The 230,686-nt window shown below is 75.2% G+C and carries 120 protein-coding genes, 3 pseudogenes, 1 CRISPR repeat array and 1 riboswitch (1 of these 125 cut by a window edge); of the genes and pseudogenes, 66 read left to right on the top strand and 57 right to left on the bottom strand.

What is annotated here, in order from left to right; genetic code table 11:
• From ACFYWL_RS17890 to ACFYWL_RS17915, 6 genes are all read left to right on the top strand, one after another.
• The coding region (locus tag ACFYWL_RS17890; RefSeq protein WP_386973805.1) for a type I polyketide synthase at positions 1–15,678 on the top strand (15,678 nt) is incomplete at its 5' end.
• A gap of 653 nt (positions 15,679–16,331) precedes the next feature.
• Positions 16,332–17,666, top strand: coding sequence for a transcriptional regulator (locus tag ACFYWL_RS17895; RefSeq protein ID WP_386973809.1), 1,335 nt, complete (start codon positions 16,332–16,334; stop codon positions 17,664–17,666).
• Entirely contained in the window at positions 17,641–18,063 is a 423-nt protein-coding gene (locus ACFYWL_RS17900; protein ID WP_386973811.1) for a hypothetical protein, read from the top strand. Before ACFYWL_RS17895 ends, ACFYWL_RS17900 begins: the two co-directional genes overlap by 26 nt.
• Before the next feature lie 658 nt (positions 18,064–18,721).
• Positions 18,722–19,135, top strand: a complete 414-nt coding sequence (locus ACFYWL_RS17905) for a DivIVA domain-containing protein (RefSeq protein WP_386973813.1) — start codon at positions 18,722–18,724, stop codon at positions 19,133–19,135.
• The gene (locus ACFYWL_RS17910; RefSeq protein ID WP_386973818.1) at positions 19,128–19,433 is read left to right on the top strand and encodes a hypothetical protein; all 306 of its coding nucleotides are present in this window, start codon (positions 19,128–19,130) and stop codon (positions 19,431–19,433) included. Before ACFYWL_RS17905 ends, ACFYWL_RS17910 begins: the two co-directional genes overlap by 8 nt.
• Positions 19,420–20,640 (top strand): helix-turn-helix domain-containing protein, encoded by a 1,221-nt coding sequence (locus tag ACFYWL_RS17915; RefSeq protein ID WP_386973821.1) that lies wholly within the window; start codon positions 19,420–19,422, stop codon positions 20,638–20,640. The genes ACFYWL_RS17910 and ACFYWL_RS17915 overlap by 14 nt, the downstream gene beginning before the upstream one ends.
• Positions 20,641–20,676: 36 nt before the next feature.
• Here the strand turns inward: ACFYWL_RS17915 and ACFYWL_RS17920 are convergent, their stop codons facing one another.
• From ACFYWL_RS17920 to ACFYWL_RS17960, 9 genes are all read right to left on the bottom strand, one after another.
• Positions 20,677–21,657 carry an aldo/keto reductase gene (locus ACFYWL_RS17920; protein ID WP_386973824.1) on the bottom strand — a complete coding sequence of 327 codons (981 nt, stop codon included), beginning with the start codon at positions 21,655–21,657 and terminating at the stop codon, positions 20,677–20,679.
• A gap of 2 nt (positions 21,658–21,659) precedes the next feature.
• The gene (locus ACFYWL_RS17925) at positions 21,660–22,379 is read right to left on the bottom strand and encodes an HAD-IA family hydrolase (protein WP_386973827.1); all 720 of its coding nucleotides are present in this window, start codon (positions 22,377–22,379) and stop codon (positions 21,660–21,662) included.
• The gene (locus tag ACFYWL_RS17930; RefSeq protein WP_386973829.1) at positions 22,376–23,206 is read right to left on the bottom strand and encodes a phytanoyl-CoA dioxygenase family protein; all 831 of its coding nucleotides are present in this window, start codon (positions 23,204–23,206) and stop codon (positions 22,376–22,378) included. The genes ACFYWL_RS17925 and ACFYWL_RS17930 overlap by 4 nt, the downstream gene beginning before the upstream one ends.
• Positions 23,207–23,220: 14 nt before the next feature.
• Positions 23,221–24,591 carry a glycosyltransferase gene (locus ACFYWL_RS17935; protein WP_386973832.1) on the bottom strand — a complete coding sequence of 457 codons (1,371 nt, stop codon included), beginning with the start codon at positions 24,589–24,591 and terminating at the stop codon, positions 23,221–23,223.
• Between the two features lie 73 nt (positions 24,592–24,664).
• Entirely contained in the window at positions 24,665–25,750 is a 1,086-nt protein-coding gene (locus tag ACFYWL_RS17940; RefSeq protein ID WP_386973834.1) for an MFS transporter, read from the bottom strand.
• Positions 25,751–25,804: 54 nt separating this feature from the next.
• Entirely contained in the window at positions 25,805–26,470 is a 666-nt protein-coding gene (locus ACFYWL_RS17945) for a hypothetical protein (RefSeq protein WP_386973837.1), read from the bottom strand.
• Positions 26,467–27,240, bottom strand: a complete 774-nt coding sequence (locus ACFYWL_RS17950) for a hypothetical protein (protein ID WP_386973839.1) — start codon at positions 27,238–27,240, stop codon at positions 26,467–26,469. The genes ACFYWL_RS17945 and ACFYWL_RS17950 overlap by 4 nt, the downstream gene beginning before the upstream one ends.
• Positions 27,241–27,251: 11 nt before the next feature.
• Positions 27,252–28,193 (bottom strand): transketolase family protein, encoded by a 942-nt coding sequence (locus ACFYWL_RS17955; RefSeq protein ID WP_386973842.1) that lies wholly within the window; start codon positions 28,191–28,193, stop codon positions 27,252–27,254.
• The gene (locus ACFYWL_RS17960; RefSeq protein WP_386973845.1) at positions 28,177–29,088 is read right to left on the bottom strand and encodes a transketolase; all 912 of its coding nucleotides are present in this window, start codon (positions 29,086–29,088) and stop codon (positions 28,177–28,179) included. Before ACFYWL_RS17960 ends, ACFYWL_RS17955 begins: the two co-directional genes overlap by 17 nt.
• A gap of 1,258 nt (positions 29,089–30,346) precedes the next feature.
• On the opposite strand from ACFYWL_RS17960, the gene ACFYWL_RS17965 reads away from it, so the two are divergent.
• The 11 genes from ACFYWL_RS17965 (at position 30,347) to ACFYWL_RS18015 (ending at position 114,159) form a co-directional block, all read left to right on the top strand.
• Entirely contained in the window at positions 30,347–40,615 is a 10,269-nt protein-coding gene (locus tag ACFYWL_RS17965) for a type I polyketide synthase (RefSeq protein WP_386974178.1), read from the top strand.
• Between the two features lie 42 nt (positions 40,616–40,657).
• Positions 40,658–55,564, top strand: coding sequence for a type I polyketide synthase (locus ACFYWL_RS17970; protein ID WP_386973848.1), 14,907 nt, complete (start codon positions 40,658–40,660; stop codon positions 55,562–55,564).
• A gap of 45 nt (positions 55,565–55,609) precedes the next feature.
• Entirely contained in the window at positions 55,610–66,832 is an 11,223-nt protein-coding gene (locus ACFYWL_RS17975) for a type I polyketide synthase (protein WP_386973850.1), read from the top strand.
• A gap of 43 nt (positions 66,833–66,875) precedes the next feature.
• Entirely contained in the window at positions 66,876–81,179 is a 14,304-nt protein-coding gene (locus ACFYWL_RS17980) for a type I polyketide synthase (protein ID WP_386973853.1), read from the top strand.
• 65 nt (positions 81,180–81,244) lie between these two features.
• Positions 81,245–92,185: a type I polyketide synthase gene (locus ACFYWL_RS17985; protein ID WP_386973855.1), complete on the top strand. Its 10,941-nt coding sequence runs from the start codon at positions 81,245–81,247 to the stop codon at positions 92,183–92,185.
• A 72-nt stretch (positions 92,186–92,257) separates the two neighbouring features.
• Positions 92,258–97,201, top strand: a complete 4,944-nt coding sequence (locus ACFYWL_RS17990; RefSeq protein ID WP_386974181.1) for a type I polyketide synthase — start codon at positions 92,258–92,260, stop codon at positions 97,199–97,201.
• Between the two features lie 45 nt (positions 97,202–97,246).
• Entirely contained in the window at positions 97,247–106,747 is a 9,501-nt protein-coding gene (locus tag ACFYWL_RS17995) for a type I polyketide synthase (protein WP_386973858.1), read from the top strand.
• Between the two features lie 25 nt (positions 106,748–106,772).
• The gene (locus tag ACFYWL_RS18000) at positions 106,773–110,753 is read left to right on the top strand and encodes a type I polyketide synthase (RefSeq protein ID WP_386973862.1); all 3,981 of its coding nucleotides are present in this window, start codon (positions 106,773–106,775) and stop codon (positions 110,751–110,753) included.
• Between the two features lie 97 nt (positions 110,754–110,850).
• Positions 110,851–111,888, top strand: a complete 1,038-nt coding sequence (locus ACFYWL_RS18005; protein WP_386973865.1) for an ABC transporter ATP-binding protein — start codon at positions 110,851–110,853, stop codon at positions 111,886–111,888.
• Positions 111,885–112,718 (top strand): ABC transporter permease, encoded by an 834-nt coding sequence (locus ACFYWL_RS18010; RefSeq protein ID WP_386973868.1) that lies wholly within the window; start codon positions 111,885–111,887, stop codon positions 112,716–112,718. The genes ACFYWL_RS18005 and ACFYWL_RS18010 overlap by 4 nt, the downstream gene beginning before the upstream one ends.
• A 13-nt stretch (positions 112,719–112,731) precedes the next feature.
• The gene (locus ACFYWL_RS18015) at positions 112,732–114,159 is read left to right on the top strand and encodes a glycosyltransferase (protein WP_386973870.1); all 1,428 of its coding nucleotides are present in this window, start codon (positions 112,732–112,734) and stop codon (positions 114,157–114,159) included.
• 70 nt (positions 114,160–114,229) lie between these two features.
• Here the strand turns inward: ACFYWL_RS18015 and ACFYWL_RS18020 are convergent, their stop codons facing one another.
• Positions 114,230–117,061: an AAA family ATPase gene (locus ACFYWL_RS18020; RefSeq protein WP_386973873.1), complete on the bottom strand. Its 2,832-nt coding sequence runs from the start codon at positions 117,059–117,061 to the stop codon at positions 114,230–114,232.
• Positions 117,062–117,565: 504 nt separating this feature from the next.
• Positions 117,566–120,406, bottom strand: a complete 2,841-nt coding sequence (locus tag ACFYWL_RS18025; RefSeq protein WP_386973875.1) for an AAA family ATPase — start codon at positions 120,404–120,406, stop codon at positions 117,566–117,568.
• 1,385 nt (positions 120,407–121,791) lie between these two features.
• Between ACFYWL_RS18025 and ACFYWL_RS18030 the strand changes: the two genes are divergently transcribed.
• The gene (locus ACFYWL_RS18030; protein WP_386973877.1) at positions 121,792–123,195 is read left to right on the top strand and encodes an AMP-binding protein; all 1,404 of its coding nucleotides are present in this window, start codon (positions 121,792–121,794) and stop codon (positions 123,193–123,195) included.
• A gap of 100 nt (positions 123,196–123,295) precedes the next feature.
• Here ACFYWL_RS18030 and ACFYWL_RS18035 read toward each other — a convergent pair whose 3' ends face one another.
• On the bottom strand, positions 123,296–123,745 hold the full coding sequence (locus tag ACFYWL_RS18035) for a cold-shock protein (RefSeq protein WP_386974183.1): 450 nt from the start codon (positions 123,743–123,745) through the stop codon (positions 123,296–123,298).
• Between the two features lie 175 nt (positions 123,746–123,920).
• Between ACFYWL_RS18035 and ACFYWL_RS18040 the strand changes: the two genes are divergently transcribed.
• The gene (locus tag ACFYWL_RS18040; protein WP_386973879.1) at positions 123,921–124,583 is read left to right on the top strand and encodes a 4'-phosphopantetheinyl transferase; all 663 of its coding nucleotides are present in this window, start codon (positions 123,921–123,923) and stop codon (positions 124,581–124,583) included.
• A gap of 47 nt (positions 124,584–124,630) precedes the next feature.
• On the opposite strand, the gene ACFYWL_RS18045 is transcribed toward ACFYWL_RS18040, so the two are convergent.
• Positions 124,631–126,037, bottom strand: coding sequence for an acyl-CoA synthetase (locus ACFYWL_RS18045; RefSeq protein ID WP_386973881.1), 1,407 nt, complete (start codon positions 126,035–126,037; stop codon positions 124,631–124,633).
• Between the two features lie 176 nt (positions 126,038–126,213).
• On the opposite strand from ACFYWL_RS18045, the gene ACFYWL_RS18050 reads away from it, so the two are divergent.
• From ACFYWL_RS18050 to ACFYWL_RS18065, 4 genes are all read left to right on the top strand, one after another.
• A complete protein-coding gene (locus tag ACFYWL_RS18050; RefSeq protein WP_386973883.1) occupies positions 126,214–126,975 on the top strand; it encodes an HAD-IA family hydrolase in 762 nt (253 codons plus the stop codon).
• 282 nt (positions 126,976–127,257) lie between these two features.
• The gene (locus tag ACFYWL_RS18055) at positions 127,258–128,199 is read left to right on the top strand and encodes an ATP-binding cassette domain-containing protein (protein ID WP_386973885.1); all 942 of its coding nucleotides are present in this window, start codon (positions 127,258–127,260) and stop codon (positions 128,197–128,199) included.
• Positions 128,196–128,933, top strand: a complete 738-nt coding sequence (locus ACFYWL_RS18060) for an ABC transporter permease (protein WP_282324892.1) — start codon at positions 128,196–128,198, stop codon at positions 128,931–128,933. Before ACFYWL_RS18055 ends, ACFYWL_RS18060 begins: the two co-directional genes overlap by 4 nt.
• A 286-nt stretch (positions 128,934–129,219) precedes the next feature.
• Positions 129,220–129,525, top strand: coding sequence for a DUF5988 family protein (locus tag ACFYWL_RS18065; protein ID WP_386973888.1), 306 nt, complete (start codon positions 129,220–129,222; stop codon positions 129,523–129,525).
• Between the two features lie 70 nt (positions 129,526–129,595).
• On the opposite strand, the gene ACFYWL_RS18070 is transcribed toward ACFYWL_RS18065, so the two are convergent.
• The 3 genes from ACFYWL_RS18070 to ACFYWL_RS18080 form a co-directional block, all read right to left on the bottom strand.
• Positions 129,596–131,884, bottom strand: a complete 2,289-nt coding sequence (locus ACFYWL_RS18070; RefSeq protein WP_386973890.1) for an ATP-dependent RecD-like DNA helicase — start codon at positions 131,882–131,884, stop codon at positions 129,596–129,598.
• A 26-nt stretch (positions 131,885–131,910) separates the two neighbouring features.
• A complete protein-coding gene (locus ACFYWL_RS18075; RefSeq protein ID WP_386973893.1) occupies positions 131,911–132,744 on the bottom strand; it encodes a glycosyltransferase family 8 protein in 834 nt (277 codons plus the stop codon).
• Positions 132,745–132,969: 225 nt separating this feature from the next.
• Positions 132,970–133,485 carry a 2'-5' RNA ligase family protein gene (locus ACFYWL_RS18080; protein WP_386973896.1) on the bottom strand — a complete coding sequence of 172 codons (516 nt, stop codon included), beginning with the start codon at positions 133,483–133,485 and terminating at the stop codon, positions 132,970–132,972.
• Positions 133,486–133,578: 93 nt separating this feature from the next.
• Between ACFYWL_RS18080 and ACFYWL_RS18085 the strand changes: the two genes are divergently transcribed.
• Positions 133,579–134,091 (top strand): DinB family protein, encoded by a 513-nt coding sequence (locus ACFYWL_RS18085; RefSeq protein ID WP_386973899.1) that lies wholly within the window; start codon positions 133,579–133,581, stop codon positions 134,089–134,091.
• Here the strand turns inward: ACFYWL_RS18085 and ACFYWL_RS18090 are convergent.
• Complete coding sequence (locus tag ACFYWL_RS18090; RefSeq protein WP_386973901.1) at positions 134,078–135,127, bottom strand: NAD(P)-dependent alcohol dehydrogenase; 1,050 nt, start codon at positions 135,125–135,127, stop codon at positions 134,078–134,080. The genes ACFYWL_RS18085 and ACFYWL_RS18090 overlap by 14 nt on opposite strands.
• Positions 135,128–135,341: 214 nt before the next feature.
• Here ACFYWL_RS18090 and ACFYWL_RS18095 point away from each other — a divergent pair, with 214 nt between their 5' ends.
• Both ACFYWL_RS18095 and ACFYWL_RS18100 read left to right on the top strand, forming a co-directional pair.
• Positions 135,342–135,752, top strand: coding sequence for an SCP2 sterol-binding domain-containing protein (locus ACFYWL_RS18095; RefSeq protein WP_386973903.1), 411 nt, complete (start codon positions 135,342–135,344; stop codon positions 135,750–135,752).
• The gene (locus ACFYWL_RS18100) at positions 135,749–137,815 is read left to right on the top strand and encodes a glycogen debranching N-terminal domain-containing protein (RefSeq protein WP_386973906.1); all 2,067 of its coding nucleotides are present in this window, start codon (positions 135,749–135,751) and stop codon (positions 137,813–137,815) included. Before ACFYWL_RS18095 ends, ACFYWL_RS18100 begins: the two co-directional genes overlap by 4 nt.
• A gap of 191 nt (positions 137,816–138,006) precedes the next feature.
• Here ACFYWL_RS18100 and ACFYWL_RS18105 read toward each other — a convergent pair whose 3' ends face one another.
• The 5 genes from ACFYWL_RS18105 to ACFYWL_RS18125 form a co-directional block, all read right to left on the bottom strand.
• Positions 138,007–139,206 (bottom strand): helix-turn-helix domain-containing protein, encoded by a 1,200-nt coding sequence (locus ACFYWL_RS18105; RefSeq protein ID WP_386973909.1) that lies wholly within the window; start codon positions 139,204–139,206, stop codon positions 138,007–138,009.
• Positions 139,196–139,366, bottom strand: coding sequence for a hypothetical protein (locus tag ACFYWL_RS18110; RefSeq protein WP_386973911.1), 171 nt, complete (start codon positions 139,364–139,366; stop codon positions 139,196–139,198). The genes ACFYWL_RS18105 and ACFYWL_RS18110 overlap by 11 nt, the downstream gene beginning before the upstream one ends.
• Before the next feature lie 219 nt (positions 139,367–139,585).
• Complete coding sequence (locus tag ACFYWL_RS18115) at positions 139,586–140,815, bottom strand: helix-turn-helix domain-containing protein (RefSeq protein ID WP_386973914.1); 1,230 nt, start codon at positions 140,813–140,815, stop codon at positions 139,586–139,588.
• Between the two features lie 176 nt (positions 140,816–140,991).
• A CRISPR array of direct repeats spans positions 140,992–141,264; the repeat unit is 28 nt; unit sequence GGATCACCCCCGCGTGTGCGGGGAAGAG.
• Between the two features lie 116 nt (positions 141,265–141,380).
• Positions 141,381–142,322 (bottom strand): hypothetical protein, encoded by a 942-nt coding sequence (locus ACFYWL_RS18120; RefSeq protein ID WP_386973917.1) that lies wholly within the window; start codon positions 142,320–142,322, stop codon positions 141,381–141,383.
• Positions 142,323–142,380: 58 nt separating this feature from the next.
• The gene (locus ACFYWL_RS18125; RefSeq protein ID WP_386973920.1) at positions 142,381–142,884 is read right to left on the bottom strand and encodes a DinB family protein; all 504 of its coding nucleotides are present in this window, start codon (positions 142,882–142,884) and stop codon (positions 142,381–142,383) included.
• Positions 142,885–143,013: 129 nt separating this feature from the next.
• On the opposite strand from ACFYWL_RS18125, the gene ACFYWL_RS18130 reads away from it, so the two are divergent.
• Complete coding sequence (locus tag ACFYWL_RS18130; protein ID WP_386973922.1) at positions 143,014–143,922, top strand: DUF72 domain-containing protein; 909 nt, start codon at positions 143,014–143,016, stop codon at positions 143,920–143,922.
• Here ACFYWL_RS18130 and ACFYWL_RS18135 read toward each other — a convergent pair.
• The 5 genes from ACFYWL_RS18135 to ACFYWL_RS18155 form a co-directional block, all read right to left on the bottom strand.
• The gene (locus ACFYWL_RS18135) at positions 143,906–144,301 is read right to left on the bottom strand and encodes a hypothetical protein (protein ID WP_386973924.1); all 396 of its coding nucleotides are present in this window, start codon (positions 144,299–144,301) and stop codon (positions 143,906–143,908) included. The two genes, ACFYWL_RS18130 and ACFYWL_RS18135, sit on opposite strands and share 17 nt — an antisense overlap.
• 107 nt (positions 144,302–144,408) lie before the next feature.
• The gene (locus tag ACFYWL_RS18140; protein ID WP_386973926.1) at positions 144,409–145,038 is read right to left on the bottom strand and encodes a hypothetical protein; all 630 of its coding nucleotides are present in this window, start codon (positions 145,036–145,038) and stop codon (positions 144,409–144,411) included.
• Between the two features lie 76 nt (positions 145,039–145,114).
• Positions 145,115–145,978: an alpha/beta fold hydrolase gene (locus ACFYWL_RS18145; RefSeq protein WP_386973929.1), complete on the bottom strand. Its 864-nt coding sequence runs from the start codon at positions 145,976–145,978 to the stop codon at positions 145,115–145,117.
• Between the two features lie 61 nt (positions 145,979–146,039).
• Positions 146,040–147,320, bottom strand: a complete 1,281-nt coding sequence (locus ACFYWL_RS18150) for a glycosyltransferase (protein WP_386973932.1) — start codon at positions 147,318–147,320, stop codon at positions 146,040–146,042.
• Between the two features lie 177 nt (positions 147,321–147,497).
• Positions 147,498–148,754 (bottom strand): hypothetical protein, encoded by a 1,257-nt coding sequence (locus tag ACFYWL_RS18155; protein WP_386973934.1) that lies wholly within the window; start codon positions 148,752–148,754, stop codon positions 147,498–147,500.
• Positions 148,755–149,072: 318 nt separating this feature from the next.
• Here ACFYWL_RS18155 and ACFYWL_RS18160 point away from each other — a divergent pair.
• From ACFYWL_RS18160 to ACFYWL_RS18175, 4 genes and pseudogenes are all read left to right on the top strand, one after another.
• Positions 149,073–150,533 (top strand): annotated as a pseudogene (locus ACFYWL_RS18160) (ATP-binding protein); the annotation flags it as partial.
• Positions 150,507–151,979, top strand: a pseudogene (locus ACFYWL_RS18165) (DNA topoisomerase); the annotation flags it as partial. The pseudogenes ACFYWL_RS18160 and ACFYWL_RS18165, both read left to right, overlap by 27 nt.
• Positions 151,980–151,985: 6 nt before the next feature.
• A pseudogene (locus tag ACFYWL_RS18170) lies at positions 151,986–152,624 on the top strand (toprim domain-containing protein); the annotation flags it as partial.
• 80 nt (positions 152,625–152,704) lie between these two features.
• Positions 152,705–155,194 carry a DNA topoisomerase (ATP-hydrolyzing) subunit A gene (locus ACFYWL_RS18175; RefSeq protein ID WP_386973936.1) on the top strand — a complete coding sequence of 830 codons (2,490 nt, stop codon included), beginning with the start codon at positions 152,705–152,707 and terminating at the stop codon, positions 155,192–155,194.
• Between the two features lie 21 nt (positions 155,195–155,215).
• Here ACFYWL_RS18175 and ACFYWL_RS18180 read toward each other — a convergent pair whose 3' ends face one another.
• Together ACFYWL_RS18180 and ACFYWL_RS18185 are read right to left on the bottom strand one after the other, a co-directional pair.
• Positions 155,216–156,538, bottom strand: coding sequence for a uracil-xanthine permease family protein (locus ACFYWL_RS18180; protein ID WP_386973939.1), 1,323 nt, complete (start codon positions 156,536–156,538; stop codon positions 155,216–155,218).
• Between the two features lie 80 nt (positions 156,539–156,618).
• Positions 156,619–157,251, bottom strand: a complete 633-nt coding sequence (locus ACFYWL_RS18185) for an alpha-ketoglutarate-dependent dioxygenase AlkB (protein ID WP_386973942.1) — start codon at positions 157,249–157,251, stop codon at positions 156,619–156,621.
• A 124-nt stretch (positions 157,252–157,375) separates the two neighbouring features.
• Here ACFYWL_RS18185 and ACFYWL_RS18190 point away from each other — a divergent pair, with 124 nt between their 5' ends.
• Entirely contained in the window at positions 157,376–159,334 is a 1,959-nt protein-coding gene (locus tag ACFYWL_RS18190) for a hypothetical protein (RefSeq protein WP_386973944.1), read from the top strand.
• On the opposite strand, the gene ACFYWL_RS18195 is transcribed toward ACFYWL_RS18190, so the two are convergent.
• The 10 genes from ACFYWL_RS18195 to ACFYWL_RS18240 all read right to left on the bottom strand — a co-directional run bounded on the left by ACFYWL_RS18195 (position 159,312) and on the right by ACFYWL_RS18240 (position 170,307).
• Positions 159,312–160,379, bottom strand: coding sequence for a PseG/SpsG family protein (locus ACFYWL_RS18195; protein WP_386974186.1), 1,068 nt, complete (start codon positions 160,377–160,379; stop codon positions 159,312–159,314). The genes ACFYWL_RS18190 and ACFYWL_RS18195 overlap by 23 nt on opposite strands.
• Complete coding sequence (locus tag ACFYWL_RS18200) at positions 160,376–161,107, bottom strand: cytidylyltransferase domain-containing protein (protein ID WP_386973947.1); 732 nt, start codon at positions 161,105–161,107, stop codon at positions 160,376–160,378. The genes ACFYWL_RS18195 and ACFYWL_RS18200 overlap by 4 nt, the downstream gene beginning before the upstream one ends.
• A complete protein-coding gene (locus ACFYWL_RS18205) occupies positions 161,104–162,999 on the bottom strand; it encodes a class I SAM-dependent methyltransferase (protein WP_386973950.1) in 1,896 nt (631 codons plus the stop codon). The genes ACFYWL_RS18200 and ACFYWL_RS18205 overlap by 4 nt, the downstream gene beginning before the upstream one ends.
• Entirely contained in the window at positions 162,989–163,831 is an 843-nt protein-coding gene (locus ACFYWL_RS18210; protein ID WP_386973953.1) for a hypothetical protein, read from the bottom strand. The genes ACFYWL_RS18205 and ACFYWL_RS18210 overlap by 11 nt, the downstream gene beginning before the upstream one ends.
• Positions 163,832–163,841: 10 nt before the next feature.
• Positions 163,842–164,999 carry a DegT/DnrJ/EryC1/StrS family aminotransferase gene (locus ACFYWL_RS18215; protein ID WP_386973956.1) on the bottom strand — a complete coding sequence of 386 codons (1,158 nt, stop codon included), beginning with the start codon at positions 164,997–164,999 and terminating at the stop codon, positions 163,842–163,844.
• The gene (pseB, locus tag ACFYWL_RS18220; protein WP_386973959.1) at positions 164,996–165,979 is read right to left on the bottom strand and encodes a UDP-N-acetylglucosamine 4,6-dehydratase (inverting); all 984 of its coding nucleotides are present in this window, start codon (positions 165,977–165,979) and stop codon (positions 164,996–164,998) included. Before pseB ends, ACFYWL_RS18215 begins: the two co-directional genes overlap by 4 nt.
• Positions 165,980–166,169: 190 nt before the next feature.
• On the bottom strand, positions 166,170–167,219 hold the full coding sequence (gene pseI, locus ACFYWL_RS18225) for a pseudaminic acid synthase (protein WP_386973963.1): 1,050 nt from the start codon (positions 167,217–167,219) through the stop codon (positions 166,170–166,172).
• Complete coding sequence (locus ACFYWL_RS18230; RefSeq protein ID WP_386973966.1) at positions 167,216–167,779, bottom strand: GNAT family N-acetyltransferase; 564 nt, start codon at positions 167,777–167,779, stop codon at positions 167,216–167,218. Before ACFYWL_RS18230 ends, pseI begins: the two co-directional genes overlap by 4 nt.
• A complete protein-coding gene (locus ACFYWL_RS18235; protein WP_386973969.1) occupies positions 167,776–168,894 on the bottom strand; it encodes a glycosyltransferase family 2 protein in 1,119 nt (372 codons plus the stop codon). Before ACFYWL_RS18235 ends, ACFYWL_RS18230 begins: the two co-directional genes overlap by 4 nt.
• A 90-nt stretch (positions 168,895–168,984) precedes the next feature.
• Positions 168,985–170,307: a polysaccharide pyruvyl transferase family protein gene (locus tag ACFYWL_RS18240; protein WP_386973971.1), complete on the bottom strand. Its 1,323-nt coding sequence runs from the start codon at positions 170,305–170,307 to the stop codon at positions 168,985–168,987.
• Between the two features lie 198 nt (positions 170,308–170,505).
• On the opposite strand from ACFYWL_RS18240, the gene ACFYWL_RS18245 reads away from it, so the two are divergent.
• The 6 genes from ACFYWL_RS18245 (at position 170,506) to ACFYWL_RS18270 (ending at position 176,778) form a co-directional block, all read left to right on the top strand.
• On the top strand, positions 170,506–171,666 hold the full coding sequence (locus tag ACFYWL_RS18245; RefSeq protein ID WP_386973974.1) for an acyltransferase family protein: 1,161 nt from the start codon (positions 170,506–170,508) through the stop codon (positions 171,664–171,666).
• Between the two features lie 226 nt (positions 171,667–171,892).
• The gene (locus ACFYWL_RS18250; RefSeq protein WP_386973977.1) at positions 171,893–172,282 is read left to right on the top strand and encodes a hypothetical protein; all 390 of its coding nucleotides are present in this window, start codon (positions 171,893–171,895) and stop codon (positions 172,280–172,282) included.
• Between the two features lie 151 nt (positions 172,283–172,433).
• The gene (locus ACFYWL_RS18255; protein WP_386973980.1) at positions 172,434–173,207 is read left to right on the top strand and encodes a hypothetical protein; all 774 of its coding nucleotides are present in this window, start codon (positions 172,434–172,436) and stop codon (positions 173,205–173,207) included.
• A gap of 532 nt (positions 173,208–173,739) precedes the next feature.
• Positions 173,740–173,882: riboswitch (cyclic di-AMP (ydaO/yuaA leader) on the top strand.
• Positions 173,883–174,101: 219 nt separating this feature from the next.
• On the top strand, positions 174,102–174,977 hold the full coding sequence (locus ACFYWL_RS18260; protein ID WP_386973983.1) for a C39 family peptidase: 876 nt from the start codon (positions 174,102–174,104) through the stop codon (positions 174,975–174,977).
• A gap of 161 nt (positions 174,978–175,138) precedes the next feature.
• Entirely contained in the window at positions 175,139–176,236 is a 1,098-nt protein-coding gene (locus tag ACFYWL_RS18265; protein WP_386973984.1) for a helix-turn-helix domain-containing protein, read from the top strand.
• 38 nt (positions 176,237–176,274) lie between these two features.
• The gene (locus ACFYWL_RS18270) at positions 176,275–176,778 is read left to right on the top strand and encodes a hypothetical protein (protein WP_386974188.1); all 504 of its coding nucleotides are present in this window, start codon (positions 176,275–176,277) and stop codon (positions 176,776–176,778) included.
• A 16-nt stretch (positions 176,779–176,794) separates the two neighbouring features.
• Here the strand turns inward: ACFYWL_RS18270 and ACFYWL_RS18275 are convergent, their stop codons facing one another.
• The 4 genes from ACFYWL_RS18275 to ACFYWL_RS18290 form a co-directional block, all read right to left on the bottom strand.
• Entirely contained in the window at positions 176,795–178,495 is a 1,701-nt protein-coding gene (locus tag ACFYWL_RS18275; protein ID WP_386973986.1) for a CDP-glycerol glycerophosphotransferase family protein, read from the bottom strand.
• A 42-nt stretch (positions 178,496–178,537) separates the two neighbouring features.
• Positions 178,538–180,037 (bottom strand): D-ribitol-5-phosphate cytidylyltransferase, encoded by a 1,500-nt coding sequence (locus ACFYWL_RS18280; protein ID WP_386973988.1) that lies wholly within the window; start codon positions 180,035–180,037, stop codon positions 178,538–178,540.
• Positions 180,038–180,181: 144 nt separating this feature from the next.
• A complete protein-coding gene (locus ACFYWL_RS18285) occupies positions 180,182–181,003 on the bottom strand; it encodes an ABC transporter ATP-binding protein (RefSeq protein WP_386973990.1) in 822 nt (273 codons plus the stop codon).
• A complete protein-coding gene (locus tag ACFYWL_RS18290; RefSeq protein WP_386973993.1) occupies positions 180,996–181,892 on the bottom strand; it encodes an ABC transporter permease in 897 nt (298 codons plus the stop codon). The genes ACFYWL_RS18285 and ACFYWL_RS18290 overlap by 8 nt, the downstream gene beginning before the upstream one ends.
• 224 nt (positions 181,893–182,116) lie before the next feature.
• Here ACFYWL_RS18290 and ACFYWL_RS18295 point away from each other — a divergent pair, with 224 nt between their 5' ends.
• Positions 182,117–182,752, top strand: coding sequence for a TetR/AcrR family transcriptional regulator (locus ACFYWL_RS18295; protein WP_386973995.1), 636 nt, complete (start codon positions 182,117–182,119; stop codon positions 182,750–182,752).
• Positions 182,753–182,828: 76 nt separating this feature from the next.
• Here the strand turns inward: ACFYWL_RS18295 and lhgO are convergent, their stop codons facing one another.
• Entirely contained in the window at positions 182,829–184,025 is a 1,197-nt protein-coding gene (lhgO, locus tag ACFYWL_RS18300) for an L-2-hydroxyglutarate oxidase (RefSeq protein WP_386973998.1), read from the bottom strand.
• Positions 184,026–184,155: 130 nt separating this feature from the next.
• On the opposite strand from lhgO, the gene ACFYWL_RS18305 reads away from it, so the two are divergent.
• Positions 184,156–185,301 (top strand): DegT/DnrJ/EryC1/StrS family aminotransferase, encoded by a 1,146-nt coding sequence (locus tag ACFYWL_RS18305; protein WP_386974000.1) that lies wholly within the window; start codon positions 184,156–184,158, stop codon positions 185,299–185,301.
• 27 nt (positions 185,302–185,328) lie between these two features.
• Positions 185,329–186,264, top strand: a complete 936-nt coding sequence (locus ACFYWL_RS18310; RefSeq protein ID WP_386974003.1) for an NAD-dependent epimerase/dehydratase family protein — start codon at positions 185,329–185,331, stop codon at positions 186,262–186,264.
• Positions 186,265–186,407: 143 nt separating this feature from the next.
• Here ACFYWL_RS18310 and ACFYWL_RS18315 read toward each other — a convergent pair whose 3' ends face one another.
• Positions 186,408–187,115, bottom strand: coding sequence for a UDP-N-acetylglucosamine acyltransferase (locus ACFYWL_RS18315; RefSeq protein WP_386974005.1), 708 nt, complete (start codon positions 187,113–187,115; stop codon positions 186,408–186,410).
• A 305-nt stretch (positions 187,116–187,420) separates the two neighbouring features.
• Here ACFYWL_RS18315 and ACFYWL_RS18320 point away from each other — a divergent pair, with 305 nt between their 5' ends.
• From ACFYWL_RS18320 to ACFYWL_RS18350, 7 genes are all read left to right on the top strand, one after another.
• Entirely contained in the window at positions 187,421–188,611 is a 1,191-nt protein-coding gene (locus ACFYWL_RS18320; RefSeq protein ID WP_386974008.1) for a glycosyltransferase family 4 protein, read from the top strand.
• Positions 188,608–189,240, top strand: coding sequence for an acyltransferase (locus tag ACFYWL_RS18325; RefSeq protein WP_386974010.1), 633 nt, complete (start codon positions 188,608–188,610; stop codon positions 189,238–189,240). Before ACFYWL_RS18320 ends, ACFYWL_RS18325 begins: the two co-directional genes overlap by 4 nt.
• Before the next feature lie 35 nt (positions 189,241–189,275).
• A complete protein-coding gene (locus ACFYWL_RS18330) occupies positions 189,276–189,515 on the top strand; it encodes an acyl carrier protein (protein WP_386974013.1) in 240 nt (79 codons plus the stop codon).
• On the top strand, positions 189,508–190,263 hold the full coding sequence (locus tag ACFYWL_RS18335; RefSeq protein ID WP_386974016.1) for an SDR family NAD(P)-dependent oxidoreductase: 756 nt from the start codon (positions 189,508–189,510) through the stop codon (positions 190,261–190,263). The genes ACFYWL_RS18330 and ACFYWL_RS18335 overlap by 8 nt, the downstream gene beginning before the upstream one ends.
• The gene (locus ACFYWL_RS18340; RefSeq protein WP_386974019.1) at positions 190,260–191,681 is read left to right on the top strand and encodes an AMP-binding protein; all 1,422 of its coding nucleotides are present in this window, start codon (positions 190,260–190,262) and stop codon (positions 191,679–191,681) included. Before ACFYWL_RS18335 ends, ACFYWL_RS18340 begins: the two co-directional genes overlap by 4 nt.
• Positions 191,678–192,727, top strand: a complete 1,050-nt coding sequence (locus ACFYWL_RS18345; RefSeq protein ID WP_386974022.1) for an acyl-protein synthetase — start codon at positions 191,678–191,680, stop codon at positions 192,725–192,727. Before ACFYWL_RS18340 ends, ACFYWL_RS18345 begins: the two co-directional genes overlap by 4 nt.
• Before the next feature lie 64 nt (positions 192,728–192,791).
• A complete protein-coding gene (locus tag ACFYWL_RS18350; protein ID WP_386974025.1) occupies positions 192,792–194,030 on the top strand; it encodes an acyl-CoA reductase in 1,239 nt (412 codons plus the stop codon).
• 18 nt (positions 194,031–194,048) lie between these two features.
• Here ACFYWL_RS18350 and ACFYWL_RS18355 read toward each other — a convergent pair whose 3' ends face one another.
• A complete protein-coding gene (locus tag ACFYWL_RS18355; protein WP_386974027.1) occupies positions 194,049–195,122 on the bottom strand; it encodes a YbhN family protein in 1,074 nt (357 codons plus the stop codon).
• Positions 195,123–195,326: 204 nt separating this feature from the next.
• Here ACFYWL_RS18355 and ACFYWL_RS18360 point away from each other — a divergent pair, with 204 nt between their 5' ends.
• The 4 genes from ACFYWL_RS18360 to ACFYWL_RS18375 all read left to right on the top strand — a co-directional run bounded on the left by ACFYWL_RS18360 (position 195,327) and on the right by ACFYWL_RS18375 (position 201,844).
• Positions 195,327–196,427 carry a DegT/DnrJ/EryC1/StrS family aminotransferase gene (locus tag ACFYWL_RS18360; protein ID WP_386974030.1) on the top strand — a complete coding sequence of 367 codons (1,101 nt, stop codon included), beginning with the start codon at positions 195,327–195,329 and terminating at the stop codon, positions 196,425–196,427.
• Positions 196,424–197,386, top strand: a complete 963-nt coding sequence (locus ACFYWL_RS18365) for a Gfo/Idh/MocA family protein (RefSeq protein ID WP_386974033.1) — start codon at positions 196,424–196,426, stop codon at positions 197,384–197,386. The genes ACFYWL_RS18360 and ACFYWL_RS18365 overlap by 4 nt, the downstream gene beginning before the upstream one ends.
• 175 nt (positions 197,387–197,561) lie before the next feature.
• Entirely contained in the window at positions 197,562–199,856 is a 2,295-nt protein-coding gene (locus ACFYWL_RS18370; protein ID WP_386974036.1) for a DUF6077 domain-containing protein, read from the top strand.
• A 230-nt stretch (positions 199,857–200,086) separates the two neighbouring features.
• Positions 200,087–201,844, top strand: coding sequence for a CDP-glycerol glycerophosphotransferase family protein (locus tag ACFYWL_RS18375; protein ID WP_386974039.1), 1,758 nt, complete (start codon positions 200,087–200,089; stop codon positions 201,842–201,844).
• Between the two features lie 76 nt (positions 201,845–201,920).
• Here the strand turns inward: ACFYWL_RS18375 and ACFYWL_RS18380 are convergent, their stop codons facing one another.
• Complete coding sequence (locus ACFYWL_RS18380; RefSeq protein ID WP_386974041.1) at positions 201,921–202,259, bottom strand: DUF952 domain-containing protein; 339 nt, start codon at positions 202,257–202,259, stop codon at positions 201,921–201,923.
• Between the two features lie 143 nt (positions 202,260–202,402).
• On the opposite strand from ACFYWL_RS18380, the gene ACFYWL_RS18385 reads away from it, so the two are divergent.
• Positions 202,403–203,059 carry a response regulator transcription factor gene (locus ACFYWL_RS18385; protein WP_386974043.1) on the top strand — a complete coding sequence of 219 codons (657 nt, stop codon included), beginning with the start codon at positions 202,403–202,405 and terminating at the stop codon, positions 203,057–203,059.
• A gap of 10 nt (positions 203,060–203,069) precedes the next feature.
• Complete coding sequence (locus ACFYWL_RS18390) at positions 203,070–204,449, top strand: sensor histidine kinase (protein WP_386974045.1); 1,380 nt, start codon at positions 203,070–203,072, stop codon at positions 204,447–204,449.
• Positions 204,450–204,474: 25 nt separating this feature from the next.
• Here ACFYWL_RS18390 and ACFYWL_RS18395 read toward each other — a convergent pair whose 3' ends face one another.
• From ACFYWL_RS18395 to ACFYWL_RS18410, 4 genes are all read right to left on the bottom strand, one after another.
• Positions 204,475–205,431: a TAXI family TRAP transporter solute-binding subunit gene (locus ACFYWL_RS18395; protein WP_386974048.1), complete on the bottom strand. Its 957-nt coding sequence runs from the start codon at positions 205,429–205,431 to the stop codon at positions 204,475–204,477.
• A 111-nt stretch (positions 205,432–205,542) separates the two neighbouring features.
• Positions 205,543–206,244, bottom strand: a complete 702-nt coding sequence (locus tag ACFYWL_RS18400) for a hypothetical protein (protein ID WP_386974050.1) — start codon at positions 206,242–206,244, stop codon at positions 205,543–205,545.
• A 105-nt stretch (positions 206,245–206,349) separates the two neighbouring features.
• Positions 206,350–207,165 (bottom strand): peroxide stress protein YaaA, encoded by an 816-nt coding sequence (gene yaaA, locus ACFYWL_RS18405; RefSeq protein ID WP_386974052.1) that lies wholly within the window; start codon positions 207,163–207,165, stop codon positions 206,350–206,352.
• Between the two features lie 64 nt (positions 207,166–207,229).
• A complete protein-coding gene (locus ACFYWL_RS18410) occupies positions 207,230–208,846 on the bottom strand; it encodes a hypothetical protein (RefSeq protein WP_386974054.1) in 1,617 nt (538 codons plus the stop codon).
• Positions 208,847–208,997: 151 nt separating this feature from the next.
• Here ACFYWL_RS18410 and ACFYWL_RS18415 point away from each other — a divergent pair, with 151 nt between their 5' ends.
• The 3 genes from ACFYWL_RS18415 (at position 208,998) to ACFYWL_RS18425 (ending at position 210,807) form a co-directional block, all read left to right on the top strand.
• On the top strand, positions 208,998–210,038 hold the full coding sequence (locus tag ACFYWL_RS18415; protein ID WP_386974057.1) for an App1 family protein: 1,041 nt from the start codon (positions 208,998–209,000) through the stop codon (positions 210,036–210,038).
• A 120-nt stretch (positions 210,039–210,158) separates the two neighbouring features.
• Positions 210,159–210,359, top strand: a complete 201-nt coding sequence (locus ACFYWL_RS18420) for a type II toxin-antitoxin system RelE/ParE family toxin (RefSeq protein WP_386974059.1) — start codon at positions 210,159–210,161, stop codon at positions 210,357–210,359.
• A 148-nt stretch (positions 210,360–210,507) separates the two neighbouring features.
• Positions 210,508–210,807 (top strand): helix-turn-helix transcriptional regulator, encoded by a 300-nt coding sequence (locus ACFYWL_RS18425; protein WP_386974062.1) that lies wholly within the window; start codon positions 210,508–210,510, stop codon positions 210,805–210,807.
• A gap of 49 nt (positions 210,808–210,856) precedes the next feature.
• On the opposite strand, the gene glgB is transcribed toward ACFYWL_RS18425, so the two are convergent.
• The 3 genes from glgB to ACFYWL_RS18440 are packed head-to-tail and all read right to left on the bottom strand — an operon-like array spanning position 210,857 to position 216,175.
• Positions 210,857–212,959: a 1,4-alpha-glucan branching protein GlgB gene (gene glgB, locus ACFYWL_RS18430; protein ID WP_386974065.1), complete on the bottom strand. Its 2,103-nt coding sequence runs from the start codon at positions 212,957–212,959 to the stop codon at positions 210,857–210,859.
• Positions 212,947–214,986: a maltotransferase domain-containing protein gene (locus ACFYWL_RS18435; RefSeq protein WP_386974067.1), complete on the bottom strand. Its 2,040-nt coding sequence runs from the start codon at positions 214,984–214,986 to the stop codon at positions 212,947–212,949. The genes glgB and ACFYWL_RS18435 overlap by 13 nt, the downstream gene beginning before the upstream one ends.
• 58 nt (positions 214,987–215,044) lie before the next feature.
• Positions 215,045–216,175: a sulfotransferase family protein gene (locus ACFYWL_RS18440; protein ID WP_386974069.1), complete on the bottom strand. Its 1,131-nt coding sequence runs from the start codon at positions 216,173–216,175 to the stop codon at positions 215,045–215,047.
• A 350-nt stretch (positions 216,176–216,525) separates the two neighbouring features.
• Here ACFYWL_RS18440 and ACFYWL_RS18445 point away from each other — a divergent pair, with 350 nt between their 5' ends.
• The gene (locus tag ACFYWL_RS18445; RefSeq protein ID WP_386974072.1) at positions 216,526–217,062 is read left to right on the top strand and encodes a hypothetical protein; all 537 of its coding nucleotides are present in this window, start codon (positions 216,526–216,528) and stop codon (positions 217,060–217,062) included.
• 325 nt (positions 217,063–217,387) lie between these two features.
• On the opposite strand, the gene glgA is transcribed toward ACFYWL_RS18445, so the two are convergent.
• Positions 217,388–218,602, bottom strand: coding sequence for a glycogen synthase (gene glgA, locus ACFYWL_RS18450; protein WP_386974074.1), 1,215 nt, complete (start codon positions 218,600–218,602; stop codon positions 217,388–217,390).
• A gap of 71 nt (positions 218,603–218,673) precedes the next feature.
• Here glgA and glgC point away from each other — a divergent pair, with 71 nt between their 5' ends.
• The 8 genes from glgC (at position 218,674) to wecB (ending at position 228,843) form a co-directional block, all read left to right on the top strand.
• Entirely contained in the window at positions 218,674–219,906 is a 1,233-nt protein-coding gene (gene glgC, locus ACFYWL_RS18455; protein ID WP_386974076.1) for a glucose-1-phosphate adenylyltransferase, read from the top strand.
• An 84-nt stretch (positions 219,907–219,990) separates the two neighbouring features.
• On the top strand, positions 219,991–221,634 hold the full coding sequence (pgm, locus tag ACFYWL_RS18460) for a phosphoglucomutase (alpha-D-glucose-1,6-bisphosphate-dependent) (protein ID WP_386974079.1): 1,644 nt from the start codon (positions 219,991–219,993) through the stop codon (positions 221,632–221,634).
• Between the two features lie 136 nt (positions 221,635–221,770).
• Positions 221,771–222,715, top strand: coding sequence for an NAD-dependent epimerase/dehydratase family protein (locus ACFYWL_RS18465; RefSeq protein ID WP_386974082.1), 945 nt, complete (start codon positions 221,771–221,773; stop codon positions 222,713–222,715).
• A gap of 2 nt (positions 222,716–222,717) precedes the next feature.
• Entirely contained in the window at positions 222,718–224,202 is a 1,485-nt protein-coding gene (locus ACFYWL_RS18470; RefSeq protein ID WP_386974085.1) for a lipopolysaccharide biosynthesis protein, read from the top strand.
• Positions 224,199–225,398: a glycosyltransferase gene (locus ACFYWL_RS18475; RefSeq protein WP_386974088.1), complete on the top strand. Its 1,200-nt coding sequence runs from the start codon at positions 224,199–224,201 to the stop codon at positions 225,396–225,398. The genes ACFYWL_RS18470 and ACFYWL_RS18475 overlap by 4 nt, the downstream gene beginning before the upstream one ends.
• A 115-nt stretch (positions 225,399–225,513) precedes the next feature.
• Entirely contained in the window at positions 225,514–226,551 is a 1,038-nt protein-coding gene (locus ACFYWL_RS18480) for a polysaccharide biosynthesis protein (RefSeq protein WP_386974091.1), read from the top strand.
• Positions 226,548–227,648, top strand: a complete 1,101-nt coding sequence (locus ACFYWL_RS18485) for an NAD-dependent epimerase/dehydratase family protein (RefSeq protein ID WP_386974094.1) — start codon at positions 226,548–226,550, stop codon at positions 227,646–227,648. The genes ACFYWL_RS18480 and ACFYWL_RS18485 overlap by 4 nt, the downstream gene beginning before the upstream one ends.
• Before the next feature lie 52 nt (positions 227,649–227,700).
• Complete coding sequence (wecB, locus tag ACFYWL_RS18490; RefSeq protein WP_386974097.1) at positions 227,701–228,843, top strand: non-hydrolyzing UDP-N-acetylglucosamine 2-epimerase; 1,143 nt, start codon at positions 227,701–227,703, stop codon at positions 228,841–228,843.
• 27 nt (positions 228,844–228,870) lie between these two features.
• On the opposite strand, the gene ACFYWL_RS18495 is transcribed toward wecB, so the two are convergent.
• Both ACFYWL_RS18495 and ACFYWL_RS18500 read right to left on the bottom strand, forming a co-directional pair.
• Complete coding sequence (locus tag ACFYWL_RS18495) at positions 228,871–230,040, bottom strand: glycosyltransferase (protein ID WP_386974100.1); 1,170 nt, start codon at positions 230,038–230,040, stop codon at positions 228,871–228,873.
• A gap of 73 nt (positions 230,041–230,113) precedes the next feature.
• A protein-coding gene (locus ACFYWL_RS18500) for a hypothetical protein (RefSeq protein WP_386974102.1) crosses the window boundary here: on the bottom strand, positions 230,114–230,686 show its 3' portion. Its footprint extends 954 nt past the window's final position; 573 of the gene's 1,527 nt are visible here — the last part of the coding sequence; the start codon falls outside the window, past its right edge; it ends in the stop codon at positions 230,114–230,116.

The following is a 230,686-nucleotide window of genomic DNA, read 5'->3' on the forward strand; positions in this document are numbered from 1 at the left end:
TTGTCGGGTCTGGGCGCGTCGGTGGAGGTGGCGGCGTGTGACGTGACGGAGGCCGAGGCGGTGCGTGCCCTGGTCGGGCGGCTCACCGCCGACGGTGGTCGGCTCGCGGGGGTGGTGCACACGGCCGGGGTGCTCGACGACGCGGTGGTCACCGGAATCGACGCCGACCGGCTGGCCCGGGTCCTCGCGCCGAAGGTCGACGCCGCGTGGCACCTGCACGAGGCCACCGCCGGCCTCGACCTGGACCTGTTCGTGCTGTTCTCCTCCATCGCCGGGGTCCTCGGCTCCCCGGGTCAGGGTGCGTATGCGGCGGGGAATGCGTTCCTGGATGGTCTTGCGGTGTTCCGGCGGGCGGCTGGTCTGCCGGCGGTGTCCCTGGCGTGGGGGATGTGGGACACCGGCGGGATGGCGGCGTCGGTCGGGGAGGTGGATCGGGCGCGGTCGGCGCGGGCTGGTCTGACGCCGATGAGCGCGGCCACCGGTCTGGAGCTGTTCGACGCCGCCCTCGCGGCGGACCGGCCTGCCCTGGTGCCGGCCATGCTCGACGTACCGGCCATGCGGGCCGCCCTCGGCGCGGGCGGCCCGGTCCCGGCGGTGCTGCGCGCCCTCGTCGGCACCGTGACCGCCCGGCGGCAGGCCGGCCAGGGCGGCAGCGACTGGGCCGACCAGCTCGCCGGCCTGGACCCCGACGAGGCCCGCGCCCAGATCGACGTGCTGGTCCGGGGCCTCGTCGCGCAGGTGCTGGGGCACGGTGGCGCGGAGGCGGTGCCGGCGGACCGGGCGTTCCGGGAGTTGGGCTTCGACTCGTTGACGGCGGTGGACCTGCGTAACCGGGTCAACGCGGCGACGGGGCTGCGGTTGGCGTCGACGCTGGTGTTCGACTACCCGACCCCCGCCGTGCTCGCCGAGCACCTTTACGAGCAGGTCTCCGGCCAGCTCACCGACCGCCGGGCGGCGGCCCGCGCCGTCACCGGCGTCGACGAGCCGATCGCGATCGTCGGCATGGCCTGCCGCTACCCGGGTGGGGTGGCCAGCCCCGACGACCTGTGGGCGCTCCTCGCTGCCGGTGGGGACGGGATCTCCGAGTTCCCCGCCGACCGGGGCTGGGACCTCGACACCCTGTTCGACCCCGACCCGGACCGCAGCGGAACCTCCTACACCCGGCACGGCGGCTTCCTCGCCGGGGCCGCCGACTTCGACCCGGCGTTCTTCGGGATCTCGCCGCGTGAGGCGATCGCGATGGATCCGCAGCAGCGGTTGCTGTTGGAGGCGTCTTGGGAGACGTTCGAGTCCGCCGGGGTCGACCCGGCGCGGGTGCGGGGCAGCCGCACCGGCGTCTTTGCCGGCGTCATGTACCACGACTACGCCTCCCGACTGGCCGACCTGCCGCCGGACACCGAGGGCTACGTGGGTACGGGCACGTCGGGCAGTGTGCTGTCGGGGCGGGTGGCGTACACGTTCGGCCTGGAGGGGCCGGCGGTGACCGTGGACACGGCCTGCTCGTCGTCCCTCGTCGCCCTGCACCTGGCGGCGCAGGCGCTGCGGTCGGGGGAGTGTGACCTGGCCCTCGCGGGTGGCGTGACCGTGATGGCGACGCCGGGGACGTTTGTCGAGTTCTCCCGGCAGCGCGGCCTGTCGCAGGATGGGCGGTGCAAGTCGTTCGCGGCGTCGGCGGACGGGACGGGCTGGTCCGAGGGGGTCGGCATGCTGCTCGTGGAGCGGCTGTCGGACGCCCGGCGTAACGGTCACCGGGTTCTTGCCGTGGTGCGGGGGACGGCGGTGAACCAGGACGGCGCGTCGAACGGGTTGACCGCGCCGAATGGTCCGTCGCAGCAGCGGGTGATCCGGCAGGCCCTGGCCAACGCCCGCCTGTCCCCGGCGGATGTGGACGTGGTTGAGGCGCACGGCACCGGGACCACCCTCGGCGACCCGATCGAGGCGCAGGCGCTGCTGGCCACCTATGGGCGGGACCGGTCGGTCGACCGGCCGCTGTTGTTGGGGTCGGTCAAGTCGAACATCGGGCACACGCAGGCGGCGGCCGGTGTGGCGGGTGTGATCAAGATGGTTCTCGCGATGCGGCACGGGGTGGTGCCGTCGACCCTGCACGTGGACGAGCCGTCGCCGCACGTCGACTGGGCTGCGGGGGCGGTTGCCCTGGCCACTCAGGCGATGCCGTGGCCGGTGGTGGGTCGGCCGCGTCGGGCGGCGGTGTCGTCGTTCGGGATCTCCGGGACGAATGCGCACGTGATCGTGGAGCAGCCTCCGGTGGAGGTTGTCGAGGGTGTGGTGGTGGAGCGGGTGACGCCGCCGGTGGTGCCGGTGCTGCTGTCGGCCCGTACCGAGGGTGCTCTTGCGGGGCAGGCGGGTCGGTGGGCCCGCTGGTTGACGGGTGGCGACTCGCTTGCCGCCGTCGACGTGGCGTGGTCGTCGGTGACGACCCGTCCGGCGTTGGAACAGCGGGCGGTGGTGGTCGCCGAGGGCCGGGACGATCTGCTGGCTGCCCTGCGGGCTCTGGCCACCGGTGAGCCGTCGGGTTCCGTGGTGGTCGGGGCTGCGGCGCCGCGGGGGCAGTTGGCCCTGCTGTTCTCGGGTCAGGGCGCGCAGCGTGCCGGGATGGGCCGGGAGCTGTACGAGGCGTTCCCGGTGTTCGCCGCCGCGTTGGACGAGGTGTGCGTGCACCTGGATCCGTTGCTGCCGCAGCCGCTGAAGTCGGTGCTGTTCGCAGATGCCGGCACCGCCGACGCCGACCTGTTGGACCAGACGGTGTTCACTCAGGCCGGGCTGTTCGCCGTCGAAGTGGCGCTGTTCCGTCTCGTGGAGTCGTTCGGGATCGTGCCGGACTTCGTGGGTGGGCATTCGATCGGTGAGATCACGGCCGCGCATGCAGCTGGGGTGTTGTCCCTGACGGACGCGTGCACCCTCGTCGGGGCGCGGGGCCGGCTGATGCAGTCCCTGCCCGCTGGCGGCGGGATGCTGGCGGTGGCCGCGCCGGAGGCCGAAGTGCTCGCCTCGCTGGACGGGCTGGCCTCGCTCGGTGGACGGGGCGACCGGGTCGGGGTCGCGGCGGTGAACGGACCGGCGGCCGTGGTCGTGTCGGGTGCCGCCGACGTCCTCGACGACCTGGAGCGGGAGTGGCAGGGGAAGGGTGTGCGCACCCGCCGGTTGGCGGTGAGTCACGCGTTCCACAGTCCGTTGATGGAGCCGATGCTCGCCGGGTTCCGGGCGGTCCTCGACGGGCTCGGCTTCGCCGCGCCGCTGCTGCCAGTGGTGTCGAACCTGACCGGGGCGCTCGCCGACGCCGACGAGATCCGCACGCCGGATTACTGGGTGCGGCACGTCCGCGAGGCGGTGCGGTTCGCCGACGGGGTCGCCGCGTTGCGGGCCGCCGGGGTGGGCACGTTCCTGGAGGTGGGGCCGCAGAGCGTCCTCACCGCCCTGGCCGCCGACGTGCTGGCCGGTGACGAGGGCGTGCTCGCCGTCGCCGCACAGCGCCGCGACCGGCCCGCCGTGCATGCGCTGCTCGCCGCGTTGGCCGAGCTGCACGTTCACGGGGTACCCGTGACATGGCAGCAGTGGTTCGCCGGCAGCGGCCCGGCGCGGGTCGACCTGCCGACGTACGCGTTCCAGCACCAGCGGTACTGGCCGAACGCCGGCCGGCCCCGGACCGGCGACGTGTCGGGGGCCGGGCTGGGCGACGCCGGGCACCCGCTGCTCGGCGCAGCCGTCGACCTGGCCGGCAACGACGAAGTGGTGCTCACCGGCCGGCTGTCCCTCGCCGCGTACCCGTGGCTGGCGGATCACGCGGTCTCCGGCGCGACGCTCGTGCCGGGCACGGCGCTCGTGGAGCTGGCCGTCCGGGCCGGCGACGAGGCGGGGCTGCCCCGGCTCCGGGAGCTGACCATGGCCGCGCCGATGGTCGTGCCCGACGCCGGGAGCGTGCGCATCCAGGTGCGCGTCGACGGCCCCGCCGACGCGCCGGAGCGGACGGTGACCATCTACTCCCGAGGCGACGGTGATGCCGGGTGGGTCCGGCACGCCGAGGGTGCGCTGGAGGGGGCGTCTGCTGAGGAGCCGGTGGTGGGGGTGTGGCCGCCGGTGGGTGTGTCGGAGGTGGATGTTTCGGGGTGGTATGCGGGTTTGGCGGGGCTTGGTCTGGTGTATGGGCCGGTGTTCCGTGGGTTGCGTCGGGTGTGGGCCGGTGGTGGTGAGGTGTTCGCCGAGGTGGCTCTGCCTGACGAGGTGGAGGGCGCGGCGGCGTTCGGGGTGCATCCGGCGTTGTTGGATGCGGCGTTGCATCCGATCGGGTTGTTGTTGGCCGACGAGGGGTCGGCTGGGGCGCGGGTGCCGTTCGTGTTCTCGGGTGTGCAGGTGCATGCGTCGGGTGCGCGGGTGTTGCGGGTGCGGTTGACCCGGGCTGGTTCCGGGGTTCGTCTTGTCGCGGTGGACGAGTCGGGTGCGCCGGTGGTGTCGGTGGATTCGCTGACGCTGCGGGAGTCGACCGGCGTCGGTGCCAGTGGTGCGGCCTCGCGGTCGTTGTTCGAGGTGGTGTGGCAGGCCGTCGAGGTCGCCCCGACCGCCGACCCCGCCGGCTGGGCGCTGCTCACCCCCGAGGACACCACCACGACCGGGTTCCTCCACGCGCCGGCGGGCGAGGGCCGCTTGGTGGCGTACGCCGACGTGGCGGCCCTGCTGGCGGCGGTGGCCGCAGGGTCCGACGCCCCGCGCGCCCTCGTGCTGCCGGCCGGTGCCGTCGACGCGGCCCCCGATGTGGTGCGGGCGGTGACGTCGGAGGTGTTGCGCGCGGTGCAGGCGTGGCTGGCCGCCGACGCGCTCGCCGACACGCGGCTGGTCGTCGTCACCCGGGGCGCGGTCGCGGCGCGTGCCGGTGACCGGGTGACCGACCTGGCCGGCGCGGCCGTGTGGGGCCTGCTCCGCTCGGCCCAGTCGGAGCACCCCGGCCGCATCGTCCTCGCGGACCTGGACGCCGACGGCGACGGCGCAACCGAACTGCCGGCCGTGCTGGCCGGTGCCCTCGACGATGCCGTCGTGGGTGGTCAGGTGGCGGTGCGTTCGGGTGGGGTGTGGGTGCCGCGTCTGGTGCGCGCGTCGGCGTCGGACACTCCGGTCGCTCTGGGCGATGGTGTGGTGCTGGTGACCGGTGGTACGGGTGCGTTGGGTGCTCTCGTGGCGGAGCATCTGGTGTCGGTGCACGGGGTGCGGTCGTTGGTGTTGGTGTCGCGTCGGGGCGCGGCTGCTGCCGGCATGGACGAGCTGACGGGGCGGTTGTCGGGTCTGGGCGCGTCGGTGGAGGTGGCGGCGTGTGACGTGACGGAGGCCGAGGCGGTGCGTGCCCTGGTCGGGCGGCTCACCGCCGACGGCGGTCGCCTGGCCGGGGTGGTGCACACGGCGGGTGTTCTCGACGACGGGCTCGTCGAGGGGCTCACCGGGGAGCGGCTGGCGGCGGTGCTCGCGCCGAAGGTGGACGCGGCGTGGCATCTGCACGAGGCGACGGCTGGTCTTGATCTGGATCTGTTCGTGGTGTTCTCGTCGATCGCGGGGGTGCTCGGCTCCCCGGGTCAGGGTGCGTATGCGGCGGGGAATGCGTTCCTGGATGGTCTTGCGGTGTTCCGGCGGGCGGCTGGGTTGCCGGCGGTGTCCCTGGCGTGGGGGATGTGGGACACCGGCGGGATGGCGGCGTCGGTCGGGGAGGTGGATCGGGCGCGGTCGGCGCGGGCTGGTCTGATGCCGATGAGCGCGGCCACCGGTCTGGAGTTGTTCGACGCCGCCCTCGCGGCCGGACGCCCCGCCCTGGTGCCGGCGACCATCGACGTGCCCGCCCTGCGGGCCGCCGCCTCCGGCGGGGCGGTGCCGCCCATGCTGCGCACCCTCGTCGGCGCGAGCGCCACCAGCCGCCGCCAGGCGGGGCAGGGCGGTGGCGGGGGGTGGGCCGACAGGCTCGCCGCCCTCACCGAGGACGAAGGCCGGGCGCAACTCGTGCTCCTGGTCCGGGGCCTCGTCGCGCAGGTGCTGGGGCACGGTGGCGCGGAGGCGGTGCCGGCGGACCGGGCGTTCCGGGAGTTGGGCTTCGACTCGTTGACGGCGGTGGACCTGCGTAACCGGGTCAACGCGGCGACGGGGCTGCGGCTCGGCTCGACGCTGGTGTTCGACTACCCGACCCCCGCCGTGCTCGCCGAGCACCTGTGGTCCGAGTTGGCCGGCGTACGACAGTCGGCGACCGACCTGGTCGCCAGCGCGACGAAGGACACCGACGAGCCGATCGCGATCGTCGGCATGGCCTGCCGCTACCCGGGCGGGGTGTCCAGCCCCGACGACCTGTGGGCGCTCCTCGCTGCCGGCGGGGACGGGATCTCCGAGTTCCCCGCCGACCGGGGCTGGGACCTCGACACCCTGTTCGACCCCGACCCGAACAACAGCGGCACCTCCTACACCCGCAACGGCGGCTTCCTCTACGACGCCGCGGAGTTCGACCCCGGGTTCTTCGGCATCTCGCCCCGCGAGGCCCTGGCGATGGATCCGCAGCAGCGGCTGCTGCTGGAGGCGTCGTGGGAGACGTTCGAGTCCGCCGGGGTCGACCCGCACCGGCTGCGCGGCAGCCGCACCGGCGTCTTCGCCGGTGTCATGTACCACGACTGGGCGACGCGCCTCATGGACCTGCCCGCCGAGGTCGAGGGCTACGTGGGTACGGGCACGTCGGGCAGTGTGCTGTCGGGGCGGGTGGCGTACACGTTCGGCCTGGAGGGGCCGGCGGTGACCGTGGACACGGCCTGCTCGTCGTCCCTCGTCGCCCTGCACCTGGCGGCGCAGGCGCTGCGGTCGGGGGAGTGTGACCTGGCCCTCGCGGGTGGCGTGACGGTGATGGCGACGCCGGGGACGTTTGTCGAGTTCTCCCGGCAGCGCGGCCTGTCGGAGGATGGGCGGTGCAAGTCGTTCGCCGCCGCCGCCGACGGGACGGGCTGGTCCGAGGGCGTCGGCATGCTCCTCGTGGAGCGGCTGTCGGACGCCCGCCGTAACGGGCACCGGGTTCTTGCCGTGGTGCGGGGGACGGCGGTGAACCAGGACGGCGCGTCGAACGGGTTGACCGCGCCGAACGGGCCGTCGCAGCAGCGGGTGATCCGGCAGGCCCTGGCCAACGCCCGCCTGACCCCGGCGGACGTGGACGCGGTCGAGGCGCACGGCACCGGCACCACCCTCGGTGACCCGATCGAGGCGCAGGCGCTGCTGGCCACCTATGGGCGGGACCGGTCGGTCGACCGGCCGCTGTTGTTGGGGTCGGTCAAGTCGAACATCGGGCACACCCAGGCGGCGGCCGGTGTGGCGGGTGTGATCAAGATGGTTCTCGCGATGCGGCACGGGGTGGTGCCGTCGACCCTGCACGTGGACGAGCCGTCGCCGCACGTCGACTGGGCTGCGGGGGCGGTTGCCCTGGCCACTCAGGCGACGCCGTGGCCGGTGGTGGATCGGCCGCGTCGGGCGGCGGTGTCGTCGTTCGGGATCTCCGGGACGAACGCGCACGTGATCATCGAGCAGCCTCCGGCGGAGGTCGTCGAGGGTGTCGTGGTGGAGCGGGCGACGCCGCCCGTGGTGCCGGTGCTGCTGTCGGCCCGTACCGAGGGTGCCCTCGCCGGGCAGGCGGGTCGGTGGGCCCGGTGGTTGGCCGACGACGAGTCCCTTGCCGCCGTCGACGTGGCGTGGTCGTCGGTGACGACCCGTCCCGCCCTGGAGCACCGGGCCGTTGCCATGGTCGCCGATCGGGACGGCCTGCTCGCCGCGCTGCGGGCGCTCGACGGCGGCGATCCCTCCGGAGCCATCGTCACCGGCACGGCGGCCGAACGCGGTCAGCTCGCGGTCCTCTTCTCCGGTCAGGGCGCGCAGCGTGCCGGCATGGGTCGGGAGTTGTACGCCGTGTTCCCGGTGTTCGCGTCGGCGTTGGACGAGGTGTGCGCCGAGCTGGATCCGCTGCTCCCGCAGCCGCTTAGGCCGGTGCTGTTCGCGGATGCGGGCACGCCCGAGGCGGCGTTGCTGGATCAGACGGTGTTCACGCAGGCGGGCCTGTTCGCGGTCGAGGTGGCGTTGTTCCGTCTGGTGGAGTCGTTCGGTGTGGTGCCGGACTTCGTGGGCGGGCACTCGGTCGGTGAGATCACCGCCGCGTACGTGGCGGGGGTGCTGTCCCTGGCCGACGCGTGTGCGTTGGTGGCGGCGCGGGGTCGCCTGATGCAGGCGTTGCCGGCCGGGGGCGGGATGCTCGCGGTCAACGCGCCCGAGGCAGAGGTGGCGGAGTCCACTGCCGGTCGGGCCGATGTCGGGATCGCGGCCGCCAACGGGCCCACGTCCGTCGTCGTCTCCGGTGCGGTGGAGGCGCTTGCCGAGGTCGAGCAGTTCTGGCAGGGCCGGGGCGTGCGCACGCGCCGGCTGACCGTCAGCCACGCGTTCCACAGTCCGTTGATGGAGCCGATGCTGGCCGAGTTCCGGGCCGTGCTCGACGGGCTGTCGTTTGCCGCGCCGCTGCTGCCGGTGGTGTCGAACCTGACCGGGGCGCTCGCCGACGCCGACGAGATCCGCACCCCGGATTACTGGGTGCGGCACGTCCGGGAGGCCGTCCGTTTCGCCGACGGGATCGCCGTGCTGCGTAAGGCGGGGGTGGGCGTGTTCCTGGAGGTGGGGCCGCAGAGCGTGTTGACGGCCCTGGCCGCCGAGGTGCTGGCCGGCGACGAGGGGGTGTTGACCGTCGCCGCGCAGCGTCGGGACCGGCCCGAGGTGACCGGGCTGCTTGCCGCCCTGGCGGAGTTGCACGTTGCCGGGGTGCCGGTGTCGTGGCGGCAGTGGTTCGCCGGGGCGAACCCGCGGCGGGTGGACCTGCCGACGTATGCGTTCCAGCACCAGCGGTTCTGGCCCGAAGCTCTGCCGCGCCCCCGGAGGGACACCGACGGCGGGGACGCCGAGTTCTGGGCCGCCGTCGAACGCGGCGACCTGACCGCCCTGGCCGCCCAACTCGGCGACGCCGCCGACCTGGACGCGCTCACCTCGGCCCTGCCCGCGCTGTCGCAGTGGCGGCAGGCGCGCACCCGCGACACCGCGCTCGACGGCTGGTCGTACCGCATCGGGTGGGAGCCCGTGCGGCCGGCCCCGGCGGTCGGGCTGACCGGCCGGTGGCTCGTCGCCACCGTCGGCGGCGGCACCGACGCGGGCGTCGCGAAGATCCTCACCGAGGCCGGCGCGGCCGTCGACACGCTGACCGTCCCGCCGTCCCTCGACCGGGCGGGGCTGGGCGAGCGGCTGCGCCGCACCGGCGTCGAGGGCTGGGCGGGCGTGCTGTGCGTGCTGCCCCGGCAGGACCAGCCGCTGCCGGACGCGCCGGGCGTGCCGGCCGGCGCGGCGACGCTGCTCGCGCTCACCCAGGCGCTGACCGACACGGGCCTGCCCGGCCGGGTGTGGGCGCTCAGCCGCGCCGCCCTGCCGGTGACGGCCGGCGAGCGGGCCGCCGACACGTGGGCGGCGCTCGCCTGGGGCCTCGGCCGCGCGGTCGCCCTGGAACAGCCCGACCGCTGGGGCGGGCTGGTCGACCTGCCCGCCCGCGCCGACCGCAGCACCCGCGCCGCGCTCGTCGCCGTGCTCGCCGACGGCACCCTGGACCAGGTGGCGATCCGCCGCAACGGCGTCTTCGGCCGGCGGTTGGTGCCGGCCGCTGCGCCGGTCGGGTCGGGGTGGCGTCCGTCGGGGACGGTGCTGGTGACCGGTGGCACGGGTGCGTTGGGTCGGCACACGGCCCGGTGGTTGCTGGCGAACGGGGCTGCCGAGGTGGTCCTCGCGTCCCGGCGGGGCCCGGACGCTCCCGGTGCCGTCGAGCTGGTCGAGGAGTTGGGCGGGGCGGTGCGGGTCGTCGCCTGCGACGTCACCGACGCCGCTGCCGTCGATGCCCTCGTCGCCGGCCTGCCCGCCCTCACCGCCGTCGTGCACACCGCAGGCGCGTCCGGCGGCACCGCCCCGGCGTACGAGGTGACCGCCGCCGACCTGTCGGCGACCCTCGCCGGGAAGGTGCTCGGGGCCCTGCACCTGGACGCCGCCTGCCGGGGCCGGGACCTCGACGCGTTCGTCGTGTTCTCCTCCGTCGCCGGCGTCTGGGGCGGCGGCGGCCAGGCCGGCTACGCGGCCGGCAACGCCCTGCTCGACGCCCTCGTCGCCGCCCGCCGGGCCGAGGGGCTGCCCGCCACCGCGCTCGCCTACGGCCCGTGGGCGGCCGACGGCATGGCCGCCGGGGAGACCGCCGAGGGCCTGCGCCGCCGCGGCTTCACCCCGCTCGACCCCGACGCCGCCGTGGCGGCGCTGGGCCGCTGGGTCAACGCCCCCGAGGCCGCGCCGGTCGTCGCCGACGTGGACTGGTCCCGGTTCGTCGCCGCGTTCACCGCGGCGCGGCCGAGCACCCTGTTCGACCGGGTCGCCCCGGCCCCCGCCGCCGAGGCGCAGCGGCCGGAGGCCGACGCCGCCACCAGCGGCCTGCGTGCCCGGCTCGCCGCGCTGCCGGCCACCGGCCAGGAGAACCTGCTGGTCGACCTGGTACGCGCCGAGGCGGCGGCGGTGCTCGGGCACGACTCCACCGACCAGGTGCCCGCCGGGCGGGCGTTCCGGGAACTCGGCTTCGACAGCCTCGCCGCCGTGCAACTGCGGGACCGGCTGGGCCGGACCACCGGGCTGACCCTGCCGTCGACCGTCGTCTTCGACCATCCGTCGGCGGCGGAGCTGGCCCGGTTCCTGCGTACCGAACTGGTTGCCGGCGCGGCCGACGCCGACCCGGCGGTCGGTCTGGTCGCGGCCCGGCCGGCGGCCGACGAGCCGATCGCCATCGTCTCGATGGCCTGCCGCTTCCCCGGCGGGGTGTCGTCGCCGCAGGAGTTGTGGGAGCTGCTGCTCGACGGCGGGGACGCGATCGGGCCGATGCCCACCGACCGGGGCTGGGACCTCGCCGCCCTGTTCGACTCCGACCCGGACCGGGTGGGCACCAGCTACGCCCGCAGCGGCGGTTTCCTCGACGGCGTGGCCGACTTCGACGCCGCGTTCTTCGGCATCAACCCCCGCGAGGCCCTGGCCATGGACCCGCAGCAGCGGCTGCTGCTGCACACCACCTGGGAGACGTTCGAGCGGGCCGGCATCGACCCGCACCGGGTACGCGGCTCCGCCACCGGCGTCTTCATGGGCACCAACGGGCAGGACTACGCGACGCTGCTGCTGGGCGCCCGCTCCGAGGTGGAGGGCTACCAGGCCACCGGCAACGGCGCGTCCGTGGTGTCCGGCCGGCTGGCGTACTCCTTCGGGCTGCACGGGCCGGCGGTCACCGTCGACACGGCGTGCTCGTCGTCGCTGGTCGCGCTGCACCTGGCCGCGCAGGCGCTGCGCTCCGGCGAGTGCGACCTGGCCCTCGCGGGCGGCGTGACCGTCATGTCGACGCCGGGGGCGTTCCTGGAGTTCTCCCGGCAGCGCGGCCTCGCCGCCGACGGGCGGGTCAAGGCGTTCGGCGCGGACGCCGACGGCACCGGCTGGGGCGAGGGCGTCGGCGTCCTGCTCCTGCAACGCCTCTCCGACGCCCGCCGCGACGGCCGGCGGATCCTGGCCGTGGTGGCCGGCAGCGCCGTCAACCAGGACGGCGCGTCCAACGGGCTCACCGCCCCGAACGGGCCCGCCCAGCAGCGGGTCATCCGGCAGGCCCTCGCCAACGCCGGGCTCACCCCGGCCGACGTCGACGCCATCGAGGCGCACGGCACCGGCACGACCCTCGGCGACCCGATCGAGGCGCAGGCGCTCACGGCCGCGTACGGGCCGGACCGGCCCGCCGACCGTCCCCTGTGGCTGGGCTCGGTGAAGTCGAACATCGGGCACACCCAGGCGGCGGCCGGCGCGGCCAGCCTGATCAAGATGGTGCTCGCCCTGCGACACGGCACGCTGCCGGCGACCCTGCACGCCGACGAGCCGTCCCCGCACGTGGACTGGGCGGCGTCCCCGCTGGCGCTGCTCACCGAGGCCCGCCCGTGGGACGCCGACGGCCGTCCCCGCCGGGCCGGGGTGTCGTCGTTCGGGATCTCCGGCACCAACGCCCACGTGATCCTCGAACAGGCACCGGCGGAGGAACCGGTCGGCCCCGCTGCGTCCGTCGACCCCGTCGAGTCCGCCGGCCTGGCCGAGCGGTCGGCGTCGGGCGGCGCGGCGCTGCCCTGGCCGGTCTCCGCCGCCACGGCGGCCGGGCTGCGGGAGCAGGCCGACCGGCTGGCCCGCCGGCTCGCCGGCCCGGCGGCCCCGTCCGGCTCCGACCCGGCAGTCGCGGGCGGCGGTACGGCCGACGTCGGCGCGGTCGGTGTCGATGCGGCCGACGCCGGGGCGGTGGCCTGGGCGCTGGCCGAGGGCCGGGCGCACCTGGCCCACCGGGCGACGGTCGTCGCCGCCGACCCGGAGACCCGGCTCGCGGCGCTGCGGGCCCTCGCCGCCGGCAGCACCCACCCCGCCCTCGTCGCGCCCGCCCCGGCGGCGACGGGCGGCACCGCCGTCCTGTTCTCTGGCCAAGGCGCGCAGCGTGCGGGAATGGGCCGGGAGTTGTACGCCGTGTTCCCGGTGTTCGCCTCGGCGTTGGACGAGGTGTGTGGTCACCTGGATCCGCTGCTGCCGCAGCCGTTGCGGCCGGTGTTGTTCGCGGACGCGGGTTCCGCCGAGGCCGGTCTGCTGGATCAGACGGTGTTCACGCAGGCGGGGTTGTTCGCGGTCGAGGTGGCGTTGTTCCGGCTCGTCGAGTCGTTCGGTGTGGTGCCGGACTTCGTCGGTGGCCATTCGGTCGGTGAGATCACCGCCGCGCACGTGGCGGGGGTGTTGTCGCTGGCGGATGCGTGCGCACTGGTTGCCGCGCGGGGTCGCCTGATGCAGGCGTTGCCGGCCGGCGGCGGGATGCTCGCGGTCAACGCGCCCGAGGCCGAGGTGGCCGGGTCGATCGCCGGTCGGGCCGACGTCGGGATCGCCGCCGTCAACGGGCCGACGTCGGTGGTCGTCTCCGGTGCCGTCGGGGCCCTCGACGAGATCGAGCGGGCCTGGCGGGAGCGGGGCGTACGGACGCGCCGGCTCACGGTCAGCCACGCGTTCCACAGTCCGCTGATGGAGCCGATGCTGGCCGAGTTCCGGGCGACCCTGGAGACGCTCAGCTTCGCCGCGCCGCTGCTGCCGGTGGTGTCGAACCTGACCGGGGCGCTCGCCGACGGCGACGACCTGCGCACCGCCGACTACTGGGTGCGGCACGTCCGCGAGGCCGTCCGCTACGCCGGCGGGATCGCCGCGCTGCGCGGGGCGGGCGTCGACACGTACCTCGAAATCGGCCCCGCCGCCGTGCTCACCGCGATGAACGCGGAGCTGCTGCCCGACGACGCCACCGCCGTGGCCGCCCTGCGGGCCGGCGTGCCGGAGCCGGCGGCGCTGCTCGCCGCCCTCGCCACCCGCTACGCGACCGGCCGGGACCTCGACTGGGCGGCGCTGCTCGCCCCGCTCGCCGGACCCCGGCCCGCCCCGCGCGACCTGCCGGAGCTGCCCACGTACGCGTTCCAGCCGCAGCGCTACTGGCCCACCCTCACCGCGTCGCCGGCCGGCGGGGCGGACCGGGCCGACGCCGCGTTCTGGCGGGCGGTCACCGACGGCGACCTGGACCGGCTCGGCATCGACACCAGCCAGCCCTTGCGGGACCTCCTGCCGGAGCTGGAGTCGTGGCGACGCCGCCAGCACGAGGACGACACGATCGCCGGCTGGCGCTATCGGGTCACCTGGCGGCCCCAGCGGCTTACCGCCGCCGACCCGGGCACCTGGCTGGTCGTCGCGCCGCCCCGGGAGGCCGCCGACGCGGTCGCCGACGCGTTGCGCGCCGGCGGGGCGGCCGTGCACCTGCTCACCGTGGACCCGTCGACCGTCGACCGGGACGGCCTCGCCGCCGACCTGGCGTTGGCCTGCGCCACGCACCAGCCGACGGGGCTGCTGTCCCTGCTTGCCCTCGACGAGGCCCCGCACCCCGGGCAGGACGCCCTGCCCGCCGGCCTCGCGGCGAACCTGCTGCTGTTGCAGGCGCACACCGGCCTTCCGGCCGAGGCACCGCTGCCGCTGTGGCTGGCCACCGCCGGTGCCGTCGCCACCGACGACGCGCCGGCCGCCCGGCCGTGGCAGGCCACCACCTGGGGCCTCGGCCTGGCCGCCGCCCTGGAACACCCCCGGCACGTCGGCGGCCTCGTCGACCTGCCCGGCACGGTCACCGCCGACCTCGCCGCCGGGCTGGTCGCCGCGCTCACCAACGCCGAGGGGGAGGACCAGCTCGCCGTCCGCGCCTCGGGCGCGTACGCGCGGCGGTTGGTCCGGGCCACCGACCCGGCCGACGGTACGGGCGGCGGCTGGACGCCGCACGGCACCGTCCTCGTCACCGGCGGGGCGGGCACCGTCGCCGGCCACGCCACGGCCTGGCTGGGCCGGCAGGGCGCGGCCGTGGTGCCGCTGGACCAGCCGGCCGGCGGGAAGCTCACCGACCGGATGGAACAGCTCGCCGCCGACGGGCGGCCGGTGACGGCGCTGCTGCACGTGCCCGCCGACACCGGCACCGTGCCGCTGGCGGAGCTGACCCTCGCCGGCCTCGCCGCCGACCTCGTCGCCACCGTCGGCGACATCCCCCGCTACGCCGACGAGTTGGAGGGCGCGGCGCTCGGCGCGCTGGTGCTCTGCTCCTCCACCTCCGGCGTGTGGGGCTCCGGCGGGCGGTCCGGCCAGGCGGCCGGCGACGCCCTGCTCCAGGTCCTCGCCGAGAACCGGCGGCGGGCCGGCCTGCCGGTGGCGTCGGTAGCGTTCGGCCCCTGGGCCGACGGCCTCGCCGACGCCGACCTCGACCAGCTCAGCCGGCGGGGCCTGCCCGGCATGGCCCCCGACCTGGCCACCGCCGCGCTGCGGCAGGCCGTCGCCGACGGCGCGCAGGTCGTGGTGGCCGACGTACGGTGGGACCGGTTCGTGCCGGCCATTGCCGCCGTGCGGGCCCGCCCGCTGTTCGGGGAGGTCCCCGAGGCCCGGGAGGCGCTGCGCGGCCTGCACAGCGCCGAACCGGCCGACGACGGGGCCGCCGACGCGCTGCGGGACCGGCTGCGCCCGCTCACCGACGCCGAACGCGACGCCGTGCTGGTCGAACTCGTGGCCGCCCAGGCGGCGGCGGTGCTCGGCCTGCCCGACGCCGGCGACCTCGGCCCGGGGCGGGCGTTCCGGGAGGTCGGCTTCGACTCGATGACCGCCGTGGAGCTGCGCAACCGGCTCCGGGCGGCCACCGGGGCGACCCTGCCGGCCAGCGTGGTCTTCGACTACCCGACGCCGCTGGCCCTGGCCCGGCACCTGCGTACGCTCGTGGTGGCGGACGGGGCGACGGCCACCGAGGGGCTGCTGTCGGAGCTGGAGAAGCTGGACGGGCTGTTCGCCGCCAGCGCCCCCGACCAGCTCACCCGGCAGAAGCTGCTGGTGCAGATGCAGGCGTTCCTGGCCCGCTGGGGCGACGACCGGCCTACGTCGGCGGACGCGTCTGTTGCGCCGACGCTCGACGGGGCCAGCGACGCGGAGCTGTTCGACTTCATCCACCGGGAGCTGGGCGGCCCGGACGGCGCCATGGGTGGGGTCTTCTGACCGATTCAACGGCCTGCTGAGCCGCCGTTGGCGGCCGGCGTGGAGGAAGGACGGACAGAGCCACGGCTGCCCCTTGCCGGGTGGGCTGGGGTCCCTCGGCCCGATCTGCCTGACCCGGTGGGCGAGCTGCTCTTGGTGGATTTCGGACATCTTGCCTACGGGGGACGGCAAGTGTCCAAGCCATAGGCATCATTCAGGCCGGCACGCCACTTCTTACGGTCCTGCCCGGATACTCGGAGATCTTGGAAGCGGAGGGCCCCTCCGAGGGCCGGAATCTTCCAAGATCTCACCCCGGTTCCCACTCGTCGTTGCTCGTGACGCTGGAGGAGGCGTCGATCGCCCGTAGGGACCACACGGTGCGGACTGACAGCGCAGACGGCGTGCGCCATGCTGGCTACAGCTTGTGATCGCCCGCCTACGCTGGCATCCTGGCGTGGCACTCCGGCAGGTGGATCCGTCCAGCGAGACGAAGTCGAGTCCCAGCGCCGGGTCAAGGGTGGCGGGGATCTTTGTGGGTTGCCCGAGGAGACTGCCAGATGGTTTCGAAGGGCGGCGATGGGATGGCTCCGAAGCCCGGTCGGTCGGATGGCCCCAACACTCTGCTCAGTGACGCCCGTCGCCGACTTCTCTCCCCGAGCGGTTCAGGCCGACGGATGTCCCGGCAGGAGGTGGCCGAGGCGGTCAACGCCTACCTGTGGGCGACCTACGGCACGAGAACCAGCCTGGATGCCAACCACGTCGGGAAGCTTGAACGAGGGGAACACCGTTGGCCGAAGCCCGCGACCCGCGAGGCATTCCGTGCGGTGTTGAAGGCGTCGCGCGACGCTGACCTAGGCTTCTACATCACCCGTGGCCAACGCCATGACGACCATGTCGGGCACTGGCCGCCACCGGGGCAGTCGCTGACCGCTGCTGATGATCATGGAAGCGAGTGGCTGACCGACAGGCAGATCACGGAGACTGGCGACATGAACCGCCGTGAGTTGCTACGCCTGCTGAGCCTGACAGGGGCGCTCCTGGCTGCGCCGGTCCCGGGTGGCCAGCTCGACTTGGCGCGCATCGAATCCTCTGGTGACGGGAACAAGCGACTAGACCCAGCCACCCTCGACGAGTACGAAGGCTTGAACCTCCAGTTGTGGACGACGTTCGTCGCGGCCGAGTCCAAGAAGGCTGTATCGCCGCTGGTCAACCGTCAGCTCACTACGCTCACGGCCAACCTGCGCCGCTCTCACACGACACTCGTGCACCGTCGGCTCTGCGGGATCACCGCCGACCTGCTCCAGCTCGCTGGTGAGGTCGCCTTCGACGCGAACGCGTACAGCGAGGCAGCCCACTGCTACGCCCTTGCAGCGGCAGCCGCCCGAGAAGCCGCTGCCTACGACCTCTGGGCGTGTGCGATGATCCGCCACGCCTTCATCAGTGTCTACGAGCGTGACTTCCGGCATGCCGCACCGATGCTTGAAGCTGCCGCTGGCCTGGCCGGCAAGGGCAACAGCGCACTGTCGACCAGGCACTGGGCACATACCGTGCGGGCGCAGGCCCTCGCGGGTCTCGGCGACCTCGACGGATGCCGGCGTGCGCTCGATCAGGCCGAAGAGGTCAACTGCCTACCTGGTCGGGTTCACAACGGCGGATGGTTGCGCTTCGACGGTTCCCGGCTGGCCGAGGAACGCGGAACCTGCTACGTCGAGTTGAGGCGCCCAGATCTGGCCGAGCCGGTGCTGTCCGGTGTCTTGTCGCAAAGCATCTCTGTGCGACGGCGCGGTACCGTTCTCACGGATCTCGCCTTGGTCGGAGCTCAGCGTGGCGACGTACACCAGATCGTGCTCTACGGCAGCGCCGCTCTTGACACTGCCCGGCAGAGCGGCTCGGGTGTGGTCGGCACCAAGTTGAATCGACTACAGCACCATTTGCAGCCGTTCCTTGCCGACACTCACGTGCAGCATCTCAACAGCCAGCTCAATGCCCTGGCGAGGGCAAGGGATTGACGAGTTCACAGGGAGGGCCAGCGTGCAGGTCGAAGAACCGGGGCGTGCGTTCCGCGAGGCGTGGATCGCCGGAGTTCGCAAGCACTATCCCGGTGAACCGAAGCCGGGCTATGTCGCGCCCTGGGAAGCCACGCCCGAATGGGAACGGGTAAGCGCCGCCGCGGTGTACGAGCAGGTTCACCAGTTCATCGAGGTGGCCGAGGGTGCAACCGCAAAGCTGACCCGTGAACAGAAGGGCCGCTTCGTCGCCCTGTGCTGGACTGCGCAGATATTCAGGCACTTTCCAAACCCGAAAGCCTCCTACGTGGCCGACTGGCCGGAGATGCCAGAGTGGCAGCAGGAGACGGACTCGGACATCTTCGAGCACATCGAACAGACACTCCTTCCGAGGCGCTGAACAGGGCTACGAGCCGCACAGCGCATGCGGCGCTTCATCCCATGCCCGCATCACCGTCCAGTCTCCCTCCGAGCCGACGCGAGACTGGCAGGCAGGGTGTTGGCACTGCGCCGGCCAGCTTGAATGCCTGTGTTGGCGAGCGGTGATACTCACGTCAGCGCGCGGCGCGTCCGGGGAACCCGGGCGCGCCGACGAGGCAGCAGCTCAGCATGCGTCAAACAAGGACCCCGGTCGAGCGCACGTAGACCGGCAAGTTTCCCCCTAACTCTCCCCGCAGGTCGGTGTTCCCGGGGCTATGCGCGGGCCGCGATCGTGGAAGCACCACAGCGTGTCTACGGCTCGGTCTGGGGCCACGCGGCGACAGGTTTTGCGGCGGACTCCAGCTCTCCGAGGTGAGGGAGGGGCGACATGGATGCCGCGAGCGCGACATTGATCGCTACGGAGCCGTAGGGGACACCGTGCCGCAGCGGCCGGAGGCAGCTCGTCCCCACGGACGGCTCACCGGCCGGATCTGTTCGCGGCTGGCCTATGCCACCGCTCGTGCTCAGCGGTCATCTGCAACCCCCTCGGGTCGTATCCCCGAGTAATCACTCCCCAGAGCCGGGCCGCTCCAGCGGCCGGGCAGGACAGCGCTGCCGACAGCCCAGGACGGAGGCACATGGAACCCAGCACGGAAGCGATCGGGGAGGGTCCCTTCATCGAGGACGGCACCCGCGAGGGTGACGCGGTCTACCGGTCCCGCCGGGGCCTGCTCACCCCCGCCGACGTCCGGTGGCAGGAGTTCCCGCTGACCCGGTTCGGTCGGCGCGGCTTCGACCCGGAGGCGGTCCGCAGGTTCCTGCGCCGGTTGGAGGCCGACCTCGACGCCCTCTACCGGCAGCTCGTCGCCGCCCAGGACGAGGCCCGCCGCCACCGGGAGGCCGCAGCGGAACTCCGCGCCGAGCGCTGGCGGCCCGACCCCTCGGCGCGGCGGCCCCGAAACGAGTACCGACGCCCGCCCCTGTGGCCGCCCTACTCGCCCCGCCGGCAGGGCTGCCACCGTCGGCCGGGAGAGGGGCCGGGCGATGGCTGACTACCCGGCGCTGCACGGCCCGTCGCGGCCGGACTGGAACTGCCTGGTCTGCGGCGACCCGTGGCCGTGCCTGACCCGTAAGCGCCAGCTCAAGGAGCTGTGCCGGTGCAACATCCGGACCCTCGTCCGCTACCTGACCTCGTACCTGCCGGACGCCCACGCGGAGATCGCCGGCATGAGCAGCGCCGACATTACCGACCGCATCGTCGGCTGGTGCGCCAGGCCGTTGGAGATGTGGGCGGTCGAGGAGGCCACCCGGGCCGTACCCGATCTGGGGTGGCGTCGTGACCAGCCGTGAGCCGCCGATCGGACGCCGGGTCGCCCGGCTGCGGGTCCGGCGGCGGATGACGCAGCAGATGCTCGCCGACCGGCTCGGCAAGTCGAAGAGCTGGGTCGACAAGGTCGAGCGGGGGGTCCGCGCCCTCGACCGGTACACCGTCATCCAGGACCTCGCCGCCGTGCTGCGCGTCGACCCGGTGGCGCTGCTCGGCCGCGACGCCCTCCCGTCGCAGGCCGCCCGCGCCGCCGCGCAGGGCGTCGACGGGGTGCGCGCCGCCCTCGACCGCTACGACGTCGCCCTGACCGGGCCGCAGGCGCAGCGGGCGGCACCGCCGGTCGGCGAGCTGGACCAGCGGGTACGGCACGCCTGGCTGACCTACCAGCACGCCGACTATCCCCAACTGCTGCGGGTGCTGCCGGAGCTGCTCGGCGACACCCAGCACGCCCACTCCACTCAAGGGGACGGGGCTGCGGAGCTGCTGATGCAGGCGTACCGGATCACGTCGGCGGTGCTGGTGAAGCTCGGCGTGGGCGACCTCGGCTGGCTGGCCGCCGACCGGGCGGTGTCCGTGGCCGCCGGCGACCCGCTGCTGGTCGCGGCGGCAGCCGTGCCGCTGGGGCAGGCGCTGCGCGCCCTCGGCCGCCCCCGCCCGGCCCTGGCCGTCACGATCGCCGCCGCGCACCGCCTCGCCCCCGAGATGCGGCGCGCCGGCCCGCCCCCGGACCTGGCGCTGCACGGAACGCTGCTGGTCCAGGCCGCCCTGGCCGCCGCCGGAGCCGGCGACGAACGCGGCGCAGCGGAACTGGTCGACCAGGCGGCCCGGATCGCCGACGAGACAGGCGAGAGCGGCGAGGCCGGCGAGGAGCACGACCGGCACTGGACCGGGTTCGGCCCCACGGCGGTGCGGATGGCCCGGGTCGCCGCCGCCGTCGAGCTGGGCAACGGCGGCGAGGCGGTGCTCCTGCACGAACGGGTCGTCGGCGCGGAGCACTGGCGGCGGCTGCCCGCCGAGCACCGGGCGGCGTACCTGCTCGACGCCGGCCGCGCACACCTCGGGGCCGGCGACCCGCTCGCCGCCGGGCGCGCCCTGGTCGACGCGGACCGGGCCGCACCGGCCGAGGTCCGGTTACGGCCGGTGGCCCGTACGCTGCTCACCGACCTGACGCGCCGTGGACCGCTCCCGGCGGGCGTGGCCCGGCTCGCCGCGGCCCTCGGGGTCGGGTGACGGGCCGGGCAGCCCGTGCCCGGAGCGTCGGGCGGGTCACTCGTGCCCGACCACCGCGTGGGGGACGTACGGCTCCGCCAGCCTCCGCAGGTCGTCGTCGGAGAGCGTCACGTCGAGGGAGGCCACCGCCTCGTCGAGGTGCTTGACGGAGGTGACCCCGACCACGGGGGCGGTCACCGCCGGCTGCCGCCGCAGCCACGCCAGGGCCACCTGCGCCCGGGTCACACAGAGCTCGCGGGCGATCTCACCGACCCGCTCCACCACCCGGCGGTCGGCGTCCTCCGTGGCGGCGTAGAGGCTGCGGCCGAAGCCGTCCTGCCGGGCGCGGGTGGTCTCCACCGTCCACTCCCGGGCGAGCTTGCCCCGCGCCAGCGGGCTCCACGGCAGCACCCCGATGCCCTGGTCCGCGCAGAGCGGCAGCATCTCCCGCTCCTCCTCGCGGTACATGAGGTTGTAGTAGTTCTGCATGCTGACGAAGGGCGTCCAGCCGTGTAGCCGCGCGGTGTGCAGCGCCTTGCCGAACTGCCACGCGAACATGGACGACGCGCCGAGGTAGCGGACCTTCCCCGCCTTGACCACGTCGTGCAGGGCCTCCAGCGTCTCCTCGATCGGCGTGTGGGGGTCCCAGCGGTGGACCTGGTAGAGGTCGACGTGGTCGAGGCCCAGCCGGCGCAGACTGTTGTCGACCTCGGTGAGGATGGCCTTGCGGGACAGACCGGATCCGTTGGGCCCCGGCCTCATGGGCAGGAAGACCTTGGTCGCCACGACCACCTCGTCCCGGCGGGCGAACTGCCGCAGCAGCGAGCCCAGGATCTCCTCGCTGCTGCCGTCGGAGTAGGCGTTCGCCGTGTCGAAGAAGTTGATGCCGTGGTCCAGGGCGCGCCGGACGATCTCGCGGCTGCCGTCCTCGTCGAGGGTCCACGGGTCGGCGCCCCTGGACGGATCGCCGAAGCTCATGCCGCCGAGGCAGAGCGGCGACACGTCCAGGCCGGTCGCGCCCAGCTTGACGTACTCCATTCTCATCCCTTCCGGTCGCGGCCGGTGGCGGAGGGAGGAGGCGCGGGCGTCGGCCCCCCGCCCTCCGGCCGGCGGAGGCGGACCTGCGTGAGGTCGGGCACGACGAGCCCGGCGGGGAGCCGGTCGGCCGGGTAGGTCGTGGCCAGCGCGATGGTGCGCATGCCGGCCGCCTGCCCGGCTGCCAGGCCAACCGGCGTGTCCTCCACGACCACGCAGTCCGCGGGGGACACCCCCAGCCGGGCCGCGGCGGACAGGTAGCCGTGCGGCGACGGCTTGCCGGCCACCGGGTCGTCGGCGGTGACGGTCACGGCCGGCAGGGGCAGGCCGGCGTAACTCATCCTGATCCGCATGAGGCGACTCCACGCCGAGGTGACCACCGCCCACCTCCCCGCCGGCAGGGCGGAGAGCAGCGCGGACGCCCCCGGCACTTCGACGATGCCGTCCGTGCAGCCCTCCTCCAGGCGGGTCAGGTGGTCGAGTTCCCGCTCGGTGTCCAGCTCCGGCGCGACGATGCGCACCGTCTCCGCCTGTGGACGGCCGTGGGCGACCGCCAGCAGCGCGTCGGCGTCGATGTCGTGCCCGGCGCACCAGGTGCGCCACTTCCACTCGACGCAGGCGTGGGAGTCGACCAGCGTGCCGTCCATGTCGAACAGGACGGCGGCGCACCGCAGGCGCACCGGGTCGTCGCCGCCCACGTCGAGAATCAAGTCGGGTGCCTTCACCGGTCCGCCGTCACCACCCGCTGGCCCTTGCCGCGGGCGTCGACGAGCTCGGGGTACGCCCGCCAGGGCTGCGCGTACACGTTGCCGGCGCGGTCCCGGCCCCGGGCGAGGAAGATCTGGTGCTTGCGGCCGACCCCCTCGTGGTTGAAGCGCACGGCCGTGCTCATGTAGCGCATGGTGAAGCCGCAGCGGCGGATCGTGCTGCGGTTGACCGCGCTGCTGTGCAGCAGGCCGCCCGAGTGGATGCTGAACTGGTTGGGACGCAGCGGGATCGGCACGGCCCGTTCCGTGTCGACCGGCATCTTCGACACGTCCAGCTCCCAGGTGAACACGCTCTCCTCGGAGCGCACCTCGCGGTACGGCCCGTCCGCCCGCTGCCGGTGGCTGCCCGGGATCACCACCATGTTGCCGTTCTCGGCGGTGGACGGGTCGATCGCCAGCCAGATGGTGATGGCCTGCTCCGGCGGGTCGATCGTCTCCCGCCAGAACCACGCGTCCGTGTGCCAGGGCACGCCCTTGCCGTCGCCCGCCGGCTTGCAGAAGAAGTGGGCCGAGAAGAGCGCGATGTCCGGCCCCAGGATGCTCTCGGCGACGTCCAGCACGTCGGGGTCGAGGAGCCAGCGGAACAGCTCCGGGTCGGTGAAGTGGGGGACGTCCATGTCCTCCGGGCGTTCGTCCGCCGGCAGGGCCGCGAGCTTGCGCTCGAAGTGCTCGCGGAGGCCGGCGAAGGCGGCGGGCTTCAGCAGGTCGTCTCCGACGACGTATCCGTTCGACCTGAAGAACTCCACCTGATCGGGGTCGAGCCGCCCGTTTCCGGTGTCTCGCACGGGGTCACCGCCTTTCACAGTTCGTCGATCATGGTCGCGGTCGAGATGACCTCCCCGTCGGGAAGGAACTCGGCCCTTACCTTGTCGTGCGCCCGCTTGCCGAGGATCTGCGTGTCCACCTCCCGTCCGACCGCTCGGCTCAGGACCCGGCCGAAGGCCGCCAGGTCCGTCGGGTCGTCCACCAGCAGCCCGTCGAGCTGGTCGGTGATCTGCGTCCGGATGCCGCCGACCGCGCTCGCCACCACCACGCGTGACTTCCACATCGCCTCGGTGACCGTCAGGCCGAACCCCTCGGCGAGGCTCTTCTGCACCACCACGTCGGACGCGCGCTGGATCGCGTTGACCAGCAGGGCGTTCTCGGTCAGGTCCGCCATCGGCAGGCAGACCAGCGCCACCCGTCGGCGCTGGCGCGGCGGCAGCGCCCGCCACGCCTCGACGCAGCGGTCGTACCAGACCTGCTGTTCGATGTCGTCGGGGATGGCGGTGGTGTCGGGCCCGACGAGCGCGAGGTAACCGTCGTCCATGTGGGAGGTGACGCCGGCCAGGACCCCGTGCATGTCCTTGAGGCGGTCCCACCGGGAGACCTGGGTGACGAGGGGCTGCCCGGGCCGGGGGCGCTCCTGCGCGATCACCTGGGGCGGTCGCCGGACGCCGACCTCGCCGACCGGCGTACGCAGCGTCGCCGGGCCGGGCGCCTCGTGCTCCGGATGCAGACCGCAGCGGGCCAGGCAGTGCTCCACGGTGGCGGCGTCGAGCTCGCAGTTCTTCGCGGTGAACGGCGACGTGAACAGCGGCCGGATCCGGACCCGACGCCCCGCGAACCGGTCGGGCACGAGCGTGTCCGCGCAGAAGATCAGCTCGCGTACGCCGGTCAGCAGCGGCGCGAGGAAGTCCCAGGCCGCCTCGGACGCCTCGGTCGGCGTGTCGACGCCGACGTAGCACCGCCAGTAGACCGCGCCGACCCGGTCCAGCAGCGGTTCGGCCAGGCCGGCCGCCTGGTGGTCGTGCAGGATCACGATGTCGCCGGGCCGGACCCGGGACAGCAGGTCGTCCCGGGCCGAGGCCAGCGTCCGCAGGTAGAGCCCCCGCTCGGCCGGCCCGAGGGGGCCGCCGTCACCCGGGCTGCCGTAGAGGGCCACCCCGAGCCGCTTGGTGATCGTGAAGAAGTCGGCGTCGCCGTTGATCACCGCCCAGGTCGCCGACACGCCGAGGTCCCGGTAGAGGGGAAGCGTCATCTGGAGGGTCTCGGCGACGCCCCCGCCGGCCCCGGTGGAGTTCACGTGCCAGAGGGTGCCGCCGGCCAGCCGGTCCCGGATCCGGGCAGCCGCCTGCCGCAGGCCGCCGGCGCGGTCCGGGCCGAGCAGCGCCTCCAGTCGCGGGAGCACCGGTCGGGGGTCTGGCTGTTGAATGCTGAGCACCTGCCGCCTCCGTTCTGCCGACTTTCGGGGTTTGTGCGGGTCATGGGGTGGTCAGCGCCTGCCCGACCAACCAGGGGAAGAACATCGCGCCGAGGCTCGCGGCGCACAGGCAGACGCCGCTGACCATGCCGGTCATCTCCACCCGGCGGGCGAGCATCGCGAAGGCCGACGGGAAGATCGACGACATGCCGAGGCCGACGACGACCACGCCGGCGGTCACGACCGCCACCGACGAGGCGTTGTTGACGATGACCGCGACGGCCAGCGCGCACACCGCCGTGCTCGACGCCACGATCACCGCGGGATGGAGCCGCTGGGCGAACGGCACCCACAGCAGCCGCCCGACCGTGACGGCGATCCAGAACAGCGAGGTGAAGTACGCGGCGGTGGCGGCGTCGTCGGTCAGCCCCCGGAGCAGGACGAACGAGGGAAGCCAACCCGAGATGCTGATCTCCGCGCCGACGTAGAGGAACAGCAGGACCGCCACGCCGCCGATCATCAGGTGGTGCCGGCCGCCGCCCTTGCCGCGCTGCTCGGACTCCGGGCGGGGCGCGCGGGTCCGCAGGACCCACAGCGTCAACGCGACCGCGCACCCGCAGACCAGCCAGTAGGCGAGGCGGACGTCGCCGGTCCAGGTGATCGACAGGCCGATCATCAGCGGCATGACCAGCGACCCCGCGCCGAGGAAGAAGTCGGCCGCGTTGATGAACGGGCCCACCTTCGCCCGCCGCACCCACAGCAGGAGCGTGTTGACCGTGACGAAGACGAACGTCTTCGCCAGCCCCAGCGCCCAGAACAGGACCGCGAGCGCGACGGGCCACCGCAGCAGCGGGATCGCGGCGAGGACCACCGCGACGGCGACCAGCCCCACCGCCACCTGCACGTGCGTCCCGATCCGGTTGAGCAGCCGCCCGGCGATGAGGGAGCCGCACACCGAGCCGAAGGCGTCGGCGGTGAACAGGATGGCCAGCGTGCGCAGGGGAGACCCGGTCATGGCCAGGAAGGTCTGCATCGACGGGCCGAGGACCGCCGAGAGCAGGCCGACCAGCCCGTAACCCAGGAAGTAGGTGACGGTCAGCCGGGTGCTGTCCGGGGCCTGCGCGATCCGTGGCTGCGTAACGATCACCGGGGTCGCCTCCTCGTCGCTCGGCGTGCGCGCCTGTCGCTCACGGCAGCCGGCTCAGGATGAGGCGACTCCGGAGGGGAGACGGGCGAGGCGCTCCGCCACGCGTTGCTTCAACAGGCCGACCAGGATGTGATTGAGTGACAGCATAGCGTCCTCAAAGTGAAAGTTGTTGTCATTGCTGCCGGTCTGTCCGGGGAAGCGCGACGACCCGGGCACGACGATGCAGACGTCGGCGAGGGCGCGGCACCGGCCCCCGTCGCCCTTCGTCATGGCGAACGTCCGGGCGCCCGCCTGCCCGGCGACCTCCAGCGCGCGCACCACGTTCGGCGAGTTCCCGCTGCCGGAATAGGCCATCACCAGGTCGTCGCCGGTCACCACCGGCTCCAGCGACGCCACGTACATCTCGTCCGCGCCCAGGTCGTTGACCAGGCCGGTCAGCTCCGCCGGTGAGCCGCACAGGTTCACGAACGACAGTCGCCTGACCGACGGCGGCAGGGGACGGGACTTGTCCTCCGAGACGAAGGGGTGATGCTTGAAGTCGCAGTAGGCATGGTCGAGGGTCCCCGAGTTGCCGCCGTTGGCCATGGCGTAGACGGTGCCGCCGGCCTCGTAGGTGTCGAACAGCATCTCCGCCACCGCGGCCACCGAGTCGACGGGAAACTGCTCGCAGATCGCGATCTTCTCGGCGAGGTAGAGCCCCACCAGGTCGCTGACGCTCACCGGGCCCGCCCCAGGTGCTCCGCGTCGATCCGGCCGTTCCCGCGGTTCGTGTCGTCGGCCCACCTGATCACGTCGTCCAGTTCGGTCGTCGAGACCTCGACGGAGGTGTAGTCGGTGTCCGCGATGACCCGGTGCAGGATGTTGGCGTCCGACGTCCAACTCGAACCCGGGCCGTGCCCGGCCCGGGGGATGGCCGCGGCGTCGACCACCGCCCCCGGGTCCGCCGGCGCGGGCGTCCCGTTGAGCACGATCGCCTCGCCGGTGACGACGTAGTTCGTCTCCACCTTGCGCTGGTGCGACTGCAACGACGACTGGTGGCCCGCCGTCATGTGGATCTGCTTCAGCGCGTACGTCGCGCCGGGCAGGTTGTTGGTGTACCAGACCTCGTGCCCCCAGGGCTTCTCCACCAGGTAGTCGTCGACGTCCAGGCAGCCGGTGACCGGCGTGGCCCCGGCCCCGGTGACCGGGTCCCCGCGGTCCGAGCCGGCCTCGACGACGATCGCCTGCGCCGCGCCGACCTGCGTGAACCGGTACACCGCCCCGGGCGGCGCGTGCCATCCCCGCAGCGCGCCGTACTCGCGCGGCGACCCGTCGCCGGAGCGCTGCTCGACCCGCACCTGGCCGGCGACCACCACGAAGCTGCGGTGGTCGTGGGGATGCGACCGGAAGCCCACCGCCTCGCCGACGCCGAGGCGGTGCTCCACGAACACGTACGGTCGTTCGGCCAGCCCGTCCACCAGGTCCCGGCTGTGCCGTACCCGCTGTTCCAAGACGTTCCTCCTCATCGCGGGGCCGTCGCCAGCTCGGCGTCGGCGAAGCTCGTCAGGTGGTGCACCACTCCGTCGCAGTCCAGTCGGTAGCGGGCGTAGAGGTCGCGGGGGTCGCCCGCCTGGCCGTAGTCGGGGACGCCCCAGGCGCGGAACGCGACCCGGTGGCCGCGGTCGAGGACGATCCGGGCGATCTCGTCGGCGAGCCCGCCCCGGACGTAGTGGTCCTCGATGACGAACACCCGCCGGTGCGCGTCGACGATGTCGCCCAGCGCCGCAGTGTCGACCGGCAGCGAGGAGACGTTCACGACGGTCGGTGCGATGCCGCGCGCGGCGAGGGCGTCCAGCGCGTCCAGGACCACGCCCACCGTGCCGCCCATGGAGAAGACCACGACGTCGGCTCCCGCGCGCAGGACGTCCGGCGCGCCGGGGACGAACCGGTGCTGCGGGTCGTGCACCTCGCGCTGCGGCTGGCGGCAGAGCCGCAGGTAGGTGGGCCGGCGGTGCCCGACGACGTACCGCATCATCTCCCGTGTCTCCACGCCGTCGACCGGGTGCAGGATCTCGACGTTGGGCAGGGTCCGCATCAGCGCGACGTCCCGCAGACCCATCTGGGTGGGCCCGTCCTTGCCGATGGCCAGGCCGGCGTGGGTGCCGACCAGCACGACCCCGGCGTCGTTGAGCCCCACCGACTGGAATATCTCCAGGTACTTCCCGGTCAGGAAGTGCCCGAAGCTCGCGACGAACGGCCGGAAGCCCTCCTGCGCCAGGCCGGCCGCGACGCCCACCGCGTTGGCCTCGGCGATGCCGACCTCGAAGAACCGGTCCGGGAACCGCGCCCGGAAGGCGGCCGTCTTGGTCGCCGAGGCCAGGTCGCAGTTCACCACCACGATGTCCTCGTGCTCGGCCGCCAGGTCGGCCAGGGACTCGCCGAACCAGTCACGGGTGGCTTTCATCGCCCCTCCCCTCCAGGTACCGCATCGCCGACTCGTACTCCTGCTTGGTCAGGGTCGCGCTGTGTGATCCGTTGAGCGCGATCCTTCCGGGCCCGAGGTGTCCCTTGCGGGTGCGCGCGATGACCACGGAGGGCTGCGCCTGGTTGTCGCGGGCGTTGGCCAGGGCGTCCATCAGCGACAGGTGGGAGTGGCCGTTGACCTCCTGGACGTGCCACTGGAAGGCGCGGAACCGTTCGGCCAGCGCGGCCAGCGGCATGACCTCGGACAGCAGCCCGTCGTTCTGGCCGCCGTTGTGGTCGATGACCAGCACGACGTTGGCGATGCGATGCGCGCCGGCCGCGGTCACCGCCTCCCAGATCTGGCCCTCCTGCAACTCCCCGTCGCCGGCCAGGCAGTAGACGAAGTCGCCCCGGCCCCGCAGCCGCTTGGCCTGGGCCCGCCCGACGGCCACGGAGAGGCCCTGCCCGAGCGCGCCGGTGCTGAGGTCCACGAGGTCCAGCCGGGTGCGGTCGGGGTGCCCCTGCAACCGGCTGTCGATCTGGCGCAGGGTGCCGACCTCCTCGGGCCCCAGGTCGCCGCCGACCACGAGCGAGGCGTACCAGGCCGGGGCGGCGTGGCCCTTGGAGAGGATGAAGACGTCGCTTTCGTGGCGGGGCCGCGTCGCGGACCAGTTCATCTGGTCGAATCGCAGGACGCTGATGATGTCGACGCAGGACAGCGAGGAACCGACGTGTCCCGATCCGGCGCGGTAGATCATTTCCAGCACCGTCGCGCGGCTGCGGTCGGCCATTCTTCCCGTCCAGGCCAGCCGCATCGGCAGGGGCGACTCCCGCCGGTGGGAAAGCCGGTCGTCCGGCGGCGGCACAGGTGTGGCATAGCTGATGCTGGGCTGCATGCGTGCGCCTTCCTGTCAGGATCCAGCCCGATGGATGCGGGCGGGTTGATACGCGTGGCGGAGGTGGCCGCCGAGGTGGATCAACAAGGCGAGGTTCGGGCATCGCGCAGGACCGCGCCGAGCGGCGCAGGCCGAACACACGTGGGGGTCGCGGGCGTCGCCGCGGGCGCCGGCGCTCAGGGACTTCGGGCGGGCAGGTCGCTCAGGTAACCAGGTAACCAGGTGGCTCAGGTGGACAGGTGCGGCTCGTCGCCGGTCGGATGTTCCGGCCGCGCCCGGCGAACGCGCTCGGTGGGACGCGGGGGCCTTCCGCCCGGCAGTCGGGAGCACCGTGCATCGGTACGCCCGCCGGCAGCGTGCCGCCCGGTCGACATCGCCAACGATTTCCTCCCATTCGAGGTAATGCTGTCGCCTCCAGCCACATTGCTGGGCTGCCGCGAATCCGTCAAGGGCGGATTCATTCGACGCACCTGTCCCGAGATGTGCCGAGCCGACGGCGAAATGCGCCGCCACCTCGGCGGTCGGGGTGGACCGGGGTGGGCGGGGCAGTACCCGAGAACGCCATTTCTCGGTTTAAACGTGACGTGGGTCACAGTATTCTTTCATATTGTGAAAGTCTCTTCGGGTGGTCTTTCGGCCTGTATTCGCAATGCCTGAAGGTGGGAATTGCGCGCCGGCCGTCCGTGAGCCTCGCGTCCCGGCCCCGACGCCGGTCCCGGCGATCCCCGCCCCCGGGAAATGCCGCGCCGGACGGCCGGCGGTGGGCTCCGGAGCGCCCGGCGCGGCGGTGCGAGGGGCGTCGGAGCCCGGCGCAATCGGAAAAGGACAAGGGCGGCCTCACCAATTCTCCCAAGGCCGGCCGCCCATTGTTCGAGATCGGGGGGATCGGCGCGATCGGAGGGCCCGCGCGCCCGGCCGCCGCCCGGGCCGTGTTCCGGCTGGCCGAAAGTCGCCGGCGCTCCGTGGCCGCCCCCGTCGTGGCCGCCCCCGCCCGTGCGCCCGGCGGCCCCCTCGGGCCGGCCCCGGCCCAGCCTGCGGCCGGTCCGCACCTGGTTCTGGTAGGGGCGACCGTAGGGGCACCGTAGGGGTTGTGACCGCCGCCGGTCGACATTTACCTTCCTCCGGTAAGTAAGACCTGGTGAGTGCTGTCAACACTGTTGGTTAATGCAATTCGTGGTCGGGCTTGATGGGCCTTGGTGTCGCGGCTTGAGGCGTCTGTGGACGGTATTGGGTCGCCTGTTTGTTCCGGCCCGAAAAGGTGGCGCTAATGGCGACTGAGGACACTCTCCGGGAATACCTGAAATGGGTGACCGCGGATCTCCACCAGACGAAGAGAAAACTCGGCGAGCTGGAGGCGGCCCACCGGGAGCCCATCGCCATCGTCGGCATCGGCTGCCGGTTCCCCGGCGGCGTGCGGTCCCCCGAGGACCTGTGGCGGCTCGTCGCCGACGGCCGCGACGCCATCTCCGACTTCCCCGCCGACCGGGGCTGGGACCTCGACCGGCTCGTCCACCCCGACCCCGACCACCCCGGGACCTCCTACGTGGGGCAGGGCGGCTTCCTCGACTCGGCCACCGAGTTCGACGCCGGCTTCTTCGGCATCTCCCCCCGCGAGGCGCTGGGCATGGACCCGCAGCAGCGGCTGCTGCTGGAGACCTCCTGGGAGGCGTTCGAGCACGCCGGCATCGACCCGGCGACGCTGCGCGGCCACCAGGTCGGCGTCTTCGCCAGCACCACCGGCCAGGACTACGCGGCGCTGCTCCAGTCACCCCCGCCGGGCGTCGAGGGATACGTCCTCACCGGCACCGCCGCCAGCGTCGTCTCCGGCCGCATCTCGTACGTGCTCGGCGTGGAGGGGCCCGCCGTCTCCGTCGACACCGCCTGCTCGTCGTCGCTGGTGGCGCTGCACCTGGCCTGCCACGCCCTGCGGCAGGGGGAGTGCAGCCTCGCGCTGGCCGGCGGCGCGACCGTCATGTCCACCCCGGCCGCGTTCATCGGTTTCTCCCGGCAGCGCGGCCTCGCCCTCGACGGCCGGGTCAAGGCGTTCGCGGGGGCCGCCGACGGCACCGCCTGGGGCGAGGGCGTCGGCGTGCTGCTCGTCGAGCGGCTGTCTGACGCCCGCCGCAACGGCCACCCCGTCCTCGCCGTGGTGCGGGGCAGCGCCGTCAACCAGGACGGCGCGTCCAACGGGCTGACCGCCCCCAACGGCCCCGCCCAGCAGCGGGTGGTGCTCCAGGCGCTGGCCGGAGCGCGGCTCACCCCCGCCGACGTGGACGCCGTCGAGGCCCACGGCACCGGCACCAGCCTCGGCGACCCGATCGAGGCCACCGCCCTGCTCGCCACGTATGGGCAGGGCCGCCCGGCGGACCGGCCGCTGCGGCTCGGCTCGGTCAAGTCGAACATCGGCCACACCCAGGCCGCCGCCGGCGTCGCCGGGGTCATCAAGATGGTGATGGCCCTGCGCCACGGCACCCTGCCGGCCACCCTGCACGTCGACGAGCCCACCCCGCACGTCGACTGGACGGCCGGCGCGGTCGCACTGCTCACCGAGGCGCAGCCCTGGCCGGCGGGGGAGCAGGCCCGCCGCGCGGGCGTCTCCTCGTTCGGGATGAGCGGCACCAACGCCCACGTCATCATCGAAGAGGCCCCAACCCCGGCCGAGGTGGCCACCGACGCCCCGCCCGCCGTACCCGCCCCGGCGGCGACCGCCGGCCGCGTACCGGTGCTGCTGTCCGCCCGGGACGCCGCCGGGCTGACCGCCCAGGCCCGCCGCTGGGCCGACTGGCTCGACGGCGACCCCGACGCCGCCGGGGCCCGGCTGACCGACCTCGGCTGGTCGTCGGCCACCACCCGGGGCGCGCTGGAGCACCGGGCCGTCGTCCTCGCCGCCGACCGCGCCGACCTGCTGCGCGACCTGCGTACGCTCGCCGCCGGCGACACCGCCCCCGGCCTCGTCACCGGCCCCCCGCGCGGCGGGCAGCTCGCGTTCCTGTTCTCCGGGCAGGGCGCCCAGCGTGCCGGCATGGGTCGGGAGCTGGCCGTCGCGTTCCCGGTGTTCGCGCAGGCCCTGGACGAGGTGTGCGGGGCGCTCGACGCGCATCTGCCTCGGCCGTTGCGGGAGGTGCTGTTCGCCGACGCCGGTACGCCCGAGGCGGCGTTGCTGGACCAGACGGTGTTCACCCAGGCCGGGTTGTTCGCGGTCGAGGTGGCGCTGCACCGGCTGCTGGAATCCTGGGGCGTCACCCCCGACGTGCTGATCGGCCACTCGGTCGGCGAGATCACCGCCGCGCACGTCGCCGGGGTGTTCAGCCTCGCCGACGCGGCGGCGTTGGTCGCGGCGCGGGGTCGGTTGATGCAGGCGTTGCCGGCCGGCGGGGCGATGCTCGCCGTCGCCGCTGACGAGGCATCGGTGGTCGAGTCCCTCGTCGGGGTGACCGGTCCGGTGGGGATCGCCGCGGTGAATGGTCCGGCCGCCGTGGTCGTCTCCGGTGCGGAGGCGGCCGTGGACGAGGTGGCCGGGTTGTGGGCCGGGCGTGGGGTGAAGACGCGGCGGCTGACCGTCAGCCACGCGTTCCACAGCCCGTTGATGGAGCCGATGCTGGCCGGGTTCGCGGCCGTGGTCGCGGGGCTGGATTTGCGTGCGCCGGCTCTGCCGGTCGTGTCGAACGTGACCGGTGAGCTGGCCGATCCGGTGGCGATCCGTACTGCGGACTACTGGGTGCGGCACGTGCGCGAGGCGGTCCGCTTCGCCGACGGCGTACGCGCCCTGCGCGCCCACGGCGTCGGCACGTACCTGGAGGTCGGCCCCAGCGGGGCGCTCACCGCCCTGACCCGGGAGATCGTCGGCCCCGACGCCGACCCCGCCGCCGCCGTGGCGCTGCTGCGCCGCGACCGCCCCGAGCCGGCGTCCCTGCTCACCGCGCTCGCCGAGCTGCACGTGGCCGGCGTGCCCGTCGGCTGGCGGGAACTGTTCGCCGGCACCGACCCCCGCCGGGTCCGGCTGCCCGGGTACGCGTTCCACCGCGAGCGGTACTGGCCCGACCTGACGGCCCTGTCCGCCCCCGCCGGCACGGAGTCCACCGCCGACGCCGCGTTCTGGGCGGCCGTCGAACGGGCCGACGTCGACGCGCTACGCGACCAGCTCGGCACCGCCCCGGCCGGCGACGCCGACCCCGTGGACGCCCTGCTGCCCGCGCTGCCCGTCCTCGCCGCCTGGCGACGCGACCGGCACGACTCGAACGTGGCGGACGGCTGGTCGTACCAGGTGGTGTGGAAGCCCGTGCCGGTCGCCGAGGGTGACCGGCCGGCGGGCCGCTGGCTGCTCGTGCTGCCCGCCGACGCCGACCCCGCCTGGGCCGACGGCCTCGCCGGCCTGCTGCGGGCCGGCGGCGACGAACCGGCGACCCTGCGCGTCGGGGCCGACGACCTCGACCGGGCCGCGCTCGCCGACCGGCTGCGCGCCGCCGTCGGCGACGCGCCCGTCGCCGGGGTGCTGCACCTCGTCGCCGGCCAGGATGCGCTGCTGCCCGCCCACCCCGGGACGAGCCTCGCCGCCGCCACCACCCTCGTGCTGCTCCAGGCTCTCACCGACCTCGACGTCGCCGCGCCCGTCTGGTGCGTCACCAGCGGGGCCGTCAAGGCCGGCCCCGCCGACCGGGTCGACCATCCCCTCCAGACCCTCGTGTGGGGCCTCGGCCGGGCCGCCGCCGTCGAGCAGCCGCACCGCTGGGGCGGCCTCGTCGACGTGCCGGCCACCCCCGACGAGAGCGTGCTGCGCCGGCTCGCCGCCGTCCTCGCCGGCGGCAGCGGCGAGGACCAGGTTGCCGTCCGCCCCGGCGGCGTCTGGGGCCGCCGGCTCGCCCCGGCCGCCGCCCCCGACCGGCCCGCCGCCGACTGGTGGGCCGACGGCACCGTCCTGGTCACGGGCGGCACGGGCGCGCTCGGCGGCCACGTCACCCGCTGGCTGCTCGACAAGGGGGCCCGCCGGGTCGTCCTCGTCGGCCGGCGCGGCGCCGCCACCCCCGGCCTTCTCGACTCCTACGCCGACGACGGGCGGGTCACCGCCGCCGCCTGCGACGTGACCGACCGGGACGCCGTAGCCGCACTGCTGGACACGCTGCCCGACCTGACCGCCGTCGTGCACGCCGCCGGCACCGACCAGCTCACCCCGCTCACCGGCACCACCCTCGACGAGTTCTCCCACGTCGTCGCCGGCAAGGTGCTCGGCGCGCTGCACCTGCACGACTGCCTCGCCGACCGGCCGCTGACCGCGTTCCTGCTGTTCTCCTCCATCTCCGGCGTGTGGGGCAGCGCCGGCCAGTGCGCGTACGGGGCCGGCAACTCGCTGCTCGACGCGCTCGCCGTGCACCGCCGCGACCGGGGCCTCGCCGCCACCGCCGTGTCCTGGACCGCGTGGGGCGGGGCCGACGGCATGGCCGCCAAGAACACCGCCACCGAGGCGCTGCACCGGATGGGCCTGCCCACCATCGACCCGCAGCACGCCCTCGTCGCCCTCGACCGGGCGGTGCGCCGGCCCACCCCCTGCGTCACCGTCGCCGACGTCGACTGGGCCCGCTTCCACCCGGCGTTCACCCTCACCCGGCCCAGCCCGCTGCTGTCCGAGCTGCCCCAGGTGCGGGCCCTCGCCGAAGCCGACGCCGAGGCCGCCGCCGCCCCGGCCGGCGTCGCCGACGCCCTGCGCCACCTCGCCGACCTGCCCGAGGCCGAGCAGGAACGCGAACTGCTCGGCATCGTCAACGCGCAGACCGCCCGCGTCCTCGGCCACGCCACCGCCGACGACCTGCGCGGCCGGCCGTTCGCCGACCTCGGCTTCGACTCGCTCACCGCCGTGGACCTGCGTACCCGGCTCAACGAGGTCACCGGGCTGCGCCTGCCGTCCACCCTCGTCTTCGACCACCCCACCCCCGCCGACCTGGCCCGGCACCTGCGCGAGACCGCCTTCGGCGGCACCGCCGCCGCGCCCGCCGAGGCACGCGTCGCCGCGAGCACCGACGAGCCGATCGCCATCGTCGGCATGGCCTGCCGCTACCCCGGCGACGCCCGAAGCCCCGAGGAGCTGTGGCGGCTCGTCACCGACGGCGTCGACGCCATCGGCGACTTCCCCACCGACCGGGGCTGGGACACCCCCACCCCGGACAGCGGCTACGCCCCGGCCGGCGGCTTCCTCTACGACGTCCCGGCCTTCGACCCCGCGTTCTTCGGCATCTCCCCGCGCGAGGCCCTGGCCATGGACCCGCAGCAGCGGCTGACCCTGGAGGCGTCCTGGGAGGTCCTGGAGCGGGCCGGGCTCGACCCCGGCACCCTGAAGGGCAGCCGCACCGGCGTCTTCGTCGGCGCGTCCACCTCCGGCTATGGGACCGGGCTCACCGAGGTGCCCGAGGGCACCGAGGGATACCTGATGACCGGTGCCGCGCACAGCATCATCTCCGGCCGGGTCGCGTACACCCTCGGCCTGGAGGGGCCGGCCGTCACCGTCGACACGGCCTGCTCGTCGTCGCTGGTCGCGCTGCATCTGGCCGGCGAGGCGCTGCGCCGGGGCGAGTGCGACCTGGCCCTGGCCGGCGGCGTCACCGTGATGGCCACCCCCGGCACGTTCGCCGAGTTCTCCCGCCAGCAGGGCCTCGCCGCCGACGGTCGGTGCAAGTCGTTCGCGGCGTCGGCCGACGGGACGGGCTGGTCCGAGGGCGTCGGCATGCTCCTCGTCGAGCGGCTCTCCGACGCCCGCCGCAACGGCCACCGCGTCCTGGCGGTGGTGCGGGGCAGCGCGGTGAACCAGGACGGGGCGTCGAACGGCCTGACGGCGCCGAATGGTCCGTCGCAGCAGCGGGTGATCCGGCAGGCCCTGGCGAACGCGGGGTTGTCGACGGCGGACGTGGACGTGGTGGAGGCGCACGGCACGGGGACGACGCTTGGTGATCCGATCGAGGCGCAGGCGTTGCTGGCGACGTACGGGCAGGACCGTCCCGGCGACCGGCCGCTGTTGTTGGGGTCGATCAAGTCGAACATTGGTCATGCGCAGGCGGCGGCGGGTGTGGCGGGTGTGATCAAGGTGGTGCAGGCGATGCGGCATGGTGTGGTGCCGGCGTCGTTGCATGTGGATGAGCCGTCGCCGCACATCGACTGGTCGGCGGGTGCGGTGGATCTGGTGACGCAGGCGCGTCCGTGGCCGGTGGTGGACCGGGCGCGTCGGGCGGCGGTGTCGTCGTTCGGCATGTCCGGCACCAACGCCCACGTCATCGTTGAGCAGCCGGAGGAACCCGCCGACGCACCGGTCGAGGCCCCCGCGCCCGGGCTGGTCGACGCGGACGTCCTCGTGTGGCCGGTGTCGGCCCGGTCGGCGGCGGCGCTCCGCGACCAGGCCGCCCGCCTGGCCCGCCACGTCCGCGACCGCGACGGGCTCGACCCTGCCGCGCTGGCCTGGTCCCTCGCTACTACCCGCGCCACGTTCGACCAGCGGGCGTCGGTGGTCGGGTCGGGTGTCGCCGAGCTGCTGTCAGGGCTGGACGCCCTGGCTGCGGGCCAGCCGGCGGGCAACGTGGTGTCGGGTGTGGCCGCGTCGTCGGGTGCGGGTCCGGTGTTCGTGTTCCCGGGTCAGGGTGCGCAGTCGGCACGCATGGCCGCCGGTCTGGTCGGTCGTGCGCCGGTGTTCGACGCGCGCCTTGCGGAGTGTCAGCGGGCCCTCGCTCCCTACCTTGACGTGGATCTCGTGTCGGTGTTGACGGGCGGGGATGAGTCGTGGCTGGAGCGGGTGGAGGTGGTGCAGCCGGTCCTGTGGGCCGTGGGCGTCGCCCTGGCCGCCGTGTGGGAGCACGCGGGCGTGGTGCCGCAGGCGGTGATCGGCCACTCGCAGGGTGAGATCGGCGCGGCGTGTGTGGCGGGGATTCTGTCCCTGGAGGACGCGGCGAAGACCGTGGCGTTGCGGTCGCGGGCCCTGGCCGTGTTGCGGGGCAGCGGTGCGATGGCGTCGGTGGACCTGTCCGCCGCCGCGGTGACCGCACGCCTCGCGGGGTTCCCGGGTGTGGGCGTGGCGGCCGTGAACGGGCCCGGCACGGTGGTCGTCTCGGGTCCGCCGCAGCCTGTCGCGGACCTCGTGCAGGCGTGTCAGGCCGACGGGATCCGGGCGCGGTTGATCCCGGTGGACTACGCGTCGCACTCGCCGTCCGTGCAGGAGGTGGCGGAGCGGTTGCGCGCCGACCTGGCCGACGTCACTCCGCAGCCCGGTCACACCCGGCTCGTGTCGACGTTGACGGGTGACTGGGTCGAGCCGGGGAGCATGACGGCGGACTACTGGTACGACAACCTGCGGCAGACCGTCCAGTTCGATGCGGCCGTCCGGGTCGCGCTCGCGGCTGGGCACACCGTGTTCGTGGAGATCTCTCCGCACCCGGTGCTGACGATGCCGGTCACGGCGATCCTCGACGACGCCGGGGCAACCGGCCACACGATCGGCAGTCTGCGCCGGGGCGACGACGACCCGGCCCGGCTGCTGACCAACCTGGCCACCGCGCACGCGATCGGCCTGCCCGTCGACCTGACGAGGGTCCTCGCCGCGGCGGCGACCCTCGACCTGCCCACCTACCCGTTCGCGCGGGACCGGTACTGGTTGCAGGGCAGCGGCGCGAGCCGGGCCGGCCTGCCGGCGGTCGGCCTCGACGCCGCCGACCACCCCCTGCTCAGCGCCGTGGCCGACCTGCCCGGCGACGAGGGCCTGCTGCTCACCGGCCGGATCTCCCTGGCCACCCACCCGTGGCTCGCCGACCACGCCGTGCTCGGCACCGTCCTGCTGCCCGGCACCGCGCTGGTCGAGCTGGCCTCCTTCAGCGGCCGGCACGTCGACGCCGCCCACGTGACCGAGCTGGTCCTCGAGGCCCCGCTCGCCGTGCCGGAGGAGGGGAGCGTGGACCTGCGGGTCCGCGTCGGCGCGGCCGGCGAGGACGGCCTGCGGCCCGTCTCCGTCCACTCGTGCGTCGGCGAGGCCCACCCGGCCGTCGGCGACGGCGGCGACCAGCCGGGAACCACGGCCGTCCGGCAGTGGCAGCGGCACGCCCACGGCCTGCTCGCCCCCACCCGCCCGGTCACCGTCGCCCCGGCCGCCGCGTGGCCCCCGGCCGGGGCGGAACCGATCGCCCTCGACGCCCTGTATCCACACCTCGCCGAGCGGGGCTACCACTACGGCCCCGTGTTCCGGGCGCTGCGCGCCGCCTGGCGGCACGGCGACGACCTCCTCGCCGAGGTCGCCCTCGACGCCGACGCGCCCGGCGACGCCGCCCCGTTCACCGTGCACCCGGCCCTGCTCGACGCCGCCCTGCACGCCATCGGCGCGAGCGCCCTCGACGGCAGCGCCACCAACGGCAGCACCGGCGCCGACGGCGGCGCGCAGCCGGGGCTGCCGTTCTCCTGGACCGGGGTGGCGATCGCGCCCACCCGGGCCCGGGAACTGCGCGTGCGGCTCACCGCCGCCGACGGCTCGGTGGCGGCCACCGTCACCGACACCGGCGGCGTGCCCGTCGCCTCCCTCGACGCCCTCGTGCTGCGGCCGATCACCGCCGACCAACTCAGCGCCGCCCGCCGCACCACCAACCGGTCCCTGCACCGCCTCGACTGGGTCGCCCCGGAACCGGCCGCCGGCCGGCCCGCCGCGCTCGCCGCGCTCGGCGTCGGGTGGCCGGGCGTCAACGCCGCCGGAGGGAGCGTCGGGTGGCCGGGCGTCGATGCGTACCCGAGCCTTGACGACCTGGTTGAGGCCGTGGCCGGCGGCGCGGCCCGGCCCGACGCGGTGCTCGCCGCCGTCACCGGGCTGCGCGCCGACGAGCCGAGCCCGGCGCGGGCCGCGCGCCTGGCCGCCCACGAGACCCTTGCCCTGGCCCAGGACTGGCTGGCCCGGCCGGAGCTGGAGGCGGCCCGGCTCGTCGTGGTCACCCGGGGCGCGGTCGCCGTCGCCGCCGACGACCGGCTCACCGACCTGCCCGCCGCCACCGTGTGGGGCCTGGTGCGCTCCGCCCAGTCGGAGCACCCGGGCCGGATCGTCCTGCTTGACCTTGACGACGACCCCCGGTCGGCGGCGGCGCTGCCGGCGGCCCTGGCCACCGGGGAGCCGCAGCTCGCCGTCCGCGCCGGGCAGCTCCGCGCGCCCCGGCTGGCCCGGCTGGCCCCGCCGTCGCCGGACGCGGCGGCCCCCGACCTGTCCGCCGGCACGGTCCTGGTCACCGGCGCGACCGGCGCGCTCGGCCGGCTCGTCGCCCGGCACCTGGCCACCCGGCACGGGGTACGCCGGCTGCTGCTGGCCAGCCGCAGCGGCCCCGACGCCCCCGGCGCGGCGGACCTCGTCGCCGAGCTGACCGGCCTCGGCGTCGCCGCGCAGGTGGTCGCCGTCGACGTCACCGACCGCGACGCGCTCGCCGTGCTGCTCGACGAGGTGCCCGCCGACCGGCCCCTCGTCGGCGTCGTGCATGCCGCCGGGGTCCTCGACGACGGGGTGCTGCCGGCGCTCACCCCGGCCCGCTTCGACGCCGTCCTCGGGCCGAAGGTGGACGCCGCCTGGCACCTGCACGAGCTGACCGAGAAGCTGGACCTCGCCGCGTTCGTGCTGTTCTCGTCGGCGTCCGGGCTGTTCGGCGGCCCCGGGCAGGCCAACCACGCCGCCGCGAACGCCTTCCTCGACGCGCTGGCCCACCACCGGCGCTCGCGCGGGCTCGCCGTCACGTCGATGGCGTGGGGGCCGTGGGCCAACCCGGACCTGCCCGGCGGGCGGCCCGGCCACGTCGACGAGCGGCGGATGAGCCGGGGCGGCTTCCGCCCGCTCGACGCCGACGAGGGCATGGAGCTGTTCACCGAGGGGCTGCGCCACGCCGACCCGGTGGTCGTGCCCGTCGCCCTGGACCTGGGGGTGCTCGGCCGGCTCGGGCCGGCGCTGCCCCGGCTGCTGCACGGCCTGGTCCGCCCGGCCGGCGCGGCGGCGCCGGCGGCGGCCCCGGCGGCCGACGCGGCGGCGGCGCTGCGCGACACCCTCGCCGCCACCGCGGAGGCCGAGCGCGACCGGATGCTGTCCGACCTGGTCCGCACCCACGCGGCGGCGGTCCTCGGGTACGCGTCGCTGCGCGACATCGACGCCGACAAGGGCTTCGTGGAGCTGGGCTTCGACTCGCTGACGGCGGTGGAGTTCCGCAACCGGCTCACCGCCGCCACCGGGCTGCGCCTGCCGTCCACCCTCGTCTACGACCGGCCCACCACCACCGCCCTCGTCGGCTATTTGCGCGGCGCGCTGCTCGCCGAGCGCAGCACCTCCGCGCTGTCGGTGCTCGGCGAGCTGAGCAAGCTGGAGACCGTCATGCGGGCCGTCGCCGACGACGACACCGACCGTGCCGCCGTCGCCGACCGGCTGCGGGAGCTGCTGTCGGCGTGGACGCACACCGAGGCCGACGCCGCCGACGACGGCACCGGCGGGCTCGCCTCCGCCACGGCGGAGGAGATCTTCCACCTGCTCGACGACGAGCTCGGAACGGCCTGACCCGGATGTCCCGGACGTCTGATCCCGATACGGAGTGGCCCGATGCCCACTGAGGCGGAGTTCCTCGACTACCTCCGGCGTGCCACGGCCGACCTGCGTGAGGCGCGGCGGCGGGTGCGCGAGGTGGAGGCGAAGGACCGCGAGCCGATGGCCGTCGTCGGCATGGCCTGCCGGTTCCCCGGCGGCGTACGCGGACCGGACGACCTGTGGGACCTCGTCGACGCCGGCCGCGAAGGGCTCGGCGACTTCCCCACCGACCGGGGCTGGGACCTGGAGCGGCTGTTCCACGTCGACCCGGACAACCCGGGCACCTCGTACACCGACCAGGGCGGGTTCCTCTACGACGCCACCGAGTTCGACCCCGCGTTCTTCGGCATCAGCCCCCGCGAGGCGCTTGCCATGGACCCGCAGCAGCGGCTGCTGCTGGAGAGCGCGTGGGAGGCGTTCGAGTCCGCCGACCTGGACCCGCAGCGGCTGCGCGGCAGCCGCACCGGCGTGTTCGCCGGCGTGATGTACCACGACTACGCCTCCCGGGTGCTGGACCTGCCCGAGGGCGTCGAGGGCTACCTCGGCACCGGCAACTCCGGCAGCCTCGTCTCCGGCCGGGTCGCCTACACGTACGGCCTCGAGGGGCCGGCCGTCACCGTCGACACCGCCTGCTCGTCGTCGCTGGTCGCCGTGCACCTCGCCGTGCAGGCGCTGCGCCAGCGCGACTGCGACCTGGCCCTGGCCGGCGGCGTCACCGTGCTGTCCACCCCCGGCGTGTTCGCCGAGTTCTCCCGGCAGCGCGGCCTCGCCCCGGACGGGCGGTGCAAGTCGTTCGCCGCCGCCGCCGACGGCACCGGCTGGGCCGAGGGCGTCGGCGTGCTGCTGCTCCAGCGGCTCTCCGACGCCCAGCGCGACGGCCGCCGCGTCTACGCGGTGATCCGGGGCAGCGCCGTCAACCAGGACGGGGCCAGCAGCGGCCTCACCACCCCCAACGGCCCCTCCCAGGAGCGGGTCATCCGGCAGGCCCTCGCCAACGCCCGGCTCGCCCCCGCCGACGTGGACGCCGTCGAGGCGCACGGCACCGGCACCACCCTCGGCGATCCGATCGAGGCGCAGGCGCTGCTCGCCACGTACGGGCAGGACCGGGCGGGGGCGGAGCCGCTGTGGCTCGGCTCGGTCAAGTCCAACCTCGGCCACACCCAGGCCGCCGCCGGCGTCGCCGGGTTGATCAAGATGGTGCAGGCGCTGCGGCACGGCCGGCTCCCCGCCACCCTGCACGTCGACGCGCCGTCGACGCACATCGACTGGTCGGCCGGGGCCGTGTCGCTGCTCACCGAGCCCCGCCCCTGGCCGCAGGTGGACCGCCCCCGCCGCGCCGCCGTGTCCTCGTTCGGCATCTCCGGCACCAACGCCCACGTCATCCTCGAACAGGCCCCCGCCGCCGAGGAGCCCGACCAGGGCGCGCCGGCCGCCGTCCCGCCGCTGTCGCCCGTGCCGCTGTCGCCCGTGCTGCTGTCGGCCCGCAGCGCCGAGTCCCTCGCCGCGCTGGCCCGCCGCTGGGCCGACCACGTCGACGCCGACCCCGACGCCCGCCCCGTCGACGTCGCCGCGTCCTCGCTGCGCCGCGGCGGGCTGGACCGGCGGGCCGTCGTCCTCGCCGCCGACCGCGCCGAGCTGCTCGCCGGGCTGCGCGCCCTCGCCGCCGACGAACCGGCCGCGCCGGTCGTCACCGGCGTCGCCGCGCCCCGGGGCCGGGTCGCGTTCCTGTTCTCCGGGCAGGGCGCGCAGCGCCCCGGCATGGGCCGCGAGCTGGCCGAGGCGTTCCCGGTGTTCGCCGCCGCGCTCGACGAGGTGTGCGCCGCGCTCGACCCGCACCTGCCCCGGCCGCTGCGCGAGGTCATGTTCGCCGCCGCCGGCACGCCCGAGGCCGACCTGCTGCACCAGACCGTGTTCACCCAGGCCGGCCTGTTCGCCGTCGAGGTGGCGCTGTTCCGGCTCGCCGGGTCGTTCGGGCTCGTCCCCGACCTCCTCGTCGGCCACTCCATCGGCGAGCTGGCCGCCGCGCACGTCGCCGGGGTGCTCACCCTCGCCGACGCCGCGACGCTGGTCGCGGCCCGGGGCCGGCTCATGCAGGCGCTGCCGGCCGGCGGGGCGATGCTCGCCGTCGCCGCCGACGAGGCGTCCGTGGTCGGGTCCCTGGCCGGGGTGACCGGCCGGATCGGCATCGCCGCCGTCAACGGCCCCGCCGCCGTGGTCGTCTCCGGCGACGCCGCCGCCGTCGAGGAGGTGGCCGCCCACTGGGCCGAGCGGGGCACCCCCATCCACCGGCTGCGGGTCAGCCACGCGTTCCACAGCGAGCTGATGGACCCGATGCTCGCCGAGTTCGCCGCCGTCGCCGCCGGGCTGACGTTCCGGCCGCCCACCGTGCCGATCGTGTCGAACCTGACCGGCCGGGTCGCCGAGCCGGAGCTGCTGTGCAGCCCCGACTACTGGGTGCGGCACGTCCGCGAGGCCGTCCGCTTCGCCGACGCCGTCGACCGGCTCGCCGAGGCGGGCGTCGGCGCGTACGTCGAGCTGGGCCCCAACGGGGTGCTCACCGCGATGGCGCAGAGCTGCCTCACCGACCCGACCGCCGTGCTCGTGCCGCTGGCCCGCAAGGACCGCCCCGAGCCGCGCGCCCTGCTGGAGGCGCTGGCCCGGCTGCACGCCGACGGCCTGCCCGTCGACTGGGACGCCCTGCTCGCCGACGCCGGGGCCCGCCGGGTCGACCTGCCCACGTACGCCTTCGCGCACGAGCGGTACTGGCTGGAGCCGGTCGGCCGGATCGCCGACGTCACCGGCGTCGGCCTCGGCGCGGCCGGGCACCCGCTGCTCGGCGCGGCGGTGTCCGTGGCCGGCGAGGACATGGTGCTGCTCACCGGCCGGCTGTCCCTGGCCACCCACGGCTGGCTCGCCGACCACGCCGTCTCCGGCGTCGTCGTGGTGCCCGGCGCGGCCCTGGTCGAGCTGGTCGTGCGGGCCGGCGACGAGGTCGGCGCGGCCCGGGTGCGGGAGCTGACCGTCGCCACCCCGCTGATCCTGCCCGAGGCCGGCGGCGTCCGCGTGCAGGTGCGCGTCGGCGCGGCCGACGACGGCGGGGCCCGCGCGGTGACCGTGCACGCCCAGTCCGAGGAGGACCCGGAGGCCGGCTGGGTCCGGCACGCCGAGGGCGTCCTGGAACCGGCCGCCGACCACGAGCCCGCCCTCGGCGTGTGGCCGCCCGTCGCGGCCACCGAGGTCGACCTCGCGCAGTGGTACGACGCCCTCGCCGGGCGCGGCCTCGCGTACGGGCCCGCGTTCCGAGGGCTGCGCCGGCTGTGGACCGGCGACGGCGAGGTGTACGCCGAGGTCGCCCTGCCCGAGGAGGCGGCCGGGCAGGCCGCCGCGTTCGGCGTGCACCCGGCGCTGCTGGACGCCGCCCTGCACCCGGTGGGGGCGCTGCTCGCCGCCGCCGACGGCGGCCCCCGGGTGCCGTTCGCGTTCTCCGGCGTGCAGGTGCACGCGTCCGGCGCGACGGCGCTGCGGGTGCGGCTGACCCGCGACGGCTCTGCGGTGCGGCTCGTCGCCACCGACGGGGCGGGCGTCCCGGTGGTGTCGGTGGACTCCCTGGCGCTGCGGGAGATGACCGGCCTGACCGCCCCCGGCGTCGCCGCCCGCTCGCTGTTCGAGGTCGCCTGGCAGGTCGCCGAGGTGCCGGCCGCCGAGGAGCCCACTGGCTGGGCGCTGCTCGCCGCCGCCGGGGCCGCCCCGGCGTGCGCCGTCGACCTGCCCGTCTTCGGTGACGTGGCGGCGGTGCTGGCCGCCGCCGGCGAGGCGGGGGAGGGGCTGCCGCGCGCCCTCGTGCTCCCCGTGCCCGCCGCTGCTCCTCCCGCCGCCGGCCTTCCCGCCGGCACCGCGCCCGCGGGCCTTCCCGACGCCGTCCGGGCGGTCACGGCCGACGTGCTCGGCGTGGTCCAGGCGTGGCTGGCCGCCGACGCGCTGGCCGACACCCGGCTGGTCGTGCTGACCCGGGGCGCGGTGGCCACCCGCGACGACGACCCCGTCACCGATCTCGCCGGGGCCGCCGTGTGGGGCCTGCTGCGCTCGGCGCAGTCCGAGCACCCCGACCGGATCGTCCTCGCCGACCTGGCCGCCGGCCCCGACGCCGCCGATGTCGACGCCGGCGTGCTGGCGGTGCTCGCCGGGGTGGCCGACGACCCCGCCGGCACCGGCGGGCAGGTGGCGCTGCGCGGCGACGCCGTGCTCACCCCGCGCCTCGTGCGCGCCGCCGCCCCGACCGGGGACGCCCCCGCCCTCGGCGACGGCACCGTCCTGGTCACCGGCGGCACCGGCGCGCTCGGCGCGCTCGTCGCCGAGCACCTCGTCACCGCGTACGGGGCCCGGTCGCTGCTGCTGGCGTCCCGGCAGGGCCCGGCCGCCCCCGGCGCGGACGCGCTGGCGCGGCGGCTCGCCGACCTGGGCGCCCGCGTCGAGGTGGTCGCCGCCGACGTCACCGACCCCGACCGGGTGGCCGCCCTGGTCGCCGGGGTCACCGGCCGGCTGGCCGGCGTCGTGCACACCGCCGGCGTCCTCGACGACGGCGTGGTCACCGCGATCAGCCCCGAGCGGCTGGCCGGGGTGCTCGCCCCGAAGGCCGCCGCCGCGTGGCACCTGCACGAGGCGACCGCCGGGCGGGACCTCGACCTCTTCGTCGTGTACTCCTCCGTCGCCGGGGTGCTCGGCTCGCCCGGCCAGGCCGCGTACGCGGCGGCGAACACGTTCCTGGACGCCCTCGCCGCGTACCGCCGGCAGGCCGGCCTGCCCGCCGCGAGCCTCGCCTGGGGCATGTGGGACACCGCCGGGATGGCCGCGACGGTCGGCGACGCCGACCGGGCCCGCTCGGCCCGCGCCGGCATCTCGCCGATGGGCGCCGACACCGGCCTCGAACTGTTCGACGCGGCCCTCGCCGCCGGGCGGCCCGCCCTCGTGCCGGCCGTGCTCGACGTGCCGGCCATGCGGGCCCGGGTCGCCGCCGGCCGGGTGCCGTCGCTGCTGCGGGTGCTGCTCGGCGCGGTGACCGCCCGCCGGCAGGCCGGCCACGGCAACTGGGCCGACCGGATCGCCGGCCTCGACCCGCAGGACGCCCGTGACCAGGTCGACGCCCTCGTCCGGGGCCTCGTCGCGCAGGTCCTCGGGCACGGCGGCGCGGACGCCGTGCCGGCGGACCGGGCGTTCCGGGAGCTGGGTTTCGACTCGTTGACGGCGGTGGACCTGCGCAACCGGGTCAACGCGGCCACCGGGCTGCGGCTGGCGTCCACGCTGGTGTTCGACTACCCGACCCCGCGCATCCTCGCCGGCCAGGTGTACGCGGAACTCGCCGGCAACCGGGCCGCCACCGTCGCCCCCGCCGAGGCGACCACCGCCACCGGCCTCGACGACCCGATCGCGATCGTGGGCCTGGCCTGCCGCTTCCCCGGCGGCGCGGACAACCCGGACCAACTGTGGGAGCTGCTGGCCACCGGCGGCGACGGGATCAGCGAGTTCCCCGCCGACCGGGGCTGGGACCTCGACACCCTGTTCGACCCCGACCCGGCCAACAGCGGCACCTCGTACACCCGGCACGGCGGCTTCCTCTACGGGGCGGCGGAGTTCGACCCCGGGTTCTTCGGCATCAGCCCCCGCGAGGCCCTGGCGATGGACCCGCAGCAGCGGCTGCTGCTGGAGGCGTCGTGGGAGGCGTTCGAGTCCGCCGGCCTCGACCCGCACCGGCTGCGCGGCAGCCGCACGGGCGTCTTCGCCGGCGTCATGTACCACGACTACGCCTCCCGGCTGATGGACCTGCCCGCCGAGGTGGAGGGCTACATCGGCACCGGCACCTCCGGCAGCGTGCTGTCGGGGCGGGTCGCCTACACGTTCGGCCTGGAGGGGCCGGCGGTCACGGTGGACACGGCGTGCTCGTCGTCGCTGGTGGCGCTGCACCTGGCCGCGCAGGCGCTGCGGTCCGGCGAGTGCGACCTGGCCCTCGCGGGCGGCGTGACCGTGATGGCCACCCCGGGGACGTTCGTCGAGTTCTCCCGGCAGCGGGGGTTGTCGGCCGACGGGCGGTGCAAGTCGTTCGCCGCCGCCGCCGACGGCACCGGCTGGGGCGAGGGCGTCGGCATGCTGCTCGTGCAGCGGCTCTCCGACGCGCAGCGCGACGGCCGGCGGGTCTACGCGATCGTGCGCGGCACCGCCGTGAACCAGGACGGCGCGTCCAACGGGCTCACCGCCCCGAACGGGCCGTCGCAGCAGCGGGTGATCCGGCAGGCCCTGGCCAACGCCCGCCTGACCCCGGCCGACGTGGACGCCGTCGAGGCGCACGGCACCGGCACCACCCTCGGCGACCCGATCGAGGCGCAGGCGCTGCTGGCCACGTACGGGCAGGACCGGCCCGCCGACCGGCCGCTGCTGCTCGGCTCGATCAAGTCGAACATCGGGCACACCCAGGCCGCCGCCGGCGTCGCCGGGGTGATCAAGATGGTGCTCGCGCTGCGGCACGGGCTCGTCCCGCCCACCCTGCACGTCGACGAGCCGTCCCCGCACATCGACTGGACCGCCGGGGCCGTGACCCTGGCCACGCGGGCGACCCCGTGGCCGGCGGTCGACCGGCCCCGCCGCGCCGCCGTGTCCTCCTTCGGCATCAGCGGCACCAACGCCCACGTCGTCCTCGAACAGGCCCCCGAGCCGGCCGTCGCCGCCGAGTCCCGGCCCGGCGTCGCCGCCGACGCCGGCCTCGTGCCGTTCGTGCTCTCCGCCGCCGACCGGGCCGCGCTGCGGGAACAGGCCGCCCGGCTGCGCGCGCACCTCGCCGCCCACCCCGAGGTCGAGCCGGCGGAGGTCGGCCACGCCCTCGCCACCACCCGGGCGGCGTTCGCCCACCGGGCCGTCGTGCTCGGCCAGGACCGGGCCGAGCTGACCCAGGGCCTCACCGCCCTGGTCGACGGCGAGACCGTCGCGGGCGTCGTCACCGGCACGGCGCTGCGCAACACCGCCCCCGTCTTCGTCTTCTCCGGCCACGGCTCCCAGTGGCCCGGGATGGCCGTCGACCTGCTCGACAGCTCCCCGGTGTTCGCCGCGTCCATCGCCGAGTGCGAGGCCGTCCTCGCCCCCTGGGTGGACTGGTCCCTCACCGGCGTGCTGCGCGGGGCCGAGGACGCCCCGCCGCTGGTCGCCTCCGGCGTCGTGCAGCCCGCCCTGTGGGCCGTGATGGTCTCCCTGGCCCGGCTGTGGCGCTCGCTCGGCGTCCGCCCCGGCGGGGTCGTCGGCCACTCCCAGGGCGAGATCGCCGCGGCCTGCGTCGCCGGGGCCCTCACCCTGGAGGACGCCGCCAAGATCGTCGCCCTGCGCAGCCAGGTGCTCGTCGACATCGCCGGCCGGGGCGGCATGGTCTCCGTGGCCCTGCCCGCCGACCGGGCCCGCGACCTGCTCAAGCGGTGGGCCGGCCGGCTCTCCGTCGCCGTGGTCAACGGCCCCGGGTCGGTCGTGGTGGCCGGCGACGTCGACGACCTCGCCGACCTCGTCGCCGCCTGCGCCGCCGAGGGCGTGCGCACCCGAGGCATCGACGTCGAGTACGCCTCCCACTCCCCGCAGGTCGAGGCGGTCGCCGACCGGCTCCTGGCCAGCCTCGACGGGATCACCCCCCGCCCCGCCGAGCTGCCGTTCTATTCCGCGCTCACCGGCGAGCAGGCCGACACCACCACCCTCGACGCCGGCTACTGGTACCGCAACCTGCGCGAGACCGTGAACTTCGAGCAGACCGTACGCAACCTGCTCGCCGACGGCCACCAGGTCTTCCTGGAGGTCGGCCCGCACCCGGTGCTCAGCTTCGGCATGCAGGAGACCATCGACGCCGCCGAGCACGAGGCGGCCGTGGTCAACACCCTGCGCCGGGGCGCCGGCGGCTGGCAGCGGATCCTCACTGCCCTGGCCGAGCTGCACGTGCGCGGCGTCGAGGCCGACTGGAACGCCGTCTGCGGCGTGCGCACCGGCCCGGCGTTGCCGCTGCCCACGTACGCCTTCCACCGGCAGCGCTACTGGCCGGAGGCCCCCGTACGCACCGGGTCGGCCGCCGCCGCCGAGGACCCCGCCGACCGGCAGTTCTGGGACGCCGTCGAACGCGCCGACGCCGACGCCCTCGCCGCCGCCATGCGCATCGACACCGCCGGCGCCCGCGCGCTCGGCGAGGCCCTGCCGCTGCTGTCCTCGTGGCGGCAGCGCCGCCGCGACGAGTCCACCGTGGACGCCTGGCGCTACCGGGTGCAGTGGACGCCGCTCACCGCCGCCGCCAGCGCCGCCCTCGGCGGGACCTGGCTGCTCGTCGCCCCCGCCGCGTACGCCGGCCAGCCCATCGTCGGGCAGGTCGTGCAGGCCCTCGGCGAGGCCGGGGCGGACGTGACCCCGCTGGCCGTCGCCGACGCCGACCGGGCGGCCCTGGCCGCGCGCCTCGCCGACGTCGACGCCGCCGCCGTCACCGGCGTGCTGTCGCTGCTCGCCCTCGACGAGACTCCCCACCCGCAGCGGCCCGTCGTCCCCGCCGGCCTCGCCGGCACCCTCGCCCTCGTGCAGGCCCTCGGCGACGCCGGCATCACCGCTCCGCTGTGGTGCGCCACCGGCGGCGCGGTCTCCACCGGCCGCGCCGACCCCCTCGACCACCCCCGGCAGGCCCTCGTCTGGGGCCTCGGCCGGGTCGCCGCCCTGGAACACGCCGACCGGTGGGGCGGCCTCGTCGACCTGCCCGCGAAGCTGGACCGGCGCGCCCGGGGCCGGCTCGCCGCCGTCCTGGCCGGCGTCGGCCACGAGGACCAGGTCGCCGTGCGCACCTCCGGCCTGTTCGCCCGCCGGCTCGCCCGCGCCGCCGCCGAACCCGCCCCGCAGCGGCCCGGCTGGCGGCCCGCCGGCACCGTCCTGGTCACCGGCGGCCTCGGCTCCCTCGGCGCGCACGTGGCCCGCTGGCTGGCCCGCGAGGGCGCCTCGCACGTGGTGCTCACCAGCCGGCAGGGCCCGGCGGCGGCCGGCGCGGCCGAGCTGGAGACCGAGCTGACCGGCCTCGGCGCGACCGTCACCGTCGCGGCCTGCGACGTGGCCGACGCCGACTCGCTGCGCGCCCTCGTCGGCCGGCTCGCCGCCGACGGCGTCACCGTCGACGCCGTGTTCCACGCCGCCGGGGTGGCCCACGCCGGCCCGCTCGCCGGCACCGACGTCGCCGAGCTGGCCGACGGCCTGCACGCCAAGGTCGCCGGCGCGGCCAACCTCGACGAGGTCTTCGGCGGCGACGTGTCCGCGTTCGTGCTCTTCTCCTCCGGCGCGGGCGTGTGGGGCGGCGGCCTCCAGGGCGGCTACGCCGCCGGCAACGCGTTCCTCGACGCCCTCGCCGAGGACCGCCGCCGCCGGGGCCTCGCCGCCACCGCCGTCGCCTGGGGCGCGTGGGACGGCGGCGGGATGTTGGAGACCGACGGCGCCGCCGACCAGATGTTCCGTTCCGGGGTCCGGCCGATGCGCCCCGACCTGGCCGTGGCCGTGCTCGCCCGCGCCCTCGCCGACGACGACACCACCCTCACCGTCGCCGACATCGCCTGGGACCGGTTCCACCAGACGTTCGCGATGACCCGCCCTCGGCCGCTGATCGAGGACATCCCCGAGGTGGCCCGCATCCTCGCCGCCCGCACCCGCGACGACGACGAGCCGGCCGAGGCGTCCCCGCTGCGCGGCCGGCTCGCCGGCCTCGCCGAGCCGGAACGCCGCCGCACCCTGCTGGAGCTGGTGCGGGTGCACGCCGCCGCCGTGCTCGGGCACGCCTCCGCCGAGGCGATCGGCGCGGACCGGCCGTTCCGGGAGATCGGCTTCGACTCGCTCAGCGCCGTGGAGATGCGCAACCGGCTCGGCGAGGCCGTCGGCCTGCGGCTGCCCGCCACCCTCGTCTTCGACCGGCCCACCCCGACGCTGCTCGCCGGCTGGCTGGCCGACCGCATCCTCGGCGTCACCGAGCAGGCCGCCGCGCCCACCCGGGCCGCCGCCGCCCTCGACGAGCCCATCGCCATCGTCGCGATGAGCTGCCGCTACCCCGGCGGCGTCGCCAGCCCCGAGGACCTGTGGCGGCTCGTCGCCGACGGCCGCGACGCCATCGCCGGGTTTCCCGCCGACCGGGGCTGGGACCTCGACGCCATCTACGACCCCGACCCCGACACCCCCGGCACCTCGTACGTGCGCGAGGGCGGCTTCGTCGCCGACGTCGCCGGATTCGACGCCGCGCTGTTCGGCATCTCCCCGCGCGAGGCGCTGGTGATGGACCCGCAGCAGCGGCTGCTGCTGGAGACCGGCTGGGAGCTGTTCGAACGCGCCGGCATCGCCCCCGCCGACCTGCGGGACAGCAACACCGGCGTCTTCGTCGGCACCAACGGCCAGGACTACGCCACGCTGCTGATGGCCGCCCGCGCCGAGACCGAGGGCTACCAGGCCACCGGCAACGTGGCGGCCGTCGTCTCCGGGCGGCTCTCCTACACCTTCGGCCTCCAGGGCCCGTCCGTCTCCGTCGACACCGCCTGCTCGTCGTCGCTGGTGGCGCTGCACCTGGCCGTGCAGTCGCTGCGCTCCGGCGAGTGCGACGCGGCCGTCGCCGGCGGCGTCACCGTGATGGCCACCCCCGGCCCGTTCCTGGAGTTCGCCCGGCAACGCGGCCTCGCCGCCGACGGCCGGTGCAAGTCGTTCGCCGGGGCCGCCGACGGCACCGGCTGGGGCGAGGGTGCCGGGCTGCTGCTGCTCCAGCGGCTCTCCGACGCCCGCCGCGACGGCCGCCGGGTCCTCGCCGTGGTGCGCGGCTCCGCCACCAACTCCGACGGCGCGTCCAACGGGCTCACCGCCCCCAACGGCCCCGCCCAGCAGCGGGTCATCCAGCAGGCCCTGGCCAACGCGCGGCTCACCGCCGCCGACGTGGACGCCGTCGACGGCCACGGCACCGGCACCCGCCTCGGCGACCCGATCGAGGCGCAGGCGCTGCTGGCCACGTACGGGCAGGGCCGGCCCGCCGACCGGCCGCTGCTGCTCGGCTCGATCAAGTCGAACATCGGCCACACCCAGGCCGCCGCCGGGGTGTCCGGCGTCATCAAGATGGTGATGGCGCTCCAGCACGACCTGCTGCCGCCCACCCTGCACGTCGACGAGCCCACCCCGCACGTCGACTGGGCGGCCGGCGCGGTCGCGCTGCTCGCCGAGCCCACCCCGTGGCCCGCCGTGGACCGGCCCCGCCGGGCGGCCGTGTCGGCGTTCGGCGTCAGCGGCACCAACGCCCACGTCATCCTCGAACAGGCCCCACCCGCCGACGACCGGCCGCAGCCGCAGGCCGGCGACGCGCAGCCGCCCGCGCCGCCGCTGCTGCCCTGGGCGGTCTCCGGCGACGACGCCGACGGGCTGGCCGCCCAGGCCGCCCGCCTCGCCGACTGGGCCGAGGCCACCGCCGCCGGCACCCGGGCCGCCACCGCCGACGCCGCAACCACCACCGACGCCGCCGTCGCCCGGGTGCTCGCCACCGGCCGCTCCCACCTGCGGCACCGGGCCGTGCTGCTCGCCGCCGACCGCGACGCGTACGTGGCCGGGCTGCGGGCCCTCGCCGCCGGCCAGCACCACCCGACCCTCACCCGGGACGTCGCCGAGCCCGGCGGCACCCTCGCCGTCCTCTTCTCCGGCCAGGGCGCCCAGCACGCCGGCATGGGCCGCGAGCTGTACCGGACGTTCCCCGCCTTCGCCGAGGCCCTCGACGAGGTCTGCCAGCACCTCGACGCGCACCTGCCCCGCCCGCTCAAGGCGGTGCTGTTCGCCGCCGACGGCAGCGCCGAGGCCGACCTGATCCACCAGACCGTCTTCACCCAGGCCGGCCTGTTCGCCGTCGAGGTGGCCCTGCACCGGCTCCTCGCCGGCTGGGGCATCGTCCCCGACCTCGTCGCCGGGCACTCCGTCGGCGAGATCACCGCCGCCCACGTCGCCGGGGTGCTCAGCCTCCCCGACGCCTGCGCGCTCGTCGGCAACCGGGGCCGGCTCATGCAGGCCCTCCCGGCCGGCGGCGGCATGCTCGCCGTCGCCGCGCCCGAGGCCGACGTCGCCGCCACCCTGGCCCCGTACGCCGGCCGGGTCGCCGTCGCCGCCGTCAACGGCCCGGCCGCCGTGGTCGTCTCCGGCGACGGCGACGCCCTCGCCGAGCTGGCCGACCACTTCGCCGCCCTCGGCGTACGCACCAAGCGGCTCACCGTCAGCCACGCCTTCCACAGCCCGCTGATGGAGCCGATGCTCGCCGAGTTCGCCGCCGTCGCCGCCGGCATCGACTACGCCCCGCCGACCGTGCCGCTCGTGTCCAACCTGACCGGCCGGGTCGCCGACCCCGAGCTGATCTGCACCCCCGACTACTGGGTGCGGCACGTGCGCGACGCCGTCCGGTTCGCCGACACCGTCGCCCACCTGCACTCCCTCGGCGTCTCCACGCTGCTGGAGGTCGGCCCCGACACCGTGCTCACCGCCCTGGCCGCCGACGCGCTGCCCGACGCCGGCCGCACCCTCGTCACCGGCGTCCAGCGGCCCGGCCGGGGCGAGGCCGAGGCGCTGCTCGGCGCGCTGGCCCGGCTGCACTGCCACGGCGTACGGGTCGACTGGGCGGCGCTGCTGCCCGCCGCCGACCCGGTCACCCCGCCCACGTACGCCTTCCGGCACCAGCGGTACTGGCCAATCGGCGACGGCGACGTGCTGCGCACCGCCGAGCCGGCCGCCCCCGTCGCCGGTCCCGCCGACGAGGCGTTCTGGCAGGCCGTGGCCGACGCCGACGGCGATGCCCTCGCCACCCGCTTCGGCGTCGACCCGGACCGGCCGCTGCGCGACCAACTGCCCACCCTCGCCCACTGGCACCGGCAACGGCAGACCGACGCGCTCGTCGACGGCTGGCGCTACCGCATCACCTGGCCGCAGCGCCGCCTCACCGCCGGCCCCGCCACGGGGGAGTGGCTGCTGGTCGTCTCCACCCCCCCGGGCACCGACGCCGCCGACCGGATCGGCGCGCTGCTCGCCGCGCACGGCGGCACCGTGCGGACCGTCGCCGTCGACCCCGCCACGGTCACCCGCGCCGAGCTGGCCGGGCTGCTCGCCCCGGCGGCCGGCGCGGCCACCCGCACCGTGTCGCTGCTGGCCCTCGACGAGCGGCCCCACCCCCGCCACCCGGCCGTGCCCGCCGGGCTCACCGGCAACCTCGCCCTCGTCCAGGCCGTCACCGACGCCGCCCCCACCGGGCCGCTGTGGCTGCTCACCCGGCAGGCCGTCAGCACCGGCCCCGGCGACCCGATCGCCCACCCCGCCCAGGCCACCACCTGGGGACTCGGCCTGGTCACCGCCCTGGAACACCCCGCCCACTGGGGCGGCCTGCTCGACCTGCCGGCCGAGCTGGACCCGGCCGCCGGGGAACACCTGCTGCGGGCGCTGACCAACACCGACGCCGAGGACCAGATCGCGGTGCGTCCCCTCGGCAGCCACCTGCGCCGCCTCGCCCGCGCCGCCCGCGCCGAGCGGCCCGACGCCCCCGCCTGGCAGCCGCCGGACACCGTGCTGATCACCGGCGGCACCGGCGCGATCGGCTCGTACGCCGCCGCCTGGCTGGCCCGGCACGGCGCGCGCCGGCTCATCCTGGTCAGCCGGCGCGGCCCCGACGCCCCCGGCGTCGCCGCCACCCTCGCCGAGCTGGCCGACCTCGGCGCGCACGCCCGCGCCGTGGCCTGCGACCTGGCCGACCGCGACGCCGTCGCCGCCCTCGTCGCCGGCCTGCGCCGCGACGGCGAGACCGTACGCGCCGTCGTGCACGCCGCCGGCGTCGGCCGGCTCAACCCGGTCAGCGTCGTCGACGCCGACGAACTCGCCGACGTCGTCGCCGGCAAGACCGCCGGGGCCCGTCACCTCGACGAGTTCCTCGACCCCGACGACCTGGAACTGGTCGTCTACTTCTCGTCCATCGCCGCCGCGTGGGGCGTCGGCGACCACGGCGCGTACGCCGCCGGCAACGCCTTCCTCGACGCGTGGGCGCAGTCCCGGCCCGCCGGCCGGGCCCGGGTCGTCTCCGTCAACTGGGGACCGTGGGCCGGCGGCGGCATGGTCAGCGACGACCACGCCGTCGCGATGAGCCGCCGGGGCGTGTCCCTGCTCGACCGGGAACCCGCGATGGCCGCCCTGCGCGCCGCGATCACCGGCGACGGCACCGTGCTCACCGTCGCCGACGTCGACTGGGCCCGCTTCGCCCCCGTCTTCGCCTCCGCCCGGCCCCGGCCCCTGATCGGCGACCTGCCCGAGGTGGCGGCCCAGCGCGCCGGCGTCGACCCGGCCGCCGACGGCGGCGACGAGGTCCGCACCGGGCTGCGCAAGCGGCTCGCCGACCTCACCGCCGCCGAGCAGAACCGGCTGCTGGTCGACCTGATCCGCACCGCCGCCGCCGAGGTCATCGGCCACGACAGCCCGTACGCCCTGGAGGCCGACCGGCCGTTCCGGGACCTCGGCTTCGACTCGCTGACCGCCGTGGAGCTGCGCGGCCGGCTCGCCAGGGAGACCGGCCTCAACCCGGCCAGCTCGGTGGTGTTCGACTACCCGACCCCGCAGGCCCTCGCCGAGCACCTGCGCGGCGAACTGGTCAGCGAGGCGTCGGTGCAGGCGCTGCCGACGGTCGAGGAACTCGACGAGCTGGAGGCCGCCCTCGTCCGGCGCGACACCGACGACCTGGGTCGGGTCCGGGTCACCATGCGGCTACACCGGCTGCTGGAACGCCTCGGCGTCGCCGACCGGGGCGTCGGGGAGCGGCCCGACGAGGCCGCCGAGGTGGCCGACCGGCTGCGCGTCGCCAGCAACCAGGAGCTTTTCGATCTTGTCGACCGGGACCTCGGGCTTTCCTGAGTCACGCGACACGTACCGGTGCCACACGAGGGAGCGAGATCAACCATGGCGGACGAAGAGAGGCTGCGCGAGTACCTCACGCGGGTCATCGCCGAGCTGCACCAGACCCGCCAGCGGCTGCGCGAGGTCACCGCCGAGGAGTCCGAGCCGGTCGCCATCGTCGCGATGAGCTGCCGCTACCCCGGCGGCATCACCTCACCCGAGGCGCTGTGGGACTTCGTCTCCGCCGGCGGCGACGCCATCGGCGAGTTCCCCACCGACCGGGGCTGGGACCTCGACCGGCTGCACCACCCCGACCCCGACAACCCCGGCACCTCGTACACCGCCGCCGGAGGCTTCCTCTACGACGCCGGGCGCTTCGACGCCGCCCTGTTCGGCATCAGCCCCCGCGAGGCCCTCGCCATGGACCCCCAGCAGCGGCTGCTGCTGGAGGTCACCTGGGAGCTGTTCGAACGCGCCGGCATCGCCCCGCTGTCCCTGCGCGGCAGCCGCACCGGCGCGTTCGTCGGCACCTCCGGCCAGGACTACGCCGCCGTGCTGCACCGCGCCCCCGGCGTCGAGGGCTACGTCCTCACCGGCTCCGCCGCCAGCGTCGTCTCCGGCCGGCTCGCCTACACCTTCGGCCTGGAGGGGCCCACCGTCACCGTCGACACCGCCTGCTCGTCGTCGTCGGTCGCCGTCCACCTCGCCTGCCAGGCCCTGCGCCAGCGCGAGTGCGGCCTCGCCCTCGCCGGCGGCGCGACCGTGCTGGCCACCCCCGGCCCGTTCGTCGAGTTCTCCCGCCAGCGCGGGCTCGCCGCCGACGGGCGGTGCAAGTCGTTCGCCGCCGCCGCCGACGGCACCGGCTGGTCCGAGGGCGTCGGCATGCTGCTGCTCGAACGCCTCAGCGACGCCCGCCGCAACGGCCACCCCGTCCTCGGGATCATCCGCAGCTCCGCCGTCAACTCCGACGGCGCGTCCAACGGGCTCACCGCCCCCAACGGCCCCGCCCAGCAGCGGGTCATCCGGCAGGCCCTGGCCGGCGCGAAGCTCACCCCCGACCTCGTCGACGTCGTCGAGGCCCACGGCACCGGCACCACCCTCGGCGACCCCATCGAGGCCCAGGCTCTGCTCGCCACCTACGGCCAGGACCGGGGCGACGCCGCGCCGCTGCTGCTCGGCTCGATCAAGTCCAACCTCGGCCACAGCCAGGCCGCCGCCGGCATCGCCGGCATCATCAAGATGGTCATGGCGATGCGGCACGGCACCGTGCCCGCCACCCTGCACGTCGACGCGCCCACCCCGCACGTCGACTGGGCCGCCGGCGCGGTCACCCTCGTCACCGAGCCCACCCCGTGGCCCGCCGTGGACCGGCCCCGCCGGGCCGCCGTCTCCTCGTTCGGGATGAGCGGCACCAACACCCACCTCATCCTCGAACAGCCCGAGGCCGCCGCCGCGACCGCCGCCGACCGGCCCGAACCGCCCGCGCCCGTGCTGCTCACCGGCCGCACCCGGGCCGCGCTGCGCCGCCAGGCCGAGCAGTGGTCCCGGTACGTCGCCGACGCCGCCCCCCACCCCGCCGACGTCGCCTGGTCCTCGGTGGCCTCCCGCAGCCCCCTGGAGCACCGGGCCGTCGTCCTCGCCGACGACACCGACGGGCTGCTCGCCGCCCTGACCGCCCTCGCCGACGACCGGCCCGCCCCCGGCCTCGTCACCGGGTCCGCCGCCGAACGCGGCGCCGTCGCGTTCCTCTACTCCGGCCAGGGCGCCCAGCGTGCCGGGATGGGTCGGGAGCTGGCCGCCGCGTTCCCGGTGTTCGCGCAGGCCCTGGACGAGGTGTGCGGGGCGCTCGACGCGCATCTGCCTCGGCCGTTGCGGGAGGTGCTGTTCGCCGACGCCGGTACGCCCGAGGCGGCGCTGCTGGACCAGACGGTGTTCACCCAGGCCGGGCTGTTCGCGGTCGAGGTGGCGCTGCACCGGCTGCTCGGCTCCTTCGGGATCGCCCCGGACCTCGTCGCCGGCCACTCGATCGGGGAGGTCGTCGCGGCGCACGTCGCCGGGGTGTTCACCCTCGCCGACGCGGCGGCGCTGGTCGCGGCCCGGGGTCGGCTGATGCAGGCGTTGCCGGCCGGCGGGGCGATGCTCGCCGTCGCCGCTGACGAGGCATCGGTGGTCGAGTCCCTCGTCGGGGTGACCGGCCCGGTCGGGATCGCCGCGGTGAATGGTCCGGCCGCCGTGGTCGTCTCCGGTGCGGAGGCGGCCGTGGACGAGGTGGCCGGGCTGTGGGCCTCCCGTGGGGTGAAGACGCGGCGGCTGACCGTCAGCCACGCGTTCCACAGCCCGCTGATGGAGCCGATGCTGGCCGGGTTCGCGGCCGTCGTCGCGGGGCTGGATCTGCGTGCGCCGGCCCTGCCGGTCGTGTCGAACGTGACCGGTGAGCTGGTCGATCCGGTGGCGATCCGTACTGCGGACTACTGGGTGCGGCACGTGCGCGAGGCGGTCCGCTTCGCCGACGGCGTACGCACCCTGCGCGCCCACGGCGTCGGCACCTTCGTCGAGGTCGGCCCCGACGCCGTCCTCGCCGCCGCCGTCGAGGCGACCCTCCCCACCGTCGCCACCGCCCCCGACGTCGCCCCCGCCGCCGTCGTGCCCGCGCTGCGCCGCGACCGCCCCGAACGCCGCGCCCTGCTCGCCGCGCTCGCCCACCTGCACGTCGCCGGCACCGGCGTCCGCTGGGCCGACGTCCTCGCCGACCGGCCCGGCCGCCTCGTCGACCTGCCCACCTACCCGTTCGAGCGGCAGCACTACTGGGTGCCCGCCGAGGCCCCCGCCGACCCCGCCACCGGCACCGGGCCGCTCGACCACCGCTTCTGGGACGCCGTCGAACGCGCCGACCTCGACGCCCTGCGCGACACCCTCCACCTCGACGACGCCACCGCCGACTCCCTGCGCGCCCTGCTGCCCGCCCTCGCCGACTGGCGGCGGCAGCGGCAGGAACACACCGTCCTCGACGGCTGGCGGTACCGCGCCGAATGGCAGGTCACCGCCGAACTCACCCCCGGCCGGCTCGCCGGCACCTGGCTCCTCGCGCTCCCCGCCGGCCTCGCCGACGACCCGGCCGTGACCGCCGTCCGCGCCGCGCTCACCGACGCCGGTGCCGACCCGCTGCCGCTGACCGTCGCCCCCGACGCCGACCGCGCCGCCCTCGCCGCCGCCCTCGGTGACACCCCGCTCGCCGGGGTCGTCTCCCTGCTCGCCTGGGCACCATCGGCCGACGCCGCCGCCCTGCCCGGCCTCGCCGCCACCCTCGCCCTCACCCAGGCCCTCGGCGACGCCGGCCACGACGCCCCGCTGTGGCTGGTCACCCGGGGCGCCGTCGCCGCCGCCGCGTACGACCGGCTCGCCGAGCCCGCCCAGGCCGCCGTCTGGGGCCTCGGCCGGGTCGTCAGCGTCGAGGCCCCCCACCGCTGGGGCGGCCTCGTCGACCTGCCCACCCGACCCGACGCCCGCGCCGCCGGCCGGCTCGCCGCGATCCTCACCGGCACGACCGGCGAGGACCAGCTCGCCGTACGCGGCCCCGGCGTCTTCGCCCGCCGCCTCGTCCGCGCCGCCCTCGGCGACCGCACCCCGGCCCGCCGCTACACGCCCACCGGCACCGCCCTGATCACCGGCGGCACCGGCGGCCTCGGCGCGCGCGCCGCCCGCTGGCTCGCCGCCGCCGGCGCCGAACACGTCGTCCTCGTCAGCCGGCGCGGCCCCGCCGCCCCCGCCGCCGCCGACCTCGAAGCCGAACTCGCCGCCCTCGGCGCCCGGGTCACCGTCGCCGCCTGCGACATCGCCGACCGGGCCGCCCTCGCCGACCTGCTGCGCCGCGTCGAGGCCGACGGCCCGCCCGTGCGCACCGTCGTGCACACCGCCGGCGTCGCCCAGACCACCCCCCTCGCCGAGGTCACCGCCGCCGAACTGGCCGAGGTGACCGGCGGCAAGACCGCCGGCGCGACCCACCTGCACGACCTGCTCGCCGACCGGGACCTCGACGCCTTCGTCGTCTACTCGTCCATCGCCGCCACCTGGGGCAGCGCCGGCCAGGCCGGCTACGCCGCCGGCAACGCCTACCTCGACGCGCTCGTGCAGCAGCGCCGCGCCGACGGGCTCGCCGGCACCGCCATCGCCTGGGGCCCCTGGGCCGACGGCGGCATGCACGGGGCCGACTCCGACCAGCAGCTGCGCCGCCGGGGCGTACCGGCCATGGACCCCGCCGTCGCCATGGGCGCGCTCGCGCAGGCCCTCGACCACGACGACGTCACCCTCACCGTCGCCGACGTCGACTGGACCCGGTTCGCCCCCGCGTACGCCTCCGCCCGGCGGCGGCCCCTGCTGGAGGGCGTACCCGAGGCGAAGGCCGCCCTCGACGGCGGCGCGCCCACGGACGACGGCGACGACGGCCCGGCCGCGACCCTGCGCCGCCGGCTCGCCGGGCTCACCCCGGCCCGCCGCGAGGAGACCCTCGCCGACCTGATCCGCGACCACGCCGCCGACGTCCTCGGCCACGACGGCGGGCCCGCCGCCATCGGCGTCACCACCGCGTTCCGGGACCTCGGCTTCGACTCGCTCACCGCCGTGGAGCTGCGCAACCGGCTCGCCGCCGCCACCGGGCAGGCCCTGCCCACCACCGTCGTCTTCGACCACCCCAGCCCGATCGTGCTGGCCCGCTTCCTGCTCGGCGGCCTCCTCGGCGACGCCGCCGACCCCACTCCGGCCGCCGCCGCGCCCACCGTGGACGGCGACGACCCGGTCGCCATCGTCGGCATGGCCTGCCGCTACCCCGGCGGCATCGCCGACCCCGACCAGCTCTGGCGGCTCGTCGCCGACGGCGTCGACGCCATCGGCGACTTCCCCACCAACCGGGGCTGGGACCTCGACCGGCTCTTCGACCCCGACCCCGCCACCCCCGGCACCAGCTACGCCGACCAGGGCGGCTTCCTGCACGACGCCGCCGACTTCGACCCCGGCTTCTTCGGCATCTCCCCGCGCGAGGCCGCGGCGATGGACCCGCAGCAGCGGTTGTTGCTGGAGGCGTCGTGGGAGGCGGTGGAGCGGGCAGGGGTTGATCCGGCGGGGTTGCGGGGTTCGCGAACAGGGGTGTTCGTCGGCACCAACGGCCAGGACTATGGGGCCCTGTTGATGATGTCCGCCGATGCTGCGGAGGGCTTCGCGGGCACCGGCAACGCGGCGAGCGTGGTGTCGGGTCGGGTGGCGTACGCGTTGGGGTTGGAGGGGCCGGCGGTGTCGGTGGACACGGCGTGTTCGTCGTCCCTCGTCGCGTTGCACCTGGCGGTGCAGGCGCTGCGCCGGGGCGAGTGCGATCTCGCGCTGGCCGGCGGCGTCACCGTGATGACCACCCCCGCCACCTTCGCCGAGTTCTCCCGCCAGCGGGCCCTGGCCGCCGACGGCCGGTGCAAGGCGTTCGCCGAGGCGGCCGACGGCACCGGGTGGGGTGAGGGCGTCGGAGTGCTGCTCGTCGAGCGGCTGTCGGACGCCCGGCGTAACGGTCACACGGTTCTCGCGGTGGTGCGCGGCTCCGCCGTCAACCAGGACGGCGCGTCGAACGGCCTGACGGCGCCGAACGGTCCGTCGCAGCAGCGGGTGATCCGGCAGGCCCTCGCGTCGGCGGGGCTGTCCCCGGTGGACGTGGACGTGGTGGAGGCGCACGGCACGGGCACCACCCTGGGCGACCCGATCGAGGCACAGGCGCTCCTGGCGACCTACGGCCAGGACCGGGGCGACGCCGCGCCGCTGCTGCTCGGGTCGATCAAGTCGAACATCGGCCACACCCAGGCCGCCGCCGGCGTCGCCGGGATCATCAAGATGGTGCAGGCCATGCGGCACGGGACCGTGCCCGCAACCCTGCACGTGGACGCCCCGTCCGGGCACATCGACTGGACGGCCGGAGCCGTGGAGCTGGTCACCGAGGCCACCCCGTGGCCCGGGGCGGGCCGGCCGAGGAGGGCAGCCGTCTCCTCGTTCGGCATGTCCGGCACCAACGCCCACGTCATCGTCGAGCAGGGCGACGAGTCCGCCGCCCCGACCGCCACCGGCGTCCCCGGGCTGCTCGCCGCCGACGTGACGGTGTGGCCGGTGTCGGCGCGGTCGAAGGCGGCGCTGGCCGGTCAGGCGGCCCGGTTGGCCGCGTACGTGCGGGAGCACGGCGACGTGGACCCGGCGGTGGTCGGTTGGTCCCTGGCGACGACCCGGTCGACGTTCGACCAGCGGGCCGTGGTGGTCGGGTCGGGCGTGGAGGAACTTCTCGCCGGTCTGGACGCGCTTGCCGCAGGCGCTCCGGCGGGCAACGTGGTGTCGGGTGTGGCGTCGGGTCATGGTCCGGGTCCGGTGTTCGTGTTCCCGGGTCAGGGTGCGCAGTCGGCGGGGATGGCCGCCGGTCTGGTGGGTCGTGCGCCGGTGTTCGACGCCCGCCTGGCCGAGTGTCAGCGTGCCCTTGCCCCGTACCTCGACGTGGATCTCGTGTCGGTGCTGACCGGGGATGACGAGTCGTGGTTGGAGCGGGTGGAGGTGGTGCAGCCGGTCCTGTGGGCCGTGGGCGTCGCCCTGGCCGCGGTGTGGGAGCACGCGGGCGTGGTGCCGCAGGCGGTGATCGGCCACTCGCAGGGCGAGATCGGCGCCGCCTGCGTCGCGGGCACTTTGTCCCTGGAGGACGCGGCGAAGACGGTCGCCCTGCGGTCGCGGGCGCTTGCGGTGTTGCGGGGGACTGGTGCGATGGCGTCGGTGGACCTGCCCGCCGAGGCGGTCACCGCCCGCCTCGCGGGGTTCCCGGGTGTGGGTGTGGCGGCGGTGAACGGCCCGTCGACGGTGGTCGTCTCGGGTCCGCCGCAGCCCGTCGCGGACCTCGTGCAGGCGTGTCAGGACGAGGGAATCCGGGCGCGGTTGATCCCGGTGGACTACGCGTCGCACTCCCCGTCGGTGCAGGAGGTGGCGGAGCGGCTGCGTGCCGATCTGGTCGACGTCACTCCGCAGCCCGGTCACACCCGGCTCGTGTCGACGTTGACGGGTGACTGGGTCGAGCCGGGGAGCATGACGGCCGACTACTGGTACGACAACCTGCGGCAGACGGTGCAGTTCGACGCGGCCGTCCGGGTCGCGCTCGCGGCCGGGCACACCATGTTCGTGGAGATCTCCCCGCACCCGGTGCTGACGATGCCGGTCACGGCGATCCTCGACGACGCCGGGGCAACCGGCCACACCCTCGGCAGCCTGCGCCGGGGCGACGACGACCCGACCCGGCTGCTGACCAACCTCGCCACCGCGCACGCCATCGGCCTGCCCGTCGACCTGACGAAGGTCCTCGCCCAGGCCGACGTGGTGCCGCTGCCCACGTACGCGTTCGACCACCACCGGTACTGGCTGGAGCCGCCCGCGCACCAGGTCCGGGACGTCGGCTCCGCCGGCCTCCAGGACGCCGGGCACCCGCTGCTCAGCGCCGCGATTCCCGTCGCCGACGACCAGACGGTCGTGCTCACCGGCCGGCTGTCGGTGCGTACCCACCCGTGGCTCGTGGACCATGCCGTCGGCGGGGCGGTGATCGTCCCCGGGACCGGGATCGTCGACATGGTCGTCCGGGCCGGCGACGAGGTCGACGCCGGTCAGGTCGGCGACCTCACGCTGATCAGCCCGCTCACCCTCCCGCCGGCCGGGGCCGTGCAGGTGCAGGTGCGCGTCGGCGCGCCCAGCGGCACCGGCGAGCGGACCGTCACCGTGCACTCCCGACCCGAGGGCGACGGCGACGGCGAGTGGACCCGGCACGCCGAGGGCCTGCTGCTGCCGCAGCTCCCCACCCCGCTGGTCGTGCCGGGGGAGTGGCCGCCCGCCGACGCCGTCGAGGTCGACGCGGACCTCGACGCCTGGTACGCGGAGATGGCCGGCGGCGGGCTCGGCTACGGCCCGGCCTTCCGGGGCCTGCGCCGGGTGTGGCGCGGCGTCGACGAGGCGTACGCCGAGGTGGCCCTGCCCGACGCGGTGGCCGCCGACGCGCCCCGGTTCGGCCTGCATCCCGCCCTGTTCGACGCGGCGCTCCAGGCCAGCGGCCTCGCCGGGCTGCTCGGCGACGGCAGCCGCGACGGCGACGTGGCCGCCGACGGCGACACCGCCGGCACCGGCTGGATGCCGTTCGCGTTCCGCGCTGTCGGCCTGCACGCCCACGGGGCGACCCGGCTGCGGGTGCGGCTGCGTCCCCTCGGCCCCGACACCCTCGCCGTCACGCTCGCCGACACCGCCGGGCAGCCCGTCGCCACCGTCGAGTCGCTGACGTTCCGTCCGGTCGCCGCCGGCCGGGCCGACGAGGCCGCCGCCCTGCGCCGCAACTGCCTGTTCCACCTCGACTGGACGCCGCTGGAGCAGACGCCGCCGGAGCGCGCCGACGCGACGGGCGGCGCCCGCTGGGCGCTGCTCGGCGACGACCCGTCCGGCCTCGCCGCCGTGCTGGCCGACGCCGGGCACCCCGTGACCGCCCACGCCGACCTGGCCGCCCTCGCCGCCGAGGTCGAGCGCTGCGGCGACGTACCCGATGTGGTGGTCGCGCAGTGGGCCGGCGCGGACCCGGCGCGGGCCGGCGACGCCGCGCACGACGCGGCCCGGGACGCCCTCGCGCTCGTGCAGGGTTGGCTCGCCGAGCCCCGCCTGGAGCGGTCCCGCCTGGTGCTGCGCACCGCCGGGGCGGTCGGCGCGGCCCCCGGCGAGGCCCCCCGCGACCTGGCGCGCGCCGCCCTGTGGGGGCTGGTCCGCTCGGCGCAGGCCGAGCACCCCGGCCGGTTCACGCTGCTGGACGTCGACGGCGACGCCGGCTGCCTCGCGGCCGTCCCGGCGGCCGTCGCCTCCGCCGAACCGCAGGTCGCCGTGCGCGACGGCGCGCTGCTCGTGCCCCGGCTGGTGCGGGCCCGCGACGCCGGCACGCTGGCCCTGCCCGGCGACGACGTGCCGTGGCGGCTTGACGTCACCGAGAAGGGCACCCTGGAGAACCTGGCCGTGCTGCCCTGCCCCGAGGTCACCGAAGCGCTGCCGGCCGGGCAGGTACGGGTCGCGATGCGCGCCTCCGGCCTCAACTTCCGGGACGTGGTGCTGACCCTCGGCATGGTCCCCGACCAGGAGGTGCTGGGCAACGAGGGCGCGGGCGTGGTGCTCGACGTCGGCCCCGGCGTCACCGGCGTGGCCCCCGGCGACCGGGTGATGGGCCTGTTCTCCGGCTCGTTCGCCAGCGTCGCCGTCACCGACCACCGCCTCGTCACCCGCATCCCCGACGGCTGGTCGTACGCGGAGGCCGCCGCCGTGCCGGTGGTCTTCCTCACCGCCTGGTACGGCCTGGTGGAGCTGGCCCGCCTCGACGCCGGCGAGTCCGTGCTGGTGCACGCGGCGGCCGGCGGCGTCGGCATGGCCGCCGTGCAGATCGCCCGCCACGTCGGCGCGGAGGTCTACGGCACGGCCAGCCCCGGCAAGTGGCCGGCGCTGCGCGCCACCGGCTTCGACGACGACCACGTCGCCTCCTCCCGCAGCCTCGACTTCGTCGACGCGTTCCGCGACCGCACCGGCGGGCGCGGCGTCGACGTGGTGCTCAACGCGCTCAGCGGCGAGTACGTGGACGCTTCGCTGCGGCTGCTCGCTCCCGGCGGCCGGTTCGTCGAGATGGGCAAGACCGACAAGCGGGACCCCCAGCGGGTCGCCGCCGACCACCCCGGCGTCAGCTACCAGGTGTTCGACCTCATCGAGGCCGGCCAGGACAAGATCGGCGAGATGCTCGCCGAGCTGGTCGCGCTGTTCGCCACCGGCGCGCTGCGCCCGCTGCCCCGCCGCGACTGGGACGTCCGGCGCGCCCCGGAGGCGTTCCGCTTCCTCAGCCAGGCCCGGCACGTCGGCAAGCTCGCCCTGAGCATCCCGCAGCCGCCCCGCCTCGACGGCACCGTCCTCGTCTCCGGCGCGACCGGCACCCTCGGCGCGCTGCTCTGCCGGCACCTGGTCACCGCCCACGACGCCCGGCAGCTCCTGCTGGTCAGCCGGCGCGGCCCCGACGCCGAGGGCGCCGACGCGCTGCTGGCCGACCTCAAGGCGCTCGGCGCGGACGTGTCGATCGTCGCCGCCGACCTGGCCGACCCCGACGCCGTCGCCGACGTGCTGTCCCTGGTGGACGCCCGGCACCCGCTGCGGGCCGTCGTGCACGCGGCCGGCGTCCTCGACGACGCCACCGTCGAATCGCTCACCCCCGACCGGCTCGCCGCGGTGCTGCGGCCGAAGGTCGACGCCGCCTGGAACCTGCACAATGCCACGACCGGCCACGAGCTGACCGCGTTCGTGCTGTTCTCCGCCGCCGCCGGGGTGTTCGGCGGCCCGGGGCAGGGCAACTACGCCGCCGGCAACGCGTTCCTCGACGCCCTCGCCGAGCACCGGCGGGCCCTCGGCCTGCCGGCGGTCTCCCTCACCTGGGGCCGGTGGGCGCAGGCCAGCGGCATGACCGGGCACCTCGACGCCGCCGACATCCGCCGCCTCGACCGGGGCGGCATGGCCGCCCTGTCCAACGACGAGGCCCTTGCCCTGTTCGACGCCGCCTGGCGGTCCGAGCGGGCCGTGCTGATGCCCGCGAAGATCAGCACCGGGGTCGCCGCGCCGGGCGCGCCCGTGCACCCGCTGCTGACCGGGCTGGTCCGCGCCGCCGGCCGCCGGGCCGCCGCCGGTGAGGCCCCCGACGGGCAGGCGTACGCCGCGCGGCTCGCCGGCCTCACCGCCGACAAGCGGGTACGCGCCCTGCGCGACCTGGTGCTGTCGAACGTCGCCGTCGTCCTCGGTCACGGCGACCCGGCCGGCATCGAGCCGACCCGCGCCTTCCGCGAACTCGGCTTCGACTCGCTGACCGCCGTGGAGCTGCGCAACCGGCTCGGGGCGGCCACCGGGCTGCGGCTGCCCGCCACCCTCGTCTTCGACAATCCGACGCCGGCGGCGCTCGCCGCGCACCTCGCCGACCAGCTCGCCCCGGCGGCGGGGTCCGGGGCCGGCACCGACGGGGCCGGGGGCGGCGCGTCGGGCGGGGCCGGTCTGGACCTCGACCGCATCGAGGCGGCCCTCGCCGGTCTCGACCCGGCCGACGACGAGTTCCGCCGCATCACCGACCGGCTGCACGGCCTGCTGGACCGGCTGGCCGAGCGGCAGTCCGACGCGGGCGACGACGACCTGGAGTCGGCCACCGCCGACAACATCTTCGACCTGATCGACCGCGAGCTGGAGACGTCGTGACCAGCCGCAACGACCACGGCATGCCGAGTGAGGTGGGTCCACGGTGAGCAACGAGGACGAGAAGTACGTCGAGTACCTGAAGCGTACGACCTCGGAGCTGCGGCGCACCCGGCGTCGGCTGCGGGAGCTGGAGGCCCGCGACGGCGAACCCATCGCCATCGTGGCGATGAGCTGCCGCTACCCCGGCGGGGTCGCCTCGCCCGAGCAGCTCTGGGACCTCGTCCGCGACGGCGGGGACGGCATCGGCCCGTTCCCCGCCGACCGGGGCTGGGACCTCGACCGGCTGTTCCACCCCGACCCCGACCACCCCGGCACCAGCTACGTCTCCGAGGGCGGCTTCGTCTACGACGCCGCCGACTTCGACGCCGACCTGTTCGGCATCAGCCCCCGCGAGGCCCTCGCGATGGACCCGCAGCAGCGGCTGCTGCTGGAGACCGCGTGGGAGTCGTTCGAGCGCGCCGGCCTGCCCGTGGCCACCATGCGCGGCAGCCGCACCGGCGTGTTCGTCGGCGCCGCCTCCCACGGCTACGACGGGATCATGGCGCAGGCCGAGAACGGCGAGGGACACCTGCTCACCGGCAACGCCACCAGCGTCATCTCCGGCCGCGTCGCGTACACGCTCGGCCTCGAAGGGCCGGCCGTCACCGTCGACACCGCCTGCTCGTCGTCGCTCGTCGCGATCCACCTCGCCGCGCAGGGGCTGCGCAACGGCGACTGCGAGCTGGCGTTGGCCGGCGGCGTGACCGTCATGCCCACCCCGGCGGTCTTCGTCGGCTTCAGCCGGCAGCGCGGGCTGGCCGCCGACGGCCGGTGCAAGGCGTTCGCCGCCGCCGCCGACGGCACCTCCTGGTCGGAGGGCGTCGGCATGCTGCTGCTCGCCCGGCTCTCCGACGCCCGACGCCACGGGTACCCGATCCTCGCCGTCGTGCGGGGCAGCGCCGTCAACTCCGACGGCGCGTCCAACGGCCTGTCCGCCCCGCACGGCCCCTCCCAGGTGCGCGTCATCCGCCAGGCCCTCGCCTCGGCGCGCCTGTCGCCGGTGGACGTGGACGTGGTCGAGGCGCACGGCACCGGCACCCGGCTCGGCGACCCGATCGAGGCGCAGGCGCTGCTCGCCACGTACGGGCAGGACCGCCAGACGCCCCTGCTGCTGGGGTCGGTCAAGTCGAACATCGGCCACACCCAGGCCGCCGCAGGCGTCGCCGGTGTGATCAAGATGGTGCAGGCCATCCGACACGGCGTCGTGCCGCCCACCCTGCACGTCGACGCGCCGTCGCAGCACATCGACTGGACCGCCGGCGCCGTGGAACTCGCCACCGAGGCGCGGCCGTGGCCGGCCGTGGACCGGCCGCGCCGGGCCGCCGTGTCGTCGTTCGGCGTCTCCGGCACCAACGCCCACACCATCATCGAGCAGGCCCCCGAGCCCGAGGTCGCGGCCGAGCCCGCCCCCGCCGCGCGGGCGCTCCCCGCCGTGCCGGTGCTGCTGTCCGCCCGCACCGACGCCGCCCTCGCCGCGCAGGCGGGCCGCTGGGTCGCCCGGCTGGACGCCGACCCCGACGCGCGTCCCCTGGACGTGGCCTGGTCGTCGGCCACCGCCCGCGCCGCGCTGGACAGCCGGGCCGTGGTGACGGCCACGGGCCGCGACGACCTGCTCGCCGGGCTGCGCGCCCTCGCCGCCGGCACCCCGGCCGGCAACGTCCTGTCCGGTACGGCCACCTCGCGCGGCCACCTCGCCGTTCTCTTCTCCGGTCAGGGGGCGCAGCGTGCGGGCATGGGTCGGGAGTTGTACGCCGCGTTCCCGGTGTTCGCGTCGGCGCTGGACGAGGTGTGCGGTCACCTGGACCGTGGGTTGCCGCAGCCATTGAAGTCGGTGTTGTTCGCCTCGGAGGGTTCCGCCGAGGCGGGGCTGTTGGATTCGACGGTGTTCACGCAGGCGGGGTTGTTCGCGGTCGAGGTGGCCCTGTTCCGTCTGGTGGAGTCCTTCGGGATCGTGCCGGATTTCGTGGGTGGTCATTCGGTCGGTGAGATCGCGGCGGCGCATGTGGCGGGGGTGTTGTCCCTGGAGCATGCGTGTGCCCTGGTGGCGGCGCGGGGCCGCCTGATGCAGGCGTTGCCGGCCGGGGGCGGGATGCTGGCCGTCAACGCGGCCGAGGCCGACGTGCTGTCGTCGCTGGACGGGCTGACCGGCCGGGTGGGGATCGCCGCCGTCAACGGTCCTGAGTCCGTCGTGGTGTCGGGTGCGGTGGACGCTCTCGACGTGGTGGAGCAGGTGTGGCGGGGTCGGGGCGTGCGGACCCGCCGGTTGGCGGTGAGTCACGCTTTCCACAGCCCCCTGATGGAGCCGATGCTGGACAGGTTCCGGGCGGTCCTGTCGCGGTTGACGTTCTCTGTGCCGGTGTTGCCGTTGGTGTCGAACGTGACGGGGGCGTTGGCCGATCCCGACGAGGTTCGCAGTGTCGACTACTGGGTGCGGCACGTCCGGGAGGCGGTGCGGTTCGCCGATGGGGTGGCGGTGTTGCGCTCTGCGGGGGTGGACACGTTCCTGGAGGTGGGCCCGCAGAGTGTGTTGACGGCGCTGACGGCGGACGCCGTGTCCGGCGGCGGGGACGTGCTGGCGGTGGCGGCTCAGCGTCGGGATCGGCCGGAGGTGTCGGGTCTGCTGGCTGCCCTGGCGGAGTTGCACGTCAACGGGGTGCCGGTGGGGTGGCGGCCGTGGTTCGCCGACACGGGGGCGTCCCGGGTGGACCTGCCCACGTACGCGTTCCAGCACCAGCGGTTCTGGCCCGAGGGCGGCGCGGTCGCCGCCGCGCAGGCCGTCCACGCCGCCGGAGCCGAGGGTGACTTCTGGGCCGCCGTCGAGCGGGGCGACCTGACGGAGGTGGCGTCCCACCTGGCCGTGCAGGACGATCCCGCCGCGATTGAGGCGCTCGCCCCCGCCGTACCGGTGCTGTCGTCGTGGCGGCGGGCCCGCCAGCGTGACGCCGCGCTGGACGCCTGGACGTACCGCGTCGCCTGGCACCCCGTCCGCCCGGCCCCCGCCCGGTCCCTGACGGGCCGCTGGCTGGTCGTCACCCCCACCCTCCCCGCCGATCTTGCAGTTGGGGCCCCCGAAACGGGTGGAACGGGGCTTTTGTCGGGGCCGCAACTGCAAGATCGCGGGGTGGTGGAGGCGCTCCGCCGGGGCGGGGCGCAGGTCGGGGTGCTCGGGGTCGGTGGCTCGGTCGGGCGGGGGGAGCTGGGGGAGGCGCTGCGGCGGCTCGGGGAGCCGGAGTGGGCCGGGGTGGTGTGCCTGCTGCCCGAGCGGGACGCGCCGCTGCCGGACGCCCCCGCCGTGCCCGCCGGCACCGCGCTGCTGCTCACCCTCGCCCAGGCGCTCGCCGACACCGGCCTGACCGGCCGGCTGTGGTGCCTCACCCGGGGCGCGGTCTGCGTCGGCGGCGGCGAGCGCGTCGCCGACCCGTCGGCGGCGGCGGCCTGGGGCCTCGGCCGGGTGATCGCCCTCGAACAGCCCGACCGCTGGGGCGGCCTCGTCGACCTGCCCGGCGCCGGCGGCGGCATTGGCGACGACCGGCTCGACCGGGCGAGCGGGGACGCCCTGCTCGCCGTCCTCGCCGACGCCGGCCACGACCAGGTGGCGATCCGCCCGCAGGGCGTCTTCGGCCGGCGGCTCGTGCCCGCCGCTGCGCCGGTCGGGTCGGGGTGGCGTCCGTCGGGGACGGTGCTGGTGACCGGTGGCACGGGTGCGTTGGGTCGGCACACGGCCCGGTGGTTGCTGGCGAACGGGGCTGCCGAGGTGGTCCTCGCGTCCCGGCGGGGCCCGGACGCTCCCGGTGCCGCCGAGCTGATCGAGGAGCTGGCCGGGGCGGTGCGGGTCGTCGCCTGCGACGTCACCGACGCCGGGGCGGTCGCCGCGCTTGTCGGCGGGCTGCCCGCGCTCACCGCCGTCGTGCACACCGCCGGGGTCGTCGACGACGGCGTCCTCGACGGCCTCGACCCGGCCCGGATGCAGGCCGTCCTCGCCGGCAAGGCCACCGCCGCCCGGGTGCTGCACGACGCCACCGCCGGCCGGGACCTCGACGCGTTCGTGCTGTTCTCCTCCCTCGCCGGGGTCGTCGGCAGCGCCGGGCAGGGCAACTACGCGGCGGCCAACGCCTACCTCGACGCGTTCGCCGCGTGGCGGCACGCCCAGGGGCTGCCCGCCACCGCCGTCGCCTGGGGAGCCTGGGCCGCCGACGGCATGGCCGCCGCCACCGCCGCGCTCACCGCCCGGCTCACCCGGGGCGGCATCAACCCGTTGCCCGCCGCCGAGGCCGTCGCCGCCCTCGGCCGGGTCGTCAACGCCGCCGGGCCGGCCGTCACCGTCGCCGACGTCGACTGGGGACGCCTCGCCGCGTCCTGGGGGCGGCCGAACCCGCTGATCGCGGCCCTGCCCGGGGTGCCCGCCGTGGCGAGCGGCACCGTCCGGGCCGTCGTCGTCGGCCGGTCCCTGCCGCAGCTCACCGAACTGGTCCGCACCCAGGCCGCCGTGGTGCTCGGCTACCCGGCGGGGCAGCCGCTGCCCGACCGCACCTTCCGCGACCTCGGCTTCGACTCGCTCACCGCCGTCGAGCTGCGCAACCGGCTCACCGCCGAGACGGGCATGACCCTGCCCGCCACCCTCGTCTTCGACCACCCCACCGTCGCCGAGCTGGCCGCCCACCTGCACGGGCTGACCAACCGGCTGCCCGGCGACACCCCCGGCGACGTCGTCGCCGCCGGTGCCGACACCCACCGCGAGCCCGTCGCCATCGTCGCGATGAGCTGCCGGTTCCCCGGCGGGGTCAGCTCGCCGGAACAACTGTGGGACCTCCTCGCCGACGGCACCGACGCGATGACCCTGATGCCCGGCGAGCGCGGCTGGAACATTGCCGAGCTGTACCACCCCGACCCCGAGCACCTCGGCACCAGCTACGTGCGGGAGGGCGGCTTCGTCGCCGGGGCCGGCGAGTTCGACCCCGCGTTCTTCGGCATCAGCCCCCGCGAGGCCCTCGCCATGGACCCGCAGCAGCGGCTGCTGCTGGAGGCCACCTGGGAGGCGTTCGAGCGGGCCCGGATCGACCCGACCGCGCTGCGCGGCAGCCGCACCGGCGTGTACGTCGGCACCAACGGCCAGGACTACGGCTCGCTGCTGATGGCCGCCGGGGACGTCGACGAGAACTACCTCGCCACCGGCACCTCCGCGAGCGTCATCTCCGGTCGGCTGTCGTACACCTTCGGGCTGCACGGCCCGGCCGTCACCGTCGACACCGCCTGCTCGTCGTCGCTGGTCGCCCTGCACCTCGCCGCCCAGGCCCTCCAGGCGGGGGAGTGCGACCTCGCCCTCGCCGGCGGCGCCACCGTCATGGCCACCCCCGGCATCTTTGTCGGCTTCTCCCGCCAGCGCGGGCTGGCCGCCGACGGCCGGTGCAAGCCGTTCGCCGGGGCCGCCGACGGCACCGGCTGGGGCGAGGGCGTCGGCCTGCTGGTGCTCCAGCGGCTCTCCGACGCCCGCCGCGACGGCAACCCCGTCCTCGCCGTCGTGCGAGGCAGCGCCGTCAACCAGGACGGGGCGTCCAACGGGCTGACCGCCCCCAACGGGCCCGCCCAGCAGCGGGTCATCCGGCAGGCCCTCGCCAACGCCGGCCTCACCGCCGACCAGGTCGACGCCGTCGAGGCGCACGGCACCGGCACCACCCTCGGCGACCCGATCGAGGCGCAGGCGCTGCTGGCCACGTACGGGCAGGACCGGCCCGCCGACCGTCCCCTGTGGCTGGGCTCCATCAAGTCGAACATCGGCCACACCCAGGCCGCCGCCGGCGTCGCCGGGGTCATCAAGATGGTCCTGGCTATGCGGCACGGGGTGCTGCCGCCCACGCTGCACGTCGACGAGCCCACCCCGCACGTCGACTGGTCCGCCGGCCACGTCGCGCTGCTCACCGAGGCCCGCCCGTGGGAGCCCGCCGACGGCGTCCGCCGCGCCGGCGTCTCCTCGTTCGGCATCAGCGGCACCAACGTGCACACCATCCTCGAACAGGCCCCCGAGGAGGAGATCGCCGAGGAGCGGGCCGCCGCGCCGGCACGGGAGCTGCCCTGGGTGCTGTCCGGGCGCACCGCCGACGCCCTCGCCGCCCGCGCCCGCGACCTCGCCGCCCACCTCGACACCGTCGCCGACGACGCGCTCGCCGACGTCGGCTGGTCCCTGGTGGACACCCGCGCCGCCCACGACCACCGGGCCGTCGTCCTCGCCGCCGACCGCGCCGGCCTGACCGCCGCGCTGGGCGCGCTCGCCGCCGGACACCCCGCCCCGGACACCGTCACCGGCACCGGTACGCCCGGCGAGGTGGCCTTCGTCTTCCCCGGCCAGGGCTCCCAGTGGGTCGGGATGGCCGCCGAACTCCTCGACACCGCCCCCGTGTTCGCCGACACGTTCGCCGCCTGCGCCGAGGCCCTGCGCCCGTACGTCGACTGGTCGCCCGTCGACGTGGTACGCGGCGCGCCCGACGCGCCGTCCCTGGAGCGCGTCGACGTCGTCCAGCCCACCCTGTTCGCCGTCGGCGTCTCCCTCGCCGCCCTCTGGCAGTCGTACGGGGTCAGCCCCGCCGCCGTCGTCGGCCACTCGCAGGGCGAGATCGCCGCCGCGTACGTCGCCGGGGCCCTCACCCTCGACGACGCGGCGGCCGTGGTCGCCCTGCGCAGCCGGATCATCGCCGGCATCGCCGGCGACGGCGGCATGGTCTCCGTCGCCACCACCGCCGACGAGGCCACCGCCACCATCACCCGCTGGGACGGCCGCGTCGCGCTCGCCGCCGTCAACGGCCCCACCTCCGTCGTCGTCTCCGGCGACTCCGCCGCCCTCGACGAACTCGTCGCCCACTACGAGGCGCGCGGGACCCGGGTCCGCCGGGTGCCCGTCGACTACGCCTCCCACTCGGCGCACGTCGAGCCGCTGCGCGAGCAACTGGTCGACCTGCTCGCCGGCCTGACCCCCCGCACCGGCGAGATCCGGTTCCGGTCCACGGTGACCGGCGACTGGCTCGACACCACGAGCCTCGACGCCGACTACTGGTACCGCAACCTGCGGCAGACCGTCCGCTTCGACGAGGCGGTGCGCAGCCTCGTCGCCGCCGGCTACCAGACGTTCGTCGAGGTCAGCGCCCACCCGGTGCTCACCATGGCCGTGCAGGAGAGCGTCGAGCTGGCCGCCGCCGACCCGGGCGCGGTCACCGTCACCGGCACCCTGCGGCGCAACGAGGGCGACCTCGGCCGGTTCCACCGGGCCGCCGCCGAGGTCTTCACCGGGGGTACGCCCGTCGACTGGCGACCCGCGTACGCCGGGCTGCCCGCGCGCCGCCGCGACCTGCCCACGTACCCGTTCCAGCGGCAGCTCTACTGGCCGCAGCCCGCCACCACCACCGCCGCCCCGGCCACCGGCCCGGCCACCGAGGGTGAGTCCGACGCCCGGTTCTGGGCCGCCGTCGAGAACGGGGACCTGACCGCGCTCACCGCCGAACTGGCCGACGCCACCGATGGCGGCACCGTGCCCGAGGCGGCGTTCGCCGACGTGCTGCCCGCCCTCGCCGCCTGGCGACGCCGGCACCGCGACCAGGCCACCATCGACTCGTGGCGGTACCGCGACGCCTGGCTGCCCGTCGGCGCGGACGGCGGCGACGAGCCCGCCCTCGCCGGCACCTGGTGGCTGGTCACCGGCCCGGACGACACCGGCACCGGCACCGACGACGCGGGCACCGGCACCGGCACCGACGACACCGGCACCGGCACTGCCGCCGGACAGCGGGCTGGCGCCGGGCTGGCCGCGTTCACCCGCGACGCCCTCACCCGGCGCGGCGCGACCGTCGTACCCGTGGCCCTGGCCGCCGACCGGACCGATCGTGCCGCCCTCGGGGCCCGGCTGCGCGACCTCGCCGCCGCCCACCCCGCCGCCGGGATCGTCTCCCTGCTCGCCCTCGACGAGACGCCCACGCCCACCCACCGCCACGTGCCCGTCGGCTTCGCCGCCACCGTCACCCTCACCCAGGCCCTTGGCGACGCGGGCGTCCGCGCCCCGCTGTGGGCGCTGACCTGCGGCGCGGTCTCCACCGACCCCGCCGACCCGCTGCCGCACCCCGGGCAGCAGCTCGCCTGGGGCTTCGGCCGGGTCGCCGCCCTCGAACACCCCGACCGCTGGGGCGGCCTCGTCGACCTGCCCGCCGACCCCGACGACACCACCGGCCGCCGCCTCGCCCGCGTCCTCGCCGGCACGGACGGGGAGGACCAGGTGGCCCTGCGCCGGGCCGGCGCGTTCGGCCGGCGGCTGCTGCGCGCCCCGCTCGGCGACGCGCCCGCCACCCGCGACTGGCGGCCCTCCGGCACCGCCCTCGTCACCGGCGGCACCGGGGCCCTCGGCGGGCACATGGCCCGGTGGCTCGCCGCCAACGGCGCGTCCCACCTGGTGCTGCTCAGCCGGCGCGGCCGGCAGGCCGACGGCATCGCCGAGCTGGAGGCCGAGCTGACCGGGCTCGGCGCGCGGGTCACCGTGGCCGCCTGCGACGCCGCCGACCGCGACGCCCTCGCCGCCGTCATCGCCGACCTGCCGGCCGAACACCCGCTCACCGCCGTCGTGCACACCGCCGCCGTCCTCGACGACTCGGTCATCGACTCGCTCACCCTCGACCAGGTCGACTACGCGCTCAGCGCCAAGGTCACCGCCGCGCTCAACCTGCACGAGCTGACCCGCGACCACGACCTCGACGCGTTCGTGCTGTTCTCCTCCATGGCCGGCACCGTCGGCAGCTCCGGCGTCGGCAACTACGCCCCCGGCAACGCGTTCCTCAACGCCCTCGCCGAACACCGGCGTGGCCTCGGCCTGCCCGCCACCTCCATCGGCTGGGGCGCCTGGGGCGGCGGCGGCATGGCCGAGGGCGACTTCGGCCGGATGCTGCACCGCCACGGCGCGCCCGAGATGCACCCCCGGCTCGCCGTCGCCGCGCTGCACCAGGCCGTCGAGCACGACGAGACGTTCCTGACCATCTCCCACATCGCCTGGGACCGGTTCTACGTCGCGTTCACCGCCACCCGGCCCGGCCCGCTGATCGCCGAGATCCCCGAGGCGCAGCAGCTCGCCGCCAGCAAGGGCCTCGCCGAGGCGAAGGAGACCGACGAGGCCGGCCCCGCCGCCGCGTTCGGCCGGATGAGCGCCGACGAGCGCCGGGCCGCGCTGCTCGACCTGGTGCGCGGCCAGGCGGCCACCGTCCTCAAGTACGCCGGCGGCGACGCCGTCGACCCGCACCACGCGTTTCGGGACCTCGGCTTCGACTCGGTGACCGCCGTGGAGCTGCGCAACCGGCTCGCCACCGCCACCGGGCTGCGCCTGCCGGTGACCCTCGTCTTCGACTACCCCACCCCCACCGTCCTCGCCCGGCACCTGCACGAGGAACTCGGCGGCGGGGCCGAAGCGGCGGCGCACACCGCGTCGGTGCCGCTCACCGACGACGAGCCCGTCGCCATCGTCGCCATGTCCTGCCGGTTCCCCGGCGGCGCCGTCGACCCCGAACGGTTCTGGCAGATGCTGCACGCCGGCCGCGACGCCGTGTCCGACCTGCCCGGCGACCGGGGCTGGGACATCGACCGGCTGTACGACCCCGACCCCTATTCCTCCGGCACCTCCTACGTCCGCAGCGGGGCCTTCCTGTACGAGGCGGCGGACTTCGATGCGGCTTTCTTCGGCATTTCGCCCCGTGAGGCGATGGCGATGGACCCGCAGCAGCGGTTGTTGCTGGAGGCGTCGTGGGAGGCGGTGGAGCGGGCAGGGGTTGATCCGGCGGGGTTGCGGGGTTCGCGAACAGGGGTGTTCGTCGGCACGAATGGCCAGGACTATGGGGCCCTGCTGATGGTGGCCGTGGACGAGGTCGAGGGCTTCGCGGGCACCGGGAACGCGGCGAGTGTGGTGTCGGGTCGGGTGGCGTACGCGTTGGGGTTGGAGGGGCCGGCGGTGTCAGTGGACACGGCGTGTTCGTCGTCCCTCGTCGCGTTGCACCTGGCGGCGCAGGCGCTGCGGCGCGGCGAGTGCGACCTCGCCCTGGCCGGCGGCGTCACCGTGATGGCGACGCCGGGGCTGTTCGTGGAGTTCTCCCGCCAGCGCGGGCTGGCCGCCGACGGCCGGTGCAAGGCGTTCGCGGCCGGGGCGGACGGCACCGGCTGGGGCGAGGGCGTCGGGGTGCTCCTGGTGGAGCGGCTGTCGGACGCTCTGCGTAACGGTCACCGGGTCCTGGCGGTGGTGCGGGGCAGCGCGGTGAACCAGGACGGCGCGTCGAACGGGTTGACCGCGCCGAACGGTCCGTCGCAGCAGCGGGTGATCCGGCAGGCCCTGGCGTCGGCGGGGTTGTCCCCGGTGGACGTGGACGTGGTGGAGGCGCACGGCACGGGCACCACCCTCGGTGACCCGATCGAGGCGCAGGCGCTGCTGGCGACCTATGGGCAGGGGCGGGAGACGCCGCTGTTGTTGGGGTCGGTGAAGTCGAACATCGGCCACACGCAGGCGGCGGCCGGCGTCGCCGGGGTCATCAAGATGGTCCTCGCCATGCAGGAGGGTGTTGTTCCGGCGACGCTGCACGTGGACGCGCCGTCGCCGCACATCGACTGGTCGGCGGGCGCGGTGGATCTGGTCACCGAGGCGCGTCCGTGGCCGGTGGTGGACCGGCCGCGGCGGTCGGCGGTGTCGTCGTTCGGGATCTCCGGCACCAACGCCCACGTCATCCTCGAACTCCCCGACGCCCTGCCCTCCGCCGTCGAGGCCCCCGAAACCGGCGACCCGGCTGGTCCGGGCCTGATCGACGCCGACGTGACGGTGTGGCCGGTGTCGGCCCGGTCGCGGGCGGCCCTCGCCGGCCAGGCGGCCCGCCTCGCCCGGCACCTGCGCGACCACGGCGACCTGGAGCCGGCGGTGGTCGGTTGGTCCCTGGCGACGACCCGGTCCACGTTCGACCAGCGGGCCGCCGTGGTCGGGTCGGGTGTGGAGGAACTTCTCGCCGGTCTGGACGCGCTCGCCGCAGGCGCTCCGGCGGGCGGTGTGGTCAGTGGCGTGGCGTCGGGTCATGGTTCGGGCCCGGTGTTCGTGTTCCCGGGTCAGGGTGCGCAGTCGGCGGGGATGGCCGCCGGTCTGGTGGGCCGTGCGCCGGTGTTCGACGCGCGCCTGGCGGAGTGTCAGCGTGCCCTCGCTCCCTACCTTGACGTGGATCTCGTGTCGGTGTTGACGGGCGGGGATGAGTCGTGGCTGGAGCGGGTGGAGGTGGTGCAGCCGGTCCTGTGGGCCGTGGGCGTCGCCCTGGCCGCGGTGTGGGAGCAGGCGGGCGTGTCGCCGCAGGCGGTGATCGGGCACTCGCAGGGTGAGATCGGCGCGGCGTGCGTGGCGGGCATTCTGTCCCTGGACGATGCGGCGAAGACGGTCGCCCTGCGGTCGCGGGCGCTTGCGGTGTTGCGGGGGACTGGTGCGATGGCGTCGGTGGACCTGTCGGCCGAGGCGGTCACCGCCCGCCTCGCGGGGTTCCCGGGTGTGGGCGTGGCGGCGGTGAACGGCCCGGCGACGGTGGTGGTGTCGGGTCCGCCGCAGCCTGTCGCGGACCTGGTGCAGGCGTGTCAGGACGACGGGGTGCGGGCCCGGTTGATCCCGGTGGACTACGCGTCGCACTCGCCATCGGTGCAGGAGGTGGCGGAGCGGCTGCGCGCCGACCTTGCCGACGTCGCCCCGCAGGCGGGCCGGATCAGGCTCGTGTCGACGTTGACGGGTGACTGGGTTGAGCCGGGGAGCATGACGGCCGACTACTGGTACGACAACCTGCGGCAGACCGTCCAGTTCGACGCGGCCGTCCGGGTCGCGCTCGCGGCCGGGCACACCACATTCATCGAGATCAGCCCGCACCCGGTGCTGACGATGCCGGTCACGGCGATCCTCGACGACGCCGGGGCAACCGGCCACACCCTCGGCAGCCTGCGCCGGGGCGACGACGATCCGGCCCGGCTGCTGACCAACCTCGCCACCGCGCACGCGATCGGCCTGCCCGTCGACCTCAGGAAGGTCCTCGCCGAGGCCGACGTGGTGCCGCTGCCCACGTACGCGTTCGACCGGGATCGGTTCTGGCCCACGAAGGCCGAGCTGGCCGGCGCGGAGGAGGCCCCGAACGGCGTCGACTCCGCGTTCTGGGCGGCCGTCGAGCGGGAGGACCTGGCCGCGCTCGCGGAGCTCACCGCGCAGGACGCCGCCGACTCCCTCGAACGGCTCGGCGCGGCCCTGCCGGTGCTCGCCTCCTGGCGGCGGCAGCAGCGCGAGCGTTCCGCCCTGGACGACCTGCGCTACCGCGCCGTCTGGCAGCCGTACACCGGCACGCCCGTCAGCTTCCTCTCCGGCGCCTGGTGGGTCGTCGCCGACGAGCGTCACGCGGGGGAGGGCGAGACGGCCGTCGCCGAGCTGACCCGCCGGGGCGCCGACGTGCGGCTGGTGCTGCTCCCCGAGGAGCTGACCGACCGGGCTGCCGTCGCCGCGCACCTGGCCGCCGCGACCGGCGACGCAGACGGCGGGCGGGCCCCCGCCGACGGGGTGCTGTCGCTGCTCGCCCTCGCCGACGGCGCGGTCGACGACACCCAGCCGGTGCCGCCGTTCCTCGCCCGGTCCCTCGCCCTGATCCAGGCCCTCGGCGACCTCGACGTGGCCGCACCGCTGTGGTGCGTCACCCGCGGCGCGGCCGGCACCACCCGGGGCGGGACGGTGGACCGGCCGGAGCAGTCGCTGCTGTGGGGCCTCGGCCGGGTCGTCGCCCTGGAACACCCCGAGCGGTGGGGCGGCCTGGTCGACGTGCCGGCCACCCTGGACGACCACGGCTGGGACCTGCTCTGCGCCGCCCTCGCCGGCCTCGACGGCGAGGACCAGATTGCCGTCGACGGGGCCACGATCCTCGTCCGCCGGCTGGTCCGGGCCCCCGCCGGGGCCCCCGCCGTCGACGAACCCGACCACCGGGGCACCACCCTCGTCACGGGCGGCACCGGGGCCCTCGGCGCGGAGGTGGCCCGCTGGCTGGCCGCCCGGGGCGCCGAGCACCTGCTGCTGGTCAGCCGCCGGGGCGTCGACGCCCCGGGCGCCGCCGAGCTGGCCCGGGAACTGACCGGGGCGGGCACGCGGGTCACCGTCGCCGCCTGCGACGTCGCCGACCGGGCCGCCCTGGCGAAGCTGCTCGCCGAGGTGCCCGCCGACGCGCCGCTGACCGCCGTCGTGCACGCGGCCGGCGTCCTCGACGACGGGGTCCTCGACGGGCTCACCGCCGACCGGATCGCCACCGTGCTGCGGCCCAAGGTGCTCGGCGCGCTGCACCTGCACGAGCTGACCGTCGGCCGGGAGCTGCGCGCGTTCGTGCTGTTCTCCGCCATGGCCGGGCAGCTCGGCGCGGCCGGGCAGGGCAGCTACGCCGCCGCGAACGCGTACCTCGACGCGCTTGCCGAGCAGCGGCGCCGGCAGGGGCTGCCGGCCACGTCGATCGCCTGGGGGCCGTGGGCGGCCGGCGGGATGGCCGCCGCCGACCCGGCCGTGGAGGAGCGTCGCCGCCGCACCGGCGTCGCCCGCCTCGACACCGCCCCCGCGCTCGCCGCGCTCGCCCACTGCGTGGCCCGGCGGGAGCCGGCGACGCTGGTGGCCGACATCGACTGGGCCCGGTACGTGCCCGGCTTCGTCGCCGTCCGGCCCAGCCCGCTGCTCGCCGGCATCGCCGAGGCGCAGCAGGCCGCCGCCGCGCGGGCCGACGACGCCGGCACGGACGCCGAGTCCCTCGCCGCGCTGCTGGCCGGGCAGACCGACGCCGAGCAGCGGAAAACCCTCCTCGACCTGGTACGCGGCCAGGCCGCCGCCGTGCTCGGCCACGCCTCGATGGACGCCGTCGAACCCGACCGGGCGTTCCGGGAGCTCGGCTTCGACTCGCTGACCGCCGTGGAGCTGCGCAACCGGCTCACCGCGGCGACCGGCGTCCGGCTGCCCGCCACGGTCGTCTTCGACTACCCGACCGCAGCCGGCCTCGCCGAGTACGTGCGCGCGGCGGTCGTCGACGGCGGGGTGGTCGCCGTCGCACCGGTCTTCGGCGAGCTGGACAGGCTGGAGGCGGCGCTCACCGGCTCGGCACCGGACCGCAGCGCCCGGATCCGGATCACCGAGCGCCTGCGGGCGCTGCTGGCCTCCCTCAACGCCGACGACGCCCCGGCGGGCGCGGGCGGGGACACCGTCGCCGAGAAGCTCCAGGACGCCACCCCCGACGAGGTCTTCGACTTCATCGACCGGGAGCTGGGGGTGTCCTGACATGAACGCTGCCGGGGTGACGGGCCAACACGGGTCGACGGGTCAACACAAGGAGTGGGCGGTCCATGGCTGACGAGGCGAAGCTTCTCGACTACCTCAAGCGGGTCACCGCCGACCTGCACCAGGTGCGCCAGCGCCTGCGCGAGGTGGAGGCCGGCGAGCAGGAACCGATCGCCATCGTCTCCATGAGCTGCCGCTTCCCCGGCGGCGTGCGCTCGCCTGAGGACCTGTGGGACGTCGTCGCGTCCGGCCGGGACGTGGTCGGCGACTTCCCGGCCGACCGGGGCTGGGACCTGGGGGCGCTCTACGACGCCGACGGCGAGCAGTCCGGCACCTCGTACACCCGGCAGGGCGGCTTCGTCCACGACCTCGCGGACTTCGACCCGGGCTTCTTCGCGATCTCCCCCCGCGAGGCCCTGGCCATGGACCCGCAGCAGCGGTGGCTGCTGGAGACGTCGTGGGAGGTCTTCGAGCGGGCCGGCATCGACCCGCACTCGCTGCGCGGCAGCCGCACCGGCGTCTTCGCCGGCTCCACCGGCCAGGACTACGGCGGCGTGCTCATGGGCGCCGCGCAGGGCCTGGAGGGGCACCTGATGACCGGCAACGCCGGCAGCGTCGTCTCGGGCCGCATCTCCTACACGTTCGGCCTGGAGGGCCCGGCGGTCACCATCGACACCGCCTGCTCCTCCTCGCTGGTCGCCCTGCACCTCGCCGGGCAGGCGCTGCGGCAGCGGGAGTGCACCCTCGCCGTCGTCGCCGGGGTCACCGCCATGTGCACCCCGGCCGCGTTCGTCGAGTTCTCCCGGCAGCGCGGCCTGGCCGCCGACGGCCGGTGCAAGGCGTTCGCCGCCGCCGCCGACGGCACGGGGTGGTCCGAGGGCGTCGGCGTGCTGCTGCTGGAGCGGCTCTCCGACGCGCAGCGCAACGGCCACCCCGTCCTCGCCGTGGTGCGGGGCTCCGCCGTCAACCAGGACGGCGCGTCCAACGGGCTGAGCGCCCCCAACGGGCCGTCGCAGCAGCGGGTGATCCAGCAGGCCCTGGCCAACGCCGGCCTCGCCGCCGGCGGCGTCGACGTGGTGGAGGCGCACGGCACCGGCACCCGCCTCGGCGACCCCATCGAGGCGCAGGCGCTGCTCGCCACGTACGGGCAGGACCGGGGCGACGCCGCGCCGCTGCTGCTCGGCTCGATCAAGAGCAACATCGGGCACGCGCAGGCCGCCGCCGGCGTCGCCGGTGTGATCAAGATGGTCCTCGCCATGCAGCACGGCGTCGTGCCGCCCACCCTGCACGTCGACGCCCCCACCCCCCAGGTCGACTGGGACACCGGCGCCGTCGAGCTGGTCACCGAGGCCACCGAGTGGCCGTCCGTCGCGCGGCCCCGCCGGTCGGCGGTGTCGTCGTTCGGGGTGTCCGGCACCAACGCACACGTCATCGTCGAGCAGGCCCCGGCCCCCGAGCCGGCCCCGGCCGACACCGCGCCGCCGGCCGACCGGCCGGTCGTACCGGTGTTGGTGTCGGCCCGCGACGCCGCCGCGCTCGCCGCCCAGGCCGGCCGCTGGGCCGACCGGCTGGACGCCGACGGCGACCTGCGCCCCCTCGACGTCGCCTTCTCGTCGGTCGCCACCCGCTCCGCCCTGGACCACCGGGCGGTCGTCGCCGCCACCGGCCGCGACGACCTCGCCGCCGGGCTGCGGGCCCTCGCGGCCGGCGACCCGTCCGGCGCGGTGGTCGGCCAGGCCGCCGACCAGGGTCCGCTGGCGGTGCTGTTCTCCGGTCAGGGTGCGCAGCGCGCCGGGATGGGCCGGGAGTTGTACGCCGCGTTCCCGGTCTTCGCCTCGGCGTTGGACGAGGTGTGCGGCCACCTGGATCCGCTGCTGCCGCAGCCGCTCAAGCCGGTGCTGTTCGCGGACGCGGGCAGCCCCGACGCCGGCCTGCTGGACCAGACCGTGTTCACGCAGGCCGGGTTGTTCGCCGTCGAGGTGGCGTTGTTCCGCCTCGTCGAGTCGTTCGGGGTGACGCCGGACTTCGTCGGTGGTCATTCGGTCGGTGAGATCACCGCCGCGCACGTGGCGGGGGTGTTGTCCCTGTCGGATGCGTGTGCGTTGGTGGCGGCGCGGGGTCGCCTGATGCAGGCGTTGCCCGCCGGGGGCGGGATGCTCGCGGTCAACGCCGCCGAGGCAGCGGTGGCGGATTCCATCGCCGGTCGCGCCGACGTCGGGATCGCCGCCGTCAACGGGCCGTCGTCGGTGGTCGTCTCCGGCGCCGTCGACGCCCTGGACGAGGTCGAGCGGGCGTGGCGGGAGCGGGGCGTACGCACCCGCCGGCTCACGGTCAGCCACGCGTTCCACAGCCCGCTGATGGAGCCGATGCTCGCCGAGTTCCGGTCGGTGCTGGAGACGCTGGCCTTCGCCGCGCCCGCGCTGCCCGTGGTGTCCAACGTGACCGGGGCGCTCGCCGACGCCGACGAGATCCGCAACCCGGACTACTGGGTGCGGCACGTGCGGGAGGCCGTCCGCTACGCCGACGGCATCGCCGCGCTGCGCGCCGCCGGGGCGGGCGCCTACCTGGAGATCGGGCCGTCGAGCGTCCTCACCGCGCTGACCGCCGAGATCCTGCCCGACGCCGGCGGCGTGCTCGCCGTCGCCGCCGGACGCAAGGACCGCCCCGAGGCGGACGCCCTGCTCGCCGCTCTCGCCGAGCTGCACGTGCACGGCGTCGGCGTGGACTGGCGGCCGTGGTTCGCCGGCACCGACGCCACCCGGGTCGACCTGCCCACGTACGCGTTCCAGCACCAGCGGTACTGGCCCGAGGCCGGCGCGGGGTGGACCGGCGACGTCACCGCCGTCGGCCTGCGCCCCGCCCAGCACCCCCTGCTCGGCGCGGCCGTCGGCGTCGCCCACGCCGAGGGCTTCCTGTTCACCGGCCGGCTCTCCCGGCGTACCCACCCGTGGATCAGCGACCACGTCGTCTTCGACACCGTGCTGCTGCCCGGCACCGGCTTCGTCGAGCTGGCGTTGCAGGCCGGCGCGCACGTCGGCGCGGACCACGTCCGCGAGCTGACCCTGGAAGCGCCGCTGATCCTGCCGGAGACCGGCGGCGTCGACATCCAACTCTGGATCGGCCCCGCCGACGACACCGGCTGCCGGTCCGTCTCCCTGCACTCCGCCGTCGACGGCGAACCGGCCGAGGGCGGCGAACGCGGCTGGACCCGCAACGCCAGCGGCGTGCTCGCCAGCGGCCCGGCCACCCCCAGCGGCCCGCCCGGCTGGGCCGACCTCACCGCCTGGCCGCCCCCCGGCGTCACCGAGGTAGCCACCGACGACCTGTACCTCAACCTCGCCGCCCAGGGCTACGACTACGGCCCGTCCTTCATCGCGCTGCGCTCCGCCTGGCGGCGCGGCGACGACCTCTTCGCCGAACTGGCCCTGCCGGAGACCCCAGCCGCCGAGGCCGGCGGGTACGGACTGCACCCGGCGCTGCTCGACGCCGCCCTGCACACCCTCGGCCTCACCACGCCGGCCGGCGAACCGTCCGGCGCGGACGTGCCGCCCGGCTACGGCCGGCTGCCGTTCTCCTGGAACGACGTCGCCCTGCACGCGGCCGGCGCGGCGGCGGCCCGGGTCCGCGTCTCGCACACCGGCACCGACAGCGTCTCCCTGCTGCTCGCCGACGTCGACGGCGCGCCGATCATCTCCGTCGGCTCCCTCGTGCTGCGGCCCGTCTCCGCCGACCAGCTCCGCGTCGCCTCCGGCGGCGGCACCGAGTCGCTGTACCGCATCGAGTGGGCCCCGCTCGCCCTGCCCGCCGGCCCGTCGGGCGCGGACTGGGCCGTCGTCGGCGACGCCGCCGGCCTCGCCGACGCGCTCGCCGCCACCGGGACGGCCGTCGCCGCGTACCCCGACCTGGCGGGCCTGGCCGCCGCGCTGGACGCCGGCACGGACGCGCCCGGCGTGCTGGTCGTGCCGTTCCTCGATCCGCCGGCCACCGACGACGTGCCCCGCGCCGTCGCCGAGGTCACCCACCGGGCGCTCGACGTGTTGCAGCGGTTCCTCGCCGACGACCGGTACGCCGCCTCCCGGCTCGTCGTGCTCACCCGGGGCGCCGTCGCCACGGCCGCCGACGCCGACCTCACCGACCTGGCCGGCGCGGCCGTCATCGGCCTCGTCCGCTCCGCGCAGTCGGAGAACCCCGACCGATTCCTGCTGGTCGACGTCGACGACCCGGCCGGCTGCGCCGCCGCCCTCGTCCCCGCCGTCGACACCGACGAGCCGCAGGTCGTGATCCGTGCCGGCGTCGCCGCCGGGGCCCGGCTCACCCGCGTGCCCGCTCCCGCCGAGCCGCCCGCCGCCCCGTTCGACGGCGACGGGACCGTCCTCGTCACCGGCGCCACCGGCACCCTCGGGCAGCTCATGGCCCGCCACCTCGTCACCGTCCACGGCGTCCGGCACCTGATCCTCACCAGCCGGCGCGGCCGGGCCGCCGCCGGCATCCCCGAACTCTGCGCCGAACTCGCCGAACTCGGCGCGACCGTCACCGCCGCCGCCTGCGACGTCGCCGACCGGGCCGCCGTCGCCGAGCTGCTCGCCGCCATCCCCGCCGCGCACCCGCTCACCGCAGTCGTCCACGCCGCCGGGGTACGCGACGACGGCGTCGTCTCCTCGCTCACCCCCGAGCGGATGGACGGCGTGCTGCGGCCCAAGGTCGACGCCGCCTGGCACCTGCACGAGCTGACCGCCGGCCTCGACCTGAAGGCGTTCGTCTCGTACTCGTCGCTCGCCGCCACCGCCGGCGGCCCCGGCCAGGGCAACTACGCCGCCGCCAACGCGTTCCTCGACGGCCTCGCCCAGCACCGCCGGGCGCGTGGCCTCGCCGCCCTCACCCTCGCCTGGGGCCTGTGGGCCGACCGCAGCGGCATGACCACCGAGCTGGACGACGTCCACCTCAACCGGATCTCCCGCTCCGGCGTCGCCGCCATGGAGGCCGAGGAGGGGCTGGCCCTCTTCGACGCCGCCTGCCGCCGCACCGACGCCGCGCTCGTGCCCGCCCGCCTCGACCTCGCCGCGATGAAGGCGCAGTTCGCCGGGGGCAGCATCCCGCCGCTGTACCGGGCCCTGATCCGCACCCCCGCCCGCGCCGCCGCCGCGACCACCGGCGCGTCCCTGGTCCAGCAGCTCGCCGCGCTCGGCGACGCCGACCGGGTCGCCGCCCTCGTCGAGATCGTCCGGGGGCAGGCCGCCGCCGTGCTCGGCTACCCCGACCCGGCCGCGATCGAGCCGCGCCGGGCGTTCAGCGAGTTCGGCTTCGACTCGCTCACCGCCGTCGAGATGCGCAACCGCCTCAACAACGCGTTCGGGATGAGGCTGCCCGCCACCCTCGTCTTCGACTACCCCACCCCGGCCGACCTCGCCGCCCACCTCGGCACGGAGATCGCCGGCACGCCGGTGCCCGTCCGGCCCGCCACCACCACCGTGGCGGTCGGCGACGACGAGCCCCTCGCCATCATCGGCATGGCCTGCCGCCTCCCCGGCGGCGTGTGGTCCCCCGACGACCTGTGGCGGCTCGTCGCCGACGGCGTCGACGCGGTCACCGACCTGCCCACCGACCGGGGCTGGGACCTCGACAGCCTCTACAACCCCGACCCCGACGCCAGCGGCACCTTCTACGCCCGCGGCGGCGGCTTCCTGCACGGCGTCGACCGGTTCGACCCCGGCTTCTTCGGCATCAGCCCCCGCGAGGCCCTGGCCATGGACCCGCAGCAGCGGCTGCTGCTGGAGACCACCTGGGAGTCCTTCGAGAGCGCCGGCATCGACCCGGCCACGCTGCGGGGCAGCAGCACCGGCGTGTTCGTCGGCACCAGCGGCCAGGACTACGGCAGCCTGCTCGCGTACTCGCCGGAGGCCGCCGAGGGCTACATGCTGACCGGGATGACCAGCAGCGTCATCTCCGGCCGGGTGGCGTACACGTTCGGCCTCGAAGGGCCGGCCGTCTCCCTCGACACGGCCTGCTCGTCGTCCCTGGTGGCCCTGCACTGGGCCGGGCAGGCGCTGCGGGCGGGCGAGTGCGACCTCGCCCTGGCCGGCGGCGTGATGGTGATGGCCACCCCGACCGCGTTCGTCGAGTTCTCCCGCCAGCGCGGCCTGGCCGCCGACGGTCGGTGCAAGTCGTTCGCGGCGTCGGCCGACGGGACGGGCTGGTCCGAGGGCGTCGGCATGCTCCTCGTGCAGCGCCTCTCCGACGCCCGCCGGCAGGGCCGGCACGTCCTCGCCGTGGTACGCGGCACCGCGATCAACTCCGACGGGGCGTCGAACGGCCTGACCGCGCCGAATGGTCCGTCGCAGCAGCGGGTGATCCGGCAGGCCCTGGCCAACGCGCGTCTGTCGACGGCGGACGTGGACGTGGTGGAGGCGCACGGCACGGGCACGACGTTGGGCGACCCGATCGAGGCGCAGGCGCTGCTGGCGACGTACGGGCAGGACCGTCCCGGCGACCGGCCGCTGTTGTTGGGGTCGATCAAGTCGAACATCGGTCATGCGCAGGCGGCGGCGGGTGTGGCGGGTGTGATCAAGGTGGTGCAGGCGATGCGGCATGGTGTGGTGCCGGCGAGCCTGCATGTGGATGAGCCGTCGCCGCACATTGACTGGTCGGCGGGTGCGGTGGATCTGGTGACGCAGGCGCGTCCGTGGCCGGTGGTGGACCGGCCGCGTCGGGCGGCGGTGTCGTCGTTCGGCATCTCCGGCACCAACGCCCACGTCATCGTCGAGCAGGGCGACGAGCCCGCCGACGCGCCGGCCGGGGCCCGTTCGCCGGGGCTCGTCGACGCCGACGTGACGGTGTGGCCGGTGTCGGCGCGGTCGAAGGCGGCGCTGGCCGGTCAGGCGGCCCGGTTGGCCGCGTACGTGCGGGAGCACGGCGACGTGGACCCGGCGGTGGTCGGTTGGTCCCTGGCGACGACCCGGTCGACGTTCGACCAGCGGGCCGCCGTGGTCGGGTCGGGCGTGGAGGAACTTCTCGCCGGCCTGGACGCCCTGGCTGGTGGCCAGCCGGCGGGCAACGTGGTCAGCGGCGTCGCCTCTGGGCACGGTGCTGGTCCGGTGTTCGTGTTCCCGGGTCAGGGTGCGCAGTCGGCGGGGATGGCCGCCGGCCTGGTCGGCCGTACGCCGGTGTTCGACGCGCGCCTGGCGGAGTGTCAGCGTGCCCTTGCCCCGTATCTCGACGTGGATCTCGTGTCGGTGCTGACCGGGGATGACGAGTCGTGGTTGGAGCGGGTGGAGGTGGTGCAGCCGGTCCTGTGGGCCGTGGGCATCGCCCTGGCCGCCGTGTGGGAGCAGGCGGGAGTGTCGCCGCAGGCAGTGATCGGCCACTCGCAGGGTGAGATCGGCGCCGCGTGTGTGGCGGGGATTCTGTCCCTGGAGGATGCGGCGAGGACGGTCGCCCTGCGGTCGCGGGCCCTGGCCGTGCTGCGGGGCAGCGGTGCGATGGCCTCGGTGGACCTGCCCGCCGAGGCGGTCGCCGGGCGGCTGTCCGGGTTCCCGGGTGTGGGTGTGGCGGCGGTGAACGGTCCGGCGACGGTGGTGGTGTCGGGTCCGCCGCAGCCCGTCGCGGACCTCGTGCAGGCGTGTCAGGACGAGGGAATCCGGGCGCGGTTGATCCCGGTGGACTACGCGTCGCACTCCCCGTCCGTGCAGGAGGTGGCCGAGCGGCTGCGCGCCGACCTGGCCGACGTCACCCCGCAGCCCGGCCACACCCGGCTCGTGTCGACGCTGACGGGTGACTGGGTCGAGCCGGGGAGCATGACGGCCGACTACTGGTACGACAACCTGCGGCAGACGGTGCAGTTCGACGCGGCCGTGCGGGTCGCCGTGGCGGCCGGGCACGCCATGTTCGTGGAGATCTCCCCGCACCCGGTGCTGACGATGCCGGTGACCGCGATCCTCGACGACGCCGGGGTCACCGGCCACACCCTCGGCAGCCTGCGCCGGGGAGACGACGACCCGACCCGGCTGCTGACCAACCTCGCCACCGCGCACGCCATCGGCCTGCCCGTCGACCTGACGAAGGTCCTCGCCGCCACCGGCACCGTCGCTCTGCCCACGTATGCGTTCGAGCACCAGCGGTTCTGGGTGGAGCCGCCCGCGCACCGGGCGCAGGACGTCGCCTCCGCCGGCCTCCAGGACGCCGGGCACCCGCTGCTCAGCGCCACCCTCACCTTCCCCGACAGCGAGCGGATGGTGTTCACCGGCCGGCTGTCGGTGCGTACCCACCCGTGGCTCGGCGAGCACCGGGTGATGGGCAACATCCTGCTGCCCGGCACCGCGTTCGTGGAGCTGGCGACGTACGCGGGCGAGCAGGCCGGCTGCCCGAGGGTCGACGAGCTGACGCTGCTCGCCCCGCTCGTCCTGCCCGAGCTGGGCTCCCTCCAGGTGCAGCTCACCGTGGCCGAACGCGACGACGACGGCCGCCGGGCCGTGCAGTTGCACTCCCGCCCCTACCGGGACGGCTCCGACGAGGTCCTCGCCGACGTGGCCTGGACCTGCCACGCCACCGGCCTGCTCGCCCCGGCCCCGACCGACCCGCCGGCCTTCGACCTCGGGGTGTGGCCGCCGCCCGGCGCGATCCCCGTCGAGAACGACGACTTCTACTCCGGCATCGAGGCGACCGTCTTCGGGTACGGGCCGGCGTTCCGCGGCCTGCGCGCCGCGTGGACCCGGGGCGACGAGGTGTTCGCAGAGGTGGAGCTGCCCGCCGACCACCACGTCGAGGCGGGCCGGTTCGGGGTGCACCCGGCGCTGTTGGACGGCGCGTTGCAGGCCATGTCGATCGGCGGGTTCCTCGGCCGGATGGGCGACGGCGGCGACGCCACCGTGCCCCGGCTGCCGTTCGCCTGGACCGGGGTGTCCCTGCTCGCCGCCGGGGCCACCGCCCTGCGGGTGCGGGTCAGCGCGGCCGGTGAGGTCGGCGTCGCCTTCCAGGTGGCCGACGCCACCGGCGCGCCGGTGCTGCACGCCGAGTCCCTGATCATGCGCCGGGTCTCCGGTGACTCCCTCGGCGCGGCCCGCTCCGGCCGGCACGAGTCGCTGTTCCAGGTGGACTGGCCGGCGCTGCCCGTGCCGACCGGCCCGGTGCCGGCGGCCACCCGCTGGGCGGTGCTCGGCGGCGACGACCTGACCCTCAGCGCCGCCTGCGAGTCGGCCGGCGCGCGGGTGCGCAGCGACGTCGACCTGGACTCGCTCGGCGACCTGCTCGCCGGGGGCGAGCCCGTGCCCGAGGCGGTGATCGTCGCGGTCGGCGGCGGCGGGGACGACGAGGGGCCGGCGCTCGCCGCGCAGGCGCGGGCCGCGACGCACCGTACCCTCGCGGCGGTGCGGACCTGGCTCGCCGACGACCGGTTCGCCGGGTCCCGGCTGGTGCTGGTCACCCGCGACGCGGTCGCGGCGGGCGAGCAGCCGGCGGTCAACCTGACCCAGGCCCCGGTGTGGGGCCTGCTGCGCACCGCGCAGCTCGAACACCCCGGCCGGCTGCAACTGGTCGACCTGGACGCCGACCCGGGCAGCGCCGCCGCGCTGGCTGCCGCGATCGGCTCCGGGGAGCCGCAGCTCGCGGTGCGGGCCGGTCAGGTGCGCACGCCGCGCCTCGGCCGAGTGCCGGCCGGGGTGGAGCCGCTGCCCGGCGGCGTCGACCCCGACGGCACCGTCCTGATCACCGGCGGCACCGGCGTGCTGGGCCGGATCCTGGCCCGGCACCTCGCCACCACCCACGGCGTGCGGCACCTGCTGCTGGCCGGGCGGCGCGGCGCGGCGGCCGACGGCATCGGCGACCTCGTCGCCGAGCTGGCCGAGACCGGCACACGGGTGACCGTCGCCGCCTGCGACGCCGCCGACCCGGACGCGCTCGCGGCGCTGCTGGCCGGGGTGCCCGCCGCGCACCCGCTCACCGCCGTCGTGCACGCCGCCGGTGTCCTCGACGACGGGGTGCTGGAGTCGATGACCCCCGAACGGGTCGACGCGGTGGCCGTGCCGAAGATCGACGCGGCGTGGCACCTGCACCGGCTCACCGCCGGCCTGGACCTCGCCGCGTTCGTGCTGTTCTCCTCGGCGGCGGCCACGCTGGGCAGCGCCGGCCAGGCCAACTACGCGGCGGCCAACGCGTTCCTCGACGCGCTCGCCGCGCACCGGCGGGCCCGGGGGCTGCCCGGCATCTCCCTCGCCTGGGGCCTGTGGGAGCAGGCCAGCGGCATGACCGGCCACCTCGGCGACGCCGACGTGCGGCGTATCGCCGAGCAGGGCGCGGCGGGCCTGGCCACCGGGCAGGCCCTCGACCTCTTCGACGCGGCGTGGCGGCTCGACGCGGCGGCCGTCGTGCCGATGCGCCTCGACGTGCCGGCGCTGCGCGCCCAGGCCGAGGCGGGCGCCCTCGCGCCGCTGCTGCGGGCCCTGGTCCGGGCCCCGATGCGGCGCTCGGTCGACGCCGGCGCCCGCACCGGCGGGGTGCCGCTCACCCAGCGGCTCGCCGGCCTGGCCGGGCCCGAACGGCTCAGGGTCGTGCTCGACGTGGTCCGGGCCAACATCGCCGCCGTCCTCGGCCACGCCAGCGCCGACGCCGTCGACCCGGGCCGCCTCTTCACCGACCTGGGCTTCGACTCGCTCACCGCCGTCGACCTGCGTAACCGGCTCAACGCCCTGTCGGGGCTGCGGCTGCCGGCGACGCTGGTGTTCGACTACCCGACGCCGGCCGCGCTCGCCGAGCGGCTGGCCGGCGACATCGCCGCCGACGCGGCCCCGTCCACCCAGCCCATCTTCTCCGGCATCGACACCGTGGAGAGCCTGCTCACCACCATCCCGCTCGACCCGGCGGCCCGGGACCGGTTCACCGCCCGCGTGCGGGACCTGCTCGCCAAGGCGACCGACCTCGCCGCCGGCCCCGCCGCGGAGCAGGACCGGCCCGATCTCGACGCGGCCAGCGACGACGAGATCTTCGACTTCATCAGCAAAGAGTTTGGAATCTCCTGAGATGACCGACTTCCGGATCGAGGCAGGTGCGGCCCGATGAGCGACGACAAGCTGCGGTACTTCCTCAAGCGGGTGACCGCCGACCTGCACGACACGAAACGCAAGCTCCAGACCGTCGAGGCCCGCGACAGCGAGCCCCTCGCCATCGTCTCGATGAGCTGCCGCTTCCCCGGCGGCGTCCGGTCACCCGAGGACCTGTGGGAGATCGTCGCCGACGGCCGGGACGCCCTCACCGAGTTCCCGGCCGACCGGGGCTGGGACCTGGAGGCCCTCTACGACCCGGACCCGAACAAGCCGGGCAAGAGCTACACCCGCGTCGGCGGGTTCCTCGACGACGCCGGGGCGTTCGACCCGACCCTGTTCGGCATCTCCCCGCGCGAGGCCCTGGCGATGGACCCGCAGCAGCGGCTGCTGCTGGAGACGTCGTGGGAGGCCGTCGAGCGGGCCGGCATCGACCCGCTGTCGCTGCGGGGCAGCTCCACCGGCGTCTTCGTTGGCGTGAGCACCTCCAACTACGGCATGGGCCTGCCGAACGTCCCCGAGGGCGTCGACATGTACCTCGGCACCGGCAACACCACAAGCGTCGCGTCCGGCCGGATCTCGTTCACCCTCGGCCTCAACGGCCCGGCCGTCACCGTCGACACCGCCTGCTCCTCGTCGCTGGTCGCCCTGCACCTCGCCGTGAACGCGCTGCGGCGGGGCGAGTGCGACCTCGCCATCGCCGGCGGCGTCACCGTCATGGCCACCCCGGGCGTCTTCGTCGTCTTCTCCCGGCAGCGCGGCATGTCCGTCGACGGCCGCTGCAAGGCGTTCGCGGCGGGCGCGGACGGCACTGGCTGGGGCGAGGGCGGCGGCGTCCTCGTCGTCGAGCGGCTCGCCGACGCCGAGCGCAACGGCCACCCCGTCCTCGCCGTGATCCGGGGCAGCGCCCTCAACCAGGACGGCGCGTCCAACGGCCTCACCGCCCCCAACGGCCCCTCCCAGCAGCGGGTCATCCGGGCCGCCCTCGCCAACGCCCGGCTCGGCGCCGCCGACGTCGACGTGGTGGAGGCGCACGGCACCGGCACCACCCTCGGCGACCCGATCGAGGCGCAGGCGCTCATCGCCACGTACGGGCAGGACCGCCCCGCCGACCGGCCGCTCTGGCTGGGCTCGGTGAAGTCCAACATCGGCCACACCCAGAGCGCAGCCGGGGTCGCCGGCCTGGTCAAGATGGTGATGGCGCTGCGCAACGGGGTGCTGCCGGAGACCCTGCACGTCGACGAGCCGTCGAAGCACGTCGACTGGACTGCCGGGGCGGTGTCGCTGCTCACGGAGTCCCGGCCGTGGCCCGAGCTGGGCCGCCCCCGGCGCGGCGGCGTCTCCTCGTTCGGCGTCAGCGGCACCAACGCCCACGTGATCCTGGAGGAGTACCGGCCGCAGGCCGCCGCCCCGGACGACGCCGAGGCCGAGGCCACCGAGACGGTCGCCGTCTCGCCCGCCCTCGTCGACTCGGACGTGACGGTGTGGCCCGTGTCCGCCCGGTCGAAGGCCGCCCTCGCCGGCCAGGCCGCCCGGCTCGCCGCCCACGTGCGGGAGCACGGCGACGTCGCCCCGGCGGCGGTCGGCTGGTCCCTGGCCACCACCCGGTCCACGTTCGACCACCGCGCCGCCGTCGTCGGCGTGGACGCCGGTGAGCTGCTGGCCGGGCTCGACGCCCTCGCCGCCGGCCAGCCGGCCGGCAACCTGGTCACCGGCACGGTCGTCGGCTCCGGCCCCGGCCCCGTCTTCGTCTTCCCCGGCCAGGGCGCGCAGTCGGCGGGGATGGCCGCCGGCCTGGTCGGTCGTACGCCGGTGTTCGACGCGAAGCTCGCCGAGTGTCAGCGGGCCCTCGCCCCCTACCTGGACGTCGACCTGGTCTCCGTGCTGACCGGCGACGACGAGTCGTGGCTGGAGCGGGTGGAGGTCGTGCAGCCGGTCCTGTGGGCCGTGGGCGTCGCCCTGGCCGCCGTGTGGCGGGCGGCCGGCGTCATGCCCGACGCGGTCGTCGGCCACTCGCAGGGTGAGATCGGTGCCGCGTGTGTGGCGGGGATTCTGTCCCTGGACGATGCGGCGAAGACGGTGGCGTTGCGGTCGCGGGCGCTTGCGGTGTTGCGGGGGACCGGTGCGATGGCGTCGGTGGACCTGTCCGCCGAGGCGGTCACCGAGCGGCTGTCCGGGTTCCCGGGTGTGGGCGTCGCCGCCGTGAACGGCCCGTCGACGGTGGTCGTGTCCGGCCCGCCGCAGCCCGTCGCGGACCTGGTGGACGCCTGTCAGGCCGACGGGATCCGGGCGCGGTTGATCCCGGTGGACTACGCCTCGCACTCCCCGTCGGTGCAGGACGTTGCCGAGCGGTTGCGCGCCGACCTGGCCGACGTCGCTCCGCAGCCCGGTCACACCCGGCTCGTGTCGACGTTGACGGGTGACTGGGTTGAGCCGGGGAGCATGACGGCGGACTACTGGTACGACAACCTGCGGCAGACGGTGCAGTTCGACGCGGCCGTGCGGGTCGCCGTGGCGGCCGGGCACGCCACATTCATCGAGATCAGCCCGCACCCGGTGCTGACGATGCCGGTCACAGCGATCCTCGACGACGCCGGGGCAACCGGCCACACGATCGGCAGTCTGCGCCGGGGCGACGACGACCCGACCCGGCTGCTGACCAACCTGGCCACCGCGCACGCCATCGGCCTGCCCGTCGACCTGACGAAGGTCCTCGCCCAGGCCGACGTGGTGCCGCTGCCCACGTACGCGTTCGACCACCAGCGGTTCTGGCTCGACGGCAGCGGCGGCGTCGACCTGGAGGCGCTGCTCCAGGGCGCGGCCAACCCCGACGACGCCAGCTTCTGGGCCGCCGTGGAACGCGGCGACCTCACGGCTCTCGCCGAGGCCGTCGCCACCGACGACACCCCCGCCTACGAGGCCGTCGACGCGCTCGGCCCCGCCCTGCCGCTGCTCACCTCCTGGCGGCGCAAGCGCCGCCGGCAGTCCGACATCGACAGCTGGCGCTACCAGGACACCTGGAAGCCGCTCACCGGCATCGCCAACCGGGGCATGACCGGCACCTGGGTCGTGGTCCTGCCCACCGGCGACATCGTCGAGCCCTGGCAGGACGCCTGCGTCGAGGCCATCACGGCGGCCGGCGCGAGCGTCGTCGCCGTGCCCGTCTCCACCACCGACGCCGACCGCGACCTGCTCGGCAAGCTGCTGCGCGAGGCCCTCGTCGCCACCGGCGGCGGCACCGACGGGCCCGCCGAGGTGACCGGCGTGGTGTCGCTGCTCGCCTTCGACGAGCTGGTCCACCCGCTGCACCCGTCCGTGCCCGGCGGCTTCGCCGCCACCGTCGCGCTGTTCCAGGCCCTCGGCGACGTGGGCCTGCGCGCCCCCATGTGGGCCGTCACCTCCGGCGCCGCCTCCGTCGGCCGCGCCGACCTGCTGCGCTCCCCGGTGCAGGCCCTCGTCTGGGGCTTCGGCCGGGTCGCCGCCCTGGAGCACCCGCAGCGCTGGGGCGGCCTCGTCGACCTGCCCGAGGCCGTCGACGAGCGCTGCGCCGGCCTGCTGGTCGCGGCCCTCACCGCCGCCGGGGACGAGGACCAGATCGCGGTACGCCCCGGCGGCCTCCTCGCCCGCCGGCTCACCCGCGTGCCGCTGGGCGACAGCCAGCCCGCCAACCCGTGGGAGCCCTACGGGACGGCGCTCGTCACCGGCGGCACCGGCGCCCTCGGCGGGCACGCCGCCCGCTGGCTGGCCCGCAGCGGCGTGCAGAACATCGTCGTCGCCAGCCGCCGGGGCATGAACGCGCCCGGCGCGCAGCAACTCGTCGACGACCTCACCGCGCTGGGCGCGCAGGCCAGCGTGGTCGAGTGCGACGCCGCCGACCGCGACGCCCTCGCCGCGCTGATCGAGTCGATCCCCGCCGAGCACCCCCTCACCACGGTCGTGCACGCCTCCGCCGTCCTCGACGACGCCATGATCAACGACATCCGGCTGGACCAGATCGAACGGGTGCTCCGGGCCAAGGTCGACGTCGCGTACCACCTGCACGAGCTGACCCTCGACCTGGACCTGTCCGCGTTCGTCATGTTCTCCTCCTTCGCCGGCAGCGTCGCCAGCTCCGGCGTCGGCAACTACGCGCCCAGCAACGCGTTCCTCGACGCCCTCGCCCAGCACCGGCGGGGCCTCGGCCTGCCCGCCACCTCCATCGCCTGGGGCGCGTGGGCCGGCGGCGGCATGGCCGACGGGCCGCTCGGCGAGCTGCTGCACCGCCACGGCGTACCCGAAATGGCCCCCGACGCGGCCATCGCCGCCCTGCACCAGGCCGTCGACCACGGCGAGGCGTTCCTCACCATCGCCGACATCGCCTGGGAGCGGTTCTCCGTCGCCTTCACCGCCACCCGACCCGGCCCGCTGATCAGCGACCTGCCCGACGTGCGGCGGCTCCAGGCGACCGAGCGGATCGCCACCGTGGAGACCGGCGACGGCCCCGACACGCTCCAGGAGCGGCTCGCCGGGCTGCCCGCCGCCGACCGGCTCGCCGTGCTCCTCGGCCTCGTCCGGGGCCAGGTCGCCGCCGTGCTCAACTACCCGTCCGCCGAGTCGGTCGACGAGCACCGGGCGTTCCGCGAGCTGGGCTTCGACTCCGTCACCGCCGTCGAGCTGCGCAACCGGCTCGGCTCCGCCACCGGCGTCGCCCTGCCCGTAACCCTCGTCTTCGACTACCCGACGCCGACGACGCTGGCGGAGTACCTCTTCGCCGAGGTCGCCCACGACGACGTGGTCACCCCGACAGTCCTCCTCGACGACCTCGACCGGATCGCCGACAGCCTCGACGTCGTGGCACGCGACGAGGCGGCCCGGGTGCGGGCCACCGTACGTCTCCAGGCGATGCTCTCCCGTCTCGGCCAGGCCAGCGGGGGCGGCGACATCGGCCGGCACCTCGACGACGCCACCGACGACGAACTGTTCGCGATGGTGGACAAGGACCTCGGCATCTCCTGACCCGCCCCGGCTCACCCCCGTCCCTTGCGAGGAAGCGGCATCCCGATGGCCAATGAAGACAAGCTCCGCGACTACCTCAAGCGGGTCATGGCTGATCTCCACGACACCCGCCGTCGGCTCAGTGAGGCGCAGTCCCAGGAACTGGAGCCGGTCGCGATCGTGGCGATGAGCTGCCGCCTGCCCGGCGGGGTGCGCAACCCCGACGACCTGTGGGAGCTGCTGAGCCAGGGCCGGGACGCCGTCGCCCCGTTCCCCGCCGACCGGGGCTGGGACGTCGAGCGGCTCTACCACCCCGACCCCGACCACCCGGGCACCTCGTACGCCCGCGACGGCGGGTTCCTCGATGGGGCCGGCGACTTCGACGCCGCGTTCTTCGGCATCTCGCCCCGCGAGGCGCTGACCATGGACCCGCAGCAGCGGCTGCTGCTGGAGACCGCCTGGGAGGCCGTCGAGTCCGCCGCCATCGACCCCGCCTCGCTGCGCGGCAGCCGCACCGGCGTGTTCGTCGGCACCAACGGGCAGGACTACGGGACCCTGCTGATGATGTCGCCCGACGGCGACGAGGGCCACTCGATGACCGGCGGCGCGGCGGCCGTCGCGTCCGGCCGCGTGTCGTACACCCTCGGCCTCGAAGGGCCGGCCGTCTCCATCGACACGGCCTGCTCGTCGTCGCTGGTCGCGCTGCACCTCGCCGTGCAGGCCCTGCGGGCGGGGGAGTGCGACCTCGCCCTGGCCGGCGGCGTCACCGTCATGGCCACCCCCGGCCTCTACATCGGGTCCAGCCGGCAACGCGCCCTCGCCCCCGACGGGCGGTGCAAGTCGTTCGCCGCCGCCGCCGACGGGGCCGGCTTCTCCGAGGGCGTCGGCTGGCTGCTGGTGGAGCGGCTGTCGGACGCCCGCCGCCACGGCCACCAGGTCCTCGCCGTCGTACGCGGCTCCGCCGTCAACCAGGACGGCGCGTCCAACGGGCTGACCGCCCCGAACGGGCCGGCCCAGCAGCGGGTGATCAGCCAGGCCCTCGCCTCGGCCCGCCTGTCCACGGCCGACGTGGACGTGGTGGAGGCGCACGGCACCGGCACCACGCTCGGTGACCCGATCGAGGCGCAGGCGCTCCTGGCCACCTACGGGCAGGACCGGGGCGACGCCGCGCCGCTGCTGCTCGGCTCGGTCAAGTCCAACATCGGGCACGCCCAGGCGGCGGCCGGCGTGGCCGGCGTGATCAAGATGGTCCTCGCCATGCGGCACGGCGTCGTCCCGGCGACGCTGCACGTGGATGCCCCGTCGCCGCACATCGACTGGTCGGCGGGTGCGGTGGAGTTGGCCACCGAGGCGACGCCGTGGCCGGGGACGGGTCGTGTCCGGCGGTCGGCGGTGTCGTCGTTCGGCATCTCCGGCACCAACGCCCACGTCATCCTCGAACAGCCCGACGAGCCCGCCGACGCGCCGACCGGGACCCGCTCGCCGGGTCTGGTCGACGCCGACGTGACGGTGTGGCCGGTGTCGGCCCGGTCGAAGGCGGCCCTGGCCGGTCAGGCTGCCCGGCTGGCCGCTCACGTGCGGGAGCACGGTGACGTGGACCCGGCGGCGGTCGGTTGGTCCCTGGCGACGACCCGGGCCACGTTCGAGCAGCGGGCCGTGGTGGTCGGGTCGGGTGTGGCCGAGCTGCTGTCGGGGCTGGACGCCCTCGCGTCCGGTCTGCCGGCGGGCAACGTGGTGTCGGGTGTGGCCGCGTCGTCGGGTGCGGGTCCGGTGTTCGTGTTCCCGGGTCAGGGTGCGCAGTCGGCGGGGATGGCCGCCGGTCTGGTGGGCCGTGCGCCGGTGTTCGACGCGCGCCTGGCGGAGTGTCAGCGGGCCCTGGCCCCCTATCTCGACGTGGATCTCGTGTCCGTGTTGACCGGGGACGACGAGTCGTGGCTGGAGCGGGTGGAGGTCGTGCAGCCTGTGCTGTGGGCCGTGGGCATCGCTTTGGCTGCGGTGTGGGAGCACGCGGGTGTGGTGCCGGCGGCGGTGATCGGCCACTCGCAGGGCGAGATCGGTGCCGCGTGTGTCGCGGGCATTCTGTCCCTGGAGGACGCGGCGAAGACGGTCGCCCTGCGGTCGCGGGCGCTTGCGGTGTTGCGGGGGACCGGTGCGATGGCGTCGGTGGACCTGTCCGCCGAGGCGGTCAACGAGCGGCTGTCCGGGTTCCCGGGCGTCGGCGTCGCGGCCGTGAACGGTCCGGCGACGGTGGTGGTGTCGGGTCCGCCGCAGCCTGTCGCGGACCTGGTGCAGGCGTGTCAGGACGAGGGCATCCGGGCGCGGTTGATCCCGGTGGACTACGCCTCGCACTCCCCGTCCGTGCAGGACGTCGCCGAACGCCTCCGCGCGGACCTGGCCGACGTCACCCCTCTGCCCGGCCGGGTCCGGCTCGTCTCGACGCTGACGGGGAACTGGGCCGACCCGGCGTCGATGACGGCGGACTACTGGTATGACAACCTGCGGCAGACCGTGCAGTTCGACGCCGCCGTGCGCGTCGCTGTCGCGGCCGGACACACCACGTTCGTCGAGATCAGCCCGCACCCGGTGCTCACCATGCCGGTGACCGCGATCCTCGACGACGCCGGGGTCACCGGGCACACGATCGGCAGCCTGCGCCGGGGCGAGGACGACCCGACCCGGCTGCTGACCAACCTCGCCACCGCGCACGCCATCGGCCTGCCCGTCGACCTCACGAAGGTCCTCGCCCAGGCCGGCACCGTGCCGCTGCCCACCTACGCGTTCGACCACCACCGGTACTGGCCCGCCCCGCCGCTGTTCCTCACTCAGGGCGGCGACGCGCCCGACATCGACCGGTGGCGGTACCGGATCACCTGGCATGCCCTGCCCGACCTGCCGCTGACCTGGCTCGCCGGCACCTGGCTGGTCCCGGTGCCCGCCGGCACGGCCGACGATCCGCTGGTCGCCGGGGTGCTCGGCGCGCTCGGCAACTTCGGCGCGGACGTCGTACCCGTCGAGGTGGACGCCACCGGCGACGCCGCGACCCTCGCCGACGGGCTGCGCGCCGCGCTGCCGGCGGACGGGCCGGCGGCCGTGCTGTCCCTGCTCGGCCTCGACGGGCGGGCGCACCCCGACCACCCCGCCACCACCCTCGGCGTCACCGGGACGGTCGCGCTGGTGCAGGCGCTCGGGACGCTCGGCGTCGAGGCTCCGCTGTGGTGCGCGACCCGGGGGGCCGTCGCCGCCGCCGACGACGACCAGCCGCCGCACCCCACGGCCGCCGCCGTCTGGGGCCTCGGCCGCGCCGTCGCCCTGGAACACCCCGGCCGCTGGGGCGGCCTGGTCGACCTGCCCGACAGCCTCGACGCCCACGCCGGCGCCCTGCTCTGCGCGGCGCTCGGCGACACCGGCGGCGAGGACCAGCTCGCCGTCCGCGACTCCGGGGTGTACGCCCGCCGGCTCACCCGGATCACCGACCCCGAGCCGACCACCCCCGACGCCCCGACCTCGCCGGACAGCGACGAATCGGTCGACGGCTGGCGGATGCGCGGCACCGTGCTGATCACCGGCGGCACCGGCGGCCTCGGCGGTCACCTCGCCCGCTGGGCCGCCCGCCACGGCGCGGCGCACCTGCTGCTGGCCAGCCGGCGCGGCCCCGACGCCCCGGGCGCGGCCGAGCTGGAGGCCGAGCTGACCGACCTCGGCGTACGGGTCACCGTCGCCGCCTGCGACGTCACCGACCGCGCCCAGCTCGCCACCCTGCTCGCCGCCGCACCGGCCGACGCGCCGGTGAGCGCCGTGCTGCACACCGCCGCCGTCCTCGACGACGGCATCGTCGACACGGCCACCCCGCTGCGCCTGCACACCGTCGCCGCGCCCAAGTGCGTCGCCGCCGACCACCTCGACGAGCTGACCCGCGACCTGGACCTCGACGCGTTCGTGCTGTTCTCCTCCGTCGCCGGCACCACCGGCAACGCCGGCCAGGGCGCGTACGGGGCGGCGAACGCCTACCTCGACGCCCTCGCCGAGCGGCGACGCGCGCAGGGCCGGCCCGCCCTGTCCGTGGCGTGGGGGGCGTGGAGCGGGGCCGGCCTGCCCGCCGACAACGAGCGCGCCCAGCAGCGGCTGCGCCGGGGCGGCATGGTCGGCATGGACCCCGACCTGGCCGTCGAGGCCCTCGCCCGCGCGCTGCGCCGGGGCGAGACGACGACGCTGATCGCCGACATCGACTGGGCCCGGTTCGCCCCCGCGTTCACCCTGGTCCGGCCCAGCCCGCTGATCGGCGACCTGCCCGAGGTGATCGAGGCGGCCCGGCCCGCCGCCGCGCCGGACGCCGACGAGGAGGCGGACACGCCGTCGGGGGCGCTCGCCCGCCGGCTCGCCGGGCTGTCCCGGGCCGACCGCGCCGAGGCGCTGCTGGAGCTGGTCCGCCAGTGCGCGGCGACCGCGCTGGGCTACGGCTCGGCCGACGACGTGCCGGCCACCCGGCCGTTCCGGGACCTGGGGCTGGACTCGCTGACCGCCGTGGACATGCGCAACTTCCTGGCCACCGCCACCGACCTGCGGCTGCCCGCCACGCTCGCGTTCGACTACCCGAACCCGACGGCGCTCGCCGCGCACCTGGCGGAGCTGCTCACCGGCGCCGACCCCGACCCGGCCACGCCCGCGCCGGCCGCCGCGCCCGTGGACGACGAGCCCATCGCGATCGTCGCCATGAGCTGCCGGCTGCCCGGCGGCGCGGACAACCCGGAGCGGCTGTGGCAGCTCCTCGCCGCCGGCGGCGACGCGATCGGCGAGTTCCCCACCGACCGGGGCTGGGACCTCGACCGGCTGTTCGACTCCGACCCGGAGAACGAGGGCACCAGCTACGCCCGGGAGGGCGGCTTCGTCGACGGCGTCGCCGACTTCGACCCCGGGTTCTTCGGCATCAGCCCCCGCGAGGCCCTGGCCATGGACCCGCAGCAGCGGCTGCTGCTGGAGGCGTCCTGGGAGGCCATCGAGCGGGCCGGCATCGACCCGCAGGCCCTGCGGGGCACCCCCACCGGCGTGTTCGTCGGCACCAACTACCAGGACTACCGCAACCTCATGTTCAGCGCCGAGGGCGCCGAGGGGCACCTGATGACCGGCAACGCCGGCAGCGTGCTCTCCGGCCGGGTGTCGTACACCCTCGGGTTGGAGGGGCCCGCCGTGTCGGTCGACACGGCCTGCTCGTCGTCGCTGGTCGCCCTGCACTGGGCCTGCCAGGCGCTGCGCCAGGCGGAGTGCTCGATGGCCCTCGTCGGCGGCGTCACCGTCATGTCCACCCCCGGCGTGTTCGTCGGCTTCAGCCGGCAGCGGGGGCTGGCCCCGGACAGCCGGGTCAAGGCGTTCGCGTCGGCCGCCGACGGCACGAGCTGGGGCGAGGGGCTGGGCGTGCTGCTGGTGGAGCGGCTGTCCGACGCCCGCCGCAACGGCCACCCCGTGCTCGCGGTGATCCGGGGCTCCGCCGTCAACCAGGACGGCGCGTCCAACGGGCTGACCGCCCCGAACGGGCCGTCGCAGCAGCGGGTCATCCGGCAGGCCCTGGCCAACGCCGGGCTCACCGCCGCCGACGTGGACGCCGTCGAGGCGCACGGCACCGGCACGAAGCTGGGCGACCCGATCGAGGCGCAGGCGCTGCTCGCCACGTACGGGCGGGAGCGGCCCGCCGACCAGCCGCTGTGGCTCGGCTCGATCAAGTCGAACATCGGCCACACCCAGGCCGCCGCCGGGGTGGCTGGCATCATCAAGATGGTCCTCGCCCTGCGCTACGGGTTCCTGCCGGCGACCCTGCACGTCGACGAGCCCACCGACCAGGTGGACTGGACCGTTGGCGCGGTCGAGCTGCTCACCGAGGGCCGGCCCTGGCCGGTCACCGGCCACCCGCGCCGGGCCGCCGTCTCCTCCTTCGGCATCAGCGGCACCAACGCGCACACCATCCTGGAGCAGGCCCCCGACGAGCCCGCCCCGGTCGCGCCGGCCGGCGACCCGGGCCGGCTGCCGGTGGTGCCGGTGCTGCTGTCGGCGCGTACCCCGGCGGCCCTCGCCGCCCAGGCCGGGCCGTGGGCCGACCAGCTCACCGGGCCGGAGGCCCCGCCGATGGTCGACGTCGGCTGGTCGTCGGCGGTGTCCCGGGCCGACCTGGACCACCGGGCCGTCGTCCTGGCCGCCGACCGGATCGCCCTGCGCACCGGGCTGCGCGCCCTCGCCACCGGCGACGACTCGCCGTTGCTGGTCACCGGGTCCGTCGCGCCCCGGCCGAAGGTGGCGTACCTGTTCTCCGGGCAGGGCGCGCAGCGGGCCGGGATGGGCCGCGAGCTGGCCGCGGCGTTCCCCGTCTTCGCCGCCGCCCTCGACGAGGTCTGCGCCGCCTGCGACCCGCACCTGCCCGGGCCGCTGCGGCCGGTGCTGTTCGCCGAGCCCGGCACCGCCGACGCGGCGCTGCTCGACCGCACCGAGTACACCCAGCCGGCGCTGTTCGCCGTCGAGGTGGCGCTGTTCCGGCTCCTCGACGCGTGGGGCGTGCGGCCCGACGTGGTTGCCGGGCACTCCATCGGCGAGTTCGCCGCCGCCCACGCCGCCGGGGTGCTCTCCCTGGCCGACGCCGCCGCGCTGGTCGCCGCCCGGGGCCGGCTCATGCAGGCCCTGCCCGACGGCGGGGCGATGCTCGCCGTCGCCGCGGCCGAGGCCGACGTGCTCGCCTCGCTCGGCGACCGCGCCGACCGGGTCTCCGTCGCCGCCGTCAACGGCCCCGCCGCCGTGGTGCTCTCCGGGGCCGGCGACGCCGTCGAGGAGCTGGCCGCCGAGTGGGCCGCCCGGGGCGTACGGGTGCGGCGGCTCACCGTCAGCCACGCCTTCCACAGCCCGCTGATGGACCCGGTGCTCGCCGACCTCGCCGCCGTCGCCGGTCGACTGGACTGGCAGGCCCCGACCGTGCCGATGGTCTCCACGGTCACCGGCGCGCCCGTCGGCGTCGACGAGCTGGGCGACCCGGCGTACTGGGCGCGGCACGCCCGCGACGCCGTGCGCTTCGCCGACGCCGTCGCGGCCCTGCGCGGGCAGGGCGTCACCGCGTACGTCGAGATCGGCCCCGACGGGGTGCTCACCGCGCTCGCCCAGGCCGTCCTCGCCGAGGGCGCCCCGGCCGGCGGGCGGGCCCCGCTGGTCGCGCCGACCCTGCGCCGGGACCGCCCCGAGCCGGCGGCCCTGCTGCGGGCAGTCGCCGCCCTGCACACCCACGGCGTCAGCCCCGACTGGCCCGCCCTGTACGCCGAAACGGGCGCGCAGCGCGTCGACCTGCCCACGTACGTGTTCGACCGGCAGCGGTACTGGCCGGAGCCGCCGCCGTGGGCCGCCGCCGCCCCGGCCTCCGGGGACGGCGCGGCCGACGACACCGAGGTCGAGCGCCGGTTCTGGGCGGCCGTCGACGCCGAGGACCTCGACTCCCTGGCCCGCGAGCTGGACGTCGACCGCGACCAGCCGTTCGGGGCGGTGCTGCCGGCCCTGTCGGCGTGGCGGCGGCGCGGCCGGGAACGGTCCCTGGTGGACGCCTCCCGCTACCGGGCGGTCTGGGAGCCCCTCGCCGCCGCCCCGGAGCCGCAGGAGCCCGGCCACTGGCTGGTGCTGCTGCCCGCCGACCGGGTCGACGACCCCGTCCTGGACTCCTGCACGTGGACCCTCGGCACCGACGTGACCACCGTCGGCGTCGACCTCGCCGCCGACCCCGACGAGCTGGGCGCGCAGCTCGCCGACGTGCTCGGCGAGGCCCTCGACGCCGCCGACGGGACCCTGTCGGTGCTGTCCTTCCTCGGCCTGGACGACGCCCCGCACGCCGAGCACCCGGCGCTGCCGCGCGGCCTCGCCGCGACCGTCCAGCTGCTCCAGGAACTCGCCGACCGCGACGCGGCGGCCCGCCTGTGGTGCGTCACCCAGGGCGCGGTCGGCACCGGCGACGGCGACGCGCCGGCCAACCCCCGGCAGGCGACGCTGTGGGGGCTGGGCCGGGTGGCGGCGCTGGAGCAGCCGGCCCGCTGGGGCGGGCTGGTCGACCTGCCCGCCACGATCGACAGTTGGGCGGCCATGCGGCTCGGCAACGTGCTCACCGGCGGCGTCGCCGAGGACCAGCTCGCCGTCCGCGAGTCCGACGTGCTGGTACGCCGCCTCGCGCCGGCCGGCGTCGCCGGGGAACCGGAGCCGTGGCAGCCGCGGGGCACCGTGCTGATCACCGGCGGCACCGGCGCGCTCGGCGGGCACGTGGCCCGCTGGGTGGCCGCCGCCGGCGCGCAGCGGGTGGTGCTGACCAGCCGGCGCGGCACCGACACCCCCGGCGCGGCCGGGCTGCTCGCCGAGCTGACCGCCCTCGGCGTCGACTGCCGGGTCGCCCGGTGCGACGCCGCCGACCGGGCCGGCATGACCGACCTGATCGCCGACCTGCGCCGCGACGGGCCGCCGCTGCGCGCCGTGGTGCACGCCGCCGGGGTCAGCGAGGTGGTGCCGCTGACCGACACGACGCTGGAGGACCTCGCGTACGTCATCGCCCCGAAGCTCGTCGGCGCGGAACTGCTCGACGAGCTGCTCGACGGCGTCGAACTGGACGCGTTCGTGCTGTTCTCGTCCATCGCGGCGGTGTGGGGCAGCGGCGGGCAGGGCGCGTACGCCGCCGGCAACGCGCACCTCGACGCGCTCGCCGAGGCGCGCCGGGGCCGGGGCCTGCCCGCCACGTCCGTGGCGTGGGGGCCGTGGACCGAGTCGGGCATGTTCTCCGACGGCGCGCCGGAGCAGCTGCGCCGCCGGGGCCTGCGGGTCATGCCGCCGGGCGTGGCGATGGCCGGGCTGCGGCACGCCCTCGCGGCCGGGGACACCTGCGTCACCGTCGCCGACGTCGACTGGGCCACCTTCCACCCGCTGTTCACCGCGCTGCGGCCCAGCCCGCTGCTGGCCGGCCTGCCGGCCGTGCACGCGCTGACCGCCGCCCCGGCCGCCGCGCCGGACCCGGCCGCGCCCGCCGGCCGGGACCTGCTCGCCGGGCTGCGGTCGCTGCCCGGCCAGGAACGGCGGGCCGCGCTGCTGGAGATGGTGCGGGTCGACGCGGCGAAGGTCCTCGGCCACTCCTCCGCCGACGCGATCGAGACCGACCGGGGCTTCCTCGACCTCGGCTTCGACTCGCTGACCGCCGTGGAGCTACGCAACCTGCTCACCGCCGCGACCGGCCACGACCTGCCCACCACCGTCGTGTTCGACTACCCGACGCCGGCCGGCCTCGCCGACCACCTGCACGAGGAGCTGTTCGGCGGCGAGGCCGGCCCGGACGCCGGACCCGGCGGTTCCGCCGCGGCCGGCTCCGGCGGCGACGAGGAGCAGGTGCGGCGGGTCCTCGCCGCGATCCCGCTGGACCAGCTGCGCCAGGCCGGCCTGCTCGACCAGCTCCTCCAGCTCGCGCACACCGTCACCGGCCCGGCCACGCCGGCCGCCCCGGCCGCCCCCGAGGCGGAGATCCGCGAGCTCGACGTCGCCGGCCTGGTCCGGATGGCCCTGGAAGGCACCGACTCGTGACCCGGCCCGCCCCAAGGAGCCCCGAATGAGCGTCTCGCTGGACGAGGTCGTCAGCGCGCTGCGCGCGTCCCTGCTCGACAACCAGAGGCTGCGCCAGCAGAATCAGCAGCTCGCCGCCACGCTCGGCGAACCGGTGGCGATCATCGGGATGAGCTGCCGGTTCCCCGGCGGGGTCGACTCGCCGGAGCGGCTGTGGGACCTCGTCGCCGCCGGCGGTGACGCCATGGCCCCGTTCCCCGGCGACCGGGGCTGGAACGTGGACGCGCTCTACGACGCCGACCCGGCCAGCCGGGGCACCTCGTACGTGCGCGACGGCGGGTTCCTCTACGACGCCGGGGACTTCGACGCCGCGTTCTTCGGCATCAGCCCCCGCGAGGCCCTCGCCATGGACCCGCAGCAGCGGCTGCTGCTGGAGGCCGCGTGGGAGGCGTTCGAGCGGGCCGGGATCGACCCGACGACCCTGCGCGGCGCGCCCACCGGCGTGTACGCGGCCACCAGCAGCCAGGGCGACTACGCGGCCCTGCTGTCCGGGGTCGGCGGCGGCGTCGAGGGCTACCTCGGCACCGGCAGCGCCGCCGCCGTGGCCAGCGGCCGGATCTCGTACGCCCTCGGCCTGGAGGGGCCGGCCGTCACCGTCGACACGGCCTGCTCGTCGTCGCTGGTGGCGCTGCACCTGGCCTGCCAGGCGCTGCGGCTCGGCGAGTGCACCCTCGCCCTGGCCGGCGGGGTGTCGGTGATGGCCACCCCGACGGTCTTCGTGGAGTTCTCCCGCCAGCGGGGCCTGTCCACCGACGGGCGGTGCAAGTCGTTCGCCGCCGCCGCCGACGGCACCGGCTGGTCCGAGGGCGTCGGCATGCTGCTCGTCGAACGGCTCTCCGACGCCCGCCGCAACGGCCACCGGGTCCTCGCCGTGATCCGGGGCAGCGCCGTCAACCAGGACGGGGCCAGCAGCGGGCTCACCGCCCCCAACGGCCCCTCCCAGCGCCGCGTCATCAGGCAGGCCCTCGCCAACGCCGGCCTCACCGCCGCCGACGTCGACGTCGTCGAGGCGCACGGCACCGGCACCACCCTCGGCGATCCCATCGAGGCGCAGGCGCTGCTGGCCACGTACGGGCAGGACCGGGGCGACGCCGCGCCGCTGCTGCTCGGCTCGGTGAAGTCGAACATCGGCCACACCCAGGCCGCGGCCGGCGTCGCCGGGGTCATCAAGATGGTCCTGGCGATGCGGCACGGGGTGCTGCCGCCCACCCTGCACGTCGACGCGCCCACCCCGCACGTCGACTGGTCCGCCGGGGCGGTGACCCTGCTGACCGAGACCACCCCGTGGCCGGACACCGGCCGACCCCGCCGCGCCGGGGTGTCCGCGTTCGGGGTCAGCGGCACCAACGCGCACACCATCGTCGAGCAGCCCGACCCCGCCGACGCCGAGCCCACCCGCCCGGCCGGGACGCCCGCGCCGCCGGTGCCGTGGATCGTCTCCGCCCGTTCCGCCCCGGCCCTCGCGGGGCAGGCCCGCCGCCTGCTCGACCACCTCGCCGCCCACCCCGACCTCGCCCCGGCCGACGTGGCGTACTCGCTGGTCACCACCCGGGCAGCCCTGCCGCACCGGGCCGCCGTCGTCGGCGACGACGCCGACGCGCTGCGCGCCGGGCTGCGCGCGGTCGCCGAGGACCGGCCCGCCCCCCACGTCGTACGCGGCGTGGCCCGCCCCGCCGGCAAGCTCGCCTTCCTGTTCGCCGGGCAGGGCGCGCAGCGCCCCGGCATGGGCGCGGAGCTGCACCGCCGGTTCCCCGTCTTCGCCGCCGCGTTCGACGAGGTGGCCGCCGAACTCGACCGGCACCTGACCCGCCCGCTGCGCGAGGTGGTCTTCGCCGCGCCGGGCACCCCCGAGGCGGCCCTGCTGGACCGCACCGAGTTCACCCAGCCGGCGCTGTTCGCGTACGAGGTGGCCGCCTACCGGCTGGTCACCGCGTGGGGGCTGCGCCCGCACCAGCTCCTCGGGCACTCCGTCGGCGAGCTGGCCGCCGCGCACGCCGCCGGGGTGCTGTCGCTGGCCGACGCCGCCGCGCTGGTGGCCGCCCGGGGCCGGCTCATGCAGGCCCTGCCCGACGGCGGGGCGATGCTGGCGGTGCGGGCGTCCGAGGCCGAGGTGGCCCCGCTGCTCGACGGCCGGGTCGCCCTGGCCGCCGTCAACGGCCCCGCGTCGGTGGTGCTCTCCGGCGACGCCGACGCGGTGGCGGCGGCCGGCGAACGGCTCGCCGCGCGGGGCCACCGGACCCGCCCCCTGCGGGTCAGCCACGCCTTCCACTCCGCCCGGATGGACGCGATGCTGGCCGACTTCCGGGTGGTCGCCGAGAAGGCCACCTGGCATCCGCCGGCCGTGCCGCTGGTCTCCGACCGCACCGGGGCCCCGCTGAGCGCCGCCGAGGCCACCGACCCCGGCTACTGGGTCGACCACGTCCGCGACACCGTACGCTTCCACGCCGGCCTGGCCACCCTCGCCGCCGCCGGGGTCGGCACCTTCCTGGAGCTGGGCCCCGACGGCGCGCTCACCGCCCTGGGCCGGGAGTGCCTGCCGGACGCCGACGCGGCGGCGTTCGCGCCGGTCGGCCGCCGGGACCAGCCGGAGGCGGCCACCCTGCTCGCCGCGCTCGCCGCCGTCGACCTGCGCGGGGCGGGCGTCGACTGGACCGCGCCCTTCGCCGGCACCGACGCCGCCCGGGTGGACCTGCCCACCTACGCGTTCCACCACGAGCGGTACTGGCCGGAGCCGCCGGAGCTGCACCTCGCCCCCCGGCCGGAGCCCGACGCCGCCGAGGAGACGCCGGCCGGCGAGCCGGTCGTCGACCCGGCGCGGCTGTTGCGCGACCGGCTCGTCGCCAGCGCGGCGGCCGACCGGCACCGGATCCTGCTCGACCTGGTCCGGGCGCACGTGGCCACCGTGCTCGGGCACGCCTCGCCCGGGGCGATCGAGGCCGACCGGGACTTCCTGGAGCTGGGCTTCGACTCGCTGACCGCGCTGGAGCTGCGCGACGCGCTGCGCCAGGAGACCGGGGCGGAGCTGTCGGCCACCCTGCTGTTCGACCACCCCACCCCGACGGCGCTGGCCCGGCACCTGCTCGGCCAGCTTCTCGGCGCGGACGCGGGAGCCGGCGTCGGCGACGGCCCGCCGGAGGGGGCCGGCGGCCTCCTCGGCGGCCTGTTCCGCGAGCCCAAGGCCCGCGAGGACGCCGCCGGATACGCGGAGCTGCTGGTGAAGCTCGCCCAGTTCCGCCCCAGCTTCACCGAGCCAGGCCAGCTCAGCCGCCCGGCGGCGATCCTGCGCCTCGCCGAGGGCGGCGGCGCGGCCCCGATCGTGTTCTGCTGCACCATGTCGCTGCTCTCCGGCCCGCACGAGTACGCCCGCGTCGCCGCCGGCTTCCGCGGCCACCGCGACGTGTGGGCGCTGCCCAACCCCGGCTTCGCCGTCGGCGAGGAGCTCCCCGCCGACCTGGACGCGCTGCTGCGGGTGCACGCCGACACGGTGCTGCGGACGGTCGGCGGCGGCCCGTTCGTCCTCGCCGGGCACTCCGGCGGCGCGATGGTCGCCAACGTGCTCGCCCGGGAGCTGGAACGGCAACACCGCCCGCCCGCCGCGGTCGTGCTGATGGACACCTACCCGGCCGACAGCGAGGTGCTCGGCGGCTGGACGGGGCAACTGCTCGACGGGATGGTCGAGCGGGACAGCGCGTACACGCCGATGGACGACTACCGCACCACCGCGTGGGCCGGCTACCTGCCGCTGTTCCTCACCTGGCAGCCCGCCCCGATGGACTCGGCGACGCTGCTGGTGCGGGCCACCCTGCCGCTCGGGCAGTGGCACGGCGAACCCGACGGGTGGCGGTCGCGGTGGCCGTACCCGCACGAGGCGGTGGACGCCGACGGCGACCACTTCACCATGGTCGGCGAGCGGGGCCCCGACCTGGCCGCCACCGTGCAGCGGTGGCTGGCCGCCCGGGGCCTGTGAGCGCAGCCGGCGGACGCGCCCCTGGCGTGCCCCTAGCACCCCCTATCGCAGCGATTGACGACTGTCCCAGCAGGGACCAGGACGGGAGCATGGCGACGTGGACGAGGCAGTGGTGGTCGAGGAGCTGGTCAAGCGGTACCAGCCCAACATGCCGCCGGCGGTGGACGGGCTGAGCTTCTCCGTCGCCGCCGGTGAGGTCTTCGGTCTGCTCGGGCCGAACGGCGCGGGCAAGACCACGACGATCGGGGTGCTGACGACCCGGGTGCGGGCCACCTCGGGACGGGCGGTCGTGTGCGGGGCGGACGTCGTCCGCTCGCCGGCCGCGGCCCGGCAACTGCTGGCGGTGGTGCCGCAGCGGGTGAACCTGGACCGGGCGCTGACCGTCCGGCAGAACCTGCTGTTCCACTCGGCGTACCACCGGGTGTCCCGGTCGGTGCGCACGAAGCGGGCCGACGAGCTGCTGGAGCAGATGGGCCTCAAGGACTTCGCCAACGCCCGCACGGACTTCCTCTCCGGCGGCCTGGCGCAGCGCACGATGATCGCGCGGGCGCTGATGCACGCGCCGAAGGTGCTGTTCCTCGACGAGCCCTCCGGCGGCCTCGACCCGCAGTCGCGGCTGTTCGTGCACGACCGGATCGCCGAGCTGAAGCAGGCCGGCGTCACCGTCGTGGTGACCACCCACGACATGGACGAGGCGGAGAAGCTCTGCGACCGGGTCGGCATCGTCGACCACGGCAAGCTGCTCACCCTGGACACCCCGGCGGCGCTCACCCGCACCCTGCCGGGCAGCAGCACGCTGACCCTGGTGGTGTCCGCCGGCGCCCCCGCCGAGGACGTGCAGGCGGCGCTGGGCAACGTCGCCGACGTGGAGCGCGTCGAGCGGCTGCGGGCCGGCGGCCCGCCCGGCGGGATGCCGATGTTCCCCGGGATGCCGCCGATGCCGCTGCCGGACGCCCCCGCCGACCCGGACGCCACGCTGTCGTTCCGCCTCTACACGGGCACCGCGCCGGCCAACGCCGTGCCGATGGCGCTGAAGATCCTCACCGACCTGCGCTGCGAGGTCCGCGACCTCAGCATCGGCCAGCCGAGCCTCGAAGACGTCTTCATCCACCTGACCGGAAGGGAACTTCGGTGAGCGTCACCGCACCCGCCACCCCGTCGACCGCCGTGGCGCCGGCCGCGCCGGTGCGCGGGCTGGACCAGCTCGCCACCTTCCGGGCGGTGCTCTGGCGCGACATGTTCGTCACCAGCCGGGAGCTGGGCGCGTTCTTCGCCCAGGTGTTCCTCCAGCCGCTGTTCATGCTGCTGATCTTCGGCAAGGTGCTCACCAGCCTCGGCTACGCCAGCAACGACTTCGCCAACGTGCTGCTGCCCGGCGTCATCGCGCTCAACGCGTTCCTCATCGGCCTGGAGAACACCGCCCTGCCGATGGTGATGGACTTCTCCTTCACCCGCGAGATCGAGGACCGGCTGCTCTCGCCGATGGCGATCCCGCTGGTCGCGTTCGAGAAGATCGTCTTCGGCGCGATCCGGGGGGTCATCGCCGGGGTGGTGCTGATCCCCATCGGCATGCTCATGCTCGGCGTCACCTGGCCGCTGTCGACGCTGCTGCCGGTGCTCGGGGTGCTCACCGCCGGGGCGATGGTGGGCGCGGCCATGGGGCTGACGTTCGGCACGCTCGTCCCGCCGCACCGCATCCAGATCATGTTCACCGTGACCATGACCCCGCTGATGTTCACCGGCGCCACCCAGTTCCCGCTGCGCGCCCTGGACCAGCTCCCCTGGTTCCAGGTGATCTGCGCGATCAACCCGCTCACCTACGTCAGCGAGGCCACCCGGTCGCTGGTCGCCCCGCCCGGGGTGCAGTCGGTGCCGCTGTGGCTGGACCTGATCGTGCTGGCCGGGGTGTTCGTGCTGTTCAGCGCCGTCGGCATCCGCGGCTTCATGCGCCGGGCGATGGACTGAGGCGGCCGGCGCGATGACGACTCAGGCGGCCGGCACGACGACGGCCGACGAGGGCCCGCTGCTGATCGTCACCTCGGGCAGCTCCGGGCTGTTCAACCCGCTGCTCACTTTGGCCGGCGAGCTGAAGCGCCGGGGCACCCGCCGGGTGTTCTTCGCCTGCACCGACGAGCGGCGCTCCGACGTGGAGGGCCTGCCCGGCGGCGGGGAGCTGCGCTTCCTGTCGCTGGGGCCGGCCCGCCTGGCGGTGCGCCCCGAGCACTGGGACGACGACACCCACCGGCGGATGTCCGCCGGCAGCCGGGTGGAGAACTTCGCCACGTACGTCGACACCTCCGTCGACTACGACTACCTGCACGAGCTGTACGAGCGCTGCCTGACCCTGGTCGACGAGGTGACGCCGGCGCTGGCCGTGGTCGACTCGTTCGCCTCGTTCGGGATGGACGCGATGACCGTGCGGGGCGTCCCGTTCGTGATCAGCGTGTCGGTGCCGCCGTCGAACTTCCTCCAGGACAGCCTGCCGCCGACGTACCCGATGCCGCTGTCGGGGCTGCCGCTGCACATGAGCCCGAGCCAGCAGGCCGCCAACGACCGCCACCGTGAGGCGCTGCTGAGGACCCTGATGGAGCCGGAGCGGCTGGCCCGCAACACCGCCGCCGCCCAGCGCCGCAGGGCCGCCGGGATCCCCAACGTGGAGCTGCGGCCCTCGCTGTACGCGCAGGCGGCGCGGGCGCTGCTGGCGTACACGGTCTTCGGGCTGGAGTATCCCTTCGCCACCGCGCCGGCGACGCTGCGCACGGTCGGCTCGATGGTGCCCACCGAGATCGTGCCGAGCCCCGACGGGGCGGAGCTGCGCGGCTGGCTCGACGCCCACGAGTCGGTGGTCTACGTCGGGTTCGGCACCATCATGCGCCCCACCGCCGCCCAGGTGGCCGCGCTCGTCGACGTCGCCGCCCGGCTCGGCCCCGAGCACCACGTGCTGTGGAAGCTCCCCGCCGACCGGCAGCGGCACCTGCCGCCGGCCGCCGAGCTGCCGGCGAACCTGCGGATCGAGTCGTGGCTGCCGTCGCAGGTGGAGGTGCTGGCCCACCCGCACGTGCGGGTCTTCTTCAACCACGCCGCCGCCAACGCGATCCACGAGGCGGCCTGGTTCGGCGTGCCGCAGCTCGTGCTGCCGTTCTGGTTCGACTGCCACGACGGCGCGGTGCGGGTCGTCGACGCGGGCGTCGCCCTGGCCGTCGAGCACGACGACGCCCTCGACGTCGACGACATCGTGGCGAAGCTGCGCCGGCTGCTGACCGAGCGCGCCTTCCGGGACCGGGCGGCGCTGTGGAGCCGGCGGCTGCGCCAGGCCGGCGGGGTCACCGCCGCCGCCGACCTGGTGCTGCGCCACCGCGACGAGGCGGCGGCGGCCCGTCGCGCCGGCGCGCCCGCCGCCGGCTGAGCCCCTTCCTCCCGTACGCGAAGAGGGGCGGCGCGGTGGTCACCCACCGCGCCGCCCCGAGCGTCGTCGGTCAGGACGCCGCGCCCTGCGGCTCCTCGGCCAGCGGCTCCGCGTAGGCGACGAGCCGGGCCGGCAGGTCGGTGCGCCGCTTGACGTCCAGCTTGCGGTAGACCCGGGTGAGGTGCTGCTCCACCGTGCTGACCGTGATGAACAGCTTGCTGGAGATCTGCCGGTTGGTGTGCCCCTGGGCGGCCAGCGCGGCGACCCGGCGCTCGGCCTCGCTGAGCCCGTCGTCCGGCTCGGGCGCCTCGGCCCCGGCCGGATACGCCGGCAGCCCGCCGCCCGCGTCGCGCCGGATCAGCCGCTGGGCCAGCACCGACGCGCCGCAGTCCTGGGCGAGCTGGTAGGCCCGGCGCACCAGCAGCCGGGCGCGCGCCGAGTCGCCGGCCCGTTGCAGGCTCTGGCCGGTGTCGCCGAGCGCCCGCACCAGCTCCAGCCGGTCGCCGCAGCCCTGGAGCAGGTTGACCGCCTCGCCGAGCAGCTTGCGCCGGTGGTCGGGGGCGGCGGTGGTGGCGAGCAGCCGCAGCGAGCGCCCCCGGGTCCGGTCGTCGACCCCGTGCGCGACGCGCAGCTGTTCCTGCAACAGCTGGGTGGCGTGGGTCTTGTTGCCGACGCTGAGCTGCACCCGGGCCAGCTCCAGCCGCCACGGCACCAGCCCCGCCACGTCGATGCCCCAGCCGCGCATCAGCTCCCCGCAGCGGCGCAGGTCGGCGATCGCCGCGTGCGGCCGGCCCATGGCCAGGTGGTGCCGGCCCCGGGCGGCCAGGTAGTGCACGCCCAGCGTGGTGCGGAACATGCCGGCCGGGACGGGATGGGCCAGCCAGCGGTCGGCCTCGGCGGACCGGCCCGCCTCGGTCGCGCAGGCGATCAGCGTGGCCAGCGGCCCGGCGATGGCCACCCCCCACGCGGGGGCGGGGATGTCCTCCAGCGCCGCGCGGGCGTGGTGCTCCGCGCCCGGCAGGTCGCCCAGCCGCAGCGCGGCCTCGGCGCGGACCGCCCGCACGACGGCCCGCCACACCGGGGCGTGCCGGACCGCCGGCCGGTTGAGCAGGATGTCCGCCCAGGCCACGACCCGGTCGCTGCGTCCCGACCACAGCAGCGCGAGCAGCGGGGCGGTGAGCAGTCCCACCGCTCCGTCGTCGGTGTGGTGCCGTTGCAGCAGCTGCTCGGCGGTGGCCACGGTGTCGGTGTCGGCGTTCGGCAGCAGCGCCGTGCCGAGCACCGTGACCGCCTGCAACTGGGGGCTGATCGACGTCGGCGCGGTCGCGGCCCGGCTCCACGTGCTCGGCGTTTCCCGCACGGAGGCGAGCTGGTCGGGGTGGGACAGGGAGACCAGCAGTTGCATGGCCCGCAGCCGGCCGGCCGGGCCGTGGTCGTCGTCGGGGGAGAAGCCGCTGACGGCCTCGGTGGCCTCCTCCACCCGCCCCTGCCAGAGCAGGAACGGCACGGTGGACAGGGCGGCCCCGGTGGACCAGCCGGCGGCCCGCGCGGTCTCCACCAGCTCGGTCAGGTGCCCGTTGACGGCGAGCGGGTTGACCTGCCACCGGGCGTTGACCAGCATCGCGGTGGCGGCGGTGCGCTGCCGCTCGTCGACGTCGGCCCGGGCGACCAGGCGCAGGCACGCCGCCGCCACGTCGGGCCGGCCCGACGCCAGGGCCTGCGCGGCGGCGTCGGAGAGCACCGGCACCACCCAGGGGGCGTCCGCCCACCCGGCGGCGACCAGGTGCTCGGCGACCGCGGCCGGCTCCGCGCCGTGTTCGTGCAGCACCTCGGCGACCCGCTGGTGCAGGCCGCGGCGCTCCTCGGGGGACATGTCGGCCAGGATGGACCGCAGGATGCGGGGGTGGCGCAGTTGGTCGGACTTCATCAGCCCCGAGGTGCGCAGCACCCGCACCGCCGGGGCGGCCGACTCGGGCACCACGTCGAGGACGTGGCCGAGCAGCTCGGCCGGCACGGGGCGGTTCAGCACGGCGAGGGCCTGCGCGACGCGCCGCACCCCCGGCTCGTGCCGGTAGAGGCAGCCGAGGACGGCCTGGTCGAACGGGTCGCTGCCGATCGGGTCCGCGCCGCGCTCGTCGCCCGCCCCGCCGGGGGGCCGCTCGTCGATCAGGGCGCGGGTGAGCAGCGGGTTGCCGCCGGTCATGCTGAGGCAGCGTTCGGCCGTCTCCCGGGCGGCGGCACCGCCGTCGGCGTCGACGAGCCGGGCGATCCCGTCGACGGTCAGCGGCGGCAGGCCGATCCGCGAGAAGTACGGCTGGCTGAGCAGCTCGGCGCGGAACAGCGGGTGGGGCGGGCGCAGCGTCGACGCCTCGGCGAGCACCACCATGATCCGGGCGTGCCGCAGCCGGCGGGTGACGTAGAGCAGGCAGTGCAGCGACGCCGGGTCGGCGTGGTGCACGTCGTCGACGGCGAGGACCAGCGGCCCGGCGTCGGCGAGGTCCAGCAGCGCCGTGAACAGGCCGTGCAGCAGGGGCGCCCAGACCCGGTCGCCGTCGGCAGCCCCGTCGGCCGCGTCCCCGCCGGGCTCCGGCAGGGGCACGGCGAAGGCGGCGTCCCGCATCAGGTTCTCGATCCGGGCCGCCGCCTCGTGGTCCAGCCGGGCACTGTGGAACAGCTGCCCCAGCACTCCCAGGTGGAGTCCGCGTTCCGCCCGGGACCCGGCCGCGCCGAGCACCCGCCCCCCGGCCGCCGCGGCCCACTCGCTGAACGTCTCCAACAGGCTCGTCTTGCCGCTGCCCACCGCGCCCGTCACGAGCGCGACGTGTCCGCGTTGGTGCTCCGCGCAGGCGTCGAACGCCCGCCGGAGCCGGTCCAGTTGTTCCTCCCGCTGCACCAGCACCACTCGTGTCAGCCCTTCTCGTACGCGGTGCCGGGCCGGGAGCACCGGCGCTGACCGACACCGCCCCCCCAAGCCGGACAGCCGCCCCTCCACCACGCCCACCCGTCGCACCGGGTAGGGGTGGAGCGCACCGGGCCGCCATGCCGGGTGGACCTGAACTGTCCCCTGACCGGACCGCGCTCCCCAGCGAGCGATCCGGATGTCCAGGCGAGTCTGGCACCGGGTCGGGTGTGCGACAACGGGCGCGAGACCCCATCGTTTCGCACGCAAACCTGCGGTTCCGGGTGGCCGTTAGGGGTTGCCATGGACGCCGTAAGGGGGGTCGGTGGCGGCCGGGCGGCGGAACGTGTCGACGGGACGTACGGCAGGTGTCGACGCGGCGGGGTGATGGTGCCACACGGTCGGGTCCCGGCGCACCTCCGCCAGGACGGGGCGGCCGGACGTCCGACCGTCGGACGTCGACGGTCGGGTGTCCCGGCATCGGTGGGGCGTCGGGTGTGGCGCGGGTCAGCGCCGGGCGTCGTCGTCGCGCCCCGGGGGCGTGCGGGGCGCGCCCAGGCGTTCCGCCGGCATCGCGCCGGGCCGGTGCAACCGCAGCCGTACGGCCAGCTGCCGGCGCGAGTCGACGTCGAGCTTCCGGTAGATGCGGGTCAGTCGCTGCTCGATCGCGCTGACCGTCAGGAAGAGCTTCTCGGCGATCTCCCGGTTGGTGTGGCCCTGCGCGGCCAGGGTGGCCACCCGCGACTCGGTGTCGCTGAGCCCTTCCACCAGCACCGCCGCGTCGGGGTCGACGCCGGCCGGTCCGCCGCGGGCGGTGGCGGCGGCCGGCCGCAGCAGCGGGAGGCCGCACTCCTGGGCCAGCGTCCGGGCGGCCCGCGCCGCCTTGCGGGCCTGCCGCAGGTCGCCCGCCTGCTGGTAGGCGTGGCCCAGGTCGGTGAGGCTGTGCGCGAGCTCCATCCGGTCGCCGCACTGGCGCAGCAGCCGCACGGAGCCGCGCAGGTGCGGAATCGGGTCCGGGCCGTCCTCCGCCGCCGCGAGCACCCGCAGCGCGGCGGCCCGGTACCGCACGTGGCCGGGCCGCAGCCGGCCCAGCTCCTCCCGGACCAGCTTCTCGGCCTGCTGCCGGCGGCCGAGTTGCAGCAGGGCCCGGGCCGACTCGGTCCGCCACGGGATGAGCGCGGACAGGTCCAGCCGCCAGGCCGCCATGAGCTGCCCGCAGAGCTGGAAGTCGGCCAGGGCGCTCTCCGGGCTGCCGGCGACCAGCGCGTGCAGGCCCCGGGCATGCAGGTAGTGCAGCCCGAACGGGGTCTCGAAGAGCGCCTGGGGCACGGGAACCTGGAGGCAGGCCGCCGCCGCGTCGAGCTCACCCAGGAACGTCAGGGCGCGCAGCCGGATGGCCAACGGTATCCCGATCACCACGCCCCAGCCCTTCGGGGAGAGCTGGGTCAGCGCGCTGTCGGCCAGTTCCTGCGCCTGGGGCAGGTCGCCGCGTCGGCCGGCGATCGCCGCGTCGAGGGCGGTCAGCATCGCCGCCGGGGTGGGATGCCGGCTGACGGTGGCGCTGCGGCCCAGCCGGCCGCACCAGTCGCCGGCGAGGTCCAGGCGGTCGGCGTAGATCATGGTGATCAGGGCGCAGATGGCGGTCCACATGTCCCGCTCGTCGTCCAGCCCGATGGTGGACAGCACCCGTTCGGCCTCCTCGACGGCGCCGCCGTCGCCCCGCTCCAGCACGGAGGCCAGCATGGTCACGCCCCGGAGCCGCCGCTTCACCTTCGCGATGGTCAGCGGGTCCCGCCCGGCCGGGGCGGGGGCCGGGTGGTCGATCGTCACCCCGGGGTAGAGGGTGGCCATCCAGCCCTTGGTGACCAGCAGCTCGGCCGCGGAGCGCGGGTCGCTGCTGTCGGCTCGGTCGCCCAGGTGCCGGACCAGCTCGACGGCCTTGTCGATCTGGCCGTGCCAGAGCAGGTACTGGATCGGCCCCGCGGCCTGCGTGCTGCCCAGGTGCCCGGCCCGTACGGCGCTGGCCACCCCCTGGAGGTGGGGCATCGCGGCCTGCGGGTCGACGCGCCACTCGGCGCGGGCCAGGGCGGAGCGGGCGCGCGCCCGCAGGCACTCGTCGGCGCAGTCCCGGTGGGCGCGGCGCAGGAACCGCAGGGCCGCGTCCACCACGCCGTCCAGCAGCGCCTGCTCACCGGCGTCGAGCAGGGTCCGGGCCATCCACGGCTCGGTCAGCTCGTCGGTCCGCAGCAGGTGCCCGGCGACCAGGACCGGCGACGCGCCGTCCTCGTGCAGCAGGCAGGCGGTCAGCCGGTGCAGCCGGGCGCGTTCCTCGGCGGTGGTGCCGTCGAGCACCGCCCGGCCGACGGCGGGGTGGCGCAGCCCGCCGTCGGTGATCAGGCCGGCGCTGGTGGACTCGTCGATCGCCCGCAGGGCGGACTCCGCGCGCACGTCGACGAGCTGCGGCAGCAGTGCGCCGTGCAGCGGCTCGTCGGTCACCGCGAGCGCCCGGGCTGCCTTGAGCACCAGGTGCTCGCAGCGGTAGAGGCAGCTCAGCACGGCCTCCCGGAACGCCTCGCCCGCCTCCGGCCGGGTGCCCCCGCGCGGCGCGGCGGCCAGGTGGTCGTCGGCGAGCGCCTGCACCAGCAGGGGGTTGCCGGCGCTGATCCGGTGCACCTCCTCGGCGATGCTCCGCGCCGTCGGCGCGCCGAGCCGGTCGGCCAGGGCCCGGTAGGTCCCGTCCGGGGTGAGCAGGGGGATCCGGATCCGGTGCAGCCGCGCGGGTTGCAGCAGCTCGGCGTAGACCTCGGGGTGCCACGGCCGGGTGCGGGGCGACTCGGTCAGCACGATCAGCACGGGCAGGCCGGGGATGCGCCGGGCCACGTAGTCGAGGCAGCGCAGTGACGGCACGTCGGCGTGGTGGACGTCGTCCACCCCGATCACCAGGGGGTTCCGGGCGGCCAGCTCCAGCAGGGCGCCGCCGATCGCCGCGATGGTCCGGGCCGCCCCCTCCTGGTCGTCGTCGAGGTCGGACCAGGTGAGGGCGCTCTGGTCGAGCAGCCGTTCGAGGCGGGCGCGGGCGTCGTCCGGCGGAGCCGCCCGGACGAGCTGGCGGACGACCTCCAGCGGGACGGCGCGCTCGGCCCGGGAGGCGCTCGCCCCGAGGAAATGGGCGCCGGCGTCGGCGGCCCGCCGGGCGAAGTCCTGCAGCAGGGTGGTCTTGCCGACGCCGACGGGGCCGGTCAGCGCGACCACCGCCCGGGCGTCGACGGGCGGACCGGCGGGACGACGCAGGTCGCCGAGCCGGCGGGCCAGGAGGTCGAGCTGGTGGGACCGTTCGCTCAGCTCCATGGGCGTGGCCTCGGAAGGCGCGGGGGGCCAGCCGTCACGGGACCCGCCACCTTCCCTGGTCTGCCATCGAGCTTGACGAAATCGGAGACCGGCAATTTTCGACCCATTCCCGTATTGGCGAATATAGACGGCCGTCACGTGTTCGCGGCGAGCCATCGATTAGCTTGACTGGCTGATACTCCCGGACCAGGGCTCTACCAGCACCTTCGACAATTCTAGGGCCTGTCCGGACGCTTCCCCCCGCTATCGACCGCCGTGCATGGTGGGAGTATGGCAGTCCGGCAATTGGGCGGCAAGCCGAAGGTTGTAAAGGATAGGCAAACATCGGTTTGGTGCCTTCGGGCCGCGTCGGCGGCGTCGGCGGAACTGACAGCGGACCGTCGCCAGCCGAATTCGCAAAGTGATACGTGAGCCTTTCTCTGGTCGGTTGATGCCGTTTTCGGGGCTTGCCGACAATTGGGCGGAAAGGGTTGTGCGGGCCCCGTTGACCCTCAAGGGAGCGCTCCCGCGAGAGGTGTGCCGAGAAGCGTCCGCTCCGTCGCCGGCCCGTGTCCGGCTCCCGGCGGCGGTGGCGCTGCGTGGCGTCCGCGCGCCGCGCCGGGCGTCGGCGTCCGGCTGGTCCGCCTCCCCGGCGGGCCGGCTCGTGGTGCCGGATCCGCAGGACGGATCGGGCAGTCCATCCTGGAGGTTCGGGGCGGGGCGGCGGGTGGCCGGCGGCGGGGCGCGTGCGAGCGGCGGGGATCGATGCCCGCGGCATTTCGCCCCGGCGAGCTGTCCGCCGAGGGTGGGCCCGGTAGGCGGCATCCGGCGGGAGTGCGGGAGGGGCGCGTCCCCTTCGATGGCATGACGCACGCTTGCCCGATTCGAGCTGCTTCAAAAACAAAAGACGTCTTTGCTGTTAAATGTGGGTTATACGCGATTGAGTTGCGCCGGGCGTCGCATTTGCAGTGGCCGGAGTCAATCGAGCGCCAATCCGAACGAGCGGTCGGAATCAATGTATCTGAGCCCCGTTCCGGGCGGGTTTCGCTATCCGTGCGGCCCGCGTCGCCATTCCCTTCCGGCCCGTTCCGTCGGGCCCCGGCGGCGGCACGCCCGTTCGCGGAACAGCATCGCCGTGCCCCCGGCGGCCGACTCCCGCCCCCACGGGGGTCGTGCCTGGCCCGCCCACCCGTCGGTGGCGGCGGGACCCCGCGTCGCGGTGGGCGCGGCGTGGCACGGCTAGGGGTTGTGCGCCGGCGATAGCGCAGCCTAATTTCGGGGCACCCGCAGCACGCGGGGATGGCCGGATATGGGGCTACCCGCACCCATGACGCGAAGGGTTCTGTGGCCGCGATGTCCCTGCCACTGCCGAGGCTCGTCGGCGCCCTCGACAGAGGTTAGGGCGGATGACACTGCTGCCGGCGTTACGCGCCTCCGGCACGGACCGCCCCGACGCCGTCCGGGTGGCCGGGCGCACGCTCTCCAGCGAAGCGCTGCTCGGCTGCGTGAACGCGGTCGCCGACCGGATCCGGGGCGCCGCCGCGGTCGCGGTCGACGCCACCCCCAGCCTGGAAGCGGTCGTCGCCATGGTCGGGGCCGTCCAGGCCGGCGTGCCGCTGGTGCCCCTGCCGCCCCGGGCCGACGCGCGGGAGCGCCGCCGCATCCTGCGGGAGTCCGGCGCGACCGTGCTCCTCGGCCGGGACACGTCCCACCCCCCCGGCCGGGCCGCCGTCGCCGGGCTGGCCACCGTCCCCGTCGACCTGAGCCGGCGCTCCTCGGCCCACCAGCCGGAGCCGCACCCCGACGCCGACGCGGTGATCCTCTACACCGGGGGCGCGAGCGGGCCACCGAGGGGCGTCCGGGTCTCCCGTCGGGCCATCGCCGCCGACCTGGACCGGCTGGCGGACGCGTGGCGGTGGAGCGGCGAGGACGTCCTCGTCCAGGGCGCTCCGCTGTTCCGGGCGTACGGCCTGGTGGTGGGCCTGCTCGGCGCGCTGCGCGTGGGCAGCCGCTTCGTCCACCTCGACCGGGACGCCGCCGCCGGCCCGGTCGGCACCATGTACCTGGCGGTCCCCGGCCAGTGGGCGCGCATCTCGCGGGACCGCCCCTGGGCCCGGTCGCTGTCCGGGGCGCGGATCCTGGTCTCCGCCGACGCCCCGCTGGCCCCCGCCGTGACCGAACGGCTCCGCCTGCTCACCTCGCACTCCCTCATCCAGGGGTACGGCACCACCGAGACCCTGATCGCGGTGACCGGACGGGCCGACGCGCCCTGCGCCGCCGGCACCGCCGGGACGCCCTTGCCCGGCGTGCAGACCCGGATCCTCGACCGCGACGACCGGCCGGTGCCGGCCGACGGCGAGTCCGTCGGCGAGCTGGGCATCCGGGGCCCGACGCTGTCCAGCGGGTACGTCGACGGGCGCGGGCGGTGCGCCGACGCCGCCGGCTGGCACGTCACCGGCGACCTCGCCACCGTGGCGGCCGACGGCTCGCACCGGATCATCGGGCGGCGACGGACCGACGTGGTGCACGGCCGCACCCGCCGGATCCACGCCGGGCAGGTCGAGGAGGTGCTCCTGAGCCACCCCGGGGTCCGCGACGCCGCCGTGGTCGGCACCCCGCACGCGGTGCAGGGCGAACAGGTCACCGCGTACGTGGTCGCCGCCGAAGGGCTCACCGCCCAGGTGCTCATCGACCACGTGGGCCGCCACCTGTCGGCCGGGCAACGGCCCCGCCGGGTGCACTTCGTCGACGAGCTGCCCCGCAGCGCGCAGGGCCGGATCAGGAAGTCGCTGCTCATCGCGGCCGGCTGACCGCGAACGGCCGCACCGGCCGATCGTGCGCCCGCTGCGCCCGCCGGCCGCGCCGACCCGCCGCCGCCCGGCCCCGCACGCCGCCGGGGAGGCGGGCGCCTCAGCCCTCCACCCAGCCGTGCCGCCGCGCCAGCGCCAGCATCCGGGCGCGCACCGCCACGATCTGCGCCCCGGTCAGGTCCGGTACGGAGATCAGCAGCGCCTCGGTGGTCTCGGTGACGAAGGACCGCTCGGACAGCACGTCGCAGAGCCCCTCCTCGTCCTCGATCCCGCCCTGGCCCTCGTGGCCGCGCCCCGTCGACGGCGCGACCGTCCGCACCGGGGCGGCGCGCTCGCCCGCCACGGCGGGCCCGAGCACGCGCACCGTCAGCGCCTTCGGGCCGCGCTCGTTCTCCACCGCCTCGTACTCCACCGGGACGCCGGGCCCCAGCGCCCACTTGTCGCCGTCCACCGTGTTGGCGTGCACGAACACGTCGTCGCCACCGCCGTCCGGCGCGATGAAGCCGTAACCCCGCACCTCGTCGAACCGGACCACCCTGCCAGTCAGCATCGCCACCCGCATTCCTCAGACCAAAGACCACTACACACCCCCGACCGACCAGGCCGGGGCACCCCTCAGGGTGACATCCGCCCCCGCCGCCCTCCACCCGTACCCACCCCTATCGGCGCGTCGCGCCCGATCGAGGGACGGCGCGGGCGGCCGGGGCGGCCTAGCATCGGCGGCTGTGATCGAGCAGATCCTCCCCCCGGCCGCGGTCGTGGCCGAAGCGTTCACCGACCCCGCCGGCCTGACCCTGTTCCCCGAGGAGGAGCGGCTCGTCGCCAACGCCGTCGACAAGCGCCGCCGGGAGTTCACCACCGTGCGGCACTGCGCCCGCCGCGCGCTCCGCGAGCTGGGCATCCCCGAGACGCCGATCGTCTCCGGCGCGCGCGGCGCCCCCGTCTGGCCCGCCGGGGTGGTCGGCAGCATGACGCACTGCGAGGGTTACCGGGCGGCCGTCCTCGGCCGCGCCACGGCGCTGGCCACCCTCGGCGTCGACGCCGAGCCGCACGCGCCGCTGCCCGAGGGGGTGCTCGACGCGATCGCGCTGCCCGCCGAGCGGGCCCGCACCGCCGCGCTGGCCGCCGCGCACCCCACGGTCTGCTGGGACCGCCTGCTGTTCAGCGCCAAGGAGTCGGTCTACAAGGCGTGGTTCCCGCTGACCGGCCGATGGCTGGACTTCGCCGAGGCGGACATCGTCGTCGACGCCGGCGGGACGTTCGTCGCGCGCCTGCTGGTGCCCGGCCCGGTCCTCGGCGGCGCCCCGGTGACCGCCTTCCGCGGCCGGTTCCTGGTCGAGCGGGGCCTGGTGCTCACGGCCATCGGCATTCCCGCCACCGCCGGCTGAGCCCGACCGGCCCGCGGGCCGCCGGTCGGACCCGGCGCGGGCCCGGCTCAGTCCGCCGCCAGCCTGGTCTTCTGCACCTTGCCGAGGGCGTTGCGGGGCAGCGCCTCGACCAGCCGCACCTCGCGGGGCCGCTTGTGCGCCGACAACTGGCGGGCCACGAAGTCGATCAGCTCCGGGCCGTCCACCCCGTCGCCCACCACGTACGCGGTGACCTGCTGGCCGAGGTCCGGGTGCGGGGTGCCGACCACGGCGGCCTCCCGGACGCCCGGGTGGGCCAGCAGGGCGTCCTCCACCTCGCCGGCCCCGATCCGGTACCCGCCGCTCTTGATCAGATCCGTGGCGGCGCGGCCGACGATCCGGTGCCACCCGTCCGGGCCGATCGTGGCGACGTCGCCGGTGCGGAACCAGTCGTCGGGGGTGCGGGTGGCCGCGTCGGCGTCGGGCCGGCCGAGGTAGCCGTCGAAGAGGGTCGGTCCGGCGACCTGGAGCTCGCCCATCGCCTCCCCGTCGGCGGGCAGCGCCGCGCCGTGCTCGTCGACGAGCCGGGTCCGCACCCTGGGCAGCGGCACGCCGACCGTTCCGGGCCGGCGCGGCCCGTCCGCCCGCGCGCTCACCGTGATCAGGGTCTCGGTCATCCCGTACCGCTCGACGACCTCGTGGCCGGTGAGCGCGGCCAGGTCCGCGAAGACCGCCGCCGGCAGGGCCGCGCTGCCCGAGACGAGCAGCCGCGCCGGGCGCAGCGCCCGCGCCGAGTCCGGGTCCGCCGCGATCCGGGACCACACCGTGGGTACGCCGAAGTAGACCGTGCCGCCGGCCGCCGCGTACCGCTCGGGGCGCGGCCGGCCCACGTGGTGCAGCCGGCTGCCCAGCCGCAGCGGTCCCAGCACGCCCAGGACGAGCCCGTGCACGTGGAACAGCGGCAGCCCGTGCACCAGCAGGTCCTCGGGCGTCCACGCCCAGGCGTCGGCGAGCCCGTCCAGGCAGGCGGCGACCGCCCGCCGGCCGATCACCGCGCCCTTCGGCGCCCCGGTCGTGCCGCTGGTGTAGAGGATCAGCGCCGTGGCGGCCGGGTCCGGCTCGGGGTGGGCGGCGTCCGACCGCCGCGCCAGGTCGACCGGGATCACCGGCGGGCCGTCGCCGGCCGGACCGTCGCCGCCCGCCGGGGCGAGCAGCGCCGTCGCGCCGGAGTCGCGCAGGATGTGCTCCCGCTCCATCGGCCCGGCGTCCGGCGGCACCGGGACGACCGCCGCGCCGGCCAGCAGCGCGCCGACCACCCCGACCACCGTCTCCAGGGTGGGCGTCGCCTCGACGGCCACCCGGTCCACGCCGCCCAGGTCGTCGGCCACGGCCGTGGCGAGCCGGCGCAGCTCCACCCAGGACACGGCCCGGTCGTCGACCCGGACCGCGTCCGGGCGGTCGTCGGCGGACTCGGACAGCCAGCTCAGCAGCGGCATGTGGACGCACCTCTCCACCGGTAGGGTTCGCGGTGACGCCGGCCGGTCGGGTCGTCGCGGCGGACCCGGCCCGGCGGGTCCCGGCGACCCGACGCTAGCCGGGGCGCCCGGCGGCGGGCCACCCCTACGGCCGGCGTCGGCGTGTCGGGCGCGTGCGTGGGTGGGAGGTGTCGCCGGTGGTCGGTGCGGCGGTGTGCCGGTCCGGGGGAGTCCGGGCGGTCGTCCTGGACCTCGACGGTGTGCTGGTCGACAGCCTGGCCGTGGCCCGCGAGGCGTTCGCCCTCGCGCACGCCGAGGTGGTCGGCGGCGGTGTCGCGCCCGTCGACGAATACTGCCGCCACCCGGGCCGCTACCTGCCCGACGTGCTGCGGCTGATGGGCCTCCCGGCGGCCATGGCCGACCCCTTCGTGCGGGAGAGCAACCGGCTGGCCCACCTGGTCACCCCGGTGGACGGGGCGGCCGGCGTGCTCGGCGCGCTACGCGGGCGCGGGATCGGGCTGGCCGTGGCGACCGGCCGCAGCGGGGTGCGCGCCCGCGACCTGCTGGCCCGGCTGGACCTGCTGCGCCTGGTCGACCACGTGGTCGGCTCCGACGAGGTGGCCCGCCCGAAGCCGGCCCCGGACATCGTGCGCCGGGCGCTGGAACTGCTCGGCGTCGCGCCGGCCGACGCGCTGATGGTCGGCGACGCGCCCAGCGACCTGGCCAGCGCCCGCGCGGCCGGGGTCGTCGCGGTCGCGGCGCTGTGGGGGGAGTCCGACCCGGCGACCCTGCTCGCCGCCGGCCCGGACGTCGCCCTGGCCGGGCTCGGGGACCTGCTGCCGCTCTGCGACCCGCGACCCGTGCCCGACCCGCCGCCCGGCGACCGGCCGGCGGCCCCCGGCGACCGGTTCGCGTCCCTCGGCCGAGGAGCGGACGGCGTGGACGGACACGCCGGGTGACCGCCCCACACCCCTGCTGGCCGGCCCCGATCGCGGTCGGCACCCCGGTTCGTCAGCCGATGAGTTGATTCGTGCCTCGGATGGCCGGATGATATCCGGCGTCGACCGCCCGTGCGCCGGTCGTCGTCCCACCGTGGCACGACGCGCCCGCAGCACCACAGCCCCCATCCCCAGCACCGCCATCCCCAGCACCGCGACACCACCCAGCACAGAGACGCCGCGATTTCCCCCGAGGGCCCGCCCTCGCCGGCGGCAATCCGCACGTGACGGAGGACCACGCCCATGCCGGTCATCGAGGTCGAGCACCTGCACAAGCGGTACGGCGACAAGATCGCCGTCGACGACGTCTCCTTCGCCGTCGAACAGGGCGAGATCTTCGGCGTGCTCGGCCCCAACGGGGCGGGCAAGACCACCACGGTCGAGTGCGTGCAGGGGCTGCGCCGCGCCGACGGCGGCACCGTCCGCGTCCTCGGGCTCGACCCGATCCGCGACCGCACCGAGGTGCGGCAGCGCGTCGGCGCCCAGTTGCAGGAGAGCCAGCTCCCCGACAAGCTGCGCGTGCGTGAGGCGCTGGACCTCTACCGGTCCTTCTACCGCAACCGGGCCGACATCGACGAGCTGCTCGACGACCTCGGCCTGGCCGCGCAGCGCGACACCGCCTTCCACAAGCTGTCCGGCGGGCAGAAGCAGCGGCTCTCGGTGGCCCTCGCGCTGGTCGGACGCCCCGAGATCGCCATCCTCGACGAGCTGACCACCGGGCTGGACCCGCAGGGCCGGCGGGACACCTGGGACCTGGTCGAGCGCATCCGCGACCGGGGGGTGACGGTCGTGCTGGTCACCCACTTCATGGAGGAGGCCGAGCGGCTCTGCGACCGGCTGGCCATCATCGACACCGGCCGGGTCGTGGCCATCGACACCCCGTCCGGCCTGCTGTCCCGCGTCGGCACCGAGCACCGGGTGCACTTCCGCCCGCTCGACCCGGTGGAGGACTCGCTGCTCGCGTCGCTGCCGGAGGTGACCGGGGTGCGCCGCACCGGCGACGAGATCACCGTCACCGGCCCGGAGCAGGTCCTCCAGACGGTGCTGTCGGCCCTGGCCGAGCAGAAGGTCCGCTACGCCGGCCTGCGCGTCGAGCAGCCCACCCTGGACGACGCCTTCGTCTCGCTGACCGGCCGCGCCGCCCGCGCCACCACCCCGCCGTCGACCGACGAGAGGTCCTCGTGAACGCCCTGTCCAAGCTCATCGCCGTCGAGGCGAAGCTGTTCCTGCGCGAGCCGGTGTCGCTGTTCTTCGTCTTCGCCCTGCCGCTCGGCCTCATGCTGGTCTTCGGGCTGCCGCAGCGCGGCGCATCCGGCGGGGACGCCGGGCAGCACGGCGAGCTGACCTTCCTGCCGGCCCTCGCGCTGGCCCTCACCATCGGCATGCTCGCGCTGTTCACCCTGCCCATGGCGCTGGGCATCTACCGGGAGCGGCGGGTGCTGCGCCGGCTGGCCACCACCCCGGTCAACCCGGCCCTGCTGCTGGTGGCGCAGGTGGTGGTCAACCTGGTGATGGGCGTGGCCGGCGCGGTGGTCACCGCGATCGGCGTACGGTTCCTGCTGGACCAGCCGGCCCCGGCCAACGTGCCCGCCTTCGTGCTGGCGTTCCTGCTCGGCGTGGCCTGCCTCTTCGCCGTGGGCCTGCTCATCGCGGCGCTCGCCCCGTCGGCCCGGGCGGCCCAGTCCATCGGGCCGGCGCTGTTCTTCCCGCTGCTCTTCCTCGCCGGCGCCTGGCTGCCGCGCGACCAGATGCCGGCCGTGCTGGCCCGCATCGGCGACTACTCGCCGCTCGGTGCCACCGTGGACACCCTCGCGGCGGCCTGGGCCGGCGACAGCCCGGCGTGGCCGCAGCTGCTGGCCCTGGCGGTCACCGCCGTCGTCGGCAGCGTCCTGGCCACCCGCTTCTTCCGCTGGGAGTGAAAGGAAGGGCCCCCTCTTAACGCATACGGTAGAGAAGGGTTCCCTTCTCACCGGCGGCCCACGCCGGCACCCGGCGCGGCCCGCTAGGGGGGCGGTAAGGGTGTTCGGTGAGTGTGATCTGGATTACGTTCGAGGCGGACGGGGGTCGTCGCCGACCGTCGGGAGGGCGTTCTCCCGCCGCCCGTTCCGCCTGCCGCGGAACGGGGTGCCGCCCCCCGTTCGGTGATCCGCTCCGCGCAGCGACCGGCGCGTCCGAGGCGGAGCGACGAGCGACGGAGGTCGTGCGATGACAGTTTCCGAATCCGCCCCCACTGTCCGGACGGCGAACCCCATCGTCAACGATGACGACCGGATCGCCTGGCCGGCGCCGGCCAGGACCATCGGCGGCGAGGCCGCCGGCATCATCGACGTCGTGCTGGAGGGCGGGCCCGCCACCCTGCCGACCGAGCTGCGCAGCCACCGGGTCTCCCCGGTGGAACACAAGATCAAGGTACGCCACTACGGCGGCTACGAGCACTTCGAGCGGGACTCCGGTGGCGGCGAGGCACCAATCGTCTTCCGCTGGACCGGCCGCACCCGGATCGCCGAGTAGTCGAGGCAGCGCCCCGCGGTCGGCGCGGCCCCGGCGGACCGCGCCGACCGCCGCGCCGGCTGCCGGCGGGTCAGGGCCGGTCGGGGGAGAGCCGGTGGGTCAGCGCCGTGTGCCGGCGACCGGTGCCGGCCGTACGCACCGCGATGGCCAGCGCCTTGCGCGAACCGGCCAGCACGACCAGCTTCCGGGCCCGGGTGACGGCGGTGTAGAGCAGGTTGCGCTGCAACATCGTGTACGCGCCCATGGTCACCGGCACCACCACCGCCGGATACTCGCTGCCCTGCGACCGGTGCACCGTGATGGCGTACGCGTGCTGGAGCTCGTCGAGCTCGTGGAACTCGTACCCGATGTCCTCGTCCTCGTCGGTGCGGACGGTCAGGCTCTGGTCGTCGAGGTCCAGGGCCGTCACCACGCCGACGGTGCCGTTGAACACCCCGGCCGCGCCCTTGTCGTAGTTGTTGCGGACCTGGATGACCTTGTCGCCGACCCGGAAGACCCGGCCGCCGTGCCGCCGCTCCGGCGCGTCCTCGCGGTGCGGGGCGATCGCCTGCTGGAGCAGGGTGTTGAGGTTCCCGGCCCCGGCCGGCCCGCGCAGCATCGGGGTGAGCACCTGCACGTCGCGCGGGCGCAGACCGAACCGGCGCGGGATCCGGCGGGTCACGATGTCGACCACCTGCTCGGCGGTGACCTCGGGCTCGTCGCTGGGAAAGAGGAAGAAGTCGGGGTGCTCGCCGAACACCGGGGCCTGGCCGGCGTTGATCCGGTGCGCGTTGACCACCACGCCCGACTCCTGCGCCTGCCGGAAGATGCGGGTGAGCCGGACCCTGGCCACGGTCTCGGCGGCGAGCACGTCGCGCAGCACCTCGCCCGCGCCGACCGAGGGCAACTGGTCGACGTCGCCGACCAGCAGCAGGTGCGCGCCGGGCGGCACCGCCTTGACCAGCTTGTTGGCCAGGATCAGATCCAGCATGGACGCCTCGTCGACCACCATCAGGTCGGCGTCGACCGGGTTGTCCCGGTCGAAGGTGGCGTCCCCGCCGGGGCGCAGCTGGAGCAGCCGGTGCACGGTGGTCGCCGGGTGGCCGGTCAGCTCGGTGAGCCGCTTCGCCGCGCGGCCGGTCGGCGCGGCCAGCACGATCTTTGCCTTCTTCGCCGCCGCCAGCTCGATGATCGACCGGACGGTGAACGACTTGCCGCAGCCGGGGCCGCCGGTCAGCACGGCGACCTTCGAGGTCAGCGCCAGCCGTACGGCCTGCTCCTGCTCGGGGGCCAGCTCCGCCCCCGTGCGGGCCTTCAGCCAGGCCAGCGCCCGGCCCCAGTCCACGCCCGCGAAGGCCGGCATCCGGTCCACCCGGTCGGTCAGCAGCCGGACCAGGCTCGCCGCGAGGGCCGACTCGGCCCGGTGGAACGGCGTCAGGTAGACGGCCGGGATGACGGCCCCCTCGCTGCTCGGGTTCGGCACCGCCTCGCCGACCACGCCGTCGGAGGCCGCCACGAGGTCGGCCAGGCCGGCGGCGACCAGGTCCGCCGGCACCTCCAGGATCGTCGCGGCGTCGGCGACCAGGTTCGGCTCGGGCAGGTAGCAGTGCCCGCCGTCGGCGGCCTCGGAGAGCGTGTAGCGGATGCCGGCGCGGATCCGCTGGGGGCTGTCGTGGGGGATGCCCACCGCCTTGGCGATGTTGTCGGCGGTGCGGAACCCGATGCCCCACACGTCGGCGGCGAGCCGGTACGGGTCGTCGCGCACGACGGCGATGGACTCGTCGCCGTACTGCTTGAAGATGCGCACGGCGTGCGAGGTGGAGACCCCGACGCCCTGGAGGAAGACCATCACCTCCTTGATGGCCTTCTGCTCCTGCCAGGCCGCGCCGATCGCGGCGGTGCGCTTGCGGCCGAGGCCGTGCACCTCGACCAGCCGGCCCGGTTCCTCCTCGATGATCCGCAGCGTGTCCACGCCGAAGGCGGCCACGATCCGGGCCGCCATCTTCGGGCCGATGCCCTTGATCAGGCCCGACCCCAGGTAGCGCTCGATGCCCTGCACGGTCGCCGGCAGGACGGTGGTGCACTGGTGCACCTCGAACTGCCGCCCGTACTTCGGGTGGGAACCCCACCGGCCGACCAGCCGCAGCCGCTCGCCGGGCTGCGCGCCGGGCAGCGTGCCGACCACGGTGAGCAGGTCGTCGCCGGAGCGGTCGGTGGCGACGCGGGCGATGGTGTACCCGGTCTCCTCGTTCACGTACGTGACGCGTTCCAGCACCGCTTCGAGCACGGCGCCGCGCGCGGGCGCGTCGGGGCCGGCCGTGGGTGCGGCTGCGCGGGCGGCGGCCAGCGCGGCGGCCGGCGCGGATGGGGTGGCGGACATCGTGACGATGATGGCAGAACGTCCCGTCAGCGGCGCGTGGTGGCGACCAGCCCGCCGGTGCGGCGGCGGTGCCGCCAGTACAGGTCCCGCCGGGCCCCCTTCGGGAAGCCGGGCTGCCACGGCTTGATCGGCCCGGCCGGGTGGATGACCGCCGAGTCGGACAGCTTCCCGCCGAACTCGGGCTCCAGCCGCCACGCCATCAGATCGTTCCACTGCCGGGGTAGCCGCAGCCAGTTGCCGTACACGGCGTAGTTGAGGGCGTCCTGGTCCGGGTAGCGCGACTCGTGGGCGTGCCGGGCGAGGTACGCCAGCGACTTCTCGGTGACCTCGCACTCCTTCCACCGGGGCACGTCGATGAGCAGCACGCCGGAGTTGAAGTAGAGGGCGTAGGGGTCGAGGTCGCGGTAGTCGGACAGGCCGGGTATGCCACCCATGTCGAGCAGCCGCCGGTTGAACGGGTCCCGGACCGCGCCCAGCGGGGCGCCGCCCAGGTCCACGTCGAACAGCGGGGCCAGGCTGTTCGTGCACATCGTGTCGCAGTCCAGGTAGAGCACCCGCCGCACCTCGTCGGGAAGCGCGGCCGGGACCAGCAGACGCAGGTACATGGCCGGGGACAGGTACGCCATCACGGGGTCGCTGCCCTTCGGCAGGTCCATCACGGAGGCGTCCACCCGCAGGTACTCGACGGTGGCGTCCGGCCCGGCCGCCCGGGTCAGGGCGGCGCGCGCCGAGGGGCTGACGTCGTCGGCCGCGATGAGCCAGTAGCGGACCGGCTGGCCCGGGTTCGACTCGGCGACGGACGACATGACGACCGCCGCATGGGCCGCATACGCGGCGTCAAAGGTCAATGTGAGTTCCACGTGCTCTCCTCCGCACAGGCTGAGCGTAAACTCCGTGAAATGTAAGTAGCGAATTGCGCCTTCGGCAAGGAAACTGCGCATTCAATAACCCGTAATTTGGTTCGGGCGTGGTGGGATCAATCGACCCCAGAATTGACCCCTGAATCATCCTTAAGTGCTGGACTTGGCCGGGCGCGCACGGTCTGTGAGGACTCCTCGCATAGCTGCGCGTCGTTGCCTCACCGGTCAGGGCAGCGGCCGGCAGATGTCCCGGGCATGGTCGGTGACCGCCGCGCCGACCACCGTCGCCTCCAGCGGCAGCACCTCCAGGCAGCGCCGCACCGCGGCGGCCATCAGGGCGTTGGGCACGCGCATCGACAGCGTGCAGTGCGGCACCCAACGCCCCGGCCGGTAGTGCTCGGCCAACCCGACCCCGGCGGCGGCGAGCCGGTCGTGCACGAGCGCCTGGTGGGCCAGCAGGTCGGCCGTGGGCGACGGCCCCAGCCAGAGCACCCGGCCGACGAACTGCCCGGCGTGCTGGAACGACAGCCGCAGCGGCACCGCCACCGTCGTCCCGGCCAGGGCGTCGGCCACCTGGTCCGGGTCCAGCCGCGGGGCCACCGCGAGCGACACGTGCGGCCGGTGCCGCCGATCCAGCAGGCTACGCATGCTCTGCACGCCCTCGGACTCCAACGCGTCCCACAGCACCCGGATCCGCCGGGTGGCGTCGGTGTCGAGATACAGCTCCAGCGCGGCGACCACCCGAACACCCTAGGGCCGGGCCGGCGGCGAGGTTTGATCGCCCGCCCGTGCGGTACTGGCGAGGGGACCGCGGACCCGGCCGAGGAGGAGCGCGTGGAGATCAGCGAGGTACTGACCGAGACCTACGGCCGGCTGCCCGCGCTGGTCCGCGGCGCGGTCGACGGCCTGTCCCCGGAGCAGCTACGGCGCGCGCCGGCACCCGGGGCGAACCCGGTGGGCTGGCTGGTGTGGCACCTGACCCGGGTGCAGGACCACCACGTGGCCGACCTGCTCGACGCCGAGCAGGTCTGGGCCACCGGCGACTGGGCGGCCCGGTTCGGGCTCGCCGCCGACCCGGAGGACACCGGCTACGCGCACACCCCGGACCAGGTCGCGGCCGTCGCGCCGGAGAGCGCCCGGGCGCTCGTCGACTACCACGACGCCGTCGCGGAGCGGACCCGCGGGTTCCTGGCCGGGCTGCGGCCGGCGGACCTGGACCGGGTGGTCGACGAGGCGTGGGACCCGCCGGTCACCCTCGGGGTCCGGCTGGTCAGCGTCGCCGAGGACGACCTCCAGCACGTGGGCCAGGCCGCCTACGTGCGCGGCCTGCTGCTCACGGGACGATGACCGCGCGACCCTCCACGGAGCCGTCCTGTAGCTTCCGGTAGGCGTCGACCGCCTCGTCCAGGGAGAACGTGGTCGTCTTCGGCCGCACCAGACCCCGGGCGCCCAGGTCGAGCACCTCGATCAGCTCCGGCCGGCTGCCCCAGTAGGTGGTCTGGATGCTCACCTCGTAGGGCACGGAGAAGAACGACACCGGCAGCGTGCCGCCGGCGATGCCGACGATGGTGAGGTCCCCGACCGTACGGGCCGCAGCCGCGCCGAGCCGCAGCGTGGCGTCGGCACCGACGAAGTCGAGGACCACGTCCGCGCCCCGCCCGCCGGGGGTGGCCCCACGGATCTCCTGCGCGGTCGCCTCGCCGGAGACCAGCGTCAGGTCGGCCCCGTACTCCTCGGCCAGCTTGAGCGCCTCGGGGCGGGTGTCCACGGCGATGACGCGGGCCGCCGTGGTGGCCTTGAGGATCTGCACGCCGACGTGGCCGAGGCCGCCGACGCCGATCACCACCGCGGTGCTGCCGGGCGGCAGCTTGTGCCACGACCGGCGGATCGCGTGGTACGGGGTGAGGCCCGCGTCGGTCAGCGGCGCGGCGTGCAGCGGGTCCAGCCCCTCCGGCAGCGGCACGACGTGCCGGGCGTCGGGAACCAGCTCGTACTCGGCCATGCCGCCGTCCAGGCCCAGGCCGCCGCCCCCGCCGGGCACCGGCGCGGCGGCCGGGTTCTCGCAGTACGGGTCGACGCCCACCCGGCAGCGGGCGCAGGTGCCGCAGCCCCACGGGCCGTAGACCGCCACGGGCTGGCCGACCTCCAGGCCGGTCACCCCGGCGCCGAGGTCGTGGACCCAGCCGGCGTTCTCGTGGCCGAGGGTGAACGGCGGGTTCCAGGGCACCGTCCCGGCCTCGAAATCGTGCATCAGGTGCAGATCGGAGTGGCAGGCGCCCGCCCCGCCGATCCGCACCACCACCTGACCGGGACCGGCGGTGGGTTCGGCCACCTCGACCAGCTCGGGTTCCGACTTCCAGCCCGGCAACCGCAGCGCGCGCATGGGTCTCTCCTGTTCCGTCGATCGGCTCTGTAGCCGTCGGCGTGCCCGTTCGGCGTCCGGGCAAACAGTCGCCACCGCGCCCGGGTCAAACGGTCGCCACCGCGCCCGGGCCCGGACGCCCCGGCCGGGATTCACCCGGACCGGGTGAGCCGGGATCACCCGTCGAACGGGGATGGTCCGGGAAACGACCCGTGTCGTCCGGGAGGGAGGGCTGATGACCACATCCGCCGCGGACTACCTGGCCAGCTGGGTCGGGGGCCGCCACGAGGACCTGCCGGAGACCACCAACGGCACGGTGCGCCTCGACATCCGCGACGACGGCAGCACCGACCACTGGTTCCTCACCATCGGTGACCAGCGGGTGGGGGTGAGCCGGTCGGCGGAGGCGGCGGACCTCGTCGTCGCGGGGGACCGGGCGGTGTTCGACCGGATCGTCGCCGAAGGCACTCACATCGGCGCGGCACTGGTCCGCAACGATGTCACCGCCCAGGGGGACCTGCGGCTGCTGATGCTGCTGCGGCGGCTGTTCCCCGGCCCGCCCGACGCCCGCCACCCCCGGGAGGTGGCGGTCACGGCAGCCGCCACGCACCGTACGCCGGCGTCGCAGCGGGGTGAGCGGCGGTGAAGCAGGAGCTGGTCAACGTGCTGACCGGCAACTCCTTCGCGGTCAGCGACGCGCAGGGCGACATGACGCCCGACCCGCGCGCGCCCATCGGCCTCTTCTCGTTCGACACCCGGTTCCTGTCGCGCTGGGTGCTCACCATCGACGGGAAGCGGCTGAAGGCGCTGTCCCGCGACGAGATGACGTACTTCGAGACCAGGTTCGTGCTGGTTCCCGGCGCGGCGAGCCACTACGTCGACGCCGACGTCTCGGTGATCCGGCACCGGTCCATCGAGGACAGCTTCCACGAACGGATCGTCGTGCTCAACCACTCGGTGGAGCCGGCAGACTACACGGTGCGCATGGAGATCGCCTCGGACTTCGCCGACACCGCCGAGATCAAGGAGCCGAGGGCGCGGCGGGTCGTCGCCGTCCCGATGCCGGCCGAGGGGGAGCTCCGGCTCTGCTACCAGCGGGAGCGGTTCGCCCGCGAGACCGTCGTCTCGTCCACCGCCCCCGTGGAGGTGGACGCCGGCGGGATGACCTTCCGGGTCCGGGTCCCCCCGAACGGCTCGTGGACGACCGACCTGCGCATCGACATGATCATTCGGGGGGCGGAGGCCCGGGACCTGCGGGCCAGCCTGGAGGCCCACCGCGAGCAGATCCGCCGGGACATGCGCGAGGACCTGCGCCGCTGGCACGAGAGCGCCCCGAAGCTGGTCGCCGAGCACGACGGGCTCCGCGAGGCGTACGAGGAAAGCCTCGCCGGCCTCGCCGCGCTGCGGTACACGCCGCTGTCGATCCGGGGCAAGGTGCCGGTGGGCGGCCTGCCGTGGGCCATGGCGCTGTACGGGCGGGACGCCCTGATCACCTGCCTGGAGACGCTGCCGTTCACCCCGGAGCTGACCCCGCCCACGCTGCGGCTGCTCGCCCTCGGCCAGGGCGGCCGGCTCGACGACCACCGCGAGGAGGAGCCCGGCAAGATCGTCGCGGAGTACCGCTACGGCGAGAACGCGGTCTTCGGCGAGGAACCCACCTACCTGCACTACAGCGCGGCCGACACCACGCCGCTGTTCGTGATCCTGCTCGACGAGTACGAGCGCTGGTCCGGCGACGCGGACCTGGTGCGTGAGCTGCGCCATCCCGCCCGGATGGCGTTGGACTGGATCGACGAGTACGGAGACATCCTCGGCGACGGTTACGTGCGCTACCAGCGGCGCAACACCCGCACCGGGCTGGTCAACCAGTGCTGGAAGAACTCGCCCGGCGCGATCGTCGACGCCGACGGCCGGGAGCCGGGGTTGCCCCGCGCCACCTGCGAGGTGCAGGGCTACGCGTACGACGCGAAGCGGCGCGGCGCGCGCCTGGCCCGCGAGTTCTGGGACGATCCGGCGTACGCCGACCGGCTGGAACGGGAGGCGGCGGAGCTGAAGGCGCGGTTCAACCGGGACTTCTGGCTCCCGCACCGGGACTACTACGCGCTGGCCCTGGGGCCGGACGGCGAGCCGGTCGACGCGCTCGCCTCCAACATGGGACACCTGCTGTGGAGCGGCATCGTCGACGAGAAGCGCGCCGAGGCGGTCGCCCAGCACCTCGTCGGGCCACGGATGTTCTCCGGCTGGGGGGTGCGCACCCTGGCCGACGGACAGCGGGTGTACAACCCGGTCGGCGCGCACCTCGGCGCGGTGTGGCCGTCGGACAACGCGATCATCGCGGCCGGACTGCGCCGTTACGGCCACGACGAGGCGGCGGCCCGGATCGCCGCCGGCATCTTCGGCGTGGTGCGGACGCTGGGCAGCCCGGTGCCGGAGGTCATCGCCGGCTACCCCCGCGACGTCACCCGGTACCCGGTCCAGCTTCCGCACGCCGGCCGACCCCAGTCGTGGTCGTCGGGGGCGCTGCTGATGCTGCTCGGCACCGTCCTCGGGCTGTCGCCCTGCGGGGACAACCTGCTGGTCAACCCGGCGTTGCCGAGGGGCTTCGGGCGGGTCGAACTGCTCGACATCCCGGGCCGCTGGGGGCACGCCGACGCGTACGGCCGGGACCGGGCCCTGGCTGGCCATGGCCGCCGCCCCCGCCTCGGCTGAACCCCCGACGCGCCTCGGCCCCGCCCGTGCGCCTCGGCCTGGCCCGTTCGCCTCGGCCTGGCCCATCCGCCTCGGCCTGGCCCACCCGCCTCGGCCCCGCCCGTTCGCCTCGGTGATCAAGAGGAAAGCGTCAACTTTGATCTTTCCGATGACGCAAACCTCTTGATCACCGACGTGGGAGCGGGGTGGGGTCAGGTCACGCCTAGGGTGAGGGCCAGGTGGATCAGGGTGGCCGGGGCGTGCGGGGCACGGGTCACCTGGGCGATCACCTGCCGGGCGGCGGGGCGGTGGCGCAGTTCGGCCGGGGCGGTGCGTTCGGCGTCGAGCAGCACCCGGCCGGCTCCGCGCGGGTCGTCGGTGCGCAGGTACGCCTGCGCCGCGTCGAGCAGGTGCGCGGCGCGGTGCTCGGGTGGCAGCCACCGCCAGGCGTTCCGCCTGACCGTCTTCTCGTGCCAGGCGACCGCGTCGCGGGCCGCGCCCAGCTCGACGGCTGCGGCGGCGCGGGCCAGGTCGACCACGGTGGGCCCGAACGCCGTCCGGTGGTGGTCGTGGCCGTCGCCCACCCGCGCCGCCAGATCGGCGGCCTCGTCGAGCAGGTCGGCGGCGGCACGATGGTCACCGAGGCACGCCGCCGCGAGGGCGGCCTGCACGAGCAGCGTCCCGCACAACGACAGCTCCGCCGGGCTGCCGTCGTCGGGGTCGGCCGGAGCGATCCGGTACGCCGCGGCCAACGCCACCGACTTTGCCGCGCCTGCCCGCCCGCAGGCGCGCAGTACCTCGCCGAGCTGCACACAGGCAGCCGCCAGCAACAGCGGTTCACCCGAAGCGGCGGTCACCGCCCGGTCGGCGGCCAGCCAGCCCAGCTCACCCTCGCCGAGCTTCACCAGCAGCGAGGCGGTCACCCGGTACGCCTCCACCAGCACTGCCCGCCCCGACACCTGATCGTCGGCGTGAGCCCGCTGCGCAGCCGCCAATAGACCCGGCACCAACGTCAATACCTGCGGATACCGGGCATACTGGAACGTGATCCACACGTGGGCGACGTCCAGGGACAGCCGGTCGGCCGGCAGGACCGGACCACCACCGGCTGGCTTGCCGAGCGCGACGTCGTACGTCGACAGCGCCGCCCGGATGCGCTCGACGCCCTCGACACGCTCGGTCACCTCGACCGGCTGGATGTCGCGGCCCAGCAGCACCGAAGCGTCGACGCGCAGGGCGGCGGCGAGCTCCTGGAGCGTGGACACCTTGTCCAGGGCGCGGACACCCCGTTCGACCTTGTCCACCCAGCTCTTCGACTTGCCCAACCGGTCGGCCAGCAACTGCTGCGTCAACCCGCGCCGAACCCGCCACTGCGCTACCCGCCGACCCGGCGGCAGACCCTCACCGCCCACGACGCCACCGTCGATCCGGCACCGCCCGGGTCGTCTCCTCCACCGGTATCCGCTCCGCCTCGGCCTGCGCGAGGATCCGCTGCCGGGCGGCCTCCCGCTCCGCCTCCTCGATCTGCTCGCCCCGACCCTGCGTGGACTCACCCTGCGTACCGTCGCCCACCTGACATCCTTCCGAAGGGGGCGCGACGGCGGCGCTCTTGGAAGGACCAATCGCCGTCGCACCAGTTGAAGGGGCGCGGCTCGCGGCGAAACCGGTTAGGTCAAGCCCCGCATCGGTCGCTCCCTGTGACTCAATGCTTACGACGCGGCATCGTTGAACCCAGGTACGCGACCGACCACGGTAAATAACCTGTCGAGGGAGGTCGTACGCCGCGTGCGACTACGCGCCGACCAGGGACGTCAGCTCGGCGAGCTCCTTGGTCATCGCTCGCCGACGCTTTTCGGCGATCGACTGGACGATATCCCGGGCGTACCGCTGCTGCCGGAGCCAGGCTGGTGCCCGCTCCCGCAGGTCCATCAGCACGCTGGTTGCCTCGGCGTACGCGCCGGTCTGGACATGGGAATGCGCGACATCCAAGCGGTGCCGCTGTCGGGACGAGGGGGTAACCTGCGGAGACTGTGGCACCTGCCGTGCCAGGGTCAAAGCCTCGTCCGGGCGGCCAGCGATCACTGCCGCTTCCACCCGCATCAGGTGTACGCCCTCGGCGGAGTAGTCGTTTCCGGTGATGTCGGCGTCTGGGCTCGGCCGGTCGCCGAGCCGGTGCGCTCCGGCTGCCGCCAGGTCGAGCATGTCCCGGGCGTCGGTGTGCCTGGCGTCCCGAACGGCCGCCGACGCGCCCTTCATTAGCAGGAATCCCCACGCGGCGAGTTCGGCAGGTGAGGCAGTGGACAGCCTCGGCTCGACCTGATCCGCTGTGCGGACCGCGAGGGCCTCCGCCTCCGCGAACCGGGCCTGCCGCAGCAGCAGCCAACACATCGGTGCGACCGCTGCGGCACCCACCATCTGGTCGCCACTGTGACGCGCGTGGTCGAGGGCCGAGGCGAGGGCGACATGCGCGAGGTCCAGGCGGCGTAGCTGAATGAGCAGCCGACCGGCCAACTGGTGAGCCCGGGACGCGAGCGCGTGAGCAATCAACCGTTCGTCGCCGTCGGTCAACCCGACAAGTGCCCGGGCCTCGTCCAGCAGACCAGGAATCAGTCCGAGCGCGGCCGCATAGTCGTTGGCATGGTAAATCGTGTTCGCGGTCAGGATGGAGCGGCGAACGTCAGCGGCGGTCGGTGGGCCGGTCTCCGGATCGCCGATCACCGAACGTCCGTCGAGACCGGATACTGGGGTCAGTGCGCGTCGGACGTCGACGAGGCCGAGTGGTTCGGCGTCGGGCTCACGCATCGCCTGTGCCTGCGCGGCGGACCCCATCAATGCCGTCGTGGGCACACTGAGCGCGGTGGCCAGCCTGTTCAGGGTTGACATGCGGGCGCTGGTCCGTTCGTTCTGCTCCAGCTTGCGAATCGTCTCGACGCTCACCCCGGCGCGCTCGGCCAACCGCTCCTGCGTCAGGGTGGACTCCGTCCGCAACTTCCGCAGGTGATCACCGATCGTCGTGTTCATGGCTGCCTCCCGGGTAGGCGAACTGGGGTCGTCTCGCCCCTCGTCAGACGAGTCGCCACTTCGGACGGTACCTGAATCAGTGAGTGGAAGATGACACTGTGCACACGGATGGTGGTGCTGAGTTCGCCATCGCTCAGCCTTCTGCCCACACGATCTCCGGTGCAGGCGATGGCCAGGGATCACCCCCGCGTGTGCGGGGAAGAGCATGGACGGCGAGGCATTCGCGACGGCCGGCGCGGATCACCCCCGCGTGTGCGGGGAAGAGCTGCTCATGGGTGGCGGCACCAAGTCCGCCGCCGGATCACCCCCGCGTGTGCGGGGAAGAGCGCCGTCGTCCGACTCGTGCAGCTCTTCGGCGTGGGATCACCCCCGCGTGTGCGGGGAAGAGGGGTCCGGCCAGTCCGCGTCGCCGGTGGTCCGGGGATCACCCCCGCGTGTGCGGGGAAGAGGCTTGTTGACCTCGGGCGTTGAAGATCAACATCTCCGATTTCGTTCACTTTCCTGGCCACGGGCCCCCGGCTCCTGTCGCCGCCTACCGGTGACACCGTACCGCCAACTCGCCGTGTCACCCTGCGTCGGGCGTGTCCGGGACGGGCTGGCCGGTGGGTGCCGCGGTGGGCCGACCGGCCGCCGGGGTGGCCGGCCTGGACCGGTCGGCCGGCGCGGGTCGGCCCACCGGTACCGAGGGAGTTCCCGGCATCGACGGGATCGCCGGCATCGACGGGATCGGCGGCACCGAGGGATTCCGCGGCGACCCAGGGCCTCCCGACCCAGGGCCATCCGGCAGCGAGGGGGTGGCCGGGAAACGGCCGGGCCGCCCGTCCGGCCTGCCGTCGACGCCCGGTCGACCCGTCGGCGTCGGCGTCGGGGTGGCGGCCGGGGTGGAGGACGGCGCGACCGCCTCGGCGCACCAGCTCGGCACGCGCTCCGGGCCGCCGGCGGCGGCGACCAGGTCCGCGTAGCGCGGCTCGGCAAGGGCCCGGTCCACCGTGGCCTCGGCGCGCAGGCTGTGGCAGAGCACGACCAGCGGGGCCGGCGGGACCCGGGGGTCGCGGGCGCCCCCGGGCGAGCCGGCGGTGCGTCCCGGCGACCCGCTCGGCGGGGCTGGCTGCCCGCTCGCCGGTGCCTCCGCCCGTTCGCCCGCCCTGCCGAGTGGCTGGGGCAGCGCGCCGTGGGTGGCGGCGAGCGCGACCCCGCCGGTGGCGGCGACGGCCAGCGCCGCGAGCGCGGCCTTCGCGCTCAACAGGCCGGCGAGCAGCGTGGGTCGGGCCCGGGTCGCGCGGACCGGCGCGGCCGACCCGGTGCGGGCCAGGCGGTACGCGTGCAGGGCCGCGCCCTCGCCGCGCAGTTCGTCGGGGCGGGCAGCGGCGCGGACCGCCGCTAGGAGCCGGACCAGCGGCTCCGCGCCGCCGCCCCGCTGCTCGCCGAGCAAGCTGGCGCTGGGGCTGCCGACGGAGCTGGCGAGCAGGCGCTCGACGGTCTCCTGGTCCATCCGGTGTGCGTTCATCTCGTGTCCCTCAGCGCCATCGGGCGAGCGGGCGTCACACCACCACCGGACGGGCCAGTCAGCCCATCGTCTTCGCGCCGTCGATGGCCTCGCGGAGGATGTCGGCGTGCCCGGCGTGCTGGGACGTCTCGGCGATCACGTGCAGCAGCACCCGGCGCACCGACCAGCTCGCCCCGGGCTCGAACCAGGGGGCGGCGGGCAGCGCGTGGGCGGCGTCCAGGTCGAGCGTCGCGACCAGCTCGTCGGTCGTCGCGGCCACCTGGGCGTAGCGGTCGAGCAGGGCGGCCAGGGTCTCGTCGCCCATCCGGAACCCGTCGGACCAGTCCGCCGGGTCGGCCCGCATCGCGTCGGCACCGTCGACGGCGAACCGCAGCCACCTCTGCTCGGTGAGGGCGACGTGCTTGATCAGCCCGCCGAGGCAGAGCTCGCTGACGGTGCTGCGCAGCGCGGCCTGCGCGTCGGTGATGCCGTCCACGGTCCTGCGCAGGAACCCGCGGTGCAGGCGCAGGGCCTGCAACAGGTCGGCCCGCTCGCCGGTGCGGAGCTGCTCGGTGTGGGTCATGCCACCGTCCTTCCTGGTCACGTCCCCACCAACCTATGCGGACCCACCGACACTCTCCGCCGCACCCGAAGCCCGGGGCAGCCGCCGCTCCGGTTGCCGATCCGCCCGGGGCGCGGTCCACTGATCCACATGGGTGAGATCAGGGTGGGCACGTCCTCGTGGGCCGACCAGATGCTGCTGCGCTCCGGGTGGTATCCGCGCGCCGTCAACACCCCCGCCGGCCGCCTCGGCTTCTACGCCGAACGGTTCGGGCTGGTCGAGGTGGACACCTCGTACTACGCGGTGCCCGCGCCGGAGACCACCGCCGGGTGGGTGGCCGCCACCCCGCCGGGCTTCACCTTCGACGTCAAGGCGTTCAGCCTCTTCACCGGCCACCCGACGCCGGTCTCGGTGCTGCCCCGGGATCTGCGCCCGGCCGGCGGCCCGTCGCGCGTGCGCCGCCGGGACCTGCCCGCCGGGGCGTACGACGAGCTGTGGAGCCGGTTCCGCGCGGCGCTGGAGCCGATCGCGGCGGCCGACCGGCTCGGCGCGGTGCTGTTGCAGTTTCCGCCGTGGCTGGCGCGCAGCGCCGCCGCCGAGCGGCGCATCGTCGAGACGGCCGGGCGGCTACGCCCCTGGCGGGTGAGCGTCGAGCTGCGGCACGGCTCCTGGTTCGCCGACGAGGCCGCCGCGCTGCGCACGCTGACCCTCCTGCGCGAGCACGACCTCTCCTTCGTCTGCGTGGACATGCCGCAGGGATTCGCCTCGTCGGTGCCGCCGATCCTGGTCGCCACCGCAGACCCGGCCGTGGTCCGGTTCCACGGCCACAGCGCGGCGTGGGAGAGCGGCGACAAGCAGGACAAGTTCCGGTACGCCTACGGCGAGCGGGAGCTGCGCAACTGGGCGGAGCTGCTGACCGAGCTGGCCGACGGCGTCGACGAGCTGCACGTGCTGTTCAACAACTGCTGTGGCGACCAGGCCCAGCGCGACGCCGCCCGGCTGGTCGAACTCCTCGGCCGGGCGGCCCTCGCGCCCACCGGGGTCAGCCGCGGCGGCTGATTCCCTCCGGGTGCATGCCGGTCGTCTCCTCCAGGGCGTTGTCCGGCAGGTCACCGTCGGCGCTGTCGTCGGGGAAGGCGCGCCGCGACGGCGCGGGGTCGGGCGGCGCGCCCGGGCCCGCCGGGGCCGCCGGCCGCTCCTCGACCGGGCCGAACCCGTGCCGTCCCGCCGGTGGCGTGGGCGCGGCCGGCTCGCCGGCCCGCCGCTCGCCGAGGCCCCCGCGCGGCGCGGCGGTCTCCTCGCTGCCCTCGTCCATCGGGGAGTCCTCCCCGGCGCCCCAGGGCGGGTCGGCGTCGAAGCCGTCGGTGCTGCCCCACCCGGTGGTGGACTTGGGTCCGCCCCGGTCCCCGCCGGGCGTCGATGCGTCCCTGTTGGCCATGGCCACCTCGCTGGTCGTGTGCGGTACGGGCGCCGGTTGCCCGCCCGCGCGCCGCTCCTGCCCGCCTGTGGCGCTGTGCGGGGCGGAAGCGGCGCGCGGGCGGGCGGTCAGCGGCCGGACATGGCCATCTGGCGCTTGGCCGCGCCCATCGCTGCCACCTTGCCGATCGTCTTCGGCGCGCTCGCCAGCCCGCCGACCCGGCCGATCATCCCCCGGAACACCTGGCCGGGCTTCTGCTGCTCGCTCATGTACGCGGTGACCACCACCAGCGCGCCGGTGAGCGCGGGAATGGTCCACTGGAGCAGCCTCATCTGCCGCTGGTAGGCGGCCACGTCGGCCGGCGTCTGCGGGTTCGGCTCGGTGATCCCCTCGACCGAGGGGCCGCCGGCCCGTTGCAGCCGCATGCCGAGCAGCCGGCTGTAGCCGGTGACCGCCAGCGCGCCGACCGTGAGGGCCGTCTTCACCGCGCTTATCCGGCCCACCCCGGACTGGGTGAGCATGCGGGGACTCTCGGTCGCCAGCTCGCCGACCGCGCCGGCCAGGTGGGCCCCGATCGCCGCCGCGTTGACCGGCGTCCACCGGGACCATCCGGCGGAGGCCACCGAAAGCCGCTGGGTCGAGTCGTTGATCTGTGCCGCCGCGCCGTTGACGCCGAGCGCCCCCATCAGCGAGCCGCCGAACCAGGCGGCCAGGCCGAGATCGTGCATCGAGCGCAGGGCGGTGTGTCGTTCGGACATCTGCTCCCCTTCCACCGTACGGGCGCAGCGGCATACCCGCCGATCGCGCGAGTACGCACCGGGAGGGCGTCCGATGTCACGCCCCTGTCAGGTCGGCCGCCCACGCCGCCACCCGGGCGGCCACCGGCGCGCTGGCGCGTACCCAGCGGAAGTGGTCCAGCGGGGCGCCCGCCTGCGCCGCCGTGAGGCGCTCGCGCACGACGGTGGCCGCGGCGAGCTTGCCGCAGAGGTGGTCCACGGTGGCGTGCGGGGTGTACTGGTCGTCGTCGACGCTGACCGCGAAGACCGGTACGTCCAGCGTGCGCAGCGCCGCCTCGACGTCCACCCCGTCCAGGGCGGGGAAGCGGCCGGCGCGGGCGGTGTGCGCCCAGTCCCGGATCACCCCGCGCGCCTGCCGGCCGCCGAACCCCCAGCCCGGCCAGACGCCGAGCAGCCGGGCGGTCGCGGCGATCCCCTGGCTGTACGGCAGCACCCCGAACCGGCGTGGGCCCTGATAGTTGCGCCAGTAGGGGACGCCGACGGCGACCAGGGCCAGCCCGTCCACCGCGCCGACGCCGTGCAGGGCCAGGTGCAGCAGGGCGGCCTGGCCGCCGAGGGAGTGCCCCAGCAGGATCGTGGGCCGGCCGTCCAGCCGGGGCTTCAGCGCCGCCAGCACCGCGCCCACGTCGGCGGCCAGCTCGGCGTAGCCGTAGCGGCAGGCGCGGCTCGGCGCGGGCGTGCTCTCCCCGGTCCCGCGCAGGTCGGCGACGACCACGGCGAGGCCGGCGGCCCGCAGGCGCGCGGCGAAGGGGCGGTAGTAGCGGGCGCGTACCCCCATGGCGGGCCAGACCACCACGACCGGTGCGTTGGGGGCCCCGTCGGGCTCGGGGTATATCTGTATCCCGAGCCGGGCCCCGTCGACGTCGACGTACTCCTGCGTGTATTCCCCGGGCGCGCTCACCGGCCCAGCCTACGGCCGTAAGCTACCGGCGGGTAGCCAGGGTTGGCGGTGCGGGGGCTCGTCAGGCCATCGCCGGTGCGGGCCGGGCGGCGGCGCCCACCGACGCGTACACGGCAGCGAGCTGCTCGGCGCAGCGCCGCCAGGAGTACCGGCTGCGGATCCGGTCCAGCGCCGCCGTCGCGTACGCGAAGCGGCGCACGTTGTCGGCGAGGAGCCGGCGGATGGCCACGCCCAGCGCGCGCGGGTCACGGGGCGGGACCAGGTCGCCGGTGAGGCCGTCGACGACGGCGTCGGCGATGCCGCCCACGTCGGTGCCGATCACCGGCACCCCGCAGGCCATGCCCTCCAGCGGGATCAACCCGGACGGCTCGTGCCAGGGTGCGGCGACCAGCACGTCCGCCGAGCGGTACCAGGCGGCGAACTCCGTGCGCGGGACCGCGCCGACCAGCCGGACCCGGTCGGCCACCCCGCAGGACCCGGCGAGCGCGGTCAGCCGGCGGGCGAAGCCGTCGGCGGGCAGCAGCTCCGCCGGTGGGCCGCCCACCATCACGCACTCGGCGTCCGGTACGGCCGGCATCGCCCGGACGACCTCCTGGAGCCCCATGCGCTCCACCATCCGGCCGACGGTGAGCACGCGCGGGCGGGCCGGGTCGCGCGGGGCGACCGGGCCGTCCGGGCGGAAGATCCGCTCGTTGACCCCGGCCGGGACCAGCGCCATCCGGGACCGGGGAACGCCGAGGCGGACCAGCTCGCCGACCTCCTCCTGGGACTGCGCGACCACCCGGTCCACCGCCCGGCCGAGGGCGCGCTCGTAGCCGAGCCGCCCCGGTGGGCCGGCGTGCAGTGGGTCCCGCTGCCGGCGGGCCGCCACCGCGCCCAGCGCGTGGTACGTCAGCACCACCGGCACCCCGGCGCGGCGTCCGGCGTGCACGGTGGCCAGCCCGCTCGTCCAGAAGTGCGCGTGCGCGACGTCGGGCAGCCAGCCGCCGTCGCGCCACTGGGCGGCCAGCCACCGGCCGAACTCGCCAAGATGCGGCAGCAGCTCGTCGGAGGGCAGCCGGCGGGCCGGGCCCGCCGGCACGTGCCACACCTGGTAGCCGTCGCCGGTGGGCACCGCGTCGGGCAGGGCGGGGGAGTCGCGGCGGGTGTAGACGCGCACGTCGTGGCCCTGGCTGGTCAGCTCGGCGGCCAGCTCCGCCACGTGGGTGCGCTGCCCGCCGGCGCCCTCCCCGCCGGCGGCCCCGTCGCCGGCACCCTGCCCGTTGGCGTGCTCCCCGCCGGTGCCCCGCCCCCCGGGCACGGCGAGCGGGCTGGCGTGCTCCGAGATCATCGCGATGCGCATGGCAGAGTCCGTACCCTCGCCCTCGCCGCCTAACCGGCGGACCGCCGACTTCTCCGCCCTGCCTCGTGACTACTTCGCGGCCCCGCACGTCCTCGGCGCCGCCCGCCGGGCCGGCGGCGGTTAGGAAGGGTCCCCTGTACAACCGAATGCGTTAACAAGGGGCCCTTCCTTGCACCCTCAGCCGACCGTGATCGTGCCGTCCGCCGCGCGGACGCAGGCCACCGCCCGGCTGGCGGTGACGGCCGCGCCGGTCAGGCAGCGCCCCAGCGCCTTGTGCCCGGCCACGTTCGGGTGCCACGACTCCTGGCAGGTCTGGAAGTACGACACGCAGGTGTTGGCGATCCGCTGAATGTCGATCTTGTCCTTGCCCGAGAGGCTGGTCACGAAGCTGCCGCTCGGGCCGTCCATCAGCCGGATCGGCGTGGCGAGCGCCCCCGACGGGCTGGTCGGCTGCTCGCACAGCCGGGCGCCGTCGAACGCCCGCTGCACGTTCAGGTAGACCAGGTCGTCGGCCGGGAACTCGCCGGCCAGGCTGTCGCGCACCGACCGGACCAGGGTGCCCAGCCCGGTGGAGAAGCGATGCCCGGGCGCCAGGCTCGCGCGGTGGATCGGGCAACCGGCCGCGTACCGCTCCGCGCCCAGGTCACGGAACTTGTCCCGGTCGTCTTCCCGGCCGTCCTCCTCCCAGTAGTTCGAGGCCAGGTCGAACGGCAGCGGGTTGGTGTAGTCCTGGAACACGACCCGGTGCTGGCCGTCGGCGTCGATCTGGTCGAGGGTGGCCAGGAGCTGGCGTACGGCGGCCGTGGTCTCCGCCGTGGCCGCGCTGAGCTGCGCCGAGGTGGCCAGGTCGGCGTCGGTGCACGGCTCCTGCGGCACCGGCCCGCCCAGGTACGCCCAGAACTCCCACCAGCCGGTCCACGCGTCGGCGATGAACCGGTTGGCGCACTTCTCCGCCACGCTGCCGAAGGTGAACGAGCTGTTGTTCGAGCCCAGGCCGACCAGCACCAGGTCGATGTCGTGGGTCCGGGCGACCGCGCGGAGCTGGTCGAGCTGCGAGGCGACCGAGCGGCCCTTGGCCCGGTTGACCGAGGCCCCGGCGATGTCGTACGGCTGGCCGCCCGAGCAGGCCAGGTTGAACCGGTCGGTGATGCCCGGCAGGTCGGCCTGGAACAGCGACGCGTTGGGGGAGCGGTGGCAGAAGTACGCGTTGCTGTTCGGCGCGTCCCAGCCGGGGAAGCCCTGGCTGACGCCGTTGACGTCCACGACCGGGGAGTACGAGCCGGCCCCCTCGCCGCTGATGAAGCTGTCGCCGAGCGCCACGGCCGCGGTGGGGAGGCCGGCCGCCGCCGGGGCGGCCGGCGGGACCGCGGTCGACAGCGCCGCCGCCGCGACGGTCAGCACCGCCGCGAGCGCGGTACGACGGAACACGGACATGCGCGTCCTCCATCCATCCATGGAAATATGAAAGTTTCTACGAGACGGTGATCACATCACGGGCGCGTGACGGGCGTCAACGGCCGGCCGCCGGAGCGAGGGGTCGCCCGGGCGGGGGCGGCGGGCGGCCGGCGTACCGTCGAGGAGGCGGGATGAACCGCGGACCCGGCGGCGTTGACCCCGGGTGTCGGGGCGCCCACGGGCGCGCCGCCGGGCGTCCGCGCCGCAGGCGGCGCGGCCCGAGGTCCGGGGTGCCGACGTCCTGTCCCACCTGCCCGTTAGGCTCGCTGCGGCGCGCCGCGCGAGGTGATCGAGCCGGTGAGCGGCACCACCACCGCCGAGACCTGGGAGTACGACCAGTTGACCGCACAGCCTGAGACGCTCTACGGGGCCGACGACCTGACGCACCTCGAGGGGCTGGACGCCGTCCGCAAGCGCCCCGGCATGTACATCGGCTCGACCGACAGCCGTGGCGTGGGTCACCTCGTCAACGAGATCCTCGACAACTCCACCGACGAGGGTGTCGCCGGTCACGCCACCCGCGTCGAGGTGATCCTGCACGCCGACGGCTCGGTGCAGGTCGACGACGACGGCCGGGGCATCCCCACCGACGTGCACGCCAAGTCCGGCATCTCCGGCGTCGAGCTTGTGCTCACCCGCCTGCACGCCGGCGGCAAGTTCGGCGGCTCCGGCTACAAGACCTCCGGCGGCCTGCACGGCGTCGGCGCGTCCGCCGTCAACGCCCTCTCCCGGCGCTTCGACGTCACCGTGCGGCGCGGCGGCAAGGTGCACACCATGTCGTTCCGGCACGGCGTGCCCGGAGTCTTCGCCGGCCCCGGCCCCGACGCCGCCTTCACCCCCGGCCCCGGCCTCCAGGTCGTCGGCACGATGAAGCGCGGCCAGCGCACCGGCACCTCCATCCGCTACTGGCACGACGCCCGCTACTTCGAGACCGGCGCCACGCTCGACGCCGAGGCCGTCCGGCTCAAGGTGCGCAACACCGCGTTCCTGGTCCCCGGCGTGAGCTACCTGCTGCGCGACGAGACCGGCGAGGAGCCGGTCGAGGAGACCTTCCACTTCCCCAACGGCCTCACCGACATGGTCGAGTTCCTCGCCCCGGCCGGCGACCGGCCGGTCTCCGGCACGCTGCTGGTCGCCGGCGAGGGCACCTACCGGGAGAACGCCGCCGACGCCAACGGCGTCATGCAGTCCAACGTGCAGCGGCGGGCCGAGGTCGAGATCGCGTTCCGCTGGGGCACCGGCTACGACCGCACCGTCGAGTGCTTCACCAACACCATCCGCAACGCCCACGGCGGCACCCACCGCAAGGGCTTCGAGCGGGCCCTGGCCCGCACCCTCGCCGAGGCGGCCCGCTCCGCCCGGGGGCTGCTGCGGCCCAAGGAGGACGCGCCCACCCTGGACGACGTCCTGGAGGGCATGACGGCCGTGGTGCACGTGCGCATCCCCGAGCCGCAGTTCACCTCGCAGACCAAGGACGAGCTGTCCACCGCCGGCATCACGAAGGTGCTCCAGGGGCTGGTCGAGGCGCACGTCAAGGCGTGGCTGGAGGACCGCCGCACCAAGGCCGAGGCCCGCACGGTGCTCCAGAAGATCGTCGACGCGGCCCGGGTCCGGCTCACCCAGAAGCAGCAGAAGGACGCGGCCCGCCGCAAGACCGCCCTGGAGGGCGCGTCGATGCCGCCGAAACTGGTCGACTGCCGCGCGACCGGGGTCGATCGGAGCGAGCTGTTCATCGTCGAGGGCGACAGCGCGCTCGGGTGCTTCACCGGCGACACGATGGTCGCCCTGGCGTCCGGCCGGAGCCGCTCCTTCGCCGATCTCGCCGCAGACTGGGCGCAGGGCATCAGCCACTTCGGCTACACCACCAACAAGGCCGGCCGCGTCGTCGTCGCTCCGCTGGTAGAGCCCCGGCTCACGAAGCGCGATGCCCCGCTGGTGCGGGTCACCATCGACAACGGTGAGACGGTGCGCTGCACCCCCGATCATCTGTTCCGCCTACGCGACGGCTCCTACCGGCGCGCCGACACACTGGTGCCGGGCGACTCCCTGATGCCGCTCTACCGCAGCCTGTCCAGCAAGGCGGAGGGGCAGAAGCTCCAGGGGTACGAGCGGGTCTGGATGAACGACAAGGAGGAGTGGGTCTACACCCATTACCTGGCGGACGCCTGGAACCTGCGGCACGGCCGGGACAGCGCGACCAATGGCAACGTCCGCCATCACATCGACATCGACAAGCGCAACAACGACCCGCGCAATCTGCGGAGGATGACGTGGGCGGACCACGCCGCCCTGCACGCCGCGATGATGGGTGAGCACGTCCATGCCGGCTGGCGCGAGTGGTTCGACAACGGCGGTCGTGAGATCCGCTCGGCGATGCTCACCGCTCAGTGGCAAGAGCCAGCCTTCCGTGAGGCGTGCCTCGCCCGCCTGTTCACGCTCAACGAGTCCCCCGCGTTTCGGGCCAAGCTGGAGCAGGCCTTCCAGGACTGGTACAACGCGCTCGGCCCCGACGACCGGCGCGCCTACGCCGAGCGGATGCGCGAGCGGCAGGCCACCTACTGGTCGCAGCCGGAGCACCGGGAGGCGGCGGCCGAGCGGGTCCGTCGCTTCTTCGCCGACCCGGCCCGTCGGGCGGAGTGGCGGGAACGCTCGCTTCGGCAGTGGCAGGACCACGACCTGCGAACCTGGCGGTCTGGCAAGACCGTCGAGCAGTTCGCGGATCCCACGGAGCGCGAGCGCCAGCGCAACGCGGTGTCCGCCTGGCATCGGAACAACCCTCAGTTCGGTGAGCAGCACTCCCGTCGGATGCGGCGGCGGATGACCGATGCGGGCACCGGTCACCTCGCCCGCGTACAGGCCGGACGCGCCCGGTACGTCGCGTCCGTTCCCCGCGAGGACCGGGTGGCCCGACAACTTGAGGGTCGCCGCCTGGCCGCGCTGCGTCGTCTCGCGCCGCTGCTGTCGCTCGCCGACGAGGACATGGCGGCCGCCTACGAGGCGGAGCGGCTGCGGACCGCCCGGACCGGTCTGCGCTTCGACAGGCTGCTGGGCCTCTACGACGGAGACTACGGGCGGTTGCGCGAGGCGGCCTCCCTGGTGAACCACCGTGTGGTGTCGGTCGAGCCGCTGGACGAGACGGCGGACGTCTACGACCTGACGGTCGACGGCTACCACAACTTCGCCCTCGAAGCCGGTGTGTTCGTCCACAACAGCGCCCGCGTCGCGCGTACCGCCGAATATCAGGCGCTTCTGCCGATCCGCGGCAAGATCCTCAACGTGCAGAAGGCCAACCTCCAGCAGGTGCTGGACAATGCCGAGTGCGCCGCGATCGTCCAGGTGCTCGGGGCCGGCTCCGGCCGCACCTTCGACCTGTCGTCCATGCGGTACGGCCGGGTGCTGATCATGGCCGACGCCGACGTGGACGGCGCGCACATCCGCACCCTGCTGATCACCCTGTTCGCCCGGTACATGCGCCCGCTGATCGAGGCCGGCCGGCTCTACGCCGCGATGCCGCCCCTGCACAAGATCACCACGAAGGGGCGCAACCCCCAGACGACCTACACCTACACCCAGGCCGAGATGGAGGCGACGGTCCGCAGGCTGGAGAAGGCCGGCAGGCAGATCGTCACCCCGATCCCCCGGTTCAAGGGCCTCGGCGAGATGGACGCCGACGAGCTGTGGGAGACCACGATGAACCCGGCGACCCGGGCGGTGCGCCGGATCACCCTCGACGACGTCGACGCCGCCGAGCGGATCCTGGAACTGCTGATGGGGGAGAAGGTCGAGCCGCGCCGCAACTGGCTGATCGAGTCCGCCGACCGGGTCGACCGGGACGCGATCGACGCATGAGGACCACCCGCCCCCGCCCCGCCCCGGCCCGCCGGGAAGACCGCCGCCCGACCGTGGCCCGCGCAGGAGAGAGCTGAACCATGGCACGCCGTAAGAACACCGGTCCCCGGGCGGACCTGGCCGCCTTCGACCAGGCCGGCGCGCGGGTCTTCGACAACCCGCTGGTCACCGAGGTCTCCGACTCCTATCTGGAGTACGCCTTCTCGGTCATCCACTCCCGGGCCCTGCCCGACGCCCGCGACGGCCTCAAGCCGGTGCACCGGCGCATCCTCTACTCGATGCACGAGGCGGGGCACCGGCCCGACCGGGCGCACGTGAAGTCGGCCCGGGTGGTCGGCGACGTGATGGGCCGCTACCACCCGCACGGCGACACCGCGATCTACGACGCGATGGTCCGGCTCGCCCAGGACTTCTCGCTCAACGTCCCACTCATCGACGGGCATGGAAATTTTGGGAGCCCAGACGACGGCCCGGCTGCGGCGCGCTACACGGAAGCGCGGATGTCGCACGAGGCGATGCTGCTGGTCGGCGAGCTGGGCGAGGACACGGTCGACGTCGAGCCCAACTACGACGGCTCGCTCACGCAGCCGACGGTGCTGCCGGCGGCGTTCCCCAACCTGCTGGTCAACGGCGCGTCCGGGATCGCGGTCGGGATGGCGACCAACATGATCCCGCACAACCTGGCCGAGGTCGTCTCCGCCGCCCGGTGGCTGATCAACCACCCGGACGCCGACCTGGACAGGCTGATGGAGTTCGTCCCCGGCCCCGACCTGCCGACCGGCGGCGTGCTGCTCGGCCTCGACGAGGTGCGCCGGGCGTACGAGACGGGGCGCGGCGTGGTGCGGATGCGCGGCCGGGTGGAGATCGGCCCGCTGGAGGGCAGCCGGGGCCGGCAGGCGATCACCGTGGTCGAGCTGCCCTACGGCGTGGGCGCGGAGAAGGTCATCGCCGCGATCACCAACGAGGTCAACAAGACGAAGCGGCTCACCGGCATCGCCGACGTCAAGGACCTCACCGACCGGGAGAACGGCACCCGTCTGGTCATCGAGTGCAAGGTGGGGGTCAACCCGCAGGCGCTGCTGGCCGACCTCTACCGGCTGACCCCGCTGGAGCAGTCGTTCGGCGTCAACAACCTGGTCCTGGTCGACGGGCAGCCGCAGACGTTGGGGCTGAAGGCGCTGCTGGAGGTCTTCCTGCGGCACCGCTACGACGTGGTGACCCGGCGCAGCGCCTACCGGCGGCGCAAGCGGCAGGAGCGGCTGCACCTGGTCGACGGCCTGCTGATCGCCCTGCTCGACATCGACAAGGTGGTCCGGCTGATCCGGGGCAGCGACGACGCGCAGGCGGCGAAGGACGGCCTGATGCGCCAGTTCAAGCTGTCGGACATCCAGGCCAGCTACATCCTGGACACTCCGCTGCGGCGGCTGACCAAGTTCGACCGGATCGAGCTGGAGGCCGAGCAGGAGCAGTTGCGCAAGGAGATCGCGCAGCTCTCCACGATCCTCGACGACGAGAAGGTGCTGCGGAAGGTCGTCTCCGACGAGCTGGCCGCCGTGGTGAAGAAGTTCGGCACCGAGCGGCGCACGACGCTTGTCGACGGTGACCTGAAGGAGGTGCTGGCCGCGTCCGCGCCGGCCGGTCCCCTGGAGGTGGCCGACGACCCGTGCCAGGTGATCCTCTCGGCGACCGGGCTCGTCGCCCGCACCGCGGCCGAGTCGGAGGAGGCGTCCGAGGGGCGTCGGCGCAGCGGCCGGGTCAAGCACGACGCCGTACGCGCGCTCGTGCACTCCACGGCCCGGGGCCGGGTGCTGCTGGTGACAAGCGCCGGCCGGGCGTTCAAGATCGACGTGTTGCCGCTGCCGGTGCTGCCGGAGCAGGCCGGCACGGTGTCGCTGCGGGGTGGCATGTCCGCTGCCGAGCTGGTGCCGCTGGAGCCGGGGGAGTCGGTGGTGGGGCTGGCGCCGCTGGGCGCGACCGGGGAGGGCTCGCCGGGGCTGGCGCTGGGCACGCGGCAGGGCGTGGTGAAGGTGTGCGCCCCGGACTGGCCGGTGCGCTCCGACGAGTTCGAGGTGATCGGGCTGCGCGAGGGCGACGAGGTGGTCGGTGCGACCTGGCTGACCGACGGGGCGGAGACGTTGGCGTTCGTCTCCTCCGAGGCGTCGCTGCTGCGCTTCCCGGCCTCGGCGGTGCGTCCGCAGGGGACGAAGGGCGGCGGCATGGCCGGCATCAACCTGCCGGCGGGGGCGCGGGTGGTCTTCTTCGGCGCGGTCCGGGAGGACGATCCGGCCCACGGCGAGCCGATGGTGGTGACGTCGACCGGCGCGACGGTGAAGGTGACGCCGTTCGGGGCGTACCCGGCGAAGGGGCGGGCGACCGGCGGGGTGCGCGCGCAGCGGTTCCTCAAGGGCGAGACGGATCTGGTGGTGGCGTGGGTCGGCCCCCGGCCGGTCGGCGCGACGGCGACCGGCGACCCCGTGGAGCTGCCTCCGGCGGACCCGCGCCGCGACGGCAGCGGCTTCGCCGTGATGCTGGGCCCCACGGTGGTCGGCCACCAGATCGAACGCGACTGAGCCGCCGCGCCCCCGCCCCGGTCAGCTCGACGGGGTGGGGGCGCGCAGGCGGGCGACCAGGCGCATGCCGTGGTAGGTGACCAGGGCGGCGGCGGTGCCGAGGGCGATGCCGTTGAACGAGAGCTCGCCGCTGGTCAGCGTGTAGTTGGCCGCGCCGACGATCAGGGCGACGGCGGCGGTCATCAGGTTGACCGGGTCGTGGAAGTCGACCCGGTTCTCGATCCAGATCCGCGCGCCGAGGACGGCGATGAGGCCGTACAGGGCGGTGGTCGCGCCGCCGAGCACCCCCGCCGGCACGGTGAGGATCAGCGCCCCGAACTTGGGGCTGAGCCCGAGCAGCACGGCGGCGAGCCCGGCCACCCAGTACGCGGCGGTGGAATAGACGCGGGTCGCCGCCATCACGCCGATGTTCTCCGCGTAGGTGGTGGTGCCGGAGCCGCCGCCGGAGCCGGCGAGCATCGTGGCCAGCCCGTCGCCGAGGAACGCCCGGCCCATGTCCCGGTCGAGGTTGCGGCCGGTCATCGCGGCGACGGCCTTGACGTGTCCGGCGTTCTCGGCGATCAGCACGAGGATCACGGGGATCACCAGCACCGTCGCGCGCAGGCTGAAGCTCGGCGCGTGGAACTCGGGCAGGCCGACCCACGCCGCCCTGCGCAGCCCGTCGACGGCCTTGGGGTCGAGGCCGCCGAGGGCGGCGGCGATCAGCCAGCCGACGGCGACGCCGAGCAGGATGGACAGCCGGGCCGCGAAGCCCCGGAACGCGACGGTGGCGAGCAGGATCGCGGCCAGGGTGAGCACGGCGATCAGGGGCTGGGCCTTGACGCCGGTGCCGCTGCCGCCGCCGTCCCAGGCGACGGGGGCGAGGTTGAGCCCGATCAGCGCCACGATGGCGCCGGTGACCACGGGCGGCATCAGCGCGTCGATCCAGCGCGCCCCGGCGAGCTGGACGACGAGGCCGACGGCGGCCAGGGCGACGCCGGCCACGACGATGCCGCCGAGCGCGGGGCCGATGCCGCCGTCGGCCTTCGCGGCCAGCACGGGGGCGATGAACGCGAACGACGACCCGAGGTACGACGGCAGCCGGTTGCCGGTGACCAGCAGGAAGAGCAGGGTGCCGACGCCGGAGAAGAACAGCGTGGTGGCCGGCGGGAAGCCGGTGATCAGCGGCACGGTGAAGGTGGCGCCGAACATCGCCACCACGTGCTGCACGCCGACGCCGACCGTACGCGGCCAGGACAGGCGTTCGCCGGGGTGCACCACGTCGCCGGGGGTGACGGACCGGCCGTCGCCGTGCAGGGTCCAGGGGGACCAGCGGGAGCGTGGCTCGGTGGGGGTCTCGGTCATCGCGGCGCCCTTTCGCGTCGACGGCGGTGCGGGGCGGAGACCCTGGAAGTCGTTTCTAGCAGAGGGGCCGTGCGCCGTGCTCAGGCGACCCCGGCGGGGCGGAACTGGACGCTGACCCGGGGGCCGACCGGGCGCGCGGTCTTCGGGATCGCGTGCTCCCAGGTGCGCTGGCAGGAGCCGCCCATCACCACCAGGTCGCCGTGGCCGAGCGGGAAACGCAGGCCGGGGCCGCCGCCGCGCGGGCGCAGCAGCAGCGGCCGGGGCGCGCCGAACGAGACGATGGCGACCATGGTGTCGGTGTGCGCCGAGCGGCCCAGGGTGTCGCCGTGCCAGGCGACGCTGTCGCGACCGTCGCGGTAGAGGCACATGCCGGCGGTGACGAACGGCTCGCCCAGCTCGGGGGCGTAGTGCGCGGTGAGCGCCGCCCGCGCCCGGGTGAGCACCGGGTGGGGCAGCTCCCGGTGGCCGGAATACCAGCAGAGCAGCCGGGGGACGTCGACCTGCGCGTCGTACATCGTGCGGCGCTCGGCCCGCCAGGGCACGTCGGCGAGCAGCACGTCGAGGACCGCGTCGGAGCCGCGCACCCAGCCGGGCAGGTGGTCGACCCAGGCGCCCCGGCTCAGCGGGCGCCGGCGCAGCCCGGCGAGCGGGCCCAGCGACGGGCCGTCGGCGGCGAGGTCGAGCATCGACGGCTGGTAGGCGGCACCGGACATGCCCCGCAGCCTACCTGGACTTTCGTACACGCGTGCGAGCGCGTCGCGGCCCCGTCACCCGCCGGCCACCTGCCGCACACGTCGGCGTCGCCGCCCGTCGCCGGGCCGGGCCTAGCGTGACCGGGTGCAGAGCCAGCTCACCACCGTCGTCGCGCCGGCCGGGCCGCCGGAGCCGCCGCCGGGCCGCCCGGCCCGCCACGCCCGCCGGCTGGTCGGCTGGCTCGCCGCCGCGTGGGTCGTGCCCCTGCTGGCGTACGCGGCGGGGCTGGCCGGGCTGCTGCCGCTGGTGCTGCTCGGGCTGACGGCCGGGCTGCTGCGCGGCGGCCGGACCCTGCTGGACCGGCTGGTGCTGGCCGGCGCGCTGCTGGCCGGCGCGACGTGCGCCGCCGGGCTGCTCTTCTCCGCCTGGCCGTGGGGGCTGCACCCGGTGCCGGTGGCGGGGACCGCGTCGACGGTCCTGCTGGGGATCGCGGCGGCCACCGGCCGCCGGCTGAGGCTGCCCCGCCCGGCCGCCGCCGACCTGCTGCCGGTGGGGGCGGCGCTGCTGGCCGCCGCCGCCATGGCGTGGCCGTACCTGCGCGCCGGTGACCTCGCCGGCCGCCTCGCGTACGCGATGACCGGCGAGGACAACAGCCGGCACCTGGCCACGGTGGAGGGCATCCGGGCCGTCGGCGGGTACCTGTTCACCGACCCGCAGGCGGCGGCGCGGATCGCCCCGGAGGGGATGGTCTGGTATCCGCAGGGCTTCCACCTCACCGCCGCGCTGCTGGACACGTTCCTGCGTTCCTCGACGGCCCCCGCCGGCCCGGCCGACGCCCTCGGCCACTATCTGGGCTGGTCGGTCGGGGCGTGGGGGCTGCTGGTGCTCGCCGTGACGTGGGCGGCGAACCGGCTCGCCGGCCCGCAGCTCGACCCGCCCCGGGCCCTGGCGCTGACCGGCGCGGTCACGGCCGCCTGCCTCGGCTCCGAGCTGGCCCGCTTCGTCGTCTACGGCTATCCGGGGGAGAGCCTCGGGCTGGCGGCGACGGTGCTGCTGGTGGCGCTGACCTGCCGGCCGGTGGCCCGCGCCGGCACCCAGGTGGCCGTGGTCGGCGCGCTGTGCGTGACGGTCGGCTTCGCGTACCTGATGTTCCTGCCGGTGGTCGCGGCGCTGGCGGCGGCGTGGCTGGTCCGCGACCGGCGGAGGCTGCGTCGCCGGCCGCGGCTGCTGGCGGTGGTGGCGCTGGTGGCGGCGGCGCTGACGCCGCTGCCGGCCGTCGCCGGCCTGCTGCGCACCGATCAGGTGGACAACGTCGCCACCGGCGGCGGCGTGTTCCCCCGCTACGACGCGTTCCTGGCCCTCGCGGGCCTGGTCGGCGCGGGCCTGGTCGCCGGCCGGCGGCTGCCGGCGTGGCGGCGCTACGCGGGCGCGCTCGCCGCGGCGGGCGTGTTCGCGGCGGGGTTCCTGCTCTACTTCCGGGCGCTGGGCACCGACCCGCGCTACTACTACGGCAAGACCCTGCACCTGCTGCTGGCGGTGCTGCTCGTCGGCGCGGGCGCGCTGGCCCTGCTGCTGCCGCCGCCGGGTCGTCCGGCGTCCGGCCGCCGCACCGGGGGCGGTCGGCGGGCCGGCGCGCGGTGGGCGGTGGCGGCTGCGGTGGTGCTGGCCTGCGCGGGGGCGGCCGGGCTGCCGCGCGGCACCGGGATCTTCGCCCAGCCGTTCGGTGACGGGTCCAGCACCTGGGCGGCGGCCTGGTGGTCGGGCTCGCTGGCCCGCCCGGGCCCGGCCGCGCTGACGGTCCGCGCGCTGGCCCGGCCGCCGGCCGCGCCGGGCACGGTGACGGTGGTGGTCAGCGACCGCCGCCGCGAGGGCTACCTGGTGACGCTGTTCGTCTCCACCCTCCAGGGCACCGCCGGTGCGTCGGGGCCGGCGGTCTACCGGCTGCCGCTGGGCGAGCCGGCCCGCAGCGCCGCCGTGGTGGCGGCGGTGCCGGGGCCGATCCGCTTCCTGGCCGTCGACGCGGCGGCGGCGCGCACCGTCGAGGACCTGCTCGCCGCCCGGCCCGAGCTGCGCGCCCGGGTCAGCGTGGAGCGGCTGCCCTGACCGACGGGGCGACGAGGGCGAGCACGGCGTCGGCGACCCGGGCCCGGCCCCGCCCGTCGACCGTGGCCCAGGCGCGGGCGGCCAGGGCGGCCCGGCGCTCGGGGGAGTCGAGCAGGGCGCGCAGCGTCCGCGTGGCCCCGGACCGGGCCGTCCGGCCGGGCAGCCCGGCGGCGGCCAACGCGGGCAACTCGCCGAGGCCGGCCACGAGCCCCGCGTCGACCACCCGGCCGTACGACTCGCGCTGGTTGTCCACCACGCACACCAGCGCGGCCGGCGCGCCGAGGCAGCACAGCTCCCAGGTGGACGTGCCGGCGGCGCTGACCACGAGGTCGGCGGCGGTGACCAGGGCGGGCAGGTCGTCGGTGGGCGGCACGGGCCGCACCGCCTGCCCCCGGCCGGGGGCCAGCGCCGCCAGTTCCGCCTCGACGTCGGCGCGGCCGACGACCACGGTCAGGTCCATCGGGTGCCCGGTGGCCAGCAGCACCCGGGCCAGCACCGGGGCCGCCCCGAACGCGTCGGTGCCGCCGAAGAAGGCGAGCACCCGGGGCCGGGCCGTCGGCGTCGCGGGGCGGGGCCTCGCCGGCCGGGCGGCCACCACCGCGTCGCGCAGCAGCGGGTACGCCGTGCCGGCGAGCAGCCGGCCGGGCAGCGGCCCGTGCGTCGCGCCCAGGTTCTGGTCCAGGTAGACGTCGGCGTCCTGCCCCCGGGTGTCGCCGTCGACGACGGCGAGGGTCACCACCCCCGCCGCGCGCAGCGCCCCCGCCCCGGCCGGGTCCAGCTCGTACGAGTCGAGCACCGCCACGTCGAGGCCGTGCCGGCGGGCCGCCGCCACGAGGTCGGCGGGGCGCTGCGGCCCGGGGTGCAGCGGGATGCCCCGGGAGGCGAGCTGCCGGGCCGCCCAGTCGATCCCCTCGACGGTGCCGAAGAACTCGACGCGGTGGCCCCGGGCGAGGAACTCCTCGGCCAGGGCGAGGCAGCGCACCAGGTGGCCCACCCCCCGGGTGGGCCCGGCGTCGCAGCGGACCCCGACGCGTACGGTGCTCAGGACTCCTCCAGCCGCTTCTGCCGCACCGCGGCGTTCAGGGCGCGCAGGGCCGGCTGGCCCGCCAACCAGTCGGCGAGCTTCGCCAGCGGGACGCTGACGTCGCCGAAGTGGTCGGTCACCGCCCGCACCAGCGCCCAGTCCTGCTCGGTGTCGAGGGTGAGCCGCAGGGCCGACCGGTCGGGGGTGAGCGTCACCCCGAGCACCCGGAACAGCTCCGGATGGGTGTACGCGTACGAGGTCACGTGCACCCGGTGGTGGTCGGTGGCGATGCGGTGCAGCGTACGCAGCGTGTCCGCCCGGATGATCTCCACGTCCAGCCCGCGCGGCAGGGTCCGGGCGATCGACGTGCTCGCGTAGTCCAGCCCCGGCACGGCCCGGTAGACGTCGGCGACCAGCCGGACGATCTCCGGGTCGAGCAACGGGCAGTCGGCGGTGAACCGCATGACCGCGTCGCCGGGGTGCGCGTCGAGCGCGCCGACGAACCGGTCGAGCACGTCGTCGACGGGGCCCCGGTGGCAGGCCACGCCGAGCCGGGCGCACTCGGCGACGACCGCGTCGTCGGCGGCGTCGGTGCTGGTGGCGACCACCAGGTCGGCGAGCACCCCGCCGTCGGCGGCGGCCCGGACCACCCGGCCGAGCACCGAGCGCCCGGCCAGCGGCCGCAGCACCTTGCCGGGCAGCCGGGAGGACCCCATGCGGGCCTGCACGATCCCCACGATCCGCGTCACTGCTGCTCCTGTTCGTCGCGCCGGGGCGCGAGGGCGTCCTTGGCCCGCCGCTTCGCCGCGCGGGCGCCCCGCTTGGCCAGCCGGGCCGGGGTGATCGCCAGCCGGCCGACCCGGTAGCTGATCGAGCCGCTGAGCAGGTTGATGGTCGCCTCGGCCCGGCGCAGCGCCCGCTCCCGGGAGGTGAGCAGCTCCTCCGTCCAGCGCAGCAGGGCCGTCAGCCGGGTCAGCTCGTCCTTCTGCCGCCGCCACGCCTCGCGCAGCTGCTGGTGGCTGTCCAGGCCGGCAGGGGGCGCGGTGGGCTCGACCGCGCGCAGCTCGTCGGCGAGGGCGACGCGGGCGGCGCCGTCCAACCCGCGCAGCGCCGCGGTCACGGCCACCTCCGCGTCGACGGCGGCCGTCACCGTCGCCCGGTCCAGGTCCCGCCCGGCGGTGCCGGCCAGCACCACCGTCAGCCCGGCCACGTCGAGGGTGGACGACCAGGGGTGGGCGTATCCGCCGGTGGCCAGGGTGGCGGCGAACCGCCACAGGCCCCGGGCCAGCGTCACGTCCAACGGCCACGGGTCGCTGGCCCGCCAGCTCGGATCGAGCACCGCGAACGCCGGGGCGGCACCGGTGGCGTCGAGGGCCGGGGCGGCCCCGCCGCCGGTGAGCACGACGTTGTCGAGGCTGGCCAGGGCCGTCGCGCCGGTGAGCCGGCCGGCGTCGTCGGCGTGCGCGTCGAGCCAGGCCGCGTACCCGCGCAGCAGCCGGCGCAGGGCGGCCAGGTCGCGGCGCAGGCAGGCGTCGAGCAGCACGGTGCGCAGCAGCCGCCCCTCGGGCACGGCCCCGGTGAGCACGGCCGGGTCCCGCCAGGCCGCCGCCCGGGTGGCGAACGGGGCGTCCGTGGCCGCCGCGACCGGCCCGGGCACCCGCCACCGCCAGCCGTCCGCCGCCGCTGTCACCTCCACCACGCCGAACCCGGGCGGGCCGCTCTGCACCCACAGCACCGGCAGCCCGCCGGTGCCGGCCGCCCCCGGTTCGGTGCCGGCCGGGTCCGGCGGGTCGCCCGCCGCGGGGACGGCCGAGGCCGCGCGGTGGGCCAGCACCAGCCAGCCCGGAGCGAGCGCCGCGCCCAGCCCGGCGTGCAGCGCGTCGACCGCGAGCCGGGCCGGGTCCTGGAGCACGGGACGGTCGGCGCGGCCCGGCGCGCACGCGCCGTGCAGCACCGCGTCCAGCAGCCCGCTGCCGGGGTGCGCGGCCAGCGCGCTGGCGTCGACCAGCGCGGTGGGCGCGTCCGGTTCGGGGTACGCGGCGAAGCAGCCGCCGGGGCGCAGCCCCGCCGCGGCCAGCCGGTCCCGTAGCTGGTCGGTGTTGGCGGGGCGGCCGGCGTCCAGCGCCCCGCCGATCGCCCAGTCGGCGTCGTCGCGGCCGGCGTACCAGGGTGCGGTGTCGACCAAGCGGGTCAGGCCCACCGGGTTGTCCAGCCGCAGCAGCAGGGTCCCGCCCGGGGCGAGCACGGCGGCGAGCCGGCGCAGCAGCCCGTCCCAGCCGACCGGGGTCCCCTCCACCGACTCCACCGCGTCCAGGCCGGCGGCGGCGATCACCACGTCGAACGTCTCGTCGGCCGGCAACCCGCCGGGGCCGCCGACCACCACCCGCACGGGCCGGTCCTCGGCCAGCGCCGACCCGTCCGGCCAGCTGCGCAGCAGGCAGGTGACGTCGGCGTGGGCCAGCCGGTCGACCAGTTCGGGGTCGTGCGGCCCGGCCAGCAGCACCCGCGCGCCGGCCGGGGTGACCCGGGCGGCGAGCGCCGCGAGGGGCCCGCCGCCGGGCAGCCGCCGGCCGGTCAGGTCCGACCAGGCCAGCATCTCCCCGCCGGGCAGGGCGATGCGGGTCGAGGTGTCAGTGGTCAACGTGTTCCTCCTGGAGGGTCGCCCAACCCAGCAGCTCCCGCAGCTCGGCCGGCGTGCAGCGGTGGTCGGTGCCCAGTTCGGCGCGGGCGATCTCGACCGCCGTCGGCAGGTGCACCGACTCGCCGTGCAGGTCCGGCCACTGCCGGCGGATGCGGGCGGTGCCGCCGAAGGTCGGGTCCTCGTCGGCGAGGATCATCGGGTCGCCGTAGACGGCGGGCTCGCAACCGGCCGCGATGCCGTAGAAGATGGCGCTGGTCAGCCGGTTGGACGCCACCCGGCGGTGCCGGCGCAGCTCGGTGAGCTGCTTGTCGAGGAAGAGCGGGTCGGTGTCCTTCCACCAGTGCCCCCGGTAGCCGTGGCAGATCACCCGGAACCCGGCCTGCTCGTAGAGGCGGCGGACCCGGCGCATGCCGTACTCGTGCCAGTAGAGGCACACGGTGACCGGGCCCGGCTCGGTGGCGCGGATGCGGGCGATCAGCTCCCGGTGGTCGCCGCGCACGTGCTGGCCCTCCCAGCCGTGGAACGGATACCAGATGGTGCCCTCCCGCTGCGGCTCCGGCGGGTCGTCGGCGCGCAGCGCCAGCAGGTACGCGAACGGCGCGCCGGTCACCACGACGTTGCGCCGCCCCACCGACCAGGCCCGCCGCCGGGTCTGCTCCGACCACAGCAGGCTCGGCGTGCCCTCGACGTACGGGTGGCCGGGGGCGAGGCCGTCGCCGATGTTCCAGCCGTGCTGGACGTACCCGTTGATCCGGGGCGGGTGCCCGTCGCCGAGGCCGCAGTAGCGGGCCAGCACGTGCGCGTGGCCGTAGAAGTGGTTCGCGTGGTGCATCCCGGTCCCCTCAGGCGGCGGCGCGCGCCGGGGCGGCGTGCAGGGCGGCGGCCAGGGCGTCGACGACGCGGTCCTGGTCGGCGTCGGTGAGGCCGGGGAACAGCGGCAGGGAGAGCTGCTCGGCGTAGAACCCCTCGGCGACGGGGCAGGAGCCGCGCCGGTAGCCCAGCTCCGCGAACGCCGGATGCCAGTGCACGGGGATGTAGTTGACCTGCACGCCGATCCCGGCGGCCCGCATCGCGTCGTAGACGGCGCGGCGGCGGCCCTCGTGCACCCGGATCGGGTACAGGTGCCAGGCCGGCTCGGCCCAGGACCGCCGGCCCGGCACCGACACGCCGGGCAGGTCGGCCAGCGCCGCGTCGTAGCGGGCGACCAGCTCGGCGCGGCGGGCCAGGAACCGGGGCAGCCGACGCAGCTGGCTGCGGCCCAGCGCGCAGAGCACGTCGGGCAGCCGGTAGTTGAGCCCGAACTCGTGGATCTCCTGGTGCCAGCCGCCCTCGTCGGGCCAGCGCTGCGCGGCGCGGTCCCGCACCAGGCCGTGGTTGCGGAACCGGCGGGCCCGCTCCAGCAGGGCCGGGCTGACGGCGGCGACCGCGCCGCCCTCGGCGGTGGTGAGGTTCTTCGTCGGGAAGAACGAGAACGTGGTCAGGTCGGCGAGCGACCCGACCGGCCGGCCGTGGTAGGCCGCGCCGATCGAGTGGGCGGCGTCGGCCAGCAGCAGCGGGTCGCCGCCGCCGAGCACCGCCCGCAGCGCGTCGTAGTTGGCGGGGTGGCCGGCGTAGTCGACCGCCGCCACCACCTTCGTCCGGCCGGTCAGCGCCGCGCCGACCGCCGCCGGGTCCAGGGTGTACGTCTCCGGCTCGACGTCGGCGAAGACGACCCGCGCGCCGAGCGCGACGGCGGTGCTGGCGGTGGCCGCGAACGTCATCGGCGGCACGATCACCTCGTCGCCGGGGCCGACGCCGGCCGCCGCGTACGCCACGTGCAGGGCGGCGGTGCCGTTGGACACGGCCGCGCAGCCGACCCCGCCGGTCCAGCCGGCCAGGTCCGCCTCGAAGGCGTCGACCTGCGGGCCGGTGGTGAGCCAGTCGCTGCGCAGCGCGGCGACCACGGCGGCGACGTCGTCGTCGGTGACGGACTGCCGCCCGTACGGGAGCATCGCCATCATGCGGCGATGCCGAGCATGGCGCGCAGCTGCTCCACGCCGAGCCACTCGTCGTTGGTGTCCGACTGGTAGGCGAACCCGTCCGGCACCGGCTCGCAGTGCGCGGGCGGCTGGTAGCCCCAGGTGGCGATGGTCGGCTGCACGATGAACCGGTCGGGGGTGCGCAGGGTCCGCCGGCTGTCGTCCGGGGCGATCATCTCCTCGTGCAGCTTCTCGCCGGGCCGGATGCCGATCTCGTGGGTGGTGGCGTCCGGCGCGACGGCCTCCACCAGGTCGAGGATGCGCATGCTCGGGATGCGCGGCACGAACAGCTCCCCGCCCTGCATCTGGTCGAACGAGTCCATGACGAACTGCACGGCCTGGTCCAGGGTGATCCAGAACCGGGTCATCCGCTTGTCGGTGACGGGCAGGCTCTTCCCCTCGGCGGCGAGCCGACGGAACAGCGGCACCACCGAGCCTCGGCTGCCCACCACGTTGCCGTAGCGCACCACGGCGAAGCGGGTCGGGTGGTGGGCGGCGTAGTGGTTCGCCGAGACGAACAGCTTGTCGCCGACCAGCTTCGTCGCGCCGTACAGGTTGATCGGGCTGGACGCCTTGTCGGTGGAGAGCGCGATGACCTTCTTCACCCCGGCCTCGATGGCCGCGTCGACGACGTGCTGCGAGCCGGTGATGTTGGTGGCGATGAACTCCGACGGGTTGTACTCGGCGGTGTCCACCTGCTTGAGCGCGGCGGCGTGCACGACGTGGTCGACGCCGTGCATGGCCCGGGTGAGCCGGTGGCGGTCCCGGATGTCGCCGATGAACCAGCGCAGCCGCGGGTCGTCGCCGAGCTGCTGGCGCAGCTCGTACTGCTTGAGCTCGTCGCGGGAGAACACCACCACCCGGGCCGGGTCGGCCTCGGCCAGGACGTGCCGCAGGAAGGTGCGGCCGAAGGACCCGGTGCCCCCGGTGATCAGAATGGAGGACCCATTCAACTCGCTCAACTGGTGCTCCCAAGGTCGGTTTGATCTTCCGGCCGGGGACGGTGCCGGCCGGCGGACGGTTCGTGACGCTAAGCCGGCAGAGTTAACAGCCCCACGCCGGACGATGAACGGGCGCGACGTGGGCGGTGAATGAGGCATGCCCGTCCCGCGTCGGCAGCGGTCCGCCAGGTGAACGGGACATGTCCGCCGGTCAGATAAGGTCCCAGCCCAGCGCGGTGCCCCGGGGCACGTCGCGGCGGAACGTGCGGCCGAGCACCCGGTCCAGGTCGGCCGGGGGCAGGCCGCCGGCCGGGCGGATCGAGCGCACGTTGTCCCGGGTCACCGGCTCGCCCGCGCGCACGTCGGCCACCACGTACAGCGACCGCCGGAACCGCAGCCCCTCCCGCTCGGTGGGGGTCGGGCCGATGGTGGTGACGCCCAGCGCCGCCCAGGCCCGCTCGGACTCGACGCGCAGGTCGGCCAGCTCCGTCGGCTCCAGCGAGAAGTCCGAGTCCACCCCACCGTCGGCGCGGCGCAGCGTCACGTGCTTCTCGATCAGGCAGGCGCCCAGCGCCACCGCCGCCACCGGCACCCCGATGCCGGGGGTGTGGTCGGAGATCCCGACCGGCACGCCGAACGTGTCCGCCAGCACCGGCAGCCGACGCAGGTTGCTGTCCTGCGGCGGAGCCGGGTACGACGCGGTGCACGCCAGCAGCACGATGCCGCCCGCGCCGCCCTCGCGGGCCGCGGTCACCGCGGCGTCGATCTCGCCGACCGTGGCCATGCCGGTGGAGATGACCATCGGCTTGCCGGTGGCGGCCACCAGCCGGATCAGCGGCAGGTCCACCAGCTCCGACGAGGCGATCTTGTACGCCGGGGCGTCCAGCTCCTCCAGCAGCTCCACCGCCGAGCGGTCGAACGGCGACGAGAAGACCGTCAGGCCGTGCCGGCGGGCCCGCTCGAAGATCGGCCCGTGCCACTCGTACGGGGTGTGCGCCCGCTCGAAGAGCTGGTAGAGCCGCTCGCCGCCCCACAGCTCGTGGCCGCCGGAGATGCGAAACTCCGGCGCGTCCACGTCGATGGTCAGCGTGTCCGGGGTGTACGTCTGGAGCTTGAGCGCGTGCGCGCCGCTGGCCGCCACCGCGTCCACGATGGCCAGCGCCCGGTCGAGGCTGCCGTTGTGGTTGCCGGACATCTCGGCGACCACGAAGGGCCGCTCGCCGGTGCCCACCGCGTGCGGGCCGATCTTGACTGTCGTCATGTTCCCCTGCTCAGTTGCGTCCACACCACCTGGTGCGGCGTGCCGTCGACGTCCCGCTCGTAGCGCCGGACGATCGTGAATCCGAAGCGCCGGTGCAGCGCTAGCACCGGTCGGTTGGTGGCCAGCGTCTCCCCGCCGAGGCTGCGCGCGCCGAGGGTGTCGAACGCGTACGCGATCGCCGCCTGCTCCAGCGACAGCCAGGCCGGCATGAGCGCCCGCCGCGCGTCCAGCCCCTCGACGTCGAGGTAGAAGCCCCAGGTCAGCGCCCTGTCGGGGCTGGTCACGCCGGAGAACGTCACCACGCCGCAGGGCTGCCCGAGGTGCTCGTGCACCAGCACCCGCCGGTCCGGGTCGACGCGTACGCCCGCCCACCAGGCGGCGTGCTCGGCGGGGCCGATCTCGTGCCGGGTGAGGCTGACCTCGCGGACCTGCGGGTGGTTGCGCCAGCGCAGGATCGTCGCCAGGTCGGCGTCGCGGGCGGGCCGCAGCGCGCCACCCGCCCGGTTCGCGGCGGCCCCGGCCCGGACGGCGGCGGCCCCGCCCGATCTCGGCCCGCTCATCCCCGGCCCGCCATGGCGCTGCCCTGGTCCGCCTCCGCCGGCGCGGCGCTGTGCGGGCCGGCCCCGGCGGGGGCCGCGCCGGCGGGCGAGGCCGGCCGCAGCGAGCCGGCCAGCCGGTGCGCCCGGCGCAACGTCTTGTACGCGAGGTAGCTGTCCCGGGCGACGAGGCGGTGCTTCAGCCCGGCCACCCCGCCCGGCCGGGCGTACCCGCCCGAGGGCAGGTAGCGGCGGTAGTGCTCGGCGACGCGGCGGAAGAACCCGCGCCGCAGCCTCGGGTGCACCCGGCCGTCGTTGCCCACCACCACCAGATAGTGGTTGATCATCAGGCCGAACAGGTCGGTGCGGATCCAGTCCTCGGTGACGTGCTCCGCCACCCACTGCTGGAGGCGCTCGTACTGGACGAACGCGTCGAAGTGCCGGCCGCTGCGGGTGGAGGTGATCGCGCCGAGCCGGCCCTGCCGGTAGTGGTAGCAGACCTGGTCCAGCACCCCGATCCGGTCCGCGGCGATGAGCAGCGGGTGGCTGAACGGGATGTCCTCGTACCAGCCGGGGTGGAAGCGCAGCTCCAGCTCGTCGAGGAACGCCCGGCGGACCACCTTGTTCCACGCGGTGTGTTGCACCCGCAGCAGCGCGGGCCGGTCGGCCAGCCGGACGCACCCGTCGACCCCGCGCAGCAGGTGGCTGCTCGCGTCGACCTCCAGCCGGCCGCCCTCGTGCACCCGCAGGTGGTCCACCAGCAGCACGTCCGGCTCGTCGCGGCGCAGCCGGTCCAGCACCACCGGCAGGGTCCCCGGGGGCAGCCAGTCGTCGCTGTCGACGAACCACACGTACCGGCCTGTCGCCTCCGCCAGCCCCGCGTTGCGGGCCAGCCCCAGCCCGACGTTGCGGGTCAGGGAGACCACCCGCACCTGGGGCCGCCCGGCCGCGTACGACCGCAGCATCTCCCCGCACCGGTCCGGGGAGGCGTCGTCGACGGCGACCAGCTCGACCTCGGCGGCCTCGGCGGTGGGCAGGCCGCCGAGGATCGACTCCAGGCACTGGTACAGGTACGCCTCGACGCCGTGCACCGGGACGACGATGCTCAGCAGTGGGCTCCGCGTCGGCTCATTGACCACGCCCGACACCTTCGACCGCCCGGATGGACGGCCCCGGAACCTGGCGTATCCGCCCGGGGTGGGCTCGCTGAACAGACCCCCTACGGAGGGTTAACGGTTGAGCATCCGCTTCACCCGGCCGCCGGCCGCCCGTACCCGGGCCCGCAGCCGGTGCGACTCGAACCCCGCGACGGTCTCCTTCAGCTCCTGGTTGCGGTCGTGCAGCCACTGGATGCGGGCGATCAGCTCGGCCGGGTCGGTGGCCGACTGCGCGCGTACCGCCGGGGGGAAGGTCGTCTCGGCGACCTGCCGGTCGAACCGGGCGGCGCTGTCGCCGTCGGCGAAGGAGACCCCGAGGTCGTGCTTGGCCAGGAACGCCGTCATCGTTGCGTACCGGGCCTTGTGCCCGTTGTTGAGCGCGGTGTAGTCGGCCTCGTCGTAGAGCTCTATGGCGTCCACGTCCGGCGGGACGTCCTTCATCAGCCGGTGCGGGATGTCGAAGTACCGGGCCAGCTCCAGCGTCCGCGAGTCGTGCGCGAAGAGGTACCCCGGCGTCCCGGCCACCAGGGCCGTGATCGTGCCGTGGATGCGGGTGCCGAAGTTGAAGTCGAAGCGGGACAGGTAGTCCATCCACGTCCACGGGTCGACGAACATCCGCACCTTGTCCTCGGTGAACAGCGGGTGGGAGGTGTGGATCGGGATGGCCGCCTTCTTGCCCCGGTCCTCCGGCGCGTCGCCGAAGAGCAGGGTGCCCAGCGTCTTCAGGTCCTGCGGCAGATAGCGCAGGTTCGGGTACCGCCGATGGTGCGAGGCGATGATCTTCGCCATCGACTTCACGTACGGGGAGACGGTCAGCGCCACCCGGTCCTCGACGGTGAGCGTGGTCTTGCGCTTGTCGACCCGCAGGCTGTCGCCGTGCAGGAACATCGACGGGCAGCCGATCACGTCGACGGCGGAGAAGCCCAGGGTCCGCAGGTATCCCTCGGTGATCTCGCCCCGCACCCCGATGGTGTGCGACCGGTCCAGCACGGCCGAGACGAACGCCTTCACCGCGTCGTCGATCGGCCGCAGGTACTCCCGGTCGGCGTCGACGTTGGTCTGCGCGCCGACCCCGAACACCACCACCGGGATCTTCAACCGCTCGATCAGCCGGGTCATGGCGACCAGGCGGTGGGCGTAGCTGCGCCGGAACGCGTTCGCCAGCGGCACCACGAACACGTCGAACCGCTCGTTGATCTCGTCGGCCTCGCGCGGGTTGACCCGGAACTCCGAGGAGGTGACCTCCGCCGTCGACGTCCGCAGCAGCTTGTGCGCCGCGTGGCTGAACACGAGATTGCCGGCGTTCTCACCGATCCAGTTGCGCTCGAACGTCTCCTCCGGCGAGTAGACGTCGAACGGCCCCTTCTTGGCCCGCAGCAGGATCCGCTGGTGCATCCGTGTTGTCCCCTCGTCGTGGCCGAGACCGCGATATTAGGCCATCGCGCCCGTGCCACCGCCAGTCGCGTCAGGGGACGCCCGACGGCGGGCGGCGCGCCCGGCCGCACCGGGTAGGGTGCCGGCGGGGCGGCACCGCGCGGCCCGCCGCCACCCGGGCGGCGGCGTCGGCCCGGGGCGTCCGCGAGGAGGAGAGCGGTGCTGGTGACCCCCGCGGACGGTCGGACCACCGGCCTCCCCGGCGCCCCGACCGTCGTACGCCCCGACGCGCCGGCCCGCCCGGCCAGCCGGCTGCCCTCGCTGACCGGGCTGCGCTGGGTCGCCGCCCTGCTCGTCTTCGGCTACCACGTCGGCACCATGCGGATCGTCGGCCAGCCCGAGGCCAAGGCCGTCGTCGACTGGCTGTTCACGCTGGGCCTCTCCGGCGTCGAGTTCTTCTTCATCCTCAGCGGCTTCGTGCTGGTCTGGTCGGCCCGCGACGGGGACCGCCGCCGCGACTTCCTGCGCCGCCGGCTCGCCAAGATCTACCCGAACCACCTGCTGATGTGGGCGGTGGTGCTGGCGACCGGGGTGTGGGTCTTCGCCGACCCGGTCAACGTCCGCGCCGCGCTGGAGAACCTGTTCCTGGTCCAGGCATGGGACCCGACGCCCGGCTACTTCTACAGCGTCAACTCGGTGAGCTGGTCGCTCTCCTGCGAGCTGTTTTTCTACGTCTGCCTGCCGTTCGCGCTGCCGCTGGTGCGCCGGGCCCCGGTCGGGGCACTGTGGGCGGTGGTGGCAGCCGTGCCGCTGCTGATCGTGGCGCTCTGGCCCGGGCAGCGCCTGGTGCCGCAGGAGAGCACCTGGTGGTTCACTCAGATCTTCCCGGTCGTGCGATCCCTGGAGTTCTGGATGGGGGTGGCCGCCGCCGAGCTGCTGCGCCGGGGGCGCTGGCGCGGTCCCGGGCTCACCGCCGCCAGCGTCATCTTCGTCGTCACCTGGGTGGTCGCCGCCCAATGGATCCGCGCCGAGCTGTGGGCGGCGCTGCTCGCGGCGGCGTACCTGCTGGTCATCGTGGCCGCCGCCGACGCGGACGTGCGCGGCGCGCGGACGCCGTGGCGGTCCCGGCCGATGGTCTGGCTCGGCGAGGTCTCCTTCGCCTTCTACCTGGTGCACGTCTTCGTCATGATCACCGTTCTGCGGCTGGCCGACCGGCTCGGCACGGGCCTGCCCGGCTGGTGGGGCCCGCTGGCGGCGGTCGGCTTCCTGCTGGTCAACCTCGGCCTGGCCGCGCTGCTGCACCGGTGGGTGGAGACGCCGCTGACCCGCCTGCTCGGGCCGCCGCGCCGGCCCCGCGCCCCGGCCGCCGCCGCGCCCTGACCCGCCGCCGGCCGCGCCCCCGACCCGCCGGCCGCGCCCCCGACCCGCCGGCCGCGCCCCCGACCCGCCGGCCGGGCCCCGACCCGCCGGCGGTGGTGCGCCCCCGATCCGCCGCCGCCGGCCGTGCCCCGGGCCGCCGGCGGTCGTGCGCCACGCCACGCCGCGCCGAGCAGGTGACACGCTCGCCGGCGGTGCGTCGTGCGGCCGGCGACGGTAGCGTGGGGTGGTGCTTCCCGTCGCGCTGACCTGTCCCCTGTGGTGGGTCGCGCGCTGGACCGCACGGATGCTGGCGGCCCTCGCCGTCGTGGTCGCGTTCTCCCTGGGCACCGCGTCGCTGCCGCTCGGCGCGATGGCTACCGGTGGCGTCGAGCCCGGCCCGGCCACCGCGGCCACCGCCGTCGCGGGCTCCGCTGCCGACGAATCGGCGGGAGCCGCCGTTTCCGTGTCGGTCGCGGGCGCCACCGCCGCCGCGGACGCCGCCGGCCCCTTGCCTCCGGCCGACGCGCCGCCGCCCGCCGAGGCCGGGCCCCCGCCGGCCGCCACGCCGGCCCCGCAGCGGGTGCCGGCCGGGTTCGTCCCCACCGCCGCCGGCCCCCGCGCGCCGCCTGCCGCCTGAGCCACGCGGCGGGCCCGCCCGCCCGCACCGTCGCCGACGAACCCACCGCTGCCCCCGCCCGCCGGGTCCGGCCGCACACGCCCCGCCGTACGCGCCCCGCCCGGCGGCGGCGCGGATCCCTTTCCGCCTCCACCCCCGTGAGGTGCCGACCATGGACATCGTGCTCTACCAGTTCCTGACCGAGGTGCCGCTGGCCGCCGCCATCTGGTCGGTGCTGCTCGTGCTGGCGCTCACCGTGCTCGCCGTGCTGGTCGCCCGCCCGGAGCGGGACCGTCCGCCCGCCGCCGAGCCACCGTCCCGGCCCGCCGCCCCGCCCGCCCCCGAGGCCGCCGACCTGCGCCGGTACGCCGAGGAGGTGGCCGTGGCCGCCGCCGGGGCCGCGCAGAACGCCCGCCGCCGGCGGGCCGCCTGGACGGCCGCCCAGGACGCCGCCGAGCGGGCCTGGCAGGCGTACGACGAGGCGGAGACCGCCGCCCGGCGCTTCCGCGACGCGACCGCCCTGCCGACGCCGCACACCCCGCGTACCCCGGCCGAGTACGCGGCCCGGGAACGCTGGCTGCACCACGCCGCCACGGCGGCCCACCTGCGGGGAGAGCTGTCCATCGGGCAACTTTGCGACGTCTTCGCCCGCCGGGGCGGATGGGACCCCCGGCGGCACCCGGTGGAGCAGGAGGTCGTCCTGGCCCGGGCCGTCCGGGACGGCAGGCTGGCCCGCTACCGCGCCGCCGCCGCACGCGAGCGGGCCGCGTGGGACGACGCCGAACTGGCCGCCGAAGCCGCCCGGGCGCTCGCCGCCGAGGCGTACGCCGCCGCCGAGCGGGTCCGGCCCGCCCGGGTGCCGGCGGCCAGCGCAACGGCCTCCAGCAGGGCCCTGAAAGCCCTCGGCTGGCACCCACCCCGCTGGCACCCAGCCCAACTCGGCTAACCACCCCACCCCAACCCACCCCGGCCCGGCCCGGCGCGGCCCGGTGCGGTCCGGTGCGGCCCGGTGCGGTCCGGCGCGGCCCGGTGTGGCCCGGTGCGGCCCGGCGCGGTGCGCCGCGGCCCGGCCCGACTCGGTGCGGTGATCAAGAGATTTGCGTCATCGTGGAGATCAACCCTGACGCTTTTCTCTTGATCACCGGGGCGAGTCGGGCCGGGGTGAGGGGGCGGGGGCGAGGGGCCGGGGCGGGGGGTGGGTGGGGCGTGAGGCGGGTCACGGGTTTGGGGGATCGGGCAGGCGGAGCATTCTGTTCGACCGGGGGCGTTATTCGCCGGGGATTCGCGGCTCGTCGTCCCGTTGCGGGGCGGCTGACGTCGGATGAGTCGGCAGTCCCATTGAGTCACGTCAGTATCCGAATGGCCCGTAAATTTGCCGGCCGTTGGATGTTTAAGCAGGTGGCGGGGGGTTGGCAGGGCTTCCGTCGGCCAGTAGTGTCGGCCCGTCCGGTGCGGTACCCGATCGCAACAGGCGACGCCGCGCCGACCCGCTCAATCGTGACCATCACGAACCGGGGACCCATTGCACGTCCGGGGTGAATCCGCGGGCCACGGCCTGCGGTAGGGCGATCTTCCCGCCCGAATCCGTCAGCTAACCCGGTAGGCGGTGTCGGAAGGAGTTCCATCCTCGTGCAGCACGAACCCACCCCCCGGGTTGTTCCTCCACCACGGAGCCCGGTGCTCGCGTCCGCCGCCGTCGAGCCGGCGCACTGACCGTCGCACCCCTTCTCGTACGCCCGCCTGAGCGGGCGCCCCAGAAAGCGGACCCCATCGGCCGCGGACACGTCCGTGCCGCCGTGCGCCGACGCGCGCCCGGGGCCTCCGCTTCCGCCCCCGCCCCGTGGAGGAACACGTGAACGATCAGCTCAAGCGGCACCTGCGGCGACTCGCCACGGAACGCCCCTACCAGGTCGTCGCCGGCTCCGCCGCGGCGCTCCTGCTGGCGTCCGGCACCGGTGCGCTGCTCGCCGCCGCCGACGACGCCCCCGCCCCGCAGCAGGCCACCAGCGCCGCCGTGACCGAGGTGGCGCCCCGGCTCGACGACGCGGCCAGCCGCGCCCAGGCCCGGATCGCCGCGCCGCTCTCGGCCGCTGCCCCGCCCAGCGCCACCCCGTCGCCGAGCGCCACCTCGGCCACCCCGAACCCCGACCTGACCGCCTCGGCGACGCCGAAGAAGACCACGGCGAAGCCGGCGGCCCCGAAGCCGCCCTCGTCCAAGGTCCTCGACTACGACTACGAGGCCCAGAGCACCTACTACTACTGCGGCCCGGCGGCGGTGCGCAACGCGCTCTCCGCCACCGGCGTCGACGGCGCCCAGGACGACCTGGCCGCACGTCTCGGCACCACCGAGATGGGCACCAACTCGGCCTACGACACCACTCGGGTGCTCAACGAGATGGTCAAGGGTGAGCCGTACCGGACCCGGCTGATCCCCGGCGGCGCCGCCACCTCGGCGGAGGCGGAGCGGCTCCGGGCCGACGTGGTGAAGGCGGTCAGCGCCGGGCGTGGCGTCGTGGTCAACATCGCCGGCGACGCCACCGACGTCGACGGCGGCTGGCACTCCTTCCCCGGCGGCCACTACATCGCCGTCGTCGGCTACCGCGACTCCGGGCGCACCGTGCGGATCGCCGACTCGGCGGACCCGGCCGTCCCGGCGTACTGGATCAGCACCGCATCCCTGGCCCATTGGGCCGCGACGCGGGGCTACTCGGCCTGACACGCCCTCCCCCCGCCGGCCCCGGCTCCCTTCCGAAGGGAGCCGGGGCCGGTGCCGTCTCCGGGGAGGCCGGGGCGGGCGGGTGAAGCGGCAATTCCCGGTCGGCCGGAGGGTCTCGTGCACTGGCCCGTTCCGACGCCCGGGTGTGCGATTATCGCACTATGGCTGATGACCAGGAGTGGTGCTCCGTCGGCGAGCAGGTGCGGCACGCCCGGCTGTCCCTGGGGCTGTCACAGCAGGACCTGGCCAGCGCGGTGGGCCTCGACCGCACCATGCTGGCCAAGGTCGAGGCTGGCACCCGCCGGCTGGATGGCCTCGAACTGGCGCGACTGTCGCGCGTGCTGCGGGTGTCGATGGACTACCTGATCGAGCCACGGCCGGCTGTGCTGTCCCGGCGGGCCGCGCCGGTGACCGAGGAGGTTGGCACCGACGCCGCCCGTGCCGCCGAACGCCTGGAGATCGCCCTCGTCGAGTGGCTTCGCGACGTACGGCAACTCGTGGGGCTCGGCGTGTTGCGGACCCGTCCACCGCTCCGCTACCCGGGCACGGTCACCGCCGAGGACCAGGCCAGGCAGGCAGCGCAGTGGCTCAGGCGAGAGTGCGGGATCGACGATGGGCCGATCGACAGCATCGTCGAGGTCTGCGAACGTGCCGGCCAGTGGACGCTGGTGACCAATCTACCCGGCGACGGGGCGTCGCTGATCGAGGCTGACCTCGCCGTCGCGGTGGTGAGCACCTCGGGCGATCCTGGTCGCCGCCGGGCGACGGCCGCGCACGAACTGGGCCATCTGATCATTGGCGACGAATACTCCAGCGATCTGGGTGTCAGCGCCTCGCGGACGCACCGAGAGTCCGCCATCGACGCCTTCGCAGCGGAGCTGCTGCTGCCCGTCCAGGTGCTCGCAGCCGCGCGGAATGCCGACCGGATGACCCGGGACCAGCTGGTGGGCTACGCGGCTCGGTACCGTACCTCCTGGTTGCTGGCTCTGCGGCAGGCGGAGCAGGCAAAGGCCATCGATGCGTCGACCCGGCGGCTCTGGAGCCAGAACCGGCCCACCCGGGCCGAGTTCATGGAGGCTCTGGGCTGGGTTCCGCAGCCGGACCTCGCATCGGTGCGGGTGCCGCCGACCTACGCGCACGCGGTGATGGGGGCGTTGCGGACCGGCCGCATCACCCGAACCAGGGCTGTCGAGCTGATGCACGGCCAGATCACCGAGCCCGACCTGCCGGACGACGACGACCTGGAGATCGAGCCGTGATCCGGCCGCCCCAGACGCCCGTCCTGGTAGTGGACACCATGGTGCTTAGCCACTTCACTCTCGCCGACCGGCTCGACGTCCTGCACGACCTGCTGATCGACGCGGAGTGCTGGACAACGCAGGTGGTGATCGAGGAGCTCCGGATGGGCTCGGCCATGCGGCCCGAGCTGGCGGTGGCGTGTGAGGCGGATTGGCTGGGTGTCGCCCGCCTGGACACGCTCGATGAGATCCGGTGCTTCACGAGATGGACCTCGTTGCTGGGCGCCACGGAGCGGAACCTCGGCGAGGCGTCCGTCTTCGCTGCGGCTGAGCTGCGAGGAGGCATTGCGATAACGGATGATCGGGACGCTACGAGGGTCGCCCGCAAGAACCGGGCACGCGTGCACGGCACCATCTGGCTCCTCGCGGGAGCGTGCCGTGCGGGTAAGCAGACCGAGGCGGCTGCAGGCAGCCTCATCGAGGGGCTGCGAGCGACGGGCGCCCGCCTGCCCTGCTCCGGGTCGGAGTTTCCCGCGTTCGCCCGCCGGCACAACCTGCTGTGACCGACGGGCGGGACGCTCAGGCGGTGGGGGAGTGGGTCATCGCGTCGGCGGCGCGCGGGGTCGGCGGGTTCCAGCCCGGCTCCAGCTCCCGGCGGGCCGCCGCCAGGAACGCCTCGGCGTACGACTCGGCCGGGAAGTCGCCCAGGTAGTGTGCCCGGGTGCCCCAGCGGGCCGCCGCCTTCGGGTCGGTGTCCAGCAGCAGGCCGAGCACCTCGTCGAGGTTGCCCGCGTCGCGCCGCAGCACGTAGCCCGAGCCGGCCAGCGGGAACCGCTCGACGAACCGGTCGCCGTCGCCGGCCATGTCCGTCACCGCGTACGGCTTGCCGGAGTAGAGGTAGTCGGAGATGACCCCGGAGACGTCCGAGACGAGCGCGTCGGAGCGGTTGACGCAGTCGACCAGGGACAGCTCGCGGCTGGCCGCCGCCCCGAAGACGTGCTGCCGCCCGGTGCGGGCCCGGTCCGCCGCCAGCAGCTCCGTGAGCCGGGCGAGCTGCCGCGCCGACGCCGGGTTCTGCCCCGTGTACGGGTGGGCGCGCAGGATCACCGTCGCGCCCCGGGCCAGCAGCCCTCGTACGATCGTCTCGCCCACCGGCAGCGAGCAGTAGTTGGCGTCGGCGTGGTGCCCCGTCCAGGTCGGGGTGTAGAGCACCGTCGGGTTCGCCAGGCCGGTGGCCGGCGCGCGGCGTACCTCGATCGACTCGACCTGCGGGCGGCCGACCACGACGAACTTCTCCGCCGGGATGTCCACCCCGGCGCGGGCGTACCGGTCGATCGCGGCCCGCCCGGCCACGAAGTTGCGGTCGAACAGCGCCGTCACCGGGTTGGCGCTCGGGGCCTTGTCGCTGTCGCCGTGGTGGATCTGCACGTGGGTGAGCTGCGAGAACCGGATGCAGTGGCTGTTCTTCGCCCCGTGGTTGACGTAGAACGCCACCTTCAGGCCCGGCACCAGCGCCTCGTCCATCGCCTTCAGCGTCGGGCAGTAGACCACCGGCGCGGTGGTGGCCGCGGCGATCGGGGCCAGGAACTCCGGCTCGCGCACCATCACGAAGAACGGCCGGCCGATCCGCTCCAGGTACGGCAGCCACATGGTGACCTGGTATTCCGACCCGGGCGGGGCGGAGAAGTGCAGCAGGAACTCCGGCCGGTGCGCGCGCAGCGCCCGGGCCACCGCCGAGCCGCCCGCCCCGGGCCGGAACCGCCGCCTCGCCAGGTCCGCCGCGACCGCCCCGGCCCCCGCGCCGACGGCGAGGGCCGCCAGCAGGGCCACCGCCGCCGGCAGCGCCAGGGCGGCGGCCAGCGCCACCGCGGCGAGCAGCGCCAGCAGGGCGTCGCCCAGCCGGGCCGCGACCAGCGGGGTCCACGACCGCACGGGCAGGTTCGCCGCCCGGATCTCCAGGTCGCCGGCCTGCCGCAGCGGCCCCACCAGCAGCGTCAGCCCCAGCAGCACCAGGGCCGTCGCCGCCAGCGCCGGGTCGAAGCCGGCGTCGAGGCGCCGCGAGTAGCCGACGAGGATGCCGGCGGCGAGCAGCACCGCCTCGGCGGTGCTGTCGGCGGCCGGGCGGACCCGCCGCTCCCAGCCGGCGGCGGCCAGGGCCGCCACCGCGAGCGCCAGCCCCCAACCCGTCGCCCCGGTCAGGGCGAGGGTGAGGAACGCCAGCACCGCCAGGCCGGTGGCCGCCACCCGGGCGGCCAGCTTCCTGACCAGGTCACCACGCATGTCGCTTCGCTTCCTTCGCCCGTCGCGGTGGCCGTCGACGCCTCAGCCGGCCGTGGCCGGGGCGGACGCCGGGCTGGGCTGGGTGGGCACGCTCGCGGCGGGCAGCTCGCCCGGTGCCCGGCGTACGTCGATGACCTGCCCGGTCAGCTCGGAGATCAGCACGTCCAGCGACGACTGGGCGACGGTCTCGGCGGCCAGCAGGGTGTGCTCCGGCTCCTCGCCGAACGCCTTGGTGCGCATCGGCGTGGCGGTGCGCTCCGGGTTGATGCAGTTGACCCGTACGCCGAACTCGGCCCACTCGTCGGACAGCGCCTGCGTGAGGTTGACCAGGGCGGCCTTGGTGGCCGAGTAGAGCGCGTAGCGGGCCCGGCCCCGGGTGTACGAGCTGGAGGTGTAGAGCAGCAGCTGGCCCTTGGTCTGCTGGAGGTACGGCAGCGACTGCCGGGCGATGGTGACCGGGCCGACGAAGTTGACGTGCAGGACCCGGTCCATGGTCTCCTGGTCCATCTCGGCCAGCTCGCCCTTCTCCAGGATGCCGGCGGTGACGACCACGTGGTCGATCCGGCCGGTGGCCTCGAAGGCGGTCTTCAGCGCGGCCTCGACGTCCTCGGCGCGCTCCACATGGGTGCGCGTGGTGGAGCGGCTGAACGGGAAGACCTGCGCGCCGTGGCGGCGGGCCAGCTCGGTCAGCTCGTGGCCGATGCCGTAGCTGCCCCCGAACACGACGATCGTGCGGCCGGTCAGCTCCTCCGTGTAGCCCCGGTCGGTGAGCCGGGGGGCCTGCGCGGCGGCGAGCTGGAACAGCTTGTCCGCCAGGTGGACGTCGACCGGGTGGGTGACCTTGATGTTCTCGTCCGAGCCGTCGATCACCTTGATCGGGGTGCCCGGCAGGTAGCGCAGCACGACGCCGCAGTCGTCGGTGGCGGCGAAGTCGGGGTCGTCGGCGGCGATCCGGTACGCCTCGCGGATCGTGCCGGACCGGAACGCCTGCGGGGTCTGGCCCCGGCGCAGCGTGGAGCGCACCGGGATGTCGGTGATGCAGTCGTTGTCGTCGACCTGGATGATCGTGTCGGCCGACGGGATCGCCACGTCGACCGCCGAGTACGTCCAGAGCGCGTTGACGCACTCCCGGACGATCCGGCCGCTGAGCAGCGGGCGCACCGCGTCGTGGAAGAGGATGTTGACGTCGCCCTCGCCGACCGCGTCCAGCGCGATGCGGGTGGTGGCGTTGCGCGTGTCGCCGCCGGCGATGACCTTGCTGACCTTGCGGAAGCCGGCCTTGTCGACGATCTGCTGGGCGTCGGGGACGTGCCCGTCGGCCATCAGCACGATGATCTCGTCGATCTCGGGGGCCGCCTCGAAGACCGCCAGGGTGTGCTCGATGATCGGCTTGCCGGCGATCTTCAGCAGCTGCTTGGGGATGCCGAGGCCGAGCCGGGTCCCGGTGCCGCCCGCCAGCACCACCGCCACCGTCCGCGAGGGCCGCCACGGCGCCGGGGTCTCCGGTGTGGCGTCCGGGCCAGTGGTGTGGTCCTGCGTCATTGCCGATCCTCACTCTCACGGTTTGCGAACAGGGGGTGACGGCCGCACGGCGGCCGGGTGAACCTTAACGCAACCACCGCGCCGCCCCCCAGGGACGACGCGGTGGGGAAGACACCCGCACGACACCGTACGGATGCCGCAACCTTACTTCTTGTTGTTGGAGAAGTCCTCGTACGCGCGCAGCACCTCGTCGGTCGGGCCGTCCATCCGCAGCACGCCCGATTCCAGCCAGATCGTCCGTTCGCAGGTGTCCCGCACCGAGGAGAGCTGGTGGCTGACCAGGAACACCGTGCCCGCGCCCTCCCGCAGCTCCCGCACCCGCTGCTCGCTGCGCTTGCGGAAGCCCTTGTCGCCGGTGGCCAGGGCCTCGTCGATCAGCAGGACGTCGTGCTTCTTCGCCGCCGCGATGGAGAAGCGCAGCCGGGCGGCCATGCCGGAGGAGTACGTCCGCATCGGCAGCGAGGCGAAGTCGCCGCGCTCGTTGATCCCGGAGAACTCGATGATCTCCGGGGCGAGCCGCGCCACGTCGGCCGGCTGCATGCCCATGGCGAGGCAGCCCAGGGTGACGTTGCGCTCGCCCGGCAGGTCGTTGAGCAGGGCGGCGTTGACGCCGAGCAGCGACGGCTGCCCCTGGGTGTAGACCGCGCCCCGGTTGACCGGCAGCAGGCCGGCGATGGCCCGCAGCAGGGTGGACTTGCCGGAGCCGTTGCTGCCGATCAGCCCGATCGCCTCGCCCCGGTACGCGGTGAAGCTGACGCCCCTGACCGCGTGCACCTCCCGGATGTTCGGCGCGGACGTGCGGGACACGATCCGCTTCAGGGCGGCCACCGGGCTGGTGCCGGCCGACGCGCCCTTGTGCACCCGGTAGATCACGTGCGCGTCGTCGACCACCACGGTCGGGATGCGCTCGACGATCCTGGGCAGCGTCACGGTGACGTCGTTGGACGCCTCGATGTGCTCAGCCACGGCCGTACTCCTGTTCGCCCCGCCAGAAGTAGATGAAACCACCCACGCCCATCACGACCGCCCAGCCGACCGCGTACGACCACGCCTGGAGCATGGAGGAGTTGAGCAGCGGCGCCCCCTCCAGCAGCGCGTGCCGGGCCAGCTCGATGTAGACCAGCATCGGGTTCGCCTCGACGATCCGGGTCGCCCAGCCCGGCAGGTTCTCCTCGAACAGCGCGACGCTGTAGAGCACGCCGGAGCCGTACATCCAGGTGCGCAGCAGGAACGGCATGACCTGCTTGAGGTCGGCGACCTTCGAGCCCATCCGGGCCACCGCCATGGTGAGCCCGGCGTTGAACAGCGCCTGGAGCAGCACGATCGGCACGAGCAGCAGCCACTCGACGGTGAGCGGCTCGCCGGTGACCAGCACGATGCCCACCAGCACCACCAGCGAGGCCATGAGCTGCTGGAACTGGGTGAGCATGGCGGCCAGCGGCAGGCAGGCCCGGGGGAAGTGCAGCGCCCGGATCAGCCCCAGGTTGCCGGTGATCGCCTGGGTGCCCTGCTGCGCGGCGGTCTGGGTGAAGTTGAAGATGAACAGCCCGGTGGTGAGGTACGCGATGAAGTTCGGGATGCTCTTCTGCTCCAGCACCAGGCCGAAGATCAGGTAGTAGACCGCCGCGTTCGTCAGCGGGGTGAGCACCTGCCAGAGCTGCCCGAGCCGGGCGTTGCTGAACGAGGCGACCAGCTTGGCGTTCGAGTACGCGGCGATGAAGTGCCGGTACGCCCACAGGCGGCGGGTGTACTCCGCCAGGGACGGCCGCTCGCCGGCGACCCGTAGCCCGTACCGGGCGGCCAGTTGCGCCTGGGTCAGGCCGGCGTCGGGGTCGGCCAGCGCGGTGTTGGCCATGGGATGGGCGCTCCGATCTTGTCGTGCCAGCGGGGTGCGTCTGTTGTTCCAACGGGATGGGCGCGACGACGGGTTCGCCGGCGGCCGGTGCGTGGAGCGCCGCCTCGTCGCTGCGTGGAAGGTAGTCCATAACTACGTCGGGACGCAACCGTACCGTCGTTGCGGTACATTGTCCCACGTGACAGCCGAGGAGGGTCTGCCGTGACGCCCGAGAAGAGTCTGCCGTGACCACCGAGAAGAGGCGCGCGCCGGCCGGCGCGGCGGTGCTGCGGGGCGAGATCACCACGGCCATCCGGCGCGCGCTGATGCAGGAGCTGGCCGCCGTCGGCTACGGCCGGCTCTCCATCGAGGCCGTCGCCCGCCGGGCCGGGGTCAGCAAGACCGCGATCTACCGGCGGTGGAGCTCCAAGCTGGAACTGGTCGTCGAGGTCGTCGGCACCGCCGCCGGCAGCAAGCTTCCGGCGCTGGACACCGGCAGCCTGCGCGGCGACCTCGGCCTGCTGCTGCGGGTGCTCGCACACGCCCTGAGCCACCCCCTGGCCGCGCAGATCGTGCCCGACCTGCTGGCCGAGGCCGCCCGCAACCCCGAGATCGACGAGACCCTACAGGCGGCGCTGCGGGCCAAGCAGCAGGAGGTCGGCGGGGCGCTCGTCGCCCGCGCCGTCGCCCGCGGCGAGCTGCCCGTCGACACCGAGCCCGGCGCCGCCGTGGACCTGATCGTCGGGCCGCTGTACTGGCGGCTGGCGATCACCCGCACCATGCCGACCGAGGCGTACCTCGACGCGCTGGTGGAGGCCGTCGCCACCGGCCTCGGCGCGGCCGGGGCCGTGCCGAGGCAGCGCGACGCCGCCCCCGCCTGAGCCGCCCGCCGGTCGTCCCGCCCGCCTGACGCCTGCCCGCCCGCCCGGGCCCGCCGCGCCCGCGCGACTGGTCGCCTCAGCGAGCGGTGTCCACCGGCAGCCGGGACACGATGTGCCGGGCGATCTCCAGCGAGCTGGTCGCGGCGGGGGAGGGTGCGTTGAGCACGTGCACCTGCCGGTCCGCCTCCACGATCAGGAAGTCGTCGACCAGGCCCCCGTCGGGCAGGATCGCCTGCGCCCGCACCCCCGCGCCGGCCCGGACGATGTCGGCCGGCGTCAGCTCCGGCACCAGCCGCGCCAGGCTCGCCGCGAACCTCGCCTTCGACAGCGACCGGGCCACCTCGGTCAGCCCGTACCGGAAGTGCCGCCGGCCCAGCGCCCACAGCCCCCGGTACGTCAGCTCGTCCCAGACGTCGCGCGGGCTGAACCGCCCCCACGAGTAGCCCTCCCGCGCGGTGGCCAGCACCGCGTTCGGGCCGGCGTGCACGCTGCCGTCGATCATCTTCGTCAGGTGCACCCCGAGGAATGGGAACTGCGGGTCCGGCACCGGATAGACCAGCCCCCGCACCAGGCCGCGCCGCTGCGGGGTCAGTTCGTAGTACTCGCCCCGGAACGGCACGATCCGCACCGGCGTCGGCACCCCGGCCAGCCGGGCGATCCGGTCGGCGTGCAGGCCAGCGCAGTTGATCAGCACGTCCGCGACCACCTCGCCGGCCGTGGTGGTCACCACCACGCCCTCCGGCCGGTCGGCCACCCCCGTCACCTCGGCGCGGGTGCGCAGGTCCGCCCCGGCGGCGGCGAGCAGCTCCGCCAGCTTCCGGCAGACCGCGCCGTAGTCGACGATGCCCGTCGAGGCCACGTGCAGGGCGGCGACCGCCGCCACATGCGGCTCGTGCTCGGCGGCCTCGGCCGCATCGACCAGCCGCACCGGCAGGCCGTTGGCGACGGCCCGCTCGTGCAGCGCGTGCAGGCGGGGCAGCTCCGCGGCGTCGGTGGCGACGATCAGCTTGCCGCAGACCTCGTACGGCAGCCCGTGCGCCGCGCAGAACTCGACCATCGACGCGCTGCCGGCCTTGCACAGGGTGGCCTTGAGGCTGCCCGGCCGGTAGTAGACCCCGGCGTGGATCACGCCGGAGTTGTGGCCGGTCTGGTGCGCCGCCCAGCCGGCCTCCTTCTCCAGCACCGTGACGGAGTCGCCCGGGCGGTCGGTCACCAGCCGGTGGGCGACCGCCAGGCCGACGATGCCGCCGCCGACGACCACGAACCTCGTCATCTCGCTCTCCCCTGCCCGGTGGCCGCCTCCGCCAGGCGACCACCGATGGTAACCAGCGCCCGGCGTGCCCGATTCGTGGCCGCCCGCCGGGGGTGCCTACACTCACCGGGTCCGTCTTCTAGGGAGCCTCATGTCAGACGACGTCATCGCGCTCGGCCAACCCACCGTCGGTGAAGCGGAGCTCGCGGCGATCGCCGAGGTCTTCGCCTCCGGCTGGCTGGCCGGCGCCGGGCCCACCTGCCGCCGCTTCGAGGAGCGCTTCGCCGCCGCCACCGGCACCGCCCACGCGCTCGCCACGAACAACTGCGGCTCTGCCCTGCACCTGGCCCTGCTCACCCTGGGTGCCGGCCGCGGCGACGAGGTCGTCGTCGCCGACTACACCTTCCCGGCCACCGGGCACGCCGTGATGTGGGCGGGTGCTAAGCCCGTCTTCGCCGACGTGCGCCCCGACATCTGGACCGTGGACCCGGCCGCCGTCGAGGCCGCGATCACCCCCCGCACCGCCGGGATCGTCGCCGTCGACGTCGCCGGCCAGCCCGCCGACTACGACGAGCTGCGGGCCATCGCCGACCGGCACGGGCTGTTCCTGGTCGAGGACGCCGCGTGCGCAGCCGGCGCCACCTACAAGGGCCGGCCCGCCGGCAGCCTCGCCGACGTGGCCGCGTTCAGCTTCCACGGCCGCAAGGGCATCACCGCCGGCGAGGGCGGCGCGCTCACCTCCGACCGGGCGGACCTGGTCGCCCACGCCCGCAAGCTGCACACGTACGGCATCGAGGGCGCGCTCACCCGGGCCGCCTCCACCGACCTGCCCGTGCCCACCTTCGACGAGCTGGGCTACAACTACCGGCTCTCCGACGTCGCCGCCGCGATCATGCTCGCCCAGCTCGACCGGCTGCCCGACCTGATCGCCACCAAGCGGCGCATCGCCGCCCGCTACGGCGAGCTGCTCAAGGACGTCGACCTGGTCACCGTGCCGGCCGAGCTGCCGGACCGGGAGCACCCCTGGCAGGCGTACATCCTCACCCTCGACCCCTCGGTGGACCGGGGCGCGGTGGCCGCCCGGCTGCGCCAGCGCGGCGTGCAGTGCAACTTCGGCACGTACGCCTCCCACGCGCAGCCGCTGTACGGCGAGCCGGCGCACCCCTGCCCGGTGTCGGCCGACGTCTTCGCCCGGCACCTGGCGATCCCGATGCACGCCAACCTGACCGACGAGCAGGTCGACCGGGTCGCCGCGACCGTGCGCGAGGTCGTCACCGCGGTCGCCGCCGGTCGCTGACCCGCCTGAGAAGGGAACTGATCCGCAATGACCAAGAAGGTCCTCATCACCGGCGGCGCGGGCTTCATCGGCCTGCACGTCATCCCGCTGCTGCTCGACAAGGGCTACGAGGTCCGCATCCTCGACAACATGGCGCGGGGCGACCGGGCCCGCGTCGACGAGCTGGTCAGGACCGGCAGGGTGGAGCTGGTCGAGCAGGACGTGCGCTACGGCGGCGCGGTGCACAACGCGATGAAGGGGTGCACCCACGTCATCCACTTCGCCACCGTGTCGATCAACAAGAGCCAGGCCGACCCGTACGAGTCGATCGACATCAACATGGTCGGCAACAACAACGTCTTCGCCGCCGCCGCCGACCACGGCGTGCAGCGGCTCGTCTTCGCCTCCTCCGCGTCGGTCTACGGCGACCCGAAGAAGCTGCCGATGCACGAGGACGACCCGCTGGACCCGCTCACCCCGTACTGCATCTCCAAGCGCGCGGGCGAGGACCTGCTCGGCTTCTACCAGCGCAGCAAGGGGCTGTCCTGGGTGGCGCTGCGCTTCTTCAACGTGTACGGCCCCGGCCAGAAGATCGAGGCGTACTACACCAGCGTCATCAACACCTTCATCCAGCGGCTGCGCGCCGGCCAGGCCCCGATCATCGACGGCAAGGGCGAGCAGTCGATGGACTTCATCCACGTCACCGACCTGGCCCGGGGCGTCGTCGCCGCCCTGGAGTCGGAGCGGGACAACCTGCCGGTCAACATCGGCACCGGCGTGGACACCTCTATCGCCCAGCTCACCAAGATCCTGATCCAGGCGGTGGGCGCGGACGTCGAGCCCATCTTCAACCCGCGCGACGTGCTGGTCAGCCGACGGGCGGCCGACATCACCCGGGCCCGCGAGGTGCTCGGCTGGGAGCCGCGGATCACCGTCGAGGAGGGCATGCACGAGCTGGTCCGCAACTCGACGCCGACCGCCTGAGCGATCCCGCGTGACGCCCGGGGGCGGGTGCCGGCTCCGGCCCGGCGTCCGCCCCCGCGATGCGCGTCAGCCGTCGACGCCCCGCAGCATGTCGAGGGCGACCTCGAAGCTGCTCATGCCGATGACGGTCCCGCAGCGAGCCGTCACCCCTTCTCCAGGGCGATGCTCTTGCTCCACGCGGCCAGCTCGGCGGCCACCTCGTCCGGCAGGCCCGTCGGCAACTCGGCGCGGCCCTTGAGGTACAACTCGAAGGCGTCGACCACGTCCTCCGCGCAGCCCCGCCGCGACAGGCCGACCCGGTTCGCCCCCGTGGCCCGCGCCGGGTTGCCGACGGTGATGGTGAACGGCTCGACCGTGCGGCGCACCGCCGAGCCCATGCCGACCATCGCGCCCGGGCCGATGTGCCCACGCTGGTGGACCACCGTCCCGAGGCCGAGATTGGCCCAGGACCAGACCTGGGTGTGCCCACCGAGCTGCACGGCGGCGGCCAGGGTCACCCCGTCGCGTAGCACGCAGTCGTGCCCGACCTGGCTGCGGGACAGCAGGTAACAGTCGTCGCCCAGCTCGGTGGTCTCCTGGACGCCCTGGTGCACCGTCGAGAACTCGCGGATGGTGTTGTTGTCGCCGATCACCACGCCGGCACCCGCGCGAGCACCGTCGGAGTCCCACGCCCGCGGATGGGGGCCACCGCGGTACTCGGCCGGCGTGCCGATGACCACGTGCGGGCCGATCCAGTTGCCGTTGCCGATCCGCGCCGGTCCCACGATCACGCTGTACGGCCCGACGACGTTGTCGTCGCCGAACTCCACCTCGGCCCCGACGACGGCGGTCGGGTGGATGCTGTTCGCCATGCTTGTCCGCTCCGCAGGAGATGTCGGCCGAGGGCTGCCGGCGGTCCCCGGGCCGGTGCCGGTCGGAGAGCCTACCGGATGCCGGGCCACCGGCCCGCGGTCCGGCCGACGGTCGGCGGTGACTCCCGGTGTTCGCCTCGTCGCGGTGCGGCGTGGTGGCGTGGGGCGTCGTTACTGCGGCGCGGGGCGCTGCGGTAGCGTAGGCCGGCGTCGCCTCCCGGCGGATCCCCCGGCGTGCCCGTACGATCCCACCGGTGGGCCGGACCACCCCCGCCCCCACCCGACGCCGACATGGAGTTGCCACTGTGCGGATCGCGGTCGTCAACAACTTCTTCCCGCCCCGTCCCGGCGGAAGCTCCCACCTCTCCGCGGCGCTGGCGGAACGCTACGCCGCCGCCGGCCACGAGGTGCTGGTGTTGACGGCCGCCTACCGGGGCACGCCGGCCGAGGAGGAGCGGGACGGTTACCGGGTGGTCCGGCTGCCCGCGATGCCGATGCCGAAGCTCGGCCTCTCCATCGACTTCGACATGGCCTTCGCCCTGGCCCGGCCCGGCAACCTGCGGCGGATGTCCCGGCTGCTGACCGAGTTCGCCCCCGACGTGATCCACCAGCACGGGCAGTTCTTCGACCTGAGCTGGATCTCCGGTCAGTACGCGCGCCGCCACCGGACCCCGGTGCTGCTGTCCATCCACACCCGCCTGGAGAGCCCGGATCCGAAGTACGCGGCCCTGTTCCGGCTGCTGGACCGGTTCCTCGTCAGGCCGCTCATCCGGCGGTTCCACCCCCGCTACGTCATCATGGACGAGCTGGCCGCCCGCTACTGCGCGCAGCGTTACGGCGCGACCACGGCCGACTTCGAGTACATCCCGGTGGCGGTCGAGCCGAGCCGCTTCGACGGCACGCCGGAGCTGGACGTGCGCGCTCGGCACGGCATCGGTGACGCGCCGCTGATCGTCTCGCTCGGGCACGTCATCCCGCTGCGCGACCGGCTCGCCCTGGTCGAGGCGCTGCCGACCATCCTGGCCAAGCACCCCGACACGCGGGTGCTGGTCATCGGCCGGGTCTACTACGACGCGTACGCCAAGCGGGCCGCGGAGCTCGGCGTCGCCGACGCCGTCATCAGCACCGGGGTCGTCTCGTCGGCCGAGGTGCCGGCCTACTTGGCCGCCGCCGACGTGGTGGCCCACGACCTGCAGGGCGGCGGGTTCGGCACCGCCAGCCTCGAGGCGATGGCCGCCGGCCGGGCGACGATCGGCACGGTGACCGAGACCAACTTCCCGGCCGTGCACCTGCGTAACTGGGAGAACTTCGTGCTGGTCCGGCCGGACGACCCGGCCGACCTCGCGGACGCCGTGATCCGGCTGTTCGACGACCCGGAGGAGCGGGAGTGGATCGCCAAGCGCCAGCGCGACCTGGTCTACTCGCACTTCACGCTGGACGTGGTCACCCGCCAGCACCTGGCGGCGTTCGACCGGATGGTGAAGGAACGGGCATGAGCGTGTTCTCCGACGACGAGCGCAGCAACCGGCTGCGCACCGGCATCCTCGACGGCTTCGTCGGCGGGCTGCTCAACGACGTCGAGCGGGCCCGGTACCTCGGCCTGCCCGAGACCACCCGGATCCGGGAGCGGACGAAGATCGTCAGCCCGGAGAACCTGGTCATGGGCGAGCACTGCTGGATCGGGGAGAACACCGTCCTGGACGCCAGCGGCGGCCTGGAGATCGGCGACCACACCAGCATCGGGCTCAACTGCCTGGTGTTCACCCACTCCAGCTGGCTGGCGAACATGATGCTGGAGAACCACTCCGGCAGCGACCTGATCGAGCGCAAGCCCGTGAAGATCGGCAAGGGCTGCTTCATCGGCGGCAACAGCGTGATCATGATGGGCGTCACCATCGGCGATTGTGCCACCGTTAACCCGCTGTCTGTCGTGACGAAAGACGTCCCGGCCTACAGTCTGGTGTCGGGCAACCCCGCGCGGGTCTTCCAGCGCTACGACGAGGACTACCTCAGGGCCGAGGCCGAGCGGGTCCGCGCCGAGAACGCCGCCCTGCGTGCCGAGGCACAGGCGCGTGGGGAGGCCCCCGGCTGGGGCTCGCCCGCCCGGCGCCGCACTGGGCAGTGACCAACCCCTCAACAAGCTACGGAGAATGCACGATCATGAGCCTCACCGACCGTCTGCGCGGTGTCTTCGTCGACGCCCTGGAACTGCCCGAGGGCACCGACGTGGAGAACCTGACCTACCGGGGCGTCGAGCAGTGGGACTCCCTCGGCCACATGACGCTCGTCGCCGCCGTCGAGGACGAGTTCGACGTCCAACTCGACACCGAGCAGGTCATCGACATGAGCAGCTTCAAGGTCGCCCTCGACATGCTGCGGGGCCTCGGCGTCGATGAGTGAGCTGACCGCCCGGGTGGCCCTGGTCACCGGCGGCACCCGCGGCATCGGCCTCGCCACCGCCCGCGCCCTCGCCGAGGCGGGGGCCACGGTCGTCGTCACCGGCCGCGACGCCGACCGGGCCGAGGCGGTGGCCAAGGAGTTCGGCGGGCACGGGCTGGGGCTCGACGTCGCCGACTTCGACGCCGTCGGCGCCACCGTCAAACAGGTCGTCGCGGCGCACGGCGGGCTGGACGTGCTGGTCGCCAACGCCGGGATCATGGAGAGCGGCCTGTTGGGCATGCTGCGCGCCGACGACGTCCGCCGCACGCTGGACGTCAACGTCGCCGGGGCGGTCGCGGCGGTGCAGGCCGCCGGTCGGGCGATGGCCCGCAAGCGCCGTGGCGCCGACGGCACCGAGCGCCGGGGCGGCTCCATCGTGCTGCTCGCCTCGGTCGTCGGCACGTACGGCGCGGCGGGCCAGTCCGTGTACGCGGCGTCGAAGGCCGCCGTGGCCGCGCTGGCCCGCTCCGCCGCGCGGGAGCTGGGCGGCCGAGGCATCCGGGTCAACGCCGTCGCGCCCGGGGTCATCCGCACCGACCTCACCGCGTCGCTGCCCGCCGAGGTGCTGGACCGGCAGGCGGCAGCCGCCGCGCTCGGCCGGCTCGGCGACCCCGACGAGGTGGCCGACGTGATCCGGTTCCTGGCCGGCGACGCGGCCCGCTACGTGACGGGTCAGGTGCTCGGCGTCGACGGAGGGCTCGTCCCGTGAACTTGGTCGCCCCGAACGCCCGGCTGATCGACGCCGCCACGGGCGTCGTCCTCGGCGGCGTGGACCTCGCCGCCGAGGTGGGCCGGCACGCCGCCGCGTACGCCGGGTTCCCGCCCGGGGTGGTCTTCGCCCGCAGCGGCACGTCGGTGCCGGCGGTGCTGCGCTACGCGGGCGCGCTGCGCGCGCAGCGACCGGTGGCGCTGCTCGACCCGGGGTTGGACCCGGCGGTGCTGGCCGACTTCGTGCGGCGCTTCGAGCCCGCCGTGGTGGTGGGCCTCGCCGAGGGCGGCGCGGGCGCGGACCCCGGCGAGCGGCCCAAGGGCTACCGCGCGGTCGACGACGAGATCCTAGGCCCGGTGTGGGTCCGCGAGCTGGCCTGCGCCGACCAGGCGCACCCGGATCTCGCGGTGCTGCTGGCCACGTCCGGCTCGACGGGGGACCCGAAGTTCGTCCGGCTCTCCCGGGCCGCCGTGGAGTCCAACGCGGCGGCCATCGCGCGGGTGCTGGCCATCGGCCCGGACGAGGTCGCCCCGACCAGCCTGCCGCTCTACTACAGCTTCGGCATGTCGGTGCTCAACAGCCACCTCGCCGCCGGGGCGACCGTCCTCGTGGTCGACGGCGGCGTGCTGGCCCGCGAGTTCTGGCAGGCCGTGTCGACCTACGGCGCGACGTCGCTGGCCGGGGTGCCGCACAACTACGAGATGCTGCACAAGATCCGGTGGAGCCCCGCGAAGTACCCGACGCTGCGCACCCTCACCCAGGCCGGCGGCAGGCTGCGCGACGAGACGATCCTCGCCTTCCACTCCAAGATCGCCGCCGTGGGCGGCCGGTTCCACGTCATGTGGGGCTGCACCGAGGCGGCTCCCCGGATGAGCACCCTGCCGGCCGGCGCGCTGCCCGACCGGGTGGGCTCGGTCGGCCCGGCCCTGCCCGGCGGCTCGTTCACGGTGCTCGGCCCCGACGGCGCGGAGACCGACCGTCCCGGCGTGGTCGGCGAGCTGGTCTACCGCGGCCCCAACGTCATGATGGGGTACGCGGAGAGCGCCGCCGACCTGTCCCGCGGCGACGAGCAGGGCGGGGTGCTGCGCACCGGTGACCTGGGCCACCTCGACGCCGACGGGTTCGTGTGGCTGCGCGGCCGGCTCAAGCGGTTCGGCAAGGTCTTCGGCATCCGGGTCAACCTGCACGACATCGAGGAACTGGCCCGTGACCAGGGGCCCGTCGTCGCCGTGTCCGGCCCGGACCGGGTCGTCGTCTTCGTCGAGGGCGGCACCGACGACGGCGCGCGGGCCCTCGCGGGGCGGCTGGCGGAGCGGCTGCGGCTGCACCGGTCCGGCTTCGACGTGCGTACCGTCGAGCGGTTGCCGCAGCTGCCCAACGGCAAGATCGATTACCGCTCCCTGGAGGCGCTGGTATGACCCTGTTCGCCCTCGACCAGGCGGCCCGCGAGGCCCGGCTCCTGCCGGAGCTGGTCGAGTTGACCGAGCACCACCGGGCCCGCAGCCCCGAGTACGCCCGCCTGCTCGCCTCCCTCGGCCACCTGCCCGGCCGCCGCTACGACCGCGTCGCCGACCTGCCCTGGCTGCCGGTGCGGCTGTTCAAGCACCACGTCCTCAAGAGCATCGGCGACGACGAGGTCTTCAAGGTCCTCACCTCCTCGGGCACCACGGGCGACGTCAGCCGCATCTACCTGGACCGGGAGGCGGCGGGTGTGCAGCAGAAGATGCTGTCGGCCACGCTGAGCGCGGTGATCGGCACCAAGCGGCTGCCGATGCTGCTGGTCGACACGAAGGCCCTGTTCAAGAACCGGACGTCGTTCTCCGCCCGGGGCGCCGGGGTGCTCGGCCTGATGAACTTCGGCCGCGACCACACCTTCGTCCTCGACGAGCAGGAGCGGCCCGACCCCGACGCGGTGCGTGCCTTCCTGGAGCGCCACGGCGGCCAGCCGTTCCTCATCTTCGGCTTCACGTTCATGACCTGGCTCTACCTCTACGAGCTGGCCCGTGAGCACCGGTTCGACCTGAGCAACGGCATCCTGATCCACAGCGGCGGCTGGAAGAAGCTGGTCGACCGCGCCGTCGACAACGCGGAGTTCCGCCGCCGCTTCACCGCCGACACGGGCCTGACGCGCATCCACAACTTCTACGGGATGGTCGAGCAGATCGGCACGACGTTCCTGGAGGGGCCGGACGGCGGCGGGCTCTACTGCCCCGAGTTCGCCGACGTCATCGTCCGCGACCCGCACACCTGGGCGGAGGTGCCTGTGGGCACCCCCGGGGTGGTGCAGGTGGTCAGCACGATGCCCCGCTCGTACCCGGGGCACCTGCTGCTCACCGAGGACCGGGGCGTCGTGCACGGCGTCGACGACGGGGCCTGGCCGGGCAAGCGGTTCTCCATCCTGGGCCGGCTGCCCCGCGCCGAGGCGCGTGGGTGCAGCGACACGTTCGCGGAGGCGGCGGCATGAGCGGGTGCGGGGGCATGAGTCGGCGCGGAGGCGGCGGCATGAGCGGGCGCGGCGAGGGGCGGGCATGAGCGGCAAGGTTGTCGAGCGGTTCCCGGCCGGCGGCGCGACCGCCGTCGACGACCTGGTCGCCGGGCTGCGCGCGGCCCCGGCCGGCGGCCCGCTGACCGTCGGCGACGACCGGATCGTCGAGTTCCTGGTGGCGTTCGCCCGGCGGCTGCTGCGCCCGGCGGTGGCCCGCCGGCACCCGGAGCTGGCCTCCCTCGGCTTCTTCCTGCGCCGGGGCGAGATCGCCAAGGCCCTGACCCGGGTCGCGGACGAGCCCGGCCAGCTCCGCTTCCCCCGAGGGCTGGTCTTCCACGTGCCGCCGGCCAACGTCGACACCATCTTCGTCTACTCGTGGGCGCTGTCCGCGCTCGCCGGCAACGCCAACGTGGTACGGATCTCGTCCCGGTCGGCGGGTGCCGCCGACGCGGTGCTCGACGCGCTCGACGACACCCTCGCCGACGCCGACGAGGTGGTCCGGCAGACCCAGCGGATGGTCACGTACGGGCGCGACGACGCGGTGACCGCCGCGCTGTCGGCCGCCGCGGACCTGCGGGTGATCTGGGGCGGCGACCGGTCCGTCGGCGAGATCCGCCGGCACCCGCTCGCCCCGCACGCCCGGGACCTGACCTTCCCGGACCGGTCGTCGTTCACGGTGATCGGGGCGGCCGGCTGGCTCGCCGCCGGCGAGGCCGACCGCGACGCCGCCGCCCTCGGCCTCTACAACGACTCGTACTGGTTCGACCAGGCGGCCTGCGCCTCGCCGCGCGCCGTCTACTGGGTCGGCGACCCGGCCACCACCGAGGCCGCCCGCGCGGACCTGCTGGCCCGGCTGCGTGCGGTGCTCGACGGCAAACGGCCCGAGGTGGACGCCGCGATGGCGGTGGAGAAGCGGGTCGCCACCTACGGCCTGGCCGTCGAGGGGGCGGCCACGGCCATCCGCTTCGACGGCAATGACCTGGCGACGGTGGAGCTGGCCGGGCCGGGCGACATCCCGCGCCGCTGGCTCGGCGTCGGCACGTTCCCGCAGGCCCGCGTCGACAGCCTCGCCGACCTCGCGCCGGTGGTGGTGCGCCGCGACCAGACCGTCACCCACTTCGGCTTCGCCGCCGACGAGCTGGTCGCCTTCGCCCGCGGGCTGGCCGGGCGGGGGGTGGATCGGATCGTGCCGGTCGGCGACGCGCTGAGCTTCGCCGCCACCTGGGACGGCTACGACCTGATGCGTGAGTTCACCCGGATCACCAGCGTCGTCACCCGCTGACCTGCCGGCGGGGGCGTCCTACCCGGCGGAGGCGGTGTCGGCATCGGCCGGGGCCTCCCGGCGGAGCTGACGCACCCCGGACAGGGCGGCCAGGCCGGCGGCGAGCACGTCGGCGATGGTGAAGATGAGCCGGGACGCCAGCGCGATGCCCATCGCCGCGCCGACGCCGCCGCTGCCCTCCAGGAACGGGGCCAGCGCGGCCACCAGCACGGCCTCCCGCACGCCCAGCCCGGAGGGGGAGAGGAAGGCGAACATGCCGACGGTCATCGCGATGGCGAACGAGCCGACGCTGCGCAGCAGCCCCTCCACGCCGGGGGTGGCCTGGGCGTTGGCCAGCAGCCACAGGTGCACGCCGAACAGGGCGTAGCCCAGCGCGCTCCAGCCCACCACCCGCGACACGCCGGGCCAGGTGAGGCGGTGCTCCAGCGGCGGGCGGCGCAGCACCCGCAGGGCGAGCTGCACCAGCGCGGTGAGCACCCGCGGCACCGCGCAGACCAGCGCGACCGGGAACAGCGCCGCCACGATCCACAACGCGACCCGCACCGAGTCGGCGTACGTGGAGTCGCCGCCGCCGGCCGCCTCGCGCAGCGCCGGCAGGCTCAGCAGGCCGAGGCCCAGCGCGGCCGTCACGCCGAGGCCCACGGAGACCAGGGTGGCCAGGAAGGCGCGGGCCCGGGGCAGGCCGGCCCGCCGGCTCAGCTCGACCTGGAGCACGTACGCCCACACGCTGCCCGGGATGTACTTGCCGAGCTGGCCCACCAGGCAGATGCGCAGGGCGGCGGGCACGGACACGCGGTGCTCCAGGTCGCGCACGGCGGCCCGCCAGGCCATCGTGTTGGCCACCATCCCGGCGAGCGCCGCGAGGACGGACAGCGTCACCGACTGCCAGGCCAGGCCCAGCCACGTCGAGCGGACCTGCGGCCACTGGTCGACGACGCTCCAGACCATCCCGGCGGCGATGGCGACGACGACGGCGACGCGGACACCCAGCGACAGCCACCGCTTCGGCGGGCCGGCCGGTGCGGCGGCGACGTCGCTCGGCTCCGGGGCACCGGAAGGGAGGGCTTCCTTCCGCGTGACGGTCTGGACCATGCGTTACGTGCCTCCGCGTCGCGTTTCGTCCGTAGCGGAAAGTGAGGACGGACCGAGCAGGGCACTACACTAGCCCAGGCCGCGCGCCCCCACTCGCCCGGCGCGCCCGCGCGGAATTCCTACCGCGACGCCGGCCACCGCCCGTCGTCTCGACGTCCGCCGCTGTTACCGTGCTCGCTGCCACCGACCCCCGAGGAGAATGCTGTGATCCCCATTTCCGTCGTGAAACTCGACGAGAAGGCCGAACAGCTGGCGGTGGAGGTGATCCGCTCCGGCGTGCTGGCGCAGGGTCCGATGGTGGCCCGGCTGGAACGCGAGTTCGCCGACCTGGTCGGGGTGGAACACGCGGTGGCGGTCAACAACGGCACGACGGCGCTGGTCGCCGCCCTGGAGGTGCTCGACCTGCGGCCCGGCGACGAGGTCGTCACGAGCCCGTTCACGTTCGTCGCCACCCTCAACGCGATCCTCGAGGCCGGCGCGACCGCGCGGTTCGCTGACATCCGCGAGGTCGACTTCTGCCTGGACCCGGCGGCCCTCGCCGCCGCGATCGGCCCGCGCACCCGGGTCGTCATGCCGGTGCACCTGTACGGCCAGCCGGCCGACATGGGTGCGATCGTGCCCCTGGTCGAGCGGCACGGCCTGGGCCTGGTCGAGGACGCCGCGCAGTCGCTCGGCGCGACGGTCGACGGGCGGGGAACCGGCAGCTTCGGCCTGGGCGCCTTCTCCCTGTATGCCACGAAGAACCTCACCACCGGTGAGGGCGGCATGATCACCACCGACGACGCCGTCCTCGCCGACCGGCTCCGGGTGCTGCGCAACCAGGGCATGCGCCAGCGCTACCAGTACGAGGTCGCCGGCCACAACTACCGGCTCACCGACCTCCAGGCCGCCCTCGGCATCCCGCAGCTCGCCGGCTACGCCGACACCGTCACGCGGCGCAGGGACAACGCGGCCCGGCTGCACGCCGGCCTGGCGGACGTGCCGGGGCTGCGCCTGCCGGCCGAGCTGCCGGGCCGGACGCACGTCTGGCACCAGTACACCGTGCTGGTCACCGACGCCGCGCCGGCCAGCCGCGACGAGGTGGTCGCCCGGCTGGGCGAGCAGGGGGTGGGTTGCGGCGTCTACTACCCGAAGGCGGTCTACGACTACGACTGCTACCGGGAGCACCCCCGGGTGGTCGCCGACCCCGCCCCGGTCGCCGAACGGGTGGCCCGGCAGTGCCTGTCCCTGCCGGTGCACCACCACCTCGCCGACGGCGACGTCGACCGGGTCGTCGAGGCCGTGCGCAAGGCGGTGGGCGCGTGACCGCCCCGGTGCGCTTCGCGCTCGTCGGCACGGGCGTGATGGGCGCACTGCACGCCCGGGTCATCGCCCAGTCCGACCGGGCCCGGCTGGTCCGGGTCGTCGAGCCCCGCGAGGCCGCCGGCCGGGAGGTGGCCGAGCGGTACGGCGCGCGGTGGACGCCCGACGGGTCGGACCTGTCCGGCGTCGACGCGGTGGTGATCGCCGCACCCACCGAGTTGCACCACGCGCTCGCCGGCGAGGTGCTCGCCGCCGACAGGCCGCTGCTGATCGAGAAGCCGGTCTGCGGCAGCCTCGGCGAGACCGAGGACATCGTGGCCACCGCCGAGAAGCGGGGGGTCCCGCTGCTGTGCGGGCTGCTGGAGCGGTTCAACCCGGCGGTGCTCACCGCGCTCGCCCTGGTCGACAACCCGGTGCACCTCACCGTCACCCGGCACTCACCGTACGCGCCGCGGATCCGCACCGGCGTGGCCTGGGACCTGCTGATCCACGACGTGGACCTGGCCATCCGGGCGTTCGGCGGCCAGGAGCCGACCGACGTACGCGGGGTGCTGGGCCACTTCCACCCGGGCTCCCTGCCCGGCGCGGAGGACGTCGCCGAGGCCCTGCTGACGTTCGGTGACGCGGCGCTGGCCAACGTCTCGGCGAGCCGGATCGGCCAGCGCAAGGTGCGGACGCTGGTCGTCAGCGAGGTGGACCGGCTGATCGAGGCGGACCTGATCCGCCGGGACGTCACCATCTACCGGCACGTGTCGCTGGACGCGGCGACGCCCGACGGGCGGGGCTACCGGCAGCAGAGCATCATGGAGGTGCCGGAGCTGGTCTCCAACCGGGAGCCGCTGGCCGCCCAGCTCGACCACTTCCTGGACATCCTCGCCGGCGACGCCGACGCCGACGCGGAGCGGCGGTCGATCCTCCCGGCGCACCGGGCCGTCGGCCGGCTCTTCGCCGACCACGGCTGACCCGCCTGGCCCGCCTGACCCGCCTGGCCCGAGCCGGCGGCGTCGTGTCGCCGGCCGGGCCGCCGATCACGTTCGGGTAGGCTTGCCCACCGTGCGCCCGGCCGGCCGCCGCCGCCCGCCGAGGGTGAGCCCTGGCAGCCCGCCTTCCCACTCGACAGAGATCAAGGAATCCCCTGTGCCGAACGTCGCAGACGACGCCCTGGCAGTGGAGGACCAGCGCGCGCCGGAGGACCTGCCCCGCGCCCCGGACGACCAGCCCGAGACGCCGCAGGACCCGCCCGGCACGCGCGAGGCCCCGCCGGAAACGCCCGACGACCGGCCCGCGACACCGCAGGACCCACAGGACGAGCCCGGCACACCGCGCGACGAGCCCGGCACACCGCGCGACGAGCCCGCCGAACCGGCCGGGCAGCCGCCCGCGCCGGCAAGCGCCCCCGACGTCACGACCGCCCCCGCGCGGCTTTCCTTCCCGCGGCGGTTCGGTGCCGCCTTCGGCGCCCTCCCGCGCCGGATCACCGACGCCGCCGTGCTGGCGTTCGCGCTGTTCACGGTGATCTACCACGCGGGCTTCCTGGCCGAGCTGCGACCGTCGGTGATGTTCCGCAGCTGGCTCTACTGCTGCGCCGCGCTCGCCGTCCTCGCCGTGGCGCTCGGCGTGGTCCGCGCCGTACGGCGTCGCCGCGCCGCGCCGACGCCGCCGGCCGCACCGGCCGACCCCGCGCCGGCGGGAAGGAGCCGCTGGTGGTGGCTCGCCGTCGGCGTGGCCACCGCCGCGCTCGGCATCGCCGCCGCCGTCACCGCCGGGATGGGCGGGCTCGCGTCGTGGTGGGTGCCCACCGGTCTCGGGCTCGCCGCCTCCGTCGGCGCGGCGCTGCTGGCCCGCCGGGCCTGGCTGGCCCCCACCGGTCCGCCGGAGCCGGCCGCCACGGGCTGGCAGGCCCTCTTCGTGCTGCTCGTCTCGGCCGGGGTCGCGGTCTCCTCGCTCTACATGGCCCGCAACAGCAAGGACGACGTCTTCTACGTCGGCAAGTCGGTGTGGGTGGCCGAGCGGGACATCGTCCCGGTGCGGGACTTCCTGTTCACCGAGCACGTGGCCGCCCCGCTGAGCACCCAGCCGCCGACCGCCTCGATCGAGGTCTTCGCCGGCGCGCTGGCCCGGTTCCTGGGCCTGCACGCCGCCGACGCCACCTGGTTCGTGCTGCTGCCGGCGCTGGCCGTGCTGGCGGTGCTGGCCCTGTGGCGGCTGGTGCACCGCTGGGCGCCCCGCCGCCCGGTGCTGGCGTTCGTCGTGGCCCTCACGTACCTCTACCTGGTGGTCGGCTCGGACGCCGCGCTCGGCACCTTCCACCTGCCCCGGCTCTACGAGGGCAAGGGCATGTTCGTCTCGGCGGCCGTCCCGCTCATGTGGGTGTACCTGACCGACTGGTTCGAGTCCCGGTCGAGGTGGAAGCTGTTCCTGATCGCCGCGCTGTCGGTGGTGGCGACCGGGCTGTCCACGACGTCCGCGATCATCCTGCCGCTGCTGGTCGGCGCGGCCTGCCTGGCGATGCTCCTGGTCGGCCGCTGGGGGGCCGCGCTGGCCGCGGGCGTCGCCGCGCTGGCCTACCCGGTCGGCGGGGTGCTGGTGTCCCGGCTGGTGCTCGGGCCCGTGGCGACCGCCGGGGGCGAGACCCAGTTCTTCGACGCCGAGGGCACCTACCGCCGGACCCTCCTGGTCGGCGTGCTCGGCGTCATCGGCGGACTCGCCCTGTGGCTGGCGCCCCTGCTCGTGCGGGGGCGCGCGCCCCGGCTGCTCGCCGCCGGCGCCGCCCTGACCATGAGCGTGCTGTTCGTGCCGGGCGTGCTGGAGGCGCTCGGCGAGGCCACCGGCGTGTCGGCGGTGCTGTGGCGGGTGCCCTGGATCCTCGCCCTGCCCGGCCTGATCGGGATCCTGTGCACCGTCAGGCTGCCCCGGCTGCCGTGGGTGTCCCGGCTGGTCGGCTTCGTCGTCGCCAGCTCGCTGATCTTCTGCTTCGCCACGTTCGGCGTGCCGATGTGGAGCCGGGACAGCTTCACCGAGGTGGCGCCGCGCCCGCTGTGGAAGCTGCCGCAGCAGCGCCTGGAGATCGTCCAGTGGATCGAGGGGCTGCCCCGCGAGCCGGGCCTGCTGCTCGCCCCGTCGACGCTGATGCGGGTCGCGCCCGTCGTGAGCAGCCACCTGCGGGTCGTCATGCCGCGCGACGGCTACCTCGTCGAGTACGACCAGAGCTCCGACTTCGTCCGCGACCGGCAGCGGTTGGCCGCGTTCGCCGACGGCACGGCGATCGCCCCCGACGCGGAGGTGAAAGCGTCGATCGAGCGGCTCAACGTGACTACCATCTGCGTCTACTGGGTCAACCTTGAGGCCAAGGCCGCCCTCAAGCGGCTCGGCTACGAGATGTACGCCCGGCGGTTCGCCCCCGGCGCCGTCCGCTGCTTCCGCCAGCCCTGAACGGCCGGTCCCCGACCCGCCCGACGGCGCGGTCGGGGGCCGATCGGGTAGCAACGGGACGAAGCCCGTAATACCCGAATATGGCTCGCCGTTCGTCTCGCGTTAAGGTCTGGGGGCGAGTGGGACCAGGACGACGCACGGGGGTCCCCGCCGCTAGCCGCACTGAACCAGGAGGCCGGTCCCGCACAGGGCCCGGCCCCGTCGCCGATCTCGTTGGGGGAGAGTAACCGTTGTTCGGCAAGTTGATGGGACCGGCGGGCGTGGCCGCTCGCGGAGCCGTGCTGCTGCTCTTCTACCTGATCGCGCTCGCCGCGGGAGCCCTCGGCGCGGTCTGGGTGTTCGCGGTGAGCGGGATCGCCGCGATCGCCGGTGAGTTCGCCCTCGCCCGGTGGTCGACGCCCACCATGACGTTGCTGGAGAAGGTCGGCCTCGGCCGCGGCTACCGGCAGCTCACCCGCGACCTCTCGGCCGTGCTGCTCGTGGTCGCGGCGATCCGGCCCAGCTCGGTCGAGCTGACCGCGATCCTGCTGCTGCCGGCCGTGACCTGGGTGATCGCGGTCTTCGCCGGGGCGCTGAACCGGATGATCGACCGGCGCAACCCGGTCTCCGCGCTGGTGCGCAACATCGATCTCGGCCCGATGCGCTCCGCGCCGCGCCCGCCCGAGTGGGCGGCCGGGGTCGCCGGTGAGCGGCTCGCCATGGTCAACATGCTGCTGGTCCCGGCGGCCGTGCTCTCGGCCGTGTGGGACGACGCCGCGCCGGTGCTGGCCGGCGGCGCCGCCGCCGTGCTCGCCGCCGCCGTGACCGGCGGCATCGTCGCGCTGACCTGGCTGCGGGGCCGGGGCACCGGCAAGAGCACCGTGCTGCCGGCGGTGCAGAAGTGGCTGGACTCCTACCGGCCCGAGGTCGCCCTCTACTTCGCCGGGCCGGCGAAGGACGTCTACCAGGCCAACATGTGGCTGGCCCCGACCGAGGCCCTGGAGCGGCGGGCGGTGGTGCTGATGCGCAGCCGGGAGGCGTTCAACGAGCTGGCCGACACCCGGCTGCCGGTGATCTGCGTGCCGGCCGGTGTGGACTTCATGAACCTGGAGCTGGGCAGCGTCCGCGCCGCCATGTACGCGGCGAACGTCGGCGCGAACATCCACATGCTCCGGGAGCCGGGCATGAAGCACGTCTTCGTCGGGCACGGCGACAGCGACAAGCAGGCCAGCGTCAACCCGTACAGCAAGGTGTACGACGAGGTGTGGGTGGCCGGCCTGGCCGGCCGGGAGCGCTACGCGCGGGCCGGCGTCGGCGTGCTGGACGCCGACATCGTCGAGATCGGACGGCCGCAGCTCGCGGGCGTGCACACGTTCGGCTCGGAGTCGCCCGACCGGCCCTTCACCGTGCTCTACGCGCCCACCTGGGAGGGGTGGCTCGACGACGACCCGTACCACACGTCGCTGGTGTTGATGGGGGAGCGGATCGTCCGGGGCCTGCTCGCCGCCCGCCCGTCGCTGCGGCTGATCTACAAGCCGCACCCGCTGACCGGCACCCGGTCCAAGGAGGCGAAGGCCGTCCACGAGCGGGTGGTGGAGCTGATCGGCGCGGCCGGCGGCGACGTCGCCGCCACCTCCCTCGACGGCCCCCGCCACCGGGTCGTCACCGGCCGGGTCCCGGCCCTGTTCGACTGCTTCAACCAGACGGACCTGCTGATCAGCGACATCTCCAGCGTGGTCTCCGACTTCGTGCAGAGCCAGCGCCCCTACGTGGTGGCGAACCCGAGCGGGCTGCCCGAGGACGACTTCCGCCGCAACTTCCCCACCTCCCGGGGTGCGTACCTGCTGTCGCGGGACTGCGGCGAGCTGGAGAAGATCGTCGCGCTCACCCGGGCCGGCGACGACCCGATGACCGAGGCCCGCCGGGACCTGAAGGTCTACCTGCTCGGCCCGGACGAGCCGAACTCGATGGAGCGGTTCCGGCAGGAGATCGGCCGCCTCTGCGGCTGACCGCCCCGACGTGCCGGGCCCGGGTGACCACGGTCGCCCGGGCCCGGACCGTGTCGGGTCGGCCCGCATCCGTCGCTCAGCCCAGCAGGCGCGCGACCGCGTCGGCGGCCGGGACGTCGGCCGGCAGGGCGTGGGCCTCGACCACGGCGGCGACCGGCAGCACACCGTACAGGTGGGGGAAGAGCTCGCCGCCCCGGGACGGCTCCCAGCGCAGCCCCGCGCCGAGCGCCGCCGGGTCGACGGCGAGCAGGGTCAGCCCGGTGTCGCCGGCGAAGTGCCGCCGGGCGGTCTCGACCAGTTGGCCGGCGGCGGAGAGGTGGACGAACCCGTCCCGGCGGTCCACCGCCGAGCCGGCGAAGTGCCCGGCGGCGCGGGCGGCGTCCCACTCCGTACTGGTCAACAGTTTGTAGATCACCCCGGCAGCCTACGGCCGGGGCCGGCGGCCCGCCGGGCGGGCCGCGCGGCACGGGCGCACGGGGACTGACCGGGCGGCCCTCCCGCCCGGCCGGCACGTCTGCGACCATTCCACGGTCGAGAACGAGGAACCGGGGAGGCGGGTTGCGCATCCTGCTGGTCGAGGACGACCGTCGGGTGGCCGCCGCCCTGTCGTCCGCCCTGACCCGCCGCGGCTACGAGGTGGAGCACGCCGCCACCGTCGCGGCGGCGCTGCGCGCGGCACCGTGCGACCTGGTGCTGCTCGACCTGACCCTGCCCGACGGCGACGGCACCGACCTGTGCCGCGCCCTGCGCCGGCGCAGCGCGCAGCTCGGCATCATCGCCGTCACCGCCCGCGGCGAGGAACGCGACCGCGTCCTGGGCCTGCGGCTGGGCGCCGACGACTACGTGGTGAAACCCTTCTCCATGGTCGAGCTCCAGGCCCGCATCGAGGCGGTGCTGCGCCGGGCCGCGCACGCCGCCCCGGAGCGGGACGTGATCGAGGCGGGACCCGTGCGCATCGACGTCGCCGCCCGGACCGTCACGGTCGCCGGCCGGGAGGTCACCCTCACCCGCAAGGAGTTCGACATCCTGCTGTCGCTGGCCCGGCAGCTCGGGGTGGCGGTGTCCCGCGACCGGATCCTGCTGGACGTCTGGGGCACCACCTGGGCCGACCCGCACACCGTGGAGGTGCACGTCGGGTCGCTGCGCGGCAAGCTGGGCGACCCCCGGCTGGTGGAGACCGTGCGCGGCGTCGGCTACCGGCTGCGCGGGGAGTGAGGGGAGCCCCGTGCGTCGTCGGCTGGTCATCAGCTACCTGCTGCTGATGGTGCTGGTGCTCGTCGCGCTGGAGACCCCGCTCGCGGCGACCCTGGCCACCCGGGAGACCGACCTGGTGCGCGCCGACCGGCTCGCCGACGCCACCCGGTTCGCCTCGCTCGCCGGGCCGGCGCTGCGCGGCGGCGTCCCCGGGCCCCTCGGCGGCGAGCTGAGCAGCTACGACGAGCTGTACGGCATCGGCGCGGCGGTGGTCGACCGGGACCGCCGCACCGTGGTCGCGTCGCGTAGCTGGCGCTCCGGGGCCGGCACCGAGTCGGCGCTGGACACCGCGCTGTCCGGGCAGCAGTTCAGCGCACCGGGCTCGGTGTGGCCGTGGGCGGACGGGCCCGTCGTGGTGGCGGTGCCGATCAACGACGGCGGCGAGGTGCTCGGCGCCGTCGTCATCACCACCCCGGCCGGCGCGCTGCGCCGGACCGTCACCGCGTGGTGGCTGCTGCTCGCGGCGACCGGCATCGTCGCCGTGCTGGCCTGCGTGCTGACCGCGTTCGGGCTGGCCGGGTGGGTGCTGCGCCCGGTCACCGAGCTGGACGCCGTCACCCACGAGATCGCCGAGGGCGACCGGGGGGCCCGGGTGCAGCACCGGCTGGGCCCGCCGGAGCTGCGCCGCCTGGCGGCGAGCTTCAACAACATGGCCGACGTGGTGTCCGACGTGATGGACCGGCAGCGGGCGTTCGTCGCGCACGCCAGCCACCAGCTGCGCAACCCGCTGACCGCCCTGCGGCTGCGGGTGGAGGAGCTGGGGCCGAGCCTGACCGATCCGCAGGGGCGGGCCGAGCACCAGCTCGCGCTGGAGGAGACCGACCGGCTGGCGCTGCTGCTCGACGCCCTGCTCACCCTGGCCCGCGCCGAGCGCGAGGAGAACCAGCGGGTCACCGTCGACGCGGTGGCCGTGGCCGCGTCGCGGGTCGCCGCCTGGCAGCCGCTGGCCCGGCACCGGTCGGTCACCCTCCGCCTGGCCACCACCGACGGCCCGGCGTACGCCCGGACCGTGCCGACCGCGATCGACCAGGCGCTCGACGCCCTGATCGACAACGCGGTGAAGTTCAGCGGCACGGGCGGCGAGGTGACGGTGAGCGTCGGGCGCGCCGACGGCGGGGTCGCCCTGGAGGTGCGGGACACCGGCCCGGGCATGACCCTCGACCAGCTCGACCGGGCCACCGAGCGGTTCTGGCGGGCCCCCGAGGTGCAGAACGTCGACGGGGCGGGGCTCGGGCTGACCATCGTGGCGGTCCTCGTCGACGCCTCCGACGGCCGGCTCACCATGCGGCCGGGGCGACCGCGCGGGCTGGTGGCCGGCCTGTGGTTCCCGGCCCCGGACGATGCCGGCTGACCGCTTCCGTGGCCCGGCCGGCGGGTCAGGGCTTGGCCGACCGGTACCAGGCGGCGGCACCCGGATGCAGCGGCAACGGGGCGGTGGCGATCGCCGACCGGGGGCTCATCCGGCCGGCCGCCGGGTGGGCCGCCGCCAGCTCCGCCCGGCGCTCCATCAGCAGCCGGGTCACCTCGCGCACCAGCGGCTCCGGCAGGTCCGCCCGGACCACCAGGTAGTTCGGGTTCGCCACCGTCGTGACCGGCTCGACCCCGTAGACGGAGCGGGGGATGTCCCGGGACACGTAGACCTCGCGGTAGCTGCGCCGCAGCGGCTCGGTCCACTCGCCCAGGTCGACGATCCGCACGGCGCTGCCGGCGGCGAGCTCCTCGACGCCGCGCACCGGCAGCCCGCCGGAGAAGAAGAACGCTTCGATGCGGCCGGCGCGTAGCGCGGCGACCGAGTCGTCGAGGCCGAGCCGTTCCCGGCGCACGGCGGCGTCGCCGAGGTGGGCGACCTCCAGCAGCCGGGTGGCGGTGACCTCCGTGCCGGAGCCGGGCGCGCCGACGGAGACCCGCCGGCCCCGCAGGTCCGCCACCGAGCGGACCGGGCTGCCGGCCGTGGTGACCAGGTGCAGCAGGTCGTCGTAGACCCGCGCCACCGCCAGGACGCTCGGCTGCTGCTCCCGGTCGGTGGGCAGCACGTCGGCCTGGGTGAAGCCCAGCTCGGCCTGGCCCGCGCCCACCAGGCGCATGTTCTCCGCCGAGGCGGCGGTCACCACCACGCTCGCCCGCACCCCGGGCAGCTCGCGGTTGAGGATGCCGGCCAGCGACCGGCCGAACGCGTGGTAGACGGCGGTGGGGCTGCCGGTGGCGATGCGGATCGGCACGGGTTCGCCCGGCGAGTCCTGGCAGCCGGCGAGCCCGGGCGCTGCCGCGACCAGCACCAGCAGCAGCGCGGCCACGCCGGCGGCGCGCGGGGGCACAGTCCAGCTACGGCTCACCCGGTGCACTCTGCGCGGTGCACCACCACCCGCGCAAGCCCACGGCCCGCGCCGGTCTGTGCCGGGCCGCGCTCGGCGCGTCCTGAGCGGGGGCGGCCGGTGTGGGAGGAGTCAGCCGACGGCGGCCACCCCCGGCCCGGTCGCCGGGTCCAGGGTGACGCTGCGCAGGATGCGGTCCCGGTCCGGGCCGTCGGCCACGCTCACCACGAAGCAGCCCGCGCCGGGCCGCAGCAGGGCGGGTACCTCCAGCAGGGCCGCCCCCCGGACCAGCACGGCGGCCAGCTCCCGGTCGGTCAGCCGGATCCCGAGGATGTGCCGGCGCACGTGCCGGCCGCCGGCCAGCAGCGACGCCCGCCACGCCGCGGCGGCCAGCCGGGGCCGCCACGTCCGGCGCGGCGCCGACGCGCCCGCCGCGGGCCCGCCGAGCAACTCCCGGCGGCCCTGCCGCCAGCCGGTGTCCACCAGCGCCGCGTACGCCGCCCGGTGCTCGCGCGGCACCTGGAGGCGGTGCAGCTCGTAGCGGCGGCGCAGGCCACCGGTGGTCGCCTCGTGCCGCACCGGGATCTCCAGCCGGGCCAGGAGCTGGCGCATCCGCAGCGCGGCGTCCTCCCGGTTGAACTCGGCGGCGGCGGCGCTGCCGTGCGGGTGGGCGGGGGCCGCCGGACGCCGCCCGGCCCGGCCGGGCGCGGCCGGCGCGGACACGCAGCGCAACAGGCAGGCCACCTCGAACGCGTCGGCGAGGGTCACCCAGTCCAGCGGGGCCGGGGCCGCCGGAAGACGAGGCCGGTCGAGCAGCGTGGGTTCGAGGGGCACCACAGTCTCCTTGTCGGCGTCGGATACCCCTACCGTGGCCCGCCGGACGGCCCGGTGGTACCCGTGGCCGCCAGGCTTGAGGAAATCTTGCGACAGTTCAGAGCGTCACAACTGCGTCACCACCACGTCGACCGCCCGGGGCCGCCCGGCCGTCACGGGCTGCTCCAGCACCGTGTACTTCGCCTCCCGCAGGGCGGCCACCAGGCCGTCGGCGGTGCGCGGCCGGGCCCCGGCGGTGAGCAGGTCGCGCACCAGCCGTCCCTTCGTCGCCTTGTTGAAGTGGCTCACCACGCTGCGCACCGGCCCGGCAGGGGTGTCCCGCTCGTGCAGCACCCGCACGGTCACCGTCCGTCCCGCCAGCTCGCCGCGCGGGGTCCACGTCGCCGCGTACGCGCCGGAGCGCAGGTCCAGCACCGGGCCGCGCCCGGCCGCCGCCTCCAGCGCCGGCCCCAGCTCCCGCCGCCAGTACGCCGACAGCGCCCCCACGCCGGGCAGCCGCGCCCCGATCGGGCACCGGTACGGCGGGATGCGGTCGGTGAGCCGCACCGCGCCCCACAGCCCGGAGCTGATCAGCACCGACCGGCGGGCCGCCCGCTGCGCCGCCGCCGGCAGCGTGGCCAGGTCGAGGGCCTCGTAGAGCACGCCCGTGTAGAGCCGGCCCGCCTCGGCGGTGGCCGCCCGCTCCAGCCGCGCGTTGCGGCGCAGCTCGCCGGCCAGCCCTGGGGTCAACCCCAGCGCCTCCAGGGCCGCCGCCTCGTCCGGGGCCGCCGCCCCGCCCGCACCCCCGCAGAGCTGCACCAGCGCCGCCAGCACCCGCGCACGGGCGTCGGTCAGCTCGGGCAGGGACAGCCGGGCCAGGTCCAGCCGCCGGCCGGTTCCGGCGTCGGCCTTGCCCTCCGAGGGCGGCAGCAGGATGAGCATCGCCTCACGACTCCTCGCGCACCCGGCGTCGTGCACGCCGGTCGGGCCAGCGTACGCACCCCGCTCAGCGCCACGGCCGCACGGCCGTCTCCGGGTGGTACACGCGATAGCGGCCGACCTCGGCGAGCAGCGCCGCCCCGGCGCGCGGGCCGAGCAGCTCCCGCAGCCGAAGGTCGGCCGGGCCGCCGGCCACCAGCACGTACCCGGGCCGGTCGGCCAGGGCCACCCGTCGCCAGTACGGCCGGTACCGGTTCTGCCCCGGCATCAGCCGCCCGTCGAGCACCCCGCAGACCACCTCCTCCGCCGTGTGGAAGACCAGCCGGTTGCAGGTCCAGTATTCGCCGTACACCGCGCGCAGCCCCGCCCGGCGCACGACGTCGGCCAGCTGGCGGGCCTGCCGCTCCTCGGCGCGCAGCGGCCCGAGGCCCGCCACGAACAGGCCGGTGGCGGCCAGCGCGGTGGCGGTCAGCCCGGCCAGCGCGGCCGTCGCCGACGCCCCGGCTAGCCGCCCGGCCGCGCCCGCCGGCCCCCGCCACGCGCGCCGCGCCGCCACCCACAGCGGCCACAGCGCCACCGGCAACGACAACTGGAGCACCGACAGGTAGCGGGCGTTGTTCAGCGGATCGGTGGCGGCCAGCGGGCTGCGCACGTACGCCGCGAGGGTCAACCCCGCGCCCGCGACCAGGGCGAGCTGCGCGGCCGGCCCGACCCGGTCGGCGGCCGGGCGTGCGGCGGCCCGCCGGTACGCGACCAGGGCGAGCACCGCGGCGGCGGCCAGCAGCACGGGGTACGCCACCCCGAACCACTGCTGCCAGCGGGCGCAGCCGCCGGCCGGGCACAGCCCGGTGGCCAGCGGCACCCCCTCCAGCAGCCCGCCGTGCAGCCGCTCGGCCAGCGGCGGCGTCGCGCCGGCATCCCGGCTGATCCGCCGCACCACCGTCAGCGAGTCCTGCCCCGGCGGCGCGCGCAGGCTGTCGACGATCAGCGGGGCCGCCCCGACGGCGAGCCCGGCCGCCAGCGCCAGCCCGCACCGGCCCAGCAGCTCCCGGCGCAGCACCCAGGCCAGCAGCAGGACGGCCGCCGCCAGGTACGGCACGATCAGCCAGTCCGACCAGACGGCCAACCCGGCCAGCAGCCCCGCCGCCCCCGCCGCCAGCGGCCGGAACCGCACCCGCCCGTCGGCCAGCCCCACCGCCACCAGCAGGATCGCCAGCACCGCCGGCTTCACCTCGGGCCGCCCGCCGACCGCCTGCAACTGGTCGCGCAGCACCCGCTCCGGGCCGAGCGCGAGCAGGCCGACGACCAGCACGGCGAACCAGGGCGCGCAGATCCGGCGGGTCAGCCGGTACGCCAGGAACACGAACACCGCCCACAGCGCCAGCAACGGCAGCCGCAGCACCGGCCAGCTCGGCCCGGCGACGGCGACCAGCGGGGCCGCCAGGTACGCCTCCGCCATGCCCATGTAACGCTGCCCGTACAGGAAGACCGGGTGCTCCCGGCCGGCGGCGATGTGCAGCGCGGCCAGGCCGAACGTGGCCTCGTCGCTGTTCGACACGGGCACGGTGAGCAGCGTGAGGACCAGCCGGTAGCCGAACCCGGCCAGCCCGAGCAGCAGCGCCGCCAGCGCCGGCCGGTCGAGCGCCGGACGCCACCGCCCACGGTCCCGCACAGCTGTCGACACGACCAACGCCCCCGTCGTCGCCCCGACCGGAGTGTGTCACGCGCCCGGGGCGCACCGGGCCGGATCGCCGCAGACCGGCGGCGGGCGGTGGTCGCCCGCGCAGCCGGCGGCTCGCGTGGCCGACGTCGCCGCGGTGTGGCAGGGTTGCCGTGTGCCACCGACACCCGCCGGCGAACTGGCCGTACCGAACCTGCACCGGGCCGCGCGGTTCGAGGACGCCGTGCACAACCTGGTCGAGCGCCGGCTGCGGCGCACCGGGTGGCAGACCAACATCATCGCGTACGCCGGCTACGGCGCGCCCGGCTGGGCGCGGGTGCTGTGCCGGGTGCTGCTCGGGCGCCCCGACACGCGGTCGCGGCAGCGGCTGGAGAAGGTGCGCGGCTGGCGCAGCTTCGCCACCCTGCCCGCCAAGCACGTGACGGTCACCATCGAGGCCGGCGGGGTGACGCACGAGGCGAAGGCCGACCGCAGCGGCTTCGTCGACACCGTCGTCGAGGCCGACCTGACCCCCGGCTGGGCGTCGGTGCGCCTCGGCGTCGCCGACGCCGAGCCGGTGGAGGCGCTGATCCGCGTCCTCGACCCGAACGTCCGGTTCGGCATCCTCTCCGACATCGACGACACGGTCATGGTGACCGCCCTGCCGCGTCCGCTGCTGGCCGCGTGGAACACGTTCGTCCTCGACGAGCACGCCCGCGCCGCCGTCCCCGGCATGGCGGTGCTCTACGAGCGCCTCGTCACCGCCCACCCCGGCGCGCCGGTGTTCTACCTGTCCACCGGCGCGTGGAACGTCGCGCCGACGCTGACCAGGTTCCTGTCCCGGCACCTCTATCCGGCCGGGCCGCTGCTGCTCACCGACTGGGGGCCGACGGCCGACCGGTGGTTCCGCAGCGGCCGGGAACACAAGCGGGCCACCCTGGCCCGGCTGTCCCGGGAGTTCCCCGACGTGCGCTGGCTGCTCATCGGCGACGACGGCCAGCACGACCCGGAGATCTACCGCGAGTTCGCCGCCGGGCACCCCGACAACGTGGCCGGCGTGGCGATCCGCCGGCTGTCGCCCACCCAGTCGGTGCTCGCCGGCAGCCTGCCCACCCCGTCGGGCAGCTCCTCGTCGGGTCCGGTGGGGCAGAAGTGGCTCTCCGCGCCGGACGGCGCGGGCCTGTGGAAGCTGCTGCGAGACGCGGGCCTGGTGTGACCCGTCCCCGCTCGGCAGCGACGAGTCCCCGCCGGCAGGTGGCTCGGGCGGCGCGGGTCAGGCGCGACACGCGGGCCGCGCTCCGAGTGCCACCTGACCTGTTTGCATAGCATCGATGCTATGACGTGGGGTAGCGTGGAGCTCGAACCCGAAGTCCGCGACTGGCTGGAGGGTCTGTCGACAGCACACTTCGCCAGAGCGGCCTTCTATGTCGACCTGCTCGGCGGGCGAGGGCCGCTTCTCGGCGAACCGTACACCAAGCAACTCGACGGCAAGCTGCGCGAGTTGCGGTTCTACCTGGATCGCGACCGGTCAGGGTGACCTACTGGATCGCCACAGATCGTCGCATCATCCTGCTGACGGTCTTTCGGAAGACCCGGATGCGGGAGGACCGCGAGGTCGAGCGGGCGCGACGGGCGCTGGAACGATGCGTGGCGGAGCGACACACTGTGCACCAGGGGGCGGAGCGATGAACGATCGAAACGACTGGAACGAACTGCGTGAGCGACGCCTGGCCGAGCCCGGGGCCGCAGCCGCCTACGAGGCGGCACGGATCGCCTTCGAGCTCGGGCAGACGGTTCGGGAACTGCGTGAACGAAACGGCTGGAGCCAGACCGAGCTCGCCCGTGCCGCAGGAATGACGCAGTCGGCCGTGGCCCGTTTCGAGGCCGGCGGAACGGTGCCGACCCTGACGGTGCTCGAACGGCTGGCCAGGGCGCTGAACATGAGACTCGACGTCACGTTCGCGCCCCGGGCGGACGCGGCCTGATCCCCGCCGCGCACGGGCGGCCCGCCATGCGCTCTGTCTGAGCGCGGGGTCAGTCGCGGCGCAGCCAGAGCACGCCCAGCGGCGGCACCCGCAGCGCCACCGACGCCGGCAGCCCGTGCCACGGCACGCCCTGCGCGTGCACCTCGCCGAGGTTGCCCACCCCGGAGCCGCCGTAGTGGTGGGCGTCGGTGTTGAGCACCTCCGTCCACGTGCCGGCGGCGGGCAGCCCGATCCGGTAGTCCTCCAGCGGCAGGGCCGAGAAGTTGGCCACGCACACCAGCGTCGCGCCGTCGGGGGCGATCCGCACGAACGACACCGTGTTGTGGGCGACGTCGTCGCCGGCGATCCAGCGGAACCCGGCCGGGGTGGTGTCCTGCGCCCACAGCGCCGGGGTGTCCCGGTAGACGCGGTTGAGGTCGCCGACGAGGCGCTGCACGCCGGCGCGCGCCGGGTCGTGCAGCAGGTACCAGTCGAGGCCGCGCTCCTCGCTCCACTCCCGGTCGTCGCCCAGCTCGCAGCCCATGAACAGCAGTTGCTTGCCCGGGTGCGCCCACATGTACGCCAGCAGCGCCCGCACGTTGGCCAGCCGCTGCCAGGTGTCCCCGGGCATCTTTGCCACCAGGGAGCCCTTGCCGTGCACCACCTCGTCGTGGCTGATCGGCAGCACGTAGTTCTCGCTCCACGCGTACGCCAGGGAGAAGGTGAGCTGATGGTGGTGGTGCTGCCGGTAGATGGGATCCTTCGACGTGTAGAGCAGGGTGTCGTGCATCCAGCCCATGTTCCACTTGAACCCGAAGCCGAGCCCGCCGTCGGCGGTGGAGCGGGTCACCCCGGGCCACGCCGTCGACTCCTCGGCGATCATCACCACCCCGGCGTGGTGCTTGTAGACGGTGGCGTTGACCTCCTGCATGAAGGCGATCGCCTCCAGGTTCTCCCGGCCGCCGTGCTGGTTGGGGACCCACTGCCCCTCGGGGCGGGAGTAGTCGAGATAGAGCATCGACGCCACCGCGTCGACCCGCAGCCCGTCGACGTGGAACTCGTCGCACCAGTACAGCGCGTTGGCGACCAGGAAGTTGCGCACCTCGCGGCGGCCGAAGTCGAAGACGTACGTGCCCCAGTCGGGGTGCTCGCCGCGGCGCGGGTCGGGGTGCTCGTAGAGCGGGGTGCCGTCGAAGCGTGCGAGGGCCCACTCGTCCTTGGGGAAGTGCGCGGGCACCCAGTCGAGGATCACCCCGACGCCGGCGTTGTGCAGCGTGTCCACGAGGTGCCGGAAGTCGTCGGGGTCGCCGAACCGGGACGTCGGCGCGTAGTAGCCGGTGACCTGGTAGCCCCAGGAGCCGCCGAACGGGTGCTCCATCACGGGCAGGAACTCCACGTGGGTGAAGCCCAGCTCGGTCACGTACGCGGTGAGCTGCTCGGCCAGCTCCCGGTAGCCGAGGCCGGGCCGCCACGAGCCGAGGTGCACCTCGTACACGCTCATCGGCTCCTGGTGCGGCTGCCGCCGCGCCCGCCGGGCGAGCCAGTCGGCGTCGGTCCACTCGTACGCCGAGCGGTGCACCACCGACGCGGTGGCCGGCGGCACCTCCGCGTACGCGGCGAGGGGGTCGGCCTTGTCCCGCCACCGGCCGTCGGCGCCCAGCACCCGGTACTTGTACTTCGCCCCGGCCGGCACGTCGGGCACCAGGATCTCCCACACGCCGCTGGAGCCCAGCGACCGCATCGGCCAGCCGTCGTCGGGGTTCCAGCCGGTGAAGTCGCCGACGACCCGCACGCCGCGGGCGTTGGGCGCCCACACGGCGAACGCGACGCCCGCGTCGAGCACCCGCGCGCCGAGGGCCTCCCACAGCCGCTCGTGCCGGCCCTCGCCGATCAGGTGCAGGTCCAGCTCGCCGAGGCTGGGCAGGTGCCGGTACGGGTCGTCGCGCAGCGCGCCGTCGACGTCGAGCCGGTAGTCCAGCACGGTGCCGGGCAGGACGACCTCGAACACGCCCGCGTCGTGGACCCGGGTCATCGGGTACCGCTGCCCGCCGACGACGGCGCTCACCCGCCGGGCGCCCCGGCGCAGCGTGCGGATCGTGGTGCGCCCGTCGGCGGGGTGCGCGCCGAGCACGGCGTGCGGGTCGTGCGCGGTGCCGGCGATCAGCTCGTCCATCGGGCCTCGTCCTTGTCAGCAGCAGCATCGGCGTCGGTGGTGGGGGCGGTGGTGCCCGCGGGAGCGGGCCGGCGCACGGTGAACACGTGCGCGGGCTGGAGGTACGGGTCGAGCCGCACGGCGTTGCGCTGCCCCCAGTCGTAGACCGCGCCGGTCAGCTCGTCGTGGACGGTGAACCGGTCGGACCAGTCCAGGCCCAGCGCCGGCATGTCGAGGGTGGTGTTGCCCCACTGCACGGTCTGCGAGTCGAACGAGCAGACCACGAGCACCAGGTTGCCGGTGTCGGGGTCGCGTTTGGACCAGCACAGCAACGCCGGGTTGTCGATGTCGTGGAAGACGAGGTTGCGCAGCCGGTGCAGGGCCGGGTTGTCGCGCCGGACCCGGTTGAGGGTGGCGATGAACGGGGCCAGTGACCGCCCCTGCTCCTGCGCGCCGGCCCAGTCGCGGGGACGCAGCTCGTACTTCTCGTTGTCGAGGTACTCCTCCGCGCCGGGCCGGGCCACGTGCTCGAACAGCTCGTAGCCGGCGTACATGCCCCAGGAGGGGCTCAGCAGCGCCGCCAGCACCGCCCGGATCTTGAACATCGGCGGGCCGCCGTGCTGCAACGACTCGTGCAGGATGTCGGGCGTGTTGGGCCAGAAGTTGGGCCGCATGTGGTCGGCGGAGGCGACCAGCTCCTCGCAGTACTCCCGCATCTGCGCGGCCGTCGTGCGCCAGGTGAAATAGGTGTACGACTGCGTGAAGCCGATCTTGCCGAGCCCGTGCATGATCGCCGGCCGGGTGAACGCCTCGGCCAGGAACAGCACGTCGGGGTCGACCTTCTTGACCTCCGTGATCAGCCAGTGCCAGAAGTCGAACGGCTTGGTGTGCGGGTTGTCCACCCGGAAGATGCGGATGCCCTCGCCGACCCAGTGCAGCACCACCCGCAGGATCTCGGCCCGGATGCCCTCGGGGTCGTTGTCGAAGTTCAGCGGGTAGATGTCCTGGTACTTCTTCGGCGGGTTCTCCGCGTACGCGATGCTGCCGTCGGCCCGGGTGGTGAACCACTCCGGGTGCGCGGTGACCCACGGGTGGTCCGGCGCGCACTGCAACGCCAGGTCCATCGCCACCTCCAGGCCCTGCTCGGCGGCGGCGGCGACGAAGTCGCGGAAGTCCTCCGGCGTACCCAGGTCGGGGTGGATGGCGTCGTGGCCGCCCTCGGCCGCGCCGATCGCCCACGGCGAGCCCACGTCGTCGGGCCCGGCGGTGAGCGCGTTGTTGCGGCCCTTGCGGTTGACCCGGCCGATCGGGTGGATCGGCGGAAGATAGAGCACGTCGAAGCCCATCGCCGCGACCCCGGGCAGCCGGTCCATCGCGGTGGCGAACGTGCCGGAGCGGGCCGGGGCGTCCACGGTCGCCGGGATCGCGCCCTCCGAGCGGGGGAAGAACTCGTACCACGCGGAGAAGAGCGCCCGGGGGCGGTCCACCCACAGCCGGTACTCGTCGCCGGTGGTGACCAACTCGCGCACCGGGTGGGCCCAGAGCAGGTCGGCCAGGTCGAGGGCCGGGGCGACCCGGGCGGGCAGCTCCCGGCCGTCGTCGTCCAGCGCGGCCACCGCCGCCTTGACCCGGGCGACGTCGCCCGCCGGCACCACGGCCAGGGCGGCGGTCAGCACGCGTACGCCCTCGGCCAGGTCGTTGGCCAGCTCCGCCGCGCCCTGCCCGGCGGCGATCTTCTTGGTCACCGCGTTCTGCCAGGTCAGGTACGGGTCCTGGAACGCCTCGACGGCGAAGGTCCACTCGCCTACTGCGTCGGGGCGGATGGTGGCGTGCCAGCGGTCGTGGCCGGGCTCGCCGGGGCGCATCCGGGTGAAGGGCCGGGCCCGTCCGTCGGGGCCGAGCCAGACCACGTTGCAGCCCAGCGCGTCGTGCCCCTCCCGGTAGGCGCGGGCGGACACCGGCACCGCCTCGCCGACCACCGCCTTGGCCGGGTAGCGACCGCAGGAGACGGCGGGGGAGACGTCTTCGATCGGGAACCGTCCAGTCACCCTGTCAACCTACCTGTGCGAGATCGTCTCGCGCGCGGGCAAGCTCCCCCGGATCCCGCTACGGCTCGACCAGCCCGCGCACGAGCGGATCGTCGGGGTCGACGACGGGGTGCTCCGCCAGGACCGCCCGCGCCTGCGCGTAGTCCTCCGCGCCCAGCGCCGCCGCCGGGTTGCTGTGGCGGCTCGACCGGGACAGCACGGTGCCCTCCTGCGAGTCGGCCGAGAAGGCCGCGTACGCCGCGTCGACGCCGTCGGCCGGCAGGCCGCAGTGGTCCAGCACGGCGGCGAGGGTCGCCTTGGGGTCGGCGTCGAGCGCCTCGTAGGCCACCGGCAGCAGCGGCACCCCGGCGCGGCGCAGCGCGCGGTAGCGGTCCAGCACCGACAGCCAGGTCAACACGTACGCCTCCGTCGGCGTCGGCTGCCGCTCGTGGCGGGCGACGAAGGGCATGATCAGCGGGGCCTGGGCCAGCACGTGCTTCAGGAACGCCAGCTGCGCCGCCGGGTCGGGCAGGTGCGGGGTGAAGCCCTGGTGCATCGACTCCAGCCACGGGCGCGCGTCGCGGTGCAGGAACACGCCCCGGGCGTCGGGGAACACCTGGTGGAACAGGTCGCCGAGCTGGATTCCGCTGGCCCGGAACTTGACCGCCAGCGTTTCGGCGCGCCCGCTTCCGGTGTTGGCGAGGACGCGGACGCAGCTTTGGATCAGCCGTGCGTACTCCGCGTCGCGGCCCGGGTCGTCGTGCCGCAGCAGCGCGATCTCGGTGAAGACGTCGGGCTCCGAGTAGCTGCGCACCCCGGCCACCTCGCCCAACGCCCTGCTGAGCAGCGTCGACCCGCAGCGCCCGACGGAGTAGACCAGGACCAGCCGGTCCGGGTCGGGCAGGCCGTCGGCGAGCCGGTGCAGGGCGTCGTAGGGCACCGTGACCAGCCGCTGCGCGGCCCGGTACTGGTCGAGGTAGAGGAACGGCCCGCCGGCCAGGTCGACCCCCGGCGGGGTCTGCACGAAGTACGCGAGGCGGTGCTCGTCGTCGAGGCAGTGCAGGCTGACGTCGGGGTCGCCGAGCAGGCTCTCCGCCGGCACCGACCCGCCCGGTCGTACGACGAAGTTGTGCGGGCTGGCCGGGACGAACTCGGCCGGCGCGACCTTGTCGAGGATGTCCAGCACCTGCGCGGACCCGTTCGTATCCATCGATGCCAGACGCTACGCGGAATCACGGCGCGCGATCAAGCCCTCGCGGAGCGCTGGGGCTCGGTCGGGCGGCTGCCGGCCCACCGCGTCGCTTGCGGTGCGTGATGCTTGCGCAGTGGGGCCGGTGACCACTCACCGTAACGGTCTGCTGGCTCCGCAGGACATGCCGCGCTCCCTTTGCTCTGCACCCACGGGCGCAGCACTCGGCCTACCAGGGGTTCTGCGGAGCCGTGGGCGGCGGGCGGCGCGGGGCCCGGTTGCGGTGCGTGAGCTGTTGCGTATGTGGGTGCAGAGCAAAGGGGCCGCCTGGCGGGTAGCCGGGCGTGCGGTGACCCCGTCAGGGTGACGGCATGCCAGCGGTGCCGGGGGGATTCGTGCCGGGCCGGAGCGCACTCACCCTGATCGGCGACGATGCCGCCGTCCCACGCCAGGCGAACCTGCCCGCCGGCGGACTCTGGCGGCTGGTCCTGGGCGTCCTGGGGCTCGGGCTGCTGGCGATCGGCCCGTTCCTGGTGTACGCCGCCGCCTTTCTCGTCACCGACGAGCCCACCCTCAACCGTTGGATCATGGCGGCGGCCGGCGTCGGAGTCACCCTGTCGTGCCTCGGGCTGGCCCGGCGCGAAGCGCTGCGGCACGACCGCGCCCGACGGGACCAGCGTCGCCTGGAGACGGTCGGCGTCGCCGCGACCGCCGAGATCGCCGCCGTGCGGCCCGCCTCGCTCGGTGAGGAGAGCGGGATCGAGGTGAGCCTGCTGATCGGCGGGCCCGGGTTCGAGCCGTTCGCCACCACCTCGCAGTGCAAGGAGCATCCCAGCCTGGAGGTCGGCGCGCGGCTCAACGCCGTGGTCGACCCGACCGACCGGCTGTACGCGATAGTGCTTAGCTAGGCCGGCAGACTCTGCGCCACGAACGCCCCCTTTGCCCTGATGCACCTCGATCCCACCCCGCTCATCGAGGCACCAAAGCGTGGCTCTGAACTGGTAGATCTTGGTATCAAATGGCCCCTCTGGGGGTCGAAATTGACCAAGATCTACCGGCCTTCATCTCTCTCTGCCTGTGCCGGAGGGTTCGGCGCCACGAACGCCCCTTGCCCTGCCGGGTGATGATCCAGCCTCGTTCTTCGAGGATCCGGAGGGCGAATCGAACCGGCCATGCGCTCGATTGGTACTGCCCGCGCATCGTTCCACGCCCCCCGCTGTGGCTGGTGCTTCCTTACGCGCCGACCGAGCGGTAGACCTCGACGGTGCGGGCGGCGATCGCGTCCCAGGAGAAGTGCTCGACCGCCCGCGCCCGCCCGGCCCTGCCCAGCGTGGCAGCCTTCGCCGGGTCGGCCAGCACCCGGTTGATCGCCGCCGCCAGGTCGGCCACGAACCGCTGCGGGTCCAGCGGCGTGCCCGAGCCGTCGGCGGCCTGCTCGATCGGCACCAGCAGCCCCGTCTCGCCGTCGGCGACGACCTCGGGGATCCCGCCGGTGGCGGTGGCCACCACCGCCGTCTCGCAGGCCATCGCCTCCAGGTTGACGATGCCCATCGGCTCGTAGACCGAGGGGCAGACGAAGACCGTGGCGTGGGTGAGCACCTGGATCACCTCGTGCTTGGGCAGCATCTCCGCCACCCAGACCACCCCGGAGCGCTTCGCCCGCAGCTCGGCCACGAGGCCCTCCACCTCGGCGGCGATCTCCGCCGTGTCGGGGGCGCCGGCGAGCAGCACGAGCTGGGTGTCGCCCGGCAGCTCCCGGGCGGCCCGCAGCAGGTACGGCAGCCCCTTCTGCTTGGTGATCCGCCCGACGTAGACGACGCTGGGGCGGGCCGGGTCGATGCCGAGCCGGTCCACCACGTCGGTGCCGGGGTCCGGGGCGTACTGGGCGGTGTCGATGCCGTTGTAGACCACCTTCACCCGGTCGGGGTCCACCGCCGGGTACGCCGCCAGCACGTCGGCGCGCATGCCCGCGCTGACCGCGATGATCGCGTCGGCCGCCTCGTACGCGGTGCGCTCGCACCAGGAGGAGAGCGCGTAGCCGCCGCCGAGCTGCTCGGCCTTCCACGGCCGCAGCGGCTCCAGGCTGTGCGCGGTGACCACGTGCGGCACCCCGTGCAGCAGCTTCGCCGTGTGCCCGGCCAGGTTGGCGTACCAGGTGTGGCTGTGCACCACGTCGGTGCCGGCGCACGCGGCGGCCATCTCCAGGTCGACGCCCATGGTGCGCAGCGCGGCGTTCGCGCCGGCGAGGCCGGCCGGCTCGGCGTACGCGGTGACGCCCGGCTCGGTGCGCGGCGCGCCGAAGCAGTGCACCCGCACGTCGGCCAGCCGGCGCAGCTCGCGGGCCAGGTATTCCACGTGCACGCCGGCCCCGCCGTACACCTCCGGCGGGTACTCGCGGGTGAGCAGATCGACGCGGAGCTGTGCGGTGGCCGGGGCGGAGGCGGTCATGCCCCGCACCCTAGTGCAGAAGTCCGTCCGTACGAGTGGTGAAGTCGCACGCGGATGGTTAGCGTCTGGGCATGGCTGACAAGGTGCTCGCGATCGTCCTGGCCGGTGGAGAGGGCAAGCGCCTGATGCCGCTCACCGCGGACCGGGCGAAGCCCGCCGTCCCGTTCGGCGGGATGTACCGCATGGTCGACTTCGTCCTGTCCAACCTCGCCAACGCCGGCTTCATCAAGATCGTGGTGCTGACCCAGTACAAGTCCCACTCGCTGGACCGGCACATCACGATGACGTGGCGGATGTCGACGCTGCTCGGCAACTACGTCACGCCGGTGCCGGCGCAGCAGCGCCGCGGCCCCTGGTGGTTCGCCGGCTCGGCCGACGCGATCTACCAGAGCTTCAACCTGATCCACGACGAGCAGCCCGACTACGTGATCGTCTTCGGCGCCGACCACATCTACCGGATGGACCCCCGGCAGATGGTCGACGACCACATCGCCTCCGGGGCCGGGGTGACCGTCGCGGGCATCCGCCAGCCGCTGTCGATGGCCGACCAGTTCGGCGTGATCGAGGTCGGCCCCGACGGGCGGCGGATCCGGGCGTTCCGCGAGAAGCCCACCGACGCCGTCGGCCTGCCCGACGCCCCCGACCAGATCTACGCCTCGATGGGCAACTACGTCTTCACCACCAAGGTGCTCCTGGAGGCCGTCGAGCAGGACGCGGAGGACAAGACCAGCAAGCACGACATGGGCGGCAGCATCATCCCGATGCTGGTCGAGCGCGGCGAGGCCAACGTCTACGACTTCCGCGACAACGAGGTGCCGGGCAGCACCGACCGCGACCGCGGCTACTGGCGGGACGTGGGGACGCTCGACTCGTTCTACGACGCCCACATGGACCTGATCAACGTGCACCCGGTGTTCAACCTCTACAACTTCGAGTGGCCCATCTACACCGAGCAGCCGCCGTACCCGCCGGCGAAGTTCGTCCACCAGTGGGGCGAGCGGGTCGGCCGGGCCGTCGGCTCGATGGTCTCGCCCGGCGCGGTGATCTCCGGCAGCCTGGTGGAGAACTCGATCGTCTCGCCGAAGGTCAAGGTGCACTCCTGGGCGCACGTCGACGGCTCGGTGCTGATGGAGGGCGTGGACATCGGCCGGCACGCCGTGGTCCGCCGGGCCATCCTCGACAAGAACGTGATCGTTCCCGAGGGGGCCGAGATCGGCGTCGACCTGGAGAAGGACCGGCAGCGCTACACGGTCTCCGACAACGGCATCGTGGTGATCGGCAAGGGGCAGCGGGTCGAGCCCTGAACCGCCCACACTTGTCCTGTGGTGTGTGAGCCCGGCCCGCGCCGGGAAGACCCATCGTCCGTAGCGTCCCTGGAGGTTGCAGCAGTGGCCCACCCCCGCGCCGGTCAGCCCGCCGAGCCCACCGACCTGGTCGACGTGCCCCGGCTGGTCACCGCCTACTACGCCGAGCATCCCGACCCCGACGACCCGGCGCAGCAGGTCTCCTTCGGCACCTCCGGGCACCGGGGGTCGAGCCTGCGCCGCGCGTTCAACTCCGACCACATCCTCGCCGTCACCCAGGCGCTGTGCGACTACCGCCGCCAGCAGGGCATCGACGGCCCCCTGTTCCTCGGCCGGGACACCCACGCCCTGTCGGCCCCGGCGGCCGTCGACGCGCTGGAGGTGCTCGCCGCCAACGGGGTCACCGTGCTGCTCGACAGCCGCGACGGCTACACCCCCACCCCGGCGGTGTCGCACGCCATCCTGACCCACAACCGGGGCCGCACCTCGGGGCTCGCCGACGGCATCGTGATCACCCCGTCGCACAACCCGCCCGACGACGGCGGGTTCAAGTACAACCCGACCCACGGCGGCCCCGCCGACTCCGACGTGACCCGGTGGATCCAGGACCGCGCGAACGCGATCCTCGCCGCCGGGCTCAAGGAGGTCGACCGCATCCCGTACGCGCGGGCCCGCGCCGCCGACACCACCGGCACGTACGACTTCCTCGCCCACTACGTCGACGACCTGCCCGCCGCGCTCGACCTCGACGCCGTACGCGCCGCCGGGGTGCGCATCGGCGCGGACCCGCTCGGCGGGGCCAGCGTCGCGTACTGGGGGGAGATCGCGCAGCGCCACCGGCTCGACCTCACGGTGATCAACCCGGCGGTCGACCCGACCTGGCGGTTCATGACCCTCGACGGCGACGGCAAGATCCGGATGGACTGCTCCTCGCCGAACGCGATGGCGTCGCTGATCGCCGCCCGCGGCGACTACCAGGTCTCCACCGGCAACGACGCCGACGCCGACCGGCACGGCATCGTCACGCCCGACGGGGGCCTGCTCAACCCCAACCACTACCTCGCCGTGGCCATCGGGCACCTGTTCCGCACCCGGTCGGAGTGGGGCCCCGGCGCGGCCGTCGGCAAGACCCTCGTGTCGTCGTCGATGATCGACCGGGTCGCCGCGGACCTGGGCCGGCCGCTGCTGGAGGTGCCGGTGGGGTTCAAGTGGTTCGTCCCGGGCCTGCTCGACGGCGCGGTCGGCTTCGGCGGCGAGGAGAGCGCCGGGGCGTCGTTCCTGCGCCGCGACGGCAGCACCTGGACCACCGACAAGGACGGCATCCTGCTCTGCCTGCTCGCCGCCGAGATCATCGCGACGACCGGCAAGACGCCCAGCGAGCACTGGGCGGAGCTGGCCGGGCGCTTCGGCGCTCCCGCGTACGCCCGCATCGACGCCCCGGCCGACCGGCGGCAGAAGGCGGTGCTGGCGAAGCTCTCCCCGGAGCAGGTGACGGCGACGGAGCTGGCCGGCGAGCCGATCACGGCGACGCTGACCGCCGCGCCGGGCAACGGGGCGGCGCTCGGCGGCCTGAAGGTGACGACGGAGTCGGGCTGGTTCGCCGCCCGCCCCTCGGGCACCGAGGACGTCTACAAGATCTACGCGGAGTCGTTCCAGGGGCCGGAGCACCTGGCCCGGATCCAGGAGGAGGCCAAGGAGCTGGTCTCGGCGGTGCTCGGGCAGGCGTGAGCCGGGGCGCGGCCGGCGCGCCCCGATAACCCGGGCGGCTGTGCTCCGTTACCCCTAGCGGAACCCGGGCCGTCGAGGGCCCGGGTCGCGGGGGAAGGAGCGCCATGCGCGCGATGGTCGTGACGGGGGCCGGGTCGTGAGGGTCGTGGTGACCGGGGGAGCGGGCTTCATCGGCGCCAACCTGGTCCGGGAGCTGATCCGGGTCGACGGGGTCGGCGAGGTCGTGGTGGTCGACGACCTCTCCACGGGCTCGCTGGACAACCTGGCCGACCTCCCGGTGCGCCTGCTGGTGGGCTCCGTCATGGACCCGGACCTGCTCGACGAGGCCGTCGCCGGCGCGGCGAGCGTGGTGCACCTGGGCGCTCTCGGGTCGGTCCCCCGGTCCATCGCGGACCCGCTGCGCAGCCACCACGCCAACGCCACCGGCACGCTGACGGTGCTGGAGGCGGCGCGGCGGCACGGCGTCGGGCAGACCATCCTGGCGTCCTCGTCGTCGGTGTACGGGGCGAACCCGGTGCTGCCGAGGCGGGAGACCCTGCGCCCGATGCCGATGAGCCCGTACGCGGTGTCAAAGCTCGCGACGGAGGCGTACGCCAACGCCTACGCCTCCTGCTACGGGCTGCCCGTGCTGCCGTTCCGGTTCTTCAACGTCTTCGGGCCCCGGCAGGCCGCCGACCACGCGTACGCGGCGGTGGTGCCGCGGTTCGTCTCGGCGGCGCTGGACGGCCGGCCGTTGGAGATCTTCGGCGACGGCCTGCAGACCCGCGACTTCACCTACGTCGGCAGCGTCACCGACGTGCTGGTGGACGCGATCCTGCGCCGGGTGCACGTCCCGGACACCGTGAACCTCGCGTTCGGGGCCCGGATCTCCCTGCTCGACCTCGTCGCCGAGCTGGAGGCGGTGCTCGGCCGGCGGCTGGAGACCGTGCACGGGCCGCCACGCGCGGGGGACGTGCGCGACTCCCAGGCGGACTGCGGGCGGCTGCGTGAGCTGTTCCCCGCCGTGCGCCCCCACCCGTTGCGGGCGGGGCTGGAGGCCACCGTCGGCTGGATGGCCCGTCGCGTGCCCGCCGGCCGCTGACCGTGCCGCAGCCCCGCTCGGCGCTGGGGACCGTCGCCGGAGAGGGGCCGCCGGAGACCGGCGCGCGGGCGTCGGCCGCCGCGCCGCCCGCCGACGCCGGCCGGAGCCGCCGGCTGGCCGCCGGTGTCCTGACCGCCGGCCTCGCCCGGGGCGTCGGCCTGCTCGCGCCGGTGCTCCTGATCCCGGTCTGCCTGTCGCGGCTGGGCGCGGAGCGTTACGGGCTGTGGATGGCGGTGCTCGCCCTCACCGGCATGGCGGCCTTCGCCGACCTGGGCCTGGGGGCCGGGCTGATGACCAAGCTCGCGCCCTGCTTCGCCAGCGGCGACACGGCCCGGGCGCGCGGGTACGTCTCCACCGCCTATGCGGTGCTCACCGCCGTGGCGGTGACGCTGGGCGTCCTGCTGTGGTCGCTGGCCTGGCTGGTGCCGTGGACGGCGCTGTTCAACGTGGCGGGGGTGGTGGACCCGGGGGAGACCCGCGCCGTGGTCCTGATCTGCCTCACCTCGTTCCTGGTGAACATCCCGCTGGCCCTGGTGGTCCGCGTGCAGTACGCCTACCAGCAGGTGGGCGAGAGCAACCTGTGGCAGGGGGCGGGCGCGCTGGCCACGGTCCCGCTGGTCCTGCTCGTGGCGCGGCTGGGGCTGCCGCCCGTCGCGGTCGTCGCCGCCGCGTCGGCGGGCCCGCTGCTGGCCAACCTGGCGAACAGCGCGTGGGTCTACGGCCGGCGGATGCCCGCGCTGCGGCCGGGCATCGGCGCGGTCGACCGCCGGCTGGGGGCCGCGCTGCTCCGCCTCGGCGGGATGTTCTTCCTGGTGACCGTCCTGACCGGGCTGTCGACCAACATGGACAACCTGATCATCACGCACACCCTCGGCCCGGAGAGTGTCACCGCGTACGCGGTACCGGCCCGGCTGGCCCTGGTGCTCGGCGCGCTCGTGACGATGCTCAACCTGCCGCTGTGGTCGGCCAACGGCGACGCCCTGGCCCGGGGCGACCTGGCCTGGGTCCGCCGGACGGTCCGCCGGATGGTCCTGCTCTCCGTGCTCGCCACCGTGCCGCCGGCGGTCGGCCTGGTGCTGGCGGGCGACCGGCTGTTCGCCGCCTGGCTGCCGGTGCCGCTCGACGGCGACCGGTGGCTGCTCGGCGGCCTCGCGCTGTGGTTCCTGCTGCTCGGCTCGTTCTCGGCCCTGATGATGGTGCAGAACGCCGCCGGGGTGGTCCGTCCGCAGGTGGTCGGGCTGGTCGCCTACGTCGGCGTCGCCGCGGTGGCCAAGTGGCACGCCGCCGAGGCGTACGGGCTGGCCGCCGTCCCGTTCGTCGGCGCCGCCGTCTACGCGCTGACCGTGCTGCCCGCCGGGCTGTACGGCTACCGGCGCACGCTCGCCCGCTACGGCGGCCTCCCCTCGGCGAGTCCGTCCGCCGGGCCGGCCGTTGAGCAGGACGGCGAGGCCGTCGGGGCCCGCCGGGAACGGAGACCGACACCATGACGCGGACGGACGGCGGGGCGGGCTGGGTGGCGATCGTCGGCCCGTTCCGGTTCCCCTGGGGACAGGCGAGTTCCCGGCGGGTGCACGGCATCGCCTGCTCGCTGGCGGCGGCGGGGCGGCACGTCGTCGTCGCCTGCGGCGAGCACGGTCCCGGGCTGACCCCGCTGCCCGACGCGGTGGGGCCGGGCTCGGTGTCCTATCTGGGGCTGGGCGAGATCCCGCCGGCCGGGGCGGGCAAGCTCGACAAGGCGGCGCGGGCGTGGTGGAGCTGGGGGGCGCGGACGGTGCGCTGGCTGGACGGCCGGCCGACGCGGCCGAGCCACGTGGTGCTCTACAACGGCGACGCCCCGTACGCGGCGCGCCTGCGGGCCTGGTGCCGGCGCAACGGGGTGCCGGTGATCGCCGACGTGGTGGACCGGTACAGCCCGGAGCAGCTCCGGGGCGGCCGGTTCGCCCCGCCGTACCTCAGCGCGCTGCTGGCGTTCCGCTACCACTACCCGCGCTGCGCCGGCGTCATCGCGGTCAGCTCCTATCTCGGCGACCACTTCCGGGGGTACGGCCTGCCGGTGCTGCGGGTGCCTCCGACGCTGGACGCCCGCGCCCTGGCCGTCCTCGCCGACCACCGGCCCGACGGGGACGGCCCCCTCCGGCTCGTGTACGCGGGGGATCCGGGCCGCAAGGACCTCGTCGCCACCATCGTGCGGGCGGTGGAACAGGTGGGCGGGGCGGGGGACCGGGTCGAGTTGCGCGTCGTCGGCCCCACCGTCGAGCGGGTCCGCGAGCTGCTCGGGGGCGAGCCGGTGCCGGCCGGCGTGCGGGTGTTGGGCCGGTTGCCGCAGCAGGAGGTGTGGGCGGAGGTGCGCCGGGCGGACTTCAGCGTGCTGCTGCGCCCGCCGACGCGCTTCAACCGGGCCGGATTCCCCACGAAGTTCGGCGAGAGCCTGGCCAACGGCACACCGGTGATCGCCAACCTGACCAGCGACCTGGCCGAGCACCTGACCGACGGTGTCGAGGGGCTGGTCTGCCCCGACCACTCGGTGGACGCCCTCGCCGCGACCCTGCGCCGGGCGCTGCGGCTGAGCGTGGAGGACCGTGCCCTCATGCGCAAGGCCGCCCGCCGGCGGGCCCTGGAGTCGTTCGACTTCCGGGTCCACGCGCGGGCGCTGGCCGACTTCCTGGACTCGGTCCGGCCCTGAGCGGCGGGCGCGATATGCACCTTTTGGCGCTAATGCGTGACTTGTGGTGCCCCAGGTCGTTGATCTCGGCGACGACCGACAGGCCGAACGCAGGGGCGAGGACGAGGAAACGCTGATGAACCCAACGACAGCGGGGCGTCGGGTGCTGATCACCGGGGGGACCGGCTCGTTCGGCCGGACGATGACCCGGCGGCTGCTCGACCGCGGTGTGAGCGAGGTCCGGGTGCTCAGCCGGGACGAGGCCAAGCAGGACGCGATGCGCCGTGTCCTCGCCGACGGGCGGGTGAGCTACCACATCGGCGACGTGCGCGACTACGACAGCGTGAGGAGCGCCAGCCGGGGGGTGGACTTCGTCTTCCACGCCGCCGCCCTCAAGCAGGTGCCGTCGTGCGAGTTCTTCCCGCTGGAGGCCGTCCGCACCAACGTGTTGGGCAGCGCGAACCTCATCGAGGCGGCCACCCGCAACGGGGTCCGTTCGGTGGTGGTGCTCAGCACCGACAAGGCCGTCCACCCGATCAACGCCATGGGCCTGACCAAGGCGTTGATGGAGAAGGTCGCCCAGGCGCACGCCCGGGCCAACTCGGGCGGCACCGTCGTGTCCTGCGTCCGGTACGGCAACGTCATGTACTCCCGGGGCTCGGTGATCCCGCTGTTCGTCGAGCAGATCCGCTCCGGCGCGATGCCCACCGTGACCAACCCCGCGATGACCCGGTTCCTGATGTCCCTGGCCGACTCGGTCGAACTGGTGGAGCACGCCTTCGCGCACGCGCGGGCCGGCGACGTCTTCGTCCGCAAGGCCGCCGCCTGCGCCATCGGCGACCTGGTCGTCGCCCTGTGCCAGCTCTTCGACGTGCCGGCCAAGTACGACGTGATCGGGGTGCGGCACGGCGAGAAGCAGCACGAGACGCTGGCCAGCCGGGAGGAACTCGCCCGGGCCGAGGACTTCGGCGACTTCTACCGGGTGCCGGTCGACGCCCGCGACCTCAACTACGCGGCGTACGTGACCGAGGGGACCCTCGGCGGCTCCCCGGCCGAGGACTTCACCTCCGCGAACGCGCGGCGGCTCACCGTACCGGAGATCGTGGCGCTGCTGCGCACGCTGCCCGAGATCCGCGCGGAGCTGGCCCTGCGCGAGCCGGCGCTGGCCCCGTGAAGGTCGCCCTCACCGGCGCGGAGGGCTTCCTCGGCTGGCACACCCGGGTGCTCCTGCGCGCGCTCGGCTGGCCCGATCCCGTCCTGATCGGCCGGGCCGACCTGGCCGACGCGGCCGTGCTGGCCGACCGGCTGCGCGGCGTCGACCGGGTGCTGCACCTGGCCGGGGTCAACCGCGGGGAGCCGGCCGAGGTGGCGGCCGGCAACGTCGCCGTCGCCGAGGCGCTCGCGCGCGGCCTGCGCCGCTGCGCGCAGCCGCCGAAGACCCTGGTGTACGCGAACACCGTCCAGGCCGGCAACGGCACCCCCTACGGCGACTCGAAGGCGGCGGCGGCGGCGATCCTGGCCGGGGCCGCCACCGGCTGCCACCTCGTCGACCACCGCCTGCCGCACCTGTACGGCGAGCACGGGCGGCCGTTCTACAACTCGGTGACGGCGACGTTCTGCCGGGTCCTCGCCGGCGGCGGGGCGCCCGAGCTGCGCGACGACCGCGAGCTGCGCCTCGTGCACGTCACCGACGCCGCCGCCGCGCTGCTCGACGCCCCGCCGGCCGGGGTCTGGGACGCCTCGATGCCGGCGCTGCGCATCGGCGTCCACGCCCTCGCCGCCCGGCTGGCCGGGTTCGCGGCGACCTACCGCAACGGGGAGCTCCCGCCGCTGGCCGACCGGCACGACGTGCGGCTGTTCAACACCTACCGCTCGCACCTGTTCCCGGCGAGCTACCCGATCCCGCTGGTCCGCCGCGCCGATCACCGGGGCGAGTTGGTGGAGGCGGTCCGCAGCCACGGCGGGGGGCAGGCGTTTTGCTCGGCCACCCGCCCCGGCGTGACCCGGGGCGAGCACTTCCACCTGGCCAAGATGGAGCGCTTCGTCGTGCTGCGCGGACGCGCCGAGATCCGGCTGCGCCGGGTCGGCCAGCGGGGGCTGGTCCGGTTCCCGGTCGACGGGGCCGAGCCGGTGGTGGTGGACATGCCGACGATGTGGGCGCACGACATCACCAACACCGGCGACGGGGACCTGCTCACCCTCTTCTGGACGAACGACCTGTTCGACCCGGCCCGGCCGGACACCTACCCGGAGCCCGTGGCCGCCGGGTAGGGCGCGGTCGCCAGCGGCGGGTTCCGGGGCGCAAACGACGGAGGTGGCCCTGATGACCAGGGTGATGACGGTGGTCGGCACCCGGCCGGAGATCATCCGGCTGTCCCGGGTGATCGACCTGCTGGACCGGACGGTGGACCACGTCCTCGTGCACACCGGGCAGAACTGGGACCCGGCGCTGTCCGACGTGTTCTTCAGCGACCTGCGGCTGCGCCGCCCCGACCGGTTCCTGCGAGTGGACACGGCGTCGCTCGGCCGGGTGCTCGGCGGGGTGCTGGTGGGCGTGGAGGCGGCGATCGAGGAGCACCGCCCGGACGCCCTGCTGGTGCTGGGCGACACGAACAGCTGCATCGCGGCGCTGATCGCCCGGCGGCTGCGGGTGCCGGTCTACCACATGGAGGCCGGCAACCGCTGCTTCGACCTCAACGTGCCCGAGGAGACCAACCGGCGGATGGTCGACCACGTCGCCGACTTCAACCTGGTCTACACCGAGCACGCCCGGCGCAACCTGCTCGCCGAGGGGCTGCACCCGCGCCGGATCCTGCACACCGGTTCGCCCATGCGGGAGGTGCTGGAGCACCACCGCGCCGCCGTCGAGGCGTCCACGGTGCTCGACCGGCTGGGCCTCGAACCCGGGGGGTACTTCGTGGTCAGCGCCCACCGCGAGGAGAACGTGGACGACCCGGCGCGGCTGCGGCGGCTGCTGGACTGCCTGGCGGCCGTGCGGGACGCCTGGCGGCTGCCGGTGCTCGTGTCCACCCACCCGCGCACCCGCAAGCGGCTGGAGGCGATCCCCGCCGCCGACGTGGCGCTCGACGGCATCGACTTCCACGAGCCGTTCGGGTTCCTCGACTACGTGCGCCTGCAGACCCGGGCGCGGTGCACCCTGTCCGACAGCGGCACGATCAGCGAGGAGGCCGCCATCCTCGGCTTCCCCGCCGTGACGCTGCGGGAGTCGATCGAACGCCCGGAGGCGCTGGACGCCGGCGGCATCATCATGACCGGGCTCGACCCGGCCGGCGTCGTCGAGGCGGTCGCCCTCACCGTCGACCAGGTGGCCGCGCACGGCGTGCCCTGCCCGGCGGACTACCGGGTGACGGACACGTCCCGCCGGGTGGTCGACTTCATCCTGTCGACCGTGCGCCGCCACCACGACTGGGCCGGCATCCGGCCCCGGTGCCAGCCCGCGCCGTGACGCCCGCCGGCCGGCGGCGGCCCGTGCTCACGGGGCCGGGTCGACCCGCCACAGCCGCCGCCACTGCCGCGCGACGTGGTCCAGGGTGAACGGCGAGTCGCGCAGCGCGCGGGCGATGTCGGCGCGCCGCGCGTCGTCCGCGCCGGCCTGTTCCAGCGCGACCCGCGCCCAGACCCGCGGCCCGGCGCTCAACGGCACCAGGGTCAGCCCCGAGACGAGGACGGACAGCTCCCGCAGGGACGGCAGGTCGGCCGCCACGACCGGCACGCCGACCGAGAGGGCTTCGAGCACCACGCCGGGCAGGCCCTCCCGCAGGGAGGGCAGCAGCAGCACGTCGGCGGCGTGCAGCACCGGGCCGACCTCCTCGACCTCCCCGGCGAGCACGACGTGCGGGTCGCGGTCGACGCCCGGATGCGCGGTGGTCAGGTCGTCGACGCCCAGCGGTCCGGCGACCAGCAGCCGGGCGCCGGGGTGGTGCTCCCGGGCGGCGTGGTGCACCTCGACGAGGAAGGGGCGGTTCTTCACCGGGTGGGCCCGGCCGAGGAAGCCGAACACCGGCACGTCGTCGGGCAGCTCCCAGCGACGTCGGGCGGCGGCGCGGTCCCAGCCGTCGGTCCTGGCGGTGTCCACGCCGTTGTAGAGCACCCGGTACCGGCGGTCGTGCGGCCGGGGACCGGCGAAGTCGACCGCCGCGGCCGTCACCCCCAGCACGTCGGTCGCTGCGTGCGCCAGCACGGCCCGGCACAGCCCGCGCAGGAGCCGACGCCGCAGCGAGGCCGGCTTGTCGTCGCCCTCGCTCCACATCCGGGCGATCCGTACCGGCACCCGGGCGACCCGGGCGGCGGCCAGGACCGCCGCGCTGAACAGGCTGATGTGGGAGACGACCACGTCGGGACGGGCCGCGCGCAGGCACCGCCACAGGCGCAGGGGGAACAGGTGGCGGGGGCGGAGCGGACACTGCACGACGGTGGCCCCGGCGTCCCGGTAGGCCGGGGTCAGCGAACCCGTCACGCCGTTGACGGTGACGAAGGTCTGGTGCGCCTGCCCGGGCGGCACGGCGCGGCAGATGTCCAGCGACGCCGTCTCGATGCCGCCCCGGTCGAGGCACCCGACCACGTGCAGGACCCGCACGGCCGGCGTCGACTCCGGCGGGCGGCGCTGGGCCGGGCGGGGCGCGGTCGGGTCCGCGAGGGTCATGGGCACTCCTTGGGCGGTGGGGTGGGGTGGGGTCGGCCCCGGGCGGTCCCGCGCCGTGGGGGACCGGCCCGGGTCAGGGCGCCGCGGCCAGCGGGCGTACGCGGTGCCGGCGGCCGAACCGGCAGGCCAGCCAGACCAGCAGGAGCGTCGGCATCGAGTACTTGCAGAGGCAGAACAGGACGTTGTCGAGGTCCGAGCCCTGGGTGGTGACGAGGACCCACACCACGGGCGCGACGAGCTTCGGCGTCAGCTCCGGGGCGTCCACGGCCGCCGTGTAGTACCCCTGCACGGCGCGGACGGCGAGGCCGAAGGCCACGAAGGAGAGCACGCCGCCGACCAGGCCGAAGTTGATGATGCCCTCGCCGGCCATGCCGTAGACCTTGCTTGAGCTGCCTTCCCCCTGCGGGTAGAGCGGGTTGTAGAGGATGCGCGATCCCACGTCGACCTTGCTGGTCGGCACGTCGGGGAACAGGCCGTCGGGCAGGAACATGAACCAGGCGTTGGCGTAGGTCGCGCCGAGCACCGGCTCGAACTGGCCGTCGAGATAGCGGTGCAGGATGACGCTCTGGATGTCGGCCCGGCCCAGGTCCGCGGTGAGCAGCATGGACATGTCGCGCCCCGTGTCCGACACGGTGCCCTGGACCGT

Origin of the sequence: Micromonospora sp. NPDC002575 (assembly GCF_042889525.1) — a bacterium.
GTDB lineage: Bacteria > Actinomycetota > Actinomycetes > Mycobacteriales > Micromonosporaceae > Micromonospora > Micromonospora carbonacea.

What these genes read in the sequence shown, in the direction of transcription:
- ACFYWL_RS18090 (WP_386973901.1), bottom strand. Translation starts at nt 135,127, where the DNA reads ATGCGCGCGCTGCGGTTGCCGGGCTGGAAGTCGGAACCCGAGCTGGTC.
- ACFYWL_RS18445 (WP_386974072.1), top strand. Translation starts at nt 216,526, where the DNA reads ATGCCAGCGGTGCCGGGGGGATTCGTGCCGGGCCGGAGCGCACTCACC.
- ACFYWL_RS18315 (WP_386974005.1), bottom strand. Translation starts at nt 187,115, where the DNA reads ATGGCGAACAGCATCCACCCGACCGCCGTCGTCGGGGCCGAGGTGGAG.
- glgA (WP_386974074.1), bottom strand. Translation starts at nt 218,602, where the DNA reads ATGACCGCCTCCGCCCCGGCCACCGCACAGCTCCGCGTCGATCTGCTC.
- ACFYWL_RS18155 (WP_386973934.1), bottom strand. Translation starts at nt 148,754, where the DNA reads ATGTCCGTGTTCCGTCGTACCGCGCTCGCGGCGGTGCTGACCGTCGCG.
- ACFYWL_RS18325 (WP_386974010.1), top strand. Translation starts at nt 188,608, where the DNA reads ATGAGCGTGTTCTCCGACGACGAGCGCAGCAACCGGCTGCGCACCGGC.
- ACFYWL_RS18480 (WP_386974091.1), top strand. Translation starts at nt 225,514, where the DNA reads ATGAACCCAACGACAGCGGGGCGTCGGGTGCTGATCACCGGGGGGACC.
- ACFYWL_RS17895 (WP_386973809.1), top strand. Translation starts at nt 16,332, where the DNA reads ATGTCCCGGCAGGAGGTGGCCGAGGCGGTCAACGCCTACCTGTGGGCG.
- ACFYWL_RS18185 (WP_386973942.1), bottom strand. Translation starts at nt 157,251, where the DNA reads ATGTCCGGTGCCGCCTACCAGCCGTCGATGCTCGACCTCGCCGCCGAC.
- ACFYWL_RS18015 (WP_386973870.1), top strand. Translation starts at nt 112,732, where the DNA reads ATGACGACTCAGGCGGCCGGCACGACGACGGCCGACGAGGGCCCGCTG.
- ACFYWL_RS18175 (WP_386973936.1), top strand. Translation starts at nt 152,705, where the DNA reads ATGGCACGCCGTAAGAACACCGGTCCCCGGGCGGACCTGGCCGCCTTC.
- ACFYWL_RS18350 (WP_386974025.1), top strand. Translation starts at nt 192,792, where the DNA reads ATGAGCGGCAAGGTTGTCGAGCGGTTCCCGGCCGGCGGCGCGACCGCC.
- ACFYWL_RS17970 (WP_386973848.1), top strand. Translation starts at nt 40,658, where the DNA reads ATGCCCACTGAGGCGGAGTTCCTCGACTACCTCCGGCGTGCCACGGCC.
- ACFYWL_RS18030 (WP_386973877.1), top strand. Translation starts at nt 121,792, where the DNA reads ATGACACTGCTGCCGGCGTTACGCGCCTCCGGCACGGACCGCCCCGAC.
- ACFYWL_RS18000 (WP_386973862.1), top strand. Translation starts at nt 106,773, where the DNA reads ATGAGCGTCTCGCTGGACGAGGTCGTCAGCGCGCTGCGCGCGTCCCTG.
- ACFYWL_RS18025 (WP_386973875.1), bottom strand. Translation starts at nt 120,406, where the DNA reads ATGGAGCTGAGCGAACGGTCCCACCAGCTCGACCTCCTGGCCCGCCGG.
- ACFYWL_RS18070 (WP_386973890.1), bottom strand. Translation starts at nt 131,884, where the DNA reads ATGTCCGCCACCCCATCCGCGCCGGCCGCCGCGCTGGCCGCCGCCCGC.
- ACFYWL_RS18475 (WP_386974088.1), top strand. Translation starts at nt 224,199, where the DNA reads ATGACGCGGACGGACGGCGGGGCGGGCTGGGTGGCGATCGTCGGCCCG.
- ACFYWL_RS17955 (WP_386973842.1), bottom strand. Translation starts at nt 28,193, where the DNA reads ATGAAAGCCACCCGTGACTGGTTCGGCGAGTCCCTGGCCGACCTGGCG.
- ACFYWL_RS18210 (WP_386973953.1), bottom strand. Translation starts at nt 163,831, where the DNA reads ATGCACCACGCGAACCACTTCTACGGCCACGCGCACGTGCTGGCCCGC.
- ACFYWL_RS18035 (WP_386974183.1), bottom strand. Translation starts at nt 123,745, where the DNA reads ATGCTGACTGGCAGGGTGGTCCGGTTCGACGAGGTGCGGGGTTACGGC.
- ACFYWL_RS18150 (WP_386973932.1), bottom strand. Translation starts at nt 147,320, where the DNA reads ATGCGCATCGCGATGATCTCGGAGCACGCCAGCCCGCTCGCCGTGCCC.
- ACFYWL_RS18495 (WP_386974100.1), bottom strand. Translation starts at nt 230,040, where the DNA reads ATGACCCTCGCGGACCCGACCGCGCCCCGCCCGGCCCAGCGCCGCCCG.
- ACFYWL_RS18140 (WP_386973926.1), bottom strand. Translation starts at nt 145,038, where the DNA reads ATGTCCGAACGACACACCGCCCTGCGCTCGATGCACGATCTCGGCCTG.
- ACFYWL_RS18305 (WP_386974000.1), top strand. Translation starts at nt 184,156, where the DNA reads ATGTCAGACGACGTCATCGCGCTCGGCCAACCCACCGTCGGTGAAGCG.
- ACFYWL_RS18095 (WP_386973903.1), top strand. Translation starts at nt 135,342, where the DNA reads ATGACCACATCCGCCGCGGACTACCTGGCCAGCTGGGTCGGGGGCCGC.
- ACFYWL_RS18130 (WP_386973922.1), top strand. Translation starts at nt 143,014, where the DNA reads ATGGGTGAGATCAGGGTGGGCACGTCCTCGTGGGCCGACCAGATGCTG.
- ACFYWL_RS18125 (WP_386973920.1), bottom strand. Translation starts at nt 142,884, where the DNA reads ATGACCCACACCGAGCAGCTCCGCACCGGCGAGCGGGCCGACCTGTTG.
- ACFYWL_RS18055 (WP_386973885.1), top strand. Translation starts at nt 127,258, where the DNA reads ATGCCGGTCATCGAGGTCGAGCACCTGCACAAGCGGTACGGCGACAAG.
- ACFYWL_RS17995 (WP_386973858.1), top strand. Translation starts at nt 97,247, where the DNA reads ATGGCCAATGAAGACAAGCTCCGCGACTACCTCAAGCGGGTCATGGCT.
- ACFYWL_RS18270 (WP_386974188.1), top strand. Translation starts at nt 176,275, where the DNA reads ATGGTGCTTAGCCACTTCACTCTCGCCGACCGGCTCGACGTCCTGCAC.
- ACFYWL_RS17905 (WP_386973813.1), top strand. Translation starts at nt 18,722, where the DNA reads ATGGAACCCAGCACGGAAGCGATCGGGGAGGGTCCCTTCATCGAGGAC.
- ACFYWL_RS18115 (WP_386973914.1), bottom strand. Translation starts at nt 140,815, where the DNA reads ATGAACACGACGATCGGTGATCACCTGCGGAAGTTGCGGACGGAGTCC.
- ACFYWL_RS18440 (WP_386974069.1), bottom strand. Translation starts at nt 216,175, where the DNA reads ATGGATACGAACGGGTCCGCGCAGGTGCTGGACATCCTCGACAAGGTC.
- ACFYWL_RS18045 (WP_386973881.1), bottom strand. Translation starts at nt 126,037, where the DNA reads ATGCCGCTGCTGAGCTGGCTGTCCGAGTCCGCCGACGACCGCCCGGAC.
- glgC (WP_386974076.1), top strand. Translation starts at nt 218,674, where the DNA reads ATGGCTGACAAGGTGCTCGCGATCGTCCTGGCCGGTGGAGAGGGCAAG.
- ACFYWL_RS17920 (WP_386973824.1), bottom strand. Translation starts at nt 21,657, where the DNA reads ATGGAGTACGTCAAGCTGGGCGCGACCGGCCTGGACGTGTCGCCGCTC.
- yaaA (WP_386974052.1), bottom strand. Translation starts at nt 207,165, where the DNA reads ATGCTCATCCTGCTGCCGCCCTCGGAGGGCAAGGCCGACGCCGGAACC.
- ACFYWL_RS18135 (WP_386973924.1), bottom strand. Translation starts at nt 144,301, where the DNA reads ATGGCCAACAGGGACGCATCGACGCCCGGCGGGGACCGGGGCGGACCC.
- ACFYWL_RS17985 (WP_386973855.1), top strand. Translation starts at nt 81,245, where the DNA reads ATGGCTGACGAGGCGAAGCTTCTCGACTACCTCAAGCGGGTCACCGCC.
- ACFYWL_RS18275 (WP_386973986.1), bottom strand. Translation starts at nt 178,495, where the DNA reads ATGCGTGGTGACCTGGTCAGGAAGCTGGCCGCCCGGGTGGCGGCCACC.
- wecB (WP_386974097.1), top strand. Translation starts at nt 227,701, where the DNA reads ATGACCAGGGTGATGACGGTGGTCGGCACCCGGCCGGAGATCATCCGG.
- pseI (WP_386973963.1), bottom strand. Translation starts at nt 167,219, where the DNA reads ATGACGACAGTCAAGATCGGCCCGCACGCGGTGGGCACCGGCGAGCGG.
- ACFYWL_RS18330 (WP_386974013.1), top strand. Translation starts at nt 189,276, where the DNA reads ATGAGCCTCACCGACCGTCTGCGCGGTGTCTTCGTCGACGCCCTGGAA.
- ACFYWL_RS18280 (WP_386973988.1), bottom strand. Translation starts at nt 180,037, where the DNA reads ATGACGCAGGACCACACCACTGGCCCGGACGCCACACCGGAGACCCCG.
- ACFYWL_RS17975 (WP_386973850.1), top strand. Translation starts at nt 55,610, where the DNA reads ATGGCGGACGAAGAGAGGCTGCGCGAGTACCTCACGCGGGTCATCGCC.
- ACFYWL_RS18335 (WP_386974016.1), top strand. Translation starts at nt 189,508, where the DNA reads ATGAGTGAGCTGACCGCCCGGGTGGCCCTGGTCACCGGCGGCACCCGC.
- ACFYWL_RS18345 (WP_386974022.1), top strand. Translation starts at nt 191,678, where the DNA reads ATGACCCTGTTCGCCCTCGACCAGGCGGCCCGCGAGGCCCGGCTCCTG.
- glgB (WP_386974065.1), bottom strand. Translation starts at nt 212,959, where the DNA reads ATGGACGAGCTGATCGCCGGCACCGCGCACGACCCGCACGCCGTGCTC.
- ACFYWL_RS18215 (WP_386973956.1), bottom strand. Translation starts at nt 164,999, where the DNA reads ATGATGGCGATGCTCCCGTACGGGCGGCAGTCCGTCACCGACGACGAC.
- ACFYWL_RS18120 (WP_386973917.1), bottom strand. Translation starts at nt 142,322, where the DNA reads ATGAACGCACACCGGATGGACCAGGAGACCGTCGAGCGCCTGCTCGCC.
- ACFYWL_RS18355 (WP_386974027.1), bottom strand. Translation starts at nt 195,122, where the DNA reads ATGGTCCAGACCGTCACGCGGAAGGAAGCCCTCCCTTCCGGTGCCCCG.
- ACFYWL_RS18255 (WP_386973980.1), top strand. Translation starts at nt 172,434, where the DNA reads ATGGACATCGTGCTCTACCAGTTCCTGACCGAGGTGCCGCTGGCCGCC.
- ACFYWL_RS18180 (WP_386973939.1), bottom strand. Translation starts at nt 156,538, where the DNA reads ATGACCGAGACCCCCACCGAGCCACGCTCCCGCTGGTCCCCCTGGACC.
- ACFYWL_RS18420 (WP_386974059.1), top strand. Translation starts at nt 210,159, where the DNA reads ATGACGTGGGGTAGCGTGGAGCTCGAACCCGAAGTCCGCGACTGGCTG.
- ACFYWL_RS18310 (WP_386974003.1), top strand. Translation starts at nt 185,329, where the DNA reads ATGACCAAGAAGGTCCTCATCACCGGCGGCGCGGGCTTCATCGGCCTG.
- ACFYWL_RS18065 (WP_386973888.1), top strand. Translation starts at nt 129,220, where the DNA reads ATGACAGTTTCCGAATCCGCCCCCACTGTCCGGACGGCGAACCCCATC.
- ACFYWL_RS18265 (WP_386973984.1), top strand. Translation starts at nt 175,139, where the DNA reads ATGGCTGATGACCAGGAGTGGTGCTCCGTCGGCGAGCAGGTGCGGCAC.
- ACFYWL_RS18290 (WP_386973993.1), bottom strand. Translation starts at nt 181,892, where the DNA reads ATGGCCAACACCGCGCTGGCCGACCCCGACGCCGGCCTGACCCAGGCG.
- lhgO (WP_386973998.1), bottom strand. Translation starts at nt 184,025, where the DNA reads ATGACGAGGTTCGTGGTCGTCGGCGGCGGCATCGTCGGCCTGGCGGTC.
- ACFYWL_RS18240 (WP_386973971.1), bottom strand. Translation starts at nt 170,307, where the DNA reads ATGCACCAGCGGATCCTGCTGCGGGCCAAGAAGGGGCCGTTCGACGTC.
- ACFYWL_RS18230 (WP_386973966.1), bottom strand. Translation starts at nt 167,779, where the DNA reads ATGAGCGGGCCGAGATCGGGCGGGGCCGCCGCCGTCCGGGCCGGGGCC.
- ACFYWL_RS17900 (WP_386973811.1), top strand. Translation starts at nt 17,641, where the DNA reads ATGCCCTGGCGAGGGCAAGGGATTGACGAGTTCACAGGGAGGGCCAGC.
- ACFYWL_RS17910 (WP_386973818.1), top strand. Translation starts at nt 19,128, where the DNA reads ATGGCTGACTACCCGGCGCTGCACGGCCCGTCGCGGCCGGACTGGAAC.
- ACFYWL_RS17960 (WP_386973845.1), bottom strand. Translation starts at nt 29,088, where the DNA reads ATGCAGCCCAGCATCAGCTATGCCACACCTGTGCCGCCGCCGGACGAC.
- ACFYWL_RS18425 (WP_386974062.1), top strand. Translation starts at nt 210,508, where the DNA reads ATGAACGATCGAAACGACTGGAACGAACTGCGTGAGCGACGCCTGGCC.